Here is a 188,423-nt window from a genome sequence, read left to right as displayed (position 1 = left end):
GCTACGACCCCTCCATCCACCAAGCCAACAACAAGGTCAGCACAGCCGCTGAAGAGCCCTTGGCGGCATAGAGGTTGACTCAGGAAACTCACGCGTCCTCTTCCACGGCGTCTGCGGTCTCGGCGGCGAGGAACTTGTCCAAGCCGTACTGCTCGTGCTCGGCGATCAGCAGCCGGGTGTATTCGTGCCGGGGCTTGTGCAACACCTCGTGCGTCGGCCCCTGTTCGACCACCTCGCCCTGCCGCATGACGAGCACCTCGTCGCAGAGCTGCGCGACGACGGCCAGGTCGTGGGAGACCAGGACGAGGGCCAGCCCGGTCCGTTCGCGCAGGTCGGCCAGCAGGTCGAGGATCTCGGCCTGGACGGTGACGTCGAGCGCGGTCGTGGCCTCGTCGGCGATGAGGATGCGGGGGTCGGCGGCGATCGCCGCGGCGATGAGGACGCGTTGGAGCATGCCGCCGGAGAGTTCGTAGGTGTACTGGCTGTAGACCAGTTCCGGGTCCCGCAGGTGCACCGCGCGCAGCAGGTCGATCGCCTCTTCGCGGGCCTCGCGCCGCTTGAGTCCCTTCTTGACGCGGAGTACCTCGGCGATCTGTGCGCCGACGCGGATCGAGGGGTTGAGATAGGACGCCGGGTCCTGGAAGACCGCGCTGATCGTGGCGCCCCGCAGGGCCGTCCACTGCGCCGACGAGAAGCCGGAGATGTCCTGGCCGTCGATCTCGATCGAGCCGGCGGTGACCTCGAAGTGGGCGGGCAGGATGCCCAGCGTGGCCCGGCAGGTGAGGGTCTTGCCGCTGCCGGACTCGCCGACGATGCCGACGGCCCTGCCCGGCGTGAGCGTGAAGCTGACACCGTGCACGATCTCGTCGCCGGCGGCCTGGTCGCTGATGCGCACGTCGCGTACGGACAGGACGGGCGTCGAGGGGGAGGCTTGACGGACGGGCTCGGTCGGGCCGGTGCCGGTGCTGGTGTTGGGCTCCTCGACTACAGAACTACTGTCCTGCTCAGCTTCGGTGAGGACCTTCTCGGAGAGAGTTGCCATCACGCACCTCCGGCGTGAACGTGAGCGAGGTCGGCGTCGGAGTCGGTCCCGGCGAGGCGATTGGCGCGTGCCTTGCGGTTGTTGACCAGGGCGCGGCCCGCCTCGCCTGAGACGTCGCGGATCGCGTCGGCGAGGAGGTTGCAGGCCCAGACGGTGACCATGATCAGCAGGGCGGGGACGAGTGGCGCCCACGGCTGCTGGGTCAGATAGCCGAGGTCGGAGGCGAGCAGCCCGCCCCAGGTCGGCGCGGGCGGCTGGACGCCGATACCCAGGAACGTCAGCGTCGAGACGATGACGAAGCCGACGCCGATGGTCTGGGCGAGCGCGACCGCGATCGGCGGCAGCACCTTGACCCAGACGTGCCGGCGCACGACCCAGCCGATGGACGCACCGGAGATGAGCGCCGCCTCCACGTACGGCGAGCGGGCCACGGCCAGCGTGGCGGCGCGGGCCACCCGGTAGAACAGCGGCGACACCAGCACCCCGGTGACCAGCATCGCCTGGGTGATGCCGTTGCCCAGCAGTGCGACCACGGCGACGGCGAACAGCAGGAAGGGCAGGGCGACCAGTGTGTCGGTCAGCCGGAGGGTGATCCACTCGAAGACCCGCCCGAAGTAGACCGACAGGATCCCGGGGATCGCCCCGACGCCCAGCGCCGTGAGGGCGACTTCGAGCGAGCCGAGCACGCTGACCCGGGAGCCGTCGAGCAGTCGGCTCAGCACATCGCGGCCGAGGTAGTCCGTGCCCAGCCAGTGGGCGCCCGAGGAGTCGGCGAGCGTGTCGGAGCTGGTGGCCAGAGGGTTGTGGGGCGCGATGAACGGGCCGAGGACGGCGAGCAGGGCGATCACGGTCAGGATCACCAGCGCGATCCGGCCGGACGTCAGGGAGAGCACGCGGCGCACCATGGTCACACCCCCCGCTGGGACGCCGGCGTCACACGCGCCAGCACCAGGTTGACGATCAGGTTGAAGGCGACGACCAGGACGATCGACACCACGAGCACGCCCTGTACGGCGGGTACGTCACCGGCCTGGGCGGAGTCGTTGGCGAAGCGGCCGAAGCCCTGGAGGCCGAAGATCCACTCCGTGACGACGGAGGCGCCGACCAGTGTGGGGAACTTCAGGCCGAGCGTGGCGAGCGCGGGGCCGAGGCCGTTGCGCAGCACATGGCCGAAGAAGATCCGGCGTGGACTGAGCCCTCGTACCACCGCGCCTGTCACGTAGTTCTCGCGGTAGGCCGCGATGAGGCTGGTGCGCAGTTGGCGGGCGACATCGGCGACGACGTCGAAGCTCAACGCGACGGCGGGCAGGGTGATATGGGCGAGCCAGGGACCGAACCCCTGCGCCGCCGGGATGTATCCGGCGGACGGGAACACATGCCGTCCCACCGCGAACACCGCGACCAGGACGATGCCGACGACGAAGGCCGGCATCACCGAGATCACCGTGACGAAGCCCGTGATCGCGCGGTCGACCCAGGTGGTGCGGCGCAGTGCCGCGATCGTGCCGAGGGCGAAGCCCGCGACGACGCCGATGATCAGCGCGAAGGTCGCCACCGACAGGCTCACGCCCAGGCCGAGGCCGATCAGGGTGGAGATGTCGGCGCCGTTGGTCCAACTGGTGCCGAGCTGCCCGTGCAGGACGCCGCCCAACCAGTCCACGTACTGGACCAGGAAGGGCCGGTTGAGCCCCCACTGGGCCTCAACTCTGGCTACCGCCTCGGGAGTTGCTTCCTCGCCCAGCTGGATCCGCGCCGGGCTGAGCCCGCTCAGTGACCGCAGCGCGAACGTCACGAACGTCGCGACCAGGAACACGGGCACGAAGATCGCGATCGACCGGGCGAGGGTGACCAGGACACGGCCCAGCGTGCGCCGCGTCCTGGTCGTGGCGGCCGGGTGACGCACGTCGGTTGGTGTGGCCGGTGCCTCCGTCGTCGTCATGGCTTGCCCCCTCTCTGTAGTGGCTGTCCGGGATGTGACGGGGTGTCAGTTGGCGCCGATGGTCACGCCGGTCCAGTCGATGTGGGCCGGGTTCTTGGGCAGGGCGGAGATGGACTTGCTCTTGGCGATGAGGTTGGGCGACGAGTACGTGAAGACCAGTGCCTTGCTCTGCAGGCCGGCCCGGGTCGCCGCCTGGAGGACCTTCGCGTAGTCGGGCGAGTCCAGCGGGGTCTGGCGGACCTTGGCGATGGCCGCCTCGAAGCCGGACGGCTCGTACGGCGAGCTGAGGTTGAGCGGGCCGTTCGGGCCGAAGTGCGCGGTGAGGGTCTGTGCGGCGGAGTCACGCCCTGTCGTCCCGTAGATCGAGAGCGTCAGGTCCTTGGCGAAGAACGGGGTGGCCCAGTTCTTGTCGACCTTGATGCCGACCGTGATGCCGACCTTCGCCAACTGTGCCTGGACGATCTCCGCTTGGGGATCCTCGGCCGGGATGACGAGGTTGAGCTTGATCTGGCCCGCCTTGTAACCGGCTTCGGAGAGCAGCTGCTTCGACTTCGCCGGGTCGTAGGCGTAGTCGTTCGCGGACTGCGGGTCGTAGGCGACATAGCCCTTGGGGAACGGCTGGTTGGTCGCCGAGCCGTAGCCGAAGGTGAGTTTGTCGACGAACTCCTGGCGGTTGATCGCGTAGCGGACCGCGTCGACGACCTTGGCGTTGTCGAACGGCGCCTTGTTGACGTTGAGGCTGATGTTGTTGGCGTTGAAGCCGGGCTGGACGAAGACGTCGAGGCCGGCCTTCTTGGCGGCTTCGGCCTGACTGGGCTCGATGTCGGCGAAGTTGTAGACGCCGGTCTGGAGGCCGGAGACGACCGTTGAGGCGTCGGGGGCCGAGGTCAGCTCGACGTTGTCGATGTGGATGTCCTTGGCGTCCCAGTAGTCCGGGTTCTTCTTCAGGAGGACCTTGGTGCCCGGGACGAGCTGGGTGACGGTGAACGGGCCCGCGCCGACGGGGCTCTGGTCCAGCTTGGCGGGGGACTTGGCCGCCTTGGGGCTGGCGATCTGCAGCACGCGCTCACCGAGCAGCTGGGGGATCTGGTAATCGACCTGGCTGAGGTGGAGCACCGCGTCCAGCCCGTTGGCGTCCACCGACTTGATCGAGGTGAGGTCGCCGAAGAGCGCCGAGTTCTTCTGCTTCTGGGCCCGTTCGATGGCGGCCTTCACCGCTGCCGCGTCGACCGGCTCACCGTCGCTGAACTTCAGGTTCGGCCGCAGGTGGAACGTGATCTGGTCGCCCTTGGCGTTGTACTCCCAGCTTTTGGCCAGGTCGGGCACAGCCTTGCCGGTCGCGTCGGTGCGGGTCAACGAGGCGTAGACCAGGGAGAGTTCGCGGAACTGGGCGCCGCTGCCGCTGACCACCGGGTCCCAGTGGGTGGGGAAGTAGGAGGAGGTCCACTTCAGCGTGGCGCTGCCACTGGCTGACGAGGCATCGCCGCCGCAGGCGCTGAGCGCGGGGACGAGCACGGTGACGAGGGCGGTCCCCAGGGCGGCGGCGCGCAGCCGGCCGGGGCGGAAGGCCGCCCGGTCGCTGCGGGGCGTGAGTCGTCCGGACATCATTTTTCTTTCTTCGAGGGCTCCGGACCGTGCAGGGGCAGCGGAAAGGGAGCGAGGGCGGCACGCCCGGGAGCCGACGACGCTCAGGCCGGGACGGACATGCCGGTGCGGCTTCGGTGCACATCTGGGCATGCCGCGCTCGGGACATGAGGCGTCGGCGGATCGCGGGGGAGAGCCGGGAAGCAGAAGGAGAGGGGAGGAAGCGACGAAGGCGCGAAACGAGGGGCGCGAGGAGACGAGCGCTGGGTGGCACGCGGCGGGTGGCCGGTGCCTACGAGAGCGGGGTCAGGCGCCTGTGGGCCGAGGGCGGCGGGTCAGCGACAGAGAGCGCTGCAGGTGCGCCGCAGGTCCACGTAGCGGCACACCACACCGGGGTGCGTCGTGAGCATGCTGCACATCCTGGGGCCCGCCGTCGGCGCCTGTCAATGGACACCAATTGGTGTCTCATTCGGCGGGACGGCCTTGACCGCTGATCACGGGTCGATGCCTGACCGCTGATCAGCGGCCTGTCAGGGTGCGGAGGGAGTGCCGCGGCCGACGGCGGGGTGCACCGCGGCCTCCTCCGGGTGCAGCCACAGCGGCCCGTTGCCCGTCTCGACGCGGACGGCGTCCGCCGGGGGCCACGGACCGTGGGTCAGCAGCCGGCGCTCCGGATCGGTCAGGCTCCGGTACCGTGCGAGCGCCTCCGCCGGAGCCGACGCCACAGGGTCCGACAGCAGCCCGGGACACACCTCGTCGACCGCCGAGGCGTACTCCTCGTACGCCCGCCAGCCGGGCACGACGCGATACCCGGCGGGGCCGCGGACCAGCACCGTCGGTAGCGCGTAACGGAATTGGCCGTCGGCCGTCTCCTTGGCGGTGCCGGGATGCGGTGACCCGTCGTGCACGGACAGCACCTCGTCGACCGGACGACGTGCCTCGGCGCGATCGGCGCGCACCCGCTCCAGCACCACGGCCGACGCCGCGTCGGTGGCCAGCCGCTCAACATCCAGACCGGGCGTGCCCGTTACCGCCGACAGCGCCAGTAGGCGTGTGTCGGCCGGTTCCCCGAGGACGAATACGGTCTCCCGCAGCCGGCGCAGCACCCGGTCGGCCACGTCGTCGCCCTGCAGCTCGGCGGCCTTGGCGACCAGCGAGGACGGCCACGAACTCGCCGCCACACGGCTCAGCCGGAGCGCCCGCGGGGCCCGCGTATGGGCGCTGATGTCCTCGACGTACCGGGCGTACCAGGCGGTCTCTGCCGCAGGATCGGGCGCCGGGTCGTCGTCGTGATCGAAGAGGATGCAGTACGCGCGACGCCACCGCACCCGACCGGCCAGCGCGGCGCGCAGGCGACGGAAGACGGGCTCGGACCCCCAGGCCCAGGGACACAGCGGGTCGGTGTACTCGACCACCTCCACCGCACCCATCGCAGCCGTCGCCGGTCTCTCCGGCAGGACCGTCACGCGGCGCCCTTCCCGCTCAACTCCGCGCCCGCCCCCGCTTCAGCGGGAGCGGGCAGCAGCGCGGCGATGGTCGTCCCGCCCAACACCGCGGCGGCGTCCGCCTCCACCTGGCGCCACACCCCGGGCAACCCGGAGGCGGGACCGGGGTAGTCGAGCCCGGCGAGCGACTCGCCCCGCAAGGTGATCAACTCGCCGTCCACGGCGCGCGCGACATCGAGGAGCGTGATCTCGTCGGCCGGCCGGCCGAGCCAGTAGCCGCCTTCGCAGCCGCGCTGACTGCGCACCAGGCCGGCCCTCCGCAACTCGCCCACGACCGACTTCAGAAAGCGGAAGGGGATCTGCTGGGAAGAGGCCACGGCCTCGCACGTGAGCGGGCGGGCGGGTTCGCGGGCGAGCTCCAAAAGGGCCCGCATGGCGTAGTCCGCCTTCGCGGAGATATGCATGCGCACATCATGCCCGACGGGGTGCCCGCCACGAAGGCCTCGGCCGGTTCCCCTCCTACATTGCGGGAACATTGCCGCAGGTGAAGGACAATGGACACCTCTTGACATCCTTTTCCGGGCGGCTCTAGCGTCCCGACCATGAGCGAGCCGCTGACCACCCCCGGCGAAGGTTTCCACCCCCACCTCCACGACGACCCCGGGCATCCGGCGGCCCCCCTGCACACCCGCCTCCACCACATCCGCGCCGACGCCCTCGACGGGGACACGGCGCAGACCGGAGGGATGCGCAGGTTCGCCGCCGTCAGCGGCAGGACGGTCGGCTCCGAGAAGCTGTGGATGGGCCAGACCCACGTAGCCCCCGCCACCTCTTCCTCCGACCACCATCACGGCGAGTCCGAGACCGCGATCTACGTGGTCAGCGGGCACCCCGAGTTCGTCTTCCTCGACGACTGGGGCCCCCGGCCGGAGGAGGTACGCCTGCGCACCGCGCCCGGGGACTACATCTTCGTCCCCCCGTTCGTACCGCACCGCGAGGAGAACCCGGACCCGGCCGAGGAAGCCGTGGTCGTCATCGCCCGCAGCACCCAGGAGGCGATCGTGGTCAACCTGCCGCAGCTGTACGCGCTTCAGCCCGGGGAAGCCTGAACCGGGCTCAGCCGAACGCGGCCAGGGAGACCGGCTGCCACTGCCGCCAGGTGCTCAGGCGCTCCTCGTAGAGGTCGGCGACATCCGTGAAGGACTTGCCGAGAAGGATCCGCAGCGGAGGCTTGTCGGCATCGACGATCTGCAGGATGGCGGCGCGGGTCGCGCGCGGGTCGCCGACCTCGAACTCCGGCGCCGTGACCGAGTGGACCTCGGCGTAGTCCGGGTTCCGCTCACTGTGCCGTGCCCCGCGGGCCAGCCAGTCGGTGGCGTAGGGGCCGGGCTCGACGTTGGTGATGTGGATGCCGAAGGCGGCCACTTCCTGCGCGAGGGATTCCGACAGCCCTTCGAGGGCCCACTTGGAGGCGTGGTAGGCGCCGATGCCGGGGAAGGCACGCACGCCGCCCTCGCTGGTGACCTGCAGAATCCTGCCCGATCCCTGCGACCGCATGAGCGGCAGTACGGCCTGCGTGACCCATACGGCACCGAAGAAGTTGGTCTCCAGCTGGGCCCGGAGTTCGTCCTCGTCCAGCTCCTCGACCATGCCGAAGTGCCCGTAACCGGCGTTGTTCACCGCGATGTCCAGCGAACCGAAGTGCGCGTGGGCACGCTGCACCGCCGCATGAACCGCGGCACGGTCGGTGACGTCGAGCTGGATCGGCAGGACCGCATCGCCGTACCGCTCGACCAGGGGCGTCAGTTGGCCGATGTCCCGAGCCGTCGCGACGACGTGATCGCCCCGTTCGAGCGCGGCGCCCGCCCACTCGCGGCCGAAGCCCCTCGAACTGCCGGTGATGAACCATGTCTTTGCCATGGCGACTGTCTCCCACTCACTAGCTGGATATCAATGGCCGGATAGATGGATCGCTTGCTGTTGCTCTTCCAGCGTGCGACCGATCCAGGCATTCCACCAGCGAGGGTCTCGCATGAGAGACATGCGGTATCAGAATGTGTCAGGATGACCGCATGGCCGACTTCACCCTCACTGGCCTGCGTGTCATCCAGGCCGTGGTCGACACCGGATCGTTCACCGCCGCGGCCGACGCACTCGGGTACACGCAGTCAGCGGTGTCCCGTCAGGTGGCGGCGATGGAAGCAGCGGCGGGCACACCACTGTTCGTACGGGGTGCCCGCGGAGTGGCTCCGTCCCCGGCCGGCATGATGCTCGCCCGCCGGGCCACGACGGCACTCAACGAGATCGACGCCGTCGGCACGGACCTCGCCGGGCTGCAGGACCATCTGACAGGACGCGTCGTCATCGCGGCCTTCTCCTCGGCCGCGGCCGTGCTGGTCCCCAGAACACTGGCCCGCCTCCGGGACGAACACCCGGGCCTGATCGTGGAGTTCACTGAGGCGTCCTCGCCCACGCAGCTGCGCCAACTCCGCGCTCACCGCATCGACGTCGCCGTGATCGCCGTAGGACCGGACCTGCCCGCCTACGAATTCGAGGGACTCCGCCGCGACCTGCTCCTCGACGGCAGTCTGCTGCTCGCCGTCCCCGCGAACCACCGCTTCGTCGGCCGCGGAACCATCCCGGTCCCCGAGCTGAGGGACGAGCACTGGATCGTCGGCAAGGGCCTCCGCGACGACCCCCAGTTCGGCGCCTGGCCCACCCTCGACCGCCCGCGGATCGCCTACGCCGCCCGCGAATGGCCCACCCGCCTCGGCCTTGTCGCCACCGGCCTCGGCATCGCCGTACTCCCCGAACTGGCCGCCGCCGCGGTCCCCGCCGGCGTCCGCACGGTCCGGGTCGACGACCCCGCCTGGCTCGGCCGAGCGGCGGTCGCCGTCACGCTCCGCGACTGCCCTCCGGAGGTGACGGTCACCGTGCGGGCGCTGCGCCATGAGGCCGTACAACTGCGTGCGGCACCGTGACGCCGCGCTCGACAAAGGTCCGTGCCGGGCGAGTTGGTGTCGAGGGTGTCAGGCGCGGGGGCGCTCTAGGGTGAGGAGGAGGCCCTCGACGGCGCCGGGACCTATGCGGCCCTTCACGTCGGCGGCGGTGATCGCCTTGAGCGCCCAGCCCTCCGCAGCATGCTTGTTGAGGGTCTTCTCCAGCTTGTCGCTGTCGAGCGCGTCACCGATGAGTGACTCCCTGAAGGTGACGACCTTGTACTCGTAGGCGTATGCGTGGCTCATGGCTGCGGTGTCCTTTCGCGTCGGCCGGAGTGGCCGGAGTCAGCCAATCACGGTGCGAGTCCGAGCTGTGGCGGCGGGGGTGCGGTTGCCCGTCGGGGCAGTTGGTCGGCCCGGTGCTACGCGGCGATCGGGCGGTCGGACAGACGGGCGAGTTCGGTGAAGAAGGCACGATAGAGGGGCTCGTCGGCGGTCTGGATCTCGACGGTGGCGAGCCGGTGGCCGGAGCTCGTCGTGCTCGCGTGGATCGGTTCGTCGGGCTGCTCCACGTGGCCGAAGTGCAGCCGGGTCACACCGCCCTTGCGGGCCTCGGCGCGCACGGACACCCAACTCAGCGGTGTCCGGTACGGCCCGATGACGACGTGGTTGCTCCGCCGGAACAGCTCGAACACCCCACGGTCCACCCGCGGGTGGATGCCCTCGTGGACGAACGTGAGTGGATCCATCGAGGAGAAGGTGGTGCAGTCGTCGGACGTCACAGCAGGACCGCTCCCGCAACCGCCGCCGCCACGCCGACGGCAAGGGCCAGGACGCTGCAGCCGAAGTCCACCCTCCGGGAGCGGTGTTCGGCCGCGAGGTCCAGCGTGAAGACGGCAGGGTCGTCGGGGGCGTAGTGGACCATGATCTCCCGGCCGTTCGCGTCGGCGGGGATCGGCGGCCCGGAGGTGTAGTAGGCGGTGACGGCGGTGCCCTCGTGGGTGGTGAAGGTGATGACCGGGGTGTGGGTGGTGGAGGTGTGGCCGTCCTCGTCGGTGCTGACGTCCTTGAGTACGGCGATGACACGGCCCTGGACGGGGGCCGCGGCGGCCAGCCTGTCGATATGGCGTCTCGTCTCGCGTGTGTTCTGGGGCAGGTAGAATGCGCCGGCGACGGTCCAGGGCACTCCGAAGCCGAGCAGGGCCCAGGGCCAGCCCCGGTCGATCGCGGCGCCGGCCACCAGTCCGACGTAGATCAGGAAAACCGCGAAGTTCGGCCAGCCGAGCCCGTGTCGGCTCGTCTCCAGGTCGATGACGAACCGGAAGGCGTGCGGTCTCCCGGGCGGGTAGTGGACTCCGATCTCCCGGCCCGGCCAGGCTGTTGTGATCCTCTCGCCGTGCTCGCCGTCGTTCGTGACGGTGAACTCCTGCCCGGTGGACGGGTCTTGGAAGGAGACGACCACGGATATCCCCTCCCGGTGGGAACTTCCGTGTCTGGGTTCCCGCACCTTCTCGATACGTCCTGTGGCCCGGACCGTCCGCTGGGCCCGGGTCACCCCGGCCAGCGACCGCCCGTACCCGATCAGTGCCACCACGACGAGCACTCCGCACCACAGCGCCAGCCAGTCGTTCCAGCTCATACGTCTTGCTCCTGCCTTCCAGGGCGACGAAACACAACAACAGGCCCGGTGGTCAGCCTGCCGGGGTGCGCCGCACGACCTTGCCCTGTCCGTCCGCCTTCAGTGAGGCCGTTCCCTCCGTGCCGGTCACGCCGACCCGGAGGGTGAGGGAGCCGGTGAGGTTGTCGGCGGTGAGCTGCCAGGTCTGCGGGGAGCGGACACCGAGCGTGGTCCTGGCCTCCTTGACCAGGGCGGGGACACGTTCGAAGGGCAGGGAACCCGGGTCGAACTGCGGGGCCTGCGTATCGGAGGGAGCGAACACGACCGACAGCAGACGTTCCTGCACGACGACGGTGAGCGCCGGGCGCTTCGCCTTGCCCTTGGTGAGCGAGTCCATGGCCCGATGCAGCTCGCCCTTGTCGAGGAACGACTGGTCCGGCCCGAGGGCGACCGTGGCGGACCCCGACGTCACGACCGTGGTAGACGACGTGGAGGAGACGGACGGCGTCGTCGAGGAGGGCGACCGCGCGCCGGCGTCCTGGTCGAACAGGTCCGCGCGGAACAGCAGGATCACGACGGCCGCGCCGATCAACAGGCCCAGGAGCCCGATGAAGCCGTAGGCACACCCCTCCGGGGACTCGCTCGGTACGGGCGGCCCGGGCACCGAGTCGATGTGGGCTCCGGCCGCCCGGTCCTCCCACTCCGGTGTCGGCCGCTTGACGATCCTCACCCGCCACGGACGGTCCGGCGGGTACTGGACCACCACGATGCCGCGCGGCCGGTAGTCGGACAGGTCGACGAGGTTGATGCTCTGCGATATCCGCACCCGGTACGCCGGCGCGTCGTCCGGGGCGACGGTGAGTTCGAACTGCACCGGTACGTCGCTCGACTCACGCCCGATGGCCTCCAGACTCTCGATCATCGCCAGAGCCGTGAGGGGCGCGACGGCCGCCTCCCGGGCCCGGGCCCGCCGAGGCGGGCCGGCGAGGAAGAGCAGCCCGTACACCGCGGGCAGGACCCACCCGGTGACGAACAGCGGGACGTTCTCGATGACGCCGCCGACGACGATGGCGGCCAGCGACCCCCCGAGCACACCACCCGTCAGGAACCCTCGCGCAAGGGCGACGGGAGTGTTGTGCGTGGGCGTCGGCGATGCGCCCGTGGTGATCGTCATAGGGGCGATTGTGCCGGGCCGGAGTGACGGCCGGTAGACCTTCGAATGACCTTCCGCGGCACGGCATCCGCGCTGCTCACAGACCGGTTCGCGGTTCACCGGGAGCCGCGCCCGACGCGCGTCGAAAGATCCGGGGGCGTATCGCCTCCGCCGAGGACCCGATCGCCTGTGCCGTGCCCCCGCTTGGCATAGTTGACCTTGCCGAAAGGGCGGGGAGGGAAGGGCCATGGACGAGGAACCGGAGCGCTACCGGGTCGAGTTCGCCAGTGGGAGTGCCGCCTCGGTGGAGAATCGGCGCTCCTTCCGCGACCGCGAGCGCAACGACATAGAACCCGACCTGCCCGGCTGGCCCCCTGGACCGGCCTTCGCGGTACGGGGGTTCTTCGGCAAGGTCGGCCGACACGTCCTCACCTTCGTCACCGGGCTTCTGATGCTGCCGCTGTACTTCATCGCCGAGGTCCTCGGCAGCCCCGGATCGCCCGACAAGCGGGGCAAGTTGGAGGAGCGTGAGAACGAGGTCGACGACTTCCCCGTCATGTGGGCGGGCGTGGGCGAGACGGCTCGTACATTGCCCTGGCAGCTCGACCCCTCCCGGCGGGCCTGGCGCGTGGTGACCGAGCTCGAACTGGTCGAATCCGAGGACCTCGTACGCATCACGACCTACGAGGACAGCGCGCGGGGCAACCGGTTCGTCGAATGGGGCGGTGGCCGCAGGGTCCCGGGATCCGAAGCCGTCCTCTGGGAGCTGCCGCGGAAGGAGATCGCCGGCGCGGAGGCCAAGCGCTTCAGCATGGCCGAGTCCGACTTCAAGATCGTCTTCCGGGACGGGTCCTGGGCCCGGCTGACGACGACTTCGTCGGGTGCCGCGGGCAGGATCGTGTCTCTCCTCGGCTAGAGATCGTCTCCCCCGCGCGGGCCCGGGACGCCTGCTTCCGCGTGCGATCCCCCACCTCGGTAAACTGCCCTTGCGGTAACGCCCACAGCACGGAGGAGACCCGGATGCCGGCAGACGAATCGTCCGCCTCCGACGAGGCGGCCGGAGCGAGCGGGCTGTCCGCGGCACCGGTCCGCCAGGTGCTGTCCGACAGCGTCTACGAGGGCATCAAGACCATGGTCATGGACCATGAGATCGCCCCGGGCGCCCGGGTCGGCATCGAGGCCGTCGCACGCACGCTCAATGTGTCACCGACCCCTGTGCGCGAGGCACTGGCCCGGCTGGAGGCCGACGGTCTCGTCGTCAAGCGGTCCCTGTCGGGATACCGGGCGACCGAGTTGCTGACCCGGCAGGGGGTGGAGGAGCTGTTCGAGATGCGGCTGCTCCTGGAACCGCGAGCCGCGGCACTGGCCGCCCTCCACGCCGACGACTCCCAACTCGACGCCATCGAGGGGATCCTGGAGGACATGCAGGCCCACCCCGGCCCCGCCGGAACGTACGCGGCGTACCGCGATTTCGCCGCCCTGGACCAGCGTTTCCACGACGCGGTCGCGGAAGCCGCCCACCGCCCCCTCCTCGCGGACGCGGTACAACGACTCCACGCCCACCTGCACGTCTTCCGGCTCAGCAGCCTCCGGAGCGAGGGCGATCCGACCCTGGCGGAGCACGGGCGGGTGGTACGCGCGATACTGCGCCGCAGGGCCGAGCGCGCCGCCGAGGCGATGGCGGAACACCTCACTCGCAGCCTGGAGCGCCAACTCGAGCGGTTCGAACCGAGTTGAGGGCGGAGCTGGCGTGATGAAGCTTCTCCTCACCGACTCCGGTGTCAGGAACGCGAGCATCCTGACGGCGCTGGTCGATCTCCTGGGCAAACCGATCGCCGAGGCCAACGCCCTCTGCATTCCCACCGCCGGGTACGGGGGCCCGTACGGAGATCCGGGCGGGCCATGGCGCTTCATCAGCGGTCAATCCCTCAGTCCCCTGACCGAGTTGGGGTGGAGGTCGGTGGGCGTACTGGAGCTCACCGCACTGCCGAGCATCGACAAGGAACGCTGGGTCTCCTGGGTCCGCGAGGCGGACGCGCTGCTGGTGAACGGCGGTGACGCGCTGTACCTGTGCCACTGGATGCAGGAGTCCGGACTGGCCGACCTCCTCCCGTCGCTGCACGACATGGTCTACGTAGGACTCAGCGCCGGCAGCATGGTGCTGAGTCCCCGCATCGGGCCGGACTTCGTCGGCTGGCAGCCGCCCACCGGTGACGACAGCGCGCTGGGACTCGTCGACTTCTCCATCTTCCCGCACCTCGACAGCCCGGGCTGTCCGGAGAACACCATGGCCGCCGCGGAACGTTGGGCCGCCGAGATAAAGGGTCCGGCGTACGCCATCGACGCTCAGACCGCGATCAAGGTGACCGACGGCCGAATCGAGGTCGTCTCCGAGGGGCACTGGAGTCTGTTCAACTCGACACCAAGGCCGTGATCCGCAGCGCGCGAGCCCTACTCCATGAGGAACACCTGCTCCATCGACGCCCACCACTCACCGGGCGTCGCTTCCTTAACAGGCTCCTGGCAAGGGGCAGTCAGCTGCCACCACTCCTGCGTCGCCGGATCCTCGGCCATCAGCGCGAGGTCCGCCGCCAGGTCGTCGCCGTGGTACTCGAAGTAGCTGAACAGCTGGTCTCCGAGCAGGTGGATCGAGTAGTTGGCGATGTGGCAGCGCCGCAGTCGATCGAGGACTGGTTCGGGTACGGAGCGGTGCAGTTCGCGGTACTCGTCCGCCTTCTCCGGGCGGAGGCGGATGACCTGTGCGACGCGCCTCACAGGGTGGCACTCTTCGTGGGCACGGGGGATACGACCGAGACCGCGCGGTCGTGGATGATGCGGATGATCTGCCCGCTCATCCGGTCGTAGTCGTGGTCGTTGTCCACCTCTCCGCGGATGCGGTGGTCGGCCATGACGACCACCCGGTCGGCCAGCGTGATCATCTCCGCCAGGTCACTGCTGATCAGCAGGATGGGCAGACCGCCGCGGGCCAACTCCCAGATCAGCTCGTGGAAGGCGTGCTTGGTACGGACGTCCACGCCGACGGTCGGCTCGTCGACGACGAGCAGTTTGGTGTCCGCCGCGAGCCACTTCGCCAGGCTCACCTTCTGCTGGTTGCCGCCGGAGAGTTCACCGGCGTTCTGCTGGAGACCGGAGACTCGGATGCTCAGGCGGTCGACGAGATCCTCCGAGACCCCCTGCTCCTCGCGCGAGGAGACATATCCCAGGGCCCGGGCGAGCCTCTTCCACACCGTGACCGTGATGTTCCGGACGATGGGCTGCTCCAGGAAGACGCCTTCTTCCTTGCGGTTCTCGGTCAGGTACCCGATGCCGTACTCGTGGAGGGCCTCGCGCGGTGAACCGATCTTCGCGGTCCTGCCGTAGACCTGGATCTCACCGCCGGTGACGCGGTCGAGGCCGAGGACGGCCTTGATGAGTTCGCTGCGGCCCGCGCCGACCAGTCCGTAGAGGCCGACGATCTCCCCGGGGCGGACGCTGAGCGAGATGTCCTCATGGCCCGCCGCTGTGGAGACGCCGGTGAGGGACAGCGCCGGGGCCGCTGAGGTGTCCACGGTGCGCGGGGCCATGTCCGTCACCGCGTGGGTGCGGCCGACCATGAGGGTGACCACGTCGTCCTGGGTGTGCGCGGCCAGCGGCGCCGATTCGAGGACGGAGCGGCCGTCGCGCAGGACGGTGACGGTGTCGCAGACCGCGAAGACCTCCTCCAGCTTGTGGCTGACGAAGACGACACAGGTGCCGCGTTCGGTGAGCCGCCGGATGACGTCGAAGAGGCGCTCGGCCTCCTGCGGGGAGAGAGAGGCGGTGGGCTCGTCGAGCAGGAGTACCCGGCTCTCGGTGTACAGCGCCTTGGCGATCTCCACCAACTGCTGCTGGGCCACGGACAGTTCGCGCACCGGCCGGTGCGGGTCGATGTCCAGGCCGAGTTCGGCGAGGCAGCGCTCGGCCGGGGCGGTCATCGCCTCCCGGTCGACCAGACCGCGCCGCGAGGGCGGGTTCTGCAGGGTGATGTTCTCCGCGACGGAGAAGCCGGGGATCAGGTTGCGTTCCTGGTGGACGACGCCGATGCCGGCCCGGGCGGCCTCAAGGGGAGAACGGAGATGGATCTCCTCGCCGCGACGGACGAGCCTGCCGCCGTCGGGGGTGTGCACGCCGGTGATCACCTTGATCAGCGTCGACTTGCCCGCGCCGTTCTCACCGAGCAGAGCGTGCACGGAGCCGGCGGTCAGTCGCAGGCCCACGCCGTCGAGAGCGCGTACACCGGGGAAGACCTTGACGATGTCCTCGCATGCCAGCAGGACGTCTCCCCGCACCACGCCCTCCTGGGGGCCGGCACTCCCCGACTCGCCCTCGGGCAGGCCGTCTTCCGGCAGGAGCTCGCTCATCGTGTGCCTCCTGTGGTGGGCAGCGCGCCGGCCGGCTGCGTGCCACTCTCCGGCGGCACGGGCGGGGTGCGTCCGGGCGCCCGGCCCTTCTTGTCGAGGTGGGTCTCGCGCATCCGGCCGCCGACGACCGTGCCGAGCACGACTACGCCGATGAGGAAGTTGACCCAGCTCGGGTCGAGCGAGAACTGGGCCCGCGCGGTGTCGATCAGGCGCATCACGAAGGCGGCCAGGACCGTTCCGAACACGGCCACCGAGCCGCCGGTCAGGGCGACGCCGCCGATGATGGGCGCCGCGAAGCTGGGCAGCAGCCAGTCGCCGCCGACACTGCGGTTGACGCCGGGCAGGGAGGCGGTGGCGGTGAGCGCGGCGATGCCGACGAGGAGTCCCGACAGGGTGTGCGCGAGCACGATCTGGCGGTCGGTGGAGATGCCCGACAGCCTGGCGGCGAGGGGGTTGCCGCCGGCGGCCAGCAGGCGTCGGCCGGCGACGGTGCGGTACATGAACGCGGCGAGCAGGGCCGCCGCGACGAGCGCGGTGACGAAGACGAGGGGGATGTTCAGCGGCGCCGAGCGGCCCAGGTCGCGCAGGGTGGGGGAGTACCCGTCGATGGTGCGCGTCCCCGACAGCCGGTACTGCGCCCCGAGCAGGATCGTCATCGTGCCGAGCGTGACGATGAAGCCGTTGATGCGCGTGGCGACGATGAACACGCCCGTCACCAGCCCGATCAGGGTGGCGCTCAACACGCCGATCAGCACGGCGAGGAAGGCGGGGACGCCGTGGTCAGCCATCAGCACGCCCATCAGGCAGGCGCTGAAACCGCCCAGGGCGCCGACGGCGAGGTTGAGCTGCCCGACGCACAGGGCCACCATCTGGGCCAGTCCGATGAGGATCGGCGTGGCGAGGTACTGCAGGAACGTCCGCAGGGACGGGCTCTCGAAGAAGTCGCCGGACGAGGAGATCCCCAGCGCCACATAGCCCGCGAGGACCACGCAGAGCAGGGTCATCGTGGTGGAGCGGGAGAAGCGCCGCAGTGCGGGGAGGGCGGCGGCTCCCCGGTCGTGGAGCGTGGTCATGTGGAGCGCACCACCTTGCGATAGGACACGACGGTGCGTACCCGGTCCGCCGACAGAGCCAGCAGCAGGATGCAGCCGAGATAGATGTTGAGGCTTTCGAGGCCGACGCCGAGCAGATCGAGGCCCTTGCGGATGACGCCGACCAGGGAGGTGCCGAGCAGGGCGCCGATGACGGAGACGACCCCGCCGGTGAGCAGGGTCCCGCCGAGGACCGCCCCGAGGAACGAGGGCAGCATGAAGTCGTCGCCGATGGAGGCGCTGAAGGTGCCCGTGCCGACGGCTGCCATGAAGCCGGCGAGTGCGGCGAGCAGCCCGGACAGCCCGTGCGCCAGGATGATCCGGCGGCCCGTCGGAACGCCGGACAGCTCGGCGGCGGCGGGGTTCGCACCGGTCAGCAGCAGTTCGCGTCCCATGCGGGTACGGGCGTAGAGGAAGCCGAGGACGACGAGGGCCAGCACGGTGAACTGGGTCATCTGCGGGATGGCGGGCGATCCGCAGACGGGCCCGGCGCAGATGTCGGCGAGCGAGTAGGAGCGCAGCTCCGTGAGCCCGGCGGGCCGGGTGGTGAACGCGGCGTTGTCGGTGAGGGAGGAGTACAGGAGGGAGACCAGACCCAGCAGCGCGAAGTCCATCGCCAGCGTCACGACGAAGGAACTCACGCCGGTGCGGGCGATGATCCAGCCGGTCAGCGCGCCGATGACACAGCCGGCGAACAGGCACAGCAACAGGCCCAGCGCGAGCGGCAGATGGAGCCGGTCGAAGCCGAACCCGGCGAAGAGGGCGCCGAAGGCGGCCATGCGTCCGACGGCGAGGTTCATGTGCCCGATGGAGAGCACGACCATCTGCGCCAGGGCCACCACGGTCAGCGTCGAGATGTCCCTCAGCAGCGGAAAGAGCACCAGCCGCGCGTCGAAGAACGCCGGCCGCAGGGAGCCGAAGAGGATGCTGAGCGCGACGATCAGGACCAGCAGCCCCAGCCGCTGGTTGACCCAGAACGGCAGCCGGTGGGCGGGGCGCGCTCCCTCTGTGGGGAGGTCCGTCCCGCTGTCGGGCTCGGTGACGGCCGTCTTCAAGACACCCTCCGGTCCTCGAGGGCGTCCATGTCCCAGTCGATGCCGATTCCCGGCTGGTCGGGTGCCACGGCCAGGCCGTCCTGGACGGTCAGTTCGGTGCGGGTCACCGCGCGCAGCTGCGGGATGTACTCCACGTACGCGCCGTTGGAGATCGCGGCGACCAGGCTGACGTGCAGTTCCATCAGGAAGTGCGGGCAGACCATGACGTTGAAGGTCTCCGCCAAGTGGGCCACCTTGAGCCACGGGGTGATGCCGCCGACACGGGCGACGTCGACCTGCACCACGGACGCGCCGCCGGTCTCCAGGTAGTTGCGGAACTGCATCGGCGAGTACATCGACTCACCGACCGCGATCGGGATCCGGGTCGAGCGGGCGAGCGTCGCGTGGCCGCTGATGTCGTCGGCGGGCAGCGGCTCTTCGAGCCAGTAGGGGTCGAACGGTTCCAGTGCGGCGGCCAGTTGAACGGCGCGGGACAGCGACTGCGACTGGTTGGCGTCCGTCATGATGTGCAGGGCCGGTCCGACGGCCTCGCGTACCGTGCGCAGTCGTTCCGCGTCCTCGGCGATGTGCGGCTTGCCCACCTTGATCTTGACGCCGGCCCACTGCGCGTCCTTCGCCGCGAGGGCGCCCTTGACCAGGTCCTCGGTGCTGAGGTGGAGCCAGCCGCCCTCGGTGTCGTACACCGGGACGTGTCGGCGGTGACCGCCGGCGAGCCGCCACAGGGGCTCGCCGGCCCGCTTGCAGCGCAGGTCCCACAGGGCGGTGTCGACCGCGGCGAGCGCGAGCGAGGTGATGGCGCCGGTGGTCGTCGCGCGGGTCAGGCCGAGCAACTCCTGCCAGAGCGCTTCGACGTTGCGTGCGTCCTTGCCGGCGAGGAGCGGCAGGAGGTGGTCGCGCAGCAGCGCCAGTACGGAGGTCCCGCCGGTGCCGATCGTGTAGGCGTAGCCGGTTCCTTCGAGGCCGTCCGTCGTGGTCAGCCGGACGAGGATCGTCTCCTGTTTGACGAACGACTGCACCGCGTCGGTGCGGTCCGTCTCGACCGCGATGTCGGCCAGCAGGGCCGTGGCGTTGGTGATGATGCTCATGTGGTGTGGCGGCTTTCTTTCGTCCGTGGCCCGGGCGTTCAGCGGCAGGAGAGGTACGTGTCGGCGAACTGCTTCTTCAGCTCGGCGGTCCTGGCCTGCCGTGCGCTGTCGTAGTCGGCGACGTTCGCCTTCGTCACGACGAAGGAACCGGAGTCGATGATCTGTCCCGGCTTCGTCATCGTGCACTGCTTGGTCTGCAGCAGGGCGAGGGCCCAGGTGCCGATCTCGGCCTGGCCGACCGGGTTCTGCACGACCGTGGCGGTGACGGAGCCGTTCTTGATGGAGCTGAGGATCTTGGCGTCGTCGTCGATCGCGACGACCTTGGCCTTGGACCCCGACTCGCGTACGGCTTCGGCGGCGGCGACCGCCGGGTTGTACGCGGTCGAGACGATGCCCTGGATCTTCGAGCCCTTGGCGGCGAGCAGGTCGGAGACCGCCTTCTGCGCGGTCTGCAGGTCCTTGTCGATGTCGGTGATGGTCTGCAGCAGGGTGACCTTGCCGCCGGTCTCCTTCACCGCTTTCTGTACGCCCTTCATCCTCAACTGGGTGTTGGCGTCGACGTTGTTGCCCGTGAGGTGGACCAGGGCGCCCTTGCCGCCCATCGCCTTGATGGCGGCCTGCGCGGCCTTGTAGGCGGCCAGTTCGACGTCCGTCGACAGACAGAAGTCGGCGTCGTTGGTGCCGCCGGCGGGGCAGGACGCGAGCGAAGCCACCGCGAAGCCCTGGGACTTGAGGTCGGCGAAGGTGGAGTTGATGTCGGTCGGGGACACCCCGAAGATGCCGAACGCGTTGTAGCCGCGGGCGGCCAGCGTAGACAGCAGGTCGTTCTGCTTCTGCTGGTCCCACTCGGCGGTCTCGTCGAACGTCACGTCACCCAGCCCGAGCGTCTTCTTGGCCTGCGCGCCGGCCGTCTTCCAGGGCTGGAAGTAGGGGTGGGCTCCACCGGGCACCAGCGCGACCTTGGTCTTGGAACCGTCGGCGAGCTCGGCCGATCCGCCACCGGTCCGCGTGGAGGCGGTGTCGGCCGCACCGGGGTCGTCCGAGTTCTTGATGGTGCAGGCGGCTGTCGAGGCGGCGAGAAGGAAGAGGGTGACGGTGGCTGACAGCACAGATCTACGACGGCTCATGGTGCTTGCCCCAGTCGAATCAAATAGGATTTCTGATGCCCGTGATGCTGGGGGAGGGGTGATTGCCACGTCAAGACCCGTGCAGCGATTGCCTCTACGTCGTGATGATGCGAGATCACATAGGATTTTGAGGGGTGTTGAGGGGCGGGTCGGACGCCCGCCCCTCAACACCGGCCTCAGTCCGACACGACGGACGTGTTCAGGCCCTTGTCGTAGTGATTGCGTGCGATCCGGATGTCCGAACTGCCGTGGAAGACGAACAGCGGTGAGGTGTACGGCGGTTGGTCCGCGCCGTCCAGCCGCCGGACCGTGTTGCCGGTGAAGGTGAACCCGCCGACGCTCTTGGCGTTGACCACGGTGACATCACCGACGTCGAACGAGTTGTGCTCGACGGAGATGTTGTGGTGGACCGGGTTCGCCGGGTCGACGACCTGGTTGGTCGGCTCCACGAAGATGACCGGACCGGTGGGCCGGGTGAAGGAGTTGTCGCGGATCGTGAGGTTGGAGACCGGCCCGGACTCGTACCACTGGTAGGCGTCGGCGGAGACGTAGATGCTGGCCATGGACATCGCGTCGAACCGGTTGCCGGTGATCAGGACGGGCTTGCGGGTGGTGACCAGGACGCCGCGGGTCGGCACGTTGCGGAACACGTTGCCGGAGATGACGACCGACGGCGTGGCCGTGATGTTCTCGACGACCGTGCCGCCGATCTCGGTCCCGGCGGGCACCGGCCGGTCGAAGGTGACGGTCATCGTCGTCAGCGGCTTGTCGTGGTCCATCCCGCTCGGCCCGTCGACCGCGGTGACCTCCGCGTGCGCCGGCGTGAGCGACGTCATCGTCCGCTTGGTGGTGAACTCGACCTCGTCACCCGGGGCGAACTGAGGGAACCCGGCGGTCTGCGGGTGCTCGTAGGCGAGCGTGAGGGTGTTCGGCCCGGGCTTCCCGACGACCTCCAGGTAGGTGCCGTGGATGTTGATCGGGTCGTCGTGCGGGCCGTCGAAGACGCTCCGGGTGATCGAGACCTTGCCCTTGACGCCGGACATCTGCACGAAGTCCGCGAACGAGGCCGTCGACCGGCCGGACTTCGGATCGGGTGCGAAGTTCACCTTGTCGATGGAGATGTTCTCGCTGAACTGCCCCACCACACCGAAGGACTGGAGGTAGTAGGCGTTCATCGAGCGCATCGTGACGTTTTTGGACTGCCAGATGAAGGCGCCCGGCTCGGTCCGCTCGATGAGGCGCATCTGGTAGACGAGCCCGGCGTCCGTCGGCTGCGTCGCGCCGGTGTAGTCGATCCGGATCCGGTGACCACCGATGTCGGTGACGGAGGCGACGTCGTTGAACAGGGGGTTGTCCGCGCGCCAGGTCTTCTGCGCCTTGGGGTCGTGGATCTGCGTGTACTGGAGTCCGTCTGTGCCGGACCAGTACGGCTGCCCGGTGGCCGGGCTCTTCTCGCCGAGCCAGGTGATGTGCGTGCCGTTCACCTCGTACGGGCTGCCGGCCGGGATCTTCAGGACGCGGTAGGCGTGCCCGTCGGTGACACCGGCGGTGGCGACGGTCGCGTCGATGACCTCGGGGGCCGCGTAGTCGAAGGAGAAGTTCTGGAACGTCACATCGGTCGAGCGGATCGACGCGAACGCCGTCTGCAGGCCGTGGTAGACGAGCTTGGCCCCGCCGCCGTCGATGGTGACGTCGTGCATGTCCTCGACGAGCAGCCCGATCTTCTTGTCCCGGTAACGCTGGTCGGCGCCCACGGTGTTGGACACGTACAGCTCACGCGTCTCGGCCCGCTCCGGGTAGATCTGGTAGGTGCCCTTCGAGAAGACGATCCTGACCGGCCGATTGTGATCGACCTTCTTGGCGTGCCGCAGCGCCGTGGCGACGGCGGGCGCCGAGTCCTTGCGGCCGGTGGGGTCGGCCCCGTAGTCGTCCACGTCGACCACCACCGGTCTCGCCTTGTGCGCTGTGGCCGGTGCGGCGGCGACAGGACCGGCGGCACCTGCGAGCAACGCGAGTGCCAACCCGAGAAACACGAACCGAGACTTTGGCATAGCCCCTCCGGAGCATCCATGAGTCATGAAACACCCAATGAATAGGTGAAGTTTCTGCCAGTTCATCGACCGAACCTCCGGGCAGAGTGTCCTTAGATCCGATGTCTAGGTCAATGGTCTGGACGAGCAACCGCAACCGGCATCGACGGCCGACGCCTCACTCGGTCTTCGGTGCCGCCGTGCTCGCGCGGATCACCAGCTCGGGGTCGAAGAGGAGTTCGCCGACGGGCACGTCACGGTTGCCGACCAGGGCGAGGACACTGCGGGCCACCTCCGAGGCGAGGCGGTCGGCCGGCTGGCGGACCGTGGTGAGCGGCGGGTCGACGAAATCCATGATCATGGCGCCGTCATAGCCGACGACCGACACGTCGCCCGGGACGTCGTACCCCTGCCGGCGCGCACCGCGGATCGCGCCCAGAGCCATGTAGTCGCTGGCCGCCACGACGGCCGTGGCGCCCCGGCCGAGCAGCGAGATCGCCGCGGACTGGCCGCCCTCGACGGTGTACGACTGCCGCACCACCCACTGCTCCGGATCCTCGACCCCGCGCTTGGCGAGCGAGGAGACGAAACCGGTGACCCGGCGATCGGCCGGCCGGTTGCCGACCGGTCCCGAGGCCATGCCGATACGGCGGTGACCGAGCCGGTAGAGGTGGTCGACGGCGAGTTCGGCGGCCAGCAGGTCGTCGGTGGAGAAGACCGGCGCCTCGCTCACGCCCTCGAACTGACCGTTGATCCCGACGAACGGGATCCGGCGCGAGCGCAGGAGTTCGTACGCCCCCGGGTCCGAGCCCTCGATCGTGTTGCTGGCGGAGAGGAAGACGACGGCGGCCACACCCCGGTCGGCGAGGGAGGTCAGGAAGTCCAACTCCTGCACTCCGCCCGGGAAGCACGGGCACACGACCGTCTTCAGTCCGTGCGGGGCGAGGGTGGACTCGATCCGTTCGCAGATGTCGGCGAAGAACGGGTTGGAGACGAGTTCGGTGATGACCGCGACGAGCTGGCCCCGCGTCTGCCGCTCGTACCCGAGGTCGGTCATCGCCTGCTCGACCGCCTCGCGGGTCCTGCGCGACACGCCCTGGCGCCGGTTGATGACGCGACTGACCGTGGCCTCGCTCACCTGCGCCCGGACCGCGACCTCGGTGATGCCGACCTTCATGCGGTTCCCTCCGTCCCGACTTGCAATGAATGGACGAAAACTTTCAGCCCAATCGTCCAGGGAAGATAGCAGTGAGTCTGCGTGTCTTCCACGTTTCTTGCGCATGACCATTGAATCGCCTCTTCGGCCCCTGTTAGCTTTCCGCCACCACGCGGCCGCCTGCCCCCTCGCTGTGACCGAAGACCCGGGAGATCCGATGAAGCCCTCAAGGCTCATGCTGCTCACCGCAGTTGCCGTGATCGTGCCGATGGCGCCCGCGCTGTCGGCCACGGCGGCGGCGGACGGCACTTCCGCCGCCCGCCCCCAGCTCACCATCCCGGACCCTGGCTTCGAGAACGGCGGCACCGGCTGGACCTTCACCTCGGGCGCCGGCGTCGGCACCGGCAACAGACACGGCGGCGAGCGCTTCCTCTACCTCGACGCCGGAGCCGGCAAGAGCGCGGAACTGACCGTCGTCGCCCCCCGCAACGGCAGTTACGACTTCTCCGCGTGGATCGGCAGCGCCGGCACCGGCGGCACGTACACGATCCGGCGCAACGGCCAGACCGTCCAGACCATCACCCTGCCGCAGCACCCGGGCTATGCCCGGTACACCATCAGCGGCGTCGCGTTGAAGACCGGCGACCGGCTGCAGATCGAGTTCGGCTCCGGCACCGCCTGGGTCAACGCCGACGACCTGATGATCTCCCCGGCCGCGTCCGCCGACCCCAAGGTCACCTCGTCCGACCCCGAGGTCGCCGAGATGTTCGACTGGGCCAAGAAGAAGGCCAACAGCTGGGCACAGCTGCCCGGCACCGTGGGCCCGATCAACGTCGACGAGTACCAGACCGGCGGCACTGGCACCGCGGCGTACGAGCCGACCTACTGGGCCGGATACGCCAACCGCAGCGCCTACTACTCCCGGGACATGACCCACCAGCTGGCCGGCGCCCACATCATCGGACTCGACGCCGAGAACGAGACGATGCTCCGCTCCTACGCGGCATCGGCCACCGCCGAGCACAAGTACTTCCCGGTCTGGTCCCTCAACTTCGACGCCAAGACCTACCTGAGCATCGACTACAAGACCCCGGACAACTTCGTGCGCGAGGTGCCGGCCACCTTCGAACTCGTCGAGAAGGCGGCCCAGGCCTACCTGTGGACGGGCGACCGGCGATACGTCGACGACCCGGCGCTGTGGGAGTTCTACCGGCACGCCACCGACCAGTTCATCGACCTGCACAACTCCGCCGTGGACAACGGCAAGGTCAAGGTCGCCGAGGGCACGGGCAACGGCATCTTCCAGGGCGCCGCAAGCTACAACGAGCAGGACGGCGACGGCCTGGGCGAGGCCGGGGACGGCATCGCCTCCGAGTACCAGGCGTACCTGGCGATGGCCGTCCTGGCACGTGGCAAGGGCGACACCAAACTCGCCAAGACGTACGACAAGAAGGCCGCCGACCTGAAGAAGTACTTCAACGACGAGTGGAGCGGCACCGGAACCGGCGCCGACATGGTGCGCGCCTACACCCTCTCCGGCACCCCGGTCACCGGCTGGGGCAAGGAGAACAGCGTCTTCATGCCGATGAAGCAGATCATCGACCCCGGCCCGCGCAACGACGCCTACCTCGACTACATCCAGGCGCAGGAGCTGGGCCCGGACGGCTCGCCCAACATCGAGTCGACGACATATCTGCCCGACATGTTCTTCAAGAACAACCGCAACGACACCGCCTGGCAGTGGATGAAGAAGATCTACGGCGAGCGGGAGATCCAGCACATCAACTCCAGCCAGGGCCCCAACGGCGACTACCCCGAGGTGTCGTTCACCCTGGTCAGCCAGACCGTCCAGGGGCTGATGGGCATCACACCGGACGCGCCGAACCACAAGGTGACCACCCAGTCGCGGCTGCCTTCCGGCATGAAGTGGCTGCAGGCGGCGGACGTGCCCATCGGCACGGGCTCGGTCACCGTCCGGCACGACGGCGCGACGAAGACCACGCTGACGAACAACGCGCGCAAGGGTTCCTACCAGTGGGAGGCCCGCTTCACCGGGGTCCACAAGAAGATCACGGTCAACGGTGTCCCGCAGCACGTCCGCACCAAGAAGGTCGACGGCGTGACGTACACCTACGCGACGCCGACGGTCCGGGCGGGGGCGACGACGGTGGTGCGGGTGACCGACTGACGCGGACGCCCGTACCACCGGCCTCGGCGCCGAATCGTCGGCGCTCGGCAGACGCCGACAGCCCGTCCTCCCTTCCTGAGCCAGGGAGGACGGGCTGTCGGCCGGCCGGGCCGGTGCGGTCAGCGGCGCTCCGGGTCCGTCTCGATCACGTTGTAGGGGTAGGGAAGCCGCTGTTCACTGGCCTGGGTGAGCTTGTCGACGTCGGCCGGGTCCAGGTCGAGGCCGGCCGCGCCCAGGTTGGTCTCCAGCTGTTCCATCGTGCGCGCGCCCACGATGGGCGCGGTCACTCCCGGCCGCCCCAGCAGCCAGGCGAGGGACACTTGGGCGGGCGCGAGGCCGGTCCGGTCGGCCACGTCGTGCAGCGCGTCCAGCACCCGCCAGGTGCGCTCCTCCTGGTTGTAGACGTCCCACCGCTCACCCCACCCGAGCTGCCCGGCGGTCTCCACGCGGGTACCGGACACCGGCGCCGACATACCGCGCCGGATCGCCCCGCTGAGCCAGCCGCCGCGCAGCGGGCTCCACGGGATCACGCCGAGCCCCTCGTTGCGGCTGACCTCCATCAGCTCCCACTCGGCCTCACGGTCGAGCAGGTTGTACAGCGGCTGGAGACAGGTGAACGGCTCCCAGCCCCGCGCGCGGCTGAGGTCGATGGCCTTCTGGAGCTGCCAGCCGGAGAAGTTGCTCGCGCCGAGGTAGCGGACCTTCCCCGAGGTGACCAACGTGTCGAGGGTGGCGAGCGTCTCCTGCAGCGGGGTGCCCGGGTCCCAGGCGTGCACCTGGTAGATGTCGAGGTAGTCGGTGCCGAGCCGGCGGAGGGTGGCCTCCACCCCGGCGATCACGTGACTGCGGCCCAGACCGCGGTCGTTGGGGCCGTCGCCCATGGCGTACCGGACCTTCGAGGCGACCACGACGTCCTCGCGGCGCCGCCGCTTCAGCCAGCGTCCGGTGATCTCCTCCGAGGTGCCCGCGGAGTAGATGTCGGCGGTGTCGACGAAGTTGCCGCCCGCGTCGACAAAACGGTCGAGCATGGCGTGACTGGTGGCTTCGTCGGTCTCGCGACCGAAGGTCATGGCTCCGAGGCAGAGCTCACTGACCCTCAGGCCGGTGCTTCCCAGATAGCGGTAGCGCATCGTGCGGTGCCTCTCGGTCGTGTCGGACGGTGGGGGACGCCAGGGCGTCCGGGTCGGCGAGCGAGACGGACACCTCCTGGACGCAGTGGTCGGACAGTCCGCGCGGATCGCGGAATCGATAGCTGTGCACCTGTGCTCCCGCGGTGCTGAGCACCCAGTCGAGGCGCCACCAGCGCATGCCCGCACGGGCCTGCCACGAGACGGGGTAGATCCTTCCCGCCAGCGGGACGGCGTCGACCCCGAGGGCGGTGATGTGCCGTACGTCACCTACGGCGGGTGTGGTGTTGAAGTCCCCTGCGATCACAGCGGGGTTGGGGCAGTCGGCGATGTCGCGCCGCAGTCCGGCGTACTCGCGCGCCCGGTCTCCCGCCCGGTCCCGGACGGCGCGGTAGAAGCCGGCGCGCAGCGGACTCACGAGGCGCAGCTGCACGGGGATGTGGACGTTGAAGGTGGACAGCACCCGGTCCGGACCGTCCGGCAGCCGCAGGTCCACGCGCAGCACCCGCCGCGCCACCGTCTCCACTGTCGCCGCCACCGGCAGTCGGGAAAGGGTGACCAGTCCCCGGGCGATGACCACCTCGTGCTCGGGGAACTCGGCGCGCAGCCGCGCTTCGTCGTCGATGAGGCGGTAGGTGCCGTCGAAGACGTCGTGGTGGTACTCCTGCAGCAGATAGACGTCCGCGTCGAGCTCGTGCAGGAAGGCGTAGAACGGGTCTGCCTCCTTGGCCTGGCACCAGTGCTGGGTGTTCCACGACACGACCTTCACCGCGGTGTCCTCGGATGTCCGGCGCGGCCGTCGCACCAGCGCGCTCGGATGCAGCCCGGCCTGCCGCGCGCCCAACAGGAGCGCGACGCCCGACACCACGGCCGCGACGAGATCGCCGGTCGCCCAGGCCGCGCCGGCCAGCACGCCGGGCACCAGGACGAACAGCGGCGGCGGCAGCAACGACGGCAACAGCCAAGCCCACCAACGCCCGTTGAGCACCAGGTGCGCGCCGAGGAACACGGCCCACGCCACCGTCGCCCACCGCACGAGGTCTCCGCTCACACCGGAACCTTTCGTGAGGCGCGCAACTCCTGGAACAACCCGTCGTACGCGTCGACACAGCTCTCCGTGCCGTAACGGGCCCGCGCCGCACGCATCCCCTCGGCACGGCGCTCCGGCGAGTACGCGACGACCTCCCTCAACGCGTCCGCCAGGGCGGCGGCGTCACCGGTCGGGAAGAGCCGCCCGAATCCGGTGTCGGAGACGGGCACCCGCATGCCGGGCGCGTCGCTGGCGACGGACGGTACGCCCATCATCATGGCCTCTGTCTGGGAGATGCCGAAGGACTCCTCGGCGACGGACGACAGCGCGAAGGCGTCCAACGACGAGTAGAACTCGGCGACTTGGGGCTCACTGAGGAACCCGGTGAACCGGATCCGGGCGTCGTCCCCGGCCCGCTCGCGCAGAGCGCCGACCACGCTGCCTCCCGCCACCTTGGAGTAGTCACCCGCGATCATCAGCCGCGCCTCGGGATCGGTCAACCGGCGGAAGGCGTCGACCAGATGGTGCAGGCCCTTCTCCGGAGCGATCCGGCCAAGGAAGCCGATGTGAGGGCCGTCGGTCTCCCGGAAGGTGGCCGGGGCGGGCTCGCGCTCCCGGCAGGGCGGGGCGATGGCCAGCAGCCGGCGCTGCCGCATGAGGTGGAAGTGGCGTGAATGCTCCGCGTGATCAAGGTTGTTGACGACGACGGCCGACGAACGGCGCAGGGCGGCACCGACCGACGCGTCCACCACCGGTACTTGAAGGGCGGCCAGCGCACTCTCCGGCAACCACACGTCGTCGTGGTGCGTGCAGACGACGGGTGTGGCGCCCGCCAGCCGTGCGACCAGACCCGCCTCCAGCATCGGCAGATGGATCTGGACCGCCCCCGATCCACGGGCGACGCGCCCGGCCAGCGGCGCGAACCCCGGACTGATGGTGCCGCGTCCGACCCGGGCCAATACCGGTGTGCGGAACACCTCGACGCCGTTGACCGTCTCCCGCGCCGGATGATTACGGTCGTGCCGGGTGGCGACCACCGCGACCCGTCGGCCGCGCGCGGCCAGCCCTTCGGCGACCGTACGGGCCACCTCGGTCAGACCGCTCGTATAGGGGAGGTAGTAGGTGAGGACGATCGTCACGTCGAAGCGCGGCGACCGTGCGGTGCGCCTGGTCATGAACGGTCCTTGTCGGTGGTCGGGGCAGGGTCCCCGGAGGCGGGCAGGGAGAGGCGCAGATCGATCAGCCGATGCGTGGACAGGGCTGCGGGCGGATCCAGCAGGGACTGGCGGTGCAGGCGCAGAGAGGGCGACACGAACGCCCAGTCGAGCCGCCACAGCGCGGGGCCGCGCACCGGAAAGGTCGCCGGGTACACCGAGTCGCCCTTCTCGGCCGCGTCGCGCAGCCCGTCGAACCAGCGCAGGTCCCCGGTGCCGGGCAGCACATTGAGGTCACCGGCGAGCACCACCGGGTTCCGGTTGGCCTTCAAGTCCGCACGCAGCGACCGGAAATGGGCGTCGCGGCGGTCGGACAACTGGTGCACGGACCGGTAGTAGGACGCCGTGAGCGGGTTGCGGTCGACGTTCAACAGGTCGGGCAGGTGGGTGTTGTAGAGGGACAGGACGCGTCCGTCGACCCTGACATCCGTGCGCAGGACGCGGATGTTCCAGTAGTCCGCCCAGTCGGTGTCGGGCTTGGCCAGATCGCTGGGACGCAGGGCCTTCGTCCGGACGATGGGGTAGCGCGAGAGCGTGAGGAACTCGCCCCGCGTCGCCACGTGGTATCCCGGGAACTCCGCCTTGATGCGGGCGAGTTCGTCGATGGGGACGGGCCGGCCGTCGCGGGCGTTCTCGTACTCCTGAAGCAAGTAGACGTCCGCGGCACGGGACTTGAGATACGCGTAGAAGTCGTCCTTGTCGCTGTCCTGGTCCCAGAAGAAGGTGTCCCAACTGACCACCTTCAGCGCACCGGGCGGGACCTTTCCCTCCCCGCGGAACAGGGCGCCGGGGTGCAGGCCCGCCTGCCAGGAGCCCAGCAGCAGCGACGTGAGGACCACGCCTACGGTGAGCAGGCGTCGCCGGGCCAGGGCGGCGGGCACGAGCAGGACGACGGGGACCAGCAGACAGGCGAGCGGCGGGGCGAGACCCACACCGTTCCACAGCCACCACCGCCCGCTGAACACGGCACGGCCGGCGACGAACAGAGTCCAGAGCACGGCGACGACGAGCAGGACCGTGCCCGGCCAACTCCGCCTCTTCGAAGGGGCGTTGAGACTGGCTTCCGGTGGACTCTCGGCGGCGTCGTCCGTCAGGGTCTCGGGCACCGGGGCTCGGGTCATGCCGGGGCCTGCACCGCGTCGCCGCGCCCCGCAGGCTCGTACAGTCGCCGGAAGCGCTGCGATGCCAGGCACTGCAGGATGCCCGCCCCCGCCCCGGCCGCGATGACCGCGTTGACGACGAAGTGGGCGAACATGAAGTACCCGGTGAACAGCGGGCCGCGGCGGCGCAGGACGAAGCGGTACAGGGCCGTGTCCGCGAGGACCGAGAAGCCCAGCAGGACCGCGGACAGCAGCAGCCACAGGGAAGACAGGGCCGCGAGCGGCAAGGTGGCGAGCGTCAGCAGCGCGGCCACGCTTGCGCTCGCGCGCGGGCCGGTGGCGATGCCGCCCGGCAGGTCGCCGCGGCGCAGATAGAGCGGGATGTGCAGCCGGGTGCGGTGGAACACCTTGCGCAGCACCACCCGCCAGGTGTCGTCGTGATCGTGCCGGCCGCGCACGATGGTGGAACTGTGGACCTCGTAGTGCGGGCAGAGCCGGGCGGCGTAGTCGCCGTCCTCCGTGTGCCGCAGCCGGGGATTGAACGGGCCGATCTCGGCGAAGACCTGGGCCGGCATGGCGAGGATCGCGGTGTGCACGGTGCCGATGCGGCCCTCCGTCTCGGCCAGCCAGTAGTACTGATGGAGGCAGCGGTACTCCTCGATCAGGCTGTCGCGGATGAGGGGCTCGGCGTCGTAGGTGCCGCACACCGCGCCGATGCGCGGATTCGAGTCGAGCAGGGCGACGGCGTTGGCGACGGCGTCGGGCTCCATGGCGACGTCGGAATCGCAGAACACGATGATCTCGCCCCGGGCATGGGCGGCCCCGGTGTTGCGGGTGGTGGCCACTCCACTGTTGACGCCGGTACTGATCACCCGCACCCCGCACGCCTCGGCGACGGCCACCGAGTCGTCGGTGCTGCAGTCGTCGACCAGCAGGATCTCCAAGGGCTCGTACGTCTGGGCAAGGGCCGCGCGCAGGCAGAGTTCCAGTGCCCGGCCGTAGTTGTAGTTGGGGATGACGACGGAGACAAGGGGCTTGTTCTGTGACATGGGCAGAGCCGCACCTTCGAGCGGTCGGAAGAATCGGAGAGCAGGTGGAGGGACAGGAGCTCAGAGCGGGTGGTGGGACAGGAGCAGGGCGACGGCGACGAGTACGCCCCACACGAGCGCGTTGACGACGGTGGCGCGGTCGCGCAGCAGGACGCGGACGGGTTCGGCGCCGCCGTCCTCGACGAGCAGCACCTGCAGATAGCGGGCCAGACCGAACACGGCACAGGGGGCCGACAGCAGCATCACCAGCGGCGCCTTGGACGCGAAGGTGGCGTCGTCACGCAGATAGCAGACGTACGACATCGCTGTCAGGACGGCCACCAGCACGACGAGATGGTCGAGGAACGCGCGGGTGTAACCGCGAAGGGCGGGACGGTGGGCGAGACCGGCCGCGCCCAGCTCGTGCCGGCGCTTGCCGAGCGACAGCATCAGGCAGAGGCAGAAGACGCACAGCGCGAGCCACGCGGAGACCCCGCTGCCCAGGGCCAGCGCACCCTGCGCGAGCCGCAGCACGAAACCGGTGGCGACGATGAACGCGTCCACCAGCGGCACATGCTTGAGCCCGCGGGCGTAGGCGAAGCTGATCACCAGATAGACGGCGGCGGGCCACCACCGCCAGGCGGGCCCGACGAGCGCCCAGCCGAGCAGCGACAGCGCCAGCCCACCGGCCAGTGCGGCCGCGGCCGCGACGGAGACCCGGCCGGAGGCGATCGGACGCCGGCGCTTGACCGGGTGCAGCCGGTCCCGCTCGCGGTCGGCCAGGTCGTTGACGACGTAGACGAGCGCCGAGGCCAGGGTGAAGCCGACCACGGCCCAACCGGTGCGCAGCAGCGCGGCACCCGACCAGGGCCGCGCGTCGAGCAGGGCGAGTGGCACCACGGCCAGGTTCTTCACCCACTGGTGCGGGCGCAGCAGTGCGAACAGGTCGAGCAGGTAAGGACGGTGACGGGCGGGTGCCTCGGCGTGAACAGGAGCATCCGGCGGATCGGGCGGTGCGGGTGGGACTGCCACCACGCGCGCGGGCGCGGGTGAGGACTGCGTGGTGTCCACGGCATGGGCTCCAGAGGGTCTCAGAAGAACACCTTGGCGAGGCTCAGTGCTCCCTGGCGCCATGGCTCCCGGCTCGTCCGGCCCTTGCCGGGGGTGTGTCCACCGGCCCGCCGCTGGGTGCGCCACCAGGCGTACGTGCGCAGGATGGCGTCCTGGTTGGACTGCTCGGGCTTGAAGCCGAGGCGCTCCTGGGCGCGGCTGATGTCGACGTAGGAGTCGTCCAGGAGCTTGAAGAGCAGCCGCCCGTAGACCGGTGACAGGTGCCCGCGTTCCAACAGCCGCAGCATGGTCAGGGCGGGTCTGGAGGGCAGGGGGACGACTCGTCGGCCGTGTCCCGCCGCGTCGAGCACGGCCTGGAAGTCCTCGCGCAGTGTGCCGAATTGTGCCGCTCCCAGGTTGTAGACGTCGTTGGCGGTCTCGGGGTCGGCGTGCAGGGCCAGCACCACGGCGTCCACGAGATCGTCCATGCCGAACATCTGGATGCGTACGTCGCCCTTGCCCAGGACGGGGAAGTTGCGCCCCTCCTCGGCCCATTCGAAGAGCATCGAGAACAGGCCCATCCGCCCGGGGCCCAGGAACGTCTTGGGGCGGAGCACCGACAGGCACATGCCGCGACCGCGGAACTCCTCGCAGACCTCCTCCGCCTCGGCCTTGGCCCTGCTGTACGGGTCCACCGGTTGCCGCGGATGCTCCTCGGGCGTCGGCACCTGCCGGGGGAGTCCGTAGACGGCCGTCGAGGAGATGTGCACGACACGGTCGACACGGGCCCGGTGCGCGGCGGACAGGACACTGCGGGTGCCGTCGACCGTCACCGAGCGGATCTGGTCGGCGGGATAGCTGGGCAGCGCCGCCGCGCAGTGGACGAGCGCGTCCACGCCGTCGAAGGCCCGGTCGAGGGACGCGCCGTCACGGATGTCGGCGACGACGTGACGCACCCCCTGCGGCGACCGCGCGTCCTCGCTCACGTCGATGCCCACGACGTCGTGGCCGTCCTCGGCGAGCCGGGCCACCAGATGCGAGCCGAGCATGCCGGCCGCGCCGGTCACCGCGATGGTCAGGCCGCCCATCGGGACACCGCCTTGTCCTTGAAGAAGGCGCCGAGCAGCCGGTTCATGCCCTTGGCCAGCGTCTTGTCCAGGGCGTCGAGGAAGATCTCGACCTCTTCGGCACTCGCGACGAGCGAGGGCGCCGCGACCAGGGGACTGCGGCCGTTGAGCGTGTAGTACATGTACACGTCGTGGTCGTGGTACATCGCGTTGACGACCGCACAGGTGATGACCTTGGTACGCAGCAGGGGATCGCGCGCCAGGCCACCGGGTGCGAGCTTCGCGGCGAGGTCCAGGAGCCGGGGGCCGCCGTCGAGGAAGATCCCGTACAGGGCGCCGGCCCCGCGGACGTCGGCGATGACGTCCGGGTACTGCTTGCGAAGACGCGCCAGCCCCGGCGCGAGGACGCGCTCGATGGCACGGGCCCGGCCCGGATAGTCGTCCTCGACGGCGATGTTGACGGCCTCGATGGCCGTCGCGGTCTCCTCGCCGAATCCGTAGTACGTGGTGCTGGTCGACTGGAGCATGGCGTCGCCGAGGCTGTCGTACGCGGCCCGGAAGACGGGCTCGCGCGCCACGAACGCGGAGATCGACGACTTGCCGCCGCCGAACGACTTGGATGTGGTCACCACGTCCGGCACAAGACCCGGATAGCGCATGAAGTGGAAGAGCGTGCCGGTCTTGCCCCAGCCGGTGTAGATCTCGTCGAAGATCAGCACGATGTCCTCGGCGGTGCACAACTCCCGCAGCCCGCGCAGGAATTCCTCGGAGCACTCGGTCATGGTCGAGGCGGAGAAGGGCTCGATGAGGATGGCGTACGTGTCGCAGCCGCCCTTGGCATCACGCGTCGCGTCGACAGCGGCGCGTACGGAGTCCAGATCGCCGTAGCGGAACGACGACACCCCGGGGATGCCGGGGAAGGCGAAGCTGTTCTGCGCACTGCCGGTCAGGCTGCCGGAGCCGAGCAGCTTGCCGTGGAAGCTGATGTCGGCGTGCAGGATCTGCTGGCGGCGGCCCCGGTGGTACTTGTACGCCAGCTTCACGGCGCCCTCGACCGCCTCGGCACCCGAGTTCGGCAGGAACGACATGTTCAGGTCGCCGGGCAGGAGTTGGGCGAGATTGTGGCCGAGCGCGGCGACGTACGGCGAGAAGTAGGTCTTGTGGACCTCCATCCTGCGCTGCTCCTGGAAGCGTTGGCGCGCCGCGAGGATACGGGGATGGTTGTGGCCGTGGCTGAGCACGCCCACCCCGCCGGTGAAGTCCAGGATGCGGCGCCCGTCGCGGGTGTGGATCCACGAGCCCTCGGCATGGTCGACCAGTTCGCGGCCGAAGCCGAACGAGGTCATCAACGCCACCTGGCTCTTGTTGATGTGGGCGCGATACAGATCGTGGACCTGACGCACCGACATCTCTTCGCAGTCGTCGACGGTGAGCAGGCGTCCGTCGGAAGTCATGCGGTTCCTTCCTGAAGCGCGGTTCGGGTGGATCGCAGGGGGCCGGCGGCGCGCGCCCAGAGCAGTGCGCCGCCGGTGGCGGCCACCTCGCTCAGCACGCAGACCACTCGGCTGGTGATCGCCGCCGCGGTGGCGGCGGGCAGCGGCAGGACCGGGCTGAGCAGCGCGAGCAGGACCAGCTCGCGCGCTCCCCAGCCGTCGGGCAGGACGAAGGCGAGACTCCCGGCGACCGTGGCGAGGGCGAAACCGCCGACGCACACGGGCAGGGAGGACAGCGGCGGAGCCCCGAACAGCACGGCGATGGCCCACAGATGGAGACCTGAGACCACCCAGGACACACCGGCCCAGCCGATCGAGGCGCGCACGGTCCGGAGCGAGCCCTGCACGGCCGACGCGGGGCGTCGGGCCAGCCGCATGGTCAGGGACACCAGGGCGTTGACCCAGCCGGGACGTGCGACGGCGGCCGCCGCCAGCAGGATCAACGGCGCCAGCACCCAGGCCTGGGCACCCAGCACGGCCGGCGCGACCAGCAGACCGAAGGCGGCTCCTGTGCTCGTTCCGATGACGAGACCGAGCCCGAAGGCGGCGATCATCTGCTCGGGGGCGATCCCGACGGCCTTGCCGAGTTGGACATGCGCGAGGACACCCCAGACCCGGCCCGGCACGAACTTGCTGATGACCCCGATGAAGAAGATCCGCGCCGCGTCGGCCGCCCGGATCCGGCGTCCGCCGTCGGAGAGCAGCACGCGCCACGACAGCATCGACAGGCCCAGACCGGCGGCGTTCGCCACCAACGCGGCACCGAGCAGCAGCACACCACCGGGACGCCCCGCAGCCTGTGACACCTCGGTACCGGCCCCGCGCACCGAACCCCCGACGGCGAAGACGGTGGCCGCGATCAACGCGACGGCGACGCCGATACGCAGCAGACGCGAGCGCCAGGACGGACGCGCACCGGGGTCCGGTACCGAGGCGGCAGGCTTGTCCTGCTCGGTGCCGGTCACGACGGGATCGCCGTCGCGGCACGGCCCCGGCCGCGCACGGACGGACCGAAGCCGGGGTCGATGACCCAGCGCACACCGCCGTGCAACGCGCCGAGCACCAGGGCCAGATGCACGGCGAAGTGCACGCCGGTGAACCACACCAGGAACGCGGCGCCCTTGCGGCGGGCCACGAACCGCGACAGTCCCGGATCGGCCACGGCGAAGGCCAACGCACAGGCCAGTGGCACCGCCAGCAGCCACAGACTGACGAACGCCAGCGGCAGGGTGGCGGGAACCAGCGCCGCCGCCAGGACACCGCGGGTGGGGTTCGCGCGCAGTCCGCCGCCGCGACGGCGCTCCACCGCGGCCACGGGGATGAGGAGTTGGGAACGCCGGTACTGCTCGGTGAGCATCGGCAGGAACCGGTCCACGTCGTCATGACGGCCCGCCACCGTCTCCGTGAGGCGGATGCGGTGGGCGACGGCCAGCCGGTCGCTGTACTCGACGTCCTCCGAGTCCCGGAGATTCTCGTCGAAGGGCCCGACCTCCTCGAACACCCGACGCTCGATCGCGGCCATGGCGAAGAAGGCGGTACCGACGAGACCGGCGCTGCGACGGCGCCAGAAGTGCGCGTGCAGGCAGTGGTACACCTCCACGGGGCCGTCGTCGAAGAGCGGCTCGGGAGACACGATCCCGTGCACACACCCCGTCTCCGGATCGCTGAGCAGCAGATCGACGGCGTTCTCGATCGCGTCGGGCTCCAGGGCGATGTCGGAGTCGAGGAAGAAGAGGATCTCGCCCCGCGCGGTCGAGACGCCGAGATTGCGCGCCGCCGACACCCCGCCGTTGTCCGGGCGGGCCACGAGCACGCAGGGGAACTCGCGGGCCACCTCCCGGGAGCCGTCGGTGCTGGCGTCGTCGACGACCACGACGTCCAGGGGCGCGAGGGTCTGTGCGTACACGGACTCCAGACAGGCCCGAAGCGTCTTCTCGTAGTTGTAGTTCGGGATGATCACCGACACGGTGGGGCGTACCCGTGGCATGGCGGGTCAGGTCCTTTCCGTCGGGGCAGTGAGCGCAGATCCGGAAGCCCGAGGGCCGACAGGCACCAGCCCCGCGGGCCGGGCTTGGTGGTGAGAGAGGCGAGGAGGAAGTCCAGGGCCGTGAGTTCGGCGTGCAGAGGATCGCGGCTCTCGATGAAGAGCGCGGCGTGCACCGAACCCCGCCGGCACACCACGGCGTACAGATGCGCAGGGCGCGGCCCCGGAAGCCGGCTGTCCTCGCACGCCGAACGCAGCCACAGCACGACTTCCTCGGGAGGCCAGGCATCCGGCTGCGCCGGGTCGAGCGGAACGAGCAGCGCGGTGACGAGGCGCACGGAGTCGGCCCCCCTGTATCCCGGTCACGCCCGCGAGAACCCGTCCGGGCAGCCGCCCGGCGCGATCGACGCAGTCACGCCCGCCGCGCCCGTCCGGGAGAGGCGGAAGGTCGGGCGACAGAACCTGCGCATGGAGATCTCCTCGCGAGAACGGTGTGGGACGGGGTGTGCGCAAGGGCCGCATGTGCCCTCAGCAGTGCATGAGCCTGCTGGTACGGACTGCCGCGCCGCTACGTTTCCCGGTGGCCGCAAGGTGCGAGGCAGGGGACTGCCATGCGCGAGCGGTGCCGAGAGGCCGTTCCCACCCAGGTCGGCGACGCGGTGGCAGGGGGCGGACAGTCCCCTTGTGGCCAGCGTCGCCGTGAGCCCGGTTCGATACGTCGAACACCCCGACGACCTGCTGATCTCCGCCCCGGCGGGCGGGAACAGTCCTCTCCACCTGGAAAAGCTTGGTCTAGACCTGTAACTGGGTGTCGCCATACACTCGCGCCTGGCATCGCCCGGGGCCCTGCCCCGGTACGCAACAGTGGACGATGGCGGGGGAGCCAGAAATGTTACAGGTGCTGGGACTTGATGCGCGGACGGAGCTGGTCTTCCGGCTCGTTCTGGAGGAGCCGGGGCTGAGACTGCACGAGATCGTCACCCGTCTGGGTCAGGACGAACAACAAGTACGCGCCGCACTCGACCGGTTGGCGGAGCTCTGCCTGCTCGACAGCCACCACGACACCGACTCCGAACACGCGGGCCCGGTCTTCCATGCCGTCGATCCGGCGGCCGGCCTGCCGTACTTCCTCTCACACCGAGAGGCCGAACTGGTCAAAGAACAACGGCAATTGGAGGCCGCACGCGAGATCGTCTCCACGCTCGCCGTGGGCGGCGCACAGGAAAAGGGCCGCAGATTCGACGTCATCAGACGCTTGGAGGGCGTCGACGCGGTCCGTGAACGCCTGGTCGAACTGGCCGAGTTGGCCCGCGTTGAGTGCCTGTCCGTCCTGCCGGGAGCCGCCCGGACGCCGGACACCCTCGCCACCAGCCGCCGCCTCGGCCGCCAAACCCTGGAGCGAGGCGTCCGCGTCCGCAGCCTCTACCAGGCCAGCTTCCGCAACGACCCCAACACCCTTCGCTACGTCAACTGGCTCGGCGAACTGGGCGCCCAGAGCCGCACGTTGCCCACCCTCCCAATCACCATGGTCGTCGTCGACAACGAAGTCGCCGTCGTCCCCCTCGACCCCGACGACGGCCGGGCCGGCGCCCTGGAACTGCGCAGCGCGGGCGCCGTCGCGGTGGCCCGCTCCCTCTTCGAGAGCCTCTGGACCTCGGCCACGCCGGTCGGCCCCGAACCCCCACGCGACACCAACGGCCTGACCGCGCAGGAGGACGAACTCCTGGCCCTGCAGGCCAAGGGCCACACCGACGCGACCGCCGCCCGACTCCTCGGCATCTCGCTGCGCACGGTCCGCCGGATGAACGCGGCCCTGGCCACCCGGATGAACGCCCGCAGCCGTTTCCAGGCGGGAGCGGAGGCGGCACGACGGGGGTGGATCTGACCCCCGTCACCTCACCGATCACCGGTCCGGCGTCCGACGGGCGCCGGACCGGCGGTGCTTAAGCGCGTGTTAAACGCGCCTTATGTATTCGTGGACTTCCGTCCGTTCCTCAAGTAGCCGCAGGTCAGCGGAATTTGGCGACTTCGCACTCCGGTTGGCGGGAGCAACGATCGTGCGTATCGTCGGGGCCCGTCGGCAGCGCACGCCGTACAGATGAGAGCGCTCTCAGGTCCCCGCGCGACCACACCCTGGCGGTGCGCCGGCACGGCTCCACCTGAACGTCCCCCACAGACAAGGTGAGTTCACGTCATGGCACCCCGTCACCCTCGCAACCTGACCCGCCGCAAGATGATGTTCGCCCTCGGGGGCGCGGCCGTAGCGGCTCCGGCCCTTGGCGCCATCGCCCCCTACGCGCTCGCCGATCAGCCGGCGGGCAAGACCACCGCCGCGGCGGGCCCGCTGCCCATGACCGTCGTCAACAACAGCGGTTCGTTCGACAACGCCTCCGTGCACCTGTACGTCGTGGGCAATCTGGACGGCAAGCAGGTTCGGCTCACTCCCGGGGGCGACGCCGTCCCCATCGCGGTCTCCGACAACGGCGCCGACGGCTTCACCGACTACGCGATCCCGCTCGCGGGCAGCGGCGCGACCACGCTGTCCCTGCCGTACATGTCGGGCCGGATCTATGTGGCACTGGGCCAGAAGCTCAAATTCAAGGCCGTGACGGACGGCAACGGAGCCGCGGCCCTGCAGTACCCGGCCGGTTGGGTCGAGTCGGACCCCAACTACGGCGTGCTGCACGACTGCGCGGAATTCACGCACAACGCGGACGGCATGTTCTGCAACACCACCATGGTCGACATGTTCAGTGTGCCGTTGGCCATCCGGCTCACCGGTGCCAAGGACCAGACGACAGGCACCCTGCGCGCGGGCGGCCGTTCCGCCGCCTTCGCCGCCGTCAAACAGGTCGAGGAGTTCGCTCCGCTGATCGTGGACGACACCCGCATCATCGCTCCCGGCCACGGCCTGGACGCCGGCATCTTCGGCAAGGACTACTTCGCGCCCTACATCGACGAGGTGTGGAGCACGTACACGGGCAAGGATCTCAAGGTCACCACCAACGCGGGTACGTTCACCGGCCGGGTGCGCGGCGAACGCCTCACCTTCGACGGTCCGGCCTCGGTGTCCTTCGCCAGGCCCACCACCCGTGACGTCCTCTTCTGCGACGGCAATCTCGCCGCACCCAACGACGGCACCACCGGCCCGGTCGCCGCGGTCCTGGGCGCGGGCTTCAACCGCTCGACACTGCTCAGCAGCACCGCCCAACCGACCACCGACCCCGCCGCCTTCTACCAGGGCGACCTGACCAACCATTACGCGAAGGCGATCCACGCGGCGACCGAGGACGGGAAGGCCTACGGCTTCGCCTTCGACGACGTGGCGGACTTCGCCTCCTACGTCCAGGACACGGCCCCGACCGGTTTCACCCTGACGCTGTCCGCCTTCTGACGCCTGCCGGTGCTGCGGGCCGCAAGGAACTGGCGGCCCGCAGCAGGTCTCATCCGGTTCGGCGGATCACCCTCCTCGGATCAACCTCCCCGGATCACGGGAACTGCGTGATCTTGGAGGGGACGGTGTCGGTGCCGGAGGTCGGCGCCCCGGTGTCGTTGACGACGTGCGCGTACTGGCCCTTGCCACCAAGGGAGATGACCAGTACGTCGTGCAACTTGACCCCGCTCTTGACGGGCACCTGGAAGCCGTGGCGCTGCACGATGGAGGGGTCGGACGTGTAGTTGCAGTAGCTGCCCAGACCCCAGGCCTCGTGTTCGTTCACCGTGTCGGCGACCTTGTAGGCGGCGTAGCCGACGATCCCGTCATGGGTGATGGCGGCGGCGTTCGGCGCGTCGTAGGCCTTCTCGTTCTGGAAGAAGATCGTGCGGCCGCGCTCGCCGCTCCAGAGCACGTCGTACTTGTTGAAGTGCTCCACGAACAGACCGGTGGCGAGGACGTCGTCGCCGTTGACCTTGAGGCCGTAGTCGGCCCGGTTGGTGTCCCAGCCGACGCCGTCGCCGTGATCGGCGCGCCAGATCCAGGTGTGGTCGATGACGACGTCGTCACTGTTCACGACCACCGAGTTCGTGGCCAGCCCGGGACCGGCACCACCGATCCGGACGAACACGTCCTGCATCGTGGTCGGGTCGGCGGAGTGGTCGGCACCGGCACCGGCGGGGCCGATCTGCAGCAGCGTGTCGGAGTTGGTGGCACCGGCGTCGATGAGGAATCCGGCGAGCCGGACGCCGTCGACATCCGCCACGTGTACGGCGTCCACGCCCCCGTCGGGCACGAGCGTGGCCAGGCCCAGGCCGAGCACCACCGTGTCGGCGCGCGTGACGTTGATCGTCTGGTCGAGGTGGTACACGCCGGGCGTGAACAGCAGATTCAGACCCTGCGCCAGCGCGGTGTTGATGCTGGCGGCCGTCGCGCCGGGCTTGACGACGTAGAACTGGCTGAGCGGGAGCGAGGTCCCGCCGGCGTTGGCGGGCCAGGACACCCCGCGGGCGTTGGTGCGCTTGCCGGGCACGAAGACCTTGTAGTCGTTGCCGTCGAGGTAGAGGAACGGCTTCTCGCGGGAGGTCGGGGTGGTGTCCAGCGTGGTGTACGGGCCGGTGTCGAAGTTGGTGGCCGGCGCTCCCTCGACACCCGTGAACGTCATGTTCCACACGCCGTTGGTCCAGCCGCCCACCGAACTGTCACGGGTGTACCACTGCTGCTGCGAGTACGGACCGACCGTACCGTCGATCTTCGAGTCGGCGATGTATCCGCCGGAGGCCCAACCGTAGCCGTTGGGCGCGAGGTTGAGGCCGCCCTTGACGTGGATACGGCGGAACGGCGCGGCCTGGGCGACCGCCCAGCGGTCGGTGCCGTTGGACGGCGTGATCGCGAGGTTCTCCGCCGAGCGCCAGAAGTTCTGCGTCGCGTTGCCGTTGAACCAGCCCGCGTCCACGGTGATGTCGCCGTTGATCTGGGTGTCGTCGGGGTTCAGCCCGAGCCCCGAGATCGAGGTGTAGAAGCCGAGTTGGGCGTTGATGCCGTTGTAGGTGCCCGGCTTGAGGAGGAACTGGTAGCGCCCGGAACCGAACTGCGCCGACTCCTGCTGCGCGAAGACCTGGTCGAACTTGGCTTGCAGGTTGGGCGTGGAGGGGTCCACGACGATCACGTTCGGGCCCAGGTCACCGCCGCCCTCGACCGGGGGAGTGCCATCGGATCCGGTGTGGACGGCGAACTCCCAGAGCGAGTATCCGTAGCCGGTCGCGCGCGCGGTCCCCAGGACCCGGACGTAGCGACCCGAACCGCTGAGGTCGTAGGAGGCCCGTCCGCCGGTCGCGCCGGTCACGGTCTTGAGCGTGTTCCAGCTCTGGCCGTCGGTGGAGGCCTGGATCTGGAAGTCCCTGGCGTACGCGGCTTCCCAGTTCAGGTCGACCTTGCAGAGGTCCTGGACCGAGCCCAGGTCGACGCGCAGCCACTGGGGGTCCGAGGCCTGGCTGGACCAGCGGGTGGAGTCGTCGCCGTCGAACGCGGCGGACGCCGGGGTGCCGGCGTTCTCCGTCGAGGAGGCGGAAGCGGCCTTGCCCTGGGCGGAGTTGGTGGTTGTGCAGGTGCCGGGCTCGGTCGTGCCGGTGGTGCCGAACACCTGGAACTCCCAGACGGAGTAACCCCATTGGGTCGCCCGGTGGACACCCTGCAGCCGCACGTACCGGCCCTGACCGGAGACGGCGAGCGTGTCGAGGCCGCCGTCCCCGCCGTTGACGGACTGCAGGTCGGTCCAGGTGCTGCCGTCGGAGGAGACCTGGACCTTGTAGTCCTTGCCGTAGGCCGTCTCCCAGTTGACCACGACCTGGCTGATGGTGGCGGAGGCCCCGAGGTCGACCTGCAACCACTGGTCGTCGGTCGCGGCGGAGGACCACCGCGTCCCGGTGTCGCCGTCGACCGCGCCGGCCGCGGGCGTGCCGGCGTTCTCGGTAGAAGAGGACGTCGCGGTCCTGCCCTGGGACAGGTTGGTGTCGGCGGCCGAGGCCGTCGGTGGCTGGATCGTGGGCAGGGTGATCAACGCTGCCGTTGCGGCGAGCGCGACACCCAAGGATCTGAGTCTCATGCCATGTTCCTCTGCGGGTGAGGTGCCTCTGGAAATGAGGTGAAGGACCGCCCCTGGCCAACGCGGTGCCATGTCGATCCATAAATGGATAAAGGCGGCCCATGGCTTAGTTCAAGACTTGATTTAACTGATGACTTCACACGTTCGACAACCCCTCGGAACCAGAAATCCTTCAAGTCGTGCACTCTGAGGGTGTGTTGACGCGTCGACGGCGACTCAGCGCACGATGTCGACGAGGTGCGGCACCACACGCGTCAGCCGCACCACACCCCAGAGGATCAGGCCCGCGCCGATCGCCTCGGGCAGGAGCCACCAGCCGGTCCGGATCGTCTCGTCGAACAGGACGACGCCCAGCACCAGGCTCACCGCCGCGTCGCCGATCGTGAGCGCGGGCTGCGAGGCGGCGAGCGGACCGGCCTGGAGCGAGTTCTCCAGCAGCAGGAGTGCGGCGACGCCGGTGAGCGCGAAGCCGTAGGTCTGCCAGGTGGTGAGGAAGGCCGGCAGTCCCGCGTCGGCGAGACGGCTCGTGGCCGACTTCATGAGCGCGGCGGTCAGCGCGTTGCCGATCGCGGCACCGGTCGCCAGGGTGGCGGCACGGAACAACGGCGAGGTCGAGGACCGTACGAGCAGCACCGCGGTGACCATCGCTCCCAGGGTGAGCACCAGGACCGGAATCCAGCGCAGCATGGACGCCTGCTCCCTGCTCCCCGCCGGAGCCGCCGAGGCCAGGAGAAGGGCGAGTCCGGCCACCACGCCGCCGACCGCCCACCATCCCTGTGCGCTCAGCCGTCGGTGCAGCAGCGGCGCCGCGATGAGCAGGGCGAAGGGCAACTCCAGCATGAAGAGGGGCTGGACGAGCGCCATCGGACCGTTGACCAGGGCGAGCGCCTGGAACAGCGCGGCACCGGTCACTCCGGCGATACCGATGGCCCATGCGGGACGCCGTACGAGAGCGAGCAGCAGGTGCACCCCGCCGCCCCGCGACACCGTGGACGCTGCCTTGCGCTGGAAGGCCGTCCCCACCGCATTGCTGACGGCACCCAGGACGGCGAAGAGTACGGCGAGCACCATCACGGCTCCACGGTGGGGTGAGTGCTCGGTAGAGCAGCGACACGGCCGTGTCTCACGGTAGACGCCGACCCGGCGGGAGGCACCCTCGTCCTCATGGCCGTGCGGTACCTCCACGCACGGGAACACCCGTACATCCGGTCTGGTTGTACGTTCGACGAAGGTACGGGTGGGCACGTCGCATGCGTGCCGGAACCCGGTTGGACCAAGAAGGAGTGTCTGATGACAGCGGGAACCGAACGAGCCGTGCTGGCGGGCGGCTGTTTCTGGGGCATGGAGGACTTGATCCGCAAGCTGCCGGGCGTCGTCTCCACCCGGGTCGGGTACACCGGCGGCGACACCCCGAACGCGACCTACCGCAATCACGGCGACCACGCCGAGGCGATCGAGATCCTCTTCGATCCCACCGCCACGAGCTACCGGGACATCCTGGAGTTCTTCTTCCAGATCCACGACCCGACCACGAGGGACCGCCAGGGCAACGACCTCGGTCGCAGCTACCGCTCGGCGATCTACTACACGGACGAGGCACAGCACCGCACCGCCGTGGACACGATCGCCGACGTGGAGGCGAGCGGGCTGTGGCCGGGCAAGGTGGTCACGGAGGTCGAGCCGGTGGGTGACTTCTGGGAGGCCGAGCCGGAGCACCAGGACTACCTGGAGCGCTACCCGAACGGCTACACCTGCCACTTCCCGCGCCCGAACTGGAAGCTTCCGCGCCGCTCCGAGGCGACGACGGGCTGACGTCCCGGGCCGATGTCAGAGGCTGGCTCTAGCGTTGTCCTCCAAGGAACGGAACACCAGTACCCGGAGGACAGCGCGATGGCCTCGATGTCACAGAAGATCACCACTTTCCTGATGTTCGAGGGCAGGGCCGAGGAGGCGCTGACCTTCTACATGTCGCTGTTCGACGACGCCGAGATCGTCGACATCTCCCGCTACGGCGGCGACGGCCCCGGTGCCGAGGGCACGGTCGAGCGCGCCACGTTCTCGCTCGCCGGACAGCGGTTCATGTGCATCGACAGCTACGTCAACCACGCCTTCGGGTTCACCCCGGCCGTGTCGCTGTTCGTCGAGTGCGACACCGAGGCCGAACTCGACCGACTGTATGGCGCCCTCGTCGAAAAGGGCCAGGAGCTCATGCCCCTGGGCTCGTACGGCTTCAGCGCCAAGTTCGGTTGGGTGAACGACCGCTTCGGGGTGTCCTGGCAGTTGAATCTGCAGGAGTGAGAAGGCCGCGACGGGGCGCCACTTCGGAGGTGCTGCGCTTCAGTCGGCCGTCGCCCTTGTTATCGCGTCCGCCAACTGTTCGCGGTGTACCCGGGCCCTGGCCATCAACTGGTCGTCGGAGCTGGCCGGACGCGACCGTCGCGAACGGCGCGCCGTCGACGTCGTCGCCCGGCTCAAGGAGGAGTCCGAGGTACCGCTGCGCTCCCACGCCAGCCCGTCCATGAACCGGGCGCTGATGGCCGCCGGTCTGGTCGACCGCGTACAGGTGACGATCTTCCCCGTGATCACCGGTCAGACCGGGCTGGCCCCGATCTTCCAGGGTGCGGCCGACTTCGACCTCGAACTGATCGAGCACACGACCCTCGACGGCCGCATCCAAGAACTCGTCTACCGGCCGACCCTGCACGGCTGAGTCACCCGCGCCGTCGACACGGGCGCGGACGCCTGACGCGCATCGGTGTTGTCAGTGGTGGCCGTGGGCGCTGTCGGAGGCGCCGCCGAAGAGTCGGGCGATGGCACGGAAGGGCAGGGTGACGACGGTGGCGATCGCGCTGCCGATCGAGCGCAGCACGTCGGCGATGGCCTTGAACATGGAGAGATCCAATCTTTGGGAGGGGCGATCCCGGGTCTTGGTGATCAGGACCCGATGAGGGCCTTGTAGATCGCGTCGAGGAAGACGTCGAGGTCCTTGGGTGTGCGGGAGGTGACCAGGGTGTAGTCGCCCGCGGTGTCGCTGACCACGGGTTCGTCGACCCAGGACGCGGCCCCGGCGTTGCGGATGTCGGTGCGCAGCGAGGCGTAGGACGTCAGGGTCTTGCCCCGAACGACGTCGGCTTCCACCAGGGCCCAGGGGCCGTGGCAGATGGCGGCGATCGGGCGGCCCGAGGTGGCGAACGCCTTGACGATGGTGAGGGCCTTGTCGTCCAGGCGGAGCTGGTCGGCGTTGAGGGTGCCGCCGGGGAGCAGCAGGAGCTGGTGGTCGCCGGGATCCACCACGTCGAAGGTGGCGTCGGGCTCCACGGTTTCGCCGGGGTCCTTGTCTCCCACCAGGGTCTGGACCGGGTCCGCCGTCGCGGCGGCGACGGTGACGTCCGCACCCTCCTCCCGCAGCCGCCTGAGCGGCACCAGCAGTTCGTCCTGCTCGACTCCGTAGTTGGTGACGAGCGCCAGGACGCGGTGGCCGTTGAGGGGCTTGTCAGCCATGATCGTGCGCCTTTCTTCGTGACGATGTCGCGAGGTCGTCGGCCCGGGGCCCATGTGATGGATCAGTGGCCGAGGGCCTTGCGCAACTGCTGCTTGTTCATGGAGGAGCGGCCATGGATGCCGCGTTTTCTGGCCTCTTCGTACAGCTGGTCCCTGGTGGGACTGACGGGGCCGCGGTGCGAGCGCTCACCTCCGCGCTGCGAGGCGGACTTCTTGTCCTGGGTGGAGGCCTTGCTCGCCTGCTGTGCCTCGCCCGAGCGGGCCCGCTCCTTGTTGACCGTCCGCGCGGCGATCTCCTTCGCGCGCCCGGTGGAGGCGCCCCGCTTCTTCGCTCCTTCCTTGATGTGCTCGTACTGCCGCTCCCGCTTGGGGCTGGAACCTGCCGGCATCACGGTTCTCCTCGCCTCGGAATCAACACGGGGACGTGTGTCCCCACACCCCGGGTGCTCACTACGGCCCGAGTTATTACTCATGGCCGCCCCTTCCAGTGCACGCCGTCCGGCCGTGCCCCGCTACCGAGAGCAAGCCGGGTGAGGGAGGCGCGCCTGCCCACCAGCATCCGGGCCACGTAGTCACCGATGTGCCCGGACTGCAGGCGTCGTAGCGGCGCCGCCCACGACCGCTCATCGATCGGCTTCGGACGATTCACGGCGAGCGTGGCCAGGCCGAGAGCCGGCAGGGTCGAGGTGTGAGGCCGAGGAGTACTCCGGCCGGGGCCCAGTGCGGTGCGGGGGCGGCTGTGCCGGACACGGCGTGTCCGACCGCAGTGGCGAAGCCGCATCGCGCGTCGTGCATCACCTGATCATGCGGTCGGCCGCAGCAGAGGCTGATCGGAGGGGAGAGGCGCACGCGCGAGACGCCGGCCGCTCGGTTTCCGGCCTGTGTCATGCCGCCAGGGAATCGAAGTCAGCGGATGACCTGATCGCGCCGAGTCGCGGAGCGCTGTCCGCGATCGCCGGGGCGGGGATTCGGGGCGAGGGCGCGGGGCTCTCCTCCGCGGCGGGCTCCGGCGGTGCGACGGCCTGCGTGGAGCGCTCGGCGTGCGTCCCGGGCAGCAGCAGTTCCTCGTATCTGTCCAAGGCGAGCACCAGGCCGAGCATGAAAGGCGGGATGAGCACCGCGAGCACTGCCATGGCATGTCCTTCTCCGGAGAGCCGCGCGAGGGGCAAGACGCGAGTGTCCTCGGAGCGCTCCGACAAACCCTCGTGTCGGCATCCGGCCATCGGGTACGCGGATGCCACATCTGACGATCCAGACCCGCGACGCCGCACTCACCTGGACCGCACCCGGCGCACTGGCCCTCGCCTTGGACGAACCACACCTGTGGCGGCGGCCGGGACCCACTGGTTCCGCGGCCGGCGATCAGCGCGATGAGAGGAACTCCCGTGTCCATCAAGGTGTCCGACTACGTTCTGCAGCGGCTGCGCGAATGGGATGTCGACCACGTCTTCGCCTACGCCGGCGACGGCATCAACGGCCTCCTCGCCGCCTGGGGGCGCTCCGACGACCAGCCGAAGTTCGTGCAGTCGCGGCACGAGGAGATGTCCGCGTTCGAGGCCGTCGGCTACGCCAAGTTCTCCGGCTCCCCGGCGGCAAGAAGCGCCAGGACAAGCCGGAGGAGTAGTGCTCCCGCGCACCGGAGGCGGTGACGAGCCGCTCGTGGACCGGGTCGAGACGGCCGTCCACACTGTCCCAGCCGGGGCCACCCATCCATCGGCCGGAGGTGGCCGCCAGTGCCGTCGTGAACGCGGCGGACCATCCGCACCGCAAGCAGTACTACGTAGGCGTGTCCACCGCCGCGACCGTCCTCGCCGATGAGTGCTTCTCCGGGTCCTCGGTGCCACGGGACGTCGGTGAACTTGGCGGTGCGGTCGCCGGTCGAGCCGCCGAAGAGCCGTGCGAGCCGGTCCTGGTGGTGGCGGAGAAGATGGACCGCGAGGCGTTCAGCGCGCTCGGCCGCCCTGTACGTCCGGTTGGCTTTGGACAGCCAGACCATGAACCGGGCGGGCCGGATCGAGGACGACATGAGCCTCGAACATGACCCCGGCGGGCGGCGATGGCCTGTTGCGCCGGAAAAAAGCGAAGGCAAGGAGAGAACTCTCCTTGCCACTCTCAACTTATAGCGTACTGGGGGGCTTGCGGCAAGGCCCGGGTCACAGCGCAGAATCGTCGGCCGAGGCCACAACCTGCGGAAATGAGGGCACGACGTGCGAGTGTTGGCGACGTCTGAGGGACGCGGTGACGTCGGATCGGTGGCGTGCGTGACAAGAGGTTCGACACGGTGGGAGGCGCCGGTGGTTCGCGCGGCCGCCGGTGTGCGACGGGACGCGGCTGCCTCGGAGGTGTCGCGATGATCGAGCGCTATGTGACGGATCTGCAGGAGGTCGACGAGACGCGGGTCGCGGTCGTCGGCGGCAAGGGCGCGCACCTGGGCGAGCTGTCGCGGATCGAGGGCATCCGCGTACCGGCCGGCTTCTGCGTGACGACGGACGCCTTCCGGCGGATCCTGGCCGAAGCGCCGTCGATCGACGATCCGCTCGACCAGCTGTCGCGCCTGAACCCCGACGACCGGGAGGCGATCGGCGCGCTGAGCGCACAGATCCGTCGGACCATCGAGGAGATCGGCATCCCGGCCGATCTCACGGCGGCGATCACCGGCGCGCTCGCCCGGTTCGGCGAGCAGGCTGCCTACGCCGTCCGGTCCAGCGCGACGGCGGAGGACCTGCCGACGGCCTCCTTCGCCGGCCAGCAGGACACCTATCTGAACGTCGTGGGGTCGTCGACGATCCTCCGGCACGTCAGCCGGTGCTGGGCCTCGCTGTTCACCGAGCGGGCCGTGGCCTACCGCTTGCGCAACGGTATCGATCACCGCACGGTCCACATGGCCGTGGTCGTGCAGCGGATGGTCTTCCCGTATGCGTCCGGCGTGCTGTTCACGGCCGACCCCGTCACGGGTGACCGGAAGGTCGCGACCGTGGACGCAGGGTTCGGCCTGGGCGAGGCCCTGGTCTCCGGCCTGGTGAACCCGGACGTCTTCAAGGTGCGGCACGGTGAGGTCGTCGCCAGGACGATCGCCGCCAAACAGCGTGCCGTGCAGGCCCTGCCGGACGGTGGTACGCGGGAAGTGGCGATCGACGCGCAGCACCAGGAGCAGCCGGCGCTGACGGATGCGCAGGCCGTGGGGCTCGTGCGGCTCGGGCGGCGGATCGAGGCGCACTTCGGACGCCCGCAGGACATCGAATGGTGCCTGGTCGACGGGGACTTCCAGATCGTCCAGAGTCGGCCGATCACGACGCTGTTCCCCGTTCCCGAATCCGTCGACGAGGACAATCACGTCTACGTCTCCGTGGGCCATCAGCAGATGATGACCGACCCCATGAAGCCTCTGGGGCTGTCGATGTGGCGGCTGACGGCCATGGTGGCGATGCACGAGGCCGGCGGGAGGCTGTTCGTCGACGTCACCCGGCGCCTGGCCTCGCCCGCGAGTCGCACCGGCCTCCTGGACATCATGGGCAGAGGCGATCCGCTGGTCAGGGACGCGCTGGAGACCGTCCTGGACGGCGACGATTTCGTCCCGTCGCTCCCGGACACGGTTCCCGGCGGGCCGCCGGTCGGCGGTGGGCCGGCCCCGATCGAGACCGACCCGGCCGTCGTCACCGAGCTGATCGAGCGCAGCCGGACATCCATCGCCGCCCTGGAGCGCGACATCCGCACCAAGAGCGGACCGGCGCTGTTCGACTTCCTGCTGGAGGCCTTCGAGGAGCACAAGCGGGTGCTCGGGGATCCGCTGAACATCCAGGCGATCATGGCGGGGATGGAGGCCACGTGGTGGCTCAACGACCATCTGGGGGAGTGGCTGGGCGAGAAGAACGCGGCTGACACGCTCACGCTGTCCGCCCCCGACAACATCACGTCGGAGATGGGTCTGGCGCTGCTCGGCGTCGCGGACGTGATCCGCCCGCATCCGGAGGTGGTGGCGTTCCTGCGGGGTGTCGAGGACGAGGGTTTCCTGGATGAGCTGGCGAAGCTCGCGGGCGGCACCGAGGCGCGCGACGCCATCGAGGGCTATCTCGACCGGTACGGCATGCGGTGTGTAGGCGAGATCGACATCACGAGGCCGCGTTGGCGCGAGCGCCCCACCACGCTCGTGCCGGTGATCCTCGACAACGTCAGGAACTTCCAGCCGGGCGCCGCCGAGCGGCGTTTCGAGGAAGGTCTGCACAAGGCGCGCGAGAAGGAACAGGACGTCCTGTCACGCCTGCGGGCCCTGCCGGAGGGGGACCGGAAAGCCGGCGAGACCAAGCGGATGATCGACCGGGTCCGCACCTTCATCGGATACCGGGAGTACCCGAAGTACGGCATCATCTGCCGCTACTTCGTCTACAAGCGGGCCCTGCTGGGGGAGGCCGAGCGTCTCGTGCGGGCCGGTGTGCTTCCTGAGAGGGAGGACGTCTTCTACCTCACGTTCCAGGAACTGCGCGAGGTCGTGCGCTCGCGCCAGGTGGACGGCCGGCTCGTCCAGGAGCGCAAGGACGCGTTCCGGTCGTACCACTCGCTCACCCCGCCCCGGGTGCTCACCTCGGACGGAGTGGCGGTCAGTGGGTCGTACCGCCGCGAGGACGTGCCGGCCGACGCCCTGGTCGGGCTCCCGGTCTCCGTCGGGACCGTCGAGGGGAGGGCCCGCGTCATCCTCGACATGGCGGATGCCGATCTCGAGGCGGGCGACATCCTGGTCACGACGTTCACGGATCCCAGCTGGTCACCGCTGTTCGTCGCGATCGCCGGCCTGGTGACGGAGGTGGGCGGGCTGATGACCCATGGCGCGGTGATCGCCCGGGAGTACGGCTTGCCGGCCGTCGTGGGCGTGGAGCGGGCCACCCGGCTGATCCGGGACGGGCAGCGGATCCGCGTGCACGGAAGCGACGGGTACGTCGAGATCCTGTCTTGACCGATCGTGTGGAGAAGCCGCCCCCTCCGTGTGCGGGACGAAACGGCGTACCCCTGCGGGCGATCGCGTCGGTGCATCGGTAGTGTCCGCTGCGACGCACCGGGCCTGCGGTACCGCGGTCCGCGAGAAGGAGGATCACCATGGCGGATCGTGGGGACGGGGGCGCGGCGGACGCAGCATCCGCGGCTCTGCCGCCGGAGGGCCGTCGGGCGAGCGCGCGGGACACGGTGCGGCTCGCGGTGGTGATCGGTGCTCTCGGCGTGGTCTTCGGTGATATCGGGACCAGCCCGATCTACACCCTCCAGACCGTGTTCAACCCGAGCGACCCGCACCCGGTGCCGGTCAGCACACAGAACGTGTACGGGGTGGTGTCGCTGGTCTTCTGGTCGGTGACGGTCATCGTCACCGTCACCTACGTGCTGCTGGCGATGCGCGCCGACAACGAGGGCGAGGGCGGCATCATGGCCCTGATCACGTTGCTGCGACGCTGGAGTTCACAACGGGGTGGGCGAGCCGCCGTCGTACTGGCCGGGCTCGGCATCTTCGGCGCGTCGCTGTTCTTCGGTGACAGCATGATCACGCCGGCGATCTCGGTGCTGTCCGCGGTCGAGGGGCTCAAGGTCGTCGAGCCGTCGCTGGACAGTACGGTCGTGCCCGTCACCGCGGTGATCATCGTGCTGCTGTTCCTGGTGCAGCGCCGGGGTACCGCGGCGGTGGGCCGGGTGTTCGGGCCGATCATGATCGGCTGGTTCGTGGCCATCGGTGCGTGCGGTGTCGTCGGTATCGCCGACCACCCGGACATTCTCCGGGCGCTGTGGCCGAGTTACGCTCTGGGCTTTCTGTTCGGCCACTTCGGCATCGCCTTCTTCGCGCTCGCCGCGGTGGTGCTCGCGGTCACCGGCGCGGAGGCGCTCTACGCGGACATGGGGCACTTCGGCCGCCGCGCCATCACGCGCGGCTGGCTGTTCCTCGTCTTCCCCGCCTGCGTCCTGAGCTACCTCGGCCAGGGCGCGCTGATCCTCGACGACCCGGCCAACATCAGCAGCCCGTTCTTCCTGCTCGTACCCGACTGGGGACGGTGGCCGATGGTCCTGCTCGCCACGGCGGCCACGGTGATCGCCTCCCAGGCGGTGATCACCGGCGCGTACTCGGTCGCCTCCCAGGCGGCCCAGCTCGGCTACCTGCCGAGGCTGCGGATCGCGCACACCTCCGAGTCCACCATCGGCCAGATCTACGTCCCCTGGATCAACTGGCTGCTGATGGTCTCGGTCCTCACCCTGGTCTTCGCTTTCCGCAGCTCCACGGCGCTGGCCTTCGCCTTCGGCATGGCGGTCACCGGCACCATCACCATCACCACCCTGCTGTTCTTCTACGTCGCCCGCGCGAAATGGGGCACGCCCGTGTGGCTGCTCGCGACCGGCGCGACCGTGCTGCTCACCGTCGACCTGCTGTTCGTGGCGGCCAACCTGACCAAGCTCGTGCACGGCGCGTGGCTGCCGCTGCTGATCGGCCTCACCGCGTTCACCGTCATGACGACCTGGCAGCGAGGCCGCGAGATCGTCACCGCGGAACGCGCACGCCACGAAGGGTCCCTGCGCGAGTTCGTCGACCAACTCCGCAGCGGACAAAGGCCGGTGCTCGAAGTCCCCGGCACGGCCGTCTTCCTCAACCGCGGCAAGCAGACGGCGCCGCTGGCGATGCGCGCCAACGTGGAACACAACCACGTACGGCACGAGCAGGTCGTGATCCTGTCCATCGAGACCGAGCCGGTGCCCCGTGTCCCGGCCGACCAGCGGATCGTGGTCGACGGCCTCGGCTACGGCGACGACGGGATCATCCACGTCACCGCCCGGTTCGGATACGTGGAGACGCCGGACGTTCCCGGCACGCTGGCGTTGCTGGACCCGGCCCTGACCGAGGGGCCGTTGCATCTCGACCAGGCGTCCTACTTCCTGTCGAAGATCGAGCTTCAGCGCGGCAAGGCACCGACGATGGCCCCCTGGCGCAAACGGCTGTTCATCGCCACCTCCTACATCACGGCCGACGCCGCCGAGCACTTCGGCCTCCCCCAGGACCGCACGGTCATCATGGGCTCACACGTCGAGGTGTAGAAGCTGCTGTCGAAGCGGATGCGGCTCGGCCTCGGCGGAAGGTGACCGTCGGCCGGCCGGTTGGAGGGGGGGCGCGTTCCGTACGTCAGTAGAGGCATGCCCCCCTCGGCCGTCCCGCGGCCCTCCGGCTGGGCCGACGCCGCTGACGGTGTTGAGTCGCAGGACCGACGTGGTCTTGCGCAGGAGCCCTTCACTCTTGCCGGTCTGCTGCGCGCGGAGCAGGAGTTGGGGGATGGTGCCCCTTTTCGAGGACGAGGGCTACCTCCGCTTGCACTAGCTCGACGTCGGTGCGTCAAGAGCTGGCGTTCTGTTGCACCGCGCCGATCGTGAGGTCGGTGAGCCGGTCGAGGTACTGGTCGTCCACCGGCCGGGCATGGGTGAGGCGCCAGAACACCGGGGCGATGGTCAGGTCCAGGACCAGGTCGACGTCGTCGGCGGCCAGCTCACCCCGGTCGCACGCCCGATGCAGCGCGGCGCGGGCCCACGTCACGCGCGGACCGGTGACATGCTCCGCGACCGCCTCGGCGAGCACGGGGTTGCGGTCGGACTCGGCGATCATGTCGGGCAGCACGGCCCGGATGCGTGGGTCGGTGAGCCAGTCGAAGGCGGCCTGCATCAACGCCCGCACGTCACCGCGCAGGGACCCGGTGTCCGGGGCGGGGCCGATCGGGGTGCTGAGCTCGACCAGTCCGGCGACGATCATCTCCAGCTTCGACGGCCAGCGCCGGTAGATCGCGCTCTTGCCGACATCGGCACGCTTTGCCACGCCGTCCATCGTCACGCGTGCATAGCCCGACTCCACCAGCAGGGCGATGGCCGCCTCGGTGATGACATCGGTGACCGCCTGATTGAAAACGGCATTGCCCGTCGGGGGGCGTCTGGGCTTCGTCATGCACTCATCCTAGCTCAGGACGGGACGGTATCGTCCCGGCCGTGCTACGGTCCAGTGGAACGGACGGGACGGTATCGTCCCGGCCGGATGAATATGGGGAGGACCAGCTCATGCGGACTGTTCTTGTCACAGGCGGGACGGGGACCACCGGCCGTCGAGTCGCTGCCTTCCTGCGTGCTCGGGGCGTAGCGGTGCGGACGGCCAGCCGACACCCGGCGGCCGGCGACGACCGGCACGTGATCTTCGACTGGGCGGACCCGGGCACCTTCGCCGCAGCAGTGGACGGCGTGGACCGGGTGTTCCTGGTTGCCCCGCTCAGCGACTCCGACCCCGCCTCGGCCGTCGGCGGCTTCCTCGACGCGGCCGTCGCGGCCGGCGCTCGACGGGTGGTGCTGCTCAGCGCGTCCGCGGTCACCGACGCGCCGTCGGGACTGGGCGCCCTGCCGCCCCTGGTGCGGGCCCGGATCCCGGAGGCGGCGGTGCTGCGACCCTCCTGGTTCATGCAGAACTTCGTCGGGAGCCATCCCGTCGCGATCGGGATCCGGGAACACGGTCGGATCACCACCGCCACCGGCCGCGGGCGGGTCGCCTTCATCGACCCCGACGACATCGCCGCCGTCGCCGGTCGGCTGCTGCTCGGGGAGCCGATCCCCGACGGTGAGCTGGTCCTGACCGGCCCGCAGGCCCTGAGCTACGACGAGGCCGCCGCCGTGGTCAGCGAGGTCACCGGCACCGCGGTGCACCACACCTCGATCACGGTCGAGGAGCTGACCGCGGCGATCGAGGCGAGCGGAGTGCCCCACGCCTACGCCCGGGTGCTCGCCGAGATGGACGAGGAGATCGCCGGAGGCAGCGAGGAGCGGACCACCACGACCGTGCAGGACGTGACCGGCCGGGCGCCTCGTTCGTTCCGCGACTTCCTGATCGACGCCCACCGGACCCGCTCGGCCCACTCGGCGCCGGCGGTGGCCTGATGCGCCCCGTGCTGTTCGCCGACGACCGGCAGTTCTGGTTCGAGACCCTGAGGATTCTCGGACACGCCGCCTACGGCGGATCCGACGTCGGCGAGGTGCTGACCACCGCCGAGGCGATCACCTCCGGCGACTACGACAGCTGGCACGACGCGTGGCGAGCGACCGCCGACCGGGTAGCCGCCCAGGTCCAGGCAAGCCTCGTCGCAGGACACCAGGTCAGCGCCCGTGACGGCATGCTCCGCGCGGCGACGTACTACAGCACCGCCGAGTTCTTCCTCCACGGCGACCCCGACGATCCCCGGATCAACGACGCCTACGAGCGCGGCGCCGCCTGCTTCGCGACGGCGGCGGGCCTGTACCGGCCCGCGATCGAGCCTTTGCAAATCCCGTACGAGGGAACCGTGTTGGAGGGCTGGTTCTACCGGCCCTCCCTCGACGGGGCCCCGCGTCCGACCCTGGTGATGCACAACGGCTTCGACGGAAGCGCAGAAGAGCTGCACTACCTGGGCGGGCTCGCCGCCCTCGACCGCGGGTACAACGCGCTGTCCTTCGACGGGCCCGGGCAGCCCAGCGCGATCCACCGCCGCGGACTGGTGCTGCGCCCCGACTGGGAGCACGTGGTCGGCCCGGTTCTGGACCACCTCGAAACCCTTCCCGGCGTCGACCACGACCGGGTCGCGCTGATGGGCGTCAGCCTGGGCGGGATGCTCGCCCCACGAGCCGCCGCGCACGAACCGCGGCTGGCCGCCGTGGTCGCCGTCGACGGTGTGTACGACGCCGCCGAGGCACTGACCGGACTGCTGCCCCTGCCCCGCGCGGAGGTCGAACGACGCACCCGCGCCGATCACGACCCGGCCCTCGACGACCTGCTCGAACGCGCCGCGGCGGACAGCCCCACTCTGCGCTGGGCGTTCGGCCACGGCCGCTACGCCACCGGCAGCACCACCTCGCGGGAGTTCCTCGCCCGCTACCTGGACTACCACCTGCGCGACGGGGTCGCCGAGCACATCAGCTGCCCGGTGCTGGTCTGCTCGGCGGGCGACGACCTGTTCTTCGCCGGCGACGGTACGACGAAGCCCCAACCCCAAGAGCTCTATGACCACCTCACCGCCCCCGCCCACCTGCAGCACTTCACCGCCGCCGAAGGCGCCGACGCCCACGGTCACGCCGGCGCGGAACGCCTTGCCATGGCCCGCGTCTTCGACTGGCTCGACACCACCCTGGGCCACGGCGACGACAGCCGGTACGACCACCCCACCGGTGCCCGGCACCTTACGGAGATCGCATGAACCTGCAGGAAATCAGCGACCGGTTCGAGATACAGGACGCCGTCCACCAACTGGTCCGGGGCTTCGACCGCCGCGACTGGCACACCGTCGAGCACCTGCTCGCCGACACCGTCGTCTCGGACTACACCGCGATGCTGGGTGGTGAAGCGCGGTCACGCACCGCTGAGGAGCAGACCCGGCACTACCAGGAGCAGCTCGACCCCCTGGACGCGACGATGCACGCGGCCACGACGCTGCTGGTCGACCTCGACGGCGATCGCGCCACAGCGAGCGTCAACATCCTCACGTGGCTGCGTCGGGAGGCCGCCCACGACGGCCCGTTGTGGTCCAATGGCGCCGCCGGGGAGATCGAGCTGGTGCGCACCGACGGTCGCTGGCGCATCGCCCGGATCACCGTGCGACCTGCCTGGGCCGAGGGCAACCGAGGCGTCCTCGACCCCGCCCACTGAACCGACCAGCTCCGCGCTCGTCCTGCACGCACGTCCTGCACGTTGTCTTGCACTCAAGGAGTGACATGACCATCGCCATCGACGTCCACGCGGCCGTCGCCCCCTCCGGCCGAGCAGACCGCATCGGCCGCGGACTCGCGGCCTTTGCCGCACTCGCGACGGTCGGCGCCTTCGCCGACGGAATCATGAGGATGACCGACGCCGCCGACGACCGCCTCTGGGTCGAAGCCTGGCGAACCATCACCTACGCCTTCTTCATCGGCCTCTTCGCCCTGCTCGCGGCCAGGCCCCGTAAAGCGGCGGGCGTTTGGGAACTCGCGCTCGCCGGCAAAACCGCCCTCGTCGTGTTCGCAGTGATAGTCGGTGACATCCCCGAGGCACGCTTGGCCGGCATGATCGACTTCGCCCTCGTCGCGGTCGTCGCTCTGGCCTACGTACTGTCCCGAGGGTGGCAGGCCTGGCAACCCGGCACCACCGACCCGCCCCGATAAGCCCAGAGGCTCAAAAGATGCTCTCCATGCGCTCAGTGGGATCGGACGACGTCAGTCCGGTCCCATCGGCCATTTCTCCGACCATCTCGCCGACTCCGAAAGGGGAGGGGAAGGCGGGCCCGCTCGTTGGTACCAGCTGTTACCATCACGGAATGGCGAAGACGCAGAAGGGCTGGCGGGTCGACGACGAGATCGCGGAGCTGGCCACGGCCAGGGCGAAGGACCGCGGGATGAGCGTCGGCGACTACATCGCCGCCCTCGTACGGGAAGACGCCGGCGGGCTGCGGCAGCGGGGCCTCGACGCGGCGCAGCGCTTCCTGGACGAGCACCAGGCGGTGTTCGACGAAGCCGAAGACGCCGACCACCGCTCCTCGGAGGCGCACGCCGCCTGATGGATCTGCACATCGACGTCCCCTGGGTCCTGCAGGTCGCTGAGATCGCGGGCGCGGCAGACCCCGCTCCCGACGACTACGGGGTGCCGGTGGCCGCGGTCGCCTGCCACCGCGCCGAACTGCTGGACACCCCCGTCTACGACGGCCCCTACGCCCGTGCCGCCGCGCTGGTGCACATCCTCGGGCGCTGCCGCTGGCTGGAACGCTCCAACATGGCCGTGGCCGCCGCGACGGGCGTCATGTACCTGGAGGCTTCCGGCATCCCGGTCAAGCCCACCCGCGAGGACGCCGTCGCCCTCCGCGACCTGCTGCGCGACCCCGCCTGCACCGCCGCCCGGATCACCGCCCTGCTGCGTGGCTGGCCCCACGCCGCCTGAACCGCGAAGTACACGGTTCCACGCTCGCCCGCCCATTCACCTTCACAGACCGGCGGTGGGTTCGCGGTCTCTGAAGGCGACAAGCTGTATCGCTGGTGGACGTCGGTGCGGTGATCCGGTCGTCAGGCGGTGTCCGACGGCCGCCATGTGGCTTGGACCAGGGCCCGTTCGGTGCCGGCCAGGTAGACGGCCGCGGCGAGCCAGGCGCATGCGTACCCGTCCGGGTCGGCTTCCTCGGTGCGGCCGAAGACATCGCGACCGCGCCGGTCCGCCTCCGCGGCGAGGGCGTGCGCCAGGTCCGCGGCTGCCCGGAAACCGCTCCGCCGCAGCGCCGCGACGGCACCGGCCCGGTCGCCGTCACGTGCGGGTTGGGCAGCGGCCCTGCGGCCGCCCGACACGGCGACCTCGACCAACCGTCGCAGCCGCCACAACGGCGCCTCCGCCACCGGGTCCGACGGGATCCGGGGGAGCCCGGCCAGGTCCGGTAGCGCGTCGGCGGGCGGCAGGTGGATGCCTTCGAGGCGGTCGTAGCCCAGATCGGCATGCCCCAGCCACTCCGCCGGCAGCCGCAGGGTCGCAGTGTTCTCGTCCGTCAGTGGGCCCACGGCGAGTGGCCGGAGCGTGGCCGCACGATCGGGGTCCAGGCGTCCGACGACGCGCAGGCGTAGCCCGGGTCGGGACGCCAGCCGGCGAAGGTTCGCGGTGTGGGCGAGGTCGGGGTGGCTGTTGGACGGCAGCAACCGGATCAGGAGGCCGTCCGTGTCCGCCCCGCCGGGTATCAACTCCTGCGCGAGCAAGTGGTTGTCGACCACTCCCACGATGACCAGATCGCAGCCGATCAGCTCACCGGCCGTCTGCTCGGCCCGTTCCGGATCGCTCACCGGAGCATTCCCGAGCCGGTCGGCGACGGCCTCGGCAAGAGGGCGGGCGAACAGGGCGGCCGACGGCCCCGATGTCCAGGACCGGCCCGCGACCGGCGTAGCCCGGACTCCCTTGCCGGCACCGAGACGGCCGTCCGAGGACAGCGTCGCCCCCGAGATCAGCAGCCCGCCACGGGAGAGTTGGGCGTGGTCGAGGCTGCCCGCGCCGAGCGCGACAGTGGCCGTCGCGGCACCGCGCGCACGGGCGGGACCGCCCGGTCTCACATCCGCGACGGTGAACCAGCGCCCGTCGTCGGAGAGGAGATGCGTGACCACCCCGCCGTACCCGGTCGCCGAGATCACCGGCTCCCGGCACACCCCGTGCACACGCAGCGCACCTTCCGGGCGGTAGCTGCGGCGGGCGGTGCCGACCAGCGCCGGGGCCGGATCGGCTGCCGCCAACAGGCCGGTGGTCAACAGGAGTTCACGGAGGTTGGCGACCAGATCGGCCAGTCGGTGGCCGTCATGACGGGACCGGGCGCCCCGCAGTCCACGGACCACCCGCAGCGCGGCCGCCTCCGCGCGGTGCAGCCCGGCGAGTCGCGCCGTGTGCGAGGCCCGCAGCACCTCCGCCTGCGTCACCGCACCCGCCGCGGGCACCCCGGCGGCCAGCACCGCGGCTGCGGCGGTCCACAGTGCGCGTGCGGCGGCCAGTTGGGCTTCCGTGGGACCCGTCTGCGGCGATGCCTCGGCGGTGCCGGGCTCGGGCATGGCAGCGACGGCATGGACGGCGTCCGCGCCCGGGGTGTCCTTCGCAGGCCGCCCGACCTCCACAGAGGCGCCGACCGCTTGGGCCATCGCGCGTGTCTCGGCCACCGCGCTCACGCCCGCCGCGATCTCCGGGCCCGCCGCCGTCTCCGCGTCCGCCATCGTGTCCACGTCCGCCATCGGACAGGCGCCGAGTACGGCGGCGCGGTGCAGGCATCTCGGGGCCAACAGGCAGCTGCAGACGGCCTGTTCGGCGTCGGTGACCGCTCCGGAAGGGCCGGGCGAGAGAACGACCTCCGCGTCCTCACCGCACCGCACACGTCGATCGGCGCCCTCGACGGTGACGGGTGCGGTCACGTACGTTTCGATCGCGGCGTCGAGCTTCTTGCGCAGTCGGGAGGTCAGGCCCTCCACGGCGGCAGCGGCCACCTCGGGTGCCACCGGGGGCAGTTCGGGGTTCATCGGGTCTCTCCGCGGAGGCGTTCGCCCACCCAGCGGGCGAGGGCGAGAGGACTGAGGGCGGCGACGGGCATGCCGGCCGCGACGAGTTGTCGGGCCACGGGCACGGAGTAGCGAGGGTTGCCGGTGTCGTCCAGAGCGGCGCAGCCCATCAGATGCACCCCGGAACCGGCGAGTGCCCGTACCTCGCCGAGGAGCCCGCCCAGGGGGTAGCCCTCCTCGAAGTCGCTCACCACCGTCACGAGGGTCCGGCTGGGTACGGTCACCAAGGAGCGGGCGTGGGCCAGGCCGGCCGCGATGTGGGTTCCGCCGCCCACCTGTACCTCCAGCAGCAGGGACAACGGGTCGTCGACCCGGTCCGTCAGGTCGATCACGTCCGTCGAGAACGCCAGGAAGTGTGTGCTGAGCGTGGGCACTCCGCCCAGCACGGCCGCGGTCAACGCCGACCAGATCATCGAGGCCTCCATCGACGCGGACACGTCGACCACCAGGATCAGCCGCCAGTCCGCCTCCTTGCGCGAGCGGGTGCTGAACACCGGTCGTTCCGGCACGACCAGGGTGCTGCCGTCGGCCCTTTTGCGGGCGTGGGCCAGGTTCGCCCGCAGGGTGCGCGGCAGGTCGATCCGGCCTCCCGGACGGCGGGTCGGGCGAGGGGTGGCCAGTCCGGTCAGCGCGGGCCGCATCCGGGTGGCCAGTTCCTTGGCCAGCTCTTCGACCAACCGGCGCACCAGCGGGCGCAGCCGCGCCAGTTGCTGCTCGGGCATCCCGCCCGCGAGCTGCAGCACGGATGTCAGCAGGTCGACCGAGGGGCGTACGGACTTGGGGTCGAGCTCGGCCAGTACGTCGCTGCGTCCCTGATCGGCGGCCCGGGCGAGGACCTCCTCGCGTACCTCCGTGCCGAACAGCGCCTGGAGTTCCTCGGACCACTCACGCGCGGTCGGGAAGGAGGCGTCCTGCCCCCCGCCGCGACCGCTCTCCCGGCCCAGGTCCGAGGAGCCCTCGCCGCGACCAGTGCCGTACAACTCGTCGAGTGCGTGCGCGTAACGGCGGGCGCCCACCGGCAACTGGTCGCTCTCGCGGCCGAGAAGCAGCCGCCACCGGTCCGTTGGCGTGAGACGGAGTACGCCGTCGGTCGGCTCGTCGACGCCGGATGGGTTCGACGCCGGCACCGGACGTACGTCGGCGGTCCCGGCAGCCGGAGCATCGGCGGCCCGGGGCAGCGGGAGCCCCGGTCGCAGAGACTCCACCGCAGTACGGCCGGCCTCGTCCGCCGCCGTCCACAGGGCCAGTAGTCGCGGCGAGGCGGCCAGCGTCAGGTCGAGGCGGTCGCCCAGCCGCTCCGTGACCGTGTGCAACAGACGGTCGCGGCCGGCCGGGCTGAGCGTGTCGAAGCCGCCGCGCAGGGCGGGCAGCCGGTCCAGGAACGCCTGGTCCCCGAGCGAGTCGATCCGGTCGAGCAGCGGGTCCAGCGCGGTCGGCGCCGACTGGAGCAGTGGCGCGGCCCCGGTCAGCAGTCCGGCGAGTCTGCGAGCCAGCGCGAGTCGCCCGTCGGGGCCGGTGGCGGTGTCGATCCAACCGGCGGCCCGTGCGCCGAGCGTGTCGGCGTCGTCCAGATCCAGCAGGACCCGGCAGGCGAGGGCGGCGCCCTGGACGAGCGGGGAGGCGGTGTGCGCGAGGCCGTCCAGGGCCTCGTCCATACGCAGTCCAAGGCGATGTTCACCGGCGCGCGCGGCCAGGGCGACGAGCGCGGCTGCCTCCTCCGGGTCGTCGCTCCCCGCCAGACCCGGCAGCGACCGTACCGCCGACTCCAGAAGATCGGCGGCGAGTACGCCCGCCGCCTGCCGCCCCTCGGGCGTGGTGCCGGGCAGATGGCCGCGGCGCAGCGCCTCCAGCAGATCCAGCCCGGTGAGGATCTCGGGGAGCGTCGCGGAGGCGGGCAGCACCTCGGCGGCCTCGGCCAGTCGCTGCGCGACCAGGGCGGGCAGATCACAGCGGGCGGCGTCCCGAAGCCCCGTCAGGACGAGCGCACAGGTGGGACCACCCTCAGCCGACTCCCTGCGGAAGGTCTCCCGCAGTGTTCCCTCGGCCGCCAGAGCGGAGGTCACGCCCCGCACCCCGGCCAGGTCCAGCCGAACAGACACCGACGGCACCCACGACAACCGCCACCGGGTGCTGAGCGCGGCGGCGTCGCCCGTACCGGCCACCTCCACCGGCTCCCCGTAGCCCACCCCGCACACATCGAGCCGCCGAAGGAGGATCTCGCGCCGGTTGTCGAGAGCCGAACGGAGGGGGTCCAGGCGCAGCTCGCGCCGGGCGGGGTCGTCGGGACCGGGCAGGCGCAGGGCGGCGAGTTCGGCCTCGACGGAAGGGCCGAGCCCGGAGCGCGGGGTGCCCGGCGCGACCCGGCCGCGATCGGTACCGACCAAGACCACTTCCAGGGCCTGCGCGAGAGCCCGGCCCCGGCCGAGCGGCTCGCCCTGACCCATCACGGACGTCAGAGCCTCCAGCACCTCACCCCGGCCCGGCGCCGGGAGCCCGCGCAACCGGGCGAGATCACAGGCCACGCGCAACGTCTCCCGGGCCTCGCCCGTCCCCGCGGTGTGCCCGGACGCGCGCAACTCCCGGCACACCCCCGTGATGGCCCGGGCAGCGGCGTCGTAGAGCAGCTCGGGATCACCCGCGGCGCTGAACACCGCCTGCTGCCAGCGGGGGTCGCGGATTCCGGCCGGGTAGCCGGACCGGGAGTCCAGCAGGTCGAAGGCGTACGGGACCAGGGAGGTGACGACGGGGGAGGACGCCTCCGAGAGCGCCGGTCCGGTCGATGCCGCCTCGTGCGACTTCGCTCGGTCGGGCGGCGGTGCCCCATGAGCCCCCGCCCTGTTGGTTGTTGGCGCCCCGTACACCACTGTCCCGCGATCCGGCGCCTGCTTCCTCCCGCACGCCCCGTCGGCCAGCGCCGGTGCGTGGAAAGCGCCGATCACCGCCGCGACTTGGCGTCCACCGGCCGCCGCGAGGGCGATCGTCTCCCGCATGTGGGCCTCGCGCGCCAGATCCACCGCGGGCACCCCGTCCGACGACGCCGCGTCCTGTCTCAGCGCCCAACCGACGCCCAAAGCAGCCCGGCGCAGCGACTCGGGGGTGCAGCCTGGGGCGAGGACCTCCACGCTGCGGTCCCACAGGTCGTCCCCCTCACGGCCAGTTCCGGCCGCGGTGAGCGCCTGCGCGAAGGAGGTGGGCACAGGCTGCTCAGCCGCCTCGGCGACCGCGCCGCGCGTGTCCCCTGCCGGGGCCGAACCCTCTGCGCCCCACCGCGCATCAGCCATCGGCAGATCGCAGCAGACGACCTCCACTCCCCGTTCCCGCGCCCAGCGGACCGCGGCGAGTTCGGGGGAGAAGTCGGCGAACGGGTAGAAGCCGAGCCGGCCGTCCGCACCGGCACCCGCGAGGGCGACCGGTGCGAGCGTGCCGGGCGCGCCGAGATGGGTCAGCCAGGGTTGGAAGTCGGACGGCAGCTCCACGCACACCACCTCGGCGCCGGCCGCGTCCAGCAGGGCGGGCACGGCAGCGGCGAGTGCCGGGCTGTGGTGGCGTACGCCCAGCAGGTACGGCACCACGGAGTCGGCGAGGGCGTCGACCGCGGCCCTCGGGTCCTGAACGGTCGTCACCGAAGGTTCTCCCGCAGGTCCCACATACGGCGCCAGGTCGCCGAACCGTCCTCGGCGCGACGGCGCACCGGACCGTCCCAGTAGCCCAACAGCCGCGCGTGGTCGGTGGGATCGTCCTTGCGGACCACACCCAGGAGATGGCCAGGCACCAGGTCGAGGGAGTCCCCACCGGGCAGGTAGGCGGCGGACACCCCGAGGGACACGGCGACCTGCACCGCTTCCGCGGTGGACATCACCGTGCCGGGCCGCTCCACGTCCCAGCCCTCGGCCGAGCGCCCGGCCCGCAGATCACGGAAGACGGTCACCAGGACGTCGAGCACCGCGTCGTCCACGGCGAAGGCCGCGCCCGCCCGCTGGACGGCCGCGACGGCCTGTCGCTTCACGAGCGCGGTCTCGGCGTCGACGTCCGCGATCGGGTGCACCGTCTCGAAGTTGAAGCGGCGCTTGAGTGCGGCGGACATCTCCGACACGCCGCGGTCACGCAGGTTGGCGGTGGCGATGACGGTGAAGCCGGGGGCGGCGGCGACCTGCGCGCCGTCCGTGCCGGACAGCTCGGGCACGCTCATCCGGCGGTCGGAGAGGATCGACACCAGCGCGTCCTGCACCTCGGGCAGACAGCGGGTGATCTCCTCGACGCGCGCCACAAGCCCGGACCGCATCGCGGTGAGGACGGGCGAGTCCACCAACGCCTGGGGAGTGGGGCCCTGGGCGAGGAGAAGGGCGTAGTTCCAGCCGTAGCGCAGAGCGTCCTCGGTGGTGCCCGCGGTGCCCTGCACGGTCAGCGCGCTGGTGCCGCAGACGGCCGCCGCCAGCAGCTCCGAGAGCATCGACTTGGCCGTGCCCGGCTCACCGACCAGCAGCAGTCCGCGTTCTCCCGCGAGCGTGACCACGCACCGTTCCACCAGGGCGCGTTCACCGACGAACTTGGGGGCTATGGCGAGTTCGCGGGGCAGCGTCTCGTGCGGCTTCGACAGCTTCAGGCGTTCGCCGGCGCTGCCGCAGACGAAGGTGATGACGGATCGGGGCGTCAGCAGCCAGCCGGGCGGGCGCGGGCCGTCGTCGTGGGCGGCCAGGAAGGCGAGTTCGGTGGCGTGGCGCTCTTCGGCCGGCAGGGTCTGCCGGTCCGGCAGGGCCGTCGCGGTGTCGGTCGGGGTCATGAATTTCCTTGCTCGGTAGGTCTGTTCGTCGTCGGGGAGCGGGGGAGTGAGGTGAGGGCGCCGGTGGGCCCGGCGCCCTCTGTGCGGCAGGCGTCGGTTGCGCCGGGCCCCCTTTGAGGCGCGCACCGGTGTTGTCGGGCGCCCCCTGGTGCGGCGTACGTCAGCGGCGGCGACCCCGTCGCACCTTCAGCTCCTCGAACCGGGGAGCGCCGCCCTCCCGGACCCGCTGCCAGGCCTTGCGGTACAGGTCCGCGACCGGTTCGGTCGGCACGATCACTCCGAAGGACGCGTGATCGCCGTCGACGGTGTCGAACATCGGCAGCTTCCAGCGCTCCAGGGGAACGCGCGGGGCCGGCTGTTCGGCCCAGCCGCCGGGCAGGAAGAGCGAGCGGCCGGCCCTGGTCCGGGTGGCCTCGACCACGAGGTCGGTGGCGGCCAGTTCGGCGCGGGCCGCCTTGAGGCGGGCCGGCTTCCACCCCGTCCACCGGGCCGTCGTACGGTCGGTCGGGTCGGGCATGGCGAGCAGCATCAGATAGAGCGTGGCCGCGTCCTCGGCGAGTCCGTACTCCTTGGCCGCCTCGATGACCAGGTCGGGCACGGAGTGGCCCGGGTGCTGGGGCCACCAGGTGCCGTCCTTGTCCCGCTCGCCCGCGATCGGCTCGCCCGGGTCGGCGAGGAGGGCGGCGAAACGGGGGTCGCGGACCAGCCGCAGGGCGACCTCGGCCGGGTACGGCTGGTCGTCGACACGGGTCGCGGGCAGGTAGGGGTCCTGGCCGGTGTCGTCGAGGAGGTCGACGCGGACGCCCGGGGCCGGTTGGTCGTCATGAGTGGCGAGGACGACGGCGCCGTAGCGTTCGAATCCCGGTCCGGTCTCGGTGGGGGTGCCCGCCGTCTTCCGGAACGCCGGGAGGCTGATGTAGCGGCCCAGGTCGAGCATGAGCCCGGGGGCGGCGAGCCGTTGGCGCACGGCGGTGAGCGCGGGTGGCAGTGCGGCGCGGATCGGGTCGCCGGCAGGCAGTCGGTGGGCGAGCCAGGCGGCGAGGCCGACCGAGCCGACCAGGGTCTGCGTGGAGAACCCGGCCGTGTCGTCGCCGACGGGCCGCACCCGGTCGCCGTTGACGGCCCACTTCAGGTCCCGGCTCAGTTCTGGGGCGTGGGTCGGGTCCAGCAGGGCGGGCAGGGCCTTCCGTACCGTCCACGGCGCGTGCTTGAGGGCGCGGACGGCGTCGCCGAGCAGGTCCTCGGGGATGGCGGGGCGCTTGCCGAGCCTGCTGTTCCACACGGCGGCGGCAGCGGCCACGTCCGGGCCCTCGGTCCACAGACCGGCCGGGTCGGCGGGCAGCAGCGCGGCCACGACCGCGGCGCGGACGGCGGCGTCGACGCCGCGCAGTTCGTGCTTGGCGAGTGCCGCCGGGGCGACCTTCACGCCGATGAGGTTGCGTGCCTCGGTGGTGAGGAAAGTCCGCTCGTAGGCGTCGACGCCCGGCAGCCCGGCGACGACGAGCCGGGCCATGGTCTCGGTGACGCCGGTGAGGCGGGCGAACTCCTCGGCGGCGTGCGGGAACCACGGTGCCGCACCGCGCTCGGCGAGTTCGGCGAGGAAGGAGCCGAGCCGGCCCGGGTGTTCGTCGTGGCCGATCGGGTCGCAGGACAGAACCTTGTAGGGCTCCGGAATGGCGAACCGTCCTGTCGGATCGTGGAAGAGGCCGGCGAAGTCGCAGCCGTCATCATCCAGCGACCCGTGTCCGGTCACCGCGACGAAGGCGCCGTCCGCCAGCGGCAACAGCCCGTTCCACGAGCCGTCCCGCCAGCCGCCCGAGACGATGCGCAGCCGATGCGCGTCCAGATGCAGGGCCACCTTGCGCCAGCGGCCGGTCGTACCTCCCTGGCCCAGCCCCAGCCGGTCGAATCCGGCGAGCAGTTGCCGCAGTGCCTCGCGGTGCTCGTCGGCCGTGGTGCCGGCGGCCGCCCGGAAGGCGAGAGCCGCTGTCCGGTCGAGCAGGGTGTGCAACTCGGGCTGACCGCTGGGCAGTTCGGTACCGTCGAGGTGGAGCCGGCCATCGAGCGGTTCCGGCACGGCGACGGTGACGTCGGCGGCACGGGTCAGCACCCGCAGGGCGCGGAAGACGCTGTCGGCCCCGTCGTCCCGGCTCCACCAGTAGCCGTTCGACGTACCGAGACCGCTCATCGCGTCGCGGATCAGGCTGTCGGAGGGTCCGGCCGGGCCCTCGTCCTCCAGGCCGCCTTCCAGTGCGCGGGTCAGTCGGGTCGCCGCCGCGTCCAGGACGGCCTGTTGGGCCGCCGCGTAGCGCACGACCCCGGCGATGCCCGCGAGCAGGGCGGGGTGGGTGACGGGCAGCAGGGTGCGGATCGCGCCGGGCAGCGCCTCCTGGTCCTTGTCGGTGGCGGCCGACAGAAGGGCTGCCGCGGTGTCGTGGTCGATGCTGCGCAGTCCCGCGGAGCCCGCCGGGTCGCGCGGGGTCAGGCACTCCCAGTACTGCACCGGCGGCAGCAGCAGGGTGCCCTCGCCGAAGACGCCCGCCGTGCGGTCGGTCTTGGCCCAGGCGGTGACGACGCCGTCCGCGTCGACCAGGTCGAGCTGCCAGCCGTTGCGTACGACCGCGGTGGGCCGCTGCGCGCCCGGGAACAGCACCAGCGTGTACGGCCGGCCCGCCTCGGCGGGCAGCGTGAGGGTGTGTCCGGCGAGATCCTCGACCCGCGTGGAACCGTCGGGGAGTTGCAGCCTGCGCAGGCCGACGAGGCCGTCGACGGGAGCGGAGGCAGGGGCGGCGCCGGACGTGGGGGAGGGGCGCAGTCGGGCGCCCGCGAAGGTGCTGCCCACGGGGGCGTCGCGCAGCGCGTCGGCGAGGAAGGCGGGCCGGCTCATGCGTCCGAGTTCATCGGTGGCCGGATCGTACTCGTACCAGCCGTTCGCCTCGCGGTCCTCGGAGCCCGCGTGCCAAACCCAGTAGGAGGAGCCGTCGAAGAGCAGCGCGCGCTCCTCGGGCACGGTGGTGTCCCCGGCGTGCACAACGCTGTGGCCGGTGGTCCGGCCGCCACCGGGCAACGGCAGGGTGATGGGGAAGTCGCCCTTGTACCAGTCCATTTCGGTGCCGCGGGTACCGCGCGGCCCTTCCAGGTTCTCGACGCGGTCGGCACGGGTGTGCCAGTAGCCGCGCAGGCCGTCGTCGCGGGTGTTCCAGTAGACGAGGAGTTCGCCGTCGACGTGGTGGAAGCCGGGGTCGCCGGACCGGTCGCCCGCGGGGATGCGCAGGTCGTGGGTGAGCACGGTGCCCTCGGCGCCGATCACGCGGGCCTGGGCCTCGCCGGCCACCACGAGGTGGGGCCAGGCGTCGGCGACGATCAGGTCCTCCACCTGGTTCTTCGGGACGAGGTCGGCCGCCGCCTGCTCCCAGGCGGGCCAGCCGAGTTCGTCGAAGAGGCCGGCCCGCAGGGTGCGTACCAGCACGGGGGCGAGGTCGGTGGCGACCGCCTCGCGTACGTCCGCCTCGGCCAGCGCCAGGGCCTCGGCGGGCAGCCACTTCAACCGGGCCAGCGCGTCGGGCAGTTGAGGCAGCCCGACGGCGGTGAACCGCTCGACGACCGTACGCACCCACCGGGCCAGCAGCGGACGGCAGCCGGGCGACTCCGCCAGCAGCCGGATGGCCCGCAGTCCGTGGTCGTCGTCGCGGAACCGGTCCGCGCCCTTCAGGAAGGCGTCGTGGAAGCGGGCGTCGGCGCCCAGGCGCATCAGGTCCCGGTGTCCGTCGCCCAGCGCCCACTGCGTCAGCGGCAGCGCGTCGTCCCGCTCCGGAGCGGCTACCGGTATGTCCAGCGACAGCAGCAGGTCGATCAGATCGATGTCGTGCCTGACCTTCAACGCGCCGCCGGACGCGGCGAGTTCGGCCCGCAGCCGGTCCACCAACCGCTCGACGAGCGGGTACAGCTCCGCCATCCGGGTCGAGCCGCGCCAGGACCGGGCCCGCTCCCGGAAGGTGAGGAAGCGCTCCAGCCAACCTGCCGTGCCGTCCCGCGGACGCTCCTCCTCGGGCAGCGAGGCGTCCCACAGCCCCGCCGTGGCGCCGGAGTCCTCCAGCACCTGGAGCCACAGCGCGGGCATCTCGTCGTCGGAGCCCGCGGGGAGCATGTCCAGCAGGGTGCCGCGTACCCGCCGCTCGCGCGCGGCCAGCGCCACGAGCGCGCTGCGGTGGCCCTTCCACCAGCCGGCCGCGGCACGCAGGGTGGCCGGCAGACCGAGCAGCTCGGACAGGTAGTGCTGCTCGGCGAGTTCGGCGTCCTGCCCTGCTGCGCGGGCCAGCTTGCGCAGGTCGCCCGCCATCTGGGCGGACGGCGGCAGACCGCCCGCGGTGCGGCGCAGACACAGCCGGGTGAAGCGGCGCAGCGCCTCCTCGGCCGGCACCCGGGCGGCCAGCTCCCTGCCGTAGGCGGACAGCACCTTCACCGGCAGCGCGCCCGCCAGGGCGAACTCCAGGAAGACCGCGTCGAGGCGGTCCTCCTCGATGGCGAGCCCGTGCTCCGCCTCGGCCTTGCGGGCCCGGGTGAACAACTGCGCCGCGTAGGTGGCGTTCTCCTCGGCGAGGAACACCCGGGCCGCCTGCTCGTAGAAGGTCGGCAGGAAGTGCGGGACGGAGGCCGCCAGCCGCGAGCCGAGCTCCACGTAGGCGTCCATGGCGGCCTTGGGCCGGGACTTCGCCTGTCGGGCAGCCCGCTCCAGGTCCGGTACGACGCCGAGCGCGTGGTGGCCGTCCTCGGGGTGGTGCACCAGCACCCACTCCGGAAAGCCCAGCGACTGACGCAGCCCCAGGCCCACCACGGCCGGTTCGGCGTCCTGCTCCAGGCCGAGGAAACCGGCGGCCAGGTCCTCCGCGGCGCCCAGTTCACCGGCGACCAGCCGTACCACCACCCGGTCGTCGAGGCCCGGGTGCCGGTAGGTGCGCGCCGTCAGCGGTACCGCCCGCTCACCTGCGCCCTCCGTGTCCGGCGGCAGCACCGCGCCCGCCGCGAGCATGTCCTCGTACGACACCTGCGTCCCCCCGCTCATGCGTTCTTGCCCTCCTCGATGTCACGGCCGGCGTACAGCGCCGCGGCCATCCGCATCCCCTCCGACCAGGCCACCGGGCCCACCTCGCGAAACGGCAGGGCTCGGCCGTCCTGGTCCTGCCAGGTGAGGCCGCCGGTCTCCACCGTGTCCTCCCAGTACGGCTCCCCGATCCACACCGAGGCCTCGACGACCCGCCCGCCGTCGCGCACCCGGGCCGTGGAGTAGCCGCCGGAGACGCGGTAGCCCAGCGAACTGGCGCGGGCGGCGAGCGCGAAGCGGGAGCGGAACGAGCCGCCGGCGAACTCCCGTACCTCGGTGGCCTTGGGGGCCAGCTGTTCGGGGCGCTGCCAGGTCGCCCGGTGGATCTGCTCGACGCGCTGGACGATGCCCAGCTCCGCCGCGAACTCCCGGATGTCGTCGAGGTCCGGCAGCAGCACGGGGTGCGGCAGGGTCACTGTGCGCGGGGACAGCCGTACCGTCTCGCCGTCGAGGTTCACCACCCGCAGTTCGCCGTCCTCGGTGGTGCCCCGCAGGAAGCCGACCTCGTCGGGGTCGTCGCCGACCACGGCCAGGTCGCGCAGGGCCGACTGCCAGGCCTCGTCCGGCCACACGCGGGCCAGCAGACCGGTGGGGACGGGCAGCGACGACACCATCCAGGAGTCGACCTGTGCGACGCACCCCGCGGCGTGCCGATCCAGCCATTCGGCGAACCGCCGCAGCCGGTCCACCTCGGGGTGGTCCTTGAGCGCGCGCGGCAGGGACTTCAACTGCCGCCCCGCTGCCCGGCCCGTGGTGGCACGCGCCGCCACCCGCCCCTCCACCAGGGCGACTTCATACCCGTCACCCGCCGACAGCCAACCCACGATGCCCCCGCCTCCACATCAAGACAGCCAGAAGAAAGCACAGTTCGGCCGGGCTGTCCCGGCGTCTGCGCGACGACAAGCGGAACGTTAGCGGCGATCACTGACAATCGGCCGGGGAGTCTGTGGACGGGCTACGAGGAGCCGCCGCAGCCGGACATACCACATCAAGTAATGACCCGGCTGTGGAGGTCACTTCGAACGAGTTAAATCTCAGAGAATTCTTCTACAACCATTCGTCACGCGTGTCTGTCTGGCTAGCGAGAGTGTGCCGAGGTTCGTGAAGAGGAGTTCAGAACGTGACCGTGCGTTCCTTTGCCCGGCGGATGCGACCGCGAGTGGAGCGGAAGACCGCCGAGGGGTTGTGGCAGCTGCGTACGATGCGAAGGCGCCGCAGATCGGCGGTCACGGACCCGGCGCTGCGCCCGGTGACGGTACGCGGCCAGCATCTGTACGGGCGGATCGTGACGCGGTTCAGCGCAGCCGAGGCGGCCGCCGCCAACCTGGATCTGGTCGTCGCCGCGCTGGAGCAGGAAGGCATCGGCTACTTCCTCGTGCCGGCCTCCCGCACCCGGCACACGGTCGGGATGAACGCCGTCGACCGGGAGCGCTTCCTCGCCGCCTTCGAGGCGCGGAACGCGGACCAGGCGGTGTTCATCGGCCGTCCCATGCCCGGCGGCAAGCTCAAGCACCCCGCCCTGCTCCTGGACGGTGTCCTGCCGGCCCCCCTGCGCACGGCGCCCACGCTGCGGATCGGGCAGAACCACCTCGGCCCCGCCGGCCAGCTGCTCGGCGGCCCGGAACTCGCCTGTGACGTCGAGTTCTGGGAGGACGGCGCGGAGGTCCTGGCCCGTGAGGACGGGGAGCGGCGCCTGGCGAAGGTCCAGCCGCAGGCGTCCGAGGACGTCTTCGCCGAGTCCCTCGTCGCGCCCCGCACCAACGACATCGCCGACGTACTGCCGGCGTCCGAGCAGACACCGGCCACGCTGCGGATCGCCGACCGTGAGCTGCCGACCTTCACCCCGCTCACCCTGCCGACCGTGAACGACGTGACCTTCCCCGTCGACATCGTCTACACCTGGGTGGACGGCGAGGAGCCCGAGATGCGGGCCAAGCGGGCCCGCCACCAGGGCCTCGGCACCGCCGAGATCCTCGACAAGGAGACCAACGCCTCCCGCTACACCAGCCATGACGAGCTGAAGTACTCGCTGCGCTCACTCGCGATGTACGCCGACTTCGTCCGGCACGTCTACATCGTGACCGACGGGCAGAAGCCCCACTGGCTCGACGACACGGCACCGGGGATCACGGTCGTGGACCACCGCGACATCTTCCCGCCCGACGTGCTGCCGGTGTTCAACTCGCACGCGATCGAGACCCGGCTGCACCACATCCCGGGCCTGTCGGAGCACTACCTGTACTTCAACGACGACGTGTTCGTCGGCCGCCGGGTGAGCGCCGAGGCCTTCTTCCACGGCAGCGGCCTGATGAAGATCCCGGTCTCGCCCCTGAAGATCGGCATCGGCAAGCCGCACGCCGAGGAGACGGCCACCAACTCCGCGAGCAAGAACGTCCGCCGGCTGCTGCTGGAGAAGTTCAGCCGCATGACGACCAACAACTTCATGCACACCCCGCTGCCCCAGCAGCGCGAGACGCTGCGCACCCTCGAGGAACTCTTCGCCGAGGACATCCGCCGCACCACGGCGTCCCGCTTCCGCTCGCCGCAGGACATCGCCATGACGGCCCCGCTGCTCTACCAGTACGCGCTGATGACCGGACGCGGCGTGCCGGGCAGGTTCAGCTTCCGGTACGTCAACATCAGCCGTCCCGACGCCGAAGCCCGACTGGCCGAGCTGAGCCGTAGCCGCCGCTTCGACTTCTTCTGCCTCAACGACGTCGACGTGCCGCCGGAGGAGCGGGAGCAGGTCGGCACCCGGATGAACGAGTTCCTGGAGGACTACTTCCCCTTCCCGAGCCCCTTCGAGAAGCAGTCCGTCGAGAAGCAGAGCTGAAGGGGGTACGCCCATGGATCTCCGCCGCCGTTTCGTGGCGCTCGCGGGCATGCGCGCCGTCCGGGACCTTCTCCTGCGCCTCGGCCTGCGGGTGTCGGCCTGGTTCTGGGCGCTGCGCGCGGCCCGGGCCCGCCGGCGCCTGCGGGCCGCCGTCCCCGGCCTGCGCCCGATCGTCCGCGGGCCCATTCGGCTGTACGGCCAGACGGTCGCCGGCTACACCGCCGCCGAGGCCGCCGAAACAGATCTGGAGCGGGTGTGCGGCCTGCTGGAGGCGGCCGGTGTCCCGTACTTCCACATCCCCGCGGGTCAGGGGGGCGGCGAGCGGCCGGTGATCGGCGTCGAGGCCGGCCACCGCGCCACGGTGCTCGCCCAGGCCACGCGCCGTTTCGCCGGCAGCGTCGCCTACGTCGGCGCCGTCGACCCGCAGGGCACCGTGACACGCGCGGTGCTGTGGGCCGACGGCAAGCTGCCGCGGGCGCTGAGGCGAGCCCCCGTGCTGCGCACCGGAGTGATCCGCCTGGGCCCCGAGGGACAGGTGCTCACCGCTCTCGACACCGGATGCGACATCGAGTTCTGGCAGTACGGCCGGGACCTGCCCGCGGCCCGGAAGCCGGACCCGGTGTGGCTGACCGTCCCCGGCACCCGGCTCGGCGAGGTCTACGGCACGGCGCTCGTCGCTCCGCGCCGCAACCCCGTCTCGGAGGTCGTCCCGACGACGGCGCAACAGCCCGCCGCGGTGGCGAACCGCCGTCACAACGTGCCGACCTTCGCCGCTTTCGCCGAGCCGGGCATCGACGAGGTGCGCTTCGCGATCGACGCCGTGTACACGTGGGTCGACGGCGACGACCCGGTGATGGCCGCGAAGCGGCGCGCCCATCAGGACCTCGACCGCGGCGGCATCGCACCGCGCGAGACGGGCGCCTCCCGCTACACCAGCCATGACGAACTGAAGTACGCGCTGCGCTCGTTGGAGATGTACGCCGGTTTCGTCCGGCACGTCTACCTCGTGACCGACTCGCAGATCCCCGCCTGGCTGAACCCGGAGGCGGAGGGCCTGACGGTGATCGACCACCGGGACATCCTCCCGCCCGACGCGCTCCCGGTCTTCAACTCGCATGCGATCGAGAGCCGGTTGCATCACATTCCGGGCCTGTCGGAGCACTACCTGTACCTCAACGACGACGTCTTCATCAATCGCTCGGTACGGGCCGAGACCTTCTTCCACGGGAACGGCATCGCCCGCATCCCCCTGTCGCCGCTGAAGCTCGGCGTCGGCGCCCCGCACCCTCTGGAGCCGGCCCCCAACTCCGCGGGCAAGAACGCCCGTGAGGTCATCAGGCGCTTCCACGGCCGACAGGTCACCCACAAGTCGCTGCACACCCCGCACCCCCAACTGCTGTCCGTCATGCGGGAGATGGAGAACTCCGGGATCGAGGAGCTGGAGCGGACCTCCTACTCGCGCTTCCGCTCCACCGCCGACGTCGCGCCCGCGTCCACGCTGCACCACCACTGGGCCATCGCGACCGGCAGGGCGGTCCCGGCCGACTACCGCTTCCGCTATGTGGAGTTGGGAACACCGGACATGCAACGGCGCCTGACTCGTCTCGCGGAGGGCGACGACGTCGACTTCTTCTGCCTCAACGACGTCGACACCGCCCCGGCCGCCAGGGCGCGGGCGCAGGCCGCCATCCACGCCCTCCTGGAGTGGAAGTACCCCTTCCCGAGCCGCTTCGAAGGAGCACCCCGCCCGACTCCGGTCGCTCTGATCCCGCAGCCGACGCGGATGCCACGCCAAGTGGCCTGCCAGGACGTACAGCACCAGGACTGACACCCCGGGCCCAACAGATAGAGGATCGCCCGGAGTCGGGCGATGCCGTCACAGGCGCAGGACGACCAGAGCCGTGTCGTCGGTGTTGCCCTCGGCGGGGAGCAGGTCGGCGAGCAGGGCGTCGGCCAGGCGCTCGGGTTCCGCGTGCCGGTGGCGGGCGAGGGAGTCGGCGAGGCGGGCCAGACCGCGGTCGATGTCCTCCGTACGGCGCTCGATCAGTCCGTCGGTGTACAGCACGAGGGCGGCGCCCTCGGCGAAGGGGATGCTCGTCTCCGGCCGGCCGACATGCTCGGGGCGGGCGCCCAGGGGCGGGTCGGTGGCCCGGTCGAGGAAGGTCACCGTGCCGTCGGGGTCGAGCAGGGCCGGGGGAGGGTGGCCCGCGCAGCTGTAGGTGATGGTGTGGTCGTCCCAGTCGACGAACGTCGTCACCGCGGTGGCCGACTCGGCGCCCTCGACGAAACGGGCGTACAGACCGAGGGCCTCCAGGGCGGAGCCCGGCCCGTCGGCGACCCGGCAGGCCGCGCTCAGGGCGCTGCGCAGCTGGCCCATGGCGCAGGCGGCCGCCAGACCGTGCCCCACGACGTCACCGACGGCGACCGCCATGCCGCCGTCGGGCAGGTCGACCAGGTCGTACCAGTCGCCGCAGACGTTCAGGGCGCCGACGGCGGGCCGGTAGCGGACGGCCGCCCGGTGGTGGCCGCCCGGTCGCGGCGGGGGCAGCATCGCCGCCTGCAGGGTCAGGGCCACCTCGCGCTCATGGGCGTGCGCCCTGCGCAGCCGCTCGTTGACCTCCTGCAGCTCACGTGCCCGGGTGTACAGCTCGGCCTCCAGGACCCGGGCCCGTCGGTCGTCGGACCGGCCGCCGAAGGCCCGGATGAACTCGGTGACCTCCTCCACCCGGTGGACGAGCAGCATCACCTCCCCGTCCGGGCCGCGGACGGGTGCGTTGACCGGGCTCCAGAAGTGCTCCACCCACTGGCCGGGCCGCTGGGGGTCCTCGATGTCGTAGCGAAGCAGAGCCATGGTGTCGCGCTCGCCGGTGGCCACCGCGCGCAGCATCGACTCCCGGGTCTCGCGCATGCCGGCCGCCGCCGGGTCCTTGGGGTTCTCGGGGAAGATGTCGAAGATGTAGCGCCCGACCAGCTCCTCGCGGGTACGGCCCGACAAGCGCTCGAAGTCCTCGTTGGCGTCGACGTAGACCAGCTCGGGGGTGAGCAGTGCCACCATGCCGGGCAGGGCGCGGAAGACCGCCGCATAGTCGATCTCCGGATCCTGCATGGCCTGCCCGCCTCGACGCCGAGGGTCACTGTGTCGTTCCACGATAGGAGGGAACCGGCCATCAGGCCCGGAAACTGCTCTCACCGGGTCCGACGAGCAGCGACGATGCCGCAGGCCGTCACCCGACCGAGTGGCCCGCCCACGGTAGAGCAGTGACGCCGATCAGGGGCCGGCTTCCGTCGAACCGCCGACGCCCGGTGTGACCCGGCGGTAGGCGGCCCGGGCGTGCAGGAGGCGGGTGAGCGCCGTGCCCACCAGGGCGGCGGTGAACAGACAGGCGAGCCAGAACGCGTCGCGGTGTCCGGCCCAGGTGAGGGTACCGGCGGGCGGGACGGCGAAGCCGTTGAGGAACAGCCAGCACAGCACAGCGGTGCCGGGGGCCGCTGTGAAGCGGGCGCACACGCCGAGCAGTACCGAGCACGGACAGCGCGACCAGCGCCAGCGAGGGCCGACCAGGACCCACCAGCGTATTGAGCAACGCCACCAGCACCAACGCGCCGACGGCCGCCGCGGCCCAGACCAGCGGCGTGGCCACGGGCGGTGGGACGGGCCGCGCTCCGGTACGGACAGGCACCCAATCGATCATGCCTGGGACTCCTTGAAGACGGCGGAACGAGACAGGACGTCGAACAGCGGCAGCTCAGGCTCCGGTGTTTGCTGCCTGCTTCGACGGCTTCGTCGATTGTCGCTCGTAGAGCATCGGCCACACGGCGACGAGGACGAGCAGCCAGACCACGGTCACGGTGCGCAGGTGGGCGCCGAACGCCGCCAGCAGCAGGGGCAGTACGCAGCATGGCACGGCGACGGACAGCAACCACCGCCGTTCTCGGCCGACTTGGCCCAGCCAGGCGAGTCCGCTGAGCAGGAAGTACCCGGCCAGCGACGAGCACAGCAGCCAGCGGGTCGCGTCCGGCAGCGTCTCCAGGTGTTCGGCGGCCGCTCCCAGCGCGGCGGCCAGAGCGGCGAGGCAGCCGGAGACGAAACAGTGCAGGGGCAGCGCCGCCCGGGCGGGCAACACCCCTGCCGCCAGGTGCGGTACGCCCGCGTAGCCGTGCCGGAAGGACAGCGCCCACAACGTGGCCAGCAGAAAGAACGACGCGACGGCGAGCGCGTACAGCTTCCTGTCCCACTCCGCGTCGGACGTGGCCTCGACCACCTGGGCGACGCCCTCGCCCAGCACGATGATGACGAAGAGCCCGAGCCGTTCGCTCAGGTGCTCCGTCTGCGACCGCGCGAGCGACGCGACCCCCTCGGAGCCGCGCCGGGCAGGCCGGTTGCCGAGGCGCTCCCGTGCCTCCCGGTGCTCGACGATGTCGCGCGCGGAGACCGCGAACGTGACGTACAGATCGAGGGCGATACCGAGGGCCCAGAGCCAGTAGCGGGTCGGGTCGTGCGCCCAGAGGGAGACGATCCACGGGACCACGCCGAGCGACATCTGGGCGGCCGGCCAGTCGACGAGGATCTGCCGGCGGTGCTGCCAGGCCCGGTTCGCCATACCCCGGATCAGGATGTACGCCAGGGCGAACACGCGCGCGTGCTGGTCGTCCCCCTCGTGCACCCCCGATACCGCGGCGGCCATGACGGCCATGCCGAACATCGCGGCCAGCACCGTACGGACGTGGGTGTTCTCGTAGGCGACGTTCGCGTACAGGGTGAAGCAGATCCACGCCGTCCAGAAGGCCAGGAACAGCAGTGCGTACAGGCCGAGGTCGGACACGTCCGGGACGCCGTGCAGCAGGTGCGCGATCTGGGCCACGCCCGCCACGGCGACCAGGTCGAAGAACAGTTCCAGCCAACTGGCGTGCCGGTTCTCCTCGTTGGTCGGTTGCGGGGCCGTTGCGGTCGTCTCGTCATCGCTCACGCGACCACCATGCCCTGTCGACGATCACCTCGTCCTTCGGTTCGCCCATCGCCGGATGTCCGGATCCGAGGGGTTCATGGCCGGACCGGAGAGGCGCCGAAGGCCGTGCGGTGGGCATTCTGGTGGAAGGACGCACGGTCCCCTCCGTGCACATCACCCGGAAAGCGCGAGCATCATGACCGAAATGATCGCCGGAGTGGACATTCCGCGGACCGCAGCCGTGACGGAGGCAACGGAGATTCTCCGTGGAATGACCGGCCCGCTTCTCTTTCATCATTCCCGGCGGGTATTCCTCTTCGGCAGTCTGCATGCGAGGCGACTCGGCCTTCAGCCGGATCCGGAGCTGCTGTACGTCGCGGCCATGTTTCACGACACCGGCCTGGTGACCCCGTTCTCCGGGACGGAGCAGCGCTTCGAGGTCGATGGCGCCGATCACGCACACGCGTTCCTGCTCGGCCGCGGGTTCTCGAAAGCCGCCGCCGACGTGGTGTGGTCGGCGATCGCGCTGCACACGACACCAGGGATCCCGGGCCGGATGGGCCCGGAGACGGCCGCCACGAACCAGGGCGTGCTGACGGACGCCGTCGGCTGGGGTCTGGACGGGCTGGACGGCGACGCGGTGGAGGAGATCCTCGCCGCCCACCCGCGCGGAGAATTCAAGAAGGAATTCCTTCAGGCATTCGTCGACGGCCTCAAGAATCGTCCGGACACCACCTATGGAACTGTCAATGCGGATGTGCTGGAACACTTCGTTCCCGGTTTCCGGCGCGCCAGTATGGTCGAACGCATCACCGACGCACCCTGGCCGAGCTGACTCGTAGAAACCCTGGAGGGAGACACCGTCCATGCAAGCCATCACCGCCCAGGACCGCGACACCGGCGCCACCGGGCTGACCCTCACCGACCTGCCGTATCCCCATGCCGCCGAGAACGACGTCGTCGTCCGTGTGCATGCGGCGGGATTCACCCGGGGCGAGCTCGACTGGCCCGGATCCTGGTCGGACCGCGCCGGCCGGGACCGCACTCCCACTGTGCCCGGACACGAGGTCTCCGGCGTCGTGGCGGAACTCGGATACGGCACCACGGGCCTCACCGTCGGGCAGCGGGTCTTCGGACCGACCGACTGGACCCGCAACGGCACACTGGCCGAGTACGTCGCCGTGGAGGCCCGCAACCTGGCCCCGCTCCCGGCGGACATCGACCACACGGTGGCGGCCGCGCTGCCCATCTCCGGACTCACCGCCTGGCAGGGCCTGTTCGACCACGCACGGATCACCACCGGCCAGAGCATCGTCGTCCACGGCGCCGCGGGCAGCGTCGGCTCGATCGCGGTACAGCTCGCACGGGAAGCGGGCGCCCACGTGATCGGCACCGGCCGGGCATCCGACCGGGACACCGTGCTGGCCCTGGGCGCGCACGCCTTCCTCGACCTCGACACCGAACAGTGGCAGCAGGCGGGAGAGGTCGATGTGGTGTTCGACGTGATCGGCGGCGACATCCTCGACCGGTCCGCCGCACTGGTCCGCGCCGGCGGCACCCTCGTCACCATCGCAGCGCCGCCCAAGGTCCGCCCCAAGGACGGGCAGGCCCTCTTCTTCGTCGTCGAACCCGACCGCGCGCGCCTCGCGGACCTCGCCCAGCGGGTCAGGGACGGCCGGCTCAGCGTGCGGATCGGCGAAGTGCGGCCGCTGGCCGAGGCGGCGGCCGCCTTCGCCCCGCAACGGCGGATCGCCGGCAGGACGATCATTCGCGTCGTCGAGGAGTGAAAGGCCTTCCCGACGGGCCCCGGAATCGACGTTCGCCCGCGCCGCAAGGAAGTTCCTCGTCGGCGGTACATGACGTGCGGCGCGGCATGACTCGGGGTCGGATGGGGGCGTGCAGAGATCCATAACATCGCGGTACTACCGCGCACGCATACGTCCGATCGGACTGCTGTCCGGCCTCCTTCTCATCATGGCCGCGGCGCCCGCTGCGACCGAACCCGCACCCGCGCGCGGCAACGCCTACATGGGCATCGGGGTCATGGCCCACGAACGAACCAGCGGCACGCCCGAGGCGATACCCCCGGACACACGAGCCGTGTGGACGGAGGGCGTCGACGTCTCCAGCCACCAGCGTGACGTCGCCTGGTCCACCCTGTGGAGCAGCGGCACCAGATGGGCCTACACGAAGGCCACCGAAGGAACCTCCTACCAGAACCCGTACTTCGCCCAGCAGTACGGCGGCGCCTACGGCGTCGGCATGGTCCGCGGGGCCTACCACTTCGCCACGCCGGACTCCGGCAGCGGCACCGCACAGGCGGACTACTTCGTCGACCACGGCGGGGGCTGGTCCGGCGACGGCCGGACGCTGCCCGGCGTCCTCGACATCGAGTGGAACCCCTACGGTGCCGCCTGTTACGGCAAGTCCACGAGCGGCATGGTCACCTGGATCCGCGACTTCCTGAACCGCTACAAGGCCCGCACCGGCCGCGCCGCCGTCATCTACACGTCCACGTCCTGGTGGACCGACTGCACCGGCGGCTACGGCGGCTTCGGCACCACCAACCCCCTGTGGGTCGCCCGGTACGCCTCATCGGTGGGGGCGCTTCCGGCGGGCTGGTCGCAGTACACGATGTGGCAGTACACGTCGTCCGGGGCGACGGTCGGCGACCACGACAGGTTCAACGGATCCCCGGACGCGGTACGGGAGTTCGCCGTCGGGTGAGACCTCCGCTCACGCCATCGACTTCATCGACAGGCGGTGGCGGCGGTCCTCAGCGCAGCCGTCGCGCACGCAGCACGAGGTCGTCCGTGTGGTGGGCCCCGGCGCCGCCCTCGGGTGACACGCGCGGCCGCTGCTCGTCCACTTCGACCTCCCAGTCGTCGTCGAGCAGCGCGGCGACCATGGCGGGCCAGACGTAGTCGGCCGGGTCGAAGCCGCTGTCGTCCGGCTGGTGGGTGTCCATTCCCGCGTGGTGCACGAGCAGCAGCACACCGCCCGGTGCGACGGCGGCCAGGAGCGCGCGCTCCGACGCGGCGTCAGGGGTACGCAACAGGGCCGGGTACTGGGCGGAGACCAGGTCGAAGGAGGCCGGCGGGAGCGCCGCGTCCGTCAGCGCGGCGTGGATCCAGCGCACGGGGACGTCCGCGTCCCGGGCGTGCCCGACCGCACGCTCCAGGGCCACCCCCGAGACTTCGAGTGCGGTCACGTCCCATCCGCCGCGCGCGAGCCAGACGGCATCCGCGCCCTCGCCGCAGCCGACGTCGAGCACCCGGCCGGGTGCGAGAGAGGCGACCTCGGCCACGAGCGCGCCGTTGGGCCGTCCGCTCCACAGCTGCTGGCGGTCGGCGTAGCGGGTGTCCCATTCCGCGCGCAGCGCGGGGTCTCCGGCGTAGGTGCCGGCGGGCGAGGGGGCGTCGACAGCAGGCGGTTCCGCGGCGATGTTGTCAGTCATGCGCCTACCGTCGGCCATGACGTCTCCGGGACACCACTCCTGTTGCCGTTACCGCAAATAGGCGTCGGCCGAGCAGCACCGGCACGAGTCACCACCCGCCCACGCTCGCCAGTTCCTTGCCGTCGGCGCCGTACACGCGGAAGACGGGACCGTCCAACTTCCTGGGGCTCTGGGTCCTTTGGCCGGGGTCCTCGGGTGCGCTGACGGCGTACGTGCTCACGTAGGCGGGCCGTCCGGCCAGGCGCACGATGGGGAGGACGGTGGTCCGGCCGTCCTCCGTCATGGTGATCCGGGCCGCGGGAACCTTGCCGGTGTAGGCGAGGATGTGCACCACGCCCTGGGGGAGGGGGTACGAGTTCTCGGTCACCGGCACGGTGCCGGGCTGGTTGACGTCGAGGTCGCCGACGCAGATGGGTTGCTCGTCACCGGACTGTGCGTCGCACACTTCGGTCGGCTTCAGCAGGTACCAGACGCCGAGCCCGGCCTGGACCCGCTGCCCTTGACGGACGATCCGCACCTCCGAGTCACTGCGCGGCGTCTCGCGCCCCGCCGAGGGGCTCGCGGGCTGTGGGTCCGCGCCGGTGACGGTGTGCGAGGCGGCGGGCGCCGACAGGGACACGACCTCGACGCCCACGGGTACCAGAAGTGCCGCGCTGAGGCCGACCGCCGCCCACCTGCGCCGTCGCTTGATGGCCTCGCTGCGGCGCATGATCCGCTCGATGGGGAACGTCGTGGGCGTGCAGCCGTGTGCGGCCTCGTCGAGTGCCTGCCACAGTTCGGGTACCGGCGGCCGCGGTGACATGTCGGTCGTCATGACTTGTCCCCTTTCACCCTTGCGCCGCGGCGGCGGCGTAGTCGGACAGTTCTGCGCAGTCGCGCAGCTTCTTCAGGGCGCGACTGGCCTGGCTCTTCACGTTGCCCACCGAGCAGTTGAGGATCTGCGCCGTCTCCTGCTCGCTCAGACACTCCCAGTAGCGCAGCACGACGACCGCGCGTTGGCGGGGCGGGAGCGTGGCGAGCGCGTCGAAGAGTTCGGAGCGATTGACAAAACTGTCGTGGTCGCTGATCTCGCCGGCCGGTATCCGTGGCTCGGTCAGGTGAGGGGTGAGGAGCTGCACGACCCGTCGTCTGCGCTGCCGCGTGGTGTTGTTGTTGATCAGTGCCCGGCGGACGTACTGGTCGGGTGCGTCGAGGGTGCGTACGTGGTTCCAGCGCAGGTACACCTTGGCGAGGGTGGTCTGGACGAGGTCCTCCGCTTCGTGGTGGTCGCCGTTGGTCAGCAGGTAGGCGATGCGCAGCATCCGTCGCCAGCGGACGGCCGCGTAGGTCTCGAAGTCCGAGAGGTCCTGCGGGCCGTGCTCGGGTGTGTCCTCGTCGTGATCCGTTCCCCAGGCCGTCTCTCTTCCAGAGGCGGCAGGCGTACTAGGGCTGGTCATACGCACACCCCGGTTTCCCCGTTCTCATTCGCTGTCCCGCGCTCTGGTCGTGGGAGCGCGTACTCCTGCCAGTAACACCGTCGAGGAGGTGTGCCGGTTGCATGTCACGTCGGACTGCTCTGGAACGTGGATCCCGTCTGCCCTGATGATCAGGCCGGTTCCCACCGGAACGGCTGCCTCCCGCCCATTGACTGTTTGCTATAGCAGGGGCATTCTTGGCGGCATGAGCACCGACGCCCTGGGGACCGTGGAGACGATGTCGCTGGCCGACCAGGCCTACCGGCGGTTGCGGGACGCGATCCGAGAGGGCGTCCTGCGGCCGGGCGAGAAGATCACCGAACGTGATCTCGCGGCCCGTCTCGGCGTCAGCCCCACCCCGGTGCGTGAAGCCCTGCGCCAGCTGGTGCACGAGAAGGTCGTCGAACGGGTCGGCCCGCGCGCCCTGCGCATCTCCGACCACTCCTCCGCGGCCCGCTCGGAGATCGTCGAGGCAGAGGTTCGACTGTCCGCCCTGATGGCGCGCCTCGCGGCCCGCAACGCCACCGCCGAGCAGCTCACCGCTCTGGTCTCCCTGCTGACGGAGGCCGACCTGATCGTCGCCGACGTCGAGAAGACCGTCGCTGAGCAGGGCTTGGAGGCCGATGTGGCCGAGCGGCTCACGGCCGTCTTCCACAAGCTGCGCCTCTTCCACCGCCAGGTCGAGGAGTGCGTGGGCAACCCGGTGCTGACCGGACTGCTGGAACAGGCCCGGGCGTTCAGCGACGAGGAGCGGCTCGATCTCACGATGAAGCTCGCACCCGAGCGCGCCGAGGCGTTCCGCGCCCGCTACCACGAACACCGTCTGATCCTGGACGCCCTCCTCGAACGGGATGAGGACCGCGCCGAGGAACTCGCCGTGCGCCACCACCGCGCCGCGCTCGTTCAGCTCTCCGGCAGCTGACAACCCCGGAGTCGTCTGCCCGCCCTTGGATGTACGGGCGGACGAGCTTTACCCCACTTGCTATAGCATGTAGCACTGGAGCCGCCATGATTCCCGATTCCCCGCCCTCCATCGGCGCGGCCACGACATCACCCCCCGGCGTGGGCGAGCGCATGAACCGCAGCGCGGTGTCGTGGGTGACGCTCGCGGTGTTCGCCCAGGAGGCGGTGTGGAACTTCTACGACGCCCAGGTCCCCGAGCAACTGCGGCAGCACTTCACCTCCGCCGGCGTGATCGGCCTGATCATGGGCCTTGACCACTCCTGGGGCATCTTCACCCAGCCGTCCGTCGGGTTTCTCTCCGACCGGCTGGCCCGCCGCCGCACCGGCCGCTGGCCAATCGTCCTGATCGGCGCCGCCGTCGCCACGGTGCCGTTCGTCCTCATCCCCTGGGCCGGCAACCTCCCCATGCTGCTGGTGTGCGTGGTCGCCTTCGCCGCCGTCGCCAACGCCTTCAAGGGCGTCACCGAGACCCTCGTCTCCGACTACGTCGCCCCGTCCGGGCGCAGCAAGGCGCAGGGGTTCGTCAAGGCCGGAGTCAGCCTGACCATCGTCGTCTCCTCCCTGACCAGCCTTCTCGTCGTCGACCGCTCCCTGCGTCTCGCGTTCGCGATCCCGCCGCTGCTGATGCTGATCATGCTCGGTCTGTCCTGGGCGTTCCTCGGCCGCCGCCACACCGAGCGGCTGCTCCCCGAGGAGAAGACGGAACGCGTGGGGGAGTTCGGCTCGCCGTCGGCGGTGGTGAAGGACGCGCTTCGCTCACCGTCCAGTCCGACACTCCTGCTGATGACCGGCATCTTCTGCTTCGCCGGCATGTGGTCGGCGCTGCGCTCCCTGATGACTCCGTACGGCACTCAGGTCCTGGGCCTCACCCGCGGCGAGGCGGGCGGCCTGGCCCTGCCCGGCGCCGTCGCCTTCCTCGTCTGCGTCCTGCCGATCGCCTACCTCTCCGACCGGCTCGGACAGGTGCGTGCCATGCGCTACGGCGTGGGCCTGTTCATCGTCGGTGTCCTCGTCGGCTTCGCCGTCCGCACGGTCCCCGGCACGATCGCGTCGATGGTGCTGGCGTCCCTCGGATACGCGTCGTTCGCCGTCAACGCGCTCGTCGCGCTGTGGAATCTCGCCCCCACCCAGAGGGTCCTCGGCACCTACACCGCCCTGTACACGATCGCGTCCGCGTCCGGGATGGCGCTCGGTCCGGCGGTCCTCGGCATCACGATCGACCTCACGAGCTGGCGCTACATGTTCCTGAACGCCGCGTTCTTCGCCGGCGTCACCTTCCTCGTCTTCACCCGCCTGGCCCGCCGCACCCCGGACCTGCCCACGGCGTGACGCCCCGACGGTTCCACCTCGTTCACACGCAGCACCGAAAGGCACCGCCCTCATGGAACTCCGCATCCTGGCCCCCACCGGCGCACTCGGCGCCGGGTTCGACGCCGACGCCCTCGCGCGTGGTGTCGCCGCCCGCCCGGACGTGATCGCCTGCGACGCCGGATCCACCGACTCCGGCCCCGCCGCCCTGGGCTCCGGCACCCCCAAACTGTCCGCCCAGGCCGTCACCCGCGACCTGCGCCTGCTCCTGAAGGCCCGTGACGAACTCGGCGTACCGCTGATCATCGGTTCGTGCGGAACGTCCGGCCGCGACGTCGGCGTCGACCGGCTCGCAGACCTCACCCGCACGCTGGCGGCCGAGGGCAACCTGCACTTCAAGCTGGGGCTGATCTACTCGGACCAGCCCGCGGCCCGCCTCCGAAGCCTCTACGACGAAGGCCGCGTCCGGCCGCTCGCCAACGCACCGGAGATCGACAGGCAACTGTTCGACCGCAGCCACACCGTCGCGATGATGGGCGTCGAACCCATCCAGGAAGCCCTCCAGGACGGCTGCGACGTCATCCTCGCCGGCCGCGCCAGCGACACCGCTCTCTTCGCCGCTCTCCCGCACCTCAGGGGCGCCGACCCCGGTCTGACCTGGCACATGGCCAAGACCATCGAGTGCGGTGCCGCCTGCGCCGTCCCCCCGTCCGCCAACGGGCTGCTCGTCACCCTGCGCGAGGACCACTTCGACGTCACCACCCTCGCCGACGGCAGCCGTCTGACCCCCCGTTCCGTCGCCGCGCACACTCTCTACGAGAACGCCGACCCCTTCCGCGTCGCCGAGCCCTCCGGCGTACTGGACACCACCGACGCCACCTACGAAGCGGTCGACGACCGGACCGTCCGCGTCCGAGGCGCCCGCTACCTGCCGGCCGACGGCTACACCAACAAGCTCGAAGGCGCCGAACTCGTCGGCTACCAGACCGTCGTCATCGGCGGGGTGCGCGACCGCATCGTCATCGACGCCCTCCCCAAGCTCCTGCCGATGGCCAAGCAGTACTTCGACGCCAAGATCCTCGACGTCTTCAACGGCACGGTCGACCCCGCCGACATCGACATCGACTACCGCCTCTACGGCGCGGGCGCGATCCTCGCCGGCAGCGAACCCGACCCCCTCACGCCCCGCGAACTCGGCGTCCTGATCACCGTCACCGCCCCCGACCAGCAAACCGCCCACGCCATCGCCACGTTCGTGGCCCACGCCAGCAGCCACCTGCCCATCCCGGAGTACGACGGCCTGGTCTCCACCCTCGCCTACCCCTACTCACCGCCCGAGACGGACCGCGGCCCCCTCTACCGCTTCACCCTCAACCACGTCGCCACCGGCGTCACCCCCACGGAACTGTTCCGCACCACCACCGAGGAGCTGTGACCCCATGACCACCCTGCTCGACTACTGCTCACTGGTCCGCTCCAAGAACGCCGGCCCCTTCACCCTGACGTTTGACTTCATGTGCCACGACAAGGACGCCTACGACGCCCTCGTCGCCACCGGCTTCCTGAACAAGAACCTCTTCGCCACCCTCTACGACACCGCCCCCGACAAGGTCCTCGTCGTCAACCACCCGCTCGCCCTCGCGGTCAAGGTCTCCCTCCCACGCCCGACCGTCCAGGGCGACCTGCACGACAGCGACTGCTACGCGGGTCAGCAGTACGCGCCCCTCATGGACATGGAAGTCGCGGCGCAACGTACGCACTGAGTGAATCGCGGGAACACCTCCGGCCATTGATCTGACTCCCCGTCAGTTCTCGGTGTTCTCCCCTCACCCCCACAGGCGAGGCGGCAACAGTGAGGCTCCGGCCCCGGACCAGGGCCTGCGAGCCGCAGTCTGCCGTCCCCCTCATGCCTGAGGAAGCCATGACTCCCACCCCCCACCTCACCGCATCCGACGTACGAACAGAGCGCCCGGCGGAGTTCCAACCCGCCGAGCGTGCTTCGCTCCCGCACGCCGGGGCCGCGACGGTGGACATTGTGGTTCCGGTCTACAACGAGGAACGGGCCCTGCCCGGCTGCCTGCGTACGCTCCACACTCGCCTGTCCCGGGGTTTCCCTTTTCCCTGGCGGATCACGGTCGCTGACAACGCCAGCACCGACGCCACCTTGGCCACTGCCCGGCGCCTTGCGGACGAACTGCCGGGCGTGGGTGTCGTCCACCTGGACCGTAAGGGCCGGGGGCTCGCGCTGCGTACGGTCTGGGGGGCCAGCGAGGCGGACATCGTGGCGTACATGGACGTGGATCTGTCCACCGGACTGGACGGGCTGCTCCCGCTGATCGCCCCATTGGCGAGCGGCCATTCGGACCTGGCGATCGGCTCGCGGCTGGCCGCCGGTGCGCGTACGGTGCGTGGGCCGCGCCGTGAGTTCGTCTCCCGCTGCTACAACGGCGTCATCCGGCTCACGCACGGGGTCCGGTTCACCGACGCCCAGTGCGGATTCAAGGCAGCCCGCACCGAGATGCTCCGGCCGTTGCTGAAGGTCACCCGCGACGACGCGTGGTTCTTCGACACGGAGTTACTCCTGCTCGCCGAGCACAACGGACTGCGGATCCATGAAGTTCCGGTGGACTGGGTCGAGGACGTCGACACCCGGGTGGATGTGGTGAGCACCGCCACCGACGACCTGCGCGGTCTGTGGCGGATGGCGCGGCTCAAGGCGTCCGGGGACGCCCGGGTTGCGGTGGTGCCGCGTCCCGAACCGGCCGCCGAACACCCCGACGCCGTCCTCGCACCGGCCGGGCGACGCGGCGCGCTGTCGTGGGAGGTCGGTTGTTTCGTCGCGATCGGTGTCGTCTCCACGGTCGGACAGGCGCTGCTGTACTGGCTGTTGCGCGGCTGGTGGACGCCCCCAGTCGCCAACCTGATCTCGCTGCTCGTCCTGACGGTCCTCAACACCGAGGCCAACCGGCGGCTCACCTTCCGCCACTCCGCCGCCCCGCCTGCACGCGTCCACCTCGGCGCCGGAGGCCTATTCGTCCTCGGCTATGCGGTCACGTCCGCGGCGGTGCTGTGGTTCAAGTGGCTCGACCCCGGTGCCTCAACTGCCGCCGAGACAGCGGTCCTTGCCGCCGCGTCCGTCGCGGTGACCTGCGTCCGTTTCGCCGTGCTGCGGCTGGCCGTCTTCGCCGGCCCCCGTCGTACCCGTCGACGAGAGCGAATCCCGACATGACCAACTCCGCGCACATCATGCCCGTCCCCGCGGCGACTTCGGCGGACGACGACGGGCACATGGGTACGTCCGTCCGGGCGCTGCCCGCCTGGGCCGCGCCCGCGGCCCTCGGCGCCGTCCTTGTTCTGGCGGGCGTCCTGTACGGCTGGGCCCTGGGCTCCCTTGGCTGGGGCAACAGTTACTACTCGGCGGCCGTGAAGTCGATGGGGAAGAGCTGGACCAATTTCCTCTTCGGCTCCTTCGACCCGGCGGGCGTGATCACGGTCGACAAGCCGCCGGCCGCGTTGTGGCCGCAGGTGGTCAGCAGCAAGATCTTCGGGTTGCACGGCTGGGCGCGGGGGCCATCCTGGCGGCGTCCTCGTTGTGGTGGGTCGCCATGGTCGCCCTGTGGCCGGGCGAGCGACCGTACATCGGCGGCAGCAAGGACGGCACGGCCTGGGATCTGGTGATCGGCTACAACGGGCTGGGGCGGGTCTTCGGCTCCAGCGACGGAACGCCCCAGGGGATGGGCGGCGGGTCAGGCGGTGGATTCGCCGGTGGATTTGGCGGCCAGTCCGGTCTCGGACGGCTCTTCAACGACCAGGTGGGTGGCCAGATCAGCTGGTTGCTGCCGGTCTGCGTGCTGGCGCTGGTCGTCGCTGTCGTCTGCGCGGTGCTGCGTCGGCGCGGCAGGCTGTCCGACGCCGGGGTGCTGCCGGCCTCCGGCTGGTTGCTGTGGGGGACCTGGCTGGTGGTCTGCGCGGCCGTGTTCTCGACCCAGAAGGGCATCTTCCACCCGTACTACACCACCCAACTGGCCCCGGCGATTGCCGCGTTGTGCGGCGGGCTGATGGCCGCCCTCATCCGCGTCCACCGCGCCGGCCTGCGCTGGGCACCTCTGGCCGGCGTAGGCGCGGTCGTGGTGAGCGTGGCCTGGGCCGCGGTGCTCATTCGCCGCGAACCCGACTGGAACGGCTGGCTGGTGTGGCCCGTGCTGCTGGCCGGCTGCGCCGCCGTCGCCCTCCTGCTCCTCTCTCTGCGCCGGGCGCGGCTCCTGGCAGTGGCCGTGGGCGCAGGAGTCGTATCGATCCTGCTGGCCCCGGGCGCCTGGGCCGTGACCGTTCCCGGCACCACCTCGATGGGCGGCACCAATCCGTCGGCCGGCCCGCTGACCTTGGGATTCGGCGGGGGCGGGGGCATGCCCCGGCAGAGCGGCGACCCGACAGACCTTCCGTCCGGGCTGCCCTCCGGTATGCCCTCGGGCATGCCGACCGGCGGACCGAACGGAATGCCCGGCGGCGCGGGCGCCGCATCGGGAACCGTCCCTGGTGGGCGCGGCGCCCCGAGCGGGCGTGGCGGCTTCGGTGGCGCGGAGGAACTCACCGCCGACCAGCGCAAGATCCTCCAGTACGCCGTGAAGGGGGCACCCGACGCACGGATCAAACTTGCCGTCGAGGGCGGCGCCAACGCCGCGAGCGCCTTCATTCTGGGCAGCGACGAGACCGTCATAGGTATGGGCGGTTTCATGGGCGGCGACAACGCGCCCTCGGTGGCCCAGCTGGAGAAGTGGACTAGGAGCGGCGAACTACGCTACATCCTGGGAACCGGCACGGGTGGCGGCGGATTCCGGGGCCAGTCCGGCGGTGCTACCGAGCAGCGCTCCGACTGGATCGCCGACCACTGCACGAAGGTTCCGGCGTCGGCGTACGGAGGTACTGCGGCGCAGGACGGCGAACAGGACCAACAGAACAGCGGTGGTGCGGCCGGCTTCGGCGGAACCGGCGAGCTCTACGACTGCGCCCCCAAGTAACCAACCACGGCCGCGCTGACGGTCGTAGCACGGCAGAACGGACCGGCAGACGCATGACCGAGCAGCCCGCAGCGGAGCGGTCGCGACACCGGCTTCTCGTGGTCGAGGACGAGCCCAGCATCCGCACCCTGCTGGAGGCGACGCTCCGGCTGACCGGATACGAGGTGCGCAGCGCGGACACCGGGCGATCGGCCCTCCTGGAGGTCGAACGCCTGGAGCCGCATCTCGTCGTGCTCGACGTGATGCTGCCCGACCTGGACGGCTTCGAGGTGACCCGCAGGCTGCGGGCGGCGGGAAACGACTGTCCGGTCCTGTTCCTGACCGCCCGCACCGGTGTCGACGATCGCATCAGCGGCCTGACCGCCGGCGGGGACGACTACGTGGCCAAGCCGTTCAGCATCGAGGAGGTGCTGCTGCGCATAGAGGCCATCCTGCGGCGCACGGCGCCGGCCGCCGAACCGTACGCTCCGCAGAGCGTCCTTCGCTACGCCGACCTGGAACTCGACGAGGGCGCCCACGAGGTGCACCGCGCGAACCAGTACATCGCCCTGTCGCCAACCGAGTTCAAGCTTCTGGCCTACCTCCTGTCGAACGTCGGCCAGGTGGTGAGCAAGATGCAGATCCTCGACCACGTCTGGAGCTACGACTTCGCCGGTGACGCCCGGATCATCGAGACCTACGTCCGATACCTGCGCAGGAAGATCGACCGCTTCGACCCGCCGCTGATCCACACCGTCCGCGGCGTCGGCTACTGCCTGCGGCTGCCCCGCGAGTCCGGCGGGACGTCGGAACAGTGACCCGGTTCCTGCGCCCGCCGCCCGGGTCGCTGCGCCGGCGACTCGTCCTCGGCGTCACCCTGCTCGCCACCGCCGCGGTCCTGGCCTCCCAGGTCATCGGCTTCGTGGTACTCCGCTCCTGGCTGCTGGACCGCGTCGACGATCAACTCGCCGAGTTCCACCCACCGACTCTCGTTTTCCGGGACGCACTCGACGGCGCGCTCCGGAATCCGGGGAACAGTCTGGGGCTGCTGCCCTCGGACTTCCGCGTCTACTTCTACGACTCCGCCGGGCGCCTTCTCGACGAGTCCCTCGGCTCTCAGACCAAGCCGGGGCCCCGGCTGGCCGACGACGCGCGGGATCTCGGGCTGCGGGACGGGCGGCCCGAAAGCAGGCCGGCCGTCAGCGGCGACGGTCGCTGGCGGGTGCTGCTCAACCCTGGCCCGGACGGAATGAGTTCGGTGGTCACCCTGCCGCTGGACACCGTCGACGGCGCCACGTCGAAGATCCTCTGGCTGAACGCCGTGCTGCTCGCCGTCACGGTCGTCGCACTGTGCGCCCTGGGGCGTTGGGTGGTCAGGCTGGGGCTGCTGCCGCTGATCAGGATGGAACGGACCGCGCAGGACATCACCGCGGGCCGGCTCGACCTGCGGTTGCCCGACACCGATCCGCGTACCGAGATCGGACGCCTTGGCCGCGTCCTGAACTCCATGCTCGACCGGCTGCAGAAGGCGCTGCTGGCCCGCGAGGCCTCGGAGGCCCGGCTACGCCGCTTCGTCGCCGACGCCGGCCACGAACTGCGCACCCCTCTCACCGCGATCCAGGGCTACGCCGAACTGGCGCTGCGCCCCGAGCAACGCCCCGACCACGAACGCGACGAGGCCAACCGGGTCATCGCCCGCAACGCGGAACGGATGAGTCTGCTCGTCGACGATCTCCAACTCCTCGCCACCCTGGACAAGGAACCCTCCTACCGGCGTGAGCCGGTCGACCTGCTGTCCCTCGCGGCGGACGCCGTCAGCACCACGGCCGTCCACAGCCCGTCGCACCCGGTCGACCTCGGCCCGCTGCACACCCGGGCCGATCCGACCGGAGCCCAGGAACTCGATGTCGCCGAGACCGTGGGCGACCCGCACCGATTGCGTCAGATCCTGGAGAACCTGCTCTCCAACGCCGGTATCCACACCCCGCCGGGCACCCGCGTCCACGTCCGGGTCGGCACGACACAGGCGGCTCCCGGCACCGGCGGCGTCGACCGCCCCGGGCGCACCTCGGTGTCAGCGCCCCTGCCGGAGGGATACCCGGTCGCGGTGATCGAGGTGGCGGACGAGGGACCGGGCCTCGAACCCGTCGACGCCGAGCACGTCTTCGAGCGTTTCTACCGGGCCGACCCCGCCCGCTCCCGTGCCCACGGCGGCAGCGGACTCGGCCTGGCCATCGCCGCGGCCATCGCGGAGGGCCACGGCGGCCGACTCGAACTCGACACCACCCCGGGCCGGGGCTGCACCTTCCGCCTGGTCCTGCCCGCGGCCGGCCCCGATCCCGAACGGAGATCGCGAATGCGGCTCCAGGAGCGATGAGTCTCGCCGTGGTCCCCGGTCTGTATCTCCGACAGGCGTTCAACCGCACTCGAGGAGAGCATCATGACCGCTACCTACACCTTCGACGTTTTCTCCAGCCTCGACGGCTTCGGCGCCGCCAGTGGCAACTGGACCGGTTACTGGGGCAAGCAGGGACCTGAGCTTCTCGATCACCGCTTCGCCCGGTTCGGTGAGGAGCAGCGCATGGTCTTCGGGGCCACCACGTTTCGGGAGTTCGTGCAGATGCTGGCGTCGAGCGACGAGGGGCCGGAGGTCCGTGACCCGTGGGTCACGCGGATGGTGAACCTACCGGCGACGGTGGTGTCGACCACGCTGGAAGGCCCCCTGGACTGGCCGGACGCGACCGTTGCGAACGGTGACGCGATCGACGTGGTCGCCCGGCTCAAGAAGGAGTCCGCGGTGCCGTTGTGCTCGCACGGCAGTCTGTCGATGAACCGGGCGCTGATGGCCGCGGGTCTGGTCGACCGGGTTCGGGTGACCCTCTTCCCTGTGATCACAGGTGAGAACGGGCTGGCGCCCATCTTCCAGGGTGCGGCCGACTTCGACCTCGACCTGATCGAGAGCCGGACGCTCGACGGCCGAATCCAGGAGCTCGTGTACCGGCCCACCCTGCACGCCTGAGCCCATGGAATACGTCGGCCGGGTGCCCGCCCCGCCGCTCGACCGGTTCATCGACGACATCTACTGCCTGACCGGGGTGCCGCGTCACCGCCGCATGAACGTCCCGCCGATGCCGTCGGCACACCTGTTCGTCAACCTGGGCGGGCCCGTCCGCCTGTGGGACTCCGACCCTTCGGTGCCGCCGGCAGTGTTCACCGACGGATGGTTCATGGGCGTGTGGACCAGGCGATTCCTCTTCGAGTACCCCACACCGGTGTGGCTCGTCGGGGTGCACTTCAAGCCGTGGGGCATGTCGCCGTTCGTCGACATGCCGGCGACCGAGCTGCGGGACCGATGGGTGCCGGTCGACGCCGTCTGGCAACGGTCCGTGGACCGGATTCGCAACCAGGTCGGCGCCGCCGCAGCGCCCGCCGAGAGCCTGCGGGTGGTGGAGGAGGAGCTGCGATCGCGACTCGCCGAGGCGCCGTCGCGCGGCCTGGCGCTGGTCCAGCACACCGGCGGGCGGCTGGAGACCTCCTACGGCGCCGTCCAGGTCGGTGCGCTGGCGGACGCGGCCGGGGTGAGCGGCAATCACCTGGCCACGCAGTTCACGTCTCATGTCGGGGTCACCCCGAAACGGGTGGCGCGGATCTACCGCTTCGCGCGACTGATCCTGTCGGTGGACGCCCTGCGTCCGGTCGACTGGTCGGACCTCGCTCAAACGGCGGGCTACTTCGACCGGGCCCACTTCAGCAGGGAGTTCAAGGACTTCACCGGCCACACCCCGACGGAGTTCCTGGCGCTGCGGCGCCGGTTCCCCGCCGAACGGGGATTCCCGCCGGACGCCGGTCCGATGCCCGCCGATTGATTTCTTACATGCCCGGTCGCGCCCGAAGGCGACAAGATCGGAGGCGAAGGCACAAGGAGACTCGAGGAGACCTCGTGGGCACAGTGATCATGCACAACGTGGTGTCGGTGGACGGCTTCATCGCCGACGGGAACGACGACGTCGGGCCGCTCCACGACTGGTACTTCAGCGGCGACACGCCGATCACCGAGGGCGACGACCAGCAGTACGACCATTCCGGAGCGGGAAGCCGCTTCAGGGTCTCAAAGGCGTCGGCGCAGTACGTCCGGCCGATGTGGGAGTCGATCGGCACGATCGTGATGGGCCGCAACCTGTTCGACCTGGTGAACGGCTGGGAGGGGCGTCCGCCCGCGGGCGACCACGTGGTCGTGGTGTCCCACCGGCCCAAGCCCGAGGGCTGGCACCCCGAGGCCTCGTACCACTTCGTCGATGACGTGAGGGCTGCGATCGACAAGGCCCAGGAACTCGCCGGAGAGCGAACCATCGCCGTGAACGCCGGCGAGGTGGGAGGCCAGATCCTCGCGGCCGGTCTCGTGGACGAGGTGGCGATGGACGTGGTACCGGTGGTGTTCGGGTCGGGCAAACGCTACTTCGGCAGCATCGACGGGCAGCTTCTCCTGGAGGATCCCCACGTGGTCATCCAGGGCGACCGGGTGCTCCACTTGAGGTTCAAGGTACGCCGCTAGGAGATGGTGGCAGCGCCGAGGGCGGCGGACCGCACCTGATCGGAACCTGGCCCGGACCGAGCGACAAGCCGGAGGTTGACCTGCATGACCGTCGTCGTCTGGATCGTCGAGGGCACCTGGCCCGCGAGCGTGGACGCCGCCCGCGCCCACGCGCCCGAGGCGTCGGAGATCGTGCTTCTGCACGTCACCGGGCACCAGGAGCCGGGCATCGCACACGGAGCGTTCGCCGGACTGCTCGGCCGCGGCCATCCCGAACGAGACCCGGGCACCCGGGTGGAGGAACTCGCCACCGTCTCCACCCATCGGCTGTTCGAGGAGGCCGCGCGCCGCCTCGGCCGCCCCAGCACTCGCGTCGAGCGCTCCGGCCGGACCGAGCACGAGGTCGTCGCCGCGGCCGAGGGCGCCGAGTTGCTGATCCTGGCCCGCGACGGCGACCGTGGTCGCCTTGGCCCCAAGAGCCTGGGCCCGCACAGTCGGTTCGTCGTCGACCACGCCCCCTGTCCGGTGCTCCTGGTCTGGCCGGAGACCGCACCCGGACTGTCCAGCTTCCCCCCGCCGCCTCCGCCGCCCCCGCATCCGGGTGGCTGAGGAGGGGCGGGCACGACCTGCCGCTCAGGGCGTCGTCCCGCCGTCGAGGGGGATGCCCAGTTCGTCGGCCACGGTGGTGAGGGCCGTTCCCAGCGGGAGTTCGACGCGGGCGAGTGCATGCACGTCGCCCCGGGTCGCGTCGCGATTGATGATCAGGACCGGCTTCCCGGCCTGGGCCGCCTGGCGGACGAACCGCAGCCCGGACATCACCGTCAACGAAGAGCCGAGGACCAGCAGCGACGCGGCTTCCCCGACCAGCTCGCGGCACCGCTCGACCCGCCGTGGCGACACGGCCTCGCCGAAGAACACCACGTCCGGCTTGAGAACGCCGTCGCAGACCGTGCAGGACACCAGCCGGAAGTCGGCGACCTGGTCATCGGTGAGGTCCGCGTCACCGTCGGGGTTCATACCGGCGGCCACGGGCCGGTAGTCCGGATTGGCCGCCTCAAGCCGCCGGGCGAGTTCACGGCGCGGACTGACAGCACCACAGGAGAGGCAGACGACCCGGTCCAGACCTCCGTGCAGTTCCACGACGCCCTCGCTGCCGGCGCTCTGGTGCAGTCCGTCGACGTTCTGGGTGATCACACCTGCGAGCAGCCCGTGCCGCCCGAACGCGGCGACCGCCCGGTGCCCGGCGTTGGGGCGGGCGCGGCCGAAGACGCGCCAGCCGAGGTGGCTGCGCGCCCAGTACCGGCGCCGAGCCTGCGCGCTGCCGACGAAGTCCTCGTAGAGCATCGGTGTGTGCCTGCTCAGGCTCCCGCCCTCGCCCCGGTAGTCAGGAATGCCCGACTCCGTGGAGATGCCCGCGCCGCTGAGAACCAGCACACCGCCGGCGCGCAGCGAATCGGCGACTGCCCGCAGATCCGTGGTGCTCGGCGGGAGATCCGGGGGAGGGGTCCAGCTGAGGGTGGGGCGCATGCGCATGCTGCCAGGGTACGGAACACCGAGGCCGAACCCCTGGATAGATCATGCAGCCTTAGGCATTGGCCTTCTGCTGGGCAAGCTCCCTGGCGCGCTCTTCCAACGCGTGAGCTTTGGGGTTACTGAGATGGGGGCGGATGCGGCGGCGCATGATCCCAAAGTGTTCGTCTGCCCTCGCGGACGACAATTCTGCGTACACGTCCAGGAACTTGCTCCACGAAGCGCAAGCGGCTTCGAGGTGTCCGACCTCAAGCTGACGTTGCGCGAGAAGGCCGTTTGCGTGAGCCTCACCCTGCTTCTCCATCGGCGGGCGGGCGCTGTTGGAAGCCTTCATGGCCTCGATCGAGCCGGGAGAAGGCGAGCCGCCGGTCCCCAACCAGTGAGGCGCCGTGCACTTGTTGGCCGCGAAGGAATGCTTGTAGGCGTGGGCCGGCTGACGGTGCAGCCTCGGCCGCCGTGTCCGCCAGGCTGAGGGCTTCGTTCGCGAGCTTCAGGTTGGCCGCTTGAAGGGCCATTCCTCGAAGCGTCCGGCAGTACGTCACCTGGTCTTCCCCGGCTTTGGCCAAACCGAGGGCCTGGCGGTAGTACCGCTGTCCAAGCCCGTGGGCTTTCTCGTACATGGCCATCCATCCCGTCAAGTAGACGAGATCTGACGCGGCGGCCCGCATGCCGTTTTTGACGTCCTCGGTTCCGTCTGCATGGAGGTAGGAGGACACGGAGTTGACGATGAACGCTGCGGCCATCGGGCGCGCGTGTGCGCCTCCCAACTCGTCGAGGATGTCGGCAATCCTGTCCGTCATGCTGCGGATTGCGGCGACGTCGCCGGGGCCGATCCTGACTGTTCGTCCTGCGGCTTGGTGCTCCAGTCGGTCCAGGGTCTCGTCGGCTTCGTCGAAACTCGGCAACGCGAGCGTTGCCGAGTAGAGAGCGGTCGTGAGTACCGCGCGGCGCGATGGGTCCATGTCTGCCCTTCCGGTATCAACCAGACCCTCAATGGTGTTCAGCGCGTGCTCGGGTGCAACGTCCAATCCAGCCACGCTCGACGTGGTGCCAAGTCCCGCTTCCTCGTACGTAATTGGGCGTCCGAGGCGCCGCGACAGCGCTTCGAGGACGGCCGAGGTCGCTGGCGAGGGGGACGTGTAGTCGGTGGTCGCGCCGGTCGAGGCGGTGCTCGGACGACCGGCGGTCCCACAGGCGGCGCCGCCCGGTGTGCCGCGGGTGGTTGGTGTAGACGCGGGCGAGGTGCTTCCGGTCGCCGCTGTACCAGCGTCGTCGACGCGCATGGCGTCGTAGTACGGGCCCATGCCGGCGGTGGCCAAGGCGTGCCCGATTCAGGCGGTGCCATCGGGGCTCACCTCCTGTGTGGGTCTAGCGAAAGGCGTGCCAAGCGGGGCATTCTCGTCCGATGGATCAGGGAGTATCGGCGGTGCTCGGAGCATCGGTCGCTGTGGTGGGCACGCTGGCAACGGCCGTCCTGACGTACACAGCTGCCCGCCGACAAACGAGCGATCAGGCGCGCGCCGAGCAGGTGCAACGACTTCGGGATGAACGCCGCTCGGCATATCTGGCCCTGCTTGAAGCAACCGAGCCGATAGATAGAGTGATGCACGCCGTTGCTCCGGAGTACAGAAATAACGTGTTCGCCAGCGATTCGCCTGACTGGCCGGCGATTTCCGCTCTGGCGGAGGAGGTTTACGGCGCCTCACAAGTTCTGTACCGGCTGCATTCAAAAATCCAACTGGTTGGGCCGGATTATATCGAAAACGCCTCGGACGGGATTTGGAGACAAGTCCGCAGCCTCCATGAAGAGCTGTTCATTCTTGCCGATACGCAAATATGCCCAGAGGAACCTGACTCTCGTTTGTCGAACATTGTGGACAAACTTGAGATGGAGAAAGAGAGATTCGCAATAGGGGCAAGAAATATTCTGCAAGGGAAGGGTATCTAAAACGTTGGCGCTTTGAGTAAGGGCTGTCCCGTAAACGATCTCTGCTGGGTCTCCTCATTCGTGACCAGCGGTCGCCAGCCAGCCTGTACCCACCGATGGATGCGTGGGACGTCCAGTCGGACGGCGAGTGCAGGACTTTAAGGGGCTGGACTCGGGCACAATCGAGGGATGGGGGATGCCAACGCGCTCTATGGACTGCTCGGTGCTCTTGGGGGAGCTTGCGTGACCAGCCTGGCGGCGTACTTCGGACCGTTGCGTCTGCATCAACGCCAGGCTGCGGTGCAACAACAGCAGATTGAGCAGAACGCACGAGGCGTGCAAGAGGCCCGCAGAGACGAGCAGATAGCTCGCCTGCTGCTGGTCCGTGCGACGAGCAGGGCCTGGATGGATGCCATGGACCGAACCGTCCAGGACCTTCAGGGCGGACGATATCCAGACGTCGATCAATTTGATGAGCTGTACAACCAACTCGGTGAAGAGGCAGCCGCCGCGCATTACGCGTTGGCGCGTAGTGGCATCTACGTCAGTACGCGTCCCACCGCTGCCAATCGTGCCCCGCGCTACTCTGGCGCAGCGCTGACGCTCTTGCGGGAGGTGACACGAGAGGTTCGCGGCGATGTACTGCGCTGTTCCACCGAGCACCAGGGCACCGTAAGTGCAGAGGTCCTCGATCTACTGAACCGCATCGGCAAGGCAAGGGAGGGCTTGAACGCGGCGCTCGCCGCACACCTTGAGCGGCTCAATGGAAGCCCACTCCAACCCCTCTAAGGGCTGCCCCGAAGCTGCTGGTAACGGAAGACATGATCTTGGGGCATCAGGTGTGATCACGGCGTCGGAGTCGTCCTGGACAGCCCCGTTCACCGGGCTGAGCCCGCGTGGCTTCGGGAAGTTGGTGACCGCGCTTCGTCGCGAGGGCGTGTACGTTCGCGAGGAGTAGTAACGCCTGTCGGACGGTGGCGGACGCGTCGCAGCCGGTCTGCATGATCACGCGCAGATCGTCGTACATGCCGTCATCGAGGATACGCACGGACAGGGAGCGTCCAACAGGGGGCGGTAGGTTCGAGGGCTGGGTCGGCTGCTGGGTAGGATTGGCCTTGGTCATGGTGGGGATTATTCCCATCGTGGTGTAGGGGGCCGATCTACTTCAGCAATCGATCCCGTATCTCAGCAGTAGATGAGCAGTCGACGGTCTACTTGAGCAGATAGCGCGCTGACCAGCAAAGACGGAATTCGGGAGCCCTGAACCCAGGGTCTCAGTAGTTCTCGCCGAAATGCAACGCTAAGCCGTGCGGCAGCCTGATCTGAACGACCTATACGACGAGCAGATCCAGCAGTGGGCTAGCTTCGTCGTATACGCACGCGTGTAACGGGAGTGGGGCGGACGACGTCCGGCCCAGGAGAGGTTGGCAGCGGCCATGAAGATTCCCCGCACGGCCCACTCCGACCAGCCGTGGCGGATCCACGAGTTCACCGGCGACTTTAGGACCGAGGACGTGTGGTCCTTCCGCACCCCCGGTGCCGGCCCGGACGACTTTCCCGTCATACTCGCCGCGATGCAGACAGCCGACGGATTCGCCAAGCAGCCCCGTGCAGTCCGGTTCCTGTTCGCGGTGCGCTGGAAGTTAGGTGCCCTCCTCGGTTGGGACAAGCCCAAGACGAGCGTCGGGAAGCGGGTTCAACCACTGCATGACCGCCTGCCAGGCGATCTCCGTGAGACCGTCGACGTCTCCGACGCCAGCGGCGCCCCGTTCACCCCCGTGTACCTGCTCCACAACGAGTCCGTCCGCGAACTGGCGAACAAGACCTGCCACGCCGTCATGCACCTGGGGTGGGTGCCGACCGGAGGCGGCGAATACGAACTGCGGATGGCGATCCTGGTCAAGCCCAACGGCTGGTTCGGACGGGTCTACATGGCTCTCATCGCACCGTTCCGCTACCTGATCGTCTACCCCGCGATCACCCGGCAGTGGGAGCGAGCCTGGCGGGACCGCGAGCTTCCGCCCACCGCGAACGTCGGTCCTCGACCGTAGTCGCTGCGAGCGTCGACACCAGTCGCGGCCTCGCAACGGAGAGACCCGGCCGCCAGCACCCAGCCCCGGCCACCGGCATGCGCATGCTGCACGAACACGACGAGCAGACAGCCACAGCCCCCTCTGGAGCCCACGGCCTGACCTGGGGCTCAGTCCTCAGCGTTGTTCTTTCGGCGAGAACTACTGAGACCCCAACCCGGGAACCGTCAGCCTGAGCCGCTGCTCAAGTGCCGGTGCCGCAGAGCTGTCGGGGTGTGCTCAACTGCCGCAATGTCCCAGGGCGGAGTGCTCAAGTACCTCGGATTCCTACACGTGGTTAGTCGGGCCCGTGCGGCGGTGAGGTCGCCGGATCGGGCCCGCGCTGTTGATTGGGCTACGGCTCTTCTTGTGGTGCGAACCTGTTCATGTCTTCGAGGCTGGCGCGTTTCCCCTCGCTGTCGGCCTGCTCGAAGAGTGGGACACCTTCGAGGTCGCCGAGACCAACCGCATCCTCCGGTCCCTCATTCGCCGAGTGGTGGTCACTCGGGGCGCCACTGGACGTAAGGGTGTCGAGGGCAGCGGAGACCACGATCGAGATTCACCCACTGTGGGAACCTGATCCGTGGGCGGAGGAGTCCGCCGCGTAGCCCCCTCCAAGCCTCACGGACTGTATCCACTTGTTTTAGGCCTTGTACCGCGACAGCGCCCCAGAGCGGGCACCCGCAGGACTGCCACTGCTCCTGGGGCGGCGCCGGAGCCCGATTCCTCGTGCACGGCTATGGGAAGTTTTGGGGTGCATCGTTACCCTCCGGCCATGATTCCCACGGTGGTTTGGGGCACAGGCAACGTCGGGCGCGCGGCCATCCGGGCTGTCGAGGCGCATCCGATGCTCAGCCTTGTGGCCGTGCTGGTGTCGAGTCCCGCCAAGGTCGGCAAGGACGCGGGCGAGCTCAGCGGACTGGGCCGGCGTCTCGGGGTGGCGGCGACGAACGACGTGCAGGCAGTGCTCTCCGCAGGTCACCGCGCGGTCGTGTACGCGGCGTCCGGTGACGTCCGCCTCGACGGCGCCATCGAGGACATCGGCCGCGCGCTCCGCGCAGGCGCGGTGGTCGTCACGCCGTCCCTGTACGGGATGTACGACTGCACGAACGCGCCGGACGAGATCCGCGACGTGCTGGTGGAGGCGGCGACGGCCGGGGGCGGCTCGCTGTTCGTGTCGGGTGTCGACCCCGGTTGGGCCAACGACGTGCTCCCGCTGCTGGTCAGCGGGCTGGGCTCCGAGATCGACGCCGTCCGCTGCCAGGAGATCTTCGACTACTCGACGTACGACCAGGAGGAAGCGGTCCGCCACCTGATCGGTATGGGACATCCGCTGGACTACCAGCCGCTGATGCTCGCAGAGGGCATTCCGACGATGATCTGGGGCGGGCAGCTGCGGATGATGGCCCGGGCGCTGGGCGTCGAACTGGACGGCATCGAGGAGACGTTGGAGCGCCGTCCCCTGGAATCGTCCGTCGTCACCGACACGATGGGGGAGTTCGCGGCAGGCACCCAGGGAGCCGTACGTCTTGAGGTGCAGGGCGTGGTGGAGGGCGAGCCCCTCATCGTCGTCGAGCACGTCACCCGTATCCACGCCTCCTGCGCCCCGGACTGGCCCACGCCGGCCGACGGCGGGGCGGGCGCGCACCGCGTGATCATCGAAGGACGCCCCCGCATAGAGGTCACGGTCGAAGCCACGGACGAAGGAGAGAACAGAGCCGCGGGCGGCAACGCGACGGCGGCCGGCCGTCTGGTGAACGCCATCGACTGGCTCGCCGAGGCCGAGCCGGGTCTCTACGACGCACTCGACGTCCCGCTGCGCCCCGCGGTGGGCAGACTGGGAAAGAAGTGATCATGCGGATCGACATCCCTGAGGGCGCCGAGCCCATCCCGTACGTCTGGGGCGACATGGTGCCCAAGATCGGTCACGCGGCCAGTGTCTTCTCCATGTCCGTCTACGAGTACTCGACCCTCGGACTGCGCGAGTTCGAGGCCGCCCGGCTGCGCGTCGCGCAGATCAACGGCTGTCTGTTCTGTCTGGACTGGCGGACCGAACGCGAGGGGGAGGAGAAGGTCGACGCGGGGTTCCTGGACGCGGTCGCGCAGTGGCGTACGACGGACGCCTTCGACGAACGGACCCGGCTCGCCGCCGAGTACGCGGAGCGCTACGCGATCGACCATCTGAACCTGGACGACGAGTTCTGGGAGCGGATGAAGGCGCACTACAGCCAGGCGGAGATCGTGGAGTTGAGCATGAGCATCGGCTCATGGCTGGCGTTCGGCCGGCTCAACCATGTGCTGGGGCTCGACAGCGTGTGCGTACTGCCGTCGGCACAGACTTCCTGACGCGGCAATTCGGGCTGCGGGCCGGGGCGTTGGCCACGGCCCACAGTTGTCCGGTCAGAGGTCCTCAGCGATGACCTTCTCGATGTTGCGTTCCGCGAGCGCGGTGATGGTGACGAAGGGATTGACGCTGACGTTGCCGGGAATCAGCGCGCCGTCCACCACGTACAGGCCGGAATAGCCGTGCAGGCGGCCGTAGTTGTCGGTGGCCTTGTTGAGGACGGTTCCACCGAGCGGGTGGTACGTGAGGTGGTCGCCCCAGATCTTGTACACGCCGAAGAGGTCCGTGCGGTAGATGGTCCCCTCGGTGGCGTTGATCTTGTCGAAGATCGATTTCGCCATCGTGATCGACGGTTGCTTCCACGCCGTCTGCCAGTCCAGTTCCACCTTCCCCGTCGCCGCGTTCCAGGTGAACCGACCACGGTTCGGGTTGTTCGTGATCGACAGGTAGAACGAGGCCCAGGTCTCGATGCCGGTCGGTAGCGGCGCCACCTCGGCGAACGCGCCGCCCGCCACCCAGTTGTCGATGCCCGCCGTGGGGATCGACGACTGGAGGGATCCGGTCGGGTCCCACAGGTGGTTGGCCCGGCCGCACATGACGTTGCCGTTCTCGCCCCATCCGGTGCCGATCTCGTTGTTGAGAGCGGGGAGTGCGCCCGTCGCCTTGAGGCGGACCAACAGCTTGCTGGTGCCGACGCTTCCTGCGGCGAAGAACACCCGTTGCGCCGTCACGGTCTTGGTGGTGGTGACGGCGCCGCTCGTGTCGAGTTGCTCGATGGTCACGGTGTAGCCGCCGGTGGTGGGAGTCACCGTGGTGACCCTGTGCAGCGGTGAGATGGTGACCCGGCCGGTCGCGCGGGCCTGCGCGAGGTAGGTCTTCTGCAGGGACTTCTTGCCGTAGTTGTTGCCGTACAGGATCTCGGCGGCCAGGGCCGACTTGGGTACCGTCCCCGCCGCCTCCTGCTTCATGTAGTTCCAGTCGTAGACGTTGGGGACGAACGTGAAGCGGAAACCGGACCGTTGGGCCTGCTTGCGGCCCACTCGCGCGAACTGGTAGGCCTCCGCCGTCTCGAACCAGGCCGGGTCGATCGTGTTGACGCCGAGGTTGCTGTTCGCCCGCGGGTAGTACACGTCGTACATCTCGTCGGCGTCGACGGACGGAAGCACGCCCGGGAAGCGGCTCCTCTCGGGTGTCACCGCCATACCGCCGTTGACGAGGGAACCGCCGCCGACTCCGCGGCCCTGGTACACCACGATGCCGCCCATTTCCTCGGCGTCGAGGATGCCCGTGTACTTCGGTACGTCCTTGTCGAGCGGGAAGCCGAGGAAGTTGCTCAGCGGCTGCTTGGTGCGGGTGCGCAGCCAGTAGGACCGGTAGTCGGGGGTGGTGGTGTTGGCGAAGATCTTGCCGTCGGTTCCCGGGGTGTCCCAGGCCATGCCCATCTCCACCATGTGCACGTCCACGCCGGCCTGAGCGAGCCGGAGCGCGGTGACGGAACCGCCGTATCCGGTGCCGATCACCAGGGCGGCGACCTGGGCGCCGGGTTCGATCACAGCCGCATTCCGGGGGAGTGCGGCGGCGGTCGGAAGGTCGAATGCGCCCAGTGCGGCAGCGCCAAAAATAGAACCTGTTCCACCGATGAGCCGACGCCGGGAAATACCTCTTCCTTGCAGGTTGTCGCGTGATCTGGAGTCCATGTAGATCCCTTTCCTCTCGCACAAAGGAAATTGGTTCTACTAAGAATTGGTAAACAAGTCACGAGAAACCTATCGGTAACTTATGTGTTACTCCTGGGCTATCTGCATCAGGAATGCACCGGCAGCACATCCATCTCAGGAGACGTGGCGGTGGATCTCCACCCTCACTTCCACCCATGGGTCCAGGTGCGCGAAGGCCGGCGACAGCACGCTTGAGGGCATGACAACGACCGACTGGATCACCGACATCGCCCTCCTCCTCGTCGTCTTCCGCCAGCTGCGGGAAGGCCGCCTCGACCTCAAGACCTATCTGATCCCCCTGGGGATCGTGGCCTTCGTGGCCTCCCAGTACCTGCATGACGTGCCCACCGCCGGAAACGACCTCGTCCTGGTCGGCACACTGATCGCCGTCGGCGCGGTGCTCGGCGTCGCGGGTGGCGTATACACCCGGATCCGCTCCGCGGGCGGACACCTGTTCATCAAGGCGGGTGTGATCTCGGCGGTTCTGTGGGTGCTGGGCATGGGCGCCCGCATGGGATTCCAGGTGTGGACCGACCACGGCGGCGCCGACAACGTGGCCCGGTTCAGCATCACCCACCACATCACCACCGACCAGGCATGGGTCGCCGCGTTCGTGCTGATGGCGCTCACCGAGGTGATCACCCGACTGGCCACGATCTTCGTCCGCAGCCGCATGGCCGTCCACGTGGCTCCCTCGGGCACGCGTCCCGCCGCGGTCCTCGACCACACCGCCTGACCGTGGGTTATGGTCGCGCCGTGTCCGCACCCGAGAGTGCCCCCGCCCCCGGGCCGGCCCCCGACAGGGAGCCCGGCCCGCGGGTCGTTCCCCGCCAGGACGCCCGCCTGCACGGGGCCATCACCCTGGCGGTCGTCGTCATCTCGATCGCGACCGTGCGGCCGGTGGGTCTCAGCGGCCGCGGGCTGGCGGTCGCCGCCCTGCTCGCGGTCAACAGCATCGCCCTGATGGCCCGGCATCTGCCCGAGGCCAGGTTCCCGCCCCGCGTTGCCCTCCTCTGGCTGACCGTCGGCGTCGTTGCCGCCGCCGCCCTGCTCGGCGTGAGCGGCAGTGGCTCCAGCTACCTCTTCGCGTACTTCCTCGTCGGCCACATCGGCTACCGCCTGCCCCTCGGACAGGCTCTCGCGCTGGCGGCCCTGTCCAGCCTGCTGTGCGGCGCTGTTCTGTACTTCCGCCTCGGCCCTGGGCACGAGTTGGTGCCCTGGACGCTCGGCGTGAGCACCGGTCTGCCGGTGGTGGCCGGGATTCTCAGCCGCAGCAGGCAGCGCGCCGTGGAGGCGATGATCGCGTCCGCGGAGTCCGCCGAGCGAGCCGCCCGCGCCGAGGCGCGAACCGCCGTACTCACCGAACGCAGCCGTATCGCCCGGGACGTCCACGACGTGCTGGCGCACTCGCTGGCCGGGATCAACATGCAACTGGAGCTGGCGGACGCCCTGATCGACACCGGCGACCTGGAGAAGGTCCGCGAGGCGAACGGCAAGGCGCACAGCATGGTGCGGGAGAGCCTGAAGCAGGCCCAGTGGACCGTGCACGCGCTGCGCGAGGACTCCCTTCCACTGCTCGAGAGCCTGACGGCGATGATCGAGTCCTCCGGCCACCGTGACGCTCTCACCGTCACCGGGACCGTCCGCGAGCTGCCCGCACGGGTCACCCAGAACCTGCTGCGGATCGCCCAGGAGGCGCTGACCAACGCCGGCCGGCACGCCCCGGGCGCGAAACTGGGGGTGGAGCTGACGTTCGCCGCCGCGTCGAGCACACTGGTGATCCACAACGGGCCCGCGACCCGCGAGGCAGCCGCGGGCGTCGGCAGCGGACTGGGACTGATCGGCATGCGTGAACGCGTCGCCCTGCTGGGCGGCACCATCACCGCGGGCCCGGTCGTCGAGGGACCGGAGCAGGGCGGCTGGCAGGTGGAGGCAGTGATCCCGGGATGAGCGAACCGACCAAGGACCCGCAGCGGCTGAAGGTGATCGTCGCCGACGACCAGGCCGCCGTGCGCGAGCCCCTGGCCGCGGTGCTGGGCCTGTCCGAGGACATCGAGGTCGTCGCGGCCGCGGCGGACGGCACCGAGGTGCTCACCGCAGTCGCCGGCGCACCGGTGGACGTCGTGCTGATGGACCTGCGGATGCCCGTCATGGACGGCATCGAGACGACCCGCCGGCTGAGCGAGGAGCATCCGCAGATCGCGGTGGTGGTGCTGACCACGTTCGCCGACGACGACTCGATCCTGGCCGCCCTCAGTGCCGGTGCCCGCGGCTATCTGACGAAGAACGCGGGGCGCCAGGACATCATCCGCGCGATCAGGGCCGCCGCCGCGGGACAGTCCGTACTCGACCGCGAGGTCCAGGACCGCCTCCTGGCCACCGTCCGCACCCGCCCACCCGCCCCCGAGCAGTCCCTGCCCAAGGACCTCACACCCCGCGAGCGCGAAGTCCTCGCCCTCATCGGCCAGGGCCTGCCGAACCGGGCCATCGCCGAGAAGCTGTTCATCAGCGAGGCCACGGTCAAGACCCACATCAACAACCTGTTCGCCAAGGCCGACATCCGAGACCGGTCCGACGCGGTCCGCCGCGCCATCGCGGCGGGCCTGACCTGACCCGTCGGACGAGCCCAGAGCGCCCGGCCGCTCCCGCAGCCCGCCGAGAGACGAAACGCTGTGGTCCGAGCGCTCCTGCGCGGTCAGAATGGCGGGATGCGCCGTCTCGTTGTCATTGACGCTCCGTCCAATCTCGGCCTGCGCCCGCCCACCGAGGGCAGCGTGCCCGGCTGCTACAAGCTCGCGGGAGCGTTGCGGGAGCAGCGCCTCGTGCAACGGCTGGGGGCGTACGAGGGCGGAGTGGTCGTTCCGCCCCGCTACGACCGCGGCGACTGGCGGGAGGGCGACGGCGTGTTCAACGCCGAGGCGATCGCCGCGTACACCCGCAAGCTCGCCGACCGCATCGAACACCACGTCCGGGCAGGGGACTTCCCCGTCGTCCTGGGCGGTGACTGTTCCATCCAGCTCGGCGCCTCGCTCGCCCTGCGCCGCATCGGACGGTACGGACTCGCCGTCATCGACGGATCCGCGGACTTCCGCCATCCCGGCAACTCCGACCGTGTCGGTGCCGCGGGCGGCGAGGAACTGGCCCTCGCGACCGGCCGTGGCCAGCGGGATCTGACCGACCTCGAAGGACTGCAGCCGTATCTGAGGGACGAGGACGTACGGGTCTTCGGAATCCGGGACTACGACGATGAGCGGGCCGAGCTCACGGAGCTGAAGATCATGAACGCGACGGTCGGGGAGATCCGGGAATGGGGCGCCGAGGAGCTGACGGGCGCGGTCGTGCAGAGCCTTGAAGTGCCCGTGACCGGAGGGTTCTGGGTGCATCTGGACGCGGACGCGCTGGACCCGTCCGTCATGCCCGCCGTCGACAGCCCCGACCCCGGCGGGCTCCTGCCTGACGAACTCGCCCCGCTGCTACGGGCCTTGGTGCGGTCGGAGCGGTGCGTCGGCTTCAACCTCACCATCTACGACCCCGATCTGGACCCCGACGGCTCCTGCGCGGCCCTCCTCGCCGACATCCTCCAGGCTGCCTTCACCGGCCCCTGACCAGGACTGGCCGCCGGCCGTCGCGGAGGCCAGGAGCGGCTCCAACTCGCGCAACCCTGCAGCCAGTTCAGGGGTCCAACACTCGACGGCGGGGAACGGGCCCCCGGCGCCCGCCCTCCTCATGCCCGGGCACGCCACGATCCCGGGAGTCTCACCGTGCGCAGTAAGCGACCCCTCACCAGACGTCGGACGATCCGGGTGCCCGGCACCTGCGCCGCGACGGTACTGCTGGCCATCGCGGGCGCGATCACGGCGCCGGCGTCGCCTGCCGCCGCCGCGGCCCCCGCGCCGATCACACACGACGACTTCAACAACGACGGCTACCGCGACCTCGTCGTCTCGGCACCCGGCGGAACGGTCAGCGGCGAGAAGAACGCCGGCTACGTCGCAGTGCTGTACGGCTCGGCGAACGGGCTGTCGACCCTGCGCAAGGCGACGTTCAGCATGAGCACCCCCGGCATCGAGGGCCTTGCCCAGAGCGGCGACCGCTTCGGGCAGGCCACCGCCACCGCGGACGTCGACCGCGACGGCTTCGACGACCTGATCGTCGGCACGCCCGGCAAGGACATCGGATCGACCGTCGACGCAGGGTCGGCCACCGTGCTGTTCGGCTCCGCCACCGGGCTGCAGGCCACCGGCAGCCGATGGCTGAAGGAGATCACCCCGGTGGCGGGCAGCCACTTCGGATCGGGCCTGGCGGCCGGCTGGTTCAAGGTCGACGACTCGGCGGTGGCGATCCTGTCCAAGGACATCCTGTGGTCCTTCGGCTTCGAAGTCACCACCCGTGGCCGGGTGATGGAGTCGGACCAGAGCCCGCTGTCCATGATCGTGCCACCGGGCTTCCGTCCCACCGCCCTGACCATGGGCGACTACAACAAGGACCGCGCCGACGACCTGGTGATCCTCGGGAACGGAACCTTCGACACGGCGGGTGTGTACGGCAGAGCCGTGTACGTGTCGGGCGGGCGCGGAGGGTGGGCGGACCACTACGAGCTGACCGGCGGCGGACAGGTCGGCGCCTCGGGGGATGTCAACAAGGACGGCTACACCGACGTCGTCGTGGGGGCACCCGACGACCGCGACTCCCTGGGCCATCTGACCACCCCTGGTGTGGTCTTCGTGCACTTCGGAGGCCCGAACGGTCCGGGCAGCGCGGAAGGCGGCTACAACCGCCAGTTCTGGACGCAGAACTCCTCGGGCGTCCCGGGCGTGAACAGGCCGGCCGACCGTTTCGGCGCCGCTCTCACCGTGCGTGACATCGACGGAGACGGCTACGACGAGGTGGCCATAGGGGCGCCGGGCAACGACATCGGCAGCGCCGTCGACGCGGGCACCGTCTGGGTGATGCGTGGCTCTCCGAGCGGGCTGACCACGAAGGGCGCGCGAGTACTGAGTCAGAGCCCGCAGACGGTCTTCAGCGTCCCGGAGAGGAACGACCAGTTCGGCGGCGCGCTGCGGCTCATCGACGACAACCGCGACAAGAAGGCCAGTCTGGTTGTCGGCGTCCCCGGCGAGGACGGCAACAACGGCGGTGTCTGGGTCTTCCCCGCCACCACCAATGGCCTCTCCCTCGACCGCTCCTGGTCCTTCAACGGCGCCACTCTTCACGCCCCCAGCCCTGACGCCCGCTTCGGCGAGACCCTTGCTCCGCACGGCCGTTGACCAAGCCGGCACTGAACCGAGGGGCCCTGTCGAGGAAGCGGGCGAGGAAGCAGGCGCGGCCCTGACGCCGGGGAATGAATGGCCGGGCTGTGCGGTTGGAAGGGACGTGGGAATGGAGGGGACAGTGTCCCCGGGCCTCACCTATTGCCTGCGGGGACGATCGTTCGGCTGAAGCCCCGTAGAGCACATCGCCGCGTAGGCGACCGCCCTTCATTCCCACAACGCGCAGACGTGGCCCCGAGTGCTTCGATCGCCTCGGGGCCGCGGCATGTGCGACCTGCGTCGCCCCGTACATCGGGGCCCGCCGGTCGGACGACCGAGGCGGTGATCGAGTTGTCGGTGGCATGACTTAACCTTCACTCACCCACCACACGGGGCGCACCGGTCACACGCATCCGCCGGGGTCTCCAAATGTGCTGGCATCACAGTCATTTCGCTCCGGGGGTTCGAAAGCATCGTGCGTATACGCACTCTCACGGTCGCCACGGCACTGGCAGCCGTCTTCAGCTCGGTCGTTCTCACCGCCGCACCGGCCACCGCCGACACCAGCAGGCCCATCGCCGTGTCGGACGCGGACGACACCGTCGCGGACGCGCTGCACCAGCGGCTGTACTTCAGCGACAGGTACCAGGACAAGATCGTCGTCACCGACTTCACCGGCAAGGTCACCGCCACCCTCACCGGCCTGCCCCAGGTCCGGGACCTCGAGTTGAGCCCGGACTCCGGGACGCTCTACGCCGCGGTGCAGGGCGCCGACAAGATCGTCGCCGTCGACACGGCGACCCTCACCCAGAGCGCCGAGTACCCGACCGGCGACAAGACCGCCCCGTCCCGGCTCGCCTACGCCGACGGCAGACTGTGGTTCGGCTACGGCGACCAGTGGGACTCCGGGCTCGGCGTCGTCGACCTGACGGCCCCGACGGTGACGCTCGACCTGGCCGCCGGACACGACTTCGCCACTCCGCCCGAGCTGTACGCCGACCCCGACAACCCGGGCACGCTGCTGGCGCTCGACTCCGGCATCAGCTCCGGCCCGATCATCGTCTACGACATCTCCTCCGGCACGCCGGTCATCCGCGTCACCGAGAACAAGGGCGGCTTCTACCGCGACGCGGCCCTCACCCCCGACGGCCAGAACGTCGTCGTGGCAGGCCCCGGCAACCGCGCCCTCACCGAGTACCGCCTCTCCGACCTGGCACAGGTGCGCACGTATCCCGTCGTCTCCGAACCGGATACGGTCAGCATCGCCCCGGACGGCACCGTGGCCGCCACCGTCCTCGACACCGACGACGTCGGCGACACGTATGTCTTCAGCACCGATCCGAGTCTGCCTGCCAGCGTCCGTAATCTGTCGTCCAGTTGGATGCCCTGGTTCGGGCACTCCATGAACTGGTCGCCCGACGGCTCCAAGCTGTTCGTGCTGACGGGCTCCGACGACTCCACCCAGTTCCACGCCATCGACGCGCCCCGCAAGTACGCCGCCGCGCTCACGGTCGACGCTCCCACCAAGGCCACGCGGGCCAAGTCCCTCACGGTCAAGGGGACTCTCGCCGCCGGCCTCGCGCTGCCCGCCGGGACCCCGCTGACCGTGACCCGGACCGACCTCGACTCGCCGAGCGGCAAGTCGCTCGGCACCAAGTCCCTCGGCGCGGGCGGCAAGTTCTCCTTCACGGACACCCCGCCGGCCGGCGGATCGGTCAAGTACAACGTGACCTACGCGGGCGACGCGCAGCACACCGCGGCGACCGCTTCCGACACCGTCACCGTCTCGCGCGCCACGCCGACCCTGACCCTGAACAACAACGGCAAGGTGTACGCCCACGGCGCGGACGTCGACTTCGCGGCCCACCTCGGTACCACCTACAAGAACCGGACCGTCGAGATCTGGGCCGATCCCTTCGGCGCCGACAAGCCGAAGAAGCTCGTGAAGACCGGCAAGGTCAACGCCAGCGGCAACTTGTGGATCACCCTCGACATGAGCCGCGACACCACGCTGACCGCGGTGTTCAAGGGCGACTCCCGCTACGCCCCGAAGTCGGTCAAGGCCACGGCCTACGCCAGGGTGAAGGTCTCCACGACGCTGACCAAGCACTACAAGACGGGCAAGATCGGCTCCACGACGTACCAGTACTTCCACAAGAACACCGACGTCATCTCCACGACGACGATGAGCTACTACAAGGGTCGCAAGCAGCGCATCGAGCTCCAGGTGTACTCGGGCGGCAAGTGGTACCAGACCGCCGCCGAGTACTTCGCGCTCGGCACGAACGGCAAATCCGTGGTCAACCTCGGCCACGCGGGCCAGTCCGGCATCCGTGCCCGGGTCCGCTCCTCGTACATCAACAGCAGCTCGGGAGACACCGTGAACTCCACGATCCACGGCGCCTGGAAGTACTTCTACTTCTCCAACTAGCCGCTGAGAGAAGGGAGTACCGGGCGTATGGACCATCACTTCGTCGGCGTCCCGGAGTTGACCGGTACTCCCCGTGTCGCGGTCGTCATCGACGTCATGCGCGCCTTCACCGTTGGCCGGCCCTGAAGGACGGAGCTCGGCAGCTGGCTTCAACGCGGTGAACTCACCTGGCTTGCTCAGCTCACGCGAATTCACCGGTCGCATGCTGGTGCAGAAAACCACGGCAGGAACCGCGGGCGCACTGGCCGTCGCGAACGCGCCGCTGGTCCTGTGCACGGGCCTCGTTGTCGCCGGCCCGGCCAGCGGTACTGGCCGCCGCCGCCGAGGCGTTCGGTCGCCGGATGGCCGCTGCCGTGCCCTTGCCGGACACCGGGGACGCCGTCGCCGATCTGCGCGAACAGGTACGGCTCGTGAGTGCCTTCTACGCCAGCGGCACAGGCCAGGTCTTCAGGCAGCTGCTCGCCGCGTGCGCGACCGACCTGCTCTTCGGCTCGCTCGTCTTCCGCCTGATGAGTGGTCACGCCCCGCTCGACGAGGAACAGGCGGACGTGATTTCCCTGGCGGCTCTGCAGGGTCTTCTCTGCCCTGACTAATAGTCCGCGGACGCGGTCCAGTGTGGTGGGGCGTGTCTTCGGCGCGCGGTCCGTCATGACCACAGGCCCGCTCTCCCAAGTCCGACGGCGTCAGCTGTTCGCCGGGTGCGCTGTGAGCAGGTCGGGGAGGCCCACTCGGGTGAGGAACTCCCGTCGGATCCGGTCGGCGAGGTCCGACACCTCTTCCGAGCCGTCGTTCGCGGGGTCGACGGTGACTCGGTAGGGGCGCTGCCCGGCGGGGAGGCCGACGATGCGCGTGATCTCGTCGGAGACGAGGGAGGCATCGGCGCCCTCGGGGGCCAACGCGGCGAGCTTCTCCGCTACTTGCTCCACCAGGCCGGCGTACTTGGTCTCGTACTCGGCCTCGACGTCCTTGTCCGTGGGACGGCCGGAGTGGGCGAAGTGGTTGGTGCCGCTGGTGAACGAGCCGGGCACCACGATCGTCGTCTCGACTCCCCAACGGGCCAGTTCGGCCGCGTAGCTGACGGCGAGAGAGTCCATCGCGGCCTTGGCCGCGAAGTACGGCGCGAGATAGGGAGGCGTGCCGCCCTTCACGCTGCTGCTGGACACCCAGACGACCAGACCCCGGCCCGCGTGACGCATGCCGGGCAGGGCGGCGCGGTTGACGCGCTGGGTCGACAGGACGTTCACGTCGTACAGGTCGGCGAGCTGCTCGGGGGTGAAAGCCTCGGTGGGGCCGGTGACCATGTGGCCGGCGTTGTGGATCAGCACGTCGAGACGGCCGTGCTCGTCGAGGATCTGACGGATCGCGGTGTCGACGGATTCCTGTGAGGTGACGTCGAGTTCGACGGAACGCAGGTCGACACCGTGTTCCTTGCTGTACTCGGCGACGGCCTCGACCTGCGCGGCGTTGCGGGAGGTGGTCTGCCGTATTCCGGCGTAGACGGTGTGCCCGGCGTCCGCCAGGGCACGGGCGGTGAGGGCGCCGAATCCGCTGGAGGCACCGGTGATGACGACGATGTTGTTCATGGTTTCTGTCTCCTGGGAAATCTGGAGGGTCGGGCTTCGGTCGGCCGCCGGTGGCGGCCGTTCACGGGCGCACCCGGGTCAGGCGATGCCGCCGTTGGTGTAGAGGACCTGGCCGTTGACCCACCGGGCCGGGCCGGCCAGGAAGGCGACCGTCTCGGCGATGTCCTGCGGGGTCCCCAGGCGTTCGAGCGGCGCCGCCTTGGACAGGTTCGCGATCGTGTCCTCGTCCTTGCCCTCGAGGAACAGCGGCGTCGCGGTCGGGCCGGGCGCCACCGCGTTGACGGTGATGTCCTTGCCGCGCATCTCCCGTGCCAGGACGAGGGTCATGGCCTCCACGGCTCCCTTGCTCGCCACGTAGGCGCCGTAGGCGGGGAACTGGAGGCGGGTGACGGACGTGGAGAAGTTGATGATCGCGCCTCCGCCGCGCACGCGCCTGGCCGCCTGCTGGGAGACGACGAAGGTGCCGCGGATGTTGGTGCGGTGCATGCGGTCGAGATCGTCGAGGTCCAGGGTCGCGATGGGCGACAGCAGCATGATGCCGGCCGTGTTGACGACCACGTCGAGGCCGCCGAACTCCCGTTCCACGGCGTCGAAGGCAGCGGACATGGCGTGCTCGTCGGCGACGTCACCGCCCACCGCGACGGCCCTGCCGCCGGCCGAGGTGATGGCGGCGACCGTCTCGTCGGCCCTGGTCTTGTTGCCGGCGTAGTGCACGCCGACGGCGATGCCGTCCGCCGCGAGGCGCTCCGCGACCGCGCGGCCGATACCGCCGGAGGCGCCGGTGACGAGGGCGACGCGGGAAGTGTTGCTGCTCATGATGTGTCCTTCGATGGTGTCGATTTGGGGGAGTGGGAGGGGGCGGCCCGCGAGGGTCAGCCCTTCCGGCCGGGTCCCGCGAGCTGGTCCAGCCACTGTGTGAGCAGTGCGGACTCGGCGGGTGTGAAGGGCTGGGGCGTGAATTCGTCCATGGACGACAGCAGTGTGGTGGCCGCTGCCTGTCGTGCGTCGTTCGCTGTGGTGTCCGCCGCCGGGTCGAGGAGGATGGCCGCGTGGATCGCGTCGCGGACCATGACGGAGAGGCCCATGTCCGGGTACAGGGCGGGACGCGTGATCAGAGCGAGGGCGACGCCGGTGTTGGCCGACATGACCATGCGTGCGGCCACGTCCGGTGCGACGCGCAGGCGCCCCTGCCGGGCGAGCCGGTCGAGGACTTCGCGCAGGATGCGCAGGGCTTCCGCCGCGGCTTCGGGCTCCTCGCCCAGCGCCGAGGAGAACATCAGCTTGTAGGCGTTGGGGTGCGCCAGCGCGAATGCGGTGTGGCTGTCCCATCCCGCTCGCAGGTCCTGCAGCGGGTCCGGGGACTTCTCGGCGGCCCGCTTGCTGCCCAGGTACTGGTCCCAGACGTGGTCGACCGTGGCTCGCAGCAGCCCGTTCTTGTCGCCGAACAGCCGGTACAGCACGGGCTGTTGGACGCCTGCGGCCTCACTGACCGCGCGAGTCGACACGTCGCCGTTGGGGGAGTGCGCGAGCAGCTCGGCCGCCGCTTCGATTAGCGCTGATCTCGTATCCATGTAGTCAACGATAACAGGCACTGCTGTCAATGACAACAGAGTCTTGTTATCGTCGATTCAAGCCTTGGGGGTGAGTGGGACCGCGCGGCGTGACGCCAAGGCGCTGGTCCAGGAGTTCGCGGGCCGCTGTCGCGCGGGAACGCGCGTGGTAGCGTCGGTATACAAACTGTATGCGAGGTCTGGGGGTTGCCGTGGCGTCCGGTCGGGAGAAGGCCTACGCGTATCTCAAGGACACGGTGCTGACGGACCCCGAGATGCAGGGGGCCTTCCTGTCGGAGCAGGAGCTCGCCGATCGTATCGGTGTCTCCCGCACCCCCATCCGGGAGGCGCTGCTGCTGCTCGCCGCGGAGGACCTGGTCGAGCTCGTGCCCAAGCGCGGAGCCCGGGTGGCCTCCCTGACGGGGCGTGAGGTCCGCGAGCTGATGGAGCTGCGCGGCATGGTCGAGCGGTACGCGGCCGAGCGGCTCGTCGCCGCCGAGCGGGTGCCCCTGGAGGAACTGCGCTCCCTGCTGGAACGGCAACGCGTGCTCACCGGCGCCGAGGAGGCCCGCGAGTTCATCGCGGTCGACCACCGCTTCCACGCGTCCCTGGTGTCGGCCGTCGGCAACACCCTGCTGGACCGCCACTACGACGGTCTGCGCAGCCGCCAGGTCCGCGCAGGAGTGGTCGCCGTCTTCAATCAGCAGGGCCGGCAGAAGGCGGTGCTCGACGAGCACGAGGCCATCGTGGACGCCCTCGCCGCCGGTGACGCGCAGGCGGCGTGCGCGGCCATCGACCACCACCTGCAGTCGACCCTCAAGGTGCTCCTCGACGGCTGAGTCCCCGCCGCCGAGGGACGTTCCCGTCTCCGCCGCGGTCAGGGATAGGTGATCACGAGCATGGTCACGCCTTCCGAGGAATTCCACGGTCCGTGCGGCATGCCCGGAGGGCGGCAGGCGTACATGCCCGCCCTGAAGGTGCGGTCCAGTGTCTGGTCGTACAGATCTCCCTCGATCAGGTAGACCTCCTCCCACACGTCATGCCGGGCCACGCCCGCGGCCGAACTGTCGGTGCCCGGCGCCCAGCGGACGAGCGCGGTGCGCCGGCCGCTTTCGGGATCTTCGGCCAGCACGCACTCCTCGATGCCGGGTACGGCGCCGGCCGGGGCGCTCCAGGGCCCGCGGGGGCGGTGGAACTCCAGCTCGGGGCCGCTCATCGCCACACCTCCGGCCGTCGGTTCGCCAGTACGGACGTCTTCTCGCGGACCGCGCCGACCTCGTCGACGTCCAGGTCCGTCACCAGCAGCTCGGGATCGGCGCCGAGGGAGGCCCGTACGGTCCCGTCGGGGCCCACCACCAGGCTGTGCCCGATGCCGGTCGGCACCGGGCCCGGGCCGGTGCCGGGATCCGCCTGGCCGACGGCGGCGACCCAGACGGTGGCGTCCAGCGCGCGGGCCCGCACCAGCAGCTCCCACTGGTCGAGTTTGCCAGGGCCGGCACCCCAGGAGGCCGCCAGCAGTGTGCCCACCGCCCCGGCGTCGGCGTGCGCCCGGAACAGCTCGGGGAAGCGGACGTCGTAGCAGGTGGCCAGGCCCAGCCGGATGCCGTCCACGTCGATCACGGCGGGGCGGGAACCCGGGGCGACGGTCTCGGACTCGCGGAAGCCGAAGGCGTCGTAGAGGTGGATCTTGTCGTACGACTCCTCGACGCCGGGTCCGGTGGCCAGCAGGGTGTTGGTCACCCGTCCCTCGTCGGCCGGGGTGAACATGCCGGCCACGACGACCGTGCCGGTCGCCCGGGCGATCTCGCGGACCCCGTCGGCCCACGGCCCGTCGAGGGGCTGGGCGAGCGGGGTCAGTGGTGTGCCGAAGCAGGCCATCGACGCCTCCGGGAAGACGACGACGCGGGCTCCGGCGTCCGCGGCGCGACGCGTCCACTCCTCGATGAGGCGCAGGTTCTTTTCGGGATCCGGGCCGGTGGTGAGCTGGCTGAGGGCGATCCGCATGGTGCGGTGCCTCCTTCTCGACGTCGGGGCTCTGCGGCTGGTGTTCTCAGTGGGACAGGGGGAGGCCCGCCGAGGCCTGGTTCTTCGGTGCGGCGAGCTGTTCGTCCTCGTCGACGGCGGCCTCGGGGTTGCGGCCCAGGAGGACGCCGACCAGGGAGATCGCGGAGGCGAGGGCGATGTAGAGGGCCAGCGGTACCCAGCTGTCGTAGGCGCTCAGCAGGGTGGTGAACAGCAGTGGGGCGATGGCGCCGCCGATGATGCCGGCCAGGGTGTAGGCGAGTGAGGAGCCGGTGTAGCGCAGCCGGGGCGAGAACTGCTCGGCTATGAAGGCGGCCTGCGGTCCGTAGAGACAGCAGTGGATCACCAGGGCGACCAGGACTCCGGCGGCGAGCGGCAGCCAGGAACCGCCGGCGGCCATCGGGAAGAACACGAACGGCCACACCGCGGCGGCGATCGCTGAGACGCCGTACAGCAGGCGGCGGTTGACGCGGTCGGAGAGGGCGCCGGCCAGGGGCATCAGGAAGACCTGGACCGAGGAGCCGATGAGGACGGCCGCGAGGGCGGAGCCGCGCGACATGTCGAGTTCCTGGGTGGCATACGTCAGCACGAAGACAGTGAACATCGCGTACAGCACGTCGGGGCCGACCCGGCACAGGATCGCGGCGGTCAGGGCGCGGGGCTGGGTGGTGAAGACCTCGCGGATCGGGGTCTGGGGCCGGGACTGCTCGGCCTCCATCGCCTTGAAGACCGGGGTCTCCTCCAGCTTGGCCCGGATCCACAGCCCGAAGCCGACCAGTACGCCGGACAGCAGGAACGCCACACGCCAGCCCCACGACTCGAACTGCGCCTCGGTCAGCAGCGCGCCGAGGGCGGCGAGCACACCGTTGGCGAGCAGGTTGCCCGCGGGCGGGCCCACTTGTGCGGCGGAGGCGTAGAAGCCCCGGCGGCGGGAGTCGCCGAACTCGCTGGACAGCAGCACCGCGCCGCCCCACTCGCCGCCGACGCCGACGCCCTGGGCGAAGCGCAGCACGACCAGGGCGATCGGAGCGGCCACGCCGATCGTGCCGTAGGCGGGCAGCAGGCCGATCATGAAGGTGGCCACGCCGATCAGGACGAGGGTGGCGATCAGCACCTTCTTGCGGCCGATCACATCGCCGAGCCGGCCGAAGACGACGCCGCCGAGGGGCCGGGAGATGTAGCCGACCGCGTAGGTGGAGAACGCCAGGAGCGTGCCGGTGAGCGGGTCCTCCGACGGGAAGAACAGATCACCGAAGACCAGGGCGGCCGCGGCGGAGTAGACGGCGAAGTCGTACCACTCCAGGGCCGTGCCGGTCAGGCTCGCGACGAAGGCGCGGCGGACGCCGGAGCGCTTCTCCGCGGCCCCGGCGTCGCTCTTCGGGGTGTCGTGCATGGGGCCCATCCTTGCTCGGGGACATCGACCTTCCGGCATACTTCTTGTATACAGGTCGTATGCGCAAGCCCTGCGCCGGAAGTTAACCGCGGAGAAATCAGGATCCGCGGACCCGCTTCCCGACCCCTGTTCCCTGTTCTCCGATCCCTGGGAGTGCCCTCATGGCCGTGCTGACCTTCGAACTGCCCGACGGATCGACGCGCGAGGTCGATGTCGTCCAGGTCCTCAACGCCGGGTACGCCGGACGCAGCCAGGACGACGTCGCCGCGCACGTCGCGGAACTCGCCGAGCTGGGCGTGCCGGGCCCGTCCGTGACACCGGCGCTCTACCCCGTCTCCCCCTACCTCGCCCAGCAGACCGAGCACGTCGCCGTCCAGCACGGCCGCACCTCCGGCGAGGCCGAGTGGGCACTGGTCGTCGCGGAGGACGGAGAACTGCTGCTCACCGCCGCCTGCGACCACACCGACCGCGACCTGGAGGTACACGGGGTGGCCTGGAGCAAGAACGCCGGCCCCGACGTCCTCGCCCGCCGCGCCTGGCGCCTGGCCGACGTGGAGTCCCGCCTCGACGAACTCACCCTGCGCGCCTGGGTCAGCCACGACGGCACCGAGACCGAGATCCAGACCGGCACGCTCGCCGAACTCCTCGCCCCCGCCTACTGGGTCGACGTCCTCCGTACCCGCGGCGAACTGACCCCCGGAACCGTCCTGATCTCCGGCACCATCCCCATGGCCCCCGGCGTCGACCAATTCGCCGACAGCTGGCGCGTCGAACTGGCCGACCCGACCGGCGGCGACGCCATCAGCCTCGCCTACGACGTCCGGCCGATGCCGGAGCCGATCGGCTGACACGCCTGAGCCGAAGGGCATGACGCGGTGTCACTGGTCGCCGCTCGACGCCGGCCGAATACTGGAGACAGTTCCGTTCGACCCTGCGATCCCGGAGAGCGAAGAACATGCACGCCAGCCCCCTGACCGTCCTGCTGAAGTGGCAACCGGGTGCGGACCGTTGAGGTCCGCACAGACGGTGGCCGAGCACCCCGAGCCGGCCCGGGGACGGCTGCACAGACTCAATCTCGTCACCCTGCTCCCGCTGCTCACCGCCACAGGGGTGCTCATCGTGGCCATGGACTCCCGGACCTGGTGGCACGCCGTGGTCCTGGGTCTGGGAGTGGCGGCGGCCCTGGTGGCCTTCGTACGGTGGGCGGCGGGCGACATCTCCCGCGTGGCCCTTCCATGCCTGGCCGTCGCCGCGCCGGTGTGGCCCCTCGGCGCACTGCTGATGGAGAGCGGCACCGCCTTCTTCGGCATCACGGTCGTGGGCACGCACGTCATCCCCCAACTGCGACGCCGCCGGGTCGCGGCAGCGGTGGGCCTGTCCGGCTTCGTCGCCGCGGTGGGCGTGGCGAAGCTGCTGACCGCGGCCGGCTACGAGTCGGGCGATCTGATCAGGTACCTCATCGTCCCCGTGGGCGTCACCGCGGCGGCCACCGGACTGATGTTCCCCAACAAGCGGTTCTACGACGTCGTCGCGGACCTGGAGGAATCCCGTGAACGCGAGGCCGAGTTGGCCGTCGTCCGGGAACGCGTTCGCTTCGCCAGCGACCTGCACGACATCCAGGGCCACACCCTGCACGTGGTGAAACTGAAGATCGCGCTGGCCCAGAAGCTGCTGCGCAGCGACATCGGGCGAGCGGAAGAGGAACTGCGCGAAGTGCACGCCCTGGTCGCCGACACCATCACCCAGACCAAAGAGCTCGCCTACGCGCAACGGCGGCTCAACCTGTCGGCGGAGCTGGAGAACGCGAAGAACTTGTTCGAAGCCGTGGGCATCCGCGTGCACGTCGATCGCCGGGCCGGGCTCGACAGCCACGCCGGTGAACTGCTCGGCCAGGTCCTGCGCGAGACGACGACCAACATCCTGCGACACGCCCAGGCCCAGCAGGTGTGGATCACGCTCTCGGAGTCGGGCATCACCGTCATCAACGACGGCGCACCGGACACTCCGCTCCCCGAACTCCATGGACTCGCCACACTCCGGGAACGAGTGGCGGACAACGGCGGAGAACTGACCGTGGAACAGAAGGACGAACGGTTCCTGACGGCCGCCACGTTCCCGGACCTGCGTCCCGACGCGGCCCCTGACCCGCGGAAGGCCGACCGATGACCACCGTTGTACTGGCCGACGACGAAGCCCTGCTCCGCAAAGCGCTCGCGGCACTGCTCCCGCTCGAAGGAGAGATCACCGTCCTCGCCGAGGCCGACGACGGCAGAGCGGCCGTGACCGCCACCCTCCAACACCGGCCCGACGTGCTCGTCATCGACCTGGATATGCCGAACGTGGACGGACTCGGCGCCGTCTCACAGATCCGTCGCACACTGCCCGACCAGGTGATCCTCATGCTGACCCGCCACGCCAGACCCGGGGTGCTCCGCAAGGCCCTCAAGCTCGGTGTGCAGGGCTTCGTCAGCAAGTCCGCGGAACCGGCGCACATCACCGAGGTCATCAAGGCCCTCCACGAGGGCAGACGCTGGATCGACTCCGACGTCTCCGCACTCGCCCTCGTCGACGACTGCCCGCTCACCGACCGCGAGATCGACGTCCTACGGGCCACCGGCCACGGCTACTCGGTCGCCGACATCGCCACCCAACTGCACCTCGCGGACGGCACGGTTCGCAACTACCTCTCCAACGCGATGCAGAAGACCCAGACCCGCTCCCGCCACGAAGCGGCCCGGTACGCGCGCGAGCACGACTGGCTGTAGGAACCGGATGGAAGACCCGCCGCAACGCCGACGCCCACTGCCGGTCACAGCCTGACGTCTCGCTCATGACCGCCACACTCACCCCCGGCGCCGGGCCGGGACCGGGCAGCGCTGTTACCGGCCGCGGGTTGAGCCGTAATTCGTTTGACCGGGCCGCGGGTCGACGCTGCACTGTGGCCCGGCACCATGAGTCGTGGTGGCGGTATCCCGAGGAGGCAGCGGCAGCAATGGAGATACGTCCCACGACCGAAATGGATTTCGACGTCTTCGTGGACACAGTCCATGCCACGTTCGGGCGCTTCCCGGAAATCCCGATCGAGGGTGGCGGGCTCTGGTGGTCGGCGCTCGAAATGGACCGCTGCCTGCTCGCACTGACGTCGGACGGGCGGCCCGTCGGAACCGCCGCCACGCACTCCTTCGAACTCACCCTGCCCGGTGAAACCCTCGTCCCGGCCCCCGGGTTGACCGCCGTCGGCGTCCTGCCCTCGCACCGGCGCCAGGGCGTGCTCAGCGCGATGATGCGGCATCAGCTCGCCCAGTCGCGGGCGAGCGGGGAGTTCCTCTCCGTGCTGCTGGCCTCCGAGGCCACGATCTACGGCAGGTTCGGCTACGGGCCGGCGACCTACACGCAGCAGCTGACGGTGCAGCGCCACCGGGCCGCTCTCGCCGTCCCTCGGGCGCGCGGAACGGCCGATGCGCAGGCGACTGGCCCGGACACCGGCTCGGTCGAGGTGCTGCGTCGTGCCGAGTGCGGCGAGATTCTGGAAGAGGTCTACGACCGGTATCGCCGCGGCCAGCCCGGCGCGCTGTCCCGGCCGCACCGCTGGTGGGCCTTGCGCGCGGGGCAGCCCCCGATCTCTCCGGCGCCGCGTTACATCGCCGTCCACCGGGACGCCGACGGCGTCCCGGACGGGTACGCCAGCTATTCGATCGGCGAGGCCGCCACCCTGACGGTCGACGAGACCATCACCACCGACGACGCCGTCTTCACGGCCCTGGCCCGGTTCGTACTCGAACACGACCTGGTTTCCAAGGTCGTGTTCAAGCACGTTCCGCCCCGGCACCCGCTGCGCTGGCAGCTCGCGGATTTCCGCGCCGGGGAGGTGAGCGGCGACATGGACTGGCTCTGGGTGCGGCTGCTGGACGTCCCGCGTGCGCTGACCGCACGTGGCTGGTTCACGGACGGCGAGCTCGTCCTCGACGTCGAGGACCCGTTTCTCGGCGAGCGGGGCCGCTACCTGCTGACCGTCCGGGACGGCAAAGCCGACTGCGTCCCGACGGACCGGGAGCCCGATCTGTCCCTGGACGTGAGCGACCTGGGTTCGGTCTACCTCGGCGGTACCGCCCCGAGCGCGCTCGTGCGTGCCGGACACATCCGAGCTCACCGCCCGGACGCGGCTACCCTCGCTGACGCCCTCTTCCGCGCCGACCGCCCTCCGCACTGCCTGCATTGGTTCTGACCGCTCTTTGTCATGCGGTGAAGAACAACCTCAGGAGAGCGGCCAGTTGCGCAGGGCGGTGTCGGCGATCTCCTGGAGTTCGTCGCGGCCGACTCCGCTCGCGGCTTGTACGGCGATGCCGTATCCGACGGTGGTGAGATAGCGGGCCAGTAGTCCCGGATCGGTCTCCGGGGGGAGGTCGCCGTCGTCGACGGCTCGCTGGAACCGTTCGCGGATGCAGGTGTAGCCGTTGCCGCGCCAGGCGACGAGGAGGTCACGGACTTCGCGGCCGGAGTCGCTGGAGGTCAGGGCGCCCTGGACGCCCAGGCACCCGTGGGGCTGGGCGGGGCGGGTGGTGGTGCGAACGGTGCCGGCCAGGACCGCGGTGGCGACGCCGAGGGCGGTCGGCTCCTGCAGGGCCTGGGCCAGGTAGGCGCTCGGGCCCTCGCTGTAGCGCTGCAGAGCCTTGCGGAACAGCTCCTCCTTGTTGCCGAAGGCGGCGTACATGCTGGTGGAGGAGATGCCCATCGCGTCCGTCAGGTTGGCCAGGCTGGCCCCCTCGTAGCCGTGCTCCCAGAAGACCAGCATCGCGCGCTCGAGAGCTGCGTCGGCGTCGAATCCTCGCGGTCGGCCGAGCGGGCCGGTCTGTTTGATCTCCACACCTCGGAGTCTACCTCTTCCGCATCGATCGCTACAGAAGTGCTACGGTCGACTTCCGCATCGATCGGTGCAGAACTCGACGGAGGTTGTTGACGTGGGACTGCTTGAGGGAAAGACCGCTCTCGTCACCGGGGGCAGCGCAGGGATCGGCCTGGCCAGTGCCGTGCGGCTGGCGACCGAGGGCGCGCACGTGTTCATCACCGGCCGGCGCAAGACCGAACTCGACGCGGCCGTCGAAGTGATCGGTCCATCGACCACCGCGGTGACCGGCGACATCTCGGACCTGGCCGACCTGGACCGCCTCTACGAGACGATCCGAAGCCGCGGACGGGGCCTGGACGTACTGTTCGCGAATGCCTCCGTCGCCTCGCTCGCGACGCTTGAGGGAGTCACCGAGGAGCACTTCGACACCCTCTTCGACATCAACGTCCGGGGCACACTGTTCACCGTCAAGAAGGCGCTGCCCCTGCTCAACGACGGCGCCTCGGTCATCTTGAACGGCTCCACCAACGTCGACGTCGGTGATGAGGCGCTCGGCGTGTACGCGGCGACCAAGGCTGCCACTCGATCGTTCGCCCGAACCTGGGCCAACGAACTCAAGGGACGCGGCATCCGGGTCAACACCGTCACGCCGGGCCCGACCGACACCCCTGCTCTGTCGGCGCTCACTCCCACCCCGGAGGACTTCAAGCGCCAACTGGCCGCGCGCGTACCGCTGGGCCGGATCGGACGCCCGGAGGAGATCGCCGCCGCCGTGGCTTTCCTCGCCTCCGATCAGAGCAGCTTCATCACCGGGTCGAGCCTGTACGTCGACGGCGGCCTCAACCAGATCTGATCAATTCCTGGGGCGGAATCACCTCTGACACCCATCGGGATCATCGGCGCGGGCGAGGTCGGCAGCCAGATCGCGCCCGCGCGGCCACAGCGAACGGATACCAAGTCGTCATCGCCCACTCGCCGCGGCCCAAGACCCTGGAGGACCTCATTGCCGAACCCGGCCCGTCGGCACGCGCCGCACGCGCTTCGGATGCCGCGGAAGCCGGAGATTTCACGGTCGTGGCCGTACCTCTTAAAGTCGTCAACGACATGCCGGTAGAAGAGCTCGCAGGCAAGATCGTGCTCGATACGAACAACTACATGATCTGGCGCGACGGCCACATCGAAGTCATCGACTCGGGCGAGAAGACAGTGCACGAGCTGCGCCAGGAGCACCTCCCCACCTCGAAGGTCGTCGCGGCGGTCACTCATATTCAGGCCCCGCGCATCACCACCGCCGGTCGCCCTCCCGGCACCCCGGACCGGCTCGCGCTACCGGCATCGAGCGACTACCCCGAAGCCGTCGAGCTCGTGACACGGCTGTACGACCAGTTCGGGTTCGACACCGTGGACAACAGTCCGCTGGGCGATTCCTGGCGCAGCGCTCCCGGCCAACCCGCCTGGATCGAGCTCGCGCATCAGACCCGGGACGAGTTGATCGGCAATTTGAGGAGAGCGCGGCCCAGTGGCCGGGCGCGACTCTGAAGGATCTACGTTTCGAGTAGCGCCGGGTCGTTCTGGGCGGTGAACAACCCCGACCGGCCGGAGTTCCACTTGCCGCCCGCGCTCGACTCCGCGTCCAAGTCGGTAGCCACCATGCTTACGGTCCCCCACACGGCCTGTCCGTGAGGTCCGTCCCGGCGCCGACCGACCCCGGTGATGAGTTTTCGCGCCCGCACCCGTCACACCTACGACGGGACACGACGAGGCGGAAGGACGACGTGATGAGTGCGGACACGCGGCCAGAGGAACTGGGCGAGAAAGGTCTGGCCGAGAGCGGTCTGGGCGACGTCGACGAGTCGGCGTTCTCGGGGCTGGCGGAGCGGCACCGGCGGGAACTGCACGTGCACTGCTACCGGATGCTCGGGTCCTTCGAGGACGCCGAGGACACCGTGCAGGAGACGTTCCTCCGTGCCTGGCGGCGGCGGGAGACCTTCGAGGGGCGGTCGACGTTCCGGGCCTGGCTGTACCGGATCGCCACCAACGCCTGCCTGGACCTGCTCGCCAAGGTCCGCCCGGAGCCCGCGACCGGCGGCGAGGTGCTGTGGCTGCAGCCCTACCCGGACCGGCTGCTCGACGAACTGCCCGCGGGCGACGCGGACGATCCGGAGACCGTCGCCGTCGCGCGGGAGACGATCGAGCTGGCGTACCTCGTCGCAGTCCAGCACCTCGCGCCGCGCCCGCGGGCAGTGCTGATCCTGCGGGACGTGCTCGGCTGGCCGGCGAAGGACGTCGCGGAGGCCCTCGGAGACTCCGTCAACTCCGTGAACAGCGCGCTGCAGCGGGCCCGCGCCGGCATGCGGGAGCACCTGCCCGCCGAGCGGCAGGACTGGACCGGCGGCGAACAGGACGCCGGGACACGCGAGTTGGTACGTCGCTTCACCGACGCCAGCGTGGCCACGGACGTCCCGGCGCTCGCCTCGATGCTGCGGGACGACGTCCGCTTCTCGATGCCGCCCACGCCGGGCCTCCACGTCGGCCGCGACGCGGTGGTGAACGACTGGGTCGAGGACGGCTTCGAGGGCATGAAGGGCCTGCGCGCCGTCCCCACGTGGGTGAACCGGCAGCCCGCCGTCGCCTTCTACCTCTGGAACGAGCGCGAGGGCGCCTACCTGCCGCTGACGATCGACGTCCTGCGCGTCACCGGCGGGGCGATCACCGAGATCGTCACGTTCCACGACGACCGCTTCCCGCGGCTCGGGCTGCCGGAGAGCCTGCCGGCGGACGGGACGGAGTAGTCCCGGTGTGGACGCTCGCGCTGCGCGGTCGCGCGCGGGTCGCGGTGGTCGCGGCGGATTGGTACGACGCGTACGGCGTCGTCACCCGCGGGCGGGTGCAACTGGAGCTGCGCGACGGCGAGCCCGGGCCGGTACTCGGACGTGACGCGGGGTTCTGGCTCCGCGGCACCGGCGCACGCGCCCTGCGGAACCCCGGCCGTCGCACGGCGCGGGTGCGCATCGTCACCCCAGGGCCAGGACCGTCACCTGCAAGTCAAAACCCCCGTACGCCAATTACCGAACGATGGAGGAACGACATGAACAGCACGAACGACACCGGGGTCGTCGCAGCCCCGGCATCGGGCCGGACCAGCCACACCCACCGAATCCGCGGGCTCGCCGGCACCGGCCTAGTCGCCACTCTCGCGGCGATGGCGGCCACCACCCTCGCCGCGGCACTCGCCCAGGCCGTTGGCGTCGACTTCGAGGTCCCCGATGGTGGCGAGACGATCCCGTTGTCCGGGTTCGCTGTAGTGACCGGTTTCTTCTCGGTCGTGGGCATCGTCATCGCCGTCGCTCTACTTCGTTGGAGCGCCCGCCCCGCCGAGCGATTCGTGTGGACGGCTGTGTCGCTGACCGCGATCTCGTTGGTCCCACCCCTCCTCGCTGGGGCGGACTCCGCCACCACCACCGCCCTCCTCGGCCTGCACCTCGTCCCTGCGGCGGTGATGATCCCCACCCTGGCGCGGAGCCTGCGCACCCGGACCGACTGACGATGGGGTGATCGGATGCGACCGCCCAAAAATCCCGCCTCCCGCCGGGGCTACGGAGATAGCCTCGGCGCTGCGATCGTCCGACGGGGAGGGGTACGGGTATGCAAGGGCAGGACTGGGTCGAACGTGCGGGAGAGCTGTTCGAAGCGGCGATGTTCGGCGGGGACTTGTCCGCGCTGGACCGGTCCGACGACATGCTGGACGCGGTCGAGGCGTCGCTGTCCATGGCGCGGGGCAAGGTACTGCACGTCCGCTTCCTGAACGACCGCGAGGAGGACAGCCGGGAACCGGTGCTGTTCGAGCGCGCGGCCGAGTTGTACCAGCGCCTGGGGGACGCGTCGGGTGAGGCGGACGCGTTGTTCTGGGTCGGCTGCTGGTATCAGGTGGTCAAGGGCGACGGCGCCACCGGCAGGCCGTACTTCGAGCGGTCGTACGTGCTGGCGAAATCCGTCGACGACCGGAAGACGATGTCCTACGCGATCCGGCATCTCGGCTTCGCCGACAAGGACGCAGGCCGCTTCGATCAGGCCTGCAAGCGGTTGACCGAATCGGTGACACTGCGCCGGGAGATCGGCTTCAAGCCCGGGGAAGCGGCCGGCCTGGTGGCGCTGGCCTACCTCGCGGCCGAAACCGGCGACCCATCGGCGGCGTTTCACCACCTCGACGAGGCTCAGTCGGTCGCCGAGAGCTGTGGTGCCAAGGCCGTGTCGGGGTGGATCGAACAAGCTCGCACGCACATCCGCTCCTAGGGCCCCGCCGGACTTTCTGGTGGCTTCGAGGGCCTTGGAACCGAGGCAGAATGAGCGGCACGTAGCCGCTGCGGATGGGGAGTTAATGGACACGCGGACCTGGGACGCGCTGACGGAGTCGATGAAGAGTTCGTACGCCGCGGATCTCAAGGAAGGCGCTGTGCCGCGCCCGGTGATCATGCCGTTGGTGCACGGTCAGTTGGTCGGTCTGATCTGGCTGCGCCCGGTCAAGACCGGCCAGGACGCGCTCACCGGCATCGCGTCGCTCTCGAACATCGCGGCGGCGGCCGGCGCCGATGAAGTCGTCCTCGCCTGGGAGACCCAGGACGTCGCGACTGCCTGTGAACTGCCCGTCGCCGGGTCGGCACCCTGCCTCAACATGGTGCATGCCACAAAGGACGAGCACACCCTTCACCAATTCCCTTACTCCGAGGACGTGTTGGCCCACGGCCCCGACGGCTGGACTTCGGTCGAGCCGCGCTGGCAGTCGACCCCGGCTCCCCAGCCCGGCGGTGAGCTCGTCCCGCCTGTCCGGGCAGCGGTCGACTACGCCTTCACTCCCATCGAAATGGACCATCCCTCACCGTTCGGTGTCACGGTCGTCCTGATGGAAGAAGACGGCTACACCCTGCACCTGACGGAGACGTTCGCGCTCTGAACAGCCCGCTGGAGGTCACCCGCACGCGCTGAACGCAGTTCCGGCCGGCCGGGTCGGCGATCGCGACCTCGAAGGGGTCATCGACCGTCAACAGGCCCACCGGCGCCGGGAATGCAGCTTGAGCAGTCAGCGATGTGGTTGCTGTCGGTTATGGGGATCCGAGGAACAGACGTCGGCGGACCTCATCGCCGTCTTCGGCGCCGCCCGTGAAATCGGCCTCGGCGTGCCGGCATACAGCCCACTGGCCAGTGGCGTGCTCTCCGGAGGGATCGTGCCTCGGTGCGCTCGCCCAGGCGCAGCTCGGCGAGCGGACGTTCGCCATCATCGACGTACTGCGCCGCGTGGTGGCCGAACTCGGATGTGATGTCGCGGCCGTGGCCCTCGCATGGGTACGGCAACGGCAGGAGACGACGGCGACCATCGTCGGCGTCCGCTCTGCGGAACAGCTCGACATGAATCTCGGCTCGCTGGGTGTGACGCTGCCGGAAGAAACTCTCTGGGACCTGGACGAAGTGAGCGCATCCGACCTGAACGACCCCTATCCGTGGCCGGCCGCCATCGCCGCCCCGCTGCAGCAGGGCGGTACAGAGATCAATGGCATCGGCGGGGCCATGTATCGGCGAGGGCGATGAGCCTGTGCTGACGGGCGGTACACGGCCTGGGGTCCGATACGCCTTAGGTGGCCTTAGGTGCCCTTGCTGTCGCTGGATGTGGTGAGGGTGATGTCGTCGGCGTAGTAGTCGCCCTGTGCGTACCAGCCGTGGACGTAGATCGTCGCGCTGGTCTGGGAGGCGTCTGTGGTGAAGGTGACGGTCAGCCGGCTGTATCCGGAGGGGGAAGTGGTCCAGGTGGAGCGGCCGTTGTCCACGCCGAGGTAGACGTTGGAACCGCGGACCCAGCCGCTGAAGGTGTAGGCGGTGTTCGGCTGGACGGTGACGGTCTGATCGCACTGCGCGGTGTCGCGCGAACTCACCTTCCCCTGAAGGGCCTTGGAGCCCGTGAGGACGGGGGAGGAGACGATCGAGCCCGGGTTGCCGGTGCAGTTCCACGGCGAGAGGCTGCTCGACTCGAAGCCGGGGTTGGCCAGGGCGTCGGTGGCTCCGACGGCGCCCGGGGCGGCCGGTGTCGGGGTGGCCGACGTGTTCGGCGAGGGTGCGGTCGAGGTGGCGTCGGTGGGGCTGGAGATGAGGAGGGAACAACCGAAGCCGACGACCGCTGCCGCGACGATCGCGGTCACCATGGCTGCCCGGCGCTGTCCGGACCCGAGGCGCGGGCGGTCTGCTGGATGGGGCGGACGGGTATCGCCGTGGGGTGCGGGGAGTTGCTCCGTCTTGGCGTCGGGGACAGGCGGGAGTTCTTGTGTCTCGTCGCCGGTCGGGGTGTGGGGGAGGGGCGCGGCAATGGCTTCGTGGCTGCGGTAGTCCTTGTCCTGGCGTATGTCTTCGAGGAGTTGGGCCAGTGCGTCGGTGCGGCGTGGGCGCAGTACGCGGATGGGCTCCAGCGCGGGGCGGTCGTTCGGTGAGTGGGACGTGGGCGGTGGGGGCACGGTGCTCTCCTTCCGTCCCGTGGCAGAGATCGGTGCTGTCCCTGTGGAGTTGATTACGCGCGGTCCGCTGCGGAGGTTCAGCCGACGCGTGTTGGCGGGGCACTGCTAAGTTCCACGCGGTGACTTTGATGGAGACCGAGGGTCTCGTGTCGATGACCGATGAGGCGCGGTTGTGGTGGACGGCGCTGGGAGACACGGCACGGAAGCCGGCCGTGATCCTGCTCCACGGTGGTCCGGGGCTGCCGGACTATCTGGGCGATGTCGCCCACATGATCGCGGACCTCGCGCCTGTGTACCGCTATGACCAGCGTGGCACGGGCCGGTCGCCGTGGTGGGGAGAGCATTCCCTCGCCCGGCATGTCGAGGATCTCGCCGAGTCGCTCGATGCGTGGGGTGTGCCCAGGGCCGTGCTGATCGGGCACTCCTACGGGACCGATCTGGCGAGCCGGTTCTGCCTGCGGCACGCTGACCGGGTTGCCGCGATGCTGCTGATGTGCGGGCCGTTCGTCGGGGACTGGCGTATGGGGTACCGAGCGGAACGCAATCGCCGTATGTCCGGCGTACAGCACGAGCGGTTGCGGGAGTTGGAGGGGCTGTCGCACCGTACGGAGGAGCAGGAGGTCGAACTGCTCACGCTGGCCTGGTTCACCGACCACTCCGATCCCGAACAGGGGTGGGCCTGGGCGGCTCTGGGCGCCCGACGGCGTCGCCCGGTCAACTGGTCCATGAACCGTGAACTCGGGCTGCAGGCACGCGAGGATCCGCTCGACGGGCACCTTGCCGATCTGCGGGTGTGCCTGCCCGCGGGGACGCAGTTGCTCGGCGGGGCCGACGATCCCCGCCCCGTGTCGGCGCTTGAATCACTCGCGCAGAGACTCGCCCTTCCGCTGACCCGGATCGAAGGCGCGGGGCACGAACCGTGGTTGGAGCGGCCGGAGGTCGTGCGTGCGCACCTTCGGCGGTTCGTCCGCGACGCCGTGGGTGCATAGGGCTTCGACGGGAACTGTGAAGTAGCGGCAGCCGCCTGACACGTTGGCGTGGGTCAGGTCCAGATCGATGCCGGTGTGGCCTCGCTCGCACTGCCGCAGTGGATCAGGCTCCTGTGGTGGGCCTGCCTGTCCTGTTGTCGGCGGAAGCAACGCGCTCGCACCCGCGAGCAGTTGTGGTAGGCGGGCCGCCGGATCAGGGATCGATGCAGTGGTCATCCCGTGGCGGGGCCGCGCTGCCGACGGCTCGGATGAGCAGTTCGTGCAGTGTCGCGCGCTCCTCGTCATTGAGGGTCTTCAGCATCTCGTCCTCGATCCGGTCGAGCCGGGTGTAGGCGGAGTCGAGTTCGCCCTCGCCGGCCTCGGAGAGCTCGACGATGTGGCGGCGGCGGTCCGCCGGGTCGCGGCGGCGGATCGTCAGCCCGCGGTCTTCGAGTTCGTTGAGCAGTCCGACGACGTTGCTCGGGTCCAGGCTGAGCAGCTCTCCCAGGGCCTGCTGGCTCACGGGTCCCTGCTCGCTGAGCAGTTTGAGGGCGACGAGGTGCCGGGTTCGCAAGCCCCCGGGTTCCGTCACGGCTGCGGCAGCGCGCCGTCCCGCGCGTGCCAGGTACTCCATCAGCGGCAGGGAGTGGCGGTCGGTTCTCGCGCTGTTGCTAGGCATACGCACAGCATACGTGTGGGCAGATGGTTTGTGGTCACAAACGATTTGTGTTGTACTCCCATTGATCTGACTGAACAGTGGAGGTCCGCATGTCCAAGCTGCACGTCATCCTGGGAAGTACCCGTCCGACCAGGGCGGTGGACCGGGTGAGTTCATGGGTCGCGCAGGAGGCCGCCGCCCACGGTGGCTTCGATGTCGAGGTGTTGGACCTGCGCGAGTGGCCGCTGCCGTTCTTCTCCGAGCACATGGGCACCATCGGAGACATGAACGACCCGACGTACTCGGCCCCGATCGTGAAGGCGTGGAACCAGAAGATCAGAGAGGCCGACGCGTACATCGTCGTGACTCCTGAGTACAACCACAGCATTCCGGCCGTGCTGAAGAACGCGATCGACTCGGTGTGGATCTCGCCCGGGTTCCGCAACAAGCCGATCGCCGCTGTGGGGTACAGCGCGGGGATCGGCGCCGGCATCCGGGCGGTGGAGCACCTGGCACTGATAGCGATCGAGGCCGAGGCGGTGCCCCTGCGCAACACCGTCCTCGTCCCGTACGTCAACGACGCGTTCGACGCCGAAGGCCGCCCAGCGGATCCGGCCGCACGCGTGAGCCTCGACATCCTGCTCGACGATCTGGCGTGGTGGTCGTCGGCTCTGGAACAGGCGCGCTCCATCGGCGAGTTGACGCCCGGCAGGTTCCGCCTGCGTGCGGCGCTCGCCGCCGCCACGGCCGCCGCCCAGGGGTAGGCCGCACCACCACATCACGGCCCCCGAACCGCGACCGGTCAGCGGGCGGCGGCCACCGCGAGCAGGGACCAGCCCGTATGCGGGATCCACTGCTCGGCCCACCGCCACGACTCACCGTCCGGGGCGTCGCCGGGCAGGAACGCGACGTCGTCCTCGTCCGTCGAGCCGGAGGTGACGCCGTTGACGACGCCGCCGGGCAGGTTGGGGAAGTCCGACGCGTAGTCGACGTTGCCGCACCCGCGGCCCTGAAGCATGCACACCTGGAAGGGATTTCGTCCGGTGATCCACGCCAACTGGTCGTCGGCGCAGTCCAGCAGCCGCTCTCGGTCGGTCGCGGACACGTCGGCCATTTTTTCCGCGCAGAAGCAGGCCGCTGCCGCGAGCGAGGCGATGGTGGCGTTCTCGCCCTGCCACCAGTAGCCGGTCTCGTTGGCGTGCGGGAAGAAGAAGGCGTCCCGGTCGGTGCCGCCGGACGGGCGCACCCGCTGGCGCGGATACCCAAAAGGGTTCGGCACGGCCGAGGTCCGTGCCAGCGTGTCGAATATCGCCTCCACCGCCACCTCGCGTGCCGAGGCCGCCTCGGGCGCGTCCGGGAGGACCGTGCCGAACCGGAGCAGGGCGAGGACCGGCAGGCCGGCCTCCACCGCGTGGAAGAAGGGCCACCCCTCCGCGTCGGCACGGAACCAGCCGGGGCCGCCGTCGTCGGGGCGGACATACCGGTCGCACAACGACCGCGCCCGCCGCCGAGCCGCCTCGCCCACCGCGTCACTCCTCGGCACGCCCGCCTGGACCAGTTCGCCGGCGGCCAGCAGCGCCGCGTAGTCGTCGATCACCGACTCCGTGCCGTCGTCGAGGTACTCCACGTTGTGGGCTTCGAGGTGAGCGAAGCCGGACAGCGCCGCCTCCAGGTGCGGCGAGGCGAGGAAATGTCCCTGCCTACGCAGGCGTCGGCGCCCCCTCCGGCAGCAAGCCGCTCCCCTTCAGCGACGTCCAGAAGTCCCCGGGAACAGGGCGGTTGAAGAGGGACACGGTCCCCGCCACCTCCTCGGGCGAGCGGGCGCCGACGACCACGGTGGTGACCGCGGGGTGGGCGAGGGGGAACTGGACGGCCGCCGCCAGTGGCGGGACGTCGAAGTCCGCGCAGATCTTTCTCAACGTTCCGATACGTGCGGCCAGTTCGGACGGGATCGACCTGTAGCCGTGCGGAGCACCCGGCCGCGGATCGGCCAGCAACCCCGACTGATAGACACCCGCGGCCATGACAGCCACCCCCCGCTCAGCACACAGCGGCAGCAACTCGTCGAGTCCCGACTGGTCGAGGAGGTTGTACCGCCCGGCCAACAGCACACAGTCGGGCCCGGGCGCATCCGTCTCCCTCAGAAAGCGCGCCGCCACGGGCGCATGGTTGACGCCGAGGGAGACCGCGCCGATGACGCCCTCGGCCCGCAGATCGGCCAGCGCGCGATACGCCTCGCCCACCGCGGCCCCGAAGTCCTCGTCGGGATCGTGGATGTGGAGCACGTCGACCCGGTCGAGCCCCAGCCGCCCCAGGCTCTCCTCGACCGATCGCAGCACTCCGGCGTACGAGTAGTCGAGCCGGGGCCCGACCCCGGCCGGCGGATCCGCCCAGATCGGCTGGGTGTCCGGCCCGCCCGGCTCGATGAGCCGCCCCACCTTGGTGCACAGCACGTACGCGTCACGGGGCCGCGAGGCGAGGGCCGCACCCGTACGGGTCTCCGAGCGGCCGTACCCGTACACGGGAGCCGTGTCGAAGAGCCGTACGCCCAACTCCCAGGCGGTGTCGATGGTGTCGGCCGCCTGTTGCTCGGGCACCGGCTCGAACAGACCGCCCAAGGAGGCGAGTCCCAGCCCGAGACGGCTGACCCGAAGTCCCGTGCGGCCCAGCGGTACGAGGTCGTCGGCTCTCATCACCAACCCCTCCCCACGACACGACCCCTCTAATGCGCACGCGACACACCTACTCGGCCAGCCGCCGACCACCGCGGGCAGGCGGCCCATGGCGTGGCGGATGACGTCCACCAGCACGGTGCCGTCGGCGGCCGGGGCGCCTTCACGCTCGCGACGTCCTGTCTGCCGTCCTCCTGCTCGTGCACAGACGTCTCGCCCGTGGAGAGCTGTCGGGCGAACGCACACCAACCACGCGGCAGATCATTTCAGTTGCCGACGCTCCTGCCTGCCCCTGATCCTGGGCACTTGGACAAGCAAGGAGGACCGGATGGGGCTCATGCTCTTCCCCGGAGACGACGACGTGACCAGCCAGGACATCTCCTGGTCCTACAGCGGCTTCAACATGTTCAGGGAGTGGCTGGCCCTGGCCGAGGGATTCACCCTCGCCGAGATGCACGGCTTCGACGGAGACCGTCCGTGGAGCAGCGTCGCCACCACGCTGGCACCGCTCCTCCACCACCCGGACGACGACGGCCCTGACCTCACGCCCGCTCAATGTGCGGCAATGCTGCCCCGACTGGAAGCGATCATCGACCAGCGGCAACACGATGCCAGTGATCCCGTTCTCCAGCGGCGCATCGGTGACGCCCGCCAACTGGTCGTCGTTATGAGGCTCTGTCTGGACAAAGACGTCGACCTCATCTTCGGCTGACCACCGAGAGCGCGGCGACCGTTGTCTGATCATCTTGAGCGGTGCGAAGGCCGCCCGGGTACGCGCGCTTGCTCTCGAGGCAAGGCCTGCCTGGCGCTTGACGACGGGGCCTGTCCCGCACACTGTGCGGGACAGGCCCCGTCATTTGCCCTGAGGCGTCGGCGCCCGGGCGCGGGATGAGGGTGCCGGGGCCGACAGAAGGTACCGAAGGTTCAGCGGGACGTGGGGAACAGTTGGAGCTTGGCCTTGCGGCCGGAGACCGACTTGACCCAGACCTTCAGGTTGTTGAGCTGGACGGTGCCGCCGGGGCTGGTGCTGCCGCTGAGGTGCACTCCGCCCGAGGTGGCCGACATCTTCACGGTCCGGGAGCTGACGTGCGTGATCTTCAGCTTCCCGAACCCGAACTTACGGCTGTTGACCTTGATGGTCTTGGGTGCCGACACGGTGATCTTGCACCGTCCGTCGTAGCAAGGCCCGTTGCTGGCCGCGGATGCCACCGGTGCCGTCAGGCCGAGGCCCAGTGCGCCTGTCACGGCCAGGGTCACGGCGGTGGTCGTGGCTCGTCGGCGCATACTCGTGCTCATCATGGACCTCCTGATCCAGGGGGGAATTCCCGCTGGGCATTTGTATCCAGGGAGCCCCGGGACCCCTCCCGAAACAGCGCCCCACCGTCGGCGCGTTCGACCCCGTGACCTCCAACGCCACAGGACGGCAGAGCCCGGGACGGGGACGCGCGGCGCAGGTGCAGGGAGAAGCACGGGAGTTCCCGGAGGGGATGGGAGGCAGCGTCCGCGGTGGGGGTGACCTGCGGGTATACGGGTCAGGCCGGTTGGGCAATCATGGACAAGCGCGAGGGGCCGGGTGGTCCCTGATATGTGGGGTCAGGTGGGTTGTTCAAGCCCGGGTGCAGTGGCGTCGCTGATCGGCAACGGCCGGGTCGGCCGGTCGACGGCGGTACCTGCTCAGGGCGGCGCCGACTCTGCCGGCTGCACTCCGCCCCGGTTTCGGCGGGGGCAAGGCGATCCCGACTTCCTCGCGAACGACCAATTCAGCCTGCGGGGCGGGTGGCGATGTAGGGGCACCGGGGCCGGGGGATGTGCTGTCAGTCAGGAAGTCTTGGAGAGCGGGCGGGTGATTCCGGGCCAGAGCGGGCCGAGTTGTAGCGGAATCACCGCGGTCACCGTTGCCGTCCACGGCGGGACGGCAACGGTGACATGAATGACGGGGTGCGGCAGAGGCCGAGGAAGTGCCCGGTGTCTCCCTCCGGCCTCGCGAGCAGCGGTTTGCGGTCGAAGAACCCGCACTTGGTTGGTACGCGGTGCTCCCCGCGAACAAAGTCTCCGCCCAGGGCGAAGCCTTTTTGAAGTTGTCTACCGAGCCGCCCCGACCTGCGGTGATGCGGTAGTCGCAACCGCGTGAGGTGCGCGGACGCGCACCCGGTCGAGGCTGCCCAGCAGCGCGGTGTTCAGTATTGCTCGGTCTCCACGAAACCCGCGTCCACGTCGTTGTCCGCACCGAGGGCGGCGGCGGTCGGGTCGAATCCGGGCGGGCTGTCCTTGAGGCCCAGGCCCATGCCGGCCAGCTTCGCCTTGACCTCGTCGATGGACTTCGCACCGAAGTTGCGGATATCGAGGAGGTCGGCCTCGGAACGCGCCACGAGCTCACCCACGGAGTGGACGCCCTCGCGCTTGAGGCAGTTGTACGAACGGACGGTGAGGTCGAGCTCCTCGATCGGCGCCACCAGATCGGCGGCAAGGGCGGCGTCCACCGGGGACGGGCCCATGTCGATGCCCTCGGCGTCGATGTTCAGCTCGCGGGCGAGACCGAACAGCTCGACCAGGGTCTTACCGGCGGACGCCATGGCGTCGCGCGGCCGCATGGCCTGCTTCGTCTCGACGTCGACGATCAGCTTGTCGAAGTCGGTCCGCTGCTCGACACGGGTCGCCTCGACCTTGTACGTGACCTTCAGCACCGGGCTGTAGATGGAGTCGACCGGGATACGGCCGATCTCCTGACCGGCCTGCTTGTTCTGCACGGCGGAGACGTAGCCGCGACCGCGCTCGACGGTCAGCTCCATCTCCAGCTTGCCCTTGCCGTTGAGCGTGGCGAGGACGAGGTCGGGGTTGTGGACCTCGACACCGGCCGGGGGCGCGATGTCGGCGGCGGTGACCAGACCCGGGCCCTGCTTGCGCAGGTACATCACGACGGGCTCGTCCTGCTCGCTGCTCACGACGAGTTGCTTGATGTTGAGGATCAGGTCGGTGACGTCCTCCTTGACGCCCGGCACGGTGGTGAACTCGTGCAGGATGCCGTCGATCCGGATGCTGGTGACAGCCGCACCGGGGATCGAGGAGAGGAGCGTACGACGCAGGGAGTTGCCGAGGGTGTAGCCGAAGCCCGGCTCCAGCGGCTCGATCACGAACCGGGAGCGGAACTCGTCGACGACCTCTTCAGTCAGGGATGGACGCTGAGCAATCAGCACGTGGTGTTGCCTCCAGTGGTTTGGCGCCCGCTATGTGACGCCGTAGACAACACGAAGGGTACGTGCGATACGGGAGAGCGCGGCCTCCATTGAGGCCGAGCCACGCGGACCTCGCCGAATTCGCGCAGCGGGCAGGCAACAGCCTAGAGGCTCTCCTGCCCCGGTACGCAAAGCGCCGCTATGACCGGCAGTCCACCACGACCAGCGTGTCGAAGGGTTGTTGAGCTCCCTTTTTCGTCCGTCCGACCCTGATCAGCAGCCGCTCCGGGCCGAGTCGGTGGGGGAGAGGGGCCGGCGTTCTCCGGTGATTTCCGCTCCGGCATGTGCCCGCCTACTGACCTGTTCGTTCTGGTCTTGCGACACGTGGTGAAGCGGGCACGTCACCCGTGGCGTATGTTTGGCATAGGACAAACTTTGGCATAGGATGAATCCCGCAGTTCGGGTGGAGTTGATCACGTGCGTATCAAGGGCACCACCGCGGCCGAGATCACGGGGAGCGTGCGGGACCAGATCGCTTCGGGCGAGTTGGCGCCGCGGGCGAGTCTGCCCCCGGTGCGCGTGCTCGCGGCCGAGTTGGGGGTCAACCGGAATACGGTTGCCCTCGCGTACCGGAGGCTTGTCGAGGCGGGGGTGGCCGAGACGCGCGGACGCGGCGGCACGGTGGTCGCGGCGGTGCCGCAACTCGCGCGCGAAGGCGTCGGCGCCGGTGTCGGTGATGACTGCGTCGACCTGGCCAGTGGCAACCCCGACCGGATGCTGCTGCCCGACATCCTGACCGCCGCCCGGCGCGGGGACTACAGCCCGCCGCTGTACGGTGCGCCCGCCGTCGACCCCGGGCTGGACGCATGGGCCCGAGCCGACTTTGCCGAGGACATCGACCACGCGTTCCGCACGCTGGTGACGCACGGAGCGGTGGATGCCACCGAGCGGCTGCTGAACGCTCACCTCACCCGCGGGGATCTGGTCGCGATCGAGGACCCCTGCTTCCTGGCGAGCATCGGCACCCTGCGGCTGAGCGGCTACCGCTCCGCGCCCGTCGCGGTCGACGGCGCCGGCATGCGCCCCGACGCGCTGCGGGCCGCCCTGGAGGCCGGTGCCCGCGCGGTCGTCTGCACGCCCCGCGCCCACAACCCGACCGGTGCGAGCCTCACCGAGGAACGGGCAGGGGACCTGCGTGCCATCCTCGCGGAGCATCCCCAGGTGCTCGTGATCGAGGACGACCACTTCTCGGCGGTCTCCGCGCGGCCGTACCACCGGGTCACACCACCGGGCAGTACGCGCTGGGCGCTGGTGCGGTCCGTGTCGAAGTTCCTCGGACCGGATCTGCGTCTCGCCCTCGTCGCCGCCGATGCCGAGACGACCGCGCGCCTGGAGGCGCGGTTGAGCGCGGGCACCACCTGGGTCAGCCGTCTGCTGCAACACACCGCCCGTGAACTCCTGTTGGATCCCCGGGTCCACGAACTCCACGAACGTGCCCGGGAGGTCTACGCCCGGCGCAGCGGTCTGCTCGTCGAACGGCTGCGCGCCCAGGGCATCGAAGTCCCGTACCGGCCCGACGGGTTGAACGTATGGATCGAACTCGACGTCGACGCACGGGCCGCGGTCGACGCCCTGGCACAGCGGGGCTGGGCGGTGCGGCCGGGCCACCTCTTCGCGCCGGATCCGGCCGCCCACCAGCGCGCGATCCGGGTCACCGCCTCCACCCTCACCGAGCCGCAGGCCGAGGCTTTCGCCGCCGAACTCGCCGCGGTCGTAACGGAGTTGCGCTCGTCACTCGACTGACCATCACGAATCTCCCGCCCACGTCTCGCACCCGCTTGTCCCACCGACTCAAGGAGCCATCATGTTCCGCGGACTGAGCGCCTTCCCCCTCACACCCACCAGCGAGCAGGGCATCGACGAAGCGGCGTACGCGGCGCTCGTCGCCCGCCTCGCCGCCGCCGGCGGGGACTCCATCGGCGCGCTCGGTTCCACCGGCGGCTACGCCTACCTGACCCGGGAGCAGCGCGCCCGCGCCGCGCAGATCGCGGTGGGGGCGGCCGACGGGGTTCCGGTCATCGTCGGGATCGGCGCGCTGCGTACCGCGCACGTGCTGGAGCTGGCCGAGGACGCGCAGAAGGCGGGCGTTTCCGGAGTGCTGCTCGCCCCGATGACGTATCAGCTGCTCACCGAGGACGAGGTGTTCGGCCTGTACGAGGACGTCACGCGCGAGCTCTCCGTGCCGCTGTGCGTCTACGACAACCCGGGCACCACGCATGTGCAGTTCACCGACGAACTGCACGGCCGCATCGCGCAGTTGCCGAACGTCGGCTCGATCAAGATCCCCGGGGTGCCCGACGACCCGCGCGAGGCCCAGCTCCGTGTCGACGCGCTGCGCACGCTGATCCCCGACACCGTCACCATCGGGGTGAGCGGCGACTGGACGGCCGCCCGCGGCCTGAACGCCGGGTGCGACGCCTGGTATTCGGTCATCGGCGGCACCTTCCCGCAGACCGCCCTCGCCCTCACCCGCGCCGCCCAGGCCGGCCACGCGGACCAGGCGGCGGAACTGTCCGAAGGACTCGAACCGCTGTGGGCCCTCTTCCGCCGCCACGGCAGCCTGCGCGTCATCTCCGCCGCGGCCTCCCACCTCGGCCTGACGCAGGAGCCGAACCTGCCGCGTCCCCTGCGAGGACTGGACGAGACCGCCCGCCAGGAGGTCGTCGCCGCGCTGGACGCCCTCGGGCTCACCTCCTGAGCACGAACCACACGGGCCGCCAGCACACAGCGAGCACGCCGAGGCCCCCGAGGCCGCCGGAAGCCCCGCCCTCGCCCGGAAAGGGCGGCAACGGCCTGGCGCGCTACGTCGTCGCCGCGGCCCTCGCCCGCACCGCCGACGGCGGAGCCGTGGTCGCCGTCGTTCTGCTCGTCACCTCGTCCGGCGGGTCCGGGGCGCTCGCCGGGGTGCTCGGTGCCTGCATCACCGCCCCGCACCTGCTCGGCCCCTTCGTCGCGCGGCCGCTGGACCTCGCCCGGGACGGCCGGAAGGTCATCGCGGCGGCCTGTCTGCTGTACGCCACCGCGCTGACAGCGGGAGTACTGACGTACGGGCACGCGCCTGCCGTACTGACCGGGCTGCTGCTGGCCGCGGCCGGCACCTGCGGGCCGCTGCTGACCGGCGGCATCAGCAGCCGGCTGCCCGCCATCGTCGGCCCGCGACCGCGGCTGCGCGCGCAGCGGCGGGCGCAGGGCTGGGACGTGGCCACCTACGGCATCGGCGGCACCGTCGGCCCGTCGCTGGTGGCCGCCCTGTCGGGATGGGTCTCGCCCACCGCGGCGGCACTCGCACTCGCGGTGGGGGCGGCCGCGGCGGCAGGCGGCATCCTGCTACTGCCGTTCACCGCGCCGTCCCACGGTGGCGACAGGTCAGCGATCCTCAGGCCGGGAGCGACCCTCGCGCTGATAGCCCGCACAGGCCCTCTTCGGCGCACCGTCTACCTGACGATGATCGTCGCCCTGAGTGTCGCCACGCTGCCGATCACCGCGGTCCACATGACGAAGATCCTCGGCATCGAGCCGGCCACCGCGGCCGTACTGACCGCCGCCTACGGCCTCGGCAATCTCACCGGGTCCATAGGCGTCATGGTCTTCCCGCTCACCGGCGACCCGGACCGGCTGATGCGCCGCCTCGCCCTGGGCGTCGTCGCCGGCCTCCTCACCGTCACCGCGAGCCCCGCCTTCGCGGTGACCGCCTCGGCCTACGCCCTCACCGGCATCCTCAACGCCTTCTTCTTCGCCTCCACCCTTGCGGCCCGCACGGAGTACGCGCCGAGCGGAGCGCGCAGCCAGGTCTTCATCTGGGTCGCGGCCCTGAAGATCACGTCCGGCTCCGCCGGAACGGCGTTGGCCGGCTCGCTGACCGGCGTGACCGTCAGACTGCCGCTCGTGGCCGGCCTCTTGGCGGTCTCAGCTGCTGTCGTCGTCGCGACCGTCGAGACGCGCCTCACGAGAGCCGACGAGAAGCGCCCGTGACTGTGACGACGACGGGCGAATCGAACCGGCACAGCGTGTCTCCGGAACGGCAACTCCTCCATGTCCGTACATGATCTAGCCTGGCGCGATGCGCACCACGACTTCGCTGCTTCCGGCCTTCCGGCCTTTCGGCCCCAGGTCCAAGAGCGCCTCTACGACTTCTACGAGGAGCTGCGAAACACCGACGAGCTCTTCTGGGACCGTCACCTGAGCGCCTGGATCGCGACCGGACACGCGGTGGTCAGCAGCGCGACGGGCAACCCGGCGCTGTCCTCGGTGTGTTGTCCCGACCTGGAGGCCGTGTCCGAGGAACTGCGGCCGCTGGCCCAGGTATTGAGCCGGCAGATGCTCTACAGCGACGCCCCGGACCACTCCCGGTTGAGGGGCCTGATCAGCAAGGCCTTCTCCCCGCGGGCAGTTGAGACACTCCGCGCCCGAATCCTCGAAGCCGTCGACCGCATCATCAACGAGGTGGCGCCGACCGGCGGATGGACATCGTCGCGGACCTCGCCCGCCCGCTGCCGCTGACCATCATCTGCGACCTCCTCGACGTACCGCAGAAGGACCGCCCCGCCCTCACGGCCTGGTCCGAGCCGATCGCCGAAGCCATCGGCAACTCCCGCCTCGACGCCGACCGCAACCGCGAGGCCTCGCAGAGCATGGCGGACATGCTCGCCTACTTCCGCGAACTCCTCACCAGCCCAGAGACCCCGCCGGCCCCGAACAGCCTGCGCGCACTGGTGACCGCACAGGCCGAGAACACCGACCAGGACCCCGACGAACTCCTCGCCAACTGCGCCCTGTTGCTGATCGCCGGCCACGAGACCACCACCCACTTCATCGGCAACGCCACCCTCGCCCTCCTCCACCACCCGCACGCCGCCGACCAACTGCGCAAGCGGCCCGGCCTGATTCCCGCCGCGGTCGAAGAACTCCTGCGCTACGACGCCCCGGTGCAGCTCATGCTGCGCCGCGCCCGGCACGACCTGGACCTGGCCGGCCGCACCATCGCCGAAGGGCAGACGGTGCTCCTGGTATGCGGCGCCGCCAACCGCGATCCCGCCGCGTTCCCCGACCCCCACACGCTGGACTTCGAACGACCCGGCGGACGGCACATGGCCTTCGGACACGGCCCGCACTTCTGCCTCGGCGCGGCACTCGCCCGACTGGAAGCCACCATCGTCCTGGAAGCCCTCCTCACCCGCCTCCCCGAACCCGCCTCCCCGACCTGCGCCTCGACACCACCGAACCCCCCAAGTGGCAGCGCAGCCTCAACTTCCGCGGCCTCACCCGCCTGGACATCGCCTTCACCCCACCGTCGGACGACGACAGCGCCACGCGCGCGATGGCAACCCACGATTCCCCCAGCCCCCTCGACCACACGACCCACGCCGCCATGTGCCCCTTCGGGTCGGAGCCCAGTGAGGCAGACGCGCTCACCCGTGTCGCCTCCACGCGGCTCCCACCCTCGCCCTCCTGCCGAGCCCTGGAGCTGAGATGCTCAATCCTTGGGCGAGCAGCCGCAGGAAGCCCAGTTCGCGGGTGCGGTCTCGCATTTCGAGGACGCCCCCGCCGGCAGCACGGCCACGCCATCACGGCAGGCCAGCCTAGTGATCAAGTCCAATTGAGACGATCTCTAGGCCACCGGGTCTGGTGGGCATCCGCAGGATTCTCGGTGCATGAAGGCGGGGTTGATGGTGACCTTGCGCGGTGGCAGCGTGGGGGAGGTGATGCGGGACAGGGCCATGGAGACGGCCTGTTCGCCGATGGACAGGGCGGGTTGGGCCATGGCGGTCAGTCGGGGGTGGAAGAGGTCGGCCCATTCGAAGTCGTCGAAGGACACGAGGGCCATGTCCTTGGGAACCGTCAGACCTGCGTCGCGCAGGGCGCGCAAAGCGCCGATGGTCATACGGTTGTTGCCCACCACCAGTGCTGTGGGCGGCTGCGGAAGTGAGAGGAGCAGTTCGATGGCTGCCTCTGCTCCTTCTTCGCTGGAGTCGCCGTCGGTCTCGTAGCGTGGATCGGCTTCGATGCCGTTGCGGCGCAGGCCGAGCCGGTAGCCGTCGCGGCGTTCCAGGGTGGTGGTGAGGCCGTCACGTCCGGTGATCATGGCGATGCGGGTGTGCCCGACGGATGCCAGATGGTCCACCAGGATCGCGGTGGGTTCGGTGTTGTCGACGGCGACTTGGTCGACGGCGGCGGGAACGAACCGGTCGATGGCGATGACGGGGACGTCGACCTTGCCGGCGTATCGAATGGCCTGGGCGCCGTCGCCGGAGGCGGCCAGGATGATCGCGCTGACCCGGCGGCGGAGCAGTTCGCTGACCGCCTTGATCTCCGTATCGGCTTCGTCATGGGTGTCGGCGAGGAGCACCGAGTAGCCGGCGGCCGAGGCGTGCCGGTCGATGCCGTGAACGACGTTGCTGAAGTAGGGGTTGGACAGGGCGGACATGGCCAGGCCTATGGTCCCGTAGCCCGTGCTGTCCAGGGCCCGGGCGACCGGATCCGGGACGTAACCGGTTTCGGCCACGGCATCAAGGACGCTGCGTACCGTCGCCGGGGCGACCGGCCGGGTTTTGTTGAGCACATGCGACACCGTCGATACGGATACGCCCGCCCGACGCGCCACATCGGACATGGTGGGTGTCTGTCGGGGTGCTCTGCCTGCCATGTCCGGATCTTATCCAAGCTCGCTGAGCACGAGATCGGCCCGTGAGACGGTGCTGCGGATGAGGGCACTGGTGTCTTCGTCGACTCCAAGGGTCTTCGCACGTGCGGTTTCGGGAGTGAAGCCGTAGCTGATGTAGCGGCGGGTGAGCCGCTCGCGCCGGGGTTCCGGGCGGGCGTCCAGGAACCAGGTCTCGGCCAGCAGGTTTTTGGCCTGCCGCCAGGGATCCTGCGTGGCCAGAAGGAAGTTCCCGTCGACGATGACCAGCCGGTGGTGTGTCGTGACTTCGGTCGCTCCCGACACGGCGTCCTCGAGTTCGCGGTCGAATTCCGGCCACCACACGGTGTTCGCGGTCTCGTCGCGCGTTCGGCGAAGGAAGGCGAGGAAGCCGTCGGCGTCGAAGGTGTCGATGGTGCCCTTCCTGGCTGACTGTCCCCGAGCACCGATGACCTTGTGGGCGAGATGGAATCCGTCCATGGACACCGCCACCGCCAGCCCGGGCCGTGCCTTCTCCAGCCGGGCCAGAAGCTGTTCGGCGAACGTGGACTTGCCGGCGCCGGGTTCTCCGACGATGCCGAGGAGCGCTCGGCCGTCCCGGGCCAGGTGCAGGGCTCGCTGGGTGAGGATGTCCAGGGAGGGATTTCCGTAGAGCGGGGTGCCGCGCGGGTCGGTTTCACCGTCCGTGCGGTTGCTGCCGGTGATCGTCATTCGGGGGACTCCGGCGGGCGGTGGGAGGTGGCCTTTTCGTCGGGCATGTGTTGCGTCGTGCTTTCCAGGAGTGTGCCGTCGGCTCCCATCTGGAGGGCGCCGGTCATCAGGCCCACCACTTCGGTCATCGTGCACGTCCTGGGCGAGACCACCGCGACGCGCCTGCCCAGACGGTGTACGTGGATGCGGTCGGCGATCTCGAAGACCTGCGGCATGTCGTGGCTGATGAGGACGACGGGGACGCCCCGGTCGCGGATCCTCGTGATGAGGTCCAGGACCTGACGGGACTCCCGCACGCCGAGGGCAGCGGTCGGCTCGTCCATGATGATCAGCCGGGTGCCGAACATGGCCGCCCGGGCGACTGCCACCGCCTGCCGCTGGCCGCCGGACAGGGTGCCGACGAGCTGGGTGATGTCCTGGATGGTGGCGATGCCGAGCCGGTCGAGCTGCTCGGCCGCCTGCGTGCGCATCTTCTTGTGGTCGAGCATGCGCAGTCCCGAGCCGAGGAAGCCCTCACGACGCAGGGGCCGACCGAGGAAGAGATTCGTGGCGATGTCCATCTGCGGGGCGACGGCGAGCGTCTGGTAGACGGTCTCGATGCCTGCCGCGCGTGCGTCGCGCGGCCCGTGGAAGTGGATCTGCCGACCGTCCAGTTCGATGGTTCCCGCGTCCGGGACGAGGGCTCCGGTGAGGGCCTTGATCAGGCTCGACTTGCCCGCGCCGTTGTCCCCGACGACGGCCAGGACCTCACCGGCGTGGATCTCGAAGTCGGACTCGCTGATGGCCACGACATTGCCGTAGCGCTTGACCAGTCCGCTCGCGCTCATCACCACGTCGGCGGTGTGGGGCGCGGGCGCCTGGGCGGATGCGGCGTCTGATCGGGGCTGGTTCATGCTGCCCTCCTGCGGACGACACGGTCGACCGCGACGGCGACGATGACGAGGATGCCGGTGGCGACCTGTTGGTACAGGCTGTCGATGCCGGCCTGGGTCAACCCGTTGGTCAGGACCGTGACGACCAGGGCGCCCAGTACGGTGCCGGGGATGCCGCCGCGCCCGCCGAAGAGGCTGGTGCCGCCGATCACCACGGCGGTGATGCTGTCCAGGTTGCCGGTCTGGAAGGCGTTGGGGTCGGCGTTGGGGATGCGGCCCAGTGCCTGCCAGGCGGCGATGCCGTAGACGAAGCCGGCCAGCACGTACACGCTCAGCAGGGTGCGCCGGGTGTTGATTCCGGTCAGCCGTGCCGCTTCTTCGTCGTCGCCGACCGCGTAGACGTTGCGACCCCAGGAGGTTTGGGTGAGCAGGAACCACAGGCCGACGATGAGGACGATCGCGACGCCCATGCCGTTGGTGACCTCGATCTGGCCGAACAGGTAGGAGCGCTTGCCCAGGAAGGTCAGCACGCCGGAGGAGACGCCGAAGCTCTCGCCGTTGGCGAACAACTGGCCGGTCGCGGTCAGCACGCTGAGCACGCCGAGGGTGACGATGAACGGGGGCAGCCGCAGCCGGGTCACCAACGTGCCCGACACGGCACCGATGGCGGTGCACAACAGGACGCCGACAAGGAGAGCGAGGCCCCCGGGGAGGGAGTGCTGGCCGAGCTTGGCGATGACGAGGGTGCCGAGGACCATGATGGCCGCGTTGGCCAGGTCGATGCCGGCGGTCAGGATGATGAGGGTCTGGCCGAGAGCGAGCGTGCCGACGACCAGGAACTGCTCCACGATCAGCGACCCGTTGTCGATGTTGAAGAACGTGTCGGTGGTCAGCGCGAACACGATCACGGCGATGACCAGGGCGGCCAGCGGGCCCGCCGCCGCGTTGCCGACGAGCCGCGCGAGAAGGGACTTGGCCGGGGGCCGCGTGGCGGGGGCCTCGGGCGTCGCGGGGGAGGTGTGCGTGGTGGTCACGGATCAGCCCCAGCAGTTCTTCAGACCCCAGGCGGTGTCCTTGGAGTCCAGTCCGGCCACGGGCTTGTCGGTGATCAACTGAGACCCGGTGTCGATGAATCCAGAGGGCTTCTTGTTGGTCTTGGCGTAGTCCACGACGGCGTCGACGCCGTCCTGGGCCATCTTCTTGGGGAACTGCATGACCGTGGCGGCGAACTTGCCGCTCTTGACGTTGCCCACACCCGTGCACGAGCCGTCGATCGAACCGATGACGACACCCGTCTTGCCGCTCAGCGCCTGAGCCGCACCGGCGGCGGCGGGCTCGTTGATCGTGTAGACGGCGTTGATCCCGTGATCGCGCTGGTACAGGTTCTCCATCGCGGTCTGCGCCTTGGTCTGGTCGCCGTTGGTGACGGCGGTCCCCTTGATCTCCGCAGAACCGCTCTTGAGCCCGAAGCCCTCCAGGAATCCCTTGTGCCGCAGATCGTCCACGGTGGAGCCGGGCGTGCCGTCGAGCAGCACGACGGCGGGCTTCTTGCTCCCAAGGGCCGCCTTGACGTACTTGCCCTGCTTGACGCCCGCTGCCTCGTTGTCCGTGGCGAACGTGGCGTCCACGGCGCTGGCCGGATCGGTCGCGGTGTCCAGCGCGATGACGAGGATGCCCTTGTCACGGGCGGCCTTGATGGCGCCGAGTACGCCGGTGGAGTTGCTCGGGGTGATGAGGATGCCCTTGACGCCCTGGGTGACCAGGTTGTTGATCGCGTCGACCTGGCCCTGGTTGTCACCGTCGAACTTGCCCGCGAGGGCGATGAGCTTGGCCCCCTTCGCGTCCGCCTCGGTCTGCGCCGACTCGCGCAGCTTGACGAAGTAGGGGTTGCTGTTGGTCTTGGTCACCAGCCCGATGGAGACCTTGCCACCGGAGGCGGCGCTGCTGTCCGACCCGCCGCTCTTGGTCGACGTACAGCCGGCGACCAGCAGGGCCACTCCCGTCACGGCGATGACCGGCACTCTGGAGGGGAGACGCAGATGTCCCATGATCTGCTCCTTTCGGCCGTGCAGGTCTCCGTCGACCTGCGGGCTGTCGCACAACCTAGCTGGCCGAATCGCGCCTGCATAGGCATTGCGCAAAGCTTTGCGGATATCTTTTTGTGGTAATTGGTGAATCTTGTCGCGATTCTACGATCACAAGCCGACGGCGGCAGAAGCTGTCTCCACGGCCGTCGTAGCCGGCCCGCTGGATCAACGGACATCACGCGCGAGCAGCTCCAGCCGCATGAGCAAGGGAGCGTGTCGCACCACGGTCGGGCCGTGCGCCGGTACTCGCGGCCTGCTGACTCACCCTGATCCGGCCGGCGGAGCAGAAACCCGCCGGGATCGACCGCGCCGCGTAGGACCGCCACGTACAGCTCGCCGATCTGGGGCGATGGGATCCGCGTGCAACCAGCCCGGGCGGGAGCCGTCACCCCTCCAGGTCGGTGACCTCCGGCAGATCCTCCCGCAAGGCAGCCGTCACCCTCCGCCCGGCCGCAACACGGCAACGTCGACTACACAGTTGACGGCTGGGCAGCTCCAACCCCCAACGGCTTTGGCAGGGCCATCCCCCGGGCTCGTTGAGCGTGCCTCCCATGGACGTTGACGTTTTCGGTGGCCGTCTTGAGGGTCTGGCGCTCGCGGAAGCCGAGTTCACCACCGACGAGGAGGCGCGGTCGTTCGTGCCGTCTGCCGACTGCATGGCCGAGGTCACCGACGACGCCCGCTTCACAGGAGGGCGCCTTGTTCAAGCCTCCCGCCAGGAACTGCTCGGATGGTTGGCCGAGTATGGGATCCGTCCGCAAGGCCCCCAGGGTCTAGCAGGGTGACATCAAGAGCTGTGGGAGCCGCGATGTTCACCCGCGCAGCCAAGCCAGCACACGCCGTGGAATCGGCCGCGACGCGGGGGTTGTTCTGGCGTGGGGAGCCGATGCGTCTTTCCTGACCTGTCGGGCGAGTCGGTATGCCTCAGCTTCACGGATCAGCTCCTGAGAGCGGAGCTGGTGCAACTCGAATGACATGGTCGCCCGCTCCTCCTTGTGCCAGGCACGTCGCCTGGTCCCACTGATGCTGTGGGCTGTCCCAAGGTGAAGGTCAACTGGCGGGCAGATACCCCAGAACGTGCCTGCACACGACTGGGGCCTGGTCACGCATGCCTACGGACGATCGGGGGTGCCTGCCCATCTCAGGGACAGGAAGCGGCAGTTCAGGTGGTGGGTTCGGCCTGCGGGGCGGCCGTGTGGTCGGTGTCGAGTCCGGCGACCAGGCTGCGCAGGACGGGCCCGTACTGGGGGTGGGACAGGGCGAACGCCATCTGAGCGACGAGGTAGTCGGCCGGGTTGCCGGTGTCGTACCAGCGCCCCTGAATGACCTGCCCGTACACCGCGCGGGTGGCGGCGTAGGCGTTGATGGCGTCGGTCAGATAGATCTCGCCGGTCTTGTGCTCGTACCAGCGACGGGTCTGCTCACGCAGCTCGTCGATGATGCCGGGGGTGACGACGTAGCCGCCGATGGCCGCGTACGACGACGGTGCGTCGGCGGGCTTGGGCTTTTCGACCAGGCCGGTGATGCGCAGCGTCCCCTCGCCGAGGTCTTCCTTCACGATCGGCACGCCGTAGCGCTGGGAGTCGGTGGGGTCCACGGGCAGCAGGGCCAGCACCGGGCAGCCGGTCTGCTCGTAGGCGCGGATCAGCTGCTGGGCGCGGGGCACCTCGGCCACGAAGACGTCGTCGGGCCACAGCACGAGGACGGGCTCGTCGCCGAAGGAGCGGGCGGCGTTGAGTACGGGGGTGCCGTTGCCGTAGGGACCGTGCTGGTCGAGGTAGGTGATGTGGCCTTTGCGGGCCAGCTCGGCGACCTCCTCCACAGCGTCGGCGTAGGCGGTCTTGCCGTCCGCGCGAAGTTGCTCGACCAGGGCGGGGTTGGGGCGGAAGTGCTCCTGGATGAGGCTCTTTCCGCCGGACACGACGATGGTGATGTCGGTGATGCCGGAGTCCACCAGCTCGCGCACGGTGTGCTCGATGACCGGCTTGTCGCCGACCGGCAGCATTTCCTTCGGGGTCGCCTTGGTCAGCGGCAACAGGCGGGAGCCCAGTCCGGCGGCGGGGATCACGGCCCTGCGGATCGTCGGGGACATCAGGTCTCTCTCGGTCGGGCGGCACACCGCACCGGCCGGCACGGCACACGACGACGCTACCAACGCCCGCCGCCCCGCCCAGCCGGTCGCCGGGTTCACCGGCCGCCCGGATGATCCCCGGCACAGGAAGGATCCGGTGTACTTCGTCGCCGCGAGGTAGCCGTTCGTCTCGATCGCCGCGGAGACCTGGGTGCGCACGCGTTCGCGCAGCTCACAGAAGAAAGCCTCGTCCAGGCGCTCGTCGGATTCGGAGGCGGCGCAGCAGAAGTTGTGGCCGACTCCATCGGGCGTGTGGCTCTGTATCTCAGTGCGGGAGTCGTTTCGAGGTGACCGTGGAGCCGCCTTGACCTCTTCGACGTGATCGACGGGCCGAACGGCCGAGACGACACGACGGGCTACGGCGCCGGCGAGCTCGGCAAGCCGACGCCCGTCGTCGTGACAGTCTCGCCGCTGAAGTCGGTTCGGCTCACCGACCTGGACTGGACGTTCGTCACCGCCGGTCCCGCCGACGCAGGCGCTGCCGTGCGTGAGCCTGCTGAGGCGTCGTCGGACAGCGGCCAGGACCTCGACGTCGTCGCGCCCGGTGTGCCGGGTGCATGGCCGCCACTGTCCACCGGCCGGGTGCCACGCACGCTGGTGCAGCGGAGCGTGACATCGACTTGGACCACGACGTACCTGATCTACGTGGTTTTCCGACAACGTCGTCAAGTCACGTCGAGCGACCAGGGGCCGGCCCTATTCAGAGGGTGTTCCAGAACGCGCAGTGGTGGCGGGGCTCCGCCGTGTGGGTGGGGACGATGTGATCCGGTGCCAGGGACAGCACCGTGTGCCGGTACCAGTGTGGCGACGAGGGGCCGTTCGGGTCGGCGGTGCGGGCGAAGCGCGTCCAGTAGTCGATCATGGTGTCGGCCAGCCGGTGCTGTGCGGCCGTGAGGTCGCGGGGGCGGCCGCCCAGGTCGAAGAGGTAGGGCAGTTCGCTCGCGTGCGGTGCGCCGAGCGGGAACGGTGGCGTGCCGGGGGTGAGCGGCGGGGCGTGCTCGTCGGCGAACTCGTAGCGCCAGGTGGGTACTTGAGCGGTGAGCAGGGTGTTGGTGCGTGCCGTCGGGCAGGCGAAGTTCGCGTCGCCGATGGCCGCGCCGAACACTGGGCCCCCGTCGGTGCGGTGCACCGGGTACTCGCGGACGATGGCCCTGGCCTGGCCGGGGGAGGGGAAGAAGGTGGCCGCGACGTCGGGCCAGGTGTTGGGGGTTACGGGATAGCCGGCCTGGATGATCCCGGCGGCCCAGCCGTTGCCCTCGTCGTGGTTGTTGCCGATGAGCACGGGAACGTGGTGGAAGCGGCCGGCGGCGATCGCGGCCGCGGGGTCGTCGGGCAGCAACGGGGTGGTGTGGGCGGGCTGTTGGTCGGTGTCCTGGGCGGCGAGAAGGCGGGAGACCTTCACGCGTCGCAGGCAGGACAGGACGTCGTGGTCGGAGTCGCAGCCGACCTTTGCCGCGAGGTCCGCCCCCGTCGCGCGCGCCGTGGACAGGGGGACTGAGGAGGGCGCGAACGGGCGGTCGGGGCTGCCGGTGCACGGGCCGCTCTCGATGATCGCCCGGTCGAAGAGCCCCGCGGCGGCGGGCGAGGCGAGCTGGGCACACACGCTGTAGCCGCCCGCCGACTCTCCGGCCAGCGTCACGTTGTGCGGGTCGCCGCCGAAGGCGCCGATCTCGGCGCGGACCCAGCGCAGCGCCGCCTGCTGGTCGGCGAGGCCGAAGGTGCCGGAGCCGGGCAGTCCGCTGTGCGCGAGGAAACCGAGGGCTCCGAGGCGGTAGTTGACGGTGACGACCACGACGTCGCCGCGGGTGGCCATGCGGTGGGCGTCGTAGGAACTGCCCGCGCCGGTGGTGAAGCCGCCGCCGTGCAGCCACACGATCACCGGCCGGGGACGTGCCGGTGCCGTCCCGTCGGGCGTCGTGACGTTCAGGTGGAGACAGTCCTCGTCGGTGCTGCCGCCGGGCACCTCACCGGCCGGCTGCGGGCAGGCGCTCGCGGGCTCGGTCGCGTCCCGTACCCCGGACCAGGGGGCCGCGCGATGGGGCATCGCCCAGCGGAGCCTGCCGACCGGGGGCGCCGCGTAGGGGATGCCCTCGAAGGTGCGGTAGCCGTCGTGGGCGGCACCGCGTACCGGGCCGTCGTGGGTCCGTACCGTCGTGACGGCGACAGGCGCGCCGGGTTGGGTCGGTGGTGCTGCGGACCAGGCCGTCGCGAGCACGGCGGTCAGGGCGCAGCCCAGGGTGGTCAGGGCGCGGTGCGTGTTCAACGTTTCCCCCATGCGGTCAGCTGCCGCCCATGCCGCCCCGTGCGGCGATCATGGTCGTCGGCAGCGCTCGTACGGCCTTCTCCAGGCCGGGTGCGAGGGCGCCGAGTCGTCCCGTGCAGGCGTCGACTCGAGCCCGGAATGTCTTGTGGTCCCGCCGTGACACGACCGAGCGGATACCGCCCGCCGCTGCCAGTGCCAGCAGTGCGGCGTCCGCGGCGGGGATCTCGGTCACGGGACCGTTCCCGTGCAGCGCCGCGGACATGCGGGCGCGGAGCGCGGCGGGCACGGCGGGGTCCGTCACGGTCGACCTTCGGGCACCGAAGGGGGTGCGGGGCGCCCGCACGGTGAGGAGCCCCGCCGCGGTCAGCCGGTCCTCCACCTGTGCCAGAGTCCGCTTGCGGTGGCGGCGCACCAGGTGCTTCCAGCCGTGCCCGCCGCCGGCGTCGCGCAGAACACCGTCCAGGACGGGGTCGCCGACCGCTTCCGTGCCGGACGCGGTGACCGTGCCGCCCGTCTCCCGCAGCCGGCCGCGCGATGCGAGGTCGATCAGGGCGGCGGCACGGACAAGCAGCCCCGTCCGGGAACGGTCGTAGGGGCCTTCGGCCGCGTCGTCGTGGGCGAGCAGATACATGAGGCAAGGCAGGTCGTCGATCACACCTCGACGCTATGGCCGACCATCCCGGCCACGGATCGGCCGGGGGAACGGACCGGCACTGGGAGCACAGGAGGATGGCGACCCGGCCTCCTCCCTGAGGAGGAGGCGGAGCCGTCAGGGGCGGCGCGCCCGCACGAGGCCGTGGTCGTAGGCGGCGACCACGGCCTGGACACGGTCGCGCAGGCCCAGTTTGCGCAGCACCGCGGTGACATGGTTCTTGACGGTGGCTTCCGACAGACGTAACCGCTCGGCGATCTCCGCGTTCGACAACGCCTGCCCGATCAGAGTCAGCACCTCGCGCTCACGGCCGGAAAGGCTCTCCAGGGAGGGCGGCGGCGCCTGGTCGGGTGCGGTGCGCAGGAACCGGTCGAGGACGCGGCTCAGCACGGTCGGCGCCAGCAGCGCGTCGCCGCGCGCGGTGACACGGATCGCGTCGACGAGTTCGGCGGGACGGATGTCCTTGAGCAGGAAACCGCTCGCCCCGGCCCGCAGGGCGGCGACCACATGCGCGTCCACGTCCCAGGTGGTCAGCACGAGCACCCTGGCCCCACTGCCCGACTCCGCGATCTCCCGGGTCGCCTCGATGCCGTCCACGACGGGCATGCGTACGTCCATCAGGACCACGTCGGGGGCAAGTTCCCGCGTCAGCCGCACCGCCTCCCGGCCGTCGGACGCCTCACCGACCACCTCCAGGTCGTCCCGGGCATCGATGATCATGCGGAATCCGGTACGGACCAGGACCTGGTCGTCGGCCACCACCACACGCAGCGTCACAGTGCACCCTCCACCGGCAGCCGCGCCGCCACCTCGAACCCGCCCCCGGGCAGCGGCCCCGCGCGAAGGCTGCCGCCCACCAGCCGTGCGCGTTCGTTCATTCCCACCAGACCGCGTCCCGCTCCCGCTGCGGCCGAACTCCCCTGCGGCGCACGTCCGTTGTCCACCACCGTGACCTCCACACACTCGCCTTCGGCCGTCACACGCACGCTCACCTCGTCCGCGCCGGCCGCGTGGCGCAGCGTGTTGGTGAAGGCCTCCTGGACGATCCGGTACGCCGCCAGATCCACCGCGGCCGGCAGCCCGTCGGTGGCACCCTCGCACTGCACGTGCACGGTCATCCCGGTCGCGCGCACCGAGTCGGCCAGCTCGTCCAGACGCGCGAGCGAGGGCACTGGCTCCCGCTGCTCCCCGGTCCCGTCGTGCTCCGCGTCGGGCCGGAACGCGCGCAGCAGCAGGCGCAGTTCGCCGAGTGCCGAGCGGGCGCCCGTCTCGATGGCCCGCAGCGACTGTCGGGCCTGTTCGGGCTGTTCGGTGAACACGTCGTCGGCGGCGCCCGCCTGAATGACCATCACCGACAGGGTGTGCGCCACGACGTCGTGCACCTCACGCGCGATCCGCGCGCGCTCCTCCACCACGGCCCGGCGCAGCTCCGCCCTGATCCGTTCCCGCTGCGCCCTGCGCCACTGTCCCACGGTCCACGCCAGGACGACCGCCAGCAGATAGACCATCAGACCCGCGCCGCCGCCCCTCCCGAACGCCAGCGGCGCGGGCAGGCACATCGCCGCGAGGGCCCACACCGACACGCGCCGCGGCCTGGTGGCCGACAGCATGCACAACGAGACCTGCGCCGCGAGCAGTGCCCCCGTCAAGGTCACCGCGGGCAGCAGCGCCCACACCGCGAGTCCCGTCACCGCGTTCACGGCCAGGACGGCGACCGGGGCGCGCGGCTGCCACCGCAGGGCACAGACCTGCGCGAGGACCAGGGCTACGGCCATGGGCAGCCGACGGCCGTGCTCCGTGCCGGCGACGATCACCGAGGTGCCCAGGACGGAGAGCACCAGACCGGCCGACCCCCACCACAGCGCCCGGGCCGCCCGGGGTGACAACTCGCCCCGCACTTCTCCGGCGAACGGGTCTTCGGACTGTCCACCGCTGCGATCCACGCGTCGAGCCTATCGGCGCAGGGCGGGGCGTTCAGGAGACCACCGCCCTGCAACGCCGGCCGTCGAGACTGACGGCCGGCGCCTACCGAGCCAGGTCTGACGGTGGACCGCCCGCGGCAGGGGTTCCTCCGGAGACTCAACCTGGAACGCATATCCAGGTGGGCGCAGCAGACGCTCGGCTGTGCGACCCGGAAACACGAGTGCGCCCGGCTGGTCGGCGGCCGTTCCCTGCCAGGCGGTGGGTTCGGCCTGCGGGGTGGCAGTGTGCTCGTCGAGTGTGCCGGGCAGTCGTACGTCCGTCGGGCGTGCCTGCGGTTGGGGCCGGGAGGCCGCCGGCCCCCGCACTGTCTGAGGACGTGGCTTGCGCCGCAGGGCGACCGCGCCCTTCTTCACCCCTCATGTGCAGCTGCTACGTCACCTCAACAGCTGGTCTCCGTACGAGGCAGCCCGTGCACCGACTCTCACGGTCGTCCAAGGACCAGGTGTCTGCGCTGTTCGGAGCCGTAGTGTCGGCTTCGGCGCCATCCCCGGCAGCGGGGGCTGTGTGCCGTCGTCGAATTGCCCACGCGGGGCGATGACTGGCGAGAGGCGGCACAACGGACCCCACCACCCCGGCCCGGGGGGACGTGTACGACGACATCGCGTCGTCGCGGCGATGGTCGGCTACAACCGGAGGCTTGTCACCTGGTCCCGAGTGCCTTTCCGCAGGCGCCCGTGCAGGCCAGGGAAGCGCGACTGGCCGGGACACCCCGGTGCGATGCGTCGGGCGGGACGCGTCAGGATGCGAGGTTCCGCGGGCTGGCACACTTTGTCGTGTGAAACCCGTGGTGAAGCGAACGACGAGCGATTTGCGGCGGCACAACCGGTCCGTACTCCTGTCCGCGCTGTATGTGCAGGGACCCACCAGCCGGAACAGGCTGACCCGTGTCTCCGGCCTCAGTTCGGCGACGGTGAGCAATGTCGTCTCCCAACTCCTCGCCGAGGGGCTGATCGCGGAGGGCGGTTCGGAGGACTCCGACGGGGGCAGGCCGCGTTCGGTGCTCGAGATCCGTCCTGACTACGGCACCGTGATCGGGGTGGACATCGGTGAGACGCACGTCAGGATCGGTCTGTTCGACTGGACCCTGTCCGTGCTCCAGTCCGAGGTCTACCCGATCGCCGACACCAGGCTCGACGCCGAGTCGGTGGCCGCGCTGGTGCTCCAGGGGATCTCGGAGGTGACCCGCGCGGCGGGTATCGACCCCGCGGATCTGCTCGGCATCGGCGTCGGTGTGCCCGGCGCGGTCCAGCCCGACCCGCGGATCCCCGGGCGCACGCTGGTGCACGCGCCGACGCTCGGCTGGTCCGGTGTCCCGCTCGGCGAGATGCTCGCCCCCGGGATCGCCGCACCGCTCATGCTGGACAACTGCGCCCGGACCCTGGGCCAGGCGGAGATGTGGCGCGGTGTGGGTCGGGGCGCCGACCGCGTGGTCACCGCGCTCATCGGGGTCGGCGTGGGTGCGTCCCTCGGGTCGGGCGTGGAGGGAGGTGTCGCGGGCCTGGCCCCTGCCACGATCGAGTGGGGTCATACGGTGATCTACGCGGGAGGGCTGCCCTGCCGTTGCGGCTCACGGGGCTGCCTGGAGGCGTACGTCGGGGCCGAGGCCATCCTCCACCGCTACCAGTCCACGCTCGGCAGCCAGCCGTTCCGTTCCGCCGGGACCGAGAGCCGGTTCGCGGAGCTGACGGCACGGGCGGCAATCGACCCGGTGGCCATGGAGACCTTGGAAAAGGTGGGGGAGTACATCGGTATCGGGATCGGCAACCTGATCAACCTGCTCCACCCCGATCTCGTGGTGCTCTCCGGATGGGCGGGCTCGGTGATGGGCGGGGTGGTGCTGCCCACCGTGCGTGAGACGGCCGAGGGGCACGCCCTGTCGTATCTGCGCGGGCGAACCCGGATCGAGGTCGGGCGGCTGGGCCAGGAGGCGGTGGCGATGGGCGCCGCCACCCTGCCGGTGGCGCAGCTGCTGGCGACGAGCGGCCGACGGCCGGCGGTCGCTTCCGGGCGGGAGGCCGGCGCGGAGGCCTGGGCATAGACCTGCCGCGAAACTCGTCCCGGCACGCGCCGCGAAACTCACCGCAGATCTCGTTGCGGTCCTGACCGGACTCCGAACCGGGGCCGCCCGCACCCGGACTGGTTGACGCCATGACGTTCGCCTCTTAGTTTAAGTCGAAGCCAAAGTCTCCTGACCTCCGTGGAGTCTTCATGACGTCTCAGTTCCCCGCAGCCCAGCTCTACATCGACGGAACGTTCCGCCCGGCCTCTTCGGGGCGTACCGCCGACGTCGTGGAGAAGGCCACGGGTGCCGTGATCGGTACGTACGCCCTCGGTGGGGCCGCGGATGTCGGGCGGGCGGTGGCCGCGGCCCGTGCCGCCCAGCCGGGCTGGGCGGAGCTGAGCGCTCCCGAGCGCGCGGCCTGCCTCGGACGGATGGCCGAGTTCCTCCACGAACACCACGCGGAGCTGGTCGAGCAGAGCATGCGCGAGACCGGCGGGGTGCGGGCCAAGGCCGAGGACGAGGTGTCCACCGGCATCCGTCAGCTGCGGATCTCCGTGATCCAGGCGAGTGAGAACGCCGGCGACCTGCTGCCGCCGTACAAGGCGGGCAAGCTCTCGATGTCCCGGGCGGTTCCGCTCGGGGTGATCGGCGTGATCACCCCCTGGAACTACCCGGTCAACCTGGCCATGCGGGCGGTGGCACCGGCACTGGCCTTCGGCAACACCGTCGTGCTCAAGCCCGCCGAGCTCACCCCGATCATCGGCGGCCAGGTGCTCGCCGAGGCGGCTCGTGCCGCCGGGCGTCTTCAACGTGGTGACCGGCGACGGCCCGGAGGCGGGGCACGCGCTCGCCGAGCACGCCGGCCTGAACCTGCTGGACTTCACCGGATCCCGCGAGGCCGGCCTCTCCATCGCAGCCTCCGCCGCCGCCACCCTGCGGCCGATCCGGCTCGAACTCGGCGGCAGCAACGCCTTCGTGGTCCTCGACGACGCCGACATCGACCTCGCGGCCTCGTGCGCGATGGTCGCCTCCCTCGAATACCAAGGTCAGACCTGCATCAGCGCCAGCCGCCACATCGTCACCCGGGCGGTGGCGGACCGCTATGTCGACGCCCTCACCCGCCGCGCCGCCGCCCTGCGGGTCGGCGACCCGATGAGCGGGACGGCGGATCTGGGCCCACTGATCAGCACCCGCCAGCGCGAACGGGTGCACGCCCTCGTGACGGCGTCGGTGGAGATGGGTGCGGAGGTGCTCACCGGCGGCACGTTCGACGGCTCCGGGGGGGCTGTTCTACCGGCCCACCGTGCTGGCCAAGGTGACGCCCGAGATGCCCGCCTTCACCGAGGAGATCTTCGGCCCGGTCCTCCCGGTCACCGTCGTGGACGACCAGGAGGAGGCGGTGGCCGTGGCCAACGGGCTGCCCATGCTGATGAACTCGGTGTTCTCCGCCGACCTCATACGCGGCCTGTCGGTGGTCGAACGGTTGGACGCCGGCGAGGTGCACGTCAACGACGCCCACGCCCGGCACGGCGCCGACGACCAGATGGCGGGCTTCACCAAACGCCAGTGGATCGGTGTCCAGCGCACCCCGCTCACTCTGCCGGCCTGGACCGCAGATCCCGCGACCCGTTGATGCCCGCGGCACGTACGGCGCTGGTGGTGCGCGGCGGCTGGGAGGGCCACGCCCCACGCGAGTGCACCGAGCTGTTCCTGCCCGCACTGGCCGACGCCGGGTTCGCGGTCACGGTACGGGAGGACCTGGAGGCCTATGCCGACGCGGACCTCATGGCACGGACGGATCTCGTGGTGCAGTGCTGGAGCGAGGGCCGGCTGACCGAGGAACAGTGCGCGGGGCTCGTGTCGGCCGTCGAGGCGGGCACCGGCTTCGCGGGCTGGCACGGCGGCGTCGTAGCGACGTTCCAGGACTCTCCCGCGTACCTGCGCATGGTTGGCGGCCTGTTCCTGCACCACCCGGCGGAGTTCGTGGAGTACCAGGTCCGGATCGAGCCGGAACAGCGGGAGCACCCGATTGTCGCCGGGCTGCCCGACATGACGGTGGTGACCGAGCAGTACTGGATGCTGACCGAGCGTTCAGCACGGTACTGGCGTCCACCACCCTCGCGCCCGGTGCCGCGGGGCAGGGCGAACGGCCGGTCGGCATGCCCGTCGCATGGACCAGGCAGTGGGGGAGGGGGCGCGTCTTCTTCTCCGCCGTGGGGCACCGGCCGGACGACCTGCGCGAGCCGACGGTACGGGAACTCACCCGGCGCGGACTCATCTGGGCGGCGCGGTGAACGAAGGGCCGAGTGGGCGGTGAGCGCCCCGGAGGCGAGCGCCCGGCGGACAGGCAGCCGCGGCGCTCGGCGCGTCGGTCTCCCCGAGCTGTTCGCCGTCAGTGACCCGGTCCCGCTGCATGCCCCGTCGGTCGAGGCGACGCGCGGGATGGTGGCCGCCTCTCCGTCGTCACCGAACCCGAGATCACGGACGCCGCCTCCCCTTGTGGGAGCTGCCCAACGTGGTGCTGCGGGTGGCGGCGGGGCAGCCCCTCGCAGCGCCCGGTGGAGTACATCGCACTGTCCGTATCAGCCCGATCTATAATCTTTCGAGACTCCCGTCCATGCGTCCCGGCGCGTACGGTGCAGGGGTCGGACGCCTTGCGTTGCGAGTCGACCCCTGTGTCTGTTGCCAGGTGCGGACTCCGGCGGCTGAGAAATCGACTCATAAAGAAATCGACACGTCGTGAATCGGTACGTCACTCGTATTGACCCCGCATCCACTGCGACTTAGCTTAAGTCGCAGTCAAAGTCGGAACTGGTCGGCTCGGGTCGGCCATGGGTTCGGGTCACAGGCCCTCTGCTGGCACGAAAGTGAGACTGGCCAATGAAGACCAGATTCGTCGCAGTCGCAGGCGCCACGCTGGCCGCCACCCTGGTTCTCGCCGCCTGCGGTGGCGGGGACGGGGTCTCCGACAGCGGTTCGGCACCGAAGGGCGGCAAGATCCGCCTCACCATGTGGGCCTGGGACCCGGGCATGGACAAGGTCGTCGCCCTGTGGAACTCGACGCACCCCGACATCGAGATCGCCCTCAGCAACCCGGCCGGCGGCGACCAGCTCGTCAGCAAGATGATCACCGCGCACCAGGCCAAGACCGCCCCCGACATCGCGAAGGTCGAGTACCAGTCGCTGCCCGGCCTGGTGGCGAACGACGTGGTCCGCGACATCACCGCCGAGACGAAGAAGGCGGTCACGGACTTCGACGAGGCGACGCTGGCCCAGACCCGCTTCCAGGGCAAGGTCTACGGCATCCCGCAGGACTTCGCCCCGCTGATGATGTTCTACCGGGCCGACCTGTTCAAGAAGTACGGCGCAGCTCCACACCAAGGCCCCCGGCGCCTCGATGACCAACTTCGACGCCGCCGACCCCGGCTGGTTCACCGGCCTCGCCCAGCAGGCCGGAGCCGACTGGTGGACCACCCAGGGCGACTCCTGGCACGTGGACATCAACGGCACGGCCAGCGACAAGGTGGCCGACTACTGGCAGGGCCTGGTCGACAAGGGACTGGTGAAGAAGAACCCCTCCTTCTCCCCGCAGTGGAACAAGGAGATGAACAACGGCACCCTCCTCACCTGGATCTCCGGAGCCTGGGCCCCGGCACAGATCGGCGGCATCGCCCCGTCCACCAAGGGGAAGTGGACCGCAGCGCCGCTGCCGGCCTGGACGGCGGGCGACAACACCACCGGCATCTGGGGCGGCTCGGCCATCACGGTCACCACCGACTCCAAACACCCCGCAGAGGCCGCGCAGTTCGCGAGCTGGCTGAACACCGACGCCAAGGCGGTGACGGCCCAGGTCAAGAACATCAACATCTACCCGGCCTCCCCTCCGGCCGCGCCCTGCCGATCCTCGACCAGCCGCCGGCCTTCTTCCCCAACCAGCCGGACTACTACGCCCAGGTGAGCAAGGTCGCGCCGGGCGCACGCAGCTTCTCGATGTGGGGCCCGAACGTCACCGTGACCTTCTCCGCGTACCGGGACAGCTTCGGCGCGGCGCTCCAGTCGGGCAAGTCGTTCACCGGGGCGCTCGACACCATGCAGAACAACACCACGGCCGGCATGAAGAAGCTCGGGTTCACCCTCCACTGACCCCCGGCGACCAGGTCGCCTGGCGCTCCTCCCTGACTCCCGCGCCCGGCGGCCGTACCGGCACCGAGCACCGAATCCAGCCACTCATCCGATGGGGACGACACGTCGATGGCGACAAGCACTTCGCGGCAGAGCCGCAGGGCGGGCCACAGCCGGCTGCCCTATCTGCTGGTCCTGCCCGCGACCCTGCTCCTCCTGTTGTCCGTGATCGCCCCCGGGGCCTACGCACTGCTCCTCAGCTTCCAGCAGCGCAAGGTCAGCGGGGCCTGCTGGGCAACGGCAGCAGAACGGTCTTCGCGGGTGTGGACAACTACTCCGCCGTGATCCATGACGCCGAGCTGTGGCAGAGCGTGCTGCGCATGCTGCTCGTCGGCGCGATCACCGTACCGGCGACCGTGCTCCTCGCCCTGCTGTTCGCGCTCCTCCTGGACACCGCACGGGCCCGGTTCACCCGGTTCACCCGGCTGGCCATCTTCCTGCCGTACGCGGTGCCCGGCGTCATCGCCACCCTCCTGTGGGGCTTCCTCTATCTGCCCGCGACCAGCCCCATCGGCGGGCGGCACATCGACTTCTTCGGCACCTCGATGGTCGATGTCTCGGTCGCGAACATCGCGGTGTGGGGCGCGGTGGGCTTCAACATGGTCGTGATGTACACGTCCCTGCGCGGACTGCCGCCGGAGATCCACGAGGCGGCCAGGATCGACGGGGCCTCGGAGCTCCAGATCGCGCTGCGGGTGAAGGTGCCGCTGATTTGTCCCGCCATCGCCATGTGCACCCTGTTCACCGTGCTCGCCGCCCTGCAGCTGTTCAACGAGCCGAACACACTCCAGCCGCTGTCGAACGCCATCTCCCTGACCTGGGTTCCCCTGATGAAGATCTACACCGACGCCTTCGTCGACTCCGACATCCATCTCGCGGCGGCCACCTCGATCGTCTTCGCGGTCGGCATCCTCGCCGTCTCCCTGCTCGTCGGGCGCCTCGCCCAGACCCGCTGGGGCGCCGCCGGAGCCGTAGCCAAGGAGCAGCGATGACGATCGACTCGCCCGCCCGACCCGCGGTGTCCCCGGTGATCGCCACGCGGACCGAGCGGCCCCGCCGCCGAGGCATCGCCGTGTTGCCGACCGCGGTGCTGCTGCTCGGTGCCGTCTACTGCCTGGTGCCGACGCTGTGGATCCTGATCGCGTCCACCAAGTCACGCAGCGAGCTGTTCTCGACCGCGACCTATCTGCCGTCGTTCGGCTCAGGCCTGATCGACAACATCGCCGACCTGTCCTCGTACGACTCGGGCGTGTTCTGGCACTGGATGTTCAACAGCTTCCTGTACGCGGGGGTCGGCGGGCTCGTGGCCACCGCGGTCTCGGCCGCGACCGGCTACGCCCTCGCCAAGTACCAATTCCGTGGTCGCACCCTGCTGTTCAAGACGATCCTGGCGGGCGTCCTGCTCCCGCAGGTCGTGCTGGCCGTGCCGCAGTACCTGCTGCTGGCCCGGGTCGGCAGCACCGACAGCTATCCGGCGGTGATCCTGCCCCAGCTGTTCAACCCGTACGGCATCTACCTGTGCCGGATCTACGCCGCCGCCTCCGTACCCGACTCACTGCTCGACGCGGGGCGGATGGACGGGGCGAGCGAGTGGCGGATGTTCTCGGCGATCGGGCTGCGGCTGATGGCACCCGGGCTGATCACCGTCTTCCTGCTCCAGTTCATCGTCATCTGGAACAACTTCCTGCTGCCCTTCGTCATGGTGACCAGCGACGACAAGTTCCCGCTGACGGTCGGGCTGTACAGCCTCCTGCGGCACGGCGCCAACCAGGCATCCCTGTACTCCCTGGTGATCACCGGCACACTGCTGTCCGTCATCCCCGTCATCGCGCTCTTCCTGTCCTTGCAGCGGTACTGGCGCATCGACCTGGTGACCGGGGGACTCAAGTGAGTTCGTGTACGCACGTCAGCCGGCGCTTTGCTCTGCGGGGAAGTCGACGCTGAGAGTCACCTCCCGCCAGCCGTCGAAGGCGGACTTGAGGGAGTCGAGCCTGGCGGTGGCGATGTCGTACGCGGCCTTCCCCAACAGCAGGCGTAGCGGCGGCTGTTCGGCCGAGACCGCGTCGATGACGGCCTGCGCGGCGCGTACCGGATCCCCGGGCTGGTTGCCGTAGGTGGCCAAGGTGCTCGCGCGTCGTGTGCCCGCGGTGGCGGCGTAGTCGGCGATGGTGGTGGCGGACTGGCGCATGGAGGGCCCGGACCAGTCGGTGCGGAACGCGGCGGGTTCGACGATCGTGACCTTGATACCGAGTGGGGCGACCTCGGCGGCCAGGGACTCGGAGAGACCTTCCACGGCGAATTTGCTGGCGTGGTAGAAGCCGGTGGCTCCGAAGGCGACCAGGCCGCCGAGGGAGGACATGTTCACGATGTGGCCGGAGCGACGGGCTCGCATACCGGGCAGGACCGCCCTGGTGGTGTCGACCAGGCCGAAGACGTTGGTGTCGAACAAGGCGCGAACCTCGTCGTCCTGGCCCTCCTCGACGGCGGCGAGGTAGCCGTAGCCCGCGTTGTTGACCAGTACGTCGATCCGCCCGAAGGCCGCCTCCGCCCGGGCGACCGCATGGGCGGTCTGCTCGGCGTCGGTGACGTCCAGCGCCAGGACGACGGCGCGTTCCTCGTGCCCGGCGATCACATCGGCGGCCTTCGCGGGATTCCGGGCCGTGACCACCGCCCGCCAGCCGCGTTCCAGCACGGCACGGGCCAGCGCCCGGCCCAGGCCGGAGGAGCAGCCGGTGATGAACCAGACCGGGGAATCAGGGGAGTTCATGCGGGATGCGCCCTTCGTAGTCAGCGTCCGGGAATTCGGCGAGGGTGAAGCTGCCCAGCAGGGTCAGCGACTGTTCGGCGGGGCTGCCGGGTTCGGCTCGATAGACCACCAGGTGCTGGCCCGGCGCGCTGTGGACGGAGAAGGTCTCGAAGTCCAGCGTCAGATCGCCGACCAACGGGTGGTGAAAGCGTTTGGCCGAGGCCGTCTTGGCCCGTACCTCGTGGCGCGCCCATATGCGTGCGAAGTCGTGGCTGCGTACGGACAGTTCGCCCACCAGCTCCTGCAGCCGCTGGTCGTCCGGAGCAGGATTGGCGGCCCGCAGTGCGGCCACGCACCCCTGCGCCACAACGGCCCAGTCGCGGTAGAAGTCCTGTGCGGCGGGGTTGAGGAACATCGCCGTGATCAGGCTCGTCTCGCTGCCGAGCCAGGAGAACAGCGCCTCGCCCAGGGAGTTGACGGCCAGCAGGTCGAGGTAGCGGCCGTAGACCAGAGCCGGTGTGTCCGCCCAGGCGTCCAGCAAGGAGACCAGTTGCGGGCCGACGTACTCCCGGACGGCCCGGGGCTGTCCACGCGGTGGCGGATCGACGAGTGCGCGCAGGTAGGCGGCCTCCTCGTCCGCCAGCAGGAGCGCGGCCGCCAATGCCCCGAGGACCTGGGGCGAGGGATTGCGTTCGCGTCCCTGTTCCAACCGGACGTAATAGTCGGTGCTCACCCCGGCGAGGACGGCGACCTCCTCGCGGCGCAGACCGGGGGTGCGGCGCGTCCCCGCGGGCATCCCGTGGTCCTCGGGGCGCACCAGCGCGCGCCGGGCCCGCAGGAACTCGCTCAGCCGGTTGTTCGTGTCCATGCCTGTCAACGTACGCACCGGTGCCGCCAATTGGGTGGCCCTGCCGCACCCACCCACCCCGAACGACAACGTCGGTTCTCAAGACCACCATTAGGCCTTGAAAACCGACGTCATGTCCCCCCGAAGGTGAAACGTGCAGGCTACGTGGGGATCACGGGGGAGTGCAGGGGTAGTTGTTGCCGGTGCCCAGCACAATGGAATTGATCGGGCTCAGATCTTCGACGTTCCCGTACGGCGCGGCGAAGATGATCGTGTTGCCTCTGCCAGTGCCGTTGTAGCCGGTGCACAGCTCCACCCAGGCACCGCCGTACTGGTTGTTCACCACGTAGTGGTTGCCGAACTGATTGCTGAGGTTGTGCGGACCATAGGCCCAGTAGACACCGCCGTTTTCGATACCCGAGTTCGGGTCGGCGTTGTTGTAGATGCATACGGCTCCGTACGGGCATCCGTAAGCGTCGTCATTGGAAGTCGCGGACGCGGGCCCGGCGGTAACGGCCATGAGTGACCCCGCTACGGCGACGGCCGAAACCGCCAGCCTCACCAAGTTGCCGAAAATCGCAAGTACCTCCTTGTAGTCACGCGAGCGGATGCCGGTCGTGGCGACCGACGGCCAACGGGAGCGTGTGCGAAGGGACCCTCTGCTGGATCGGGATATTCCGAACTGACAGAGGCGGTCCGCACAGCAACCTAAAGGGCCGCCGGCCCCACCGGTCCCTGACAGATGTCAGGGACCCGCCCCGAGTCCGGGACGACAGAACAACGCGGCTTGTGCGTTGACCACGAACGTTCACCGGGTGGGGTGACACGCCGGTCCATGCGCGCGGAGCCGGGGTCAGGCGTGATCATCGTCGCGACGGCGGCACCCGCCCGACCAAGCTGGGGCGCCCCTTCAGGCACTGGAGCGTCCGTAGAACTCGCCGACTCCCTCACGCACAACCGGGTCAGAACCCCGGCCGGAAGCCGCGTGACCAACCCCAGCACACTGGCCACGCCTCCCCGCGCTGATGCATCGTGCTTGTCCGAGAGCGTTCGCCGAACGGAGACGCAGTGACCGATGAAGCTCCCTTCCGGGTAGGACTTCGCGTCGAGGACGTGACCGAGGCGGCCATCTTCTACGCGGGGCTCGGGTTCGAGCAGGCAGGATCGATACCAGGCCCGGACGGCCGGCCGATCATGGCGATCCTGAGACGTGGTGACCTTCAGCTGCTCGTCGATGCCTTGACCGGCATGCCGTTTCCTGACAGCGACCGCGAAGACATGACCAGAACCGGTCCGCGGGGCCTCGGTGTTGTCATAGGGATCGAGGTGGACAACGTCGATGCGACCGCGGACTACTGCCGCTCAGCCGGAGCCACGATCACCGCCGGGCCGCTCAACGCGCCATGGGGCGAGCGATACGCCGAATGCCTCGATCCGTACGACTACGCATGGAAGCTTTATCAGCTGCTCCCTGACCCGCCCCAGGACAGCTTGAGCACCGCATACGACAGCTGGTTCGCCTGAGCCGCACGCGATACCGACCCTCTGAGGGTCGGGTGTGAAACCAGCCGCAGAGAAGCCGATGTAGGTCCTCTTCGCGTAACGGGTGGCGACAGCCCGGTGATGAGCAATCGTCAAGACCTGCGAATGGGGTGGAATGACGCTGCGCGCTGCGCTGCGGCCGCGCAGAGGGGAGTGTCGCCACTCTCCGCTCACCGTGACCCCTCAGGAGAAGTCTGCTGCGGTGATGCCGTCGGGATGTCCGGACGGCCATTCCACCAACTCGATCCGGTATCCGTCCGGGTCCGTGAGCCACGACGTCTTCGGGCCGTGAGGGCCGCCCGGATACTGGACAGGTTCCGGCTCCAGGCCGGCTTCGGCCAGCGTCTTGAGGGTGACGGTCAGCGTGTCCACCTGGATCGCGAGGTGGTCGAAACCGCTGCCCACGTCGACGCGTCCGTCGGCGGGACGGTGGACCAGTTCGAGCGAGGCCGCCGGCTCGCCGGGGAAATTGAGGATCACGAGGTGACTCCCGTCGCCGGCCTCGACCCTGCCCAGTTCGACGTAGCCCAAGGCGGTGTAGAAGCGGAGCGAGAGATCCAGATCGGTGACGCGGTAGGAGACGAAGAGAGTCTTCACGCGGCCTGCCCGGGTCGGCGCACCTGGTAGCGGAGGTGCGTGACGTCTCGGTCCTCGAGCCGTCGGACGAGGTCGAGTTCGATGTGATCACCACCGAGGTGGTCGAACAGCCTGCGGCCCTCCCCGAGGAGGACCTGCACCAGGTGGATCTCCATCTCGTCCAACTGTCCGGCTCGCAGAAGCGCTTGGGCCGCCCCGGCCCCATGGACCATGACCGGCCGGTCCCCGGCGGCGGCGCGAGCCTGGCGGGCGCATTCCTCGACGTCGGTGACGAAACGCGCGTGGCCGGGTGGCACGTCCCCGTCATCCACCTGGTGGGTGAGGACGAGGATCGGCACGCCGTCGTGATGGTCGCCCTGCCAGCGCCCGGCGAGTTCGAAGGTCCGTCGGCCGGAGATCAGCGCGCCGGTCGCCAGCGCTTCGCGGTAGACCTGGCCGCTGGGACCGTCGGATTTCCGGTCGTCGAGCCAGTTGAAGAGCCGTCCGCCGTCGCGTCCGAGCTCCTGACCTGGCCGATCGTCCGGGCCTGCGATGTAGCCGTCGAGGGACATCGACATGTACAGCCGAATCGGATTGCTCATCCTGGCCTCCATTTCTCCTCCATGACACCGGGACCCGCCGCTTCCTGATCCGCCGACGGGGCGGGCATGTCACGAAGAAGACTTCAGGCAACCGGCAAACTCATCGGCCTGACGCGCCGGCTCTGCTGCCCGTCGCCTCATCGCCCCGCTTGTCGTTGGCCTGCGCGGCCTTGACCTCCGCCGCCCCGCCCGCAGTGGTCACCGAACGCGGCTGGTGACAGCGGTTGCGGACCATCGGGCGACGGCCCGTCTCATCTCGCTGGTCCTGCTGCTTGGGGATTGATGTGATCTCTTGCCGACCCAGGACTCCGAAACCAGTACCCGAGCCCTCAGGAGGTCGCCGATAGGATGGATCTGGAACCGGAGACGTGGACGGTCGAGCGAGCCGACTCATCTCGCCGGATCACGACCGGACCAGACGGGGGCACCGCCGAGGTCACCGACCACGATCTCCTCGTCCTCCGTACCGCCTGACACGGCGGCCGGTGCCCGCACCCCGACAAAAAGGGAGACCACGGTGCCCAGCACCACGCGCCGCAACCGCCGCCGCGACACCCCACCACCCCGGACTGGAAGCAACGAGACCGAAGTTCTGCGCGGATTCCTCGACTACCTTCGGACTTCGATCGCCGCGAAGGTCGAAGGCGCTCGCGAACCGCAGGTGCGAACGGCCACGGTGCCGTCGGGCACGAACCTGCTCGGCCTGCTCAACCACCTGACCTTCGTCGAGTGCTCGATGTTCCTGGGGGAGGACGTCACCGACTGGCAGGCGACGTTCCAGGCCGCGTCGACGGACAGCGTGGCCGATGTCGTTGGCGGCTACCGGGACGCGGTCGAGCGCGCGAACGTCGTTCTCGACCGGTGCACGGATCTCGGTGCGCCGGTTCCCCGGCCGCAGCCGGGGAAGCCCGCTCCCAGCATCCGCTGGGCACTCACCCACATGATCGAGGAGACTGGCCGGCACGCGGGCCACGCAGACATCCTCCGCGAACTCATCGACGGCACGACTGGCCGCTGACGAAGTGCGGACACTTGGTGTCTGAGGTCATCTGGCTGACGGCGGACGTCTGATCCGGCCGGGATGTCCCGGCCGGATCTTACTGTCGGCGAGTTGGCGGCCCTCAGCCCGAAATGAGACTCACCTGCGCAGTCTCCCAGTCCGATCTCCGGTGCAGCGACCGGACTTTCGCCAGCCCGTCGAAGAAGCCCTGCGCCTCAAGAGGCTTCCGGCCGTCCGACGTTCGGTCAGGTGGCGAGAATGCCACCGTCTACCGCGACAAAGCTTCCGGTGGCGAAGGACGCCCGATTGCTGAGGAGCCAGAGTGCCGCTTGAGCGATCTCGTCGGGCTCAGCCATGCGTTTTTGCACCTGCCGAGCGACGAACGCCTCTTCCAGCTCCGGAACTGCCTCGATCGCGCCACTGATCATTTCGGTCCTAGTGGTCCCGACGACCAACGCGTTGACACGGATCCCGTGGGCTCCGTACTCGGCCGCCGCCGCTTTCGTCAGCCCGATCACCGCGTGCTTGGCCGCGACATAAGGGGCGGGCGCTCCGGTGGCGATGACGCCGGCACTGCTGGCGGTGTTCACGATGGCCCCGCCTCCGCCGGCGAGCATGACCGGGATCTCGTGGCGCAGGCAGTTCCAGGTGCCCCGCACGTTGGTGTTCATCACCTGGTCGTAGTCTTCCTCGGCCAGTTCGTGCAGCGGGCGGATCTCCGATCCCGCGAATCCAGCGTTGTTGAACGCTGCGTCCAGTGCCCCGAAGCGGTCCACGGCCGCGGCGACAGCTCGTTTCACATCCTCGACGAGCGTCACATCACCCACCTGGTAGATGGCCTTGCCGCCAGCCGCCTCGATCTCCTCGACCAACTCCTTGAGTCGCCTCTCGCGTCGAGCCATCACGACCACCGCTGCCCCCTCTGCGGCAAAGAGCCGCGCGGCCGCTGCGCCGATACCGCTGGAGGCACCAGTGACCAGCGCTGTCCTGCCTGCAAGCAGCCCACCCGACACATGCTCATCAACGATCATGAACTCGATTCCCCCTCGACGACACTTCGCCCGTACGGGCCTGCGAAATAGGCGAGCCAAAGTCGGCGTAGCCGACGGCAGTTCTTGCCGCAAGGACGTCACACGCCGCCCCTCCGCCGCCCCCCGTCCACTTTGGCGCCTCATGGCTAGGACGTACTTGACCGTCAGTCTCGTCGTCCATGCCGCCCAACCTGCCACGGCAGACCGAGGAATGGCACTGAGATTCTGGCGGCTGGGCGCGGACAAGCGGCAGTTGGCCGGGGCGGGAACAGTTTCTGCGGCGGCCGGGCGGCGGCCCCCTGCTCCGATCAACTCCGTGGACGCCAGCTGAAGTACGACTACAAGGAGCCAAGCCGCCGTATCCCGCTCGCTTGCTCAGCGCCCGTCGTCGGGGGGATCAGCAAGCGGGCGGGACGGTAGGTCAGGGGGCCCGCACCGTGGGCGGCGCCAACGGAACGCCTCAATCAACCCTGCAACTCCTGCCGGACGCCCACGGGGTGCGAGATGAGCTGGCTCAGGCACCGCGCGCGGCACAGGCGGGACGTCTCACCTGACCTCAGTCCCGCTCTCCGAGGGGCGCGTGATCGGCGCTCAGGGGGTTGTCGTTGCGTCCTGGCGAGTGGGCTACGGACCAGGCTTGAGTGAGTGTCAGGTCCATCATGCCTGATCGGAGGCACTTTTCGGTAGGACGTAGCGCACGCCCGTTCGGTCTTGTTGCAGGTAGTGCCGTGCCCTCAGAATCGTCATCATCCACTCTCCGGCCAACGTGCCGGCATCCGTCATCGGCTGCCGGTGCGTTCGCCGTGCTGTCTCGCCGTGTGACAAGCGCTGGCTGGGGGGTGGGTGGGACAAAGGGGATCGATGGATCACGACATGGTTGTGCTGGCGAGGGTCAGACTGCTCAGTGCCAACCGGCGGGTGGTGCGAGGCGCCGAAGGGCTGTGGATCTACCGTCTTCTGACACAGGTCGATCCGGAAGCGTACGGATCGAAGCTGGCGTACGTCCTGGTGGAGGAGAGTGGCTCACCCCTGGTGCGGGAGATGCCTGAGCAACGGCTGGCGTTGTTGGACGAGGCCGTGGAAGCGGCGAAGGCCCTCAGCACGCTGAACCCCTACCGGGCGAAGATGCTGGCGAGGGCACTGACCGCCAGGCAACGGGAACTTGAGGCTCGACCGGCGAAACCGCACGCATCCGGGCAGGAGCATCGGGCGGTCGTTCCGGATGAGCGGCGAAAGCTCGAATGATCCCGTAGCCAACTGACGTCGGCTTCCCGGTCGTTGCAGGTAAGGAAGGTCGAGACCAGTTGTCCGGCTGGAGCGGCGTCGCGTCCTCAGATGTAGGGGTGTGAACGTGGGGCCCGGGCCTTGGCCAGGGCCCCATCCGCCCGATGCGTGGTGCTGGGGGCTCATGGCCGCTGTCCGCTACAGAACAGCGGCTCGCTCGGGGTGTTCTGACTGTTCGTCGGGTTTGCGCGCGGCAGGCTCGCCTTCTACTGAGACCTCTATGGGCTGAGTCTTGCTGGCTGAGACTTCCGCTTCCTCCGTCGGGCTGGGCTCGTTGCTTGGGTCTTCCGGCCCGGTGGGCGTACATGGACGCGAGACGGTGCTGGCGAGGTTCGTCACGCGCTATCTGCTGGGCTTCCTTATGCTGGTGCCGGGTCAGGTGATCAGTGCGGACGTACTGGCCTTCATAGAAGGCGCGGTGAGCGCGCTCGGTGCGGGGGACGAGGAGCAGTGGGGATGACCGTGCGCGTGCTGAGGGCGGACGAGCGATCGGCGGTGCCGTGGAAGAACGGGGGCGGGCTGACCCGTGAGGTCGCCTCGGCACCCAGCCAGGCAGGGATGTCGGACTTTGTGTGGCGGGTCAGTCTCGCCGACGTGGCCGAGCCAGGTCCGTTTTCGCGCTTTGAAGGTGTCGACCGGATCATCACCCTGGTCGACGGCCCCGGCATGGTGCTGACCGTCGAAGGCACCTCGCACACCGTGGCCGAGCGGTACGCCCCCTTCCCCTTCTCCGGGGAGGCCACCACCGACTGCCGGCTGCTCGGCGGTCCGCTTGTCGATTTCAACGTGATGGTCCGGCGCGGACGGGCCACCGCGCACGTCGAGATCGTGCGCGACTGGGTGGCGGTCTCCACTACCGTGGAGACGACGCTGCTCGCGGTGGTCTTGGACGGCTCTGCTGTTTTCGAGGGGTCCGGCGTTGTCCTTGACCGCTTCGACGGCGCACTGATCACCGACGACGTCCGTGACGAGGCCCTCAAGGTGACCGGCGTTGCCGCGCTCGTCACCTTCACCAGCACAGTTGCGGGTAGATAGTAGATAGCCGGGGTCGGCTACGACCCACGCCGCGGAAGTGGCGCAGGAGTCCCGTACTACGTCCTCGCGGCATCAGGATCAGCGCCCGTCCACCGTCGCCGCCAGCCCGATCGACCCCTCCGTCGGCTGCCCTGCGACCGCCCCTCCGTGGCGGTGGTGCAGCCGGTGCACCTCCCAGCAGGACAGGACGATGGCGAGGGACGGCGGCACCGGTTCGTGGATGTCGGCGGTGCGCACACCGACCATCGTCTGGCTCCACCACCACAACCATCGTCGGCCCCCCCACCGCCAGTGGTGATCAGCCCCCGGCCTCACGCCTCCACGCCGGCGTCGGCAACGTCATGACCGACTACCGCCAGCGGCCAGCACCGCCGCGAGGCCTTCTTGCAGATCCTTGACGAAATACTCGGGAACCTCCAGCGACGGGAAATGTCCCCCGGTTTCGGGCGACCTCCATCGGACGATCTGTCGGAACCGCTCCTGCGCCCAGGCGCGCGGATACTTCTCGATGTCGCGGGGATACGCACTGATTGCTGACGGGACGTCGACCCGAAGTTCGGGGTCGAGCGAGTTGTGGCTTTCGTAGTAAATGCGGGCTGACGATGCGCCGGTCCGCGTCAGCCAATACAGGGTGACATTGTCAAGAACGCTGTCTCTGGAGATCGTCTCGAACGGGCTGTCTTCGGTATCTGACCACTCAGCGAACTTGTCAAGGATCCAGGCGAGAAGCCCGACTGGTGAGTCGACGAGCGAGTAGCCGATGGTCTGCGGTCGGGTCGCCTGCTGTTTCGCGTACGCCGCGTGGTGGCCCCAGAAATTGCGGGTCTCCTCGGTCCATTTGCGCTCGGCTGCCGTCAGCCCGTCCGTTGTCAACCCGGGCGGTGCCTGCGCGACCGTTGTGTGGATGCCGAGGACGTGCTCGGGGAACCTGCCGCCGAGGATCGTGGTGATCACACCTCCCCAGTCGCCGCCGTGGGCTACGAACTTGCTGTAGCCGAGCCTTCCCATCAGTTCCACCCAGGAGGCCGCGATCTTTTCGGTTCCCCACCCGGTGGTGGCCGGCTTGTCGCTGTGACCAAAACCTGGCAGCGACGGGACTACGACGTGGAACGCTGGTGCGTCCGCGCTTTTCGGATCAGCCAGTTCGTCCATTGCATGGGTGAACTCGGCAATGCTGCCTGGCCAGCCGTGCGTCAGGATCAGCGGGGTGGCGTCTGCGCGGGTGGATCGGCGGTGCAGGAAGTGGATTCCCAGATCGTCAATGGTCGTGCGGTACTGGCCGATCTGGTTGAGGCGCGTTTCGAACGACCGCCAGTTGTACCCGGTGCGCCAGTAGTTCACGACGTCCACGAGGTCGGCGAGAGGAACGCCCTGATCCCATCGGCGCGGGTCGGGCGCGGCGCGGTAGACCGTCTCAGCTTCCGGCAGCCGTGCTGCGGCCAGCCGCGCGCGCAGGTCGTCGAGGTCAGCGTCGGTCGCGTGGGCTTCGAATGCGTGCACGTCGCTGGTTTGAAGGGTCATGAGATGCCCTCGCCGAGGTGAGCTGACGTGGTGACGACGCCATGATCAATGGCGGCCGCAGCGTCGGTGACGCACCAGTGCGTGGCCATGAGACCTCCTGGTCATCGGTGGAACCGGCTTGGGATCTGCAGGAACCGGCTAAGACGGTTCTAACAGGTCTCGATGCCGGCGTGCAACCAGCTAAGGTGGTTCCATGAGTGCTCGGTTCCCTGACTTCCGGCTCGGCAAGGTGCTGGCGACCAGCTTCACGGGGACTCTGTCGGAGCGTCATGGCGACGCTGTGGAGCGCATCCCCACGCCGAACCGGCTCGTCGACTGGCTGGCGGTGAGCGGCCTCGCCGTGGAGTCCTGCACCACCGCCCAGCTCGAACGCGCTTGGGAGCTGCGGGAATCGATTCACGCCGCCGCGACAGCGGCCGCGCGGCGAGACCCCCTCCCGGTGTCTGCTGTCCAGGTCATCAATGACCGCAGCACTCGGGGTCGGGCCGCGGCTATCTTGACGCCCGAGGGCAATCGGCAATGGCGACTTGGCTCGGCTTCCTCCGTGGAGGATGCCCTGGGCGTTATCGCCGCCGACGCGATCAGCATCATCGCAGGCGAACGAGACGGAAAACTGGCCTTGTGCGCATCGCCAACCTGCCAAGCGGCCTTCTTCGACACCAGTCAAAGCCGCACCCGCAGATGGTGTGACATGAACACGTGCGGGAATCGTCAGAAGAAGGCGCGCTTCAATGCCTATAAGCACGAAACCCCCGGACCAGCAAAGTAGTCGTTGCTCTCGGTGTATCCGGGTGGGCCCCACGTCTGCGGCACACTTGTCGCTTTGGGGCACTCCAACGGCACGACCAAGAGGGCGTTTATGCAGGTCCAGCCCTATACGTAGCTCTTGTCCCGGGCATCTCAACCCGCCTGGCGCAGGTTGTGATCGCAGAGACAGGCATCGACATGACTCGGTTCCCCGCTGCGGCCGCTCTGGCAAGCTGGAGCGGCGTGGCTCCGGGGAACAACCAATCAGCGGGCCGGAGTTACTCAGGCGCAACGACCCAGGGCAACGTCTGGCTCAAGGGCGGCCTCGGCGATGCGGCAGCCGCCGCGGCACGCCCCAAGGGCACCTATCTCAATGCTCACTACCGACGGCTGATCAGACGCGTGGACAAGAAGCGCGCACTCATCGCGGTCATGCACAAGATCGTCATCGCCATGTGGCACATGCTCACCAACGATGCTCGCTGCCAGGACCTCGGACCCAACCACTGGCAACAACACCCCCACCAGCCAAACGACGACAGCAACGCCTCATCGCCGAACTGAGCGCACTTGGGCCGCCCGGGGTAGCACCGGCCCTGGCTGAAAGGCGCGTTCCCTGCCGTCAGGAGTCGCTTGCCCGCTGTGAGGCCAGTTCCACGACAAAATCCGGATCCTCGAAGATCGGGACGACGGCTTCTCGTCCAGACCTTCCCCGCTGCCGGCGCGGCCAGGCAGGGGCTCCGCCAGCTGTCTTGCGCCACATGAGGGTTTCGGGCCGTCGTGGACGCCTGGTGCCTGCCGACGCTCATGATGGTGTCAGGGGTCGGTGACGGGATCACTTTCCTGCCTGGTCGGCGTGGCACCGGCCGGTGATTGCAGTGACGCACACCATGAACCCGACCTACGACTTCGAGCACAAGGTGGCGCTCGCTACGGGGGGCGGCGTCCGGGATGGGACTCGTGACCGCCCGCGCCTTCGCCGAGGCCGGAGCCGCGTAGGTGCGTCTGGTGTGCGAGGGGGGTGCACCACGCCTTGTTGGCGCGAGTGCACATGACGCCAACGCCTGGGTGCTGAGCCGTCGCTTGCGCAAAAACTCGAATACGCACTCCAACTTGAGTCATGCCGCACACCATCAGCGACGACCTCGTACAAAAGCCGCAGGAGTGGACCGCGACCCACCAGCAACTGGTTGCACAGCCCGGCCACACTGCACGGAACGCGAGCCCGGTTCCTCACGGTTGCTGATCGCGCCCCGCCAGGCGGATGCGTGCACTGGTTCGAAGAACGGGGCAACCGGGACCGGCTCTCACAGGTCTAGCCACTGATGACACACCATCAGGTTTCGTCGCGCGGGGAGGCGACGAAACCCAACGTCCCAGAGGGGGACTCCATGCGCATGCGCCCAGCTGTCACCGTCACTTTCCTGATGACGGCCGCACTTTCCGCCTCCGTACTTCCGGCTGCCGCTCAAACGGCGGACAGGACCGCTGCCGACGACACGACGTTCACGAACGTCGTGGTCAACGCAGGCAAGGACATCGTGCTCGGCCTGACCACCAGAAAGACCGTCACGATCACGTGGACGGCCCGGGACCCGCAGGGCGTCGCCGCGTCCTGGGCCTACCTGTGGCACGGCCCCAACACCGACGACGCCGACGGCATCCTGCCGCTGTACCCACCGGCGGGAACATGCGTGGTGTCGCCCGCCGACCCGACCACCTCCACCTGCCGGGTGAGCTTCGCTGTGGACGCCGTGCGGGACTTCGACCACAACAGCCTCGCCGGGGCCTGGAAGGTGCTCGCCGGGGCGCAGGACACCAGCGACGACTGGACGGAGACCGACGTCACCGGCACGGCGAACGTCAAGCGGTACGCCAAGGTGACGGTGAACGCCTCGCCCGAGCCGGTGAAGAAGGACAGGACGATCACGGTCACCGGGAAGCTGAGCCGCGCCAACTGGGAGAGCGGCACCTACACCGGCTACCAGGACAGGCCGGTGCAGCTGCAGTTCCGTAAGAAGGGCAGCTCCGTCTACACCGCGCTCAAAACCGTCACCAGCGGTGTCGGGGGCACGTTGAAAACCACCACCAAGGCCAGGACCGACGGCTACTTCCGCTTCGTTTTCACGGGTACTCCCACCACCGGCCCGTCCACGGCCGCGGGCGACTTCGTCGACATCAGGTGACAAACCGCTGCCGTGAGTGCGAGGTCCTGATCGAATGGGCTCGGGGTCCACAGGTCATCGCCACACCTGTCTTCAGGGATGTGGCGATGACCAAGCCGCGTCTGGTCAGGCCTTCGCCGTCGACAACCTCAAACCCGTTCAAGCTCGGTCTTTTCGTTGTGGACGTGTTCGAAGTAGCGGACGCATTCCCAATGCTGTTGTCAAACGGCTGCTGATCGCGGTCGATGGCAAGGCCGTGCGCGGCTCCCGTACCACCACGGCGTGGTCCTGGCCCAGCGGCAGGTCGCCTCCCCGGCGCCAAACGTTTCCGTTCCCGCCGACGCCGTCACATGGCCATAGTCACCAGCCCGACCACGGGCATGGTCGCTCCCAGACGGGTAGGGGCAATGCCAGAGGGCACGGAGCCAGAGGGGAGCTGTGTATGGCGGGGTTGGCTGTTCCGCTGTGGGACGTGAGCAATGGGCAGGGGCCGCGGCAACTGGCCGAGCTCGGGCTGGCGTTGCTGCTGTCGAGCCTGATCGGCTGGGAGCGGGCGGCGCAGCAGAAAAGTGCCGGTCTGCGTACCCACACCCTGGTGGGCATCGCCAGCGCACTGATGATGGAGGTCTCCCAGCACGGCTTCACCAACGTCCTCGGCCTGGACAACGTCTCCTTCGACCCGTCCCGCGTGGCGGCCCAGATCGTCTCCGGCATCGGCTTCATCGGTGGCGGCCTCATCTTCGTACGCCGTGACGCGGTACGGGGGCTGACGACCGCCGCCACCATCTGGCTCACCTGCGCGGTCGGCATGGCCTGCGGTGGTGGCCTGCCGATCCTCGCCCTCGCCGTCACCGCCGTACACTTCCTCGTCGTGCGCGGCTACCCTCTGCTCTCCGCCCGCCTGATCCCCGGCACCACCACCTCGGCCTTCGAGGTACGGCTGACCTACCGCACCGGCACGGCACTGCTGCCCCAGCTGATGGAGACATGCACCCGAAGAGGCTTCCGTATCCAGGAGGTCAAGGTCGGCCGCCTGCCGGACAATACCGATCCGGCGGCACAAGTGCTGCTGCGGCTGGAGGGCAGCGCCGACGCTGGGCAGTTGACCTCCGAACTGTTCCAGAATGACGGCGTGACCGACGTTGAATTGACCGCCACTACCGACGACGAGTAAGTGGGCGTGCGATGTTGACTCACACTGATCGTTTCAACCGACTTTGGCCCATATGTCACCAACCTGCACGGCCTGATACACCTGAAAGGTTCCTATCAATGAGCCTTTGCCAACCGGGTGAGCTGAGTGGCGTCTGTCCTGTCCGATCGAAGCTGAAGGCCAGCAGCACCCTGGAGCCGCGGTCGAGGTAGGGGCCGGGCATCGCCTGCCGGTCGACGATCAGCAGCGTGTTCATCGCCAGCGCTGCCCTCCCATGCGAGCTGGGGGCGTGCTTGGCGCCCTCCGTGCCGCGGTGGGCTTGCGAGGAGCCCATCGCTTCGACCGTGCGCTCGTGCCGGACGGCGTCCGCTCCGGCCAGGCCGGTGATTCGGCACATATCTGGTTCACCCCCGATTGAGGTGGTGCTGTGGCGGCGTAGGGCCAGTTCGAAGGGGGCTGCATGGTCGTCCCGGGCTCCGGAAGCCTCGAGTTGTGATCACCGACCAGGCAGCCGAGACCTGGGACCGAGACCTGGACCACGTCTTCACCACCACGGGGCACCACTTCGGCCGCGTCGAACCACGCCGCCGCTTGCGGGACTACTGGATCCCGCACCTCGGTGAACGCTTTTCGGCGATGGTTGAATTGGTGGCAGGTCGCGCGCAGGTCTGTGAGGTTGAGGGCCGTCCACGTCACACCTACCTCGGGATGCTCATGACCAGGACCTCGCCCCGTGCCGGCCGTCTCGCAGGCTCCGTGGCCTGCGCGTTCATCCTTGCCGGCACCTTGACGAGTGCTGCCGTCGCCCAGCCCGCCGGGAGCGACTCGACCGCCCGCGCCGCCGCGTCCAACTGCCTGCGCGATCAGGTCGCCACCACCCACTTCTGGTGCAACAACAGGGCGGGAATCCGTGTCGAGTGGGACGGAGAGACCGTCGGCTACCTCAACAGCACCACCAACTGGTTCACCTGCCGATACGAGGGCGACCTCACGGGCGGCGGCGGCCCTCACCCCCGCCGCTGGATCTACACGCTCGCCGACAGTCCGCACCGCGCCCATGGCGGCTGGGGCTTCGTGAAGGACAGCGAGGTCTACGACGAGACCAACCCGCTGCCGCCCTGCTGAAGCCGAGCCCGCAGGGGGACTCGCCCCACGGCGAACGGCCCCGCTCCGGCGGGGCGGTTCACGTGTGCCCGCAGCTCCGGGGTCGATCACGGGATACCGAATGCGTTCTGGGCCCCGGCCGGCTCAAGCTGGGCCGTGCCGGCGCCCACCGCAGACGGATCAACACGCCGTCCCGGTGGCCGGGTACGACCACCGGGCGCACCTGGACAGCCGCCCAGCCGTACTCACGCCGCCCCTTCGCGCCCGCGCCGCAGCAACGGCGTTCCCATGCCTGGTCGGGGGCCTGTCCGACGGCCTGCCATGCGCGGGCCGGCCGGGGAGAACAGGGACTTGGGGACGGCCAGGACCTGGTCGCGAGCAACCAGGATGGGCTGAGTCGGACCCGTGGAAACTCTCCGCCAGGTGCGGACCACCGGGTCAGGCGACCGGCGCGGGTCGTTCGCAGGTGGTGGTGACCGTGAGGGTCCGGCCCTGGTGCGCCGCGTCCAGCAGCGTGAGCATCACATCCAGGACGTGCTCGGCGAGTTCGGCGGAGGCGAGGTGGGGGCGGCCGGTGGCCAGGGCGACGGCGAGGTCGGCCAGGCCGATCCCGCGTCCGGCGTGTGGGTGACCGGCGGACACGGGAAGCGACCGCCAGCCGTCGGAGCGGGCCCGCCACACCTCCACCACACCGTCGAAGAGATTGGGGTCGGGCAGCGACAACGACCCCTCTGTGCCGTGCACTTCGATCCTGGGCAGGTGGGCTTCGTGGATGTCGAAGCTCATCAGCAGCGTGGACAGCGCGCCGTTCGCGTGCTGCAGCACCCCGGTGACATGTGTGTCCACCTCGACGGCGAAGCGCTGACCGGCCCGGGGACCACTGGCGATCTCGCGCTCGGCGCGGGGTGTGGAGGCCGCGCCGGTGACCGCGGCCACCGGACCGAGCAGGTGGATCAGCGCCGAGATGTAGTAAGGGCCCATGTCGAGCAGCGGACCGCCGCCGGGGCGGTAGTAGAACTCCGGATCGGGATGCCACGTCTCGTGGCCGGGGGTGGTCATGAAGGCGGTCGCGGCGACGGGCGTACCGATCAGCCCGTCGTCCACGGCCCTGCGCCCGGTCTGGACACCGGTGCCGAGCACGGTGTCGGGTGCGCAGCCGACCCGCACGCTCGCGGCGCGTGCGGCGGCCAGCACGGCAGCGGCCTCCTCGCGGGTGGTGGCAAGCGGCTTCTCCCCGTAGACGTGCTTGCCGGCCGCGATCGCGGCCAGTGCCACGTCGGCGTGTACGGCGGGGATGGTCAGGTTGAGCACGGCGTCGACGTCGTCGCGCGCCAGCAGGTCGGCCAGGTCGCCGACGGCCCGCGCGCCGGACGCGGCGGCCGCCTCTTCGGCCCGCGCGCCGTCCAGGTCGGTGACCGCGGTCAGCCGCAGGGCCTCGGTCCTGGCCAGCGTCGACAGGTACTGGCCGCTGATTCTGCCCGCGCCGGCCATGCCGACCCGCAGTGGTGTCACCTGCTCGCCCACAGCAGCCCCCGTTCGGTGAGCGTACGGACCTCGGGTACATCGAAGTCGTCGGGTTTGTGGCCGATGGCCGACACGAAGACTTTCCCGGCACCGTATGTCCTGGTCCATACGGTGGGCATGACGACGGGATGGGCACGCTCTTCGCCGGCCGGGAAGGTGGTCGTGGCGAGCACATCGATGTCGGGGTCGGTCGCGACCCAGTACTGCTCGGTGTGGACGGCGAAGTCGGCCAGGCCCTCGATGACCGGGTGGCTCGCACGTTCGGGCACGAGTCGGACCGTGTAGTTCACGAAGTCGGCCGGATGCATCAGGAACTGGCCACCGGTCAGCAGGTGGTAGTCGAGGTCGCCGCGGAAGGAGTCGATGATGCCGCCGTGCCAGCCGGCGAACCCGGTGCCCGCCCGCACCGCGGCTGCCAACGTGCGGGAGAGTTCGGGGGCGATCGTATCCATGGTCCAGCACTGGACGACGAGGTCGGTGGCGGCGAGCCGGTCCGCGTCACCGTAGACGTCGAGGGACTCGGAGGTGTCGACCGTGAACCCGTGTTCCTTGAGGAAGGGCACGAACCGTTCGGTTGTCTCCACCGGTGAATGGCCTTCCCAGCCGCCGCGCACGACGAGGGCCCGGCGCCCGGGAGATGAAGAGGGGTTGGTCATAGACCTTGCACACTCCTGACGGTGTCGCGGCTGAAGCCTGGCAGCTCCGGCCTGGCAGGAGACCGGTGCTGCGCCATAACTTCCCGGCAGGCGACCCTCCGATCCCGCCGATGCCGAAGTACTTGCGTGGCCGACGTTCTTCCCAGGCAGCGACCTGCTGGTCATGTCCGCGGACCGCTACCTGCTCCGCAGGTCGGCGGGGATGAGGACCGTAGCCAGTCGAGAGGAACGCGGCGCCTGAGCGACGGACGCATGCGGGCCGCCGAGCCCCCCGGCGACTACAGGCGGCGGCAGACGGGAGCCTCAAGCAGTGCGCCTGCACCCAATACACTGCGGCTGCGTGTCCGTTCCACACAGTCGTGTCGGGGGAGAGTCAGAGATGAGTGCCTGGAATCCGCAAGGGCCGCCGCAGCCGCCGCACTACCCACAGGGTCAGCCTGTGCCGCCGCAGCCGTATCCGTACAACGTCCCACCTCACCAGGGCGGCTATCCGCCGCCTCCCTACCCCTACCCGCCGGGGTTTCCGCAGCCGGTGCCACTCCGCGTCGGAGTGTTCCGCCGAATGTGGCGTGCCGCCGGTCCGATCGCCATCGCGCGCAAGGTGTTCAGACCCTCGCGCCCGGATCGGGTGGAGGACGAGGTGGTCGCCCGGATCCAGAAGATCCGGACGTACGTGGGTCTGGGCGCGGTGCTCTGGGTGACGTACTCCTACAAGCTGGTCGACTCCGCGGGCGATGCCGCGAGCGAACGGCTCAACGACTCCTGGATCAGCATCCTGGTTCTCTCGGTGACGTTCCCGGTCGTCATCGGGGTGCTCGTCGCGCTGGCGCGTCCCCCGGCCCGGCAGCAGTTGCTGCGGCGCGCGGCGAAGCCGTTCGGCGCCGTGCTGGCGATCATCGGCGGTGTAGCCGTGTTCCCCGCCGCTATCCTCACCGGTCTCGCCGACGGCAAGCTGGCCGTCAATCCGGTGATGTCCGTGATCACCTGGCTGATCACGGTGTCGATTCTCGTGTGGGTCCTGCCGTTCATCATCTACGGCATGGGGCTGTCCCTGCTCCACGTCTTCCGTACCGTGGACATCCACGAGACCGTGCCGCCGCTGCTGACGATGACCCTGGTGTGGGAGATGGCACTGGTCAACCTGTTCACCGGCTCCTACGCGGATGTGCCGGCCGGCGTGCGCATCGTCTTCCTCCTCGGAGGCCCGCTGTCGGTCACCGCGGTGGGCCTGTGGGAACTGCGCCGACTGCGCGCCAACTACGGCCTGACGGTACGCGGCTCGCTGATGCGCTGATGCCGCCCGGCCCTTTGCCGCTCGCCCGGAACCCTGCGCGGTGTCGGCGATTGCGGTCAGGGGCAGCTCGTCAGTGGCGGTGGCCGCGCTCGATCGATGGCGCTCGATCGTGCTGCGGCCACCGCCACTGCAGGGGGCTCTCGGTGGCCGGAGATCTCAGACGATCGCCGGTGAGCCGCCGCTGCCTCCAGAAGGCGGGTTACCGCTGCCTCTAGAAGAAGTGCTTGCGTCCGCCGACCGCGCGTCCGGTCGAGCCGAGTATCCACAGGATCGCACCGACCACGATGAGTACTCCGCCGATCGTGGTCAGCAGCGAGAGGCCGACGAGCAGCCCGACGACGAGCAGGATGAGGCCGAGGACAATCATGTCGATTCCGATCTACGCGTCTCTTCGGTGCGCGCGGGCCCCGCATCTCGTCAGGCGCGCAGCACCCTTTCTGCCCGGGGGATCCCGGACCGTTGGACTCTGTCGTGCCCTTTCCCGGTGCCCCCTTCCTGAGAGCTCATGCGTCTGGGCCATGCTCAGGTCGGCATGAACTGGGCGGGGGTCACAGGAAACGGCGGTTCGGCGCGACCCCACCTCTTTGTCACGCTGGAAGACGGAGCACCGCTTCCAGCGGCCCGGCTTGAGAGGCTCGCGGTGCTCCAGGTCTTCGGTGAATCGACGATCCAGTGACGCGGTGAAGGATCGGTCCAGAAGGGGAGCATGACCTCTTCGTCATGCTCCATGGACCGGCGGAGATCATGCGGATGGTCTGCGAGGACTTCGAGATCGACCTGATCGAGTTCAACGGCGAAGAAGACTACCTGCACCTGCTCGTGCACTACCCGCTGAGGGCTGCCGGGTCGAATCCGGTCAACTCCCTCAAGGTGTGTCCTCGCGCCGGTCGCGGCAGGAGTTCACCGGCCGAGCGAACCGGGCGATCAAGCACGGCCGGTTCTGGTCCTGCTCCTACCTGGCCGGAAGCTGCGGCGGTCCGCCGCGCCGGGTGGTCAAGGACCGCATCGGGAAGCAGAAGCGGCCGGAGTGAGCGCGGCTGTCGTCGTAGAGCGATCTGAAGCGATGCCGCGGAACTCCGCTCCGCAGGGCTCAGGATCGGACTCCCTCCGCGCCTGAAGGCGGAGATTGCCTCGGAAGAAGAGGGGGTATCGGTGGTCTGCTGGTGACTTCTTCTCGGCCATTTCCACCGTAACTTGGGGTATGGGCGAAAAACGTCAGACCGTGGTTCGTTCTTTCGCGCGCTTGCCGTGGCTACCGTCTCGGCCATGCGAGACCTGACAGCACGGAACGTCGGCCCGGCCGGGATCGAGATCGCCTACGAACGGTTCGGTGACCCCGGCGCACCGCCGGTCCTGCTGGTCACGGGAGCCGGCGCACAGATGATCAACTGGCCGGAGGGGTTCTGCCAGGCGCTGGTGGAGCGGGGCGTTCAGGTGATCCGGTTCGACAACCGCGACGCCGGCCGGTCGACGCACTTCCACGACGCACCCGTACCGGATTTCCAGGCGGCTCTCGCCGGAGACCTCTCGACGGCGTCGTACACGCTGGCAGACCTGGCGGCAGACTCCGTCGGCCTGCTCGACGCGCTCGGTCTCACCGGCGTCCACGTCGTCGGCTCCTCGATGGGCGGGATGATCGCCCAGATGATCGCGATCGAACACCCGGAGCGGGTCCGCTCGCTGACGTCGATGATGTCCACGACCGGTGAACCCGGCGTGGGTGAGGCCGACTTCTCGGTCTTCGCCGAACTGGGAGCACCGCCGCAGGACCGGGAGGCTTTCGTCGTGTGGCAGGTACGTGCCCTACGGCTCTCCGCGTCGCCGGGCTTCGTCTTCGACGCGCCCGCGGCGACCGAACGGGCCGGACGGGTCTTCGACCGGGGCTACGACGTCCTCGGCCTGCAACGCCAGGGCCTCGCGGTCGTGGCGACGGGGGATCGCACCGAGCGACTGCACGCCCTGCGGGTGCCCACGCTGGTCGTGCACGGCGCCGCCGACCTCGTGTGCGACGTCAGTGGCGGTCGCGCCACGGCCGCCGCCGTGCCGAATGCCGAACTGGTGATCCTGGAGGGAATGGGACACAACCTTCCGCACGAACTGTGGCCCGAACTCGCCTCCCGCATCGCCGCGCACGTCCATCACGCCGAATCAGTGACGGCATGATCTGACCTGGCAGGGAGAATGCGCGGGCGCGGGAACGTAGGTGCAGAGACGGAGTTCGAGGCCGCCCCTCGGTGGCCGCGGCCTTCGCCGTCAAGAAACCGAGGCGCCCTGGAGTCACCGCATGCGGCAAGTGCGTGAGCGGTGATGGCCGGGGTTGCTCTCCTGGCCTGGGGCGAGTGGTCGAACTGGCGCGCTGGTCCCAAGCGTTCGTGGGGAACGCCACGGGGACTGCCGAGGCTGTGTTCGTGCTGGGATACCGGGCCCCAGGGACGAAGGCGAACGTCGTCCCCTGCTGGAGGACGTCGAGCGAATCAAGACCGCCTCACAGGCGGCTCATGCCCTCAAGGCTCGCGCGTACCTGCGTGAGCAGCGCCCCGATCTGGCTGAGCACCTCGTGCGCGGATGACTTGGACTCCTAGCAACAGTGGTGGGCTTGACCTGGTCAGCGGTCGGTGTCGTGCACGAGGCCGCTAGTTAGCAGGACGCGCTCAGCCGCCCAATCGCACGCGATAAACCCGGCGACGTCGGCGATCATCGCCGGGATAGTGGTCGCCCATGGATGAGGTCAGAGTTGTCGTCGCCCATTCCGAGCGTGCGACCCTGCGCGTCGGCGATGTGTTCTTGAAGGTGGACGCCGATCAGGCGCGCATCGACGTCGAGGTCGATGCGATGGCCCTGGTGCCGGTCCCGACCCCGGAGGTCCTGTGGCACAAGCCGCACGTGCTCGCGATCGCCGCGCTCCCGGGGACGACGCTTGGGCTCCTCGGCGGGCCGTCGACCGGGTCGCCGGCGGCGTGGGCCGCGGCGGGTGCCGCCATCCGGAAGTTGCACGACGCGCCCCTGCCGCCCCGGCCTGGCGGGGCCGGCCGGAGCATCGTCGCGCTGACGGCGGATCTCGACGAGGAGTGCGAGCGGCTCGTGACGAACGGCCTTCTGCCCGCCGACCTGGTCTCCCGCAACCGCCAGGTCGCCGAGGCCGCGCTCCGGCCGTGGACTCCGGCGTTCACGCACGGCGACCTGCAGATCGCGCACGTCTTCGTCGACGGCGACGAGGTCACCGGCATCATCGACTGGTCCGAGGCGGGCCAGGGTGATGCCCTGTACGACCTCGCCACCTTCACGCTCGGACACGAGGAGCACCTCGACGACGTCGTCGCCGGCTATGGCACCGCCGTCGACCTCGACGTGATCCGCGCGTGGTGGTCGCTGCGAAGCCTGCTGGTCGTTCGCTGGCTGAGCGAGCACGGCTTCGACCCGTTCGCGCCGGGCTGTGAGGTCGACGTGCTGAGATCCCGGATGTGAGGCTGCGCGGACCCGCTGCTAGCCGCGCGGCGCAAGTCGCACCCCGCCCACGGCGACTGTGCCCTTGTTGCGTCGCGGCGCCAAGGGGAAGCCGTGACTCTGTTGTCCGGCGCCGAAGACTTCAGGTGGGCGGCGGCGCAAGATGATCTCACCGGGCACGAGAGGCGGCCACCCCGTGGCGGAGCCGCTGCCGGCCCAGGACGCCCGACGCACTCCGCCAAGTCCTGCTGCCCCCTTCCTCTGGGCCTCCCCAGGACCGTGCCTCTGAGCTGCATACGTGAAAGGCATCCCGATGACCAATCCACCCGTCCCGGTCGTCACGACCACACCGATGAACATCTCGTCGCAGGCCCAGCCTGTGAGCCCCGACCAGGACTGGCCGACGGACAACAAGTTCCTGCGGGGCCCCTTCGCCCCGTGGACGCAGGAGAGCAGCGGCTACGACCTCCCGGTGGAGGGCGTCATTCCGGAGGACCTCGCGGGCGCCATGTTCCGCACCTCCTCCAACCCCCGATTCCAGCCGCGCAACATGGAGCGCTACCACTGGTGGGACGGCGACGCCATGATCGCGGGGCTTTACCTGCGCGACGGCAAGGCGGCCTACCGCACCAGCTGGGTGGCGACCGACTCGATGAAGTTCGAGGTCGAGCAGGGCGAGGCCGTCTACGGCAGTTTCGTCAACGGCGGTACGGCCGGCCGGCTGCCGAAGGGCGCCCCGCGTGGCAAGAACAACCCCCAGACCAACGCCGGCATCTTCGACGACCACCTGCTGGTCTACTTCGAGGGGGCCCTGCCGACGGCGATGCACCCCCAGACCCTGGAGACCTACGGCTCCTACGACTTCCACGGCGGCGTCGACATCCTGTGCACCGCCCACTTCAAGATGGACCCGGCCACCGGCGACATGCTCTTCTTCGCCGCCACCGGCCCCATCATCACCTGGTATCGCGCCGACGCGAAGACCGGCAACATCATCGACTCCCACGTCATCGACGTCGGCATCCCGGTCCTCATGCACGACTTCGCCGTCAGCGAGAACTACGCGATCTTCTTCGTCGCACCCAACATGTTCCGCCTCGACCTGGCAGCGCAGGGCCGCCCCGGAGTGGTCTGGGACGAGTCGGCACTGCCGCACGGCACGCAGATCGTGCTCATGGACCGCCGTACGCACGAGGTGAAGTGGTACGAGGCGGGCGGCATGTTCGCGCCCACGCACTTCTACAACGCCTACGAGATCGGTGACGAGGTGGTCATCGACCTGAGCCGGATCTCCCGCCTCGGCACCCCCGCCGACCGCCGCACCCCGCTCAGCTCGCACGAGTGGTTCCCCCCGGGCTACTCGTGGCAGTGGCGGATTGACACGGCGACCGGAAAGGTCGGCGACCGGCGGATCAGCGGGATCGCCGGGGAGTTCCCGAAGATCAACGATGACTACGTGGGCAAGCAGCACCGGTACGGCTACTTCGCCACCACCCGCGACCTGGCGACGGACACCATGACCGACGGTCTGGCCCGCCACGACTACCTCAAGGACTCCACCGTCGTCCTGGAAGGACCGGACCCGCTCACCAGCCCCAGCGAGCCGGTGTTCGTCCCCCGGCGCGACGCGCGCGCCGAGGACGACGGATACCTGTTGTCCGTGTGGTGGAACCGTGACACAGGCCTGAGCGAGCTGCTGATCCACGAGGCGTCCGACCTCGTGACCCGGCCGCTGGCCCGGGTCAAGCTGCCCGTCCGCGTTCCGCTCGGCTTCCACGGAAGCTGGGCCGACCAGGCCGTCCTCGACAAGAGCATCGCCACCCTGCGCGACGCGGACTGAGCCGCCGCGGGAGAGCTCGGCTGAGGCGCGGGACGACGGCGAGGGGCTCGGGTTCCGCGTTCAGTCGCCCCGCGCCCCCAGAAAACTGCGAAAAGCGCGCGCCCCTTGCACGGGATGCGGCTGGTGTCTTCAAGGGGCGATGACCCGGCTGATCTCCAGTGCCAGGCGCAGCGGCAGATGGTCCTTCGGCAGGGGGCGGCCCAGGAGCTGCTCGGCGCGTTTGACGCGGTAGGCGACGGTGTTGGGCGCGACGAACAGCTCCTCGGCTGCGAGGCCGCGACTGCGACCGTGGGCAAGGTAAAGGCGCAGGGTCTTACGGAGCTCGGCCGCCTTGTCTCCAGCCTCGCCCAGAGGTCCCAGAACCTCCCGCATGTAGCGTTCCGCGTGCTCGGGCACGGCAGTCAGCAGCGACAGCACAGCGATGTCGGCGTATGCGTACACACCAGGATCACCGAGGGCCTGCGCGACACGCTCGGTTTCCCGGGCGGCCAGGTGGCTGTTGCGGAAGCCCTCGCCGCCCGGGGCGGACGGCCCCAGGGCGATGTACATCCCGGCCGGTGAGCGCGCGATCTTCGTCTTCAGCTCCGCTTCTACCAACGAAGCGAGGTCCTCCGGCGGTTGGTCAGGCCAACTGGCCCATGCCCACAGTTCGAACGTTCCGGTGGGAAGCAGCACGGAGTTGGTGGCCCCCGTGGCGCCGATGAGGTCGACGGCGAGCTGGTGCAGCGATGTTGCGGGGCTCTCGTCGTCCGGCTCGGGCGGGTCCGACCAGAGGATGGCGGCCACGTGGTGGTGGTCGAGGTCGATGCCGAGAGTTCGTTTTACCGTCGCCGGGGTGGCGCGGCGGCCGGCGAGGAGGTCGTCGGCAAGCTGCCGGCGGGCGGCCATGGCGCTGCTGGCCCAGCGTTCCTGCTCCGCCGCGTACTGCGCGGTGAAAAGCGCGGTCAGCTCCTCGGAGTAGGCGAAGGACAGCCGAGTGACCCGTTCGCTCTCGTCCGCCCACCGGTCCGGCTCGACCAGGTGCCGGAGAGCGGACAGAAGCCTTTCGTACGTGTGTACCTGCGAGGTCCACACGCCCCGCAGGACACGGTCCAGCGCCACACCCCGGTGGACCAGGTCGCGGTTGCCCTCGACGGCCTCGGGCGGGACCTCGATGTCGTCGGGTGGGGTGTCGTGCAGCAGCCCCCGCAGGAGCG

General features: G+C 69.7%; 178 protein-coding genes and 9 pseudogenes (1 of these 187 only partly in view). 99 read left to right on the top strand and 88 right to left on the bottom strand.

What is annotated here, in order from left to right; translation table 11 throughout:
- Positions 1-88: 88 nt before the first annotated feature.
- The 6 genes from M2283_RS35510 to M2283_RS35485 all read right to left on the bottom strand — a co-directional run bounded on the left by M2283_RS35510 (position 89) and on the right by M2283_RS35485 (position 6,474).
- Positions 89-1,042 (bottom strand): ABC transporter ATP-binding protein, encoded by a 954-nt coding sequence (locus M2283_RS35510; RefSeq protein ID WP_280880584.1) that lies wholly within the window; start codon positions 1,040-1,042, stop codon positions 89-91.
- Positions 1,042-1,947 (bottom strand): ABC transporter permease, encoded by a 906-nt coding sequence (locus M2283_RS35505; RefSeq protein WP_280880583.1) that lies wholly within the window; start codon positions 1,945-1,947, stop codon positions 1,042-1,044. Before M2283_RS35505 ends, M2283_RS35510 begins: the two co-directional genes overlap by 1 nt.
- A gap of 2 nt (positions 1,948-1,949) precedes the next feature.
- The gene (locus M2283_RS35500; RefSeq protein WP_280880582.1) at positions 1,950-2,981 is read right to left on the bottom strand and encodes an ABC transporter permease; all 1,032 of its coding nucleotides are present in this window, start codon (positions 2,979-2,981) and stop codon (positions 1,950-1,952) included.
- 45 nt (positions 2,982-3,026) lie between these two features.
- Positions 3,027-4,586 (bottom strand): ABC transporter substrate-binding protein, encoded by a 1,560-nt coding sequence (locus M2283_RS35495; protein WP_280880581.1) that lies wholly within the window; start codon positions 4,584-4,586, stop codon positions 3,027-3,029.
- Positions 4,587-5,095: 509 nt separating this feature from the next.
- Positions 5,096-5,995 (bottom strand): DsbA family oxidoreductase, encoded by a 900-nt coding sequence (locus M2283_RS35490; RefSeq protein ID WP_280880598.1) that lies wholly within the window; start codon positions 5,993-5,995, stop codon positions 5,096-5,098.
- A 32-nt stretch (positions 5,996-6,027) separates the two neighbouring features.
- Positions 6,028-6,474: an RrF2 family transcriptional regulator gene (locus M2283_RS35485; protein ID WP_280880580.1), complete on the bottom strand. Its 447-nt coding sequence runs from the start codon at positions 6,472-6,474 to the stop codon at positions 6,028-6,030.
- Positions 6,475-6,612: 138 nt separating this feature from the next.
- Between M2283_RS35485 and M2283_RS35480 the strand changes: the two genes are divergently transcribed.
- Positions 6,613-7,119 carry a cupin domain-containing protein gene (locus tag M2283_RS35480; RefSeq protein WP_280880579.1) on the top strand — a complete coding sequence of 169 codons (507 nt, stop codon included), beginning with the start codon at positions 6,613-6,615 and terminating at the stop codon, positions 7,117-7,119.
- A gap of 7 nt (positions 7,120-7,126) precedes the next feature.
- Here the strand turns inward: M2283_RS35480 and M2283_RS35475 are convergent, their stop codons facing one another.
- Positions 7,127-7,930, bottom strand: a complete 804-nt coding sequence (locus M2283_RS35475; protein WP_280880578.1) for an SDR family NAD(P)-dependent oxidoreductase — start codon at positions 7,928-7,930, stop codon at positions 7,127-7,129.
- 152 nt (positions 7,931-8,082) lie between these two features.
- On the opposite strand from M2283_RS35475, the gene M2283_RS35470 reads away from it, so the two are divergent.
- Entirely contained in the window at positions 8,083-8,991 is a 909-nt protein-coding gene (locus M2283_RS35470) for a LysR family transcriptional regulator (RefSeq protein WP_280880577.1), read from the top strand.
- Between the two features lie 48 nt (positions 8,992-9,039).
- On the opposite strand, the gene M2283_RS35465 is transcribed toward M2283_RS35470, so the two are convergent.
- The 4 genes from M2283_RS35465 to M2283_RS35450 form a co-directional block, all read right to left on the bottom strand.
- Positions 9,040-9,255: a DUF4177 domain-containing protein gene (locus tag M2283_RS35465; RefSeq protein WP_280880576.1), complete on the bottom strand. Its 216-nt coding sequence runs from the start codon at positions 9,253-9,255 to the stop codon at positions 9,040-9,042.
- Between the two features lie 116 nt (positions 9,256-9,371).
- A complete protein-coding gene (locus M2283_RS35460) occupies positions 9,372-9,698 on the bottom strand; it encodes a hypothetical protein (protein ID WP_280880575.1) in 327 nt (108 codons plus the stop codon).
- Between the two features lie 29 nt (positions 9,699-9,727).
- Complete coding sequence (locus M2283_RS35455; protein ID WP_280880574.1) at positions 9,728-10,588, bottom strand: DUF3592 domain-containing protein; 861 nt, start codon at positions 10,586-10,588, stop codon at positions 9,728-9,730.
- A 52-nt stretch (positions 10,589-10,640) separates the two neighbouring features.
- Positions 10,641-11,741: a hypothetical protein gene (locus M2283_RS35450; protein ID WP_280880573.1), complete on the bottom strand. Its 1,101-nt coding sequence runs from the start codon at positions 11,739-11,741 to the stop codon at positions 10,641-10,643.
- A 226-nt stretch (positions 11,742-11,967) separates the two neighbouring features.
- Between M2283_RS35450 and M2283_RS35445 the strand changes: the two genes are divergently transcribed.
- The 3 genes from M2283_RS35445 to M2283_RS35435 all read left to right on the top strand — a co-directional run bounded on the left by M2283_RS35445 (position 11,968) and on the right by M2283_RS35435 (position 14,154).
- Positions 11,968-12,636 carry a hypothetical protein gene (locus tag M2283_RS35445; protein ID WP_280880572.1) on the top strand — a complete coding sequence of 223 codons (669 nt, stop codon included), beginning with the start codon at positions 11,968-11,970 and terminating at the stop codon, positions 12,634-12,636.
- 104 nt (positions 12,637-12,740) lie between these two features.
- On the top strand, positions 12,741-13,457 hold the full coding sequence (locus tag M2283_RS35440) for a GntR family transcriptional regulator (RefSeq protein ID WP_280880571.1): 717 nt from the start codon (positions 12,741-12,743) through the stop codon (positions 13,455-13,457).
- Between the two features lie 16 nt (positions 13,458-13,473).
- Entirely contained in the window at positions 13,474-14,154 is a 681-nt protein-coding gene (locus tag M2283_RS35435) for a Type 1 glutamine amidotransferase-like domain-containing protein (protein WP_280880597.1), read from the top strand.
- 17 nt (positions 14,155-14,171) lie between these two features.
- Here the strand turns inward: M2283_RS35435 and M2283_RS35430 are convergent, their stop codons facing one another.
- The 8 genes from M2283_RS35430 to M2283_RS35395 all read right to left on the bottom strand — a co-directional run bounded on the left by M2283_RS35430 (position 14,172) and on the right by M2283_RS35395 (position 23,685).
- Complete coding sequence (locus M2283_RS35430; protein WP_280880570.1) at positions 14,172-14,495, bottom strand: L-rhamnose mutarotase; 324 nt, start codon at positions 14,493-14,495, stop codon at positions 14,172-14,174.
- Positions 14,492-16,120, bottom strand: a complete 1,629-nt coding sequence (locus tag M2283_RS35425; RefSeq protein ID WP_432423174.1) for a sugar ABC transporter ATP-binding protein — start codon at positions 16,118-16,120, stop codon at positions 14,492-14,494. Before M2283_RS35425 ends, M2283_RS35430 begins: the two co-directional genes overlap by 4 nt.
- Positions 16,117-17,193, bottom strand: a complete 1,077-nt coding sequence (locus M2283_RS35420) for an ABC transporter permease (protein WP_280880569.1) — start codon at positions 17,191-17,193, stop codon at positions 16,117-16,119. Before M2283_RS35420 ends, M2283_RS35425 begins: the two co-directional genes overlap by 4 nt.
- Positions 17,190-18,266 (bottom strand): ABC transporter permease, encoded by a 1,077-nt coding sequence (locus tag M2283_RS35415; protein WP_432423173.1) that lies wholly within the window; start codon positions 18,264-18,266, stop codon positions 17,190-17,192. Before M2283_RS35415 ends, M2283_RS35420 begins: the two co-directional genes overlap by 4 nt.
- Positions 18,263-19,351, bottom strand: a complete 1,089-nt coding sequence (locus tag M2283_RS35410) for a mandelate racemase/muconate lactonizing enzyme family protein (RefSeq protein ID WP_280880568.1) — start codon at positions 19,349-19,351, stop codon at positions 18,263-18,265. The genes M2283_RS35415 and M2283_RS35410 overlap by 4 nt, the downstream gene beginning before the upstream one ends.
- Before the next feature lie 38 nt (positions 19,352-19,389).
- On the bottom strand, positions 19,390-20,478 hold the full coding sequence (locus M2283_RS35405) for a sugar ABC transporter substrate-binding protein (protein WP_280880567.1): 1,089 nt from the start codon (positions 20,476-20,478) through the stop codon (positions 19,390-19,392).
- A 176-nt stretch (positions 20,479-20,654) separates the two neighbouring features.
- Positions 20,655-22,529 carry an alpha-1,3-galactosidase-related protein gene (locus M2283_RS35400; RefSeq protein ID WP_280880566.1) on the bottom strand — a complete coding sequence of 625 codons (1,875 nt, stop codon included), beginning with the start codon at positions 22,527-22,529 and terminating at the stop codon, positions 20,655-20,657.
- A gap of 157 nt (positions 22,530-22,686) precedes the next feature.
- Positions 22,687-23,685, bottom strand: coding sequence for a LacI family DNA-binding transcriptional regulator (locus M2283_RS35395; protein ID WP_280880565.1), 999 nt, complete (start codon positions 23,683-23,685; stop codon positions 22,687-22,689).
- Positions 23,686-23,881: 196 nt separating this feature from the next.
- Between M2283_RS35395 and M2283_RS35390 the strand changes: the two genes are divergently transcribed.
- Positions 23,882-25,852: a hypothetical protein gene (locus tag M2283_RS35390; RefSeq protein ID WP_280880564.1), complete on the top strand. Its 1,971-nt coding sequence runs from the start codon at positions 23,882-23,884 to the stop codon at positions 25,850-25,852.
- Between the two features lie 119 nt (positions 25,853-25,971).
- On the opposite strand, the gene M2283_RS35385 is transcribed toward M2283_RS35390, so the two are convergent.
- Genes M2283_RS35385 through M2283_RS35335 form a run of 11 tightly spaced genes read right to left on the bottom strand, consistent with a single transcriptional unit; the run spans position 25,972 to position 37,283 of the window.
- The gene (locus M2283_RS35385; protein ID WP_280880563.1) at positions 25,972-26,982 is read right to left on the bottom strand and encodes an aldo/keto reductase; all 1,011 of its coding nucleotides are present in this window, start codon (positions 26,980-26,982) and stop codon (positions 25,972-25,974) included.
- Positions 26,939-28,030: an endonuclease/exonuclease/phosphatase family protein gene (locus M2283_RS35380; protein ID WP_280880562.1), complete on the bottom strand. Its 1,092-nt coding sequence runs from the start codon at positions 28,028-28,030 to the stop codon at positions 26,939-26,941. Before M2283_RS35380 ends, M2283_RS35385 begins: the two co-directional genes overlap by 44 nt.
- The gene (locus M2283_RS35375) at positions 28,027-29,184 is read right to left on the bottom strand and encodes a glycosyltransferase family 4 protein (RefSeq protein ID WP_280880561.1); all 1,158 of its coding nucleotides are present in this window, start codon (positions 29,182-29,184) and stop codon (positions 28,027-28,029) included. Before M2283_RS35375 ends, M2283_RS35380 begins: the two co-directional genes overlap by 4 nt.
- Positions 29,181-30,344 carry an endonuclease/exonuclease/phosphatase family protein gene (locus M2283_RS35370; protein WP_280880560.1) on the bottom strand — a complete coding sequence of 388 codons (1,164 nt, stop codon included), beginning with the start codon at positions 30,342-30,344 and terminating at the stop codon, positions 29,181-29,183. Before M2283_RS35370 ends, M2283_RS35375 begins: the two co-directional genes overlap by 4 nt.
- Positions 30,341-31,372, bottom strand: a complete 1,032-nt coding sequence (locus tag M2283_RS35365) for a glycosyltransferase family 2 protein (protein WP_280880559.1) — start codon at positions 31,370-31,372, stop codon at positions 30,341-30,343. The genes M2283_RS35370 and M2283_RS35365 overlap by 4 nt, the downstream gene beginning before the upstream one ends.
- A 60-nt stretch (positions 31,373-31,432) precedes the next feature.
- Complete coding sequence (locus M2283_RS35360) at positions 31,433-32,422, bottom strand: UbiA prenyltransferase family protein (RefSeq protein WP_280880558.1); 990 nt, start codon at positions 32,420-32,422, stop codon at positions 31,433-31,435.
- A 20-nt stretch (positions 32,423-32,442) separates the two neighbouring features.
- Positions 32,443-33,489 (bottom strand): NAD-dependent epimerase/dehydratase family protein, encoded by a 1,047-nt coding sequence (locus M2283_RS35355; RefSeq protein WP_280880557.1) that lies wholly within the window; start codon positions 33,487-33,489, stop codon positions 32,443-32,445.
- Positions 33,477-34,922: an aspartate aminotransferase family protein gene (locus M2283_RS35350; protein WP_280880556.1), complete on the bottom strand. Its 1,446-nt coding sequence runs from the start codon at positions 34,920-34,922 to the stop codon at positions 33,477-33,479. Before M2283_RS35350 ends, M2283_RS35355 begins: the two co-directional genes overlap by 13 nt.
- Positions 34,919-35,926, bottom strand: a complete 1,008-nt coding sequence (locus M2283_RS35345; RefSeq protein ID WP_280880555.1) for a lysylphosphatidylglycerol synthase domain-containing protein — start codon at positions 35,924-35,926, stop codon at positions 34,919-34,921. The genes M2283_RS35350 and M2283_RS35345 overlap by 4 nt, the downstream gene beginning before the upstream one ends.
- Complete coding sequence (locus M2283_RS35340; protein ID WP_280880554.1) at positions 35,923-36,948, bottom strand: glycosyltransferase family 2 protein; 1,026 nt, start codon at positions 36,946-36,948, stop codon at positions 35,923-35,925. Before M2283_RS35340 ends, M2283_RS35345 begins: the two co-directional genes overlap by 4 nt.
- Entirely contained in the window at positions 36,918-37,283 is a 366-nt protein-coding gene (locus M2283_RS35335) for a hypothetical protein (RefSeq protein WP_280880553.1), read from the bottom strand. Before M2283_RS35335 ends, M2283_RS35340 begins: the two co-directional genes overlap by 31 nt.
- Positions 37,284-37,834: 551 nt before the next feature.
- On the opposite strand from M2283_RS35335, the gene M2283_RS35330 reads away from it, so the two are divergent.
- Both M2283_RS35330 and M2283_RS35325 read left to right on the top strand, forming a co-directional pair.
- Positions 37,835-38,830 (top strand): helix-turn-helix transcriptional regulator, encoded by a 996-nt coding sequence (locus M2283_RS35330; protein ID WP_280880552.1) that lies wholly within the window; start codon positions 37,835-37,837, stop codon positions 38,828-38,830.
- 309 nt (positions 38,831-39,139) lie between these two features.
- Complete coding sequence (locus M2283_RS35325) at positions 39,140-40,339, top strand: glycoside hydrolase family 64 protein (RefSeq protein WP_280880551.1); 1,200 nt, start codon at positions 39,140-39,142, stop codon at positions 40,337-40,339.
- A gap of 94 nt (positions 40,340-40,433) precedes the next feature.
- Here M2283_RS35325 and M2283_RS35320 read toward each other — a convergent pair whose 3' ends face one another.
- Together M2283_RS35320 and M2283_RS35315 are read right to left on the bottom strand one after the other, a co-directional pair.
- Positions 40,434-42,983: a discoidin domain-containing protein gene (locus M2283_RS35320; RefSeq protein WP_280880550.1), complete on the bottom strand. Its 2,550-nt coding sequence runs from the start codon at positions 42,981-42,983 to the stop codon at positions 40,434-40,436.
- A gap of 216 nt (positions 42,984-43,199) precedes the next feature.
- A complete protein-coding gene (locus tag M2283_RS35315; protein ID WP_280880549.1) occupies positions 43,200-44,057 on the bottom strand; it encodes a DMT family transporter in 858 nt (285 codons plus the stop codon).
- Positions 44,058-44,273: 216 nt separating this feature from the next.
- Between M2283_RS35315 and msrA the strand changes: the two genes are divergently transcribed.
- From msrA to M2283_RS35300, 3 genes and pseudogenes are all read left to right on the top strand, one after another.
- Complete coding sequence (gene msrA, locus M2283_RS35310) at positions 44,274-44,795, top strand: peptide-methionine (S)-S-oxide reductase MsrA (protein WP_280880548.1); 522 nt, start codon at positions 44,274-44,276, stop codon at positions 44,793-44,795.
- Between the two features lie 78 nt (positions 44,796-44,873).
- Positions 44,874-45,281 carry a VOC family protein gene (locus tag M2283_RS35305; protein WP_280880547.1) on the top strand — a complete coding sequence of 136 codons (408 nt, stop codon included), beginning with the start codon at positions 44,874-44,876 and terminating at the stop codon, positions 45,279-45,281.
- Between the two features lie 122 nt (positions 45,282-45,403).
- A pseudogene (locus M2283_RS35300) lies at positions 45,404-45,693 on the top strand (dihydrofolate reductase family protein); the annotation flags it as partial.
- Positions 45,694-45,744: 51 nt separating this feature from the next.
- Here the strand turns inward: M2283_RS35300 and M2283_RS35295 are convergent.
- The 4 genes from M2283_RS35295 to M2283_RS35275 form a co-directional block, all read right to left on the bottom strand.
- A complete protein-coding gene (locus M2283_RS35295; protein WP_280878928.1) occupies positions 45,745-45,873 on the bottom strand; it encodes an LPFR motif small protein in 129 nt (42 codons plus the stop codon).
- A gap of 44 nt (positions 45,874-45,917) precedes the next feature.
- Entirely contained in the window at positions 45,918-46,484 is a 567-nt protein-coding gene (locus tag M2283_RS35290) for a type 1 glutamine amidotransferase domain-containing protein (protein ID WP_280880546.1), read from the bottom strand.
- 62 nt (positions 46,485-46,546) lie between these two features.
- On the bottom strand, positions 46,547-46,873 hold the full coding sequence (locus M2283_RS35285) for a plasmid stabilization protein (RefSeq protein WP_280880545.1): 327 nt from the start codon (positions 46,871-46,873) through the stop codon (positions 46,547-46,549).
- 495 nt (positions 46,874-47,368) lie between these two features.
- Entirely contained in the window at positions 47,369-47,617 is a 249-nt protein-coding gene (locus M2283_RS35275; RefSeq protein WP_280880544.1) for a hypothetical protein, read from the bottom strand.
- 237 nt (positions 47,618-47,854) lie between these two features.
- Between M2283_RS35275 and M2283_RS35270 the strand changes: the two are divergent.
- Positions 47,855-48,067, top strand: a pseudogene (locus tag M2283_RS35270) (thiamine pyrophosphate-binding protein); the annotation flags it as partial.
- On the opposite strand, the gene M2283_RS52020 reads toward M2283_RS35270, so the two are convergent.
- On the bottom strand, positions 48,049-48,480 hold the full coding sequence (locus M2283_RS52020) for a flavin reductase (RefSeq protein ID WP_432423175.1): 432 nt from the start codon (positions 48,478-48,480) through the stop codon (positions 48,049-48,051). The pseudogene M2283_RS35270 and the gene M2283_RS52020 sit on opposite strands and share 19 nt — an antisense overlap.
- A gap of 354 nt (positions 48,481-48,834) precedes the next feature.
- Here M2283_RS52020 and rph point away from each other — a divergent pair, with 354 nt between their 5' ends.
- Positions 48,835-51,432 (top strand): rifamycin-inactivating phosphotransferase, encoded by a 2,598-nt coding sequence (gene rph / locus M2283_RS35255; protein ID WP_280880543.1) that lies wholly within the window; start codon positions 48,835-48,837, stop codon positions 51,430-51,432.
- Between the two features lie 140 nt (positions 51,433-51,572).
- The gene (locus M2283_RS35250) at positions 51,573-53,543 is read left to right on the top strand and encodes a potassium transporter Kup (protein WP_280880542.1); all 1,971 of its coding nucleotides are present in this window, start codon (positions 51,573-51,575) and stop codon (positions 53,541-53,543) included.
- Between the two features lie 292 nt (positions 53,544-53,835).
- Here M2283_RS35250 and M2283_RS35245 read toward each other — a convergent pair whose 3' ends face one another.
- Entirely contained in the window at positions 53,836-54,435 is a 600-nt protein-coding gene (locus tag M2283_RS35245; RefSeq protein WP_280880541.1) for a TetR/AcrR family transcriptional regulator, read from the bottom strand.
- A gap of 110 nt (positions 54,436-54,545) precedes the next feature.
- On the opposite strand from M2283_RS35245, the gene M2283_RS35240 reads away from it, so the two are divergent.
- The 6 genes from M2283_RS35240 to M2283_RS35215 all read left to right on the top strand — a co-directional run bounded on the left by M2283_RS35240 (position 54,546) and on the right by M2283_RS35215 (position 58,407).
- On the top strand, positions 54,546-55,409 hold the full coding sequence (locus M2283_RS35240) for an NAD(P)H-binding protein (protein ID WP_280880540.1): 864 nt from the start codon (positions 54,546-54,548) through the stop codon (positions 55,407-55,409).
- The gene (locus M2283_RS35235; RefSeq protein WP_280880539.1) at positions 55,409-56,698 is read left to right on the top strand and encodes an alpha/beta hydrolase family protein; all 1,290 of its coding nucleotides are present in this window, start codon (positions 55,409-55,411) and stop codon (positions 56,696-56,698) included. Before M2283_RS35240 ends, M2283_RS35235 begins: the two co-directional genes overlap by 1 nt.
- A complete protein-coding gene (locus M2283_RS35230; protein WP_280880538.1) occupies positions 56,695-57,147 on the top strand; it encodes a nuclear transport factor 2 family protein in 453 nt (150 codons plus the stop codon). The genes M2283_RS35235 and M2283_RS35230 overlap by 4 nt, the downstream gene beginning before the upstream one ends.
- A gap of 65 nt (positions 57,148-57,212) precedes the next feature.
- Positions 57,213-57,638: a hypothetical protein gene (locus M2283_RS35225; protein WP_280880537.1), complete on the top strand. Its 426-nt coding sequence runs from the start codon at positions 57,213-57,215 to the stop codon at positions 57,636-57,638.
- Between the two features lie 152 nt (positions 57,639-57,790).
- Positions 57,791-58,030 carry a hypothetical protein gene (locus tag M2283_RS35220; protein ID WP_280880536.1) on the top strand — a complete coding sequence of 80 codons (240 nt, stop codon included), beginning with the start codon at positions 57,791-57,793 and terminating at the stop codon, positions 58,028-58,030.
- The gene (locus M2283_RS35215; protein WP_280880535.1) at positions 58,030-58,407 is read left to right on the top strand and encodes a fic family toxin-antitoxin system, toxin component; all 378 of its coding nucleotides are present in this window, start codon (positions 58,030-58,032) and stop codon (positions 58,405-58,407) included. The genes M2283_RS35220 and M2283_RS35215 overlap by 1 nt, the downstream gene beginning before the upstream one ends.
- 122 nt (positions 58,408-58,529) lie before the next feature.
- Here M2283_RS35215 and M2283_RS35210 read toward each other — a convergent pair whose 3' ends face one another.
- The 5 genes from M2283_RS35210 to M2283_RS35190 all read right to left on the bottom strand — a co-directional run bounded on the left by M2283_RS35210 (position 58,530) and on the right by M2283_RS35190 (position 71,241).
- Positions 58,530-60,497 (bottom strand): SWIM zinc finger family protein, encoded by a 1,968-nt coding sequence (locus M2283_RS35210; protein ID WP_280880534.1) that lies wholly within the window; start codon positions 60,495-60,497, stop codon positions 58,530-58,532.
- Positions 60,494-64,159, bottom strand: a complete 3,666-nt coding sequence (locus tag M2283_RS35205) for a vWA domain-containing protein (protein WP_280880533.1) — start codon at positions 64,157-64,159, stop codon at positions 60,494-60,496. The genes M2283_RS35210 and M2283_RS35205 overlap by 4 nt, the downstream gene beginning before the upstream one ends.
- A complete protein-coding gene (locus tag M2283_RS35200; RefSeq protein ID WP_280880532.1) occupies positions 64,156-65,316 on the bottom strand; it encodes an ATP-binding protein in 1,161 nt (386 codons plus the stop codon). The genes M2283_RS35205 and M2283_RS35200 overlap by 4 nt, the downstream gene beginning before the upstream one ends.
- 160 nt (positions 65,317-65,476) lie before the next feature.
- Positions 65,477-70,378 carry a DNA-binding protein gene (locus M2283_RS35195; RefSeq protein ID WP_280880531.1) on the bottom strand — a complete coding sequence of 1,634 codons (4,902 nt, stop codon included), beginning with the start codon at positions 70,376-70,378 and terminating at the stop codon, positions 65,477-65,479.
- Complete coding sequence (locus M2283_RS35190; RefSeq protein WP_280880530.1) at positions 70,375-71,241, bottom strand: DUF4132 domain-containing protein; 867 nt, start codon at positions 71,239-71,241, stop codon at positions 70,375-70,377. Before M2283_RS35190 ends, M2283_RS35195 begins: the two co-directional genes overlap by 4 nt.
- A 296-nt stretch (positions 71,242-71,537) precedes the next feature.
- Between M2283_RS35190 and M2283_RS35185 the strand changes: the two genes are divergently transcribed.
- Positions 71,538-73,250 (top strand): stealth family protein, encoded by a 1,713-nt coding sequence (locus tag M2283_RS35185; RefSeq protein WP_280880529.1) that lies wholly within the window; start codon positions 71,538-71,540, stop codon positions 73,248-73,250.
- Between the two features lie 13 nt (positions 73,251-73,263).
- Positions 73,264-75,078: a stealth conserved region 3 domain-containing protein gene (locus M2283_RS35180; RefSeq protein WP_280880528.1), complete on the top strand. Its 1,815-nt coding sequence runs from the start codon at positions 73,264-73,266 to the stop codon at positions 75,076-75,078.
- 48 nt (positions 75,079-75,126) lie between these two features.
- Here M2283_RS35180 and M2283_RS35175 read toward each other — a convergent pair whose 3' ends face one another.
- From M2283_RS35175 to M2283_RS35165, 3 genes and pseudogenes are all read right to left on the bottom strand, one after another.
- Positions 75,127-76,356, bottom strand: a complete 1,230-nt coding sequence (locus M2283_RS35175; protein ID WP_280880527.1) for a PP2C family protein-serine/threonine phosphatase — start codon at positions 76,354-76,356, stop codon at positions 75,127-75,129.
- 162 nt (positions 76,357-76,518) lie between these two features.
- Positions 76,519-76,942, bottom strand: a pseudogene (locus M2283_RS35170) (hypothetical protein).
- 54 nt (positions 76,943-76,996) lie between these two features.
- Positions 76,997-78,217: a low temperature requirement protein A gene (locus M2283_RS35165; protein ID WP_280880526.1), complete on the bottom strand. Its 1,221-nt coding sequence runs from the start codon at positions 78,215-78,217 to the stop codon at positions 76,997-76,999.
- 175 nt (positions 78,218-78,392) lie between these two features.
- Between M2283_RS35165 and M2283_RS35160 the strand changes: the two genes are divergently transcribed.
- The 3 genes from M2283_RS35160 to M2283_RS35150 all read left to right on the top strand — a co-directional run bounded on the left by M2283_RS35160 (position 78,393) and on the right by M2283_RS35150 (position 80,923).
- Positions 78,393-79,031 (top strand): HD domain-containing protein, encoded by a 639-nt coding sequence (locus M2283_RS35160; RefSeq protein WP_280880525.1) that lies wholly within the window; start codon positions 78,393-78,395, stop codon positions 79,029-79,031.
- Positions 79,032-79,062: 31 nt separating this feature from the next.
- The gene (locus M2283_RS35155; protein WP_280880524.1) at positions 79,063-79,983 is read left to right on the top strand and encodes an NADP-dependent oxidoreductase; all 921 of its coding nucleotides are present in this window, start codon (positions 79,063-79,065) and stop codon (positions 79,981-79,983) included.
- 187 nt (positions 79,984-80,170) lie between these two features.
- On the top strand, positions 80,171-80,923 hold the full coding sequence (locus M2283_RS35150) for a lysozyme (protein WP_280880594.1): 753 nt from the start codon (positions 80,171-80,173) through the stop codon (positions 80,921-80,923).
- A 49-nt stretch (positions 80,924-80,972) separates the two neighbouring features.
- On the opposite strand, the gene M2283_RS35145 is transcribed toward M2283_RS35150, so the two are convergent.
- The 3 genes from M2283_RS35145 to M2283_RS35135 all read right to left on the bottom strand — a co-directional run bounded on the left by M2283_RS35145 (position 80,973) and on the right by M2283_RS35135 (position 83,089).
- Positions 80,973-81,653: a class I SAM-dependent methyltransferase gene (locus M2283_RS35145; RefSeq protein ID WP_280880523.1), complete on the bottom strand. Its 681-nt coding sequence runs from the start codon at positions 81,651-81,653 to the stop codon at positions 80,973-80,975.
- A gap of 88 nt (positions 81,654-81,741) precedes the next feature.
- A complete protein-coding gene (locus M2283_RS35140) occupies positions 81,742-82,467 on the bottom strand; it encodes a hypothetical protein (protein ID WP_280880522.1) in 726 nt (241 codons plus the stop codon).
- Between the two features lie 13 nt (positions 82,468-82,480).
- A complete protein-coding gene (locus tag M2283_RS35135; protein ID WP_280880521.1) occupies positions 82,481-83,089 on the bottom strand; it encodes a SigE family RNA polymerase sigma factor in 609 nt (202 codons plus the stop codon).
- Between the two features lie 223 nt (positions 83,090-83,312).
- Between M2283_RS35135 and M2283_RS35130 the strand changes: the two genes are divergently transcribed.
- The 13 genes from M2283_RS35130 to M2283_RS35070 all read left to right on the top strand — a co-directional run bounded on the left by M2283_RS35130 (position 83,313) and on the right by M2283_RS35070 (position 95,515).
- Positions 83,313-84,029 carry a GntR family transcriptional regulator gene (locus tag M2283_RS35130; RefSeq protein WP_280880520.1) on the top strand — a complete coding sequence of 239 codons (717 nt, stop codon included), beginning with the start codon at positions 83,313-83,315 and terminating at the stop codon, positions 84,027-84,029.
- Between the two features lie 86 nt (positions 84,030-84,115).
- Positions 84,116-85,399, top strand: a complete 1,284-nt coding sequence (locus tag M2283_RS35125) for an MFS transporter (RefSeq protein WP_280880519.1) — start codon at positions 84,116-84,118, stop codon at positions 85,397-85,399.
- A 52-nt stretch (positions 85,400-85,451) separates the two neighbouring features.
- Entirely contained in the window at positions 85,452-86,813 is a 1,362-nt protein-coding gene (locus M2283_RS35120; protein ID WP_280880518.1) for an acyclic terpene utilization AtuA family protein, read from the top strand.
- A 4-nt stretch (positions 86,814-86,817) separates the two neighbouring features.
- A complete protein-coding gene (locus tag M2283_RS35115; protein ID WP_280880517.1) occupies positions 86,818-87,141 on the top strand; it encodes a DUF4387 domain-containing protein in 324 nt (107 codons plus the stop codon).
- A gap of 158 nt (positions 87,142-87,299) precedes the next feature.
- A complete protein-coding gene (locus M2283_RS35110) occupies positions 87,300-88,607 on the top strand; it encodes a glycosyltransferase (protein ID WP_280880516.1) in 1,308 nt (435 codons plus the stop codon).
- Entirely contained in the window at positions 88,604-89,056 is a 453-nt protein-coding gene (locus M2283_RS35105) for a hypothetical protein (protein WP_280880515.1), read from the top strand. The genes M2283_RS35110 and M2283_RS35105 overlap by 4 nt, the downstream gene beginning before the upstream one ends.
- Positions 88,984-90,396, top strand: coding sequence for a hypothetical protein (locus M2283_RS35100; RefSeq protein WP_280880514.1), 1,413 nt, complete (start codon positions 88,984-88,986; stop codon positions 90,394-90,396). The genes M2283_RS35105 and M2283_RS35100 overlap by 73 nt, the downstream gene beginning before the upstream one ends.
- Positions 90,397-90,449: 53 nt before the next feature.
- On the top strand, positions 90,450-91,193 hold the full coding sequence (locus M2283_RS35095) for a response regulator transcription factor (RefSeq protein ID WP_280880513.1): 744 nt from the start codon (positions 90,450-90,452) through the stop codon (positions 91,191-91,193).
- Positions 91,190-92,752: a sensor histidine kinase gene (locus M2283_RS35090; RefSeq protein ID WP_280880512.1), complete on the top strand. Its 1,563-nt coding sequence runs from the start codon at positions 91,190-91,192 to the stop codon at positions 92,750-92,752. The genes M2283_RS35095 and M2283_RS35090 overlap by 4 nt, the downstream gene beginning before the upstream one ends.
- Before the next feature lie 63 nt (positions 92,753-92,815).
- The gene (locus tag M2283_RS35085) at positions 92,816-93,394 is read left to right on the top strand and encodes a dihydrofolate reductase family protein (RefSeq protein WP_280880511.1); all 579 of its coding nucleotides are present in this window, start codon (positions 92,816-92,818) and stop codon (positions 93,392-93,394) included.
- A 4-nt stretch (positions 93,395-93,398) separates the two neighbouring features.
- Entirely contained in the window at positions 93,399-94,241 is an 843-nt protein-coding gene (locus M2283_RS35080; RefSeq protein ID WP_280880510.1) for a helix-turn-helix domain-containing protein, read from the top strand.
- Between the two features lie 74 nt (positions 94,242-94,315).
- Positions 94,316-94,927 (top strand): dihydrofolate reductase family protein, encoded by a 612-nt coding sequence (locus M2283_RS35075; RefSeq protein ID WP_280880509.1) that lies wholly within the window; start codon positions 94,316-94,318, stop codon positions 94,925-94,927.
- An 84-nt stretch (positions 94,928-95,011) separates the two neighbouring features.
- Positions 95,012-95,515, top strand: a complete 504-nt coding sequence (locus tag M2283_RS35070; RefSeq protein ID WP_280880508.1) for a universal stress protein — start codon at positions 95,012-95,014, stop codon at positions 95,513-95,515.
- A gap of 24 nt (positions 95,516-95,539) precedes the next feature.
- On the opposite strand, the gene M2283_RS35065 is transcribed toward M2283_RS35070, so the two are convergent.
- Positions 95,540-96,439, bottom strand: coding sequence for an NAD-dependent protein deacetylase (locus M2283_RS35065; RefSeq protein ID WP_280880507.1), 900 nt, complete (start codon positions 96,437-96,439; stop codon positions 95,540-95,542).
- 284 nt (positions 96,440-96,723) lie between these two features.
- Positions 96,724-97,719, bottom strand: a complete 996-nt coding sequence (locus tag M2283_RS35060) for a hypothetical protein (RefSeq protein ID WP_432423172.1) — start codon at positions 97,717-97,719, stop codon at positions 96,724-96,726.
- A gap of 122 nt (positions 97,720-97,841) precedes the next feature.
- Between M2283_RS35060 and M2283_RS35055 the strand changes: the two genes are divergently transcribed.
- From M2283_RS35055 to M2283_RS35030, 6 genes and pseudogenes are all read left to right on the top strand, one after another.
- Positions 97,842-98,384 carry a hypothetical protein gene (locus M2283_RS35055; RefSeq protein WP_280880506.1) on the top strand — a complete coding sequence of 181 codons (543 nt, stop codon included), beginning with the start codon at positions 97,842-97,844 and terminating at the stop codon, positions 98,382-98,384.
- Between the two features lie 222 nt (positions 98,385-98,606).
- Positions 98,607-99,152: a hypothetical protein gene (locus M2283_RS35050; protein ID WP_280880505.1), complete on the top strand. Its 546-nt coding sequence runs from the start codon at positions 98,607-98,609 to the stop codon at positions 99,150-99,152.
- A gap of 52 nt (positions 99,153-99,204) precedes the next feature.
- Positions 99,205-99,300, top strand: a pseudogene (locus M2283_RS35045) (IS5/IS1182 family transposase); the annotation flags it as partial.
- Positions 99,301-99,799: 499 nt separating this feature from the next.
- Positions 99,800-100,414, top strand: a complete 615-nt coding sequence (locus tag M2283_RS35040; protein ID WP_280880504.1) for a DUF2867 domain-containing protein — start codon at positions 99,800-99,802, stop codon at positions 100,412-100,414.
- A gap of 793 nt (positions 100,415-101,207) precedes the next feature.
- On the top strand, positions 101,208-102,284 hold the full coding sequence (locus M2283_RS35035; RefSeq protein ID WP_280880503.1) for an NAD(P)H-dependent amine dehydrogenase family protein: 1,077 nt from the start codon (positions 101,208-101,210) through the stop codon (positions 102,282-102,284).
- A 2-nt stretch (positions 102,285-102,286) separates the two neighbouring features.
- Entirely contained in the window at positions 102,287-102,778 is a 492-nt protein-coding gene (locus tag M2283_RS35030) for a carboxymuconolactone decarboxylase family protein (protein ID WP_280880502.1), read from the top strand.
- 54 nt (positions 102,779-102,832) lie between these two features.
- Here the strand turns inward: M2283_RS35030 and M2283_RS35025 are convergent, their stop codons facing one another.
- Entirely contained in the window at positions 102,833-104,473 is a 1,641-nt protein-coding gene (locus M2283_RS35025) for a GMC oxidoreductase (protein ID WP_280880501.1), read from the bottom strand.
- 220 nt (positions 104,474-104,693) lie between these two features.
- On the opposite strand from M2283_RS35025, the gene M2283_RS35020 reads away from it, so the two are divergent.
- From M2283_RS35020 to M2283_RS34985, 7 genes are all read left to right on the top strand, one after another.
- Complete coding sequence (locus M2283_RS35020; RefSeq protein ID WP_280880500.1) at positions 104,694-105,230, top strand: hypothetical protein; 537 nt, start codon at positions 104,694-104,696, stop codon at positions 105,228-105,230.
- Between the two features lie 2 nt (positions 105,231-105,232).
- Complete coding sequence (locus M2283_RS35015) at positions 105,233-106,444, top strand: sensor histidine kinase (protein ID WP_432423171.1); 1,212 nt, start codon at positions 105,233-105,235, stop codon at positions 106,442-106,444.
- Positions 106,441-107,106, top strand: coding sequence for a response regulator transcription factor (locus M2283_RS35010; protein ID WP_280880499.1), 666 nt, complete (start codon positions 106,441-106,443; stop codon positions 107,104-107,106). The genes M2283_RS35015 and M2283_RS35010 overlap by 4 nt, the downstream gene beginning before the upstream one ends.
- A 96-nt stretch (positions 107,107-107,202) precedes the next feature.
- Positions 107,203-108,099: an arginase family protein gene (locus M2283_RS35005; RefSeq protein WP_280880498.1), complete on the top strand. Its 897-nt coding sequence runs from the start codon at positions 107,203-107,205 to the stop codon at positions 108,097-108,099.
- A 156-nt stretch (positions 108,100-108,255) separates the two neighbouring features.
- Positions 108,256-109,761: an FG-GAP-like repeat-containing protein gene (locus tag M2283_RS35000; RefSeq protein WP_280880497.1), complete on the top strand. Its 1,506-nt coding sequence runs from the start codon at positions 108,256-108,258 to the stop codon at positions 109,759-109,761.
- A 457-nt stretch (positions 109,762-110,218) separates the two neighbouring features.
- On the top strand, positions 110,219-112,174 hold the full coding sequence (locus M2283_RS34995; RefSeq protein ID WP_280880496.1) for a YncE family protein: 1,956 nt from the start codon (positions 110,219-110,221) through the stop codon (positions 112,172-112,174).
- 341 nt (positions 112,175-112,515) lie between these two features.
- The gene (locus tag M2283_RS34985; RefSeq protein WP_280880599.1) at positions 112,516-112,767 is read left to right on the top strand and encodes a hypothetical protein; all 252 of its coding nucleotides are present in this window, start codon (positions 112,516-112,518) and stop codon (positions 112,765-112,767) included.
- A 90-nt stretch (positions 112,768-112,857) separates the two neighbouring features.
- Here M2283_RS34985 and M2283_RS34980 read toward each other — a convergent pair whose 3' ends face one another.
- From M2283_RS34980 to M2283_RS34970, 3 genes are all read right to left on the bottom strand, one after another.
- Entirely contained in the window at positions 112,858-113,757 is a 900-nt protein-coding gene (locus tag M2283_RS34980; RefSeq protein WP_280880495.1) for an SDR family oxidoreductase, read from the bottom strand.
- Between the two features lie 78 nt (positions 113,758-113,835).
- A complete protein-coding gene (locus tag M2283_RS34975; protein ID WP_280880494.1) occupies positions 113,836-114,573 on the bottom strand; it encodes an SDR family oxidoreductase in 738 nt (245 codons plus the stop codon).
- A 56-nt stretch (positions 114,574-114,629) separates the two neighbouring features.
- On the bottom strand, positions 114,630-115,328 hold the full coding sequence (locus M2283_RS34970) for a TetR/AcrR family transcriptional regulator (protein ID WP_280880493.1): 699 nt from the start codon (positions 115,326-115,328) through the stop codon (positions 114,630-114,632).
- A gap of 191 nt (positions 115,329-115,519) precedes the next feature.
- On the opposite strand from M2283_RS34970, the gene M2283_RS34965 reads away from it, so the two are divergent.
- Positions 115,520-116,146, top strand: a complete 627-nt coding sequence (locus tag M2283_RS34965; protein ID WP_280880492.1) for a GntR family transcriptional regulator — start codon at positions 115,520-115,522, stop codon at positions 116,144-116,146.
- 38 nt (positions 116,147-116,184) lie between these two features.
- Here M2283_RS34965 and M2283_RS34960 read toward each other — a convergent pair whose 3' ends face one another.
- Genes M2283_RS34960 through M2283_RS34950 form a run of 3 tightly spaced genes read right to left on the bottom strand, consistent with a single transcriptional unit; the run spans position 116,185 to position 118,722 of the window.
- Positions 116,185-116,523: a cupin domain-containing protein gene (locus M2283_RS34960; protein ID WP_280880491.1), complete on the bottom strand. Its 339-nt coding sequence runs from the start codon at positions 116,521-116,523 to the stop codon at positions 116,185-116,187.
- Positions 116,520-117,311, bottom strand: a complete 792-nt coding sequence (locus tag M2283_RS34955; protein ID WP_280880490.1) for a carbon-nitrogen hydrolase family protein — start codon at positions 117,309-117,311, stop codon at positions 116,520-116,522. Before M2283_RS34955 ends, M2283_RS34960 begins: the two co-directional genes overlap by 4 nt.
- A gap of 46 nt (positions 117,312-117,357) precedes the next feature.
- Entirely contained in the window at positions 117,358-118,722 is a 1,365-nt protein-coding gene (locus M2283_RS34950; protein WP_280880489.1) for an MFS transporter, read from the bottom strand.
- A 161-nt stretch (positions 118,723-118,883) separates the two neighbouring features.
- Here M2283_RS34950 and M2283_RS34945 point away from each other — a divergent pair, with 161 nt between their 5' ends.
- The 4 genes from M2283_RS34945 (at position 118,884) to M2283_RS34930 (ending at position 122,947) form a co-directional block, all read left to right on the top strand.
- Positions 118,884-119,570 carry a DUF2848 domain-containing protein gene (locus tag M2283_RS34945; RefSeq protein ID WP_280880488.1) on the top strand — a complete coding sequence of 229 codons (687 nt, stop codon included), beginning with the start codon at positions 118,884-118,886 and terminating at the stop codon, positions 119,568-119,570.
- Positions 119,571-119,730: 160 nt separating this feature from the next.
- Positions 119,731-120,888, top strand: coding sequence for a sensor histidine kinase (locus tag M2283_RS34940; protein WP_280880487.1), 1,158 nt, complete (start codon positions 119,731-119,733; stop codon positions 120,886-120,888).
- Positions 120,885-121,487, top strand: coding sequence for a response regulator transcription factor (locus tag M2283_RS34935; protein ID WP_280880486.1), 603 nt, complete (start codon positions 120,885-120,887; stop codon positions 121,485-121,487). Before M2283_RS34940 ends, M2283_RS34935 begins: the two co-directional genes overlap by 4 nt.
- Before the next feature lie 227 nt (positions 121,488-121,714).
- Positions 121,715-122,947 (top strand): GNAT family N-acetyltransferase, encoded by a 1,233-nt coding sequence (locus M2283_RS34930; RefSeq protein ID WP_280880485.1) that lies wholly within the window; start codon positions 121,715-121,717, stop codon positions 122,945-122,947.
- Between the two features lie 30 nt (positions 122,948-122,977).
- On the opposite strand, the gene M2283_RS34925 is transcribed toward M2283_RS34930, so the two are convergent.
- Complete coding sequence (locus M2283_RS34925) at positions 122,978-123,586, bottom strand: TetR/AcrR family transcriptional regulator (protein ID WP_280880484.1); 609 nt, start codon at positions 123,584-123,586, stop codon at positions 122,978-122,980.
- Between the two features lie 94 nt (positions 123,587-123,680).
- On the opposite strand from M2283_RS34925, the gene M2283_RS34920 reads away from it, so the two are divergent.
- From M2283_RS34920 to M2283_RS34890, 7 genes are all read left to right on the top strand, one after another.
- The gene (locus tag M2283_RS34920) at positions 123,681-124,421 is read left to right on the top strand and encodes an SDR family NAD(P)-dependent oxidoreductase (RefSeq protein WP_280880483.1); all 741 of its coding nucleotides are present in this window, start codon (positions 123,681-123,683) and stop codon (positions 124,419-124,421) included.
- Complete coding sequence (locus M2283_RS34915; RefSeq protein ID WP_348538947.1) at positions 124,418-125,107, top strand: NADPH-dependent F420 reductase; 690 nt, start codon at positions 124,418-124,420, stop codon at positions 125,105-125,107. Before M2283_RS34920 ends, M2283_RS34915 begins: the two co-directional genes overlap by 4 nt.
- A 239-nt stretch (positions 125,108-125,346) precedes the next feature.
- The gene (locus M2283_RS34910; RefSeq protein ID WP_280880482.1) at positions 125,347-126,360 is read left to right on the top strand and encodes an RNA polymerase subunit sigma-70; all 1,014 of its coding nucleotides are present in this window, start codon (positions 125,347-125,349) and stop codon (positions 126,358-126,360) included.
- Positions 126,361-126,656: 296 nt separating this feature from the next.
- Entirely contained in the window at positions 126,657-127,112 is a 456-nt protein-coding gene (locus M2283_RS34905; protein WP_280880481.1) for a DUF6069 family protein, read from the top strand.
- Between the two features lie 101 nt (positions 127,113-127,213).
- Entirely contained in the window at positions 127,214-127,861 is a 648-nt protein-coding gene (locus M2283_RS34900; protein WP_280880480.1) for a tetratricopeptide repeat protein, read from the top strand.
- Positions 127,862-127,946: 85 nt separating this feature from the next.
- Positions 127,947-128,519 (top strand): hypothetical protein, encoded by a 573-nt coding sequence (locus M2283_RS34895; RefSeq protein WP_280880479.1) that lies wholly within the window; start codon positions 127,947-127,949, stop codon positions 128,517-128,519.
- Positions 128,520-128,725: 206 nt separating this feature from the next.
- The gene (locus M2283_RS34890) at positions 128,726-129,151 is read left to right on the top strand and encodes an aldo/keto reductase (protein WP_280880478.1); all 426 of its coding nucleotides are present in this window, start codon (positions 128,726-128,728) and stop codon (positions 129,149-129,151) included.
- Positions 129,152-129,234: 83 nt separating this feature from the next.
- On the opposite strand, the pseudogene M2283_RS34885 reads toward M2283_RS34890, so the two are convergent.
- Positions 129,235-129,609: pseudogene (locus tag M2283_RS34885) on the bottom strand (carbohydrate binding domain-containing protein); the annotation flags it as partial.
- A 584-nt stretch (positions 129,610-130,193) separates the two neighbouring features.
- On the opposite strand from M2283_RS34885, the gene M2283_RS34880 reads away from it, so the two are divergent.
- Positions 130,194-131,054, top strand: coding sequence for an alpha/beta fold hydrolase (locus tag M2283_RS34880; protein WP_280880591.1), 861 nt, complete (start codon positions 130,194-130,196; stop codon positions 131,052-131,054).
- Positions 131,055-131,247: 193 nt separating this feature from the next.
- Here the strand turns inward: M2283_RS34880 and M2283_RS34875 are convergent, their stop codons facing one another.
- Positions 131,248-131,712, bottom strand: coding sequence for a MarR family winged helix-turn-helix transcriptional regulator (locus M2283_RS34875; protein ID WP_280880477.1), 465 nt, complete (start codon positions 131,710-131,712; stop codon positions 131,248-131,250).
- Between the two features lie 89 nt (positions 131,713-131,801).
- Here M2283_RS34875 and M2283_RS34870 point away from each other — a divergent pair, with 89 nt between their 5' ends.
- Complete coding sequence (locus M2283_RS34870; RefSeq protein WP_280880476.1) at positions 131,802-132,455, top strand: NADPH-dependent FMN reductase; 654 nt, start codon at positions 131,802-131,804, stop codon at positions 132,453-132,455.
- A gap of 38 nt (positions 132,456-132,493) precedes the next feature.
- On the opposite strand, the gene M2283_RS34865 is transcribed toward M2283_RS34870, so the two are convergent.
- The gene (locus M2283_RS34865; RefSeq protein ID WP_280880475.1) at positions 132,494-133,318 is read right to left on the bottom strand and encodes a hypothetical protein; all 825 of its coding nucleotides are present in this window, start codon (positions 133,316-133,318) and stop codon (positions 132,494-132,496) included.
- Positions 133,319-133,391: 73 nt separating this feature from the next.
- Complete coding sequence (locus M2283_RS34860) at positions 133,392-134,384, bottom strand: aldo/keto reductase (RefSeq protein ID WP_280880474.1); 993 nt, start codon at positions 134,382-134,384, stop codon at positions 133,392-133,394.
- Between the two features lie 307 nt (positions 134,385-134,691).
- On the opposite strand from M2283_RS34860, the gene M2283_RS34855 reads away from it, so the two are divergent.
- Positions 134,692-135,075: a hypothetical protein gene (locus M2283_RS34855; protein ID WP_280880473.1), complete on the top strand. Its 384-nt coding sequence runs from the start codon at positions 134,692-134,694 to the stop codon at positions 135,073-135,075.
- Positions 135,076-135,287: 212 nt separating this feature from the next.
- Here the strand turns inward: M2283_RS34855 and M2283_RS34850 are convergent, their stop codons facing one another.
- Both M2283_RS34850 and M2283_RS34845 read right to left on the bottom strand, forming a co-directional pair.
- Complete coding sequence (locus tag M2283_RS34850; protein ID WP_280880472.1) at positions 135,288-135,662, bottom strand: hypothetical protein; 375 nt, start codon at positions 135,660-135,662, stop codon at positions 135,288-135,290.
- A gap of 878 nt (positions 135,663-136,540) precedes the next feature.
- A complete protein-coding gene (locus M2283_RS34845) occupies positions 136,541-137,557 on the bottom strand; it encodes a DNA-directed RNA polymerase subunit alpha (protein WP_280880471.1) in 1,017 nt (338 codons plus the stop codon).
- Positions 137,558-138,013: 456 nt separating this feature from the next.
- On the opposite strand from M2283_RS34845, the gene M2283_RS34840 reads away from it, so the two are divergent.
- The 5 genes from M2283_RS34840 (at position 138,014) to M2283_RS34820 (ending at position 143,064) form a co-directional block, all read left to right on the top strand.
- Entirely contained in the window at positions 138,014-139,339 is a 1,326-nt protein-coding gene (locus M2283_RS34840; protein ID WP_280880470.1) for an aminotransferase class I/II-fold pyridoxal phosphate-dependent enzyme, read from the top strand.
- A gap of 61 nt (positions 139,340-139,400) precedes the next feature.
- Positions 139,401-140,294: a dihydrodipicolinate synthase family protein gene (locus M2283_RS34835; RefSeq protein ID WP_280880469.1), complete on the top strand. Its 894-nt coding sequence runs from the start codon at positions 139,401-139,403 to the stop codon at positions 140,292-140,294.
- A gap of 149 nt (positions 140,295-140,443) precedes the next feature.
- A complete protein-coding gene (locus M2283_RS34830; RefSeq protein ID WP_280880468.1) occupies positions 140,444-141,568 on the top strand; it encodes an MFS transporter in 1,125 nt (374 codons plus the stop codon).
- A gap of 60 nt (positions 141,569-141,628) precedes the next feature.
- The gene (locus M2283_RS34825; protein ID WP_280880467.1) at positions 141,629-142,096 is read left to right on the top strand and encodes a hypothetical protein; all 468 of its coding nucleotides are present in this window, start codon (positions 141,629-141,631) and stop codon (positions 142,094-142,096) included.
- Positions 142,057-143,064 (top strand): cytochrome P450, encoded by a 1,008-nt coding sequence (locus M2283_RS34820; protein WP_280880466.1) that lies wholly within the window; start codon positions 142,057-142,059, stop codon positions 143,062-143,064. The genes M2283_RS34825 and M2283_RS34820 overlap by 40 nt, the downstream gene beginning before the upstream one ends.
- A 140-nt stretch (positions 143,065-143,204) precedes the next feature.
- On the opposite strand, the gene M2283_RS34815 is transcribed toward M2283_RS34820, so the two are convergent.
- Genes M2283_RS34815 through M2283_RS34795 form a run of 5 tightly spaced genes read right to left on the bottom strand, consistent with a single transcriptional unit; the run spans position 143,205 to position 147,864 of the window.
- Entirely contained in the window at positions 143,205-144,239 is a 1,035-nt protein-coding gene (locus M2283_RS34815; RefSeq protein WP_280880465.1) for a LacI family DNA-binding transcriptional regulator, read from the bottom strand.
- A 9-nt stretch (positions 144,240-144,248) separates the two neighbouring features.
- A complete protein-coding gene (locus M2283_RS34810) occupies positions 144,249-144,944 on the bottom strand; it encodes a nucleoside/nucleotide kinase family protein (RefSeq protein WP_280880464.1) in 696 nt (231 codons plus the stop codon).
- A complete protein-coding gene (locus M2283_RS34805; RefSeq protein ID WP_432423170.1) occupies positions 144,941-145,837 on the bottom strand; it encodes an ATP-binding cassette domain-containing protein in 897 nt (298 codons plus the stop codon). Before M2283_RS34805 ends, M2283_RS34810 begins: the two co-directional genes overlap by 4 nt.
- Positions 145,834-146,850, bottom strand: coding sequence for an ABC transporter permease (locus M2283_RS34800; protein WP_280880463.1), 1,017 nt, complete (start codon positions 146,848-146,850; stop codon positions 145,834-145,836). Before M2283_RS34800 ends, M2283_RS34805 begins: the two co-directional genes overlap by 4 nt.
- 3 nt (positions 146,851-146,853) lie before the next feature.
- The gene (locus tag M2283_RS34795) at positions 146,854-147,864 is read right to left on the bottom strand and encodes a substrate-binding domain-containing protein (RefSeq protein WP_280880462.1); all 1,011 of its coding nucleotides are present in this window, start codon (positions 147,862-147,864) and stop codon (positions 146,854-146,856) included.
- 590 nt (positions 147,865-148,454) lie between these two features.
- On the opposite strand from M2283_RS34795, the gene M2283_RS34790 reads away from it, so the two are divergent.
- A complete protein-coding gene (locus M2283_RS34790) occupies positions 148,455-148,688 on the top strand; it encodes a hypothetical protein (RefSeq protein WP_280880461.1) in 234 nt (77 codons plus the stop codon).
- Positions 148,689-149,065: 377 nt separating this feature from the next.
- On the opposite strand, the gene M2283_RS34785 is transcribed toward M2283_RS34790, so the two are convergent.
- Positions 149,066-149,995, bottom strand: a complete 930-nt coding sequence (locus M2283_RS34785) for a UTP--glucose-1-phosphate uridylyltransferase (RefSeq protein ID WP_280880589.1) — start codon at positions 149,993-149,995, stop codon at positions 149,066-149,068.
- Positions 149,996-150,343: 348 nt separating this feature from the next.
- Here M2283_RS34785 and M2283_RS34780 point away from each other — a divergent pair.
- A pseudogene (locus M2283_RS34780) lies at positions 150,344-150,685 on the top strand (dihydrofolate reductase family protein); the annotation flags it as partial.
- A 49-nt stretch (positions 150,686-150,734) separates the two neighbouring features.
- Here the strand turns inward: M2283_RS34780 and M2283_RS34775 are convergent.
- The 4 genes from M2283_RS34775 to M2283_RS34760 form a co-directional block, all read right to left on the bottom strand.
- Positions 150,735-152,297, bottom strand: coding sequence for a carboxylesterase/lipase family protein (locus M2283_RS34775; protein ID WP_348538946.1), 1,563 nt, complete (start codon positions 152,295-152,297; stop codon positions 150,735-150,737).
- 16 nt (positions 152,298-152,313) lie between these two features.
- Entirely contained in the window at positions 152,314-152,952 is a 639-nt protein-coding gene (locus tag M2283_RS34770) for a GOLPH3/VPS74 family protein (RefSeq protein ID WP_280880459.1), read from the bottom strand.
- 114 nt (positions 152,953-153,066) lie between these two features.
- The gene (locus M2283_RS34765; protein WP_280880458.1) at positions 153,067-153,726 is read right to left on the bottom strand and encodes a response regulator transcription factor; all 660 of its coding nucleotides are present in this window, start codon (positions 153,724-153,726) and stop codon (positions 153,067-153,069) included.
- On the bottom strand, positions 153,723-154,892 hold the full coding sequence (locus tag M2283_RS34760) for a sensor histidine kinase (protein ID WP_280880457.1): 1,170 nt from the start codon (positions 154,890-154,892) through the stop codon (positions 153,723-153,725). The genes M2283_RS34765 and M2283_RS34760 overlap by 4 nt, the downstream gene beginning before the upstream one ends.
- Positions 154,893-155,707: 815 nt before the next feature.
- On the opposite strand from M2283_RS34760, the gene M2283_RS34755 reads away from it, so the two are divergent.
- The 10 genes and pseudogenes from M2283_RS34755 to M2283_RS34715 all read left to right on the top strand — a co-directional run bounded on the left by M2283_RS34755 (position 155,708) and on the right by M2283_RS34715 (position 163,007).
- The gene (locus M2283_RS34755; protein ID WP_280880456.1) at positions 155,708-156,970 is read left to right on the top strand and encodes an ROK family protein; all 1,263 of its coding nucleotides are present in this window, start codon (positions 155,708-155,710) and stop codon (positions 156,968-156,970) included.
- A 170-nt stretch (positions 156,971-157,140) separates the two neighbouring features.
- A pseudogene (locus M2283_RS52015) lies at positions 157,141-158,149 on the top strand (aldehyde dehydrogenase family protein); the annotation flags it as partial.
- Between the two features lie 88 nt (positions 158,150-158,237).
- Positions 158,238-158,567, top strand: a complete 330-nt coding sequence (locus M2283_RS34745; protein ID WP_280880454.1) for an aldehyde dehydrogenase family protein — start codon at positions 158,238-158,240, stop codon at positions 158,565-158,567.
- A pseudogene (locus M2283_RS51735) lies at positions 158,567-158,959 on the top strand (ThuA domain-containing protein); the annotation flags it as partial. The gene M2283_RS34745 and the pseudogene M2283_RS51735, both read left to right, overlap by 1 nt.
- Before the next feature lie 47 nt (positions 158,960-159,006).
- On the top strand, positions 159,007-159,228 hold the full coding sequence (locus tag M2283_RS51730; RefSeq protein ID WP_348538945.1) for a ThuA domain-containing protein: 222 nt from the start codon (positions 159,007-159,009) through the stop codon (positions 159,226-159,228).
- Between the two features lie 586 nt (positions 159,229-159,814).
- Positions 159,815-160,892 (top strand): annotated as a pseudogene (locus M2283_RS52010) (ABC transporter substrate-binding protein).
- Positions 160,889-161,077, top strand: a complete 189-nt coding sequence (locus M2283_RS34730) for a hypothetical protein (RefSeq protein ID WP_280880452.1) — start codon at positions 160,889-160,891, stop codon at positions 161,075-161,077. Before M2283_RS52010 ends, M2283_RS34730 begins: the two are co-directional and overlap by 4 nt.
- Before the next feature lie 108 nt (positions 161,078-161,185).
- Positions 161,186-161,401: a hypothetical protein gene (locus tag M2283_RS34725; protein ID WP_280880451.1), complete on the top strand. Its 216-nt coding sequence runs from the start codon at positions 161,186-161,188 to the stop codon at positions 161,399-161,401.
- Positions 161,380-162,108 (top strand): carbohydrate ABC transporter permease, encoded by a 729-nt coding sequence (locus M2283_RS34720; protein WP_280880450.1) that lies wholly within the window; start codon positions 161,380-161,382, stop codon positions 162,106-162,108. Before M2283_RS34725 ends, M2283_RS34720 begins: the two co-directional genes overlap by 22 nt.
- Positions 162,105-163,007: a carbohydrate ABC transporter permease gene (locus tag M2283_RS34715; protein ID WP_280880449.1), complete on the top strand. Its 903-nt coding sequence runs from the start codon at positions 162,105-162,107 to the stop codon at positions 163,005-163,007. The genes M2283_RS34720 and M2283_RS34715 overlap by 4 nt, the downstream gene beginning before the upstream one ends.
- Before the next feature lie 15 nt (positions 163,008-163,022).
- Here the strand turns inward: M2283_RS34715 and M2283_RS34710 are convergent, their stop codons facing one another.
- The 3 genes from M2283_RS34710 to M2283_RS34700 all read right to left on the bottom strand — a co-directional run bounded on the left by M2283_RS34710 (position 163,023) and on the right by M2283_RS34700 (position 165,229).
- Positions 163,023-163,883, bottom strand: coding sequence for an oxidoreductase (locus M2283_RS34710; RefSeq protein WP_280880448.1), 861 nt, complete (start codon positions 163,881-163,883; stop codon positions 163,023-163,025).
- Positions 163,870-164,730 carry a helix-turn-helix domain-containing protein gene (locus M2283_RS34705; protein ID WP_280880447.1) on the bottom strand — a complete coding sequence of 287 codons (861 nt, stop codon included), beginning with the start codon at positions 164,728-164,730 and terminating at the stop codon, positions 163,870-163,872. The genes M2283_RS34710 and M2283_RS34705 overlap by 14 nt, the downstream gene beginning before the upstream one ends.
- A gap of 151 nt (positions 164,731-164,881) precedes the next feature.
- Complete coding sequence (locus M2283_RS34700; protein ID WP_280880446.1) at positions 164,882-165,229, bottom strand: hypothetical protein; 348 nt, start codon at positions 165,227-165,229, stop codon at positions 164,882-164,884.
- A gap of 548 nt (positions 165,230-165,777) precedes the next feature.
- Between M2283_RS34700 and M2283_RS34695 the strand changes: the two genes are divergently transcribed.
- Positions 165,778-166,233, top strand: coding sequence for a VOC family protein (locus tag M2283_RS34695; RefSeq protein ID WP_280880445.1), 456 nt, complete (start codon positions 165,778-165,780; stop codon positions 166,231-166,233).
- A 201-nt stretch (positions 166,234-166,434) separates the two neighbouring features.
- Here M2283_RS34695 and M2283_RS34690 read toward each other — a convergent pair whose 3' ends face one another.
- Both M2283_RS34690 and M2283_RS34685 read right to left on the bottom strand, forming a co-directional pair.
- Positions 166,435-166,848 (bottom strand): VOC family protein, encoded by a 414-nt coding sequence (locus M2283_RS34690; RefSeq protein ID WP_280880444.1) that lies wholly within the window; start codon positions 166,846-166,848, stop codon positions 166,435-166,437.
- Positions 166,845-167,429 (bottom strand): dihydrofolate reductase family protein, encoded by a 585-nt coding sequence (locus tag M2283_RS34685; protein WP_280880443.1) that lies wholly within the window; start codon positions 167,427-167,429, stop codon positions 166,845-166,847. Before M2283_RS34685 ends, M2283_RS34690 begins: the two co-directional genes overlap by 4 nt.
- A 348-nt stretch (positions 167,430-167,777) precedes the next feature.
- Here M2283_RS34685 and M2283_RS34680 point away from each other — a divergent pair, with 348 nt between their 5' ends.
- Both M2283_RS34680 and M2283_RS34675 read left to right on the top strand, forming a co-directional pair.
- A complete protein-coding gene (locus M2283_RS34680; protein WP_432423169.1) occupies positions 167,778-167,903 on the top strand; it encodes a hypothetical protein in 126 nt (41 codons plus the stop codon).
- A 43-nt stretch (positions 167,904-167,946) separates the two neighbouring features.
- Positions 167,947-168,447, top strand: a complete 501-nt coding sequence (locus tag M2283_RS34675; protein WP_280880442.1) for a DinB family protein — start codon at positions 167,947-167,949, stop codon at positions 168,445-168,447.
- A gap of 227 nt (positions 168,448-168,674) precedes the next feature.
- Here M2283_RS34675 and M2283_RS34670 read toward each other — a convergent pair whose 3' ends face one another.
- Positions 168,675-169,460: an SDR family NAD(P)-dependent oxidoreductase gene (locus M2283_RS34670; protein WP_280880441.1), complete on the bottom strand. Its 786-nt coding sequence runs from the start codon at positions 169,458-169,460 to the stop codon at positions 168,675-168,677.
- 861 nt (positions 169,461-170,321) lie between these two features.
- On the opposite strand from M2283_RS34670, the gene M2283_RS34665 reads away from it, so the two are divergent.
- The 3 genes from M2283_RS34665 (at position 170,322) to M2283_RS34655 (ending at position 171,779) form a co-directional block, all read left to right on the top strand.
- The gene (locus M2283_RS34665) at positions 170,322-170,705 is read left to right on the top strand and encodes a hypothetical protein (protein ID WP_280880440.1); all 384 of its coding nucleotides are present in this window, start codon (positions 170,322-170,324) and stop codon (positions 170,703-170,705) included.
- Between the two features lie 358 nt (positions 170,706-171,063).
- Positions 171,064-171,204 (top strand): hypothetical protein, encoded by a 141-nt coding sequence (locus tag M2283_RS34660; RefSeq protein WP_280880439.1) that lies wholly within the window; start codon positions 171,064-171,066, stop codon positions 171,202-171,204.
- Positions 171,201-171,779: a HutD/Ves family protein gene (locus tag M2283_RS34655; RefSeq protein ID WP_280880438.1), complete on the top strand. Its 579-nt coding sequence runs from the start codon at positions 171,201-171,203 to the stop codon at positions 171,777-171,779. The genes M2283_RS34660 and M2283_RS34655 overlap by 4 nt, the downstream gene beginning before the upstream one ends.
- 78 nt (positions 171,780-171,857) lie before the next feature.
- On the opposite strand, the gene M2283_RS34650 is transcribed toward M2283_RS34655, so the two are convergent.
- Together M2283_RS34650 and M2283_RS34645 are read right to left on the bottom strand one after the other, a co-directional pair.
- On the bottom strand, positions 171,858-172,025 hold the full coding sequence (locus M2283_RS34650) for a hypothetical protein (RefSeq protein WP_280880437.1): 168 nt from the start codon (positions 172,023-172,025) through the stop codon (positions 171,858-171,860).
- Between the two features lie 93 nt (positions 172,026-172,118).
- On the bottom strand, positions 172,119-173,300 hold the full coding sequence (locus M2283_RS34645; protein ID WP_280880436.1) for an epoxide hydrolase family protein: 1,182 nt from the start codon (positions 173,298-173,300) through the stop codon (positions 172,119-172,121).
- Between the two features lie 193 nt (positions 173,301-173,493).
- Between M2283_RS34645 and M2283_RS34640 the strand changes: the two genes are divergently transcribed.
- From M2283_RS34640 to M2283_RS34620, 5 genes are all read left to right on the top strand, one after another.
- The gene (locus tag M2283_RS34640; protein WP_280880435.1) at positions 173,494-174,069 is read left to right on the top strand and encodes a CGNR zinc finger domain-containing protein; all 576 of its coding nucleotides are present in this window, start codon (positions 173,494-173,496) and stop codon (positions 174,067-174,069) included.
- A 35-nt stretch (positions 174,070-174,104) separates the two neighbouring features.
- Entirely contained in the window at positions 174,105-174,611 is a 507-nt protein-coding gene (locus tag M2283_RS34635; protein ID WP_348538944.1) for a transposase, read from the top strand.
- Between the two features lie 863 nt (positions 174,612-175,474).
- Positions 175,475-176,233, top strand: coding sequence for a hypothetical protein (locus M2283_RS34630; RefSeq protein ID WP_280880434.1), 759 nt, complete (start codon positions 175,475-175,477; stop codon positions 176,231-176,233).
- A gap of 421 nt (positions 176,234-176,654) precedes the next feature.
- The gene (locus tag M2283_RS34625; RefSeq protein WP_280880433.1) at positions 176,655-177,386 is read left to right on the top strand and encodes an MgtC/SapB family protein; all 732 of its coding nucleotides are present in this window, start codon (positions 176,655-176,657) and stop codon (positions 177,384-177,386) included.
- A gap of 471 nt (positions 177,387-177,857) precedes the next feature.
- Positions 177,858-178,490, top strand: a complete 633-nt coding sequence (locus M2283_RS34620; RefSeq protein WP_280880432.1) for a hypothetical protein — start codon at positions 177,858-177,860, stop codon at positions 178,488-178,490.
- Positions 178,491-178,907: 417 nt separating this feature from the next.
- Here M2283_RS34620 and M2283_RS34615 read toward each other — a convergent pair whose 3' ends face one another.
- Both M2283_RS34615 and M2283_RS34610 read right to left on the bottom strand, forming a co-directional pair.
- Entirely contained in the window at positions 178,908-179,993 is a 1,086-nt protein-coding gene (locus M2283_RS34615) for a Gfo/Idh/MocA family protein (protein WP_280880431.1), read from the bottom strand.
- Positions 179,978-180,649: a ThuA domain-containing protein gene (locus M2283_RS34610; protein WP_280880430.1), complete on the bottom strand. Its 672-nt coding sequence runs from the start codon at positions 180,647-180,649 to the stop codon at positions 179,978-179,980. Before M2283_RS34610 ends, M2283_RS34615 begins: the two co-directional genes overlap by 16 nt.
- A 601-nt stretch (positions 180,650-181,250) precedes the next feature.
- Between M2283_RS34610 and M2283_RS34605 the strand changes: the two genes are divergently transcribed.
- Positions 181,251-181,943, top strand: coding sequence for a hypothetical protein (locus M2283_RS34605; RefSeq protein ID WP_280880429.1), 693 nt, complete (start codon positions 181,251-181,253; stop codon positions 181,941-181,943).
- A 211-nt stretch (positions 181,944-182,154) separates the two neighbouring features.
- Here M2283_RS34605 and M2283_RS34600 read toward each other — a convergent pair whose 3' ends face one another.
- Positions 182,155-182,310: a DUF6131 family protein gene (locus tag M2283_RS34600; RefSeq protein WP_280880428.1), complete on the bottom strand. Its 156-nt coding sequence runs from the start codon at positions 182,308-182,310 to the stop codon at positions 182,155-182,157.
- Positions 182,311-182,465: 155 nt separating this feature from the next.
- On the bottom strand, positions 182,466-182,768 hold the full coding sequence (locus M2283_RS51725; protein WP_348538948.1) for a hypothetical protein: 303 nt from the start codon (positions 182,766-182,768) through the stop codon (positions 182,466-182,468).
- Here M2283_RS51725 and M2283_RS51720 point away from each other — a divergent pair.
- From M2283_RS51720 to M2283_RS34570, 4 genes are all read left to right on the top strand, one after another.
- Positions 182,664-183,002: a transposase gene (locus M2283_RS51720; RefSeq protein ID WP_348538943.1), complete on the top strand. Its 339-nt coding sequence runs from the start codon at positions 182,664-182,666 to the stop codon at positions 183,000-183,002. The two genes, M2283_RS51725 and M2283_RS51720, sit on opposite strands and share 105 nt — an antisense overlap.
- Before the next feature lie 207 nt (positions 183,003-183,209).
- Positions 183,210-184,106, top strand: a complete 897-nt coding sequence (locus M2283_RS34585; protein ID WP_280880426.1) for an alpha/beta fold hydrolase — start codon at positions 183,210-183,212, stop codon at positions 184,104-184,106.
- 555 nt (positions 184,107-184,661) lie between these two features.
- Positions 184,662-185,408 carry a phosphotransferase family protein gene (locus M2283_RS34575; protein WP_280880425.1) on the top strand — a complete coding sequence of 249 codons (747 nt, stop codon included), beginning with the start codon at positions 184,662-184,664 and terminating at the stop codon, positions 185,406-185,408.
- 292 nt (positions 185,409-185,700) lie between these two features.
- Complete coding sequence (locus M2283_RS34570) at positions 185,701-187,227, top strand: carotenoid oxygenase family protein (protein ID WP_280880424.1); 1,527 nt, start codon at positions 185,701-185,703, stop codon at positions 187,225-187,227.
- A gap of 129 nt (positions 187,228-187,356) precedes the next feature.
- Here the strand turns inward: M2283_RS34570 and M2283_RS34565 are convergent, their stop codons facing one another.
- Positions 187,357-188,423: the 3' portion of a PucR family transcriptional regulator gene (locus tag M2283_RS34565; protein WP_280880423.1), read on the bottom strand. Its footprint extends 259 nt past the window's final position; only the last 1,067 of its 1,326 coding nucleotides appear in the window; its start codon lies beyond the right edge, outside the window — the gene reads right to left on this strand; its stop codon occupies positions 187,357-187,359.

This window comes from Streptomyces pseudovenezuelae, from assembly GCF_029892565.1.
Taxonomy (GTDB): Bacteria; Actinomycetota; Actinomycetes; order Streptomycetales; family Streptomycetaceae; genus Streptomyces; species Streptomyces pseudovenezuelae_A.
The sequence above is the reverse complement of the archived record's forward strand: the minus strand, read 5'-3'. Positions and strand labels throughout refer to the sequence as shown.

Bases quoted from the DNA above. Each gene is read 5' to 3' on its own strand.
- msrA (WP_280880548.1), top strand. From the start codon at position 44,274: ATGACAGCGGGAACCGAACGAGCCGTGCTGGCGGGCGGCTGTTTCTGG.
- M2283_RS35085 (WP_280880511.1), top strand. From the start codon at position 92,816: ATGACCGCTACCTACACCTTCGACGTTTTCTCCAGCCTCGACGGCTTC.
- M2283_RS35135 (WP_280880521.1), bottom strand. From the start codon at position 83,089: ATGACCAGCCCTAGTACGCCTGCCGCCTCTGGAAGAGAGACGGCCTGG.
- M2283_RS35510 (WP_280880584.1), bottom strand. From the start codon at position 1,042: ATGGCAACTCTCTCCGAGAAGGTCCTCACCGAAGCTGAGCAGGACAGT.
- M2283_RS35390 (WP_280880564.1), top strand. From the start codon at position 23,882: ATGAAGCCCTCAAGGCTCATGCTGCTCACCGCAGTTGCCGTGATCGTG.
- M2283_RS35305 (WP_280880547.1), top strand. From the start codon at position 44,874: ATGGCCTCGATGTCACAGAAGATCACCACTTTCCTGATGTTCGAGGGC.
- M2283_RS34705 (WP_280880447.1), bottom strand. From the start codon at position 164,730: ATGGACACGAACAACCGGCTGAGCGAGTTCCTGCGGGCCCGGCGCGCG.
- M2283_RS34945 (WP_280880488.1), top strand. From the start codon at position 118,884: ATGGCCGTGCTGACCTTCGAACTGCCCGACGGATCGACGCGCGAGGTC.
- M2283_RS35080 (WP_280880510.1), top strand. From the start codon at position 93,399: ATGGAATACGTCGGCCGGGTGCCCGCCCCGCCGCTCGACCGGTTCATC.
- M2283_RS35285 (WP_280880545.1), bottom strand. From the start codon at position 46,873: ATGCCGGCAGGTTCCAGCCCCAAGCGGGAGCGGCAGTACGAGCACATC.
- M2283_RS34785 (WP_280880589.1), bottom strand. From the start codon at position 149,995: ATGTCCCCGACGATCCGCAGGGCCGTGATCCCCGCCGCCGGACTGGGC.
- M2283_RS34870 (WP_280880476.1), top strand. From the start codon at position 131,802: ATGTCCAAGCTGCACGTCATCCTGGGAAGTACCCGTCCGACCAGGGCG.
- M2283_RS34935 (WP_280880486.1), top strand. From the start codon at position 120,885: ATGACCACCGTTGTACTGGCCGACGACGAAGCCCTGCTCCGCAAAGCG.
- M2283_RS34855 (WP_280880473.1), top strand. From the start codon at position 134,692: ATGGGGCTCATGCTCTTCCCCGGAGACGACGACGTGACCAGCCAGGAC.
- M2283_RS35040 (WP_280880504.1), top strand. From the start codon at position 99,800: ATGAAGATTCCCCGCACGGCCCACTCCGACCAGCCGTGGCGGATCCAC.
- M2283_RS35125 (WP_280880519.1), top strand. From the start codon at position 84,116: ATGATTCCCGATTCCCCGCCCTCCATCGGCGCGGCCACGACATCACCC.
- M2283_RS35355 (WP_280880557.1), bottom strand. From the start codon at position 33,489: ATGGGCGGCCTGACCATCGCGGTGACCGGCGCGGCCGGCATGCTCGGC.
- M2283_RS35200 (WP_280880532.1), bottom strand. From the start codon at position 65,316: ATGACCCCGACCGACACCGCGACGGCCCTGCCGGACCGGCAGACCCTG.
- M2283_RS35470 (WP_280880577.1), top strand. From the start codon at position 8,083: ATGGCCGACTTCACCCTCACTGGCCTGCGTGTCATCCAGGCCGTGGTC.
- M2283_RS34670 (WP_280880441.1), bottom strand. From the start codon at position 169,460: ATGATCGTTGATGAGCATGTGTCGGGTGGGCTGCTTGCAGGCAGGACA.
- M2283_RS35055 (WP_280880506.1), top strand. From the start codon at position 97,842: ATGGATCAGGGAGTATCGGCGGTGCTCGGAGCATCGGTCGCTGTGGTG.
- M2283_RS34875 (WP_280880477.1), bottom strand. From the start codon at position 131,712: ATGCCTAGCAACAGCGCGAGAACCGACCGCCACTCCCTGCCGCTGATG.
- M2283_RS34970 (WP_280880493.1), bottom strand. From the start codon at position 115,328: ATGGATACGAGATCAGCGCTAATCGAAGCGGCGGCCGAGCTGCTCGCG.
- M2283_RS34900 (WP_280880480.1), top strand. From the start codon at position 127,214: ATGCAAGGGCAGGACTGGGTCGAACGTGCGGGAGAGCTGTTCGAAGCG.
- M2283_RS35250 (WP_280880542.1), top strand. From the start codon at position 51,573: ATGGCGGATCGTGGGGACGGGGGCGCGGCGGACGCAGCATCCGCGGCT.
- M2283_RS34725 (WP_280880451.1), top strand. From the start codon at position 161,186: ATGGCGACAAGCACTTCGCGGCAGAGCCGCAGGGCGGGCCACAGCCGG.
- M2283_RS34960 (WP_280880491.1), bottom strand. From the start codon at position 116,523: ATGAGCGGCCCCGAGCTGGAGTTCCACCGCCCCCGCGGGCCCTGGAGC.
- M2283_RS34810 (WP_280880464.1), bottom strand. From the start codon at position 144,944: ATGACGATCACCGGCAGCAACCGCACGGACGGTGAAACCGACCCGCGC.
- M2283_RS34955 (WP_280880490.1), bottom strand. From the start codon at position 117,311: ATGCGGATCGCCCTCAGCCAGCTCACCACCGGCCCGGATCCCGAAAAG.
- M2283_RS34680 (WP_432423169.1), top strand. From the start codon at position 167,778: ATGGATCTGGAACCGGAGACGTGGACGGTCGAGCGAGCCGACTCATCT.
- M2283_RS35385 (WP_280880563.1), bottom strand. From the start codon at position 26,982: ATGCGCTACCGCTATCTGGGAAGCACCGGCCTGAGGGTCAGTGAGCTC.
- M2283_RS35145 (WP_280880523.1), bottom strand. From the start codon at position 81,653: ATGACTGACAACATCGCCGCGGAACCGCCTGCTGTCGACGCCCCCTCG.
- M2283_RS35400 (WP_280880566.1), bottom strand. From the start codon at position 22,529: ATGCCAAAGTCTCGGTTCGTGTTTCTCGGGTTGGCACTCGCGTTGCTC.
- M2283_RS35010 (WP_280880499.1), top strand. From the start codon at position 106,441: ATGAGCGAACCGACCAAGGACCCGCAGCGGCTGAAGGTGATCGTCGCC.
- M2283_RS35120 (WP_280880518.1), top strand. From the start codon at position 85,452: ATGGAACTCCGCATCCTGGCCCCCACCGGCGCACTCGGCGCCGGGTTC.
- M2283_RS35110 (WP_280880516.1), top strand. From the start codon at position 87,300: ATGACTCCCACCCCCCACCTCACCGCATCCGACGTACGAACAGAGCGC.
- M2283_RS52020 (WP_432423175.1), bottom strand. From the start codon at position 48,480: ATGGTCTGGCTGTCCAAAGCCAACCGGACGTACAGGGCGGCCGAGCGC.
- M2283_RS35495 (WP_280880581.1), bottom strand. From the start codon at position 4,586: ATGTCCGGACGACTCACGCCCCGCAGCGACCGGGCGGCCTTCCGCCCC.
- M2283_RS34665 (WP_280880440.1), top strand. From the start codon at position 170,322: ATGGATCACGACATGGTTGTGCTGGCGAGGGTCAGACTGCTCAGTGCC.
- M2283_RS35195 (WP_280880531.1), bottom strand. From the start codon at position 70,378: ATGAGCGGGGGGACGCAGGTGTCGTACGAGGACATGCTCGCGGCGGGC.
- M2283_RS35450 (WP_280880573.1), bottom strand. From the start codon at position 11,741: ATGACGATCACCACGGGCGCATCGCCGACGCCCACGCACAACACTCCC.
- M2283_RS34625 (WP_280880433.1), top strand. From the start codon at position 176,655: ATGGCGGGGTTGGCTGTTCCGCTGTGGGACGTGAGCAATGGGCAGGGG.
- M2283_RS34570 (WP_280880424.1), top strand. From the start codon at position 185,701: ATGACCAATCCACCCGTCCCGGTCGTCACGACCACACCGATGAACATC.
- M2283_RS35160 (WP_280880525.1), top strand. From the start codon at position 78,393: ATGACCGAAATGATCGCCGGAGTGGACATTCCGCGGACCGCAGCCGTG.
- M2283_RS35115 (WP_280880517.1), top strand. From the start codon at position 86,818: ATGACCACCCTGCTCGACTACTGCTCACTGGTCCGCTCCAAGAACGCC.
- M2283_RS34820 (WP_280880466.1), top strand. From the start codon at position 142,057: ATGGACATCGTCGCGGACCTCGCCCGCCCGCTGCCGCTGACCATCATC.
- M2283_RS34585 (WP_280880426.1), top strand. From the start codon at position 183,210: ATGCGAGACCTGACAGCACGGAACGTCGGCCCGGCCGGGATCGAGATC.
- M2283_RS35445 (WP_280880572.1), top strand. From the start codon at position 11,968: ATGGACGAGGAACCGGAGCGCTACCGGGTCGAGTTCGCCAGTGGGAGT.
- M2283_RS35035 (WP_280880503.1), top strand. From the start codon at position 101,208: ATGATTCCCACGGTGGTTTGGGGCACAGGCAACGTCGGGCGCGCGGCC.
- M2283_RS34930 (WP_280880485.1), top strand. From the start codon at position 121,715: ATGGAGATACGTCCCACGACCGAAATGGATTTCGACGTCTTCGTGGAC.
- M2283_RS35105 (WP_280880515.1), top strand. From the start codon at position 88,604: ATGACCAACTCCGCGCACATCATGCCCGTCCCCGCGGCGACTTCGGCG.
- M2283_RS34630 (WP_280880434.1), top strand. From the start codon at position 175,475: ATGACGGCCGCACTTTCCGCCTCCGTACTTCCGGCTGCCGCTCAAACG.
- M2283_RS35410 (WP_280880568.1), bottom strand. From the start codon at position 19,351: ATGAGCATCATCACCAACGCCACGGCCCTGCTGGCCGACATCGCGGTC.
- M2283_RS34610 (WP_280880430.1), bottom strand. From the start codon at position 180,649: ATGACCAACCCCTCTTCATCTCCCGGGCGCCGGGCCCTCGTCGTGCGC.
- M2283_RS34575 (WP_280880425.1), top strand. From the start codon at position 184,662: ATGGATGAGGTCAGAGTTGTCGTCGCCCATTCCGAGCGTGCGACCCTG.
- rph (WP_280880543.1), top strand. From the start codon at position 48,835: ATGATCGAGCGCTATGTGACGGATCTGCAGGAGGTCGACGAGACGCGG.
- M2283_RS35465 (WP_280880576.1), bottom strand. From the start codon at position 9,255: ATGAGCCACGCATACGCCTACGAGTACAAGGTCGTCACCTTCAGGGAG.
- M2283_RS35425 (WP_432423174.1), bottom strand. From the start codon at position 16,120: ATGAGCGAGCTCCTGCCGGAAGACGGCCTGCCCGAGGGCGAGTCGGGG.
- M2283_RS35210 (WP_280880534.1), bottom strand. From the start codon at position 60,497: ATGAACCCCGAACTGCCCCCGGTGGCACCCGAGGTGGCCGCTGCCGCC.
- M2283_RS35395 (WP_280880565.1), bottom strand. From the start codon at position 23,685: ATGAAGGTCGGCATCACCGAGGTCGCGGTCCGGGCGCAGGTGAGCGAG.
- M2283_RS34715 (WP_280880449.1), top strand. From the start codon at position 162,105: ATGACGATCGACTCGCCCGCCCGACCCGCGGTGTCCCCGGTGATCGCC.
- M2283_RS34950 (WP_280880489.1), bottom strand. From the start codon at position 118,722: ATGCACGACACCCCGAAGAGCGACGCCGGGGCCGCGGAGAAGCGCTCC.
- M2283_RS34910 (WP_280880482.1), top strand. From the start codon at position 125,347: ATGAGTGCGGACACGCGGCCAGAGGAACTGGGCGAGAAAGGTCTGGCC.
- M2283_RS51720 (WP_348538943.1), top strand. From the start codon at position 182,664: ATGCTCCATGGACCGGCGGAGATCATGCGGATGGTCTGCGAGGACTTC.
- M2283_RS34860 (WP_280880474.1), bottom strand. From the start codon at position 134,384: ATGAGAGCCGACGACCTCGTACCGCTGGGCCGCACGGGACTTCGGGTC.
- M2283_RS35290 (WP_280880546.1), bottom strand. From the start codon at position 46,484: ATGGCTGACAAGCCCCTCAACGGCCACCGCGTCCTGGCGCTCGTCACC.
- M2283_RS35150 (WP_280880594.1), top strand. From the start codon at position 80,171: ATGGCCGCGGCGCCCGCTGCGACCGAACCCGCACCCGCGCGCGGCAAC.
- M2283_RS34795 (WP_280880462.1), bottom strand. From the start codon at position 147,864: ATGGGACATCTGCGTCTCCCCTCCAGAGTGCCGGTCATCGCCGTGACG.
- M2283_RS34815 (WP_280880465.1), bottom strand. From the start codon at position 144,239: ATGGCAGGCAGAGCACCCCGACAGACACCCACCATGTCCGATGTGGCG.
- M2283_RS35095 (WP_280880513.1), top strand. From the start codon at position 90,450: ATGACCGAGCAGCCCGCAGCGGAGCGGTCGCGACACCGGCTTCTCGTG.
- M2283_RS34850 (WP_280880472.1), bottom strand. From the start codon at position 135,662: ATGATGAGCACGAGTATGCGCCGACGAGCCACGACCACCGCCGTGACC.
- M2283_RS34600 (WP_280880428.1), bottom strand. From the start codon at position 182,310: ATGATTGTCCTCGGCCTCATCCTGCTCGTCGTCGGGCTGCTCGTCGGC.
- M2283_RS35435 (WP_280880597.1), top strand. From the start codon at position 13,474: ATGAAGCTTCTCCTCACCGACTCCGGTGTCAGGAACGCGAGCATCCTG.
- M2283_RS35140 (WP_280880522.1), bottom strand. From the start codon at position 82,467: ATGACGACCGACATGTCACCGCGGCCGCCGGTACCCGAACTGTGGCAG.
- M2283_RS35025 (WP_280880501.1), bottom strand. From the start codon at position 104,473: ATGGACTCCAGATCACGCGACAACCTGCAAGGAAGAGGTATTTCCCGG.
- M2283_RS34880 (WP_280880591.1), top strand. From the start codon at position 130,194: ATGGAGACCGAGGGTCTCGTGTCGATGACCGATGAGGCGCGGTTGTGG.
- M2283_RS35500 (WP_280880582.1), bottom strand. From the start codon at position 2,981: ATGACGACGACGGAGGCACCGGCCACACCAACCGACGTGCGTCACCCG.
- M2283_RS35340 (WP_280880554.1), bottom strand. From the start codon at position 36,948: ATGCCACGGGTACGCCCCACCGTGTCGGTGATCATCCCGAACTACAAC.
- M2283_RS35320 (WP_280880550.1), bottom strand. From the start codon at position 42,983: ATGAGACTCAGATCCTTGGGTGTCGCGCTCGCCGCAACGGCAGCGTTG.
- M2283_RS35420 (WP_280880569.1), bottom strand. From the start codon at position 17,193: ATGACCACGCTCCACGACCGGGGAGCCGCCGCCCTCCCCGCACTGCGG.
- M2283_RS35175 (WP_280880527.1), bottom strand. From the start codon at position 76,356: ATGCAGGATCCGGAGATCGACTATGCGGCGGTCTTCCGCGCCCTGCCC.
- M2283_RS35230 (WP_280880538.1), top strand. From the start codon at position 56,695: ATGAACCTGCAGGAAATCAGCGACCGGTTCGAGATACAGGACGCCGTC.
- M2283_RS35240 (WP_280880540.1), top strand. From the start codon at position 54,546: ATGCGGACTGTTCTTGTCACAGGCGGGACGGGGACCACCGGCCGTCGA.
- M2283_RS34710 (WP_280880448.1), bottom strand. From the start codon at position 163,883: ATGAACTCCCCTGATTCCCCGGTCTGGTTCATCACCGGCTGCTCCTCC.
- M2283_RS34645 (WP_280880436.1), bottom strand. From the start codon at position 173,300: ATGACCCTTCAAACCAGCGACGTGCACGCATTCGAAGCCCACGCGACC.
- M2283_RS34835 (WP_280880469.1), top strand. From the start codon at position 139,401: ATGTTCCGCGGACTGAGCGCCTTCCCCCTCACACCCACCAGCGAGCAG.
- M2283_RS35440 (WP_280880571.1), top strand. From the start codon at position 12,741: ATGCCGGCAGACGAATCGTCCGCCTCCGACGAGGCGGCCGGAGCGAGC.
- M2283_RS34650 (WP_280880437.1), bottom strand. From the start codon at position 172,025: ATGGTCGGTGTGCGCACCGCCGACATCCACGAACCGGTGCCGCCGTCC.
- M2283_RS35030 (WP_280880502.1), top strand. From the start codon at position 102,287: ATGCGGATCGACATCCCTGAGGGCGCCGAGCCCATCCCGTACGTCTGG.
- M2283_RS34700 (WP_280880446.1), bottom strand. From the start codon at position 165,229: ATGGCCGTTACCGCCGGGCCCGCGTCCGCGACTTCCAATGACGACGCT.
- M2283_RS34975 (WP_280880494.1), bottom strand. From the start codon at position 114,573: ATGAGCAGCAACACTTCCCGCGTCGCCCTCGTCACCGGCGCCTCCGGC.
- M2283_RS34980 (WP_280880495.1), bottom strand. From the start codon at position 113,757: ATGAACAACATCGTCGTCATCACCGGTGCCTCCAGCGGATTCGGCGCC.
- M2283_RS35475 (WP_280880578.1), bottom strand. From the start codon at position 7,930: ATGGCAAAGACATGGTTCATCACCGGCAGTTCGAGGGGCTTCGGCCGC.
- M2283_RS34655 (WP_280880438.1), top strand. From the start codon at position 171,201: ATGACCGTGCGCGTGCTGAGGGCGGACGAGCGATCGGCGGTGCCGTGG.
- M2283_RS35490 (WP_280880598.1), bottom strand. From the start codon at position 5,995: ATGGGTGCGGTGGAGGTGGTCGAGTACACCGACCCGCTGTGTCCCTGG.
- M2283_RS35100 (WP_280880514.1), top strand. From the start codon at position 88,984: ATGGTCGCCCTGTGGCCGGGCGAGCGACCGTACATCGGCGGCAGCAAG.
- M2283_RS35405 (WP_280880567.1), bottom strand. From the start codon at position 20,478: ATGAGCCGTCGTAGATCTGTGCTGTCAGCCACCGTCACCCTCTTCCTT.
- M2283_RS35295 (WP_280878928.1), bottom strand. From the start codon at position 45,873: ATGTTCAAGGCCATCGCCGACGTGCTGCGCTCGATCGGCAGCGCGATC.
- M2283_RS34790 (WP_280880461.1), top strand. From the start codon at position 148,455: ATGGACGTTGACGTTTTCGGTGGCCGTCTTGAGGGTCTGGCGCTCGCG.
- M2283_RS35070 (WP_280880508.1), top strand. From the start codon at position 95,012: ATGACCGTCGTCGTCTGGATCGTCGAGGGCACCTGGCCCGCGAGCGTG.
- M2283_RS35370 (WP_280880560.1), bottom strand. From the start codon at position 30,344: ATGACCCGAGCCCCGGTGCCCGAGACCCTGACGGACGACGCCGCCGAG.
- M2283_RS34825 (WP_280880467.1), top strand. From the start codon at position 141,629: ATGTCCGTACATGATCTAGCCTGGCGCGATGCGCACCACGACTTCGCT.
- M2283_RS35245 (WP_280880541.1), bottom strand. From the start codon at position 54,435: ATGACGAAGCCCAGACGCCCCCCGACGGGCAATGCCGTTTTCAATCAG.
- M2283_RS35060 (WP_432423172.1), bottom strand. From the start codon at position 97,719: ATGCGCGTCGACGACGCTGGTACAGCGGCGACCGGAAGCACCTCGCCC.
- M2283_RS35330 (WP_280880552.1), top strand. From the start codon at position 37,835: ATGTTACAGGTGCTGGGACTTGATGCGCGGACGGAGCTGGTCTTCCGG.
- M2283_RS35155 (WP_280880524.1), top strand. From the start codon at position 79,063: ATGCAAGCCATCACCGCCCAGGACCGCGACACCGGCGCCACCGGGCTG.
- M2283_RS35350 (WP_280880556.1), bottom strand. From the start codon at position 34,922: ATGACTTCCGACGGACGCCTGCTCACCGTCGACGACTGCGAAGAGATG.
- M2283_RS35275 (WP_280880544.1), bottom strand. From the start codon at position 47,617: ATGGCAGTGCTCGCGGTGCTCATCCCGCCTTTCATGCTCGGCCTGGTG.
- M2283_RS35485 (WP_280880580.1), bottom strand. From the start codon at position 6,474: ATGCATATCTCCGCGAAGGCGGACTACGCCATGCGGGCCCTTTTGGAG.
- M2283_RS35005 (WP_280880498.1), top strand. From the start codon at position 107,203: ATGCGCCGTCTCGTTGTCATTGACGCTCCGTCCAATCTCGGCCTGCGC.
- M2283_RS35225 (WP_280880537.1), top strand. From the start codon at position 57,213: ATGACCATCGCCATCGACGTCCACGCGGCCGTCGCCCCCTCCGGCCGA.
- M2283_RS35365 (WP_280880559.1), bottom strand. From the start codon at position 31,372: ATGTCACAGAACAAGCCCCTTGTCTCCGTCGTCATCCCCAACTACAAC.
- M2283_RS35455 (WP_280880574.1), bottom strand. From the start codon at position 10,588: ATGAGCTGGAACGACTGGCTGGCGCTGTGGTGCGGAGTGCTCGTCGTG.
- M2283_RS34895 (WP_280880479.1), top strand. From the start codon at position 127,947: ATGGACACGCGGACCTGGGACGCGCTGACGGAGTCGATGAAGAGTTCG.
- M2283_RS35020 (WP_280880500.1), top strand. From the start codon at position 104,694: ATGACAACGACCGACTGGATCACCGACATCGCCCTCCTCCTCGTCGTC.
- M2283_RS35375 (WP_280880561.1), bottom strand. From the start codon at position 29,184: ATGACCAGGCGCACCGCACGGTCGCCGCGCTTCGACGTGACGATCGTC.
- M2283_RS35235 (WP_280880539.1), top strand. From the start codon at position 55,409: ATGCGCCCCGTGCTGTTCGCCGACGACCGGCAGTTCTGGTTCGAGACC.
- M2283_RS34985 (WP_280880599.1), top strand. From the start codon at position 112,516: ATGGCCGCTGCCGTGCCCTTGCCGGACACCGGGGACGCCGTCGCCGAT.
- M2283_RS34905 (WP_280880481.1), top strand. From the start codon at position 126,657: ATGAACAGCACGAACGACACCGGGGTCGTCGCAGCCCCGGCATCGGGC.
- M2283_RS35325 (WP_280880551.1), top strand. From the start codon at position 39,140: ATGGCACCCCGTCACCCTCGCAACCTGACCCGCCGCAAGATGATGTTC.
- M2283_RS35460 (WP_280880575.1), bottom strand. From the start codon at position 9,698: ATGGATCCACTCACGTTCGTCCACGAGGGCATCCACCCGCGGGTGGAC.
- M2283_RS35480 (WP_280880579.1), top strand. From the start codon at position 6,613: ATGAGCGAGCCGCTGACCACCCCCGGCGAAGGTTTCCACCCCCACCTC.
- M2283_RS34640 (WP_280880435.1), top strand. From the start codon at position 173,494: ATGAGTGCTCGGTTCCCTGACTTCCGGCTCGGCAAGGTGCTGGCGACC.
- M2283_RS35130 (WP_280880520.1), top strand. From the start codon at position 83,313: ATGAGCACCGACGCCCTGGGGACCGTGGAGACGATGTCGCTGGCCGAC.
- M2283_RS35215 (WP_280880535.1), top strand. From the start codon at position 58,030: ATGGATCTGCACATCGACGTCCCCTGGGTCCTGCAGGTCGCTGAGATC.
- M2283_RS34805 (WP_432423170.1), bottom strand. From the start codon at position 145,837: ATGAACCAGCCCCGATCAGACGCCGCATCCGCCCAGGCGCCCGCGCCC.
- M2283_RS35065 (WP_280880507.1), bottom strand. From the start codon at position 96,439: ATGCGCATGCGCCCCACCCTCAGCTGGACCCCTCCCCCGGATCTCCCG.
- M2283_RS35505 (WP_280880583.1), bottom strand. From the start codon at position 1,947: ATGGTGCGCCGCGTGCTCTCCCTGACGTCCGGCCGGATCGCGCTGGTG.
- M2283_RS35180 (WP_280880528.1), top strand. From the start codon at position 73,264: ATGGATCTCCGCCGCCGTTTCGTGGCGCTCGCGGGCATGCGCGCCGTC.
- M2283_RS35220 (WP_280880536.1), top strand. From the start codon at position 57,791: ATGGCGAAGACGCAGAAGGGCTGGCGGGTCGACGACGAGATCGCGGAG.
- M2283_RS34685 (WP_280880443.1), bottom strand. From the start codon at position 167,429: ATGAGCAATCCGATTCGGCTGTACATGTCGATGTCCCTCGACGGCTAC.